We start from the raw sequence: 170,508 nt of genomic DNA, 5'->3' as shown, positions 1-170,508 counted from the left end.
GACCTACGCAGTGCAAGTGCGTCGCTCTCCCAAACTGAGCTATATCCCCAAGCACAAGAGTAATAATATCATAAAATAATAAAACTGTCAATAAAAAAATATTTAATTACTGAAAAATTTTTTTAAATATAAAAAAGATTTTTATTTTCAATATTTTTTATAGTTATAAATCTTTTTTCATTATATAATTTTTAAGAAAAATTTTTTCTCTTTCTACAAATTGTTCACAAATAACTTTATATCCTCTTTTTTCAAAAAATGGTTTTGCAGTTATTGAGGCATGAACTGTAACTTTTAAAACGGGAAAAATATTTTCAAGTTTATCACAAAGCTGTGAGGCAATATTTTTTCTTTGAAAATCTTTGTGGACATAGAGCATATCAAGATATCCCTCTTTATTTATATTTCCGAAGCCAATAATTGTATTTTTTTCTTCAGCAACAAGAGTATAATTTTCTGAAAGGTATTTTTCCCAAAGAGAAAGGTCTCTACTTTCTTTTGCCCAAACTTTAAGCTGTTTTTCTGTGTAATCTTCAGAATTTATAAAATAGATTGTATCGTAAAATAATTTAAAAAGTTTTTCACTATCTGATTTTTTATATTTTCTTATAATCATAAAATCTCCATAAATAAAAAAACCACTCATATGAGTGGTATTGTTTTTAAATGGTGCCTAGAAATAGATTCGAACTATCGACCGTACGGGTATGAACCGTATGCTCTAGCCAACTGAGCTATCTAGGCATGGTGGAGATAAGCGGGATCGAACCGCTGACCTACGCAGTGCAAGTGCGTCGCTCTCCCAAACTGAGCTATATCCCCTTGGACAAGAATAATAATATCATAAACTACCTTACTTTGTCAAATAAATTTTTTTAAAATTATCATTATTTGGGCTTTTTAGATGTTAGTAAATTTAAAAAGTCTTTATTTCCAAGATAAAACAAAAATATATTATTAAAATTTTTCTTTTAAAATATATTCAGAAATTTCTTTTATAGCATCAGCAGCATATAAAATTTCTTCTTCTGTGTTAAAATATCCAAAAGAAAATCTAACACAACCATAGTCATAAGTTCCAAGATATTTGTGAGCAAGTGGAGCACAATGAAAACCACTTCTTGTACATATATTAAATTCTTCATTTAATATTGCTGCAAAATCTGAGCTTGTTATTCCTTCTATATTAATACTTACAACAGGCCCTCTAAATTTATCTTTATCACCATATATTATAATATTTTCTAAGTTTGAAATTTTATCTATAAAAAGTTTTGCAAGATTATATTCATGTTCTCTTATCTTATTAAGTCCAACAGAATTTATAAAATCTATTCCAGCATTTAAAGATAATATTCCAGGAGTATTTAAAGTTCCACATTCTAAAAGCTCAGGCATAGTCTTAGGTTGTCTTGGAAGTTTTGAAAAACTTCCTGTTCCTCCCTCTAAAAGAGGATTTAGAACTAACCCCTCTTCTACATAAATTCCTCCTGTTCCCTGAATACCAAATAAAGATTTATGACCAGTAAAACATAAAATATTTATATTCTGTTTTTCTACATTTATATCTGCAAAGCCTGCACTTTGAGAAGTATCAACTATAAAAAGCAGATTATTTTCTTTGCAAAAATTTCCTATTGCCTCAATATCATATATATATCCTGTAACATTAGAAATATGGTTTATTACAATAGCTTTTGTATCTTTTCTAAGAAGAGAAGATAAATTTTTTATTAATTCTTCTGTAGTATCTACAGGTTCAAGAAAAGAAAGAGTTACATTTTTTTCATCTTCAAGATAATGAAGAGGTCTTAGAACAGAATTATGCTCAAGAACAGAAGTAATTATATGGCAGTCATGGAATCCTGCTCCTTTTATAGCAAAATTTAAGCTTTCACTTGCATTTGATGTAAAAGCAATCTGAAGTGGATTTTTTATATTGAAAAATTCTGCTATTTTTACTCTTGTATTATAAATTTCCCTGTCTATTTTTATAGCTTTTTTATATCCACTTCTTCCAGGATTCCCATTAAGTTCAATGATTGCCTTTTGTACTTTTTCAATAATACATTGAGGCTTAGGATTTGAAGTTGCAGAGTTGTCAAAATAATATTCTCTCATAATTAAAACTACCTCTTTATAAAAAATATTCTTATAATATTGTACCATATTTAAAAAAAATAAATATAGTTATAAATAAATTTCTTTTTCTTCTAAAAAAATAAATCATCCATATAAACAGCGGAGTATACACAAAAAAATCTGAAAGTATGAATTTTGGATATTAAAAAATACATATATGCAAAACTAGTAAAAAAATAACATGTGTATTTCACAGAAAGATTGATAATAAAGTAAAATATGATTGAAATAATTTAATAAATATGATATAACTTAGAGGTTGCATTGACAATTTAATATGATTTTGGAGGAATTTAGAAATGACAAAAAAAGAACTAGCAAGCCAATTACAAGCTAAAGGAATATTTGATACTAAAGCAGATGCAGAAAGAAAAATTGATGCTATATTAGACGCTATGGAAGAAGCATTAATTTCTGGAGACAGCATTAACTTCATAGGATGGGGAAAATTAGAAGTTGTTAACAGAGCACCAAGAATCGGAAGAAACCCTAAAACTGGAGAAGAAGTAGAAATAGAAGCTAGAAAAAGCGTTAAATTCAAAGCTGGTAAAGGTTTATTAGAAAAATTAAACTAATATAAATCAGGAGAGATTCATGTCTCTCTTTTTTTATGCAAAAAATTATATTTTTTTATCTTTAAAATTTATAAAATTATTAAATGATAAAAATTTTTAAAAAAATTTGCTTTTCCCTATTGATTATTTTTACTTTATGGGCTATATACAATATTAGATAGATGAATTTCTACTCAAAATATTAATACGGAGGGAAGCACTATGAAAAACTATACTACGGATAAAATCAGAAATGTCAGCTTTTTAGGTCACAGAGGTTCAGGTAAAACATCTTTAGTTGAGGCATTGCTTTTTGCAGCAAATGTAACAAGTAAGATGGGAAGTATAGAGAAAGGAAACACAATATCAGATTATGATGATGAAGAAATAAATAGAGGCTTTTCAATCAACACTTCTGTTGTCTCATTAGACTATCAGGAAAAAATATTTAATATTCTTGACACTCCAGGATATTTTGACTTTTCAGGAGAAGTTATTTCAGCTCTTGCTGTTACAGGAGGAGCAGTAATTGTTCTAGATGCAAGTTCAGGAATAGAAGTAGGAACAGAAAAAGCATGGAGAATGCTTGAAGAAAGAAAATTACCAAGAATTATATTTATAAATAAAATGGATAAAGGAGCTATAAATTATAAAAAAATTCTTCTTGATTTAAAAGATAAATTTGGTAAGAAAGTAGCACCTTTCTGTATTCCTTTAGGTGAAGGAGAAAATTTTGAAGGTTTCATAAATGTTATTGAGAAAAAATGCAGAGTATTCAATGGAGAATGTTGTGTTGATAAAGAACTTGTTCCTCATGAAGATTTTGAAGATGTAAGAAACCTTCTTCTTGAAGCTGTTGCTGAAACAAGTGAAGAAGCTATGGAAAAATTCTTCAATGGTGAAGACTTTACTGAAGAAGAAATTAAAGCAGGACTTCGTAAAGGTGTTTTAAATGGAGATGTTGTTCCTGTACTTGTAGGATCAGCTGCAAACCTTATAGGTGTTCACACTCTTTTTGATATGATGTTTAACTATATGCCTACTCCTGAAGAGTCAAGAGGAGGAATAGTTTATGGTAAAAATCCTGATACTCAGGAAAAAGTTGAGAGAAGAGTAAGCACTGATGAACCTTTCTCTGCTTTTGTCTTTAAAACAATAGTTGACCCATTTATTGGAAAAATATCTTTATTCAGAGTTGTTTCAGGAAGCTTAACTAAAGATATGGAAGTTTTAAATGCTACTCAAGGAAGAAAAGAAAGAATAGCAAATTTATACTTTGTAAGAGGTATTAAACAAAGAGATACTGACAGAGTAGTTGCTGGAGATATTGCTGCAACAACTAAACTTCAGGATTTAAAAACTGGTGACACAATCTGTGATAAAAATAATCCAATAGTATTTAAAAAAGTGCCATTCCCAAAACCTTGTTTATATATGAATATTATACCTGTTAAAAAATCTGATGATGATAAGATAAGTACAGCTATACAAAAACTTATTGAAGAAGATCCAAGTCTTACTGTAATAAGAAACGCTGAAACAAAAGAGCTTCTTATTGGAGGACAAGGAAAGACACATCTTGAAATAGTTGTTTCAAAATTATATAATAAATTCCAAGTACAAGCTACATTAAGCACACCAAAAATAGCTTATAGAGAAACAATAAGAAAAGAAGTTTCAGTTCAAGGAAAACATAAAAAACAATCTGGAGGAGCAGGACAGTATGGAGATGTATTTATTAAATTTGAACCTCTATACGATGCTGAATATGAATTTGTAGATAATATTAAAGGAGGAGTTGTTCCAAAACAATATCTTCCAGCAGTAGAAAAAGGACTTCATGAAGCAGCTAAAAAAGGTTTCCTTGCAGGATATCCTGTTATAAACTTTAAGGCAACTTTATATGATGGTTCTTATCACCCTGTTGACTCTAATGAGTTATCATTCAAACAAGCTGCTATTTTAGCTTTCAGAAAAGCTGTGGAACAAGCTTCTTCTGTTATACTTGAACCTATTGTAAAAATGGAAATAGTTGTTCCTGAAGAATATACTGGAGATATTATGGGAGATATGAATAAGAGAAGAGGAAAAATCTTAGGAATGGATCCTATGGATTACAGTGAACAAAAAATTACTGTTGAAGTTCCTCATAAAGAAGTTCTAGGATATGCTACAGATCTTAAATCTATGACTCAAGGAAGAGGAAGATTTGAATTTGAATTTATAAGATATGACTATGCTCCTGATGAAGTGGCAGCTAAAATAATTGCTGAAGCAAAAGCAGCAGAATAGTAATTAATACATTATTAAAAGCCCTGTTTTTATACAGGGCTTTTATATTTGACAAAGAAAGTTATATAATTTAAAATGTAGTTGCTAATTATCTAAATTAAAAAGGAGAAGAGAGAAATATGAATTTTTTAAATATGGATATAAATATTGCTTACAGTATGATTAATATGAAGCTTAGAGATTTTTATTCATCTCTTGATGATTTGTGTGATGATATGGATATAAGTAAAGGAGAACTTATTGAACATTTTGAAGAAAATGGTTATATCTATAATGAAAGTACAAATCAATTTACTCAAAAATAAAAAAATAAAATCGGTAAATTTAGTTTTCTAACTGAGTTTACCGATTTTTTATAGACTTATAACATTTTATTTTTAGATAATAAATAAGTTATGATTATACTTAAAAGTATAGATATAAGTATTACAGCAGCAAATCCAAATGGATTTTCAGCAAAAGGAACAGCAACATTCATTCCCCATATTCCTGAAATGATAGTAGGAATAGCTAGGACAACTGTAATAGAAGTAAGTCTTTTCATAACATTATTTAGGTTATTTGACATTACAGTAGAGAAAGCATCTCTTGTTCCACTTAAAATACTTGAGTATATACTTGCCATTTCAATAGCCTGCTTTGTATCTATGATCACATCATCAAGAAGATCTAAGTCATCAGGATATTTTTTTACAAGTTGCATTCTCATTATTTTATCAAGAACGGCTTCATTTGATTTAAGAGAAGTTGTAAAATAAACCAAACTTTTCTCAAGTTCAAGAAGCAACATAAGCTCTTCATTTTCCATGTATTTTTTTAAACGATTTTCTACAACATCACTTACACGCCCTATTTGTCTAAGGTAATATAGATAGTATGATGTATTTCTAAAAAGAAGCTGAAGAATAAATCTTGTCTTTTTATATGTGAAGAATCCTTTTATTCTTCCTTTTACAAATTCATCAATAAGAGGAAACTTTTCTGTTGTAACAGTAATTATATTATCTTTTAAAACTATAATACCAAGGGGTATTGTAGTGAATGAACATTTATCTTTCTCACTATGGATAGGAACATCTATAATTATAAGGAGGATATCTCCATCTATTTCCAAACGAGATTTTTCTTCTTCGTCCAAAGCAGCTTTTAAGTGTTCCACAGGAATATCAAATGCTTCCTGTATAGCTGCAATATCTTCATCAGCAGGGTCAGTAAGATTAATCCATGTATTTTTCTCTCTGAATATTGATACATCTTTTACTATTTCTTCATTATCTTTGAAATAGATACTTTCCAATTTATCCATAGGATTAGTTTTAAAAACTTGAATCATTTAGCCACCTTCCATTTTAGAACTCTCTATCATGGAAAGTTGATAAAGAGTCTATATATTAAATTTTTTAGTTTCTTTCAGTAATATATTCCACGGGGAATATGTGTCCATCTAAAAACCACCTCATTTTAAAATTTCATACTGCCTTATTATTTTACATGAAATTCTAAGAAAAGTAAATAAAAAAAGCAGAGAGATTTCTCTCGCTGCTTTATTTTTTAATGTGAGCTAATCTCTTAAGGCTAACCCTATAAGTAGTATGCTCACTGTGAGCTAAGACCTTAAGGCTAGAGCCATTAATACTATGCTCACAATACAAAAATCAAACATTTAAAAATATTTCAAAAGTTTCATCAGGATAGTATATAACTTTATCTACAATTAGTTGCAATATCTTCTTTTGTTGCAATCTGTTTTTCTCATCAAAATTTTCCATATACTCTATAAATTTTTTCTTTAAATTAACTGTAGCTTCACTTATTTCTTCTTTATTTAAATTATACAATTCTCTTAATTCTGAATCAATATCATAAATTTTTCTTCTGTATTCATCTCTATTAATGAATCCATCTGTATAAGTTTCAGCAATTCTTTTTTTCTTTTCTTCTAATCTTTTTATTTCTTTAGAATAGTCTTTTTTCTTTTTTTGAGAATTAATATTTAAGAACTCAAAATTATTTTTTGCATATTCTTTTATCTGTTCTAAGATTGCATTATCTAAATCTTCACTTTTGCATTGCCTAAAATGTGTTTTTAAACTTGCACATTTATAAGCTCTATATTTCCTACTTCCTGATTTACTTTTCCATTCTTGTTCCACACCAACAAGTTTACGATTACAAACTGCACACACAAGGAGGGATGAAAACAAAAATCTGGTATCTTCACTTCCTTTTATATGTCTCATTTTTTTATCTCTTAAAATCTTTTGAACGAGATTAAATTCTTCTAAAGAGATAATAGGTTCATGCAGTCCTTTATAAATTTCATATTCTTCATTTGTATACATTTTCATTGTGGATTTATCTTGAGTATATCTACCATATTTTATATATCCTGCATAAGTGATATTTTCTAAAATTTGTGAAATTGTAGTAATAGTTTTATTATATTTTCTAGCTAATCTATTTTTTGTAACTCCATTTATATATGAATGAAAAATATCTTCAACAATATAACTTTTATCATTTTTATAAAGAACTTTATCTTTTAAATCATATCCAAAAGGAGGAGAAGTTAAACAATATCCTTGACTAGCATAATATTTAAATCTTGCTTTTAACCTCATACTTAATTGTTTGCTTTCTTGTGCAGCCATTCCACCATATAGTCCAAGTAGAAAATCAGATAAATCTGATGATGAATCAAGTTGTGGCTGCATAATAAAATGCCATTCAATTTTATTTTCTTTTAGTTTTTTTATAGTAGTATGAATTTCTAATTGTGTTCTTGAAATACGGCTTAGTTCATAGGCTATTAATACATCAAAGGATTTAAGTTTTATTTCTTCTAAAAGTTCATTATATCCTGCTCTATTATTATAAAGTCCACTTTCAACTTCTTTTATTATTTTATATATTACATACCCTTTTTCTTTGGCAAAATTTTTAGCTTGGTCTTCTTGAGCCTCAAGAGAATTTCTTTCTTCTTGCATTTCAGAACTTACTCTCAAGATAATTAATGCTTTCTTAATCATTTTTTATCTATATCCTGAATAGTTTTCTTTAAAATTTCTTGGGTATGTTTTTTTATACTTTCATTTTCACAGCTGTGTATACCTTTACATTTCATATTTTACCCTCCTAAATATTATTTTTAATAATCTGTAATTTTCTATTAAATCTAATCATTACAAAAGTAACAACTATTTATATAAGTTTAATCTCTCCATGTTTTTCTCCATTTTTTCATTTATAGCCTTATCTAACTCACTATCAGAAATATTATAAATTTCTTTTAACATATGTAACTCTATAACCACATCAGCAAATTCTTCTAAGATATTTTTGGTATCAATTACTCTTGTCTCAGGTGTTAAGTGATTTCTTAAATCCTTAGCAATTTCTTTTTGTAGTTCTGCAAGTTCCTCTATAATTCTAACTTTATTTTCTGTATCTGATTTTGAATTTAAAAGAAGCTTTACTTTATCATCAAAAGTTATTTCAGATTTTCTATTTTGCATTTCTTCAAGTGCTTTTCCAAAATTCATTATTTATCTTCCTCCCATTCTGCTATATTTTCCAAAACATCAAAATATTTTTCATTGTTTTTACAATCAGGATTGTTGCATATATAACCTACTTCCCAACTATCAGAACTTCTATTTTTAATTTTTCTTCTTTTCTGATTCTTGGTAAGTTCATAGTTAGTAGTTGTATTAATAGTTTCTATTGCTACAACTTCCTCTCCACATCTTTTACATTTCCACATATTTATTTCTCCTTTTATCGTTTTCTTTACCAATTACTAAGCAGCATATAAGTGTAACACCAGTACCGAGTCCAGCAAGAAATCCACCAGTAAACCAAAGTAAGTTTATTTACCTCACATCTTTAAATTTCTATATAACTATTAATTTCAATATTATTTAAATCTAAAATGTAACTATCTCCATAATCATGTCTTTTTCTATATTTTTCTTGTAAATTTGCAAGTGTTTCTTTATTGCTTGATAAAAAACAATATTCTTCTTCATAATCACATGAAGTTGAAGTTACTCCATTAGAGTTGCATTTTCCTTTTTCAAAACAGCTTAATTGTTTTGATAATATTTTTCTTTTATTAAGAGAAATTTTTAATAAATACATTTATTCCACCTCTACAAAAATACTTTTATAATTCTTTTTATTTTTGATTCCATAAACACAATAAAATTTTCAACTTTATTTGATACAATCTCAAAAACACCCTCTAAAAAACTAAAAAGTATATATAGCATAAAAAATTCTGAAAGCAATAAAACTGTTATTATCACAGAATATAATTCTATTTTACACCTTAAGTTGCGTTTATACTCGTGATAAAATGCTATTATTAAACCACATCTAGTAGCTATACAAAAGAATATTATTAACCAAAATATTATTTCGTTAATATTCACTTAAACCACCTCTTTATCCTTTCCCACAAACTCAATCTTCCGACTAAGAAAGAGCCTTGTCTTTTAATTTTTATTTTCATACAACCACCTAAAATATATTTTCTGTAAAACCATTATCTTTTAACCATTGTCTTGAAATTTCTTTTTCTTCTGCTGTAATTTCATTTGCGTATAATCTAGCTTTATGAAGTCCTGCTAATAAAGATATCTCTGTACTTGGTAATGGTATTCCATATTTAAAACAATATTTCTTAGCTTCTTCTAAATCTAAACTTTTCAATACTTTCTTTCTATCTTTTAAAAATTTTTTCATATATGACATCTTTTACACTCTCCATTTTAAAATCAGAAAAGTTTTGTTTTGGTTTCCTCTTTTTTGACTAAGGACAAATTTTTGTGCATCTTCAAAATTATCTTTTATAGTTACAACCTTCTTTGCCAATCTTTTTACGATTATATATTTAAAGGTCATCTTCATCTCCTTCAAAAACAATTTTTATTCTTTCTTTAAATTCTTTCCAATCCCAAAATTTAAAGTTTCCAACAACATCTCCCATAAGAGTATCTTCTAATTTAAAACAATAACATCCATCTTCCTTTTTCAAATTTACATATTCAATTCCTGAAATGAAGGCAGAGAGGATAAATCCATCATCAATAGCAGGTTTATAAATTTCTATTTTTTTATAATCAAAATCTACTAATTTAATATTTATGGTCTTAAGAAATTTTTCTCTTTCTTCTTTAAAATTCATGTTTTTAAAACTCCTTTATGTCTGATATAATAAAGGTGCTTACAGGCTATCAATCTATAAGCACCTTGAGATAGTAGCTATTGCCAGTAGTTGCTATCTCTTATTTAATTTTTCTGACAATTCTTTTCCAGTTTTAAATTTTATGTATTTCTTAGGAGCGCATTTTATTTTTTCTCCAGTTTTTGGATTGAAATAATTTTTTCTTTTAGTTTCTTTAATTTCAAAAATTCCAAGTCCTCTAAAAACTAAAGTTTTTTCTTGTACAAGAGCTTCTTTCATAGTTTCAACAAAAACATTAGTTTGTCTTCTAGCCTCTTGTGCATTTTTAAAGTTACCATTTTTCATTAAAAGTTCAGCAAATTCATACTTTGTCATTTTCTTCTTTCTCCTTTTATTTTAGATTTTTTATTGTTGGTCGTTAAATAAACCTACTATTTCATCAACTGTACTTGTATTTTCTTGATTGACTTCTGCTGTATTTTCTTCTTTTAAGATTTCTCCTGTACTTTCATCAATCACTTCTGCATCTTCAAAGACATTCATTTCAGTAGTTTCAGCTTGTACAACTTCTTTAGTTTCTTTATTAATTTCAAAAGTTCCATTGTCTTTTCTTAAGTTCTCTATCATTTCAACTGAGATTGGCAACCATTTTAACATTTTCTTAGTAACTGTTTTCATTGCCATTTCTTCATAATTTTTTACCCAAATATCATTTTTAAATTTACCTTTTCTGTATTTTTCTTCATGTGCTTTTACTTCCTCAGATGTCATATATTCAAAGGCTCTTGTTCCATCTTTAAGGATTGCTACAGAATAGAATCCAACAATAAGACCTCTGCCTTGAGGATTATTAAAAGCAGGTTTATGTGTCAACTTTCTTTCCAATCCATACTCAATAGTAAATTCATCATTTGAATATACAGGGTAAGCATATATATCACTTAATTGTCCTGTTCTTCTAAGTAGTTCAATCATACCTTTGTATCCAAGCTGTAACTGACATTCTGTAGTTCCAAGTTTTGTGTTTTTAAAAGGTATTAAATAGCATTGTCCTAAGACACCTGGCTCAAGTCCAAGTTGTGCAACTGTCATTAAACTTCCTAATAAACTTGGCACTGAACATTCAGCAAGTTTTGGATTTTGTCTTACACAAGTAATTGCTATTCTTGTAAATCTTTCGCTACTTAAATGTTTTGGAAGAGCTGCTGCAAATTGTTCTTTCCCTGCTTCTATTACATCAAAGATTGTTCTTTTTTTCTCTGCTACTTGTCCGCCTACTTTTGCAGATAGGCTGTTTTTTGCTGTTTTAGTTTCTGACATTTTCATATCCTCCTTTTACTATTTCTTTTTTCTTCATTACTCCAATTTTTAAACAATTCATAACTTCTTCAGAAAGTTCTTCACTTGTCCCAAGTTGATTTAAAAAACTTTTAATTAATATTTTTTCTATTTCATGAGCTTCTTCTTCTGTAAGGTTTATATCTGTATCTATTCCTGTAAGAACACCAGTTTTATCAAATTTAAGTTCAACATTGCATTTTAATGTAAGTTCATTTATCATCATTTCTTTTTAATCCTCCTTGAAATATTCTTTTCTCCATTTTTTTATCTGTCTATCAATTTTTCTTATAATATGTTCTTTATCATCTCCGAGGAAAGTTACCTCGCATTTTTCATATTTAAAAGGATTTTGAACTGTGCAGCACATTAAACCTTTTTTAAGGTTTACATCATGAAATGTAAGTTCAAGTTCAAATTTTCCGAATATATGTTTTATTGTTTCCAATTATTCCTCCTTTTCTCTTTCTTTTCTTGCTTTTTCAAGCCACATTTTTAAAAGTTCTGTATTTCTTTTTTCTATTTCTAATTCCTCTTTCAATTCTTTAAGAATTAACCATACAAGAGCTATTATTGTAACCACAACAACTACAGCACCTAATATTACTAAAAATTCCATTAGCTCACCTTTAAAAATTTAGTCTCTTTTACAGTTGTGTAATGGCTTTCAATTTCTTTATACTGTTCCATAAATTCTGTATTTTCTTTTTCCATTAATTTTTTGTCAACAGATTTTCTATTCTGAGATACTATTGTGAACTTGAAATCTCCTGCTGTAGCTTTTTTACAGTCATTCTCATTCATTTCTTTTAGAATTTCTTGTTCTATTAATTTCTTTTTCTTTTCAAGGCTTTCAATTTCATTTTTAAGGCTCTTGTACTCATCAGCCTTGTCCTTTATAGTCTCAATCTCTACAACATCATCAGAGGCTGAATCAGACTGTTCCAGAAGATATTTTGAATATGATTCTGTTCCATCAGGCATAGGAGGGATTTCTTTTAATATATTTTCCTCCCAAAATTCTTTGCATTTCTCTTGTATAAGTTTTATATCTTCCTCACTTCTCTCTATGTAAAATTCTTTATAATTGTTCCCACCTATTAAGCAAGCTATATAAGCATAATTTAAACCAGTTACACCTAAATAATGTTGTACTTGTGCAAAGTAAGAATCAGGAATTGTCTCTCCTTTCCACTCTTTTCCAGCAAAGGCATTGGCTGTCTTAATCTCTACAACTCCCCAGCCTTTCTCCAAGTCATAACACATTCCATCAACATTAGCTACTAAGCAGCCTTTTTTCATAGTAAAAGGTACTTCATAACAGAAAAAATCGTCATGTAATCTTTGAAACTCTTTAAATACTACAGGCTCTAAATTATGTCCCCAGTGAGTGTATTTGTTTCCTTTAAAGTCTGAACCTTGTGTTTTATCTGTGTAAACATCAATAGCTGATTTATAAGGATTTACTCCAATAACTGCTCCTGCATCACTTCCACCTATTCCGTTTCCTCTTATGTCTTCCCATTCTTCTGTATCCTCATAATGTATAATTTCTACATCATCAGGAATGATTTTTTTTAATTGTTCCTCATCCATCTCTCTGATTTTAGCTTCTGCAGTTTTTATGAACTGCTCAAGCTCTTCCTTTCTCATTCTCCAAAATCCTGTAAGTCCAAGTTCTTTAGCTTTTTCTCTTAACTCTTTTAAAGTCATATTTTTCATCTCCTATTTTAGTTTTGATAAATCCCATAAGATGAGTTATGGAATCTAAAAAACTAAAATTATTTTTTTCTCTTATGTCTTATAAATGTAATATCTTTATAATCATCAAATCTTATTACTCTATCTCTCATAAACTTTTCAATGTCCCAAGTTGAAAAGCCATGAGCTCTTAATTCTATTTCTGCAAGAGATAATGAACAATGACGGCAAATAAACTTTTTTAGAAGTTTGTTTTTAAGTTCTGCTCTTTCTATTTTCTCTTCATTACTCATTCCCATTTTCTTCCTCCTCATCTGGTTCTTTACATTCTTGGAATAGCCCATACATCAAATATCCGAATAAAACAATCTGCGACATACATAAAATCCATTCAACCATTTTAAAGCCTCCTAAAATTCCGTTTTAATCGGAAATATTTTTTAAAATTTTTTTATTTCTCTAACTTGCCTTCATTCTATCCGATTAAATCGGAAATGTCAAGAAAAAATTTTATTTTTTTTATAAAATAAAGTATAATTCAATTATAGATATACGAAAAAAACGGATATAATATAAGAGAAAGGAGCGACAAATGGAGAAATTATCAATCGTTCTTAAACAATTAAGAGAAAGCAGAAATATGACCTTAGAAGAACTGGCTAAAAAATCAGGTGTTGGAAGAGGGACTATCGGAGATATAGAAACAGGGAAAAATAAAAGTACTGTGAAAACATTAGGGAAATTAGCGACGGCTTTAAAATTAACTAATGAAGAAAAAAATAAACTTGATTCTGCTTTTTTAGGAAGAAATATAACAGAAATAGATTCAAGAATACTAGAACTTAACAAAAGAGAATTGTCACAATATGAGAAAACTATGGAAGAGGCAAGCTTATTTTTTAATGATGAAACTGTATCGGAAGAAGATAAACAAAAAATGGTATTAGCTATCAGCAAGTTATTTTTTGAATCTAAAGAAATGAATAAAGATAAATACAGAAAGAATAAAGATAAATAGAGGTGTCTATGCTGAATATTCCATTAAGAGTCAAAAATCTTATAAGAAAATATGGGACGAAAAATCCGTATAAACTTTGTAAACTCTTAAATATTCATGTTAGATATATGGATTTAGGTAATGTTAAGGGAGTTTATAAAAAGATAGTTACAAATAAATTTATAATTATTGATGGGAAACTTTCAGAAATTATGCAACTTGTTGTATTGTGTCACGAGCTGGCACATGCAGTTTTACACAACACGAAAGAAATACAATCTTTTAAAGATTATGACTTATTCCCAAAAGTAAGTAACAATATAGAACTTGAGGCAAATAAGTTCGCTGCAGAACTTTTATTTGATGAAAACAATGAAATTCATGGGTATTTTTTAGATGATGAAGATATGAAAATATTAGAGAATTTAAGAAATTTAAAAAAATAGGTGATGTATAGATGGATATTTTTTCTAATGAAATGTATTTTTTATTTAGTGTTCCTTTTATTACTACTTTTTTGATAAAAACTATAGAAATCATAAAAAAGTCTTACATAGAGGATATGCCTAAACAAATTTTTACAGTAGGAGCATATGCCGTTTTAATTTATTTTTTTTCTTATGTACCTACAGGTATTTTACTCATGATGGTAGAATTTTTAGGCGATTTCGTGCCGTTTGAGGTGTATTACTTTTTTATATCTAATGAGGATTTTGCAACCCTTATTTGGACTATGAGTTTTAGTGTTTTGTTCTCTATTTTATATTTTCAAAAAATAAATTTAGTTTCTTGCTATAGAGTGAGATATGATGGGTTAACAGACTATGAAAGAAATTTTTATAATAGAATCCTAAAAAAAAGAACTGTTTTTTATAATAATCTATACTCTAGTAAAAGCGAAAAAGAAAGAAAGTATTATGTTAAGCAATGGATTATGGACCGCAGAGAAAAAAACGATATTTATATGTATGAAGATGGCGATGTATCTCTTAAATATGGATATTTTCATGAAAAAATGAGTATTAATTATAAAATAAATCCTTATAACAAAACTGGTTATTAACGACCAGTTTTTTTTATTTGACATTTCCGACTAAAACGGATAGAATATAATAAATCAAAGGAGAACAAGATGGATAAAAAATATATAGAAAAAGAAATTTCAAAAAAATTATACGCTAAAATAACTAAAGAAATTTCTAAGAAAAATTTAAGATACAGAGAAATAGCAGAAAAGATAGGAACTTCAAATCAAAATTTTTCTGACCAAATGAAAAATCTAAGAAACGGTAAATATATAACAATTAGATTTTTAATAAAGATACAAGAATTTTTAGATATAGACTTAATATTTTTTTGCGTATAATTTCCGCTCAAAACGGAAAATGAAATATAAGGAGTTGAAAATATATGTCTGAATATCAGAAATGGATACAACAAGGAAAAAATTTTAGATTTAAAGGCTTTGGATATGGAAAATTTGCAACAGGCATTCCTTGCTCTTATCAGTTCAGAGGGCAAATTAAAAGAAAATAGGAGCAAATGATGGAGAAATATAGTACAAAAGAATTACACGATGAATTAATAAAAAGGGGTGGAGTTGATACTTACTTCATAGAGCCTTATAAAAAAATAGAGCTAGTCCTAGAAGATGAAACAATTCAAATAAAAGGACCAGCTACAATTTTTGTTGTTATAGATTAATCTAAACAATCATAAGGATATAATTCTTCATGACATTTAATTAATCTATGAAAACATTTCCCGTGAGAATTTTCAAACATTGGATTTGTTTTGGCTTCAATGATTGTTTGATAAACTTCCTCTGGAACATGGTAGTATATATATCTTTTCCCTGTTCTTACAATTCCACTTTTAAGAGTGTGGTCTTGGAATTTAACAATCATTGTTTGTTTTTCAGTGTCATACTCAATATTTTGTAATTGAGATGAATCAAGATTAAGTTTTCTTAATACCATAGTTTTAAACCTCCTTTCTTTATGTAGTTATTTCGCAAATATATTATATAACAAAGGAGTTTAAAAATAAATATTATGGTAATGGCGACCAGAAACAGCCAAAAGTGAACCTATATAATTTTTCCACCTGTGGTGTTTAAAAGCACCACACATATGGGAGTTCCGTAAAGGCGGCAAGTAGGTTCTAAGCCTACAACTCCCAAACATGATATAGACTATATTACACCTCTTAACAATGTGGAACATGATGTAGTCGCAAATAATTTTTAGTTACCGTCTCTAAGAAAAAGACGGAAAGTAATCCATAATTGAGATAAGGTGGCATTCCTTCCTATGCCACTCTTATGGGAATGCTGTAAGGGACAGTATCAGGTTCAAGCCCTGACATTCTCTATTTCTTTTTTTTGGGATACCTCCTTATATTGCACTTGTTTAAAGGCTTCAAGTTAAAAAAAAGCCTTACATATGGAGATGCAGAGAGGCTGGAAATTGGGTTCAAGTCCCAACATCTCCACCGAAGATTCCATTTTATTTAATTTTACTTTTATCGCCTGTAGTAATTACCTGCAAAACAGTTTTCGGGATTTCTGTAAAAAATCCCACCTAACACTTTTAAAAGTATAGGCATTTACACAAGAAAGAGGAATTGTAAACTAATAGTTGACAGTTGACCTAACCGTTACCTAACACCACCTAACACTTTTTGTTTTATATGTGCCTCTGTGGGATAGAGCCAAACTTCTCTACTCTCACGGGGGTATATATAAAATAAAAATAAAGATAACAGAGAGAAGTTTGGCGACACTCTCTGTAAAAAGGAGAGGATATATATGGCTAAAAAATATGTATGGCTAAAACTTAAAAAAGATTTTTTCCAACAAAGAGCTATTAAAAAATTAAGAAAAATAGCAGGTGGAGATACATACACAATAATATATTTAAAATTACAATTACTTTCACTTGATGATGAAGGAAAACTTTTCTATGAAGGTGTAGAAGAGAATTTCGCAGAAGAAATGGCCCTAGCACTTGATGAAGATCCTGAAAATGTGAAAGTTGTTTTGATGTTCTTAGAAAAAAATGGACTTCTTGAAACTGTAACAGAAAACGAATTTGTCCTACCTGAAACAGTTGACTGTATAGGCTCTGAAACTGCTGCAGCTGAAAGAATGAGAAAAATGAGAAATACTAAAGCAGTGGAAAAAATAGAAGTTAAAGAAAAAAAGCGTAACATTGTTACACCTATGTTACAAGATGTTACAGAGGAGTTACAGGAAGTTACAAACTGTTACACAGAGAAAGAGAAAGAGAAAGAGAAAGATACTACTACTAAGATAGATATACTAGATAAGAAAGAGTCAGAGCAACAAGAAGAAAATAGTAGTAGTTCTTTTAGTTTGATTAAAAACATGTTAGAACAACATGGTATTTCTAACAATACAAAATTAAATATTATGGTATTAGTTAGAGATGAGAATATCACACCTGAGAGAGTATCGGAAGTTCTTAAAGCTGCACAAGTAAAACACTGGCAAGAGGGAGCAATATATACAGCTTTACGGGATAAGTGGGCTATAAATCTTGATACAGAACAGCAAGAAAAGCAAAAGCAGAGAGAAAGGTCTGCTAAAATAGATGAGCAGAATAAAGAGTTTTCTCAGGCATTCCAAGCTGTTAAAGACAAGGTTAATGCAGAGAGACAGGAAAAAGAAGAACTTCTGAATTACTTTAATTCTCTAAGCAAAGAAACACAGACAGAAATTAATAACATCGCATTACAGAGAGCAAAGGAAAAATATCCGCCTGTTGTGTATGTTTCTATGTTTAAAACTCTTGTTATTTATGAAGTTATAAGAGAATATAAAGCAGAAAAGGAGAGTTAAAAAACATGAATATTTACATAAAGGGGAATGTTCCAAGCTCTAAAAACAGCAAGCAATGGACAGGAAAAATGCTTATAAATTCCAAAACTGTAAGGAATTATATAAATAACTTTGGTTTTCAATGGTATTCTTTGGAAAACATAAAAGCATTTAAAAGCATGATAAAAGGCAAAGACAAGCCTTATAAAATCGGCTTTTACTTCATCAGGGATACTGCAAGAAAATTTGATTACATAAATGCAGCACAACTGCCATGTGATTTAATGGTTAAGGCTGGAATGATTGATGATGATAACTGTAATGAGATTATACCTGTCTTTCTGGGGTATGAAGTAGACAAGGAGAAAGCAGGGGTTAAGATCTCTGTTTTAGATTAAATTTTGGAGGAATTAAAAATGGTATGGGGAGGAGTTTTAGCAGGTCTTATTATTGGTCTATCTCTTGGGGTAGTAATAACTTGTATTATTGTGTTCGATAGGGTAATAGAAGACATGGAGAGCGGAGACAGAGGATATGATAATATTTAAATGTGAAAAATGCGGAACTTTTCTTGGAGAAATTAAAGATAAAAATCATATGAGGTTTAAAGCAAAAAAAGGAATTTACTTAGAAGAAGATAAAATAATTTTAAAATGTAAATGTGGAGAAAAAACAGAATTTGATATAAAAGAGTATTTAAAAGACAGTTGAAAATATTTGTATTTATGCTATAATTTGATTATAGAAAATTTAATATTTAACGGTCTAGTAATATCAGCGGACTATAAGTAATTATCTGAATTATTTCAGGTTTTTATTTATGGTCCGCTTTTTTTATAAGTTTTTCAGGAGGTGTGACAGATGACGTGAGTTCAAAAGATAAAATAATTGCTTATTTAAAACTTGGGAAAAGTAATAAAGAAATTGCTGAACTTTGTAGTGTATCTGTCAGAACTGTAGAACGACATAAAAAGTCATTAGCGACAAACGACAGCGACACAAAAAACGACAAACGACAAAACGACAGAGTGAAAAGAGAACAGGCTAAAATTCTAGTCGAAGAGGGGCATACATTAAAAGAGGCAGCAGCACTAAGTGGCACTAGTATTGACACCTTAAAAAAGATTAGTTCTAAAGAAAATCTTCAACAATCACAGCTTGAATATTTAAAGAAATTCAGAGAGGAACAAAGAGAGAGAATAAAAGCTAATAAATTGAAAAGGCTTTCTCTTAATGAAGAGGCTCTGTACTCTATTGAGGAAGAAATAAATTCTGGTGATGTAGGAAAAGCCACATTTGAGAAAATAAAACTTTCTGAAGAAATAGAACAGTTAATATTTGAGAAAAACAGAATAGAAAGATTAGAGAGATTAGAAATTGATAGGAAAAAATTAAAAGAAAATGATGATGAGAATGATGATAAAGTCATAGGAATATTAGAAAAGATAGGTGAGGCATTGAATGATTGAAGATGTTTTTACTGATAAACAAATAAAAGCATTAAAAAATAATGCTCGTATACTTGTCTTGCACGGAGCTAAAAGAACAGGAAAAACTTATGTCTTAATTGTCAAATTCTTAATGTTAGTCGCTAAATTCAGAAATAAAGGATACAAGTTTATAATCGGTGGCGCTACTTCATCAACAATAAGAGCAAATATCTTAGATGATATGGAAAAAATTATAGAAAAGGAGATAAAACTTGATGTTTACAAATCCTTTGAACTTTTTGGAAATAAGATATTAGTAAGAGCAGGAGCAAATTCTGATAGTTGGAAAACTGTAAGAGGTTTTACTGCATATGGCTGCTTATTGAATGAGGGAACAGCATTAAATAAAATATTTGTCCAAGAATGTATTTCAAGATGTTCTGGAGAAGGAGCAAGAATTTTTATAGACACCAATCCAGATAATCCATTTCACTACATAAAAACAGATTATATTGATAAATCTGGAGAATTATTAGAAAGTGGGCAGCCTAATATTCAAGAAATTCAATTTCAATTAGATGATAACAGTTTTCTAGATCCTATATATGTGGAAAGTATAAAGAAGGCTACTCCAAGCGGATTATTCTACGACAGAGATATTCTTGGACAATGGGTAAACTCTGAGGGTGTTGTGTATAAGGATTTCGACCAGAAAGCGATGGTCAAATCAGAAATACCTAAATGTTCTTTTTATATGGCTGGTGTTGACTGGGGATATGAACACTATGGAACTATATATGTTATAGGAATAACAGCCAATGGTGAATATTGGTTAGTAGAAGAAATAGTTGCACAACATCAAGAGATAGATTTCTGGGTAAATAAAGCAAAAGAAATTATAAATAAATATGGAAATATTCCTTTTTACTGTGATTCTGCAAGACCAGAACATGTTGCAAGATTTTTACGTGAAGGATTTAGAACACATAATGCTGATAAATCTATTTTATCTGGAATTGAAGTTGTAGCTAAGCTGATGAAACAGAAAAAGTTTTATGTTTCTGATAAATGTAAGCATTATTTAAAAGAAGTTTATAACTATGTCTGGGATGAAAAAACAGGAATGCCTGTAAAAGCTAATGATGATGGGCAAGATGCTGTAAGATATGCAATTTATACTTATTCATTATCTAAGCAGACAACAGATTACTATAAGAAATTAAAAGGAGTGAACTATCTTGATAAAAGAGCTTGGTAAAGAAGAAATTGAGATTGTAGAAAACTATATTTGTCTTACAAGAGATGAATATCCTTTTTATTTTTTAGGAGATAAACAGTTTTATTCTGACAGAGGATTTCTTATAAATAATAGCTATTATGTAAATTTACAGTATGTAGAGGAGTTTAACTTCTTAGGGGTATGCAAACTTAGAGATAGAGAAAGTCTTGTTGATATAATAAAACTTTTTAAACAGTTAATCTCAGAATATAAAACAATTGATACATGGGTATTTAAAAGTAATAAGCCTATAATCAAATTACTAACTGTAACTCGTAATTATTTTAGAAAATATGGAATATTAAGTGAAATTATAGAAGACGAAGAAGTTTTAATATATAGATTCAAGGAGGTGTAACAATGGGAGGATTTGTAAATAAAATAACAGGAAAAGATCAGAAAAAAGAAGCTGAGAGAGCCAGAAGAGAGGCAGAGGAAAGACTTAGACAACAAGAAGAAACAAGAAAAAGAGAAGAAGAATTTGCAAAGCAAGTTAAACAGGATACAGAGGGACTAAATCAAGCCAGTCAAATCCAAGAAGAAAAAAATAAGCCTGTAACAAATGTTGATTTTTCACAATCTACTAAAGTTATTGATGATGACGAAGAAGACAAATTAAAAAAAGCTTTTAGAACGGGGCTGAGAAAATAATGAATACAGAAAAATTAAGACAATTATTTACACTTGCCAAAGATTATAAAGATGATATTAAGACTTTATATAATAAAACCTATGAATTAACAGATCCGCTTTTTAAAATTTCAGACAGTGGAAAAAGAGAAAAACATGAAAAAAGAAAGATAGATTCAACAATATTAACTTCTATGAGATTTCTAAATAATTTTATAATGTCTTCTCTTTTCTCAAGAAACGGGACATGGGGAGTATTAGAAATAAATCCTCTGGCATATGCTAGTAAATATGATGTAGATAAGGAATCATCAGAACAAGCTATCAGTGAATCAAATAAATCAATGCAGAGAAATAGTGAAACTGTTTGTAAATATATAAATAATTCAAATATGTATGTAGAAACTGCAAAAGCTATGAGAGATTGTGAAAATGTAGGTACAGGAATAAGAAAAACTGTTTTATTAAAATCAGCGACAAAGCCATTCACATATGAATATATTTCTCCGGATAACTTTTATACATTGGAAGATAGTTTTGGAAAGCCTACATTAACATTTAAAGTATATCCAGAAAAAACACTTGAACAGTTAAAGGATATGTTTGGATATATGAATGGATTTAATATACCAGAACTTACAGATGAAGAAGATATTTCTGAAAAGAGAAATATTCTTGAAACTGTAATACCAGAGTTTGATGAGGAAAAATCAGAAACAGTGTATCACCACATTATATCTGATGAAAAATATGATGAAATTTATGCAGAAGAATTTTTAAATTTCCATCCATTCCGTGTTTTTAGATGGAGTATTATAAACTCTAATCCATGGGGACTTGGAATAGGAGCAGAAAATGTAGAACTGTTTGAAGATTTGGAAGAATACAAAAACCTAAGAAAAGACCATTCTAAAGTTATTGTCACTCCACCTGTAGGATTTAGAGGAAATCTTGACTTAATGTATAAAGTAGATTTAAGCCCCGGAGCAGTAAATCCTTTAGGGTATGGGAACAGCCCAGATGACAATATGGGAATAGAACCTATAGGTTTGGGAACTAATCTTATACCTGTTGACCAAGATATTCAAGACTGCAGGCAAAGGATAAGAGAAGTTTTCATGGCACAGCCTCTTGGAGATGTTGGAGATACTAAAAATAGAAGTGCTACTGAAATGAGTTTACGGCATGAAATGTTCCGGAAAGAATTTTCGGGAACTTATGAGCTATTAAATACAGAATTATTATCAGTAACTTTTATGGATGCCTATTTAATATTAGTTGAAAGAGGAATCATATCCATAAAAGATGAAGATTTAGATGTAAGCCAGATAACATATGTAAATGAACTTACTAAGTCAGCCGGATATGAAGAAGTAATGAATACTGTAAATTGGTATTCTTTAAATGCTAGACTTGTAGGAGAAGAATTAAAGAAAAATCTTTTAAATATTCCAGAGTTCACAAGATGGAGTGCTGAAAAAATGCTTGTTAATCTTAGTGTGGTACCTGAAAAAGAAACTATTAATCAAGGCATAACACAAGCAGAGCAAATTCAGAAAATGCAAGCATTAGGAAATATAAATAATGAGGCTCTAAATCCTCAAATTGAGCAATTAATAGGAGGATAGAATGTTAGAACGACAGACACCAGAATATGAAAAATTATTAATCAAGTTCGCTGCAGATAAAGACATATTTGAGTTAATAGAGAGATGTATTTTAGCAGATTATGCTGATAGAGAAAAAGAGTTCATATTAAAAAAGAAATATCCTGAAAGAAGGGATCTCATAATGAAACTTAAAACAGATTTAGCATTTACCAGAAATAAAATGATTAAAAAGGGAGGTGAATAATTATGGCAGAAGAGATAACAGAAATTATTGAAGAAACTACAGAAACGAATGAACAGATTGATGATACTGTTGTAGATAATGAACTTGAAGAAGTACCGGAAGAAAATTCTGAGGAACATCAAGAGGAAGAACAACAGGAAGAAAATCAAGAATTCAATCCTGATGAATTAGATTTAGAAACTGATGACCTTTATAAAATAGGTGGCTTTGATTTAACAAAATATAAAGATAGAATTGATTTAACAAACGAGACTATCAGAAATAATTTTGAAAATTTAGCTGAAAAACTTTCTGGAAAAGGCTTTAACCAAGAGCAGATTGAATTTTTATTAGATGAGGAATTTGGAAATCTAACTAAGGAAGAAGAGAGAACTAAGAAAGATATTGAAAAAGAGTTATCAGAAATCTTAACCGTACAGGAAAAGAAAAATTATAAGGCTATCGGTGGTTATGTTAAAGATTTAATTAAAGATGACCCTAAAATGCAGTCAGCTTATAAAGAAATAATGGGAAATCCTTATATAGTTAAATTACTAAATAAGGCTTATACACACTCTTTATCTGGAAAAAATGTTAATAGTTTTAAGGAACAAAGAGAAACCTTACCAATAGCAAGTTTAACACTAGAACAAGCACAAGACAAATTGCTTGAGGCATTAACTTATGGAAAAGCTGATAAGGAATTCATCAAAAATTTAAGAGCAGAAACACAAGATAAAGCGGGATTGGATATTATTTTAAAAGCTATCAATAAATAGGAGGAATAAAAATGGCAACTATAAACAAAGGACAATTATTTAGAACAGCAGTTTTAGCTTATATGTCAGAAATAACAGAATCACCTTTAAAAAAATTCTGTGAAAAGCAAGTAGCAGAAGGTGGAGAAAGTGTTACATTTAACAGAATTAAACCATCAAAAGCACAAGATGGAGTGGCATCAATGTATAATGCAGACCCAACAGATGCTGGAGACATGGTGGCTATTAAAGTTAGTATAGGAGAAATATCCGCACAAAATAAAGTATCTTATGCAGATATGAAAAAAACTAAGATAGATGTAAAAAATACATATGTAAGAAGTTTAGGAAATGCTACACAATTAAAAGAAGTTGGAAAAATTATAGCTAAAATGGCAGCACTATCTCCAAAGGCAACACCTACACCATATGGAACTCAATGTAAAGGAGTTCAAGTTGCTGGATATTCTGAAAAAGCTGATGTTAAAAAAGTAATAACTGAAATCAGAAAGGCATTAGCACTAGCTAAAAAAACACCAGATGGACATTCTGGATTAGCTTTAGTTATTTCTTCTGATGACTGGGCAACATTATCTACATCAGATTATGTATTAAGTGCTGATTACGGAGCCGTATTCGGTGGAGGAACTAACGGAGAACCAACTACATTCTATAGAGCAGAGGTTTGTATAGTTGATGGAGATACTAATATTGGTGGAGAAAATCATACAATGTATTTAATGCCATCAAACTCTGTATGTTTTGCTGAATGGGAAGGTTCTATGAGAGTAGATGCAGAATTCCATCCAACAGATGCTATGAGATGGCACTTACAAACATATAAATCTGTAGGAGCAGAAGTAGCAGAGGCTCATGTTATTACAAAGATTTCAACAGCTGTTGTATCTTAAATAGAGATAAATTAAAGAGGATTGAGGTTTTACCTCTTTCCTCTATTTTTTATAGGAGGAATAAATGGCAAACGAAGATTATAAAAATGGGAAACTTGTAGAAATAGTAAGAGAGTTCAATCACAAACAAGGAACAACCAAATATGAAATAAATGGGATTACACAATCTATTGCTGTTCCTTTTTGGAGAGAGGAAGAGGGGAAATTCAAGGTTATTCCTAAAGGAAGTTATAAATTCATAAATGAATCTGGAAATAATTATCTTGAAATTACTGATGAGACAATTCTGCAGCAAGTATCACAATTTCAGATAGTCTATATCTATTCGCAAATTTCTTCAACATATTTTGAAGATTTCCCAGAAATAAGTGTTCTAACTACAAAGTACAATGAACTTGTAGAAGATACTACAAAACTATTTAATTATTTAAAGTCTACAGGAATGATAGCTGATACATTACAAATGACTAAAGTTTTATCTCAATTAGAACCTTTAACTACTTGGTATATGGATGAGCAAGGAGAAATAAGAGCATTACCAATTAGTGATTTATATGTGAAATTCCAACAGATGATTGATACTTTATATAAAGAAATAAAAGCTCTACTTATGATAGACTACAATGATATGTCTAATAAGCTAAGTCAACAAACAACAGCATCTTTAAAACAACTTGCTGACAAAACGGTTGAATTAAAGAATGACCTACAAGCTTTTGCTGATGGATTAGAAAGAGAGAAGAAGGCATTGATTGATGATTATGTAGAAAAGACTTCTAAGAAAACTATTGATACATATGTTGAAAATACTACTAAACCATCTATTAATAATTATATTGAGGTTACAACTAAACCAAGTATAAAAAGTTATGTTGATACAGTGAGCAAACCTGAAATTGATAAATATATTGCAGGGACAAGCAAACCAAGTATAGATGATTATGTGAAAACTGTCAGTAAGCCTGATATTGATAGTCATGTAAGTAGTAAAAAAACAGAGATAACAACTCATACAGGTAATGAGATAAAAAGAGTTACAGCAGAAGGAGAAAAACAACTTGAAATCATAGTTGGAGCTGGTGGTGGACTTGCTACAAGAGTTGATGATTTAGAAAGTGATAATGCTACTAATAAACAAAATATAACTGTTTTAGAAAGCAACAAATTAAATAAAGGCACAGTATCTCCTGAATATGATACAGCAAAGAAAATAGAAGATAAGATAGTAAACTTAAAAAGTGACAAATTAAGCAAGGGTAATGTTACAACAAGCAATGACACTGCTGAAAAGATTGAAAAAAACTTAAATGATTTAACTAAAAAAAATGAAGAGTTTTTTATATTTTCATCAAATTACAAAGGAGAATACAACGAAAGCACTTCTTACAATATAGGAGATGTAGTAATGGTTAAAGGGCATGAACCTTGCTATGTATTTGAAACAATAAATCCTGAAATGTCTGACCCTCGTTCTATAATGATGTTTAAGAAAGTATACAGAATAGAAGACAAAATGTACTACACAAAACAAAAGGACGGCTGGGAGATTATATTCCCTAAAGAAGAAGGAGTATCTTTTTACACTATTCCACAAAAAGGAACTGAACAACAGTATTTCAGTACAGTAGATAATTATTTCCCTTACTCTAAGATTGGAAGAGTTCTTCTTAAAAACGGAGTAGAACAGTATGAATGTGATTTTAATGACAGTACTAAGAAAAAAGGTGGTGGAACTGCTAACCTTACAGGAACAGATGGAGATGTAATGGTAAGAATACCTAAGTTTTATTCTGAGGTTAAATATGTGCCACAAGGAATAAGATACAGGATATTCTCTTATGAAAATCCTACTAAGAAAATAGCTTTAGGAATTAAGCCACATCCTTATTTCTTAAAACCTGATGGGAAAACTTATTATGATGTAAGATACCAAGGGGCATATAAAGCAAGTTTAAAAGATGGTGTACTTCGTTCTATAAGTGGAGTATCTCCTCTTGTAAGTAAAACTATGGCTAACTTTATAGACTATGCACAACAAGGAAGAACTAATGATTATTCAATAGGTAACTTCGTTTGGAAGTCAGTTCAATTCATGTTATACATAGTTGAGTTTGGAAATCTTAACTCACAAGAGTTATTCGGACAAGGTAGAAGCAATACTTCATCACTTAGTGCTACTGGAACTACTAATACTTTAGGTAATAGAAGTGGAAGAATATCTGCAGATGATGCAAATGGTAATGCATCTTACAGAGGGCTTGAAGATTTTATAGGAAATATATGGGAATTTGATGCAGGATTCTTTGCAACAAATGATGGATATTATATAACTAACAATCCAGCATACTATCTTAATAAAGCAAATATGACACACTATAATGTAAATTTAACAGTAGATAAAGGAGATAACTTTATAAGTGAAATAGAAAGAATTGAAGGAGCAGAATATCTTGTACTTCCAAAAACTCTTAAAGGAAGTGCAACAACATATTATTGCGACCAGTTGTGGAGTCATAATCCAGGGCAAGAAAATATATCGCTTTCCGGTGGGAGTTGGGACGATGGCTCTCGCTGCGGTGTGCTGTGCTTGGGTTGGCATCTTGTTGCGTCCTATGCGAATGCGCATTTTGGCGCTCGCTTGTCTTATGCTCGCAAATAGCGAAAGCTCAGGCGAGCGAGCATAAAAAAATATAGGTCATGTGGTTGAGCAACATACAAATACACACACTTTCCAGTGGGAATTGGGACAATGGCTCTCGCTGCGGTGTGCTGTGCTTGGCTTGGAGTCATGTTGCGTCCAATGCGAATGCGAATATTGGCACTCACTTTAAAGTCTTATAAATAAAAAATAAAAATAAAATAATTGACACTGACCTTGCCTCTTGGCAAAACATAACGAAATAAAAATGTATTAGTAATTAGAAATGAAAATTCATAAAGCATAAGACATTTAAGAAAGGAAAAAATGAAAAGATTAGGAAATGTGTATGATAGAATTATATCTTATGAAAATCTATTAGAAGCGCACAGAAAGGCGAAAAGAGAAAAAGCAAGTTATACAGAAGTTAAAATGATTAATGAAAATCCTGAATATTATCTTAAAAATCTGCGCTTCATACTAGCTAATGAATTTTATTATGTAAATTCAAGTGATTACAAAGTAAAGTTAAAAGAAGATAAAGGAAAACTAAGAGAGATATTTATTCTTCCGTACTATCCACACAGAATTGTGCAGTGGGCTATAATGCTTCAGATACAAGACAGATTTTTAAAATCATTTATATATGATACCTATGCAAGTATAGAAAAAAGAGGACTTCATTTTGGGGTAAAAAGAATCAAAAAAGCTTTATGGAAAGATAAAGCAGGAACTGAATATTGTTTAAAAATGGATATGAAAAAATACTATCCAAGTATAGACAATGAAATTCTTTTTAAAATTGTGAAAACCAAAATAAAAGACAAGAAGTTATTAAGACTTCTTAATATAATAATCTTTAGCCTAGGAACAAAAGGGCAACCAATAGGGAGCTTATGGTCGCAGTGGGCAGGAAATTTATACCTTTCTGTTTTAGACCATTATGTCAAAGAAGAATTAAAAATAAGATATTATTACAGATTTTGTGATGATGTTGTTATACTTCATGGCTCAAAAGAATATCTATCTAAAGCAAGAGATTCTATTGAGAAGTTTATTTCTAAAGAACTCAATCTAACATTAAAGGAAAATTATCAAATCTTTCCCGCAAGAGTAAGAGGAGTAGATTTTTTAGGATATAGATTCTTTGGAGAATTTACTTTACTAAGAAAAAGAATTTTGAAAGAAATGAAAAGAAAACTTATTCCTTTGCAAAAGAAAGATGTTCTTACATATTCAGAGAACGGAAGTATTAATTCATACAAAGGTTGGCTTAAATACTGTGATAGTTACAGATTAAGGCAAAAATATTTAGCGCCCCTTAAAGATAAATACTACATTGATTTAGAAGGGAACAAAAGGAGAGTGAACATAGATGTATGTAATAGACGAAAAAGAAAGAAAAATAATAATAACCAATGAGAGAACAAGAAATATTATAGAGATTAAAGAAAACGAAGAACTAAAAAGAATCTTCCTTGAAGGAACAGTAGATAAATACAGATGTTTTCTTAAATTAATGGAAGTAGATGTAATTGATGAGAATACACACGAACCTACAGGAGAGAAAATAACTAAAGCATTTGCTGTAAGGGAAAATGAACCTAGCTGGTTAATGGAATTTTCAGAAGAGGAGTATATCCTTGAATAGCATAGAAGAGATTTTCAAAAATATAAAAAGCAACTTAAAATATATAACAAATCCTGATAATACTTTTGAATTAATTATAAGCAAAATTATAGATAAATTAAAAGACACAGGAGTGGTTATAACTAATGCAGGTTATGAAATATCTGACTTCAAAGAAAATTTTTCTAAGGTTATGTTTAAAATAAATGTAACCTATGGCACAGAAAGTAAAATTGAAAATATATTTCTTATAATTTCAAACAATGAATTTAATAATGAACTTCTTAAGAATTACAGGAAGGTCATAGAAATATATTTAGTAAATTCTTTAGAGTTGGATACATATAAATATTCAGTAAGCGCAGAAGAGAAAATAACTAGAAAACAATTAGAGTATCTTAACGACCAAATGAAAAGCAGAGATGTAGAAAATATAGTGAAGAAAGCTTTAGCTGACTTTGGAATTGACGGTATAGAAAAACTTACAAAGAAAAATGCTTCTGCTATACTTGATAAAATTCAATCATTAAGAAAAAGAAGATATTAATATATAAAGGAGTTATAAAATATGAAAGCTATATTAGGAAGAACAAGCAAATTAAATCTTTGTAATAATGTTGATTATAGATTGGTCCACATAGTTTGTGAGGTCGCAAGATTAGATTTGCCTTGCGACTTCGGAGTATTTGAAAGTAAAAGAACTATTGAAAAACAAAAAGAATATGTACAAAGAGGAGTATCTAAAACGATGAACTCAAAGCACATACCAGATAAAAATGGAATTGTAAGGGCTGTAGATATTGTTCCTTATGTAAATGGGGACTATACATGGGCAAATAAATATCTTGATAAACTTATTCCCATTTTTGAAGAAGTGGCAAATAAATTGTATCCTCGTCAAATAGAGTTTGGGAAAAATTGGAAAACATTTATAGATAGACCTCACATTGAAATTAAAACAGAATATGAACTTTAGGAGGGAATAACATGGGGAGTAAATATATTTTAAATATTATTAAAAATTTTTTACCTGAACTATTAAAAAAGCATTTATCTGATGATGGGAAAGTAAATGAAATTATGGCTGACCTTGAAAAACAAAGATTAAATGCTTTTTCAGGACTTATTGAAAGAGGTGGAATATTACATTTATTTTATGTTTATTCAATCCTTATAATTAATCAGCATATAATTGTTCCTTACTTTTCAGCATTTACAGGTAAAGCTATCTATGTACAACCTATTCCTGAGGAGTTAACATATTTAGTAATGGCTCTTGGAGCAACTATTTTAGGTAAAAAATATATGGATAAAAAGATAGATAAGTAGGAGGAGTTATGCCAGATAATACAGAAATTTATATAAAAATAGCAACGGCTGTTGTTAGTGCTTTCCTTGGTTATCATAGATATATGATTTCTCTATTAAATAAAAAAGTTGATAAAGACGATTGTGGAAGGCAACAGGAAATACTCGCAGAGAAAAGATTAAATATAGAAATTATTCTTGAAGAAAGAACTAAAACTATATTTAAAAAACAAGAAGAAATTCAGGAAGATTTAAAGATTATTAAAGAACATATTACTAAAAACGGGAGGTAATTATGATAGATAAAGGCAAAATCATAAAATCTACTTTCAGAAAATTAGGGAAAATAGATTTATATAACGATAATAAAAGCGATGAATACTTAGTAGCCTCATCTTCTTTCAATGATATTGTAGAAAATATAGCCAAAGAAACTGCCTTTCTATTTAACTCTACTACTGTAAAATTAACTACTGTTGGAAAAAATGATTTAGGAGAAAATAAATTTAATCTTCCAATAGATTGTTTAAATATAATAAGAGCCAATGAAAAATATAGATTAGAGGGAGAGTTCTTATACTCTCCTTCTGACAAAATATTTATACAGTATTGCAGAGAAATAGAACCGGTAGAAATTCCAGATAATCTTTACGATTATTTAGTAGCTTGTTTATGTGTTGAAATGTGCTTAGCTTTTAATGGCTATCAAGAAAAACTTGGTTATTTTGAGAATATGAAAAATAAGGAAAAATTTAAAATTATAGTTCAGCAAGGTTATGATAAAGATCCGTGGGGGTAGAGATGTATGGCAGATACAATAGTAAGAAATAACTTTTTTCTATATGGCGAAACAGGAGAAAGACTTTCCGGAATTAGAGAAAGTGAAATTTATAAGAACTCTGCAAGGGTAATAAGAAATCTTGTTCTTACAGAACTAGGAAACCTTAAGATTGCTAAGCAGTATGCAGAGAAATCTTTAAATATAACAGGAATAATAGAAGTTCTGGATACAAGATATTTCTTTTTTATAATAGTAACTAAAACTCATATTTATACAGTAAGGAAATCAGATTATAACATCTTATATAGTTTGCAGCATAATTTGAGCAAAGAATTAACCAGAGATATAAATGTAAAAATGTTTGAAGACAGCTTAATGATATGCACAGCTACACCACAAGTTTATGAATTTAATAAAGAAAACGGGCAGATAGGAACAAGTAATTTTTTATCTCTTATGAAGTATCCCATTATAGATAAAGAAGATGTCAAAATGGATGTCTATAAAGTTTATAAAGTTGGAAGTGAATTAAGAGTATCTTTATTATCAACTTATACAAATCCAAAATTAGAAAGTAAATCTGATGGAATATATCTTTATGAAACAGGTTTAAAACTAGAAAGAGTATATAAGCAGTATAAAGGCTCTATAGATAAAGATAATATTTCTTCTCCGGCAGAAAATTTAATGTTTGGAGTTTTTTATAGATTTAGTAAGGATGATAATAAAAAAAGTTATATTTTAGGGAATAATGTTATTAAATTTGAGGGAGAAACATCTGATTCCGTATACGGAAGTCCATTTTTTACAAGTATTAATATTAAAGATATAAGTGGAGACCTTGTATATGGAGAATTAAAAACTTTAAAAAATAATTTTACTGACATTGGAGTGATGTCAGATAGATTATGCATAATTTCTGACAATGCTTTCTATTTTTCTAAGAAAGATAACTTTTTTGATTTTAGGAATGGGACTCAGCAAGATGACCCGTTCTATTTTACACCTACACCAATTTCAAATCAAAAACCAACTATCTTAAAATTAAAAGTTGGTAATGCTATGTATGTAGCAACAGATAAAGGTGTATATGTTGTAAGTTACAGTAAAGTTTTAACTTCTACAAGTTATTCAGTATTTATAGCAGGAGAAGTTCCAGCAACAACTGAATGTGAATTAGTAGGAGATAACTTTTATTACATTACACCAACCAATGAACTTAAATGTGTTCAGCCAATTCCAAATGCTTACGGATATGAAAGCTATGGAACTTATGATGCAGAAAAATATGATATAAGACCAAATATAATTTTACTTACAAAAGTAATAATAGATGGAAGAACTGTTTTAGTTGCTACTAATTCATTAAAAAAAGTAGTTTATCTGTATGATGCTATTGATTATAACTCTTTTAGAAGAACATCTCTTGATTTAGATGCTACTAATGAATTATTTGGATATAGGGATAATTTTATAGCTGATGGAACTTTACTTGAAAAAACAAATAATAACTATAGAGAATGCTTACTGACATTAAATGCACCATATTTACAGACAAGCAAAGGTGGAAGTTATTCCAATGATTATTCTTCCAGAATACAGAGAGTTTTTGTGAAAATGCTTAATGAAGATAAAATGGCAATAAAAGGTTTTTATATCATAGACTTAAATAAAGCACTTGATGATAAATCAAAAGATGACTTGTTCTCAACATATAAAGTTGAAAGGCAAGAAGTTATAAGAAATGGATATTCTATTAAAATTTTGACTAATGAAAATGATAAGGTTTTAGAGATTTTAGGAATAGATACTAAAATTTCTGTGGCTAGTGATTAGGAGGTAGGCATATGCTTTTAGAAATTGCAATGGGAATTAGTGCTGGTTCATCTATCCTGCAAGGTATAAGTGGCTCAAAAGGAGCAAAGCATATAGCAAGAGCTGAAAGAGATATTGCTAATATGCAGTATGAATATAATAAAAAAGAAGTTAATAGAGCATTTAAGCAAAATTTGGAAAGCCTAATGAAAGATTATGCAAATCAAAGATTAAATGCAGTTACAGAGGCAGAAACCATGCTTGCCAATATTAACATTAATACAGGAAATAAATCTAATGTTGAAAAAGATAGTTTTGAACATGATATAAAAGATAAAGCCTCAAAAGAAATAGCAGATAATATGACAAGTATGGTTATCAACCAAGTTAATGATATAAGTGATTTAGGACTTATGAAATCAAGTCAGCAATATCAAGTTGACCTTAATTATGGAAGTGCCATATCTCGTATAAATCAAGCTAAGATAGAGGCTACCAGAAAAGCTGGATTTAATATATTAAATGGAATTACAACTTTAGGTGGCTTAGGAATAGAAAGCTATTTGAAATATAAACCAACAGGAACTACTTCAACCAATAATGAAACTGCATTTAAACAGGAAGAGGACAAGTATTTTACCAATGGAATAATAGATTTTGAATATTAAGGAGGATGCTATGCAAGACTACTTAAAAAAGAGTGTGTCAAATCAAAGAACAGGTGCAAATATTGTAGGAATAACATTAGATAATCTTAATTTAATGAATTTCAGTGATGATTTTAAGACTACTTTTAATATAATTGAAGAATTTGCTAAGAGAACAGATGAGTTAAATCTTAGAAATGAGCAAGAAATGTTTAAAGTAAATTTAAGGAGAAAGCAGTTAGATTTTGAACAAAAGTATGCGGGGATAGATGTTTATAATGATGATGATAAATATAAAAGTTTTATAGAAGATTATAAAAATCTTAAAATACAAGCTGAGGAAGAAATTCAAAAGTTTAAGTTTTTAAGTCCACAAGATAAAAAAATATTCTTAGAAGATTATAAAAATGAATACCAAGAGGGATATACTAAAATGCTTGTTAAAAGGAATGAGGCTGTAACTAAGAAAACAGTTGATAAAACTCAATTCCTTATAGAAAGTAAAATAGAAAATATTAAACTTGAAAATATATCTAATCAAAAAGCTATTGTTAATGGGATAAAAAGTATTGCAAGTGATTATGATGAATTAGTTAAAGTTGGCTATCTTGATGAATATGGTAAAGCTGTGAATCTTGTAAAAGATATATCTGATATTGAAATGGATATAGTAGAGAGACAGATAAATGAGGAAATTATATATGGGAATAAATATCCTACTATGGAAGAAAAGAAAAATGCCATAAAAGAACTTCAAAAAAACTTAAATAACCCTGAAAGAATAAATTCAATGATAGATAACACTATAAAAAACTATGAATTAGATGACCAAGCGAATGTCAGAATATATATGAAAGCCAAGCTTGAAAATGGTTACAATAAAATAAATGTAGCTTTAGAAAAGAATCTATATAATCTTTCAGTTCAAAATAAAACTCAAAAAGCCCTTGAGGCTTTGCAAAATAAGCAAAACAACAAAGATAATGAAATAATGAAGGCTATTGAGGATAACGACCCTTTTAAGATGATAAAAGCAACCACTGGTAAAGATTTAACTACACCAGAAATGATGGCTCTTGAGAACTCATCAAACATGAAAAATACTTATGGATTAACAATGGCGAGTTTTTCTGATGTTAATAATTCTGTATGTGGGCAAGTAATAAGTGCTGTAGGAACAAAAAAAATAAAAGATGGAATATATGCTTTAAAAGGTGACGGAACTGTAAAAATAAGTACACAAGCATTGGTTGAGAATGTACTTAATCCATATATCACTGAGAATTTCAGAAAATATGGTGATGATATAGCAATGTTAAAAGATATAGGCACAAGAGAAGATTTTAAAGGTCTTTTTAATGCTACAGTTCTTATAAAAGGAAAAGAAAATCCTTTGTACTACAGCACATGGGATACTTTAAAAGAAGCTGATACAAGCAAAGTTCAATTTATAGGAGGAAAATTTTTAGGGAAAGGGAGACAAAGGTTTGAAAGACTTCTAAATTCAAAAAAATATGTAAATACTCCTCAATCAGCAGAAGTACTTGCATCATATTTAAGTGGGCTCGTAGAACAAAGTATGGATAAAAAAATACAATCCACAGCAAAAGCAGATTATAATACTGCTATTTATAAAATTTTAAATGATGATGAAAAAATGAACTATATAGAAAATAATATTTTACCAATTTTATATAATGTCAAAGTATCGCCTATAAATTACCAACAGGCAAAGTTGTTACCATATGAAAGACAAGTTAATAAACAAAGTGAGGTAGAAGAAAATGTTGGAGAAGAATCAATCTATGGAGTATAATCCTTTAGAAAAATTAGAGCAAAGTTTATACAATAAGCCATTAAAAAAAGAAAATAGTGCTTTTGGATACTATGCAGATAACATCCCTGAAGGTTCATGGGATGTTATGAATGCACATTCAAATCAAATTATGAATAAAACAGCAACAACTTTATACAGAATGGCTGATTCTTTATTTGGTTGGGCGATGAATGAAAATGCTAGAGAAGAAATGCTGCTTGACATGGAACAGCTGAGGGAAGATTATATTGATACAGAAAATAAGATAAATCAATATCTTTATAATTATGCTGGAAACATAGAGGCTGTAGCACTTAATGTTGGTGGAATGCTGTACAGAGGATTTGCTGACCCTGTAAACCAAGCCATAAACTATGCAACTTTTGGAGCATCAGGAATGAGTGGTTTTTTTGTAAACTTTGTAGGAGATGCTATGCAATATACAGCAGATACTTCTTTCTATGAAAATAGAAATCCACTTGCAGACCTAAAACTTCAAGACTTAGCAAATGTCGGAATGAATGCTGCAATGTCATATGGGACAATGAAAATGCAACAAAGATACGCTGGAATGGGAAATGATTTTCTTTATAATGAATCAGGAAACTTTAAAGATGTTGAGTTTTATGATGGAAAACCAAGACTTGAAGATAAATATTTAATAGATGTAAACAATCCTGATGAATTTATGCCTAAAAAAAATAAAGCACCAGAAATAGCACCTCTTGAAAAAGCCTTAAAGGTAAACGAAGAAAATCCTGAACTTTCAAAAATTATGAAAGATAGAGGATACTGGGGACTTGTTGACATGAAAGCCATGTCTCAAGTAGCTATAAGACAAGAATATGGGCAACCTCAGGCAAGCTATAAAGATTACGGAATAAAACAAGATGTACACAATTTTGTAAAGTCAGTAACAGGAATGAATAAAAAATATCAGCAAGAGGTATACCAAGATGGAAAAGTAAGAAATAGTTCTATTTCTACTGAAATGGAAATAACTCATGCTTTAAAACCTTTAGAAACAGGCTTTGAAAATGCCTTAGATTTTTACTATGGTGAATATGCGAGACAGCTTTCCGATATTACAGGTTTTAATAGTTCTACAGGAGACATGATTTATGAAATTTCTCAAGGACTACCAAAAAATGTATTAGCAGATGGACTTTATGGAAAGAATACTTTCAGTCCAGATGGTAAAGATTTTAAATTAATGTCTTTTTTAAAACAAGAATTTGATGACTATAGAAAAGGTTTAAATCTTGAAGATGATTATGATAAAGCTGTCCTTTACGAAAAGATTTATGCTAAGAATGAACATCAGGCAAAAGTAAGAAAAGCCTATGAAAATATGAATTTTGAAGAAATTAAAAAAATGGCTAATTATATAGGAAATGAAGTAGAACTTACAGAAGCTGAGGCACAAGCTGCAGGATTAAGGTTTGTAAAAGATGAATTTCATAGAACTATTGAAAAAGGTCAAGGAAGTTATAGAGATTTTGAACCAGAGGTTAAAAAACTTAAAAGCAAAGTTAAAAACTATGTTAAAAAAGAAAAAGAAACTAATGCAGCAAGTATTAAAAAAGAGACTGATGAATTAAAAGAAATTTATAAACAAAAAGCTGAAAATATTAAAAAAGGTAAAGAGTCTATACAGACAGAAAAAAGAGTTCTAAAAGATGAGATAAAAGGTATCAGACAAAATAGAGATTTAACTCTTGAAGAACAACATAAAAATATTATTTCTGAAAAAGAAAAAATTAATACTTCTTACAGAGAACAGATAACAGGAATTAAAACTGAAAGAGATTCCAAAATAAAAGAAGTTAAAAATAAAATTTCTGAGATAAGAAAAGCAGAGACAGCAGAACTTAATAAAATTCAGAAAAATGTAAAATTATATGACCTGGATAAATTACCACTAGCAAGAAAAATCCAAAGAAAAAATGCAAAAGCTATCAGAAAATTAAAAGATGAAATTTCTGGAATTGAGAAAGAATATAATGGAAAAATTTCTGAACTTGAGAAAAAACAAAAAACAGAATTTGATTCTCTTACAAAACAAGAATTAGATTTAAAAAATTCTTTGAAAAAAGGTATAGATAAATACGGAAAAGCAAGTGAAAAACATAAAAATAAATTTATTAGAAGAACTAAAGCTGACATTGAAAGAGAATTAAAAAAACTTCAAAGCGAATATGATGGAAAAGAGGCTGCCATAATAAAAAAATATAAAGGTAAAGAATATAATAAATATGCAGGAATGCAAAAAAGATTGGGTAAAATAAATGAAAAAAACTATAAAAAATTTTATAAAAACTTTAAAACTTATGAAAAAGATTTTAAAGAAATTAAAAATTTAAAGGATTTAGTAGATAACAGAGGAAGATATGTTTATACAAATACTTATTCTATTCATGATAATCCTATTGAAGTTGCTCATGCTTTTTATAACGATTTAGTTAGAACTAATGTAGAGGCAAGGAAGCAAATAAATATAGGAGCAGGAGATGTTAATCTTGAAAATCCAAATATAAAAAAAGCTGCTGATTATAGAAATATTTATTACATGGCTGAAAAATGGGGTAATAAAACTGTAGTTGAAACTATGAAAGATGGTAAAATTGAGGCACATAGAGTTGACCCTGTAGATAATTTCATAAAATCAGCTTATGGAAATGAAAGAGAAACTTATGAAATTATTACTAATATTCTTTCAGAAAATGCAGAACAAAAAGCAGGAGCAAATGAAATATATCAATTACTAGCAAATCTTACTGTAAATAACGGAAAATACAGCAGAGAATTTAGTGTGGGAGAACAATTTGGAATGACAGGATTGACACATGAAAACAGAAAATATGCAATAGATGCTATTAATAATATGCTTGAAAAAAATATAGCTAGTAGAAGAATAGCACCTAATATGTGGTATGATAATAAAGCAAATTCTATAAATTCTAATATGTCAAGAAGAGCTTTCAAAGGCTTAATGTCTATCAAATTTCTTGGGAATCTTAACTACTTAAGAGAAATTCCACAAAACAATTTAAGAGTTGTAGCAGGTGCAAGAAGACTAGGCTGGAATAAAAAATATAATATAATGAAAGATTTTACTGATGGAATAAAAGTTACTTACCAACTTGCTAAAAACTATGATAATTTAAAAAATAATACTCTTGACGGAATAACAGACCCAATAATAAGAAGACGGGCTGAATTATTTATTGACAAAAAACTAGCAAATTCTATTGTCTATAATGAAGTGGAGGGAATAAATAATAATCTTCTTAGATGGGGACAAAAAGCTATTGATAGTTCATCAAGCAAAATAGCAGTAGGACAACCTATATCAGATATTCAAAGAATAAGTTCGGCAGAATTTGCAGCTATAAACTATATGTTAGATATTTTACCTACAGCAAAAAGTCCTTTATTAAGCAAAATACTTACTAATAATGGTATTGATGATGTAAATTTTGGAATACTTAACAATAGGATAAAAGAACTAGGCTCAGAGGGATTGATGGAACTTGTATGGAGCGGTAAAAGGCCAACAAATTCAGTTGACTACAGAATAAAATCTCTATTTGAACAGTTCTCTGATGTTATGGGAAAAGAATTTAATGCTTATCAAAAACACAATACTTTCAAAGAGACAGGTTCTTTCTTGTCAGATACTCTTTATATGTTTAAAAGATATAGCTTAGGAGCGATAGATGGATTTACTAATAATCTTATGACATATATAGACGATGACGGAATGATAAGAAAAAGTTTTTATAATACTGGAGATTTTAAAATAAATTATAAAAATATGTTAAGAGGGGTAAATATGAACTGTAAGCTCCCTTTCTTATATAGTTCTATTACAAGTGCTTTAATTTACAGTGTAGGTATTAAATATGCTCAAGGTAAAGTTTTTGGTGGTATTGATGATGAAAGAGCAGAGGCGAAATTTGAATCTTTAGCATCTATTGATGGATTGTTAAGCTTTGCTACAACAGCTGTTATTGATAATATGCTAAATGTTACAGGAGCTGGAATTGTTTTTGGTGGTTCAAGTGTATTAGGTAGTGCATATGAAATGGCACTTGCTAGAGCAAAAAGGGCATATACCGCTGATGATTTAGAATCTGGCGAGGCTTTAGGAGATTGGGCTTTATGCCTTTTCTTACCTGAACCAGCTGCAAGAGGAATAGATTACATAAAATTCCAAAAAAATATACCTAACAGAATTACCACATTCTCAGAAACAGAGCAAGATATATGGAAATATGATAAAAAAATAGATGCAGAGCTTGAGCAATTAGAGGGAAAATTACCTTATGACATAGACTGGCTTTCATTTTGGAAAAAAAGACCAGAAGAGGCAAGAATGATAACAGGCTCTCCAGACAGTATGCCAGATGAAATAGTAGTAGTTGGAGCAACAGGACTTTCAAAATTAATGGAAGAGACTGCAGAGACAGCAGCTATTGCAGAACAGATGACAGAGCCTAAAGAAGTAAGAGAAAAAAATCTTAAAGCAATGGGCTTAGATATAGACTCTTTATTAACCAGAATGGAACTTGCAGATGTTAGAAACTTTAATGCAGCAGTATCTTTTATGAAAATAAGAGATGAAGAAGAACTTTTAATGTGTGCTTACAATTACTTTAAATCTAAGGATAAACAAGGATTTATTAATAGTATGATGACTGATGATGAAAAAATGTTCTTTAATGCCTATAAGGATAATATTTCTAAAAACAGAAAGAAAATTAATAAATCTGTAAAAAGAGAAAAAGGAATTGATAATTATATAGAATCATTAAATATCATAGACAGCTATGCAACAGGTCAGATGAATTAAAAAAAGCAGAGAGATTTTTCCCTCTGCTTTATTTTTATAGTGAGCTAAGACCTTAAGGCTAATGGCATAAGAATGTAACGATAATTATCGTTTCCATATTCAGAAATTTCAAACATAGAAGAAGCATTTGTTCCTCTCATAATTATATTATTTGAAATATTATTTAAGAATTCAAGAAGGAACTTTGTGTTAAGAGAGCCTTTAAAATCTTCCCCATCTTTAAGCATATTAACCTTTTGAGTAATTTTTCCTTTTCCTGAATAAGATTTTATTACAAGAGTTTTATTTTTAAAATCAAATACAGCACCATATTTTGTTTCAAAACTTGTTTTAGCAACGGTAATAACTTTTTTCAAAGCACTTTTAAATTCATTTGTATTAAATTCCATTGTTTTATCAAAGCCATTATAGCTTAAAATTCCTTTGAAATCAGGATAAGGAAGTTCAGTAGTTCTTGTAGCAAAATATGAACCTTTCCATAAAAGAATCAACATATTATCACTGAATCCTATTGTAATTTCTGAATCAGCATCTTTAAGAAGTTTTATAACAGCATTTACACTTTCTAAAGGAACAGAAAACTCTTTTTCAAGAGAGCAACTTATATCTTCCTTAAGATAAGTAAGTCTGTATGAATCTGTTGATACAAATTCTGTATACCCACTTCTGAAAAGAATTCTTATGCAATTAAGAGCTAAATTTTCTGGAAGTGGATGAGCAGAAAATTTACATTTTTCAAGGCTTCCCACAAGAAGGTCTTTATTTGTTTTGGTAATTTCTAATGGAAGCATTTCTTTAACTGTTGGATATCCCTCTTCATTAAGAACAATAAATTCTGCCTGATGAACTTTTAGGCTGTTTTCAGAAAGTGATACTTCTATATCTTCAATTTCAAGAAGTTTAACATATTCCAGTATAAGTTGAGGTTTTACTATTACAGTTCCTTCTTGTTTTATTTCTCCTTCAACTGTTTTTATAAGGCTTGATTCAAGATTTGTTCCTATAAATACAATCTTTCTGTCTTTTACTTCTATTTTTAATCCTGCAAGAACAGGTTTTATAGGATTATCTTTAAGTATAAGAGTAAAATCAGAAAGAGTTTCTGCTAAAGTATCTCTTTTTATATAAAATTTCATATTTCCTCCGATATATCACATATGATTAACTATAAAATTATACATTATTCTCTTATTTAACACAAGAAAAATCAGTTATGCATTTTAATTTCTTCCCAGTATTTGTTCTGAAGTTCAAGTGTCGGAGTTGTATCTTTTAAAAGTTCAGCTTTATCTAAATCTTCAAGAGTGAACAAAGGTTCTTCTTCCATATACTCTACAGCAGGAACATTTATAGAAGGAAGCATTAGATAATCTGCAACAAGAGCATAAATTTCAGGTTTGTGGATAAATTCTATAAATTTATGTGCATTCTCTTTATTTTTAGAAGATTCAAGAATAACAAAGGAATCTATTGAAGCTGATCCTCCTTTTTGAGGAACAACGAAATCAGTATGTTCTATCTGTTCATCAGAAAGTTCCATATATATATTTTCAGCATATCCTTGAACTACCCAGAAATCTTCACTGGCAAAATTTTTTCCAAAAGATTCAGAATCAAATTTTGCAATATTATTTTTCCAGCCTATAATTCTTTCAGCTGCTTTTTTCATTGCCTCTTCACTGTCAGTATCCTGTGGATAACCTTCCATTCCAAGTCCTGCTATTAGAACTTCCTTCATATCATCAAGAAGTGTCATTCTTCCTTTAAGATCCTCTCTGTCATAGATACTGTAATCTCTTGGATAGTCAGGTACTTTTTCTGTATTTACAGCTATTATTGTAGCACTCATAGTGTATGGAACAGCATAGTTATTTCCTTTATCAAATCCTTCAAGCTTTTTAAGAACTCTTTTATCTATATTTTCATATGTTGAAATTTTATTTTTATCTATTTTTGCAAGCATATTTTCATTCATCATTATTTCTGCATAATCTGGAGAAGGAACTACTATATCATATCCTACTGCCCCAGCTTTTAATTTTGTAAACATTTCCTCATTTGTGGAATAAATATCTTCTATAACTTTTATTCCTGTTTCTTTTTCAAATTTTTCAAAAACTTCAGGGGGAATATATTCTGCCCATGAGTAAATATACACTGCATTACTATAATCTAATTTAGGTGCAGTTTCTCCTTCTTTTTCACTTCCACATCCAATAAATGCAAAAGCAAGAACAGAAGTTATAAAACATTTTTTTAACATATTTTTCATCTTAAATTTTTTCATCTTATTTTATAAATCCTCCAAAAATTAATCACTCAATAAAATGATATTCTATTTGGCAATTTAAGTCAAGATAAATAATCATATGGATAAAATATAGTAATTATAGTATAATAACTAAAGACACTTAATATACTGGAGGATAAAAAAGTATGATTTATATAGATAGTAAAGAAAATAATACTTTTAAAAAGATAAAAAAATATAGAACTAAAAAATATAGAGATAAAGAAAAAAGATTTATAGCAGAGGGAATAAAATTTTTAGATTTTGACACTGTTCCTGAATATATTTTAATAGATGAAGGATTTTTATGTGATAAGACAACATCTGAAAAAATTAAAAAATTTTCTGAAAGTATAATTATTACTCTTTCACAAACTCTTTTTTCCCAGCTTAGCTCTCAGGAAAATTCTCAAGGTATAATTTTAGTATATAGATATGAAGAAAATTATATAAATATGATAGAAGATAATATAATTGTTCTTGACAGAGTTGGAGATCCTGGAAATTTAGGTACAATAATAAGAACAGCAGATGCAGCAGGATACAGAGATATAGTTCTTACTAAAGGAAGTGTTGACTGCTACAATGAAAAAACAGTAAGAAGTACAATGGGATCAATATTTAATGTAAGATTATACTATATAGAAGAAGAAGTACTTCTAAATTTTCTTAAAGAAAAAGAATACAAAATAATTTCAACAATTTTAAGTGATGATTGTATTCCATATACAGAAATGAAACTAGGAGAGAAAAATGCAGTTGTTTTTGGAAATGAAGGAAGTGGAATAGGTGAAAATATAGTAAATAACTCTGATGAAAAAGTAATAATTCCTATTTATGGAACAGCAGAATCTTTAAATGTTGCAATGGCCTGTGGAATTATAATGTATAAATGCAGAGAACTTGAAAATTTAAAATAGAAAATAAAAAAAAGGTATCAATTAAATGATACCTTTTTCTTTTATTTATAAGATTATTCTTCAGTAAATTCTTCTTTACCTACACCACATAATGGGCATACCCAATCAGCTGGTAAATCTTCAAAAGCTGTTCCTGGAGCGATTCCGTTATCAGGATCTCCTACAGCTGGATCATATTCATAACCACAAGGTCCACATATCCATTTTTTCATATTAAAAGCACCTCCGTCTAAAATTTAAAATTTTTTTCTTTGCTTCTATAGTATATAAGACGATAAATTTAACACAAAAGTTTAAATTTGATTGTCTACTATATTTGTCTTTTTTAGTATAACATATTTTACAATTATTTGCAAATATCTATCCATTCTCCTTGTGTAATTTTTTCAAGAAGTTCCACTGAAATTTTTACAGCAGAATGTGGAGTTCCTCCAGCAGGATAAACAATCTCAAATTCTTTAAGAGTTTTATCAAGATAAACCTTAAGAGGCTTTTTAAGCCCAAAAGGACATAATCCTCCTGGTTCATGGCTTGTTACTTCAGTAATATCTTTTATCATGACAGCTTTTTCATGGAAAAAACCTTTAAATTTTTGATTATCAATTCTTGCAGTTCCTTTTGTAAGAATTAATATACAATCACCATTTTTAAGCTGAAATCCCATAGTTTTTGCAATTTCATCTTCCTCTATTCCAAATGCTTTAGCTGCATTTGCAACAGTATCTGTAATTTCTTTTGTTTCTGTCACTTCTAATGGCAGATTATTTTCTTTAAAATAATTTTTAACACTTTCAAGGCTCATCTTTCTACCATCTCCCCAGTATTTTTTAAAATAAAATATTAAAAAAATTATAGCAGAAAATTGTTGAAAAATAAAGCTTTTATAATTATTTTATACATTGCCTATTGCATTTCATAAAATCTGGGGTATAATTAAAGTAACAATATAGTACTAGGAGATAGATAAAATGACACTGGAAGAACTAATGGGATTTAACGGTCAGCCTGTTACAGAAGAACAGCTGGAAGAAATAAGAGAATGTGATCTTGTAGATGATATTGATGATATTGGATTAAGTCCAATGTATCCTGAACTGCACTGGTACATAATTACCCTTACAAACAGACAGGAAATAAATGTTTTTGCATAATTCAAAAATTAATTTTAAAGCAAATCTTTTTTAAATACATAAAACATAATAACACAAAGTAATGAGGAGGTAACACAAATGGCCAATCAATACAATGCAAATGGAAAAAAAGAAGGTTTATGGGTTAAGTATTATGAAAGCGGGGCTGTAAAAGAAGAAAAAAATTATGTCAATGGGGTGAGAGAAGGAGAGTACAAATGTTACTATCCTAACGGAAATATAGAAACAAAAAAACATTATAAAAATGGAAATCTTCATGGATTATATGAAACTTTCCTTTCTAATGGAGCAAGAGACACTGTTTATCATCTGATTAATGGTGAAATCATAGGAAGATATGAAGCTTTCTATCCTAATGGACAAACTAAAAAATTAGTAGAACATGTTAATAACTGGACTACTACTACAAATATAAAATTTTATCCTGATGGAAAAGTTCAATGTGACTTAAACTATAAAGATGGAAAACTATTTGGTCCATATAAAGAATATTATCCTAATGGGCAGATATATATAAGTGCAAATTACACTGATGGGGGAATACTTGAAGGTCCATATAAAGAATATGATGAAAGTGGAAATGTTGTAAAAGATTGTGTCTATAAAAATGGAAAAGTTGAAGAGTAGAGCCTTATTACTTTGTAAGTTATAAAGAAAAGCACCTTGGTTTTAAACCAAAGTGCTTTTTTCTTTTATCTGCTTCTGAAAGTTATTTCTTTTATAATGTCAGCAACTATTGTTTTTCCTGCTTCATGGTCAAGAACTCTGTTTACTATATCTTGATAAGATATTTTAACAACTCTATCTGTTCCACAGTCGTCAGTAATAGTAATACCGTTTTCTTCAGTAGTAAGAGTCACAATGTGTGGACATTCTGTATATTTTTCTTCACCTAATAGTAAATAATTTAATTTTTGATTTAATTCCTGATTCATAGTTCCTCCTCAAATGCAATAATATTCTATTAAAAAAACTACCTTTTTTATATTTATAGTATACCATAATCTGCACAATTTTCAAACAATTTTTTTAATTTATTAAAAAATATGAAGATAATTTATCTAATATTGCTTTTTAATAAATAACTTTATTTTTTGTAAGAAATACATAAACATAAAATAAAATTTTAGTAAATACACATATGTTTTGAAATTATTTATAAAAAATTAAAAAGATATGATATTATATTACTGCAGATTAAACTTTCAGGAGGTAAAATGACAACAGTTTTTATTTACAGTATAGGTCTTTTAAGTGTGTTCTTGCTTATAGGAGTAGCTTTAAGAGCAAAAATAAAAATATTACAGAATTTATTTCTTCCAGCTTCTGTAATAGGTGGATTTCTTCTTCTTATGCTCCCTCTTCCCAAAGAATATATAAATATTTATTCAAAAATTCCAGGAACTCTTATTGTTCCTATTGTAGCTTCAATTCCTTTAGGGCTTTCTGTCTCAAATAATAAGGATAGACTAAAAACAGTTCTTCCTCATGGACTTATTATGATGGGAGTAACTATGGGACAAATAGGTGTAGGAATAATTTCTTATTTGATTTTTAAAAATATAATTCCAAATCTTTATCCAATCTTTGGAGCAGAACTTGAATTTGCTTTTGCTGGAGGACATGGAACAATAGGAATGCTTTCAAATATGTTAAAAGACAGAAATCTTCCTTATTGGGATATATCACAAGGAGTAGGTTCAGCAGTTGCAACTTTTGGACTTGTGGGAGGAATACTTTTTGGAATGCTTATTATAAATATAGGTGCAAGAAAAAAGGTGTGCAGATATATTGAAAAACCAGAAAATATTCCTGAAGCTTTAAAAACAGGTTATGAAAAAGATATATCAAGACAGAATTCTATAGGAAGAGAGACAACACTATCCACATCAGTTGATACATTAGGATTTCATTCAGCTCTTATATTAAGTGTAACAGCTCTTTCATACATTGTTTTTAATTTTGTAAAAGCACATAAAATTATATATTTAAGAAGTATAGCTGTATGGACATATGCTGTATTTATTATGTTTATTGTCTGGTATGTAATGTGTAAATTAAATTTAAAACATTTAGTTGACAGTAAAGTAAAATCAAAGCTTTCTGGAATGCTTACTGAATATGCAATTATTGCAGCTATAGCAAGTATGCCTGTAAAAGTTATAGCACAATATATTATTCCTATAATTTTTGTTTCTTTGATGGGCTTTCTTGTTACATTTATATATATTTTTGTTTTTAGTAAATTATTTATAAGAGAAGATTGGTTTGAACATGGAATTATAAGTTTTGGAATGAATACAGGAATTTTTATAACAGGACTTCTTCTTTTAAGAGTTACAGATCCTGAACTTAAAAGCTCAGCTTTTGCAGATCATACTTTATGTTATGCAATGACTTCTTGGAGCTTTGTGCTTATAGGAATTCTTCTTGATATATGGATTTCAAAAGGAGCAGTAACAGCTCTTATAACATCTTTAGTACTTCTTATTCTGTTTACAATTTTTCTTCCTTTTGCAGCAGGGAAAAAGCTGAAAGCTTGATATTTCAGATAAAAAGATTTATAATATGGTTGGCTGGGGATTTCAGGAGATGATTTATATGAAAGAACATAAATATGTAAACTTTAATCAGGAAGCTGATGTACACTATATCATCAACAAATACCATAAGAAAGAACATGAAGCTGTAAAAGAGTTTCTTGAAACTTTAAAAGGTCAAAAAACTCTTACTCATGATGATGTATTTGCCTTGATAGAAAAAAATTTAAAATTTAAAAAAATAAGCAAGTAGTATTTTATTTTGATAAATTTAATGAAATTTTTTAAATTATATCTCCAGTATAAAAAAGACGATTAGTATAAAAATCTAATCGCCTTTTTAATTTACTTTTATTATATATTTTTATCTTGGTATAAGTGATTAAAAAAAGAAAAAATTATAAATCCCATAGCTGCAGAACATGTTCCTACAAGAGCAGAATATTGAATTTCCATTCCATGTGCTATAGGAATACCTCCAAGATATGCTCCAAGAGCATTTCCCATATTAAATGCAATTTGAATTCCAGCAGCTCCAAGCATTTCTCCTCCTTGAGAAAATTTAATGATTAAAAATTGCTGAGGACTGCTTACAGCAAATAAGCAAAAAGTAACAGCACACATTAAAAATACTGCAGGTATCTTATATTGTGCAAGAAAAAATATTAAGAATAATGAAAGAGCCATAACTCCTTGAAATCCTGCTCCTACTTTTCCAGGATAAAAACGGGTGCTTAATTTTCCACCAACAAGATTTCCTGTTACCATTCCTGCTCCTGCTAAAACCATTATTCCTGTTATAATTTCAGCCTTAAATCCTGATACTTGTATAAGCATAGGAGTAACATAACTGTACCATGCAAAAGCTCCTCCATTTCCAAACATTGTAGCTCCAAGTAAAAGCCATGGTGCTGGATATTTTAAAAATTTAAATTGCCCCATGAATCCTGTGTCTGGAAGAGGTGGTATGTAAGGAACATATTTTTTTATTGAATATAAAGTAAGGATACACCATATAACAACCAAACAAAAAATAATTCTCCAAGAAAGAAAAGTACTTAAAAGAGTTCCTAAAGGGACTCCAAAAAGATTTGCTATTGTCATTCCTGCTATCATAATTGACACTGCTTCAGACTCTCTTCCTTTTTGGGCAAGCTTTGATGCAACAATAGATGCCACTCCAAAATATGCTCCATGAGGTAAACCAGATATAAAACGAGCTACAAGCATAAAATGATAACTTTGAGCTAAAGCTGCTCCTATATTACCAACCATCATAAGCGAAACTAGAAAAAGTAAAGAATTTTTCATAGGATACTTACGAAGTATAAGTAACATACATGCTCCAAAACATACTCCAAGAGCATATGCTGAAATAAAATGTCCTGCTGTAGGAATAGAAACTCCCAATGAAACTGCTGTATCTGGAAGTATTCCCATCATTACAAATTCTGCAATCCCAAGTCCCAAAGTTCCAAAAGCAAGAGCAATAAGACTTCTCCTTAAACTGCTGCTGTTCATAAAAAACTCCCTCCCTAAAATTTATAAATTTAAATTTATTACTACTCAATATACAACTTTTTTTTATAAAATTCAATTTATTTTACAAATTTTTTAAGTGTATTAAAAATACTTTTTCTATATTTAATTTAACTGTGATATAATTATATTATAAATTGAGAAAAGGAGTGATTAATATAGAAAATAAAATAAATAAATTTATTGGAGCTCATGTAAGTACTCAAGGAGGAGTTTCAAAGGCTTTTGAAAATGCAGAAAATATAGGAGCAAGAGCTTTTGCTCTTTTTACCAAAAATCAAAGAAGATGGGATTCAAAACCTTTAGAAGAGGGAGAAATAAAAAAATTTAAAGAATTTATGGAAAAGTCAGGAATATCTCCTGAATATATTCTTCCTCATAATAGTTATCTTCATAATCTTGGAAATGGAGACAATGAAAAAAGAGAAAAATCTTTAAATGCTTTTATAGATGAAATGGAAAGATGCAGACAGCTTGGTCTTAAATATCTTAATATGCATCCAGGAAGTCATCTTAATGAAATTTCACAGGAAGAATGTATAAGACTTATTGCTAATTCAATAAATGAGGCTCATAAAAAAGTTTCCGATATTGTTGTTGTCTTAGAAACAACAGCTGGGCAAGGAAGTAATATAGGAAGTAAATTTGAAGAAATTGCTGAAATTATAAATCTTATTGAAGATAAAGATAGAATAGGAGTATGTATAGATACTTGCCATACTCTTGCTGCAGGATATGAACTTAAAGATGAAGAGGGATATGAAAAAACTATGAACGATTTTGAAAAAATTATAGGTTTTAAATATCTTAAAGGAGTTCATTTAAATGACAGTAAATTTGATACAGGTTCTAAAAAAGATAGGCATGATAGTATAGGAAAAGGTGTTTTAGGAGAAGAATTTTTTATAAGATTTATGAATGATAAAAGATTTGATAATATTCCTATTATTCTTGAAACTATTGATGAAACTATTTGGAAACAGGAGATAGAATATTTATATAATCTTATTAAATAATTTTTTTATTAAAGGAGAAGTGATATTATGGATTTTATGACTAGAAGAAGTATAAGAAAATACAAAGACATACCTGTTGAAAAAGAAAAAATTGATGAAATTTTAAAGGCAGCCCTTCTTGCTCCTACAGGAAGAAACAGCCGTCCATGTGAATTTGTAGTTATTGATGATAAAGATCTTATAAAAGAAGTTGCTGAGCTTAGAGAGCATGGATCTTCATTTGTAAAAGATGCTCCTCTTGTAATAGGTGTTATGGGAGAAATTGGAAAATCATCTACACTTCTTGCAGATTGCTGCATTGCTGGGTTTGCAATGCAAGTAAAAGCTCATGAACTTGGACTTGGAAGTTGTTGGGTTCATGTAAATGAAAGAAAAACAGCTGATGGAAAATCATCAGAAGAATTTTTCAGAGAAAAAACAAATACTCCAGATAATTTTATGGTTATGTGCCTTATTGTTATTGGTTATTCTGCTGAAGAAAAACCTCATTATACAGAAAAAGATGTAAATTGGAATAAGGTTTCATATAATAAATATGGAAAGAGATAAAATTACAGAGTACAAAAAATAATATATATTGCATTTAAAATAAAAATATCAGCAGTTAAAAATCTTTATTAGAAAATAAACTACTGATATTTTTTATTTGTTTTTTAATTTTTATCTTATAAAATATAGAACCATTATAAATGCAAGAATATATAACCCAATGCTGACATCTTTTGCTTTTCCTGTTCCTGCTTTTATAAGTGTATATACAATTATTCCTGCACCTACACCATTAGCAATGCTGTTTGTAAAGGCAGTGGCAATAATCATAAAAAATACAGGAAAAGATTCTGTGAAATCATCATACTCTATATTTTTCATACCACTTAACATAATTATTCCCATTATTATAAGGGCAGGTGCTGTTGCAGCTCCAGGAACCATAAGTGCAAGAGGGCTGAAAAATAAACTTAAAAAGAATAAAATTCCTGTTGATATAGAAGTAAGTCCTGTTCTTCCTCCAGCTCCAACTCCTGCTGCTGATTCAACAAATGTAGTTATTGTAGTTGTTCCAAGTGCAGATCCCACAACTGTTCCAAGTGCATCTACAGTAAAAGGTTTTTGAATATCTGGAAGGTCTCCATTTTCATCAAGAAGTCCTGCTTTTTCTGATACTCCAAGAAGTGTACCAAGAGTTGAGAAGAAATCTCCCACAAAGAAAACAAAAAGTATTGGCAGAATTTCTATTGAAAATATATTTGAAAAATCAAGTTTAAATGCTATATCATTAATGCTTGCAGGAAGAGCAATAATACTTGAAGGAAGTTTAGTTACTCCAAGAGGAATTCCTATAACTGTAGCAGCAATAATTCCAAGAAGCATATCACATCTTACTTTTTTCGCCACAAGTACAGCTGTAACTCCTATTCCAAAAAGAGCTGTTAAAGTTGCAGGGCTTTTAATATCTCCCATAGATATTGAATTGTTTGCAATTTTCATAAGACTTCCATTTTTAAAACCAAGTTCTATAAGGAATATTCCTACAGTTGCTCCTATTCCAAGTTTTAAACTTTTAGGAAGAAATTTTACAATGACTTCTCTGAATCCAAACAATGACATTAAAAGGAATATTATTCCAGATATTATATTCATTGCCAAACCTTGCTGCCATGTTATATTTCCACTTCCCACAAGAGTAAATGCAAGAAAAGCATTGCTTCCCATAGCAGGTGCAAGAGCAAAAGGAAGTTTTGCATATATTCCCATAAGCAGAGTAAATATACACGAAGTTAAAGCTGTAACAGTAAATACTTGATCCTGTGGCATTCCTGCAGCTTTCATAATTGTAGGGTGAACTATAAGTATATATGACATTGTCATAAAAGTAGCAAGTCCAGCCCCAAGTTCAGTTTTGACATTACTTTTTCTTTCACTTATTTTAAAGTAACTGTCTAAGAAATTTTCTTTCTTCATTTGAAAAATCCTCCTTAATATATTAAAAATTAAAATTGTTTGATTACTTCTTGTTTAACAACATCAACAAGTCCTAAATCACTCATCTTTACATCTGGAATAACAATAAGTGCCAATGTACTTGGTCTTGTAACAGGACTGTCAGTTCTTATGCCATATTCTTTAAGAAGATTATTCATTCTTTCAATATCAACACTTAACTCTTTTGCTGGCTTTTTAGAAAGCATACCTCCTATAGGGAATAAAACTTCATCAATAATTTTTCCCTCTTCAGCAACAAAAACTCCTCCTCCTGATTCAGAAGCTCTTTTACATATAATTTCAGCATCTTCTGCTTTATTATAAATAATAGTTAAATTATGTGAATCATGTGAATAAGTAGTTCCCACTGCTCCTTTTTCAAGATAAAAATTTTCCACAACAGCTAAAGCAATATTATCATTTTCAGGATATCTATTTACAACAGCTACAAAATTAAGTTCTGTCCCTTGAAGGTCAATATATCCATTTTTTACATTTACAGTAAATACTTTTCTTCTTGTTACAGAACGCTCTCTGCTTATATATTCCATTCCTATAATTTCCATAGTTCCATTTTCAATAGGAGCTTTTATTCTAAAATCATCAGCTTTAAAATCTTTTACAGTTACAGTGTTTTTATTTTCTGTTTCAAGAGATGGTTTGATAATTTCTGCAACCATTTTATTATTTTCTGCCACAATTTTTCCTTTAAAGAAAACTGTTTCAACATTAAAATCTTTAAGATTATCAAAAACAACCATATCTGCCTTATATCCCGGAGCTATAGCACCAAGTTTTTCAAGGTTATATACTTGAGCAGTATTTAAAGTTACAGCTCTCACAGCTTCAATAGGATCAAGCCCTGCTTTTACAGCTGTTCTTATACAATCATTTATATGTCCTTTCTCAAGAATATCTTTAGGTTCTCTGTCATCTGTACATAAAGTAAAATTTCTTGGAGATTTAAAATCTTTTATATTTTCAACTATTGATGTAATATTTTTGCTGATAGAACTTTCTCTCGCATCAACTGTCATTCCTTTTCTTATTTTTTCTTTAGCATGAAAACCATTTCTCACCTCATGGCATGATACAGGTCCTCCACAAAGATAAGCAGATAAATCATTTCCTGTTACCTCAGGTGCATGTCCTTGAAGAAATTTATTTTTTTGATAAGCTACATCTATAATGTCTTCCATTCTTTTATCAGAGTTAATAACACCTATATAGTCCATTATCTCCCCAAGTCCAAGAACTCTTTCTTTATCAAGCATTTTATCAATTATTTCAGAATTAAATTCTGCTCCTGTTGTTTCAAGTCCTACAACAGAAGGCACACAAGAAGGAATTAAAAAATATTGGTTCATTGGAAGATTTTCAGAGGCATTAAGCATATAGTCAATTCCTTCTTCTCCAAGTGCATTTCCTATTTCATGAGGATCAGCTACTATTGTTGTAGTTCCTTTTGGAATGACTGCCTCAGCAAAATGGTACGGAGTTAAATGACTACTTTCAATATGAAGATGTGAATCAATAAATCCTGGTGCTAAATATTTTCCTTTTAAATCTATAATTTTTTTTGCTGGTTTATTTGTGTCATTTTTACTTTCCACTGTATCTGCTATATATTCTCCACAAAGATATATACTTGCAGAATAAATTTCCCCTGAAAAAACATTTACAAGATTAGCATTTTCAATTTTAAGGTCAGCTTCCCTTTTTCCAAGAGCAGTTTCTATTAATTTTCTTCTTTCTAACTTGTTCATTGCTGTTCCTCCTTTTATAATTCTAAAAATACATTATATATTAAAAATTCATGAAAGACAATAATACTTTTATAAAAAAAGAACTCTAATTTAATAAAGTTCTTTTAGTCAAGTATTATTGCCTATTTAATTTTTTTACTGCACGAAGAAGTTCTCTATTACTTTCAAGTTTTTTAAATTTAGTTAAAAACCAATTTAGTTTCTCATCATCTATATGAAGTTCATTCATTATATATTGTTCAAGCCTAGCTACTTCACCAGGAAGAAGTTTACTTTTTGTGGAATTATTAATTTCTTCTATTGTTTTATCTCCTTGAAGATAAGCTATTATTTTTTTCCAGTTATCTAAAAGATCTATTTTTCTCACAAGCATAACAAGAGTATAATTAAGTTCAGGTACTTTATCAAATCCTTTCCTTTTAAGGAAAGTTCTTATTTCATCTCCAGATTTTTCAGTATCGTATAAAATTTCTCCAGTTTTTTTTGTATTCATAATCTTAGGAATTTTTGAAGTTCTTCCTTTATTTCTAAGATATTTTGAAAGAGGAATAACTTTACTTTCATTATAGAATTCTACAGCAAATTCATTAAAAGTCATACCATCAGGAATTCTTCCCTCTTCTATATAATCTATATATTCATCAACTTTTTTAAAATCAACCATTTATATCTCTCCTTTTAAACATTACTATGTTAATTATAGCATGATTAAAAGTAAATTCACAACTGATTTATTACTTTAGGGATATGTGGTATAATCATAATAGACGATGAAAGGAGATAAAATATTTATATGAGATTAGATAAATACTTAACAGAATGTGGAATAGGAAGCAGAAAAGAAGTAAAAAAAATTATAGACAGTGGTGCTGTTTCAGTTAATGAAAAAACAGTTTCATCACCTAAAGAAAATGTTAATGAAGAAAAAGATATAGTAAAATATAATGAAAAAATTATAAAATATAAAAAATTCCGATATTATATTTTAAATAAAATTTCGGGATATATTACAGCAGTTGATGATCCTAGAGAAAAAACTGTAATGGATATTCTTCCTGATTGGGTAATAAAAAAGGATCTTGCTCCTGTTGGAAGACTTGATAAAGATACAGAAGGACTTCTACTTCTTACTAACGATGGGCAGCTTAATCATAGACTTCTTTCTCCTAAAAGTCATGTTGATAAAACTTATTATGCAGAACTTGAAAAGGATATTTCTGAAGACGATTTAGAAAAATTAAGAAAAGGTGTTGATATTGGTGGGTATATTACAATGCCTGCAGAAGCAAAAAAAATAGAAGAGAAAAAAATTCATCTTACTATAAAAGAAGGAAAATTCCATCAAGTTAAAAAAATGTTAGAAGCTGTAAATAACAAAGTAGTATATCTTAAAAGAATTTCTTTTGGAAAATTAGAACTTAAAGAAATGGAACTTGGAGAAGTGAAAGAAGTAGAGATAGGAGATATAGAATAAAAATTATTTAAATTATTTAATAGGACTTTTATGAAATGAAAATTTAAAAAGGAGGGATAATCTTGGATTTTGATATCATAAACAGAAGCAACAGTGAAGTTACAGTCAGAAGAAGAAAAAAAAGAGAAAAAGAAAATAGAAAATCCATATTTGAAATTTACAGAAGTGAAAAAACTATGAAAGATTATCTTTTCTATCTTAATGATTTCTTACTTTTTGTATATGATAATGGGGAGCCTATACAGAGAGATGAAATTGTAGAACTTATGTCTGATATATCTGAAGAGGATGTAGAAGATTATCTTTCACATCTTTTGTATGAAAGAAATTTAAAAAAAACATCTGTGAATAAAATTATTTCGGCATTAAAATCTTTATATAATGAACTTGAAAAACATGGAGTAAAAAATCCTTTTAAGTTTGTGAAACTTTTTAAAACTGGAAGAAATATTGATAATATTTTAAAAGTTTCTTTTGAAGATATAAAAAAAATATTAGATACATATAAAGTATATGGAGAAAAAGAGTATAGAAATACAATTATTCTTTATACGCTTTTTTATACTGGAATGAGAAGTCAGGAATTAATAAATGTCCGATACAATAATATTCTTAAAAGAGATAATGATTACTTTATAAAATTGGAAAAAACTAAAAGTGGAAGAGAACAGTATAAACCAGTTCATGAAATTCTTGTAAAAAAGCTGAATGAGTATAAAAATTTTGTAATGAATATGTATAATTTTTCAGAAGAAGATATGGAAGAAAAATTTGTCTTTCCTAGTTCTTTTCAAAAAAATACTCAGCTTTCATATAAAGCACTATATAATATAATTCAAGAAATGGGAAAATCTATTGGAATAGATATAAGCCCACATAATATAAGACATGCTATTGCAACTGAACTTTCTGCAAATGGTGCTGACATTTTAGAAATAAGAGACTTTTTAGGTCATGCTGACACTAGAGTAACTGAGATTTATATAAATGCAAAAAGTATCCTTGATAAAAGGGTAATTTCAAAATTACCTGAGTATTTACAAGAAAATGAAAAATAAATTTTATTTTAATAATAATTACAAAATACAAAAAATAATAAAACATAAAAATAATAATTATTTAAAAAATATAATTAGATATAATTAATATTATATTGAGTTTTATTATTTTTATATAAAAAATAATTATTATTTTAAAATAATTATATGATGTTTTATATTTCTATTTAAATATTTTTTATAATAGGACTATTTTTGCTAAAAATTTACAGGGCTGTATGAGATTATAAAATAAAATTTTCAGAGAAAATATGAAAAATTTATAAATAATTCCAAATATACAGCCCTGTATTTTTCTTCTTTTAATAAAAGTCCTATTAAAAATTATTTTGAAATTTTAATTTATTTGTTAAATTCGTATTTAAAAAATGGTTTTAATATTTCTTTGTTATATTTAAAAGCAGGATTTCCTGAAGAACGAGGCCCTATTGTATATTGTTGGAATTGGAAATATACATAGTCACCATCAAAAAACATAATTGAGTTATCAAGATTTACTCCTAAAGTATTTTCAAAATATTTTCCTGACTTATTATTTTTTATAGCTTGTAATATTCCTTTTTCTATAGATTCTTTTGCACTTCTTATAAACACATCATCAAAAGTCAAAATTTTACCTGTTAAATTATCAATGTTATAACTACTTAAAACAGTTTCTCCGTTAGCTCCACCACCGTAAGAATAATTGTTTGTAACAACAGAAGTAACTCCAAAGCTATTTTTATACTCTTTAAAACTAATAACTGCTTCTGCTTTAGCAACAGAACCTGTTTTTTTAAGTTCAGCCCCTTCAAACTCTGCTTTTCTTACAGCTGTAAGTATTTCATTTGTAAATGCTCCGTTTAAATCAGTCATAGGTTGACCATCAAATTTAAATTGTGGAACTGTAAGGTTATAAGAAAAATCCTTACTTGTTTTTTCTTTCTTTATAGATTCCACCTGAACATCTGCAAAAGCTATAGATGAAATCAATAAAAAAGGAACAATAATTTTTTTAGCGTTCATAATTTATTACCTCCTTAATAATTTGCTATATCTTAATGATAGCATTTTAAAAATCATTTTACAATGAAAAAGTTGTTTCTTTCAGCTTTTATGAAATAATTTTTTTCATAGATATGCATAATTTAAAAAATATATCGGAAAATAAGAATCTTTATTTTAATATTTTTATCTTTGAAAAATCAGAAAATAGAAAAAATTAGAATGTCATATATTGACCTAAAGCTATAGTTTATAAAGTAAAACTATTGATTATGAATTTGGATTGTGCTATTATTAGTGTAATATTTTTATGTGAAATAGGGGTGAGGGTTTATGAATTTTGTATTTATATCACCAAATTTTCCAAAAAATTATTGGAATTTTTGTAGGGGACTTAAAAATAATGGTGTAAATACTCTAGCAATAGGAGATGAAGAATATGATAATTTAAGCACTGAACTTAAAAATGTCTTAAATGAATATTATAAAGTATCATCTCTTGAAAATTATGATGAGGTTTACCGTGCTTGTGCATACTTTACTTTTAAATATGGTCGTATTGATTGGCTGGAATCAAATAATGAATACTGGCTTTTAAGAGATGCAAAACTTCGTACTGATTTTAATATTAATACAGGACTAAAAGAAGATAGAATCGGAGGAATAAAATATAAAAGTCAGATGAAAGAATTTTATAAAAAAGCTGGAGTTCTGATAGCTCGTTATCATATAGTGACTCCATATTATGAAGATGGTAAAAAATTTATAGACGAGGTAGGATATCCTGTTGTAGTAAAACCAAATAATGGGGTTGGAGCTGCTGCAACATATAAACTTTCTAATGATGAAGAAATGAAGTATTTCTATGCTACACATGATAAAAATGTAGAATATATAATGGAAGAATTTATAAACGGAGAACTTTTATCTTACGATGGAATAGCTGACAGCAAAAAAGATATAATATTTGAAACTGCCCATGCTTATCCTGTTCCTGTAATGGATCTTGTAAATGATCAGATAGATCTTATTTACTATTCATATAGAGAAATACCACAAGATTTAAAAGAAGCAGGAAGAAAAACTGTAAAATCATTTGATACTAACAGCCGTTTTTTCCACTGTGAATTTTTTAGACTTCTTGAAGATAAAAAAGGACTTGGAAACAAGGGAGATATTGTAGGTCTTGAAGTAAATATGCGTCCTCCAGGAGGATTTACTCCTGATATGATGAATTTTGCTAATGATATTGATGTTTATCAAATCTGGGCTGATATGGTTACAACTGACAAAGGAAATTTTGATAAAAATTCAAGACCTTACCATTGTGTTTGTCTTGCAAGAAGAGATATGCATAATTATGTTTTCTCACAAGAAGAAGTTATTGAAAAATACAAAGACAGCATAGTTATGAAAGAAAGAATGCCAGATATTATGTCTGCTGCTATGGGAAATGATATGATTATTGCAAGATTTAAAACACTAGATGAATGTTTTGAACTTGGTAATATGTATTTGAAAAAATATTAATAATAACTGCTTATATAATCTTACAGGGGGGATTTTAAAATGCATACTGCATATTATAAGGAATACAGCCACTCTCTAGGGAGAGATATGGAATTTATGGTTTACGGACATAGTGGAAAACCTTGTGTTGTTTTTCCTGCACAAGATGGACGCTTCTTTGATTTTTATAATTTTGGAATGATAGATGCTGTTGCTGAATTTATAGAGCAAGGAAAACTTCAGCTTTTCTGTGTTGATAGCATAGACCTTGAGAGTTGGTCAAAAAAAGATGGAGATTATCACGAAAGAATAGTACAACACGAAAGATGGTTTAATTATATAGTAAATGAAGCAATTCCAAAATTTAGATATATTCATAATCAAACTGCTCACGAAGATTATCACGGAAAATTTATGACAACAGGATGCAGTATGGGAGCTTATCATTCTGCTAATTTCTTTTTCCGCCGTCCTGATATTTTTGATAATCTTATAGCTCTTAGTGGACTATATGACGCAAGATTCTTTTTTCCAAATTATAATGACAGCCTGATATACGATAACTCACCTGTTGATTATTTAAAAAATATTCCTTGGGAACATTATTATCTTAATATGTATAGACACTCTGAAATAGTAATTTGTGTAGGGCAAGGAAAATGGGAAAATGAATGTATTGAAGATACAAATAAGATAAAAGGAATATTAGAAAAACTTCAAGTTCCTGCATGGATTGACTATTGGGGGCATGATGTTGATCATGACTGGCCTTGGTGGAAAGTTCAGCTTCCATATTTCCTTAAACATATGTTATAATTTTATTGTACTGATATTTTATCTAAGGAGTTTAAAATGATAATAAAAGAAGAAATTTTTATAGAACCTTTTAATCTTTCAAGAATGCTTCATATCTATATTCCTGATGAAATTAAAAAAGGAGAAAGATTTCCTGTTTTATATATGTTTGATGGACATAATCTCTTTTTTGATGAAGATGCTACTTATGGAAAATCATGGGGAATAAAAAATTTTCTTGATAAAGCAGAGGGAAAGATAATCATTGTAGGTCTTGAATGCAATCATGAAGGAAATATGAGGCTTTGTGAATTTTCTCCTTACTCATTTACTGATAAAAGATTTGGATTTATAGAAGGACTTGGTAAAATTACTGTTGATTGGATTGTAGATATATTAAAACCCTATATAGATGAAAAATATCCAACTCTTTCTGAAAGAAAATATACAGGAATAGGTGGTAGTTCTATGGGAGGACTTATGTCTGTTTATGCAGTTGGAGTAAGATCTGATATATTTTCAAAAGCAGCCTGTGTATCTCCTTTTTATGACCATGTTTTTGGAAGACTTGCAAATGAAATATCAAAATCACAATTTAATCCTGATACTAAAATATATATAAGTTGGGGAAGAAAGGAGTTCAGAGGTTCAAAAGAACTTGCTATAGGAACAGAGAAAAATCTTGCTATGGCAAGAATTTTTTCTTCAAAAGGTGCCCAAGTTTTCCCACATCTTATAATTGAAGGAGAACATACTGAAGCTTCATGGGAAAAAGAGCTTCCAATGATTTTTTATGAACTTGATTTAATAAAATAACAAATAAGGGAGACTTCATTTTTGAAATCTCCCTCTTTTTTATATTTTATTTTTTATATTCAGCATATAAATCTGCTATCATTTTATCTGTATCAAGATTATTTTGTTCAATGTCTTTAAAGTATCTGTAAGTACCAACTTTTAATTCTAAAGTTGCATCTTCATCAGAAACAATAATTCCATTTCTATGCATTTGAAGAGCTGATATTGTCCACATGTGATTTACTCCCTCTTCTACTGCATGTTGAAGAGCTCTTGCTTTTCCTGCTCCATTTACAAGAATTAAAACTTCATCTGCATCCATTACAGTTCCTACTCCAACAGTAAGAGCAAGCTTTGGAACTTTAGTTATATCTCCTCCAAAAAATCTTGAGTTTGCTATAATAGTATCGTGAGTAAGTTCTTTATCTCTTGTTCTTGAACTTAAAGATGAACCTGGTTCATTGAAGGCAATGTGTCCATCTGGTCCAATTCCTCCAACAAATAAGTTTATTCCTCCATAAGATTTTATTTTATCTTCATATCTTTGACATTCAGCTTTATAATCTGTTGCCATTCCGTTAAGCATATTGATATTTTCAGGTTTAATATCCACATGATCAAAAAGGTTTGTATGCATATAATTGTAATAACTTTGCTCATTGCTTGGCTCAAGTCCTACATATTCGTCCATGTTGAAAGTTACAACATTTTCAAAAGATAAGATGCCATCTTTATAGAATTGAACTAATCTTTTGTACATATTAACAGGAGTTCCTCCAGTAGGAAGTCCTAAAACAAAAGGTTTTTCTTTTGTAGGTTTAGCTTCCAATATTCTTCTTGCTACATGTACAGCAGCCCAGTCACAAAAATTTTTATCTGTTATTACTAATCTCATTTTATCCTCCTAAAAACATTTATACATTCCTTACATAAATAGGATAACACTTTATTCATAAAAAATCAACCAAAAAAGAAATAAAAATACAAATTTTAAAATAAATTTTGAATTATTTTTTCAAAATTAATTCATTAATCTGAATATTTCAAGATATAATGGTTTTATATTTATATTCTACATTTTAAAGTCACTTACAAGTTTTATAGCATCTCCTATATATTTTTCAGCAAGCTGCTTGTTTTCAGTTATAAGAGCAACATAGATTATATCTATAATTGTTAGTTGTGCAATTCTTGAAGAAAGGGCAGTTGAACGAAAATTATTTTTTTCAACTATTGTACTTATTTTAATATCAGCGAGATCTCTTATAGGATTTGATGACATCTGTGTAACAGAAATTATTTTTACTTTTCTTTTTTTAGCTTCTTTTACAAGATTATAAATATCAAGAGTTTTTCCTCCTTGTGAAATTACAAATACAGCATCGTTTTCATTAAGAGTGGAAATACTAGCAAGAAGAATATGATAATCAGACTCACATGTGGAATTCATACCTAATTCCCCAAGTTTATAATGAAAGTCTTTAGCAACTATTCCTGAATAACCTGCTCCAAGTATAAAAATTTTTCTTGCATTTTTTAATACATCAATTGCCTGTCTGATACTATTCACATCAAGAATAGAATATGTATCTTGAATTATATTGCTATTTGCATAAGCAATTTTTTTTACAAGATCTTCCAATCCATCTGTTTCATGGATATCTTCATAAATGAAATTTACTTTGTCTTCTACATCTCTTCTTCCCATGTCTCTTCCAAAAGAGATTTTAAATTCAGGAAAACCAGAATATCCTAATTTTTTTGCAAACCTTACAACAGATGCTTGGCTGACTTTACATTTATCAGCAATCTGATAAGTATTCATATATACTATTTTATCAAGATGCTGAAGAATATATTTACTTATTTTCTTTTCTTTAGCTGTCATTTCATTGTGCATTTCTTTAATTTTTGATATTACACTCATTTATTTATACTCCTTTCCTTGATATATGTTTCTTGATTTTAATTTTTTTTGAATATCATTTAAAACCCCTCTTTTATCTGTACTCCATAAAGGCAGAAAAAGATCTTCTTTTTTAGCATCTCCTGTAAGTCTGTGAACAACTATATTAGGATTTAATATTGATATAATTTCTATAACAATATCTGTGTATTCATCTTTTTCAAAAACTTTAAACTTATATTCATTATAATATTTTTCAAGAGGACTATTTTTTAATATATAAAGAAGATGAATTTTAATTCCCCATGAATTTACATTATTTATAAGCTGGGCTGTATTAATAATATCTTCTTTTGTTTCAAAAGGAAGTCCCACTATCATATGTGTTACAAATTTTATATTTCTGCTGTTTAATTTTTCACAAGCTTCAATATAGCATGAAGTCTTATATCCCCTGTTTATAATCTCTGCTGTATTATTTTTTGCAGTTTGTAATCCAAGTTCTATCCAAAGAAAAAATTTATTATTGATTTCTGATAAGAGGTTTAAAACTTCATCATTTAAACAATCGGGCCTTGTAGCAATAGCAATTCCCATAACTTTTTCATGAGATAATGCTTCGTAATATATTTTTTTTAAATATTCTATAGGGGCATAAGTATTTGTAAAATTTTGAAAATAAGCTATTACATTATTATTTTCATTTTTACCAGAAATAAATTCAAGTTGTTCTTCTATCTGTTTTGTTATAGAATTTCCTCTCTCTCCAGTAAATTCTCCACTTCCTCTGTCACTGCAAAAAAGACAACCTTTTGAAGATATAGTTCCATCTCTGTTTGGACATGTAAATCCTCCATCAAGAGAAACTTTATATATCTTATGACCAAAAGTTTCTTTTAAATAATTATTTAAAGAATAAAACCTGTCATTATTATTTTTATTATTCATATTCCCCCTTTATACTTTAAAAAATTATTTTACAATCATTACAAATCAATGTTGATTTCTTATATTAAAAATTATATAATATAGAAAAATACTAAAACACTAAATTATCAGGAGGCATTAAAATGGAATTAAAAGATAAAATAGTTGACTTATTAAAAAAATCAGAACCTATGAAGGGTGGGGAAATAGCTGAAGCTCTTGGAGAAGATAAGAAAGCTGTTGATAAAGCTCTTAAAGATTTAAAAAAAGACGAAGCTATAATCTCTCCAAAAAGATGCTACTATTCTATTGAGAAATAATTGTTCATTTCCTTGGAGCTGTTGCAGATTTATAAAAATAAAATTTTATTTTTATAATTTAGAAAATACAACAGCTCCATTTTTTATAATTATTAGATTATAAAGGAGAATTAGCTTTTCTCTCCAGCTTTGAAAATATACATCCACAATAATCTTGTCTATAAAGATTATATTCTTTTGAAATTTTTATACTTTCTACATATCTTCCTTTTTTCTTAAAGTCTCCATAAAGATATTTAATTTTATATTCTTTTTCAAGTTTTTCTCCTATTTCATTTATCCATGCAGAATTTTTCATAGGGCTTATTGAAAGAGCAGTAGTAAAATAATCATATCCCTCTTCTGCTGCTTTTTGTGCTGTTTCTTGCATACGAAGGTTATAACATTTATAACATCTTTCTCCTCCCTCTTTTCTATCTTCTAATCCTTTAATCTTTTCAAAAAAATCTTCTTTTGGATTATATCTCCCCTCTTTTACAGGAATATCATAATGTCTCTTTTTTATATATTCAATCATTTCTTCATATCTTTTATGATATTCATCATTTTCTGTGATATTTGGATTATAGTAAAAAATAGTTATTTCAAAGTACTCTTTTAAAAGTTCAATTACTGTTGAACAACATGGAGCACAACATGAGTGAAGAAGAAGTTTAGGTTTACTTCCTCCTTCTTTTTTTATGTTTTCTAAAATTTTTTGCATTTCTAAGTCATAATTAATTTTCATCATTTCATCAACACCTCTATCTATTTATTTTATTACAATACATTTGTTTTAGCAAGTTTTATTTCCTTTATATTAAAATTTATGAATTAAAAAATCATAATTTTAAAGTTACTATAATAAAATAAAAGTTAGTGATATAATAGTAAAAGATAAATAAATTGTCTAATAAAAGGAGATAAGATGGATATAGATTTTAAAAAAGCTGAATTAGGAGATTTAAATTATTATCTTTTAAAAAATATGAGAGATGTATTTTTAGAAGAAGAAAGTGAAATAAGAGATAATACTCTTTTTATTCCTGAGTATTCTCTTTCTATTCGTCCTGATGTTATAAAATCAGATGAAAGTATGGCAGTTATAAATTATCATCTTTATTCTGAAAAATGGGATAGAGAGATTTTTGAGTGTTCTGCAAGTATGGGGACTGACAGAAAACATGCTCTTTCAATGGCAGAGGGAAGTTTTTGCTTTGGAATAATGTCAGGAATTAAGTTTATGATGAATGGAGAATCTTTTAAAGAGATAGAAACAGAATACAATGGAATTCACAAATGGAAAATGTACAGCAGTAATATTGTTGGAATGGGTGATATACCTGAAACAAAGAATCCAAATGAATTTTGGAAAATTTTAGAAAATGAGATTCCTAAGTATTTAGGAAATCAAAAAATATCATATATTAAAGTCTTTGCTGCTAAAAATAATAATCAAATTACAGGTGAATGCCGAATAAATGATGAGCCTATAAAAGAATTGGGAGAACTTATTGCTGACTATGCCTCTCAGTGGAATACTGAAAATTTTGGTTCAAAGAAACAATTCTTTTTTGCTGTTCAAGAAAATTCAACTTATATTCCATATCCTTATAATGAAGAAGAGATAGAAAAATTTGTTCTTGAGGCAGCTTATATGTTTGACAAATGTGAAACAGAAAAAGATTTAGATGATATGATTGTACAACTTGGAGAAAAGACAAAAGATTATGATTTAGCAGAAGAACTTATAAATTTTATTCCTGAAATATGTGCAGAGAGAGGTTTTCCAGATATTACATATCCAGAAAAAATAAATATATGTATTGGGGAAGATAAAATTCTTGAAGTAAATAAAAGTCAGATTTTTTCATATAGCATGATTAAAAAAGCCGTTAATCATATGATTGATCATGGACATATTTTAAAAGACTTGTATTTTAAATATATAGGAATAAGTTCTACATATAATGTAATATGCAGAGCAAAAGAAAAAGATGGAATTGATATTACTAAGGAAAAAGGTGCAGTAATTTCAACTGCCTATGGTTTTTCATCAGAATATAAATTGAGATAGAGGGATATAGTTAAATTTTATTTTTAGTGATATAATAACCTAGAGAATAAATTACATTAAGGAGAGAACTATGGAAAAGAAATATGTTGTGAAAAGCAAAATAAGAAAATATCCTTTTATCTGTGATATGCTTCTTGGATTTTGTGCAGTATACCTTGCTATGTCACTGTTTTTTATAGGGGCAGATAAATGGAATGAAAATACTGCAAAATTTATTTTCTTTATTTTTGCAATAGCCTATGGATTTTATGGAAGTATTAAAAGACTTATAACTTATCGTATTATATCTGTTACAGAAAAAGAGTTTACGATAATTCGTCCATTTATTTTAAAATCTAAAACTTATGCTAAAAAGTATATAAAAGAAATAATAATTGATGATAGCAGTATTGGAAAGAAAATGTTTGTAGATGTTAAAATATATATGAATAATGGTGAAACTATTATTTTTTCAAATCGTGAATTCAGTAATTTTGGAGAACTTGTAAAAACATTTGAATCAAAAATATCAACAGTGAAAATTGAAAAATTAAAACAATATTTTTAAAAATACATCACTAAGTAAACTTAAGTTTAGGAGGTACAGATGATAAGCAGACTTATTACTGAAGAAAGAAAAAAGCAACTTGAGACTTTTAAATATCCTGATGATATTCTTACATATCTTGATAAAATGCAGGAAGAACATCACTATACTGATGAAGAAATGGAAAAAGATTTAGGTGTTGCTTTGTGGAAAGCTTATGCTCTTAATAACAGCGGAAGTTATTCTGCTTTTGCACTTTCTGAAAAAATATTAAAAAAAGTTGAAAATGAAGGTTTTGATACAGGAGTGTGGTGTTCAAGATATTCATATGCCCTTATGTGTCTTAGAAAATTTGATGAATCTCTTACATATATTATTCATGGAACAACTGTTGCACCAGATTATCCTTGGGGCTGGCTTCAGCTTGCAAGACTTTATTACAAGCTTAATATGATAGACCATACACTTGAAGCTATATCAAAAGGGCTTACTCTTGTTCCAGGAGATCCTGATTTCTTAGCTTTTAAAGATGATGTAAAAAATAGAAGAGATTTTGAAACTGTAATGTCTCGTTATATTGATGGATAGTTATAATATAAATGCCACAGAATAATAATATCTGTGGCATTTTCTATATTTATTTTTCATTAACTTTTTTTACAGCTTCCAAAAATTCTTCCATGCTTATATCATAACGATTTAATTTAGAAAGAAGTTGTTTTCCATTAGAATATCCTATTCCAAGAACTTTTCCAAGTTTTTCTCTTAAAGTTTTTGAATCTGGATATCCAGTTAATCTATGTTCTATAAGAATTTCAGGTTTGAAAACTTCTCTTTTTTCAGAAGATTCACATCTTGCTTTTTCAAGAGCTTTTATTATAGCTTCTGGACTGGCATTTTCAACACCAATATCCCCATTTTTAGTTCCTTCGGCTCTGTTTATATAAGCATGCTTAGCTTCTGGAAATCTTTTTTGAATATAGTCTCTTATTTTAAGACCAGCAAAATCAGGATCTGTAAGAACAACTATTCCTTTTCTTTCATATGCAGCTTTTACTTTTTCAATATTTTTTCCCACAGAAAATCCATTTACTGCAACTACTTCAGCATCTACGGCAGCTTTAACAGCAGTAATATCATCTCTTCCTTCAACAACAATTATTTCTTTTATATGTGGTTTCATATGTCTTATACCTTTCTGAATATATTTTATTTCTTTAATTATTATAACAGAAAATCTTAAAAAAATAATATAATTATTTAAAAAAGTTTCTATATATTATTTTTTATTTATAATAAAGTATGGTTTTAAAAGATTATCAAGGATAGGTTCTATTCCAAGGAATTTTTTAAAAGTTTCATACTCTGCATATTTTTTTTCTAAAGATTCAGGTTTTGCTTTTTCTTTTATTCCTCTTATAAGAATATTTTTAGGAGTGTGCTCCATATCTATAAATTCCATCACTTGAGTTTTAAATCCACATAACTCAAGAGCCTGAGCTCTGAAAGCATCTGTTGCCACTGAAGTAAATTTTTCAAGAAGTATACCATGCTTTCCTATAGCATTTTCTTTATTAAAGAATTCACTCTCTTTATTTGAACTCATTTTTTGATTAAATTCATGCTGACAACATGGAACAGCAAGAATAGCCTTTGCATTAAGTTCAAGTCCTTTTAAAAGAGCATAATCTGTTGCATTATTACAAGCATGAAGAGAGAAAATTATATCTACATCTTTTAATTTATCAAAATCTTTTATATCTCCTGTAAGGAATTCAAGATTTTCGCAATTTAGTTCACGGGCAACTTTATTACAGTAATCCATTACATCTTTTTTTAAATCAAGCCCTATAATTGTAAATTTCATATCTTTTATATTTTTAAGATAGTGATGAAGAGCAAAAGTAAGATATGATTTTCCACATCCAAAATCTACAACTTTTATTGTATCAGTTATAAGTTTTTTACTTTTTAATTCTTTTATTGTATCATCAATAAATTAAAGATATTTATTAATTTGTCTGAATTTATTATAACTATCTTTGAAAACTTCTCCTTTTTCTCCCATAACTCCAAGTTTAATTAAAAAAGGTATAGGTGTTCCCTCTTCTAAAAGATAATTTTTTGTTTTATTATGTTCAAGTGATGTTATCTCTCTTGAATTTTTTGTTATTTTTACTGTAAAATCATTTTTTCCTTTTAAAATCTGATAATCTCCCTCTGTTGTAAAAATCATAAATTGTTTGAAATTATCAAGAAGTTCTTTCATTTTTTCTATACTCTCTTCTGTTGTCAGATTTGAATGATAAGCTTTATTATTCTGAAATTGTTCAAACTGAAAAAAGAAATTGTTTTTTAGCATAAGAGGCTTAATCACTGCTTTTGAATAAGGATAGTTCCCTTTCATATTTGAAATTATTCCTTTTACAAGAATTCTTTTTTCAAGAAAGCCTTTCAGCAGTTCTTCTATGTATTCTCTGTTATATTTCATTATTATACTCCTAAAAAAATATTTTTGTTCACCAAATAAATACTATCATAGTATATAAAATATGTCTAGAATATGTTAATTTTTATTAAAAAATTCATTATTCCTAACTGCTCTATAACAGATTTTCTCAAATCAGAAAAAATAATCTTTACAAGATACATTAATATTATATACTTAATAATGAAGAGAAGTATTAAATAATAAATATTTGAGAATTTTTTGGAGTTGATTAAAATGAAAAATAGTTTTTTTAAAAAATATGAATGTAAACTTTATGCTTTTGGAACGGTATTTCTTTGGGCATCAGCTTTTGTTTTTACAAAAGTAGGGCTTCAATATTTCACAGCCTCGGCATTGGGACTTTTTAGATATATTTCAGCTTCTTTGGCTCTTCTTGTTATTGGGTATATTAAAAAAATAGGATTTCCTGAAACGAGAGATATTCCGAAATTTCTTTTTTCAGGTGCTGTAGGTTTTACTCTTTATATGATTACTTTTAATAAAGGTTCTCAGTCACTTACATCTGCCACAGGAAGTGTTATAATAGCAATAGCTCCAATTCTTACGGCTGCTTTTTCATCTTTTATATTTAAAGAAAAAATAAATTTTAAAGGCTGGTTGTCAATTATGGTTTCTTTTGTAGGAATACTCGTCCTTGCCTTATGGAATGGAGTTTTTTCTATAGATATTGGAATTATTTTTATGCTCAGTGCAGCAATCCTTCTTGCAGTATATAATATAACTCAAAGAGAATATGTAAAAAAATACACAGCTTTTCAATCTACATCTTATAGTATTTTTGCAGGTACAGTTCTTCTTATGATATTTCTTCCTGAAAGTATTCCACAGCTTATAGGTGCAGAACCTAAAGCATGGCTTATCCTTATATATCTTGGAGTTTTTCCAAGTGCCATAGCATATATCTGGTGGAGCAAGGCTCTTTCAGTTGCTGAAGTTACTAGTGAAGTAACAAATTTTATGTTTGTCACTCCTCTTATCTCTGCTGTTATGGGTTCTCTTATAATAAATGAGATGCCTTCACTGGAAACATATATAGGAGGGGGAATTATTCTTTCAGGGCTTATTTTGTTTAATAAATATAGATAACCTTCTATATATTATATAATGAAGAAACTAATAATAAAAAATACTCTCTCATATTTGAAAGAGGATTTTTATTTATAATTTTATATTTATTTTTAGTTAGCTGGAGTAGCAACTGTTCTTTGAGATCCTCTCATTTTTACGAAGAAAAGGAATCCAAAAAGAAGTGCCATTCCAAATGGTAAAGCTATAAATAAGCTTCTTGTATAACCAACGATTATATATGATACAAATGATATTCCTGCAACTGTTAAAGCATATGGAAGCTGAGTATAAACATGGTTTACATGGTTACTTTGTGCACCAGCTGATGCCATTATTGTTGTATCAGATATTGGTGAACAGTGGTCTCCACATACAGCTCCTGCCATACAAGCTGAAATTGCTATAATCATCATTTGAGGATCATTTTCAAATACTGCAACAACTATTGGAATTAAGATTCCGAATGTTCCCCAAGAAGTTCCAGTTGCAAATGCAAGTCCAACACCTACTAAGAATATAATTGCTGGAAGCATGTTCATAAGTCCTGCTGCTGAAGTTTCCATTAAACCTGCAACATATGGAGCAGCTCCAAGGCTATCAGTCATAGCTTTTAAAGTCCAAGCAAATGTAAGAATTATTATTGCAGGAACCATTGCTTTAAATCCTTCTGGAATACAGTTCATACATTCATGGAAAGAAAGAACTTTTCTTATTGAATAGAATCCAATAGTAATTATTATAGCAAAAATACTTCCAAGAGCAAGTCCAACTGATGCATCACTGTTTGAGAAAGCTTCAACAAATCCTGCTCCACTGAAGAATCCACCACTATAAATCATACCAGTTACACAACAGATTATTAAAAGAATAATTGGAATTACTAAATCTAACACAGAACCTTTAGAACTTACATTTGCTTCTTCTGTCACAAATGAACGGTCAGCTGTTGTAAATAAATCTCCATTGAAAGCATTGTCTTCATGTGTTTTCATTGGTCCATAATCTACACCAAGAATAACAAGTAAAAGCATCATTGTTATTGTAAGAAGTGCATAGAAGTTAAATGGAATTGCATTAATAAATACTGAGAATCCATCTTCACCAGGAACAAATCCAGTAACTGCTGCTGCCCAAGAAGATATTGGAGCAATTATACATACAGGTGCTGCTGTTGAATCAATTATATAAGCAAGTTTTGCACGAGATACATTATGTTTGTCTGTTACAGGACGCATTACACTTCCAACTGTTAAACAGTTAAAATAGTCATCAACGAATATAAGACAACCAAGAAGAATTGTTGCAAGTTGTGCTCCTACACGAGTTTTAATTCTTTTACTTGCCCATTGTCCGAATGCTCTTGAACCTCCTGCAGCATTCATAAGACAAACCATTCCACCAAGAATAACTAAGAATATTAAGATACCAACATTATAAGAATCTGCAAGAACTGTTACAAATCCATTTTGAAGAATATGTACCATAGTTCCTTCAAAAGTAAATCCTGAATAGAAAAGTCCTCCAACTAATATCCCTATGAAAAGAGAACTAAAAACTTCTTTTGTTATAAGAGCAAGAACTATTGCAACAATTGGAGGGACAAGTGCCCAGAATGTTGAATATAAAGCTGGCTGATAAGCTGCTTCTTCAGCAAATGCTGCTGTAGAAAGCATTAAGAATGTTAAACCTAAAAATGAAACTAGTCTGAAAAATCTGTTACCCATAAGAAATACCCCCGTTTATTAAAAATTTAAATTATTGATACAAATAAAAAAACCATAAACTGATTTTTGAAGATTCACAAAAATGAGTTTATGGTTTAATATTTAAATTAACTAGTATAAATATAAAAATATTAAAAAACCAATGATAGCTCTCCACATTATTGTGACAGTCCATAGTATCTTATACTAAGTCCCAAGATATACATATTTGTGTCTATATATATCTTTCGGCGGTTTCCCCTTTCAATGAAAACGATACACAAATCTTAATGTTTTCAGTTACTTTTGAATCCCGCAACCTCTATCTTCTTGTTTTGTATTTTGTTGAACTAAGTTTACTACCAAATGAAAATATTGTCAACCCTATTTTTTAAAAATTTTTTTAAATTTCTTTTTACTCATATAAAAAATACAAGTTATCTTATAAAAAATTTTTATGATTTATTTTTATATGATCAAAAATATATATTTTTATTATTAAAATTCTAAATATTTTAAATTATAAATTATTTTTAGGGTTTTTTATAAAAATAAAGCCCATTATGGGGGAGGTGTGAGAGGTTATTTGCTGTTTCTCCAGTTATGGAAATAATCACAAATAATATTTGCAATTATTCCAGACAAGATACTTAACAAGAAATCCATCTGAAACACCTCCATATATGTTTGAGTCAACTGCTTACAAAAGGCGCTACCCTCTTATAAACATGAAATAAGCTTTCACCGAAGTGAAAGCCTATATCATAGCGTTTTTAATGCTCAAACATATATGGATTTTATCCCAGCCATAACGGGTTGTTTCTTGAATATATTATAAGATTATTTTCTTATTTTGTCAATGTGATTACAAAATAAAAAATATTAAAAAAATATTATAAAAAATAAGAATTATTTAAGTATAAATAATTTTAATTAACTATATGCTCTGAAATTCTTAAAAATATTTATATCAAGAAAAAGTTAATATAAATTGAAATATACCCTATTCCAAATAAAAATCCCATTAATGCTCTCTTTATATTATTACTCATTTTTATTTTAAAGAATTGTAGAAAACCATCAACAATCACAGGAAATATAAAAATGCACATTAAGATTTTATTTTTTATATATATTTTTTCAAAAATATATAAAAGATAAGTTAGCAATGAAGAAAAACTAATCATACTACAACGCCAACATAAAAAAATGTCTTATTAAAAATATGTGGTGCTCGTTCAGGGTGTTTATTACAAATTGGAAATATCATTTTCTTTTTTTTCTTCAAATTGCATTATTTTTTCTAAACTATTTTTGATACCATTAGCTAAGACATGTCCATTTGGCATATTTGAAAGATTAAAAAATAGTTCTATATTTTCCATATTGATATCTTTAAACTCTATTCTTAAACATTCTAAAGATGATACTTCTTTTATATCACATGCAACAAGAAAATCTACTATATCTCCACCTACATTAACATCATCTGTTCTAACAGAAAGTAACTCAATTTTAAAAATATCATTAAAATTAAATTCTTTATAATTTACAAAATCTTTTGTAAATAGACATTTTTTTGCATGTGTGTCAATATAAATAATAGGGGAATAATTTTTATGATATATATAGTTAATTTTTTTATCAATTTTAAAGTTTTTAGGTAAAATATTTTCTTCAAAATTTTTAGCTTTTGTTTCAATTTCTGTTTTTAATTGTTCCCTTATATTTTTTTCTTTTTCTCGTTCTGCTTCTGCATTTTTTCTTATTATTTCTATTCTTTTTTCTTCTTCTGCTGCCTTACTTGCCCCGTCCAATGATGCTATAACCCAGCATAGAAACCAAGCTAATCCAAGCATAAGAATAAATCCCATAATGTTTCCTCCTTCAGTTTATAAAAAATTTAATGTGTTATAATTAATTATAAGCTTTTATACAAAAAAAATTAGTTGATTTCATACTAAAAAATTAATATCTTTATTTTAAATAATAACAAAAAAAACAGCTAATTTTACTTTGAAATTAGCTGTTTAAATAGTTATAATTAATTATCTACTTATAGCTTAATGAGCTATTTTATTATCATCATTATAACATTCAGATATAATTTTTTCAAATTAAAATACTTTTAACTTTTTAAAAATAAAATCTGAAAACAAACAAAAAATAAAAAAAAGAGAGACAAAAATTTTTGTCTGCCTCTCTTTTCAAAGAATATTATTTTTTAGTTATTCTTTTACTGTAAATTTAATTTTTCCATCAACTAGTTCTGCTGTAACGCTGTCTTTTTCTTTAATCTCATTAGATAACACTTTTTTAGCAAGTTCTGTTTCAATTTCTTTTTGAATAAATCTCTTAAGAGGTCTTGCTCCATAGTGAGGATCATAAGAGTTTACTGCAAGATAATCAATAACATCATTTGTAAATTCAAGTTTAATATATTTATCTTTTAATTTTTCTTGAGTTTCTTTTAATAATTGTTTTACAATATCTTTTACAGATTCAAGAGAAAGACTCTTGAAGATAATAATATCATCAATTCTGTTTAAGAATTCAGGTTTGAAACCTTGTTTAAGCATATTGTTAACAGATTTTTTAGTTTCCTCACTTAAATCAGGATCTTCAAGAATTAAAGAACTTCCTATGTTAGATGTCATAATAATAAGAGTATTTTTAAAGTCTACAACTCTTCCTTGACCATCAGTAAGTCTTCCATCATCAAGAATTTGAAGGAATGTATTAAATACATCAGGGTGAGCCTTTTCAATTTCATCAAACAGAATAACTGAATAAGGTTTTCTTCTTACGGCTTCAGTAAGTTGTCCTCCTTCTTCATATCCTACATATCCTGGAGGTGCACCTATAAGTCTTGTAACAGAGAATTTATCCATATATTCACTCATGTCAATTCTTATCATGTTATCTTCATTGTCAAACAAATTATAAGCAAGAGATTTTGCAAGATAAGTTTTACCAACACCAGTAGGTCCTAAGAAGATAAATGAACCAATAGGTCTTCTCTTATCTTTAAGTCCTGCTCTTGCTCTTAAGATTGTATCTGCAACAAGTTTTACAGCTTCTTCTTGTCCCATAACTCTTTCGTTAAGAGATTTTTCAAGGTTAAGAATTTTTTCTTTTTCACTTTCAACAAGTTTTGATACAGGTATTCCTGTCCATTTAGAAACAATATCTGCAATCTCATTTTCTCCTACTTCAAGTTTTAAAAGAGCATGATCAAATTTTTTGTCAGATGCTTCTTGTTGTTCTTTAAGTTCTTTTTCAAGAGTTGCAAGTGTACCATATTTTAATTCAGCAAGTTTATTTAAATCATAATTTCTTTCAGCTTTTTCAATTTCAAGTTTTGTCTTATCAATTTCAGCTTTTAATTGTTTTACTTTTTCAATTTCTTGTTTTTCAACTTCCCATTGAGATTTTAAAACAGCTTTATTTGCATTTATTTCAGCAAGTTCTTTTTCAAGAGCTTTTAGTCTTTCTTTAGATGCTTCATCATCTTCTTTTTTAAGTGCTTCTCTTTCAATTTCAAGCTGCATAGATTTTCTTGTAAGTTCGTCAAGTTCACTTGGCATAGAATCTATTTCAGTTCTTATCATAGCAGCAGCTTCATCAATAAGGTCAATAGCCTTATCTGGAAGGAATCTGTCTGAAATATATCTGTCACTTAAAACTGCAGCAGAGACAATAGCTCCATCACTTATTCTTATTCCATGATATACTTCATATTTTTCTTTAAGTCCTCTAAGAACTGAAATTGTATCTTCAACAGTAGGTTCATCTACAAGAACTGTCTGGAATCTTCTTTCAAGAGCTGGATCTTTTTCAATATATTTTCTGTATTCGTCAATAGTAGTTGCACCAATAACTCTTACTTCACCTCTTGCAAGCATAGGTTTTAATAAGTTTCCAGCATCCATAGCACCGTCAGTTTTTCCTGCACCAACAATTGTATGAATTTCATCAATGAACAGAATAATTTTTCCTTCAGAAGCCTGAACTTCTTTTAATACAGCTTTTAATCTTTCTTCAAATTCTCCTCTGTATTTAGCACCTGCAATAAGTGCTCCCATATCAAGTGAGAATATTTTTCTGTCTTTTAAGTTTTCAGGAACATCTCCATTAAGAATTCTTTGAGCAAGTCCCTCTGCTATTGCAGTTTTACCAACACCTGGTTCACCTATTAGTATAGGATTATTTTTTGTTCTTCTTGAAATAATTTGAATAGTTCTTCTTATTTCTGCATCTCTTCCTATAATAGGATCTATCTTACCTTCTCTGGCAAGTTCTACCAGATCTTTTGCATATTTATCCAAAACTTCATATTTAGATTCTGGATTTTGAGAATCTACTTTTTGATTTCCTCTAATTGTTTTAATCACCTCTTTGAATTTATTCAATTCAATTCCTAATCTTTGTAATGTTTTGCATTCTTTTAATAATGCAATGAAAATATGTTCAACACTTACATAAGAGTCTCCCATTTTTTTCATTTCTTCTTCGGCATCTATAAGCACTCTGTTTGCAGCAGAGTCAAGAGATACATCTCCTAATCCGTTTCCTTCTATTTTAGGAAACTTTTCAATTTCTCTTTCCAATCCACTTATGATAGAAGAGAGATTTAAATTCATTTTTTCAATGACTCTTGGTATTAATCCTTCTTTATTTTTTAATAAAGCTAGGGCTAATATTTCATTTTTGATACTTGACTGTTTATATTTAACAGCAAGGTCTCTTGAATCATTTAATGCCAAAATTGAATTTTCAGTAAAGATATTTGGATTCATAATATTACCTCCTAGATAATCATACCAATAAAATAGTTTAAAAAACAGATTAATAATAAATTTTTCTTTCTTTCATATCATAAGACGGCATTAACTAAAAAAAAGTTTTAAAAAATTTATTTGATTTATTTTTGTAAATATGGAATAATAAAGTATCAAAATAAATATCAAAGAAAGTTTTAAAAGGAGAGACAAATGGGATTTTTTGATTTCTTAAAAGGTAAAAAAACTGAGGAATGGTTTGAAATTTATTCTCCACTTAATGGAAAAGTAATTCCTTTAAGTGAAGTTCCAGATGAAGCTTTTGCTCAAAAAATGATAGGAGACGGTTGTGCAATAGATCCAGTTCCAGGTGCTATATATGCTCCTATTGACGGTGAAATAGATATATTTGAAACTAACCATGCTGTAAGTCTTGAAGCAGCTAACGGGCTTGAAATGATAGTTCACTTCGGTATAGATACTGTTAAATTAAACAGTGAAGGTCTTACAAGAGTTGCAGATGCAGGAAGTGCTAAAAAAGGAGATAAATTAATAGAATATGATTTAGAATTTATAAAAAATAATGCTAAATCTACTAAGACTCCTATAATTATTACAAGCATGGATATGGTTGACACTCTTGAAGTTGTAGCTTCTGGAGATGTTAAAGCTGGAGATCTTTTAATGAGAGTTAAATTAAAAAAATAGTTATTACATAAAAGGGGCTTTATAAAGCCCCTTTTAAAATACTAAAATTTCAAGAATTTGTTTCATTGCTTAATATAAAATAATTTTTAATTTTACAAAGTTTATTTTATATTAATTTATTTCTATATTTTTGACTTTTAAAAGAACCTTTGTTATAATCAAATTAAAATAAATCAAAGAAAATGGGGAAAGAAAATGAATTTTTATATTAAAAATACAGAAGCAACAGAAGTTGTTGATGAAAAAATATATATGAATCTTCCTGAATATGATGAGTTTAAAAAGTTTATTCAGGAAAGGAAGCATGCTATGGGATATATAAATGAAAAATATGATGATTTTGTTCTTCTTGTTTTTCCTTCAAGACATGATATAATTCATTTTGAAATACATCATAAACTTAAGGCTGCTGTTATGGGAATCGTTGTAAAAACAGAAGAGGCTTATGAATTTATTTCAGAAAATATAGATGATAAGGATACTCATCTTGATTTTTTAAAAACTCCAAATCCTCCTGCTGTTACAGTTGAAATTCAAGAGGATTTCAAGGAATACTATAATAATTTTAAAAATGAAACAGATGAAATGATAAAAAAAATAGGAGCTGTGCTCCTTGAAATAAAAATGTAATAATTAAATTAAGGAGAAAATATGAACTCAATAGAACTTATTAAAAAATTAAGTAATGCAAATGGAGTTTCAGGATTTGAAGATGAAGTTACAGAACTTGCAAAAGAAATTATAGGAAAAGATTATCCTGTATATGAAGATAAAATAAGAAATCTTTATATAAATAATATAGAAAAAAACGAGAGAACAAAACCTGTTGTTATGCTTGATGCTCATTCAGATGAAGTTGGATTTATGGTTCAGTCAATAGAGCCTAATGGACTTTTAAAATTTATATCTCTTGGAGGTTGGAGCAATCAGCAAATCCCTGCTCACAAAGTAAGAATTCTTAATAAAGAAGGAAATTATGTAGAAGGGATAATTTCTTCAATTCCTCCTCATTTTACTTCAAAAGCTGATGCAGGAAAAGTTACAGATATGAAAGATATGTTTATTGATGTTGGGACAACTTCATATGATGAAACTGTAAATAATTTTAAAATAGGTGTAGGAGCACCTGTTATACCTGATGTTGAATGTACATACAATGAAAATTCAAGAATGTTTCTTGGAAAAGCTTTTGATGATAGAGTTGGCTGTGCAGTAATTCTTGATGTTATGAAGGAACTTAAAGGAAAAGAACTATCTGTTTCTCTTACAGGAGTTTTATCTTCTCAAGAAGAAGAGGGGTGTCGTGGTGCTCTTGTAGCTGCTCAAAAAGTTATGCCTGATTTAGCTATTGTACTTGAAGGGCCTCCTGCTGATGATAACTTCAGAAATGAATACAGAAGTCAGGGAGCTTTAAGAAAGGGAGCACAAGTTCGTCATATTGATCCTACAATGATTGCAAATCCTAGACTTATAAGATTTATTCAAAAAATTGCTGAGGAAAATAATATTAAAATTCAAGAAACAGTAAGAGAAAGTGGAGGAACAAATGCCTCTAAAATTCATCTTGAAAATGGAGGAATACCTACTGTTGTAATAGGAATTCCTGTAAGATATACTCATTCACATTATGGATTTATCTCTTATGATGACTATATTGAAACAGTAAAACTTGTAAAAGCTATTGCTGAAAATATTACAAAAGATATTATAGAAAGTTTATAAAAATAAATGGGCTGTAATGATTCTATAAAAATAAAATTTTAGAATATTGAACAGCCCATTTTTTATTTATTTTTCAGCAACAGGTATTTGAATTTCTGTAATAAATTCATCTTCATTTTCAGTTATATGTATTTCAATATGATAAATTTCATGAATATCTCCAATAACTTCAAGATTATGAGAAGCTATATATTTTTTTAAAATATCATAATACTTATAACTTTCTTTATAGTTTCCTCTAAAAACAATAGTAAGGAAATATCCCTCTTCCATTATCTCTCCCTTTACATCATTTATTATAAAGGTTTCAGAAAAAGTAAGATATTCTCCTTTTAAAAAGTTTTCTTTTGAAAGAGTTGCTCCTATTTCATTATTTGTCAGAATAAAATCACTATCATATTCTGTTTTCTCATTTAATATCTTAAGTTCAAAATCTATTTCCCAATCTTGTTTAAAGTTTCCTTTTGAACGAAGAAATTTTCTTTTAGGAATAAATTTTAAAATCGGTCTATTAAAATCTTTAAAAGTTTTAAAAAATTCTATATTTTCAAGTTTGCTTGTAAGTTCCTCTTTAAGTTCTGTAAGTTTTTTTATTTTATCTTCAACTTTTTCAAGCTGAAATTCTATTATATCATTTGCAGAATTTATATTTCTTTCATCAAGGAAATCTTTTATATCTTCAAGACCTACACCAATATTTCTCAGGTTTCTTATATTATTAAGTCTCCAAATCTGCTTTTTAGAATAATATCTATAGCCATTTTCTCCTACAAAATCGGGAGATACAAGCCCTATTTTATCATAATATCTAAGTATATCACTGCTAATTTTATAAATCTTACTTATTTCGCCAATTTTATAATATTTTTCTCTGAGAAGTTTTCCCATATGCTCTCTCTCCTTTATATCTATTCAGTTTAATTTTATCATAAATTATAGAAAACAGACAGCTAATAATATTTTTTAATAATATGATATAATAATAAAAAACTTAAAAATATTAAAAGGAGAAAATCATGGAAGAAAAAAGTTTTTTCCCATTATTTATAAATATTAAAAATAAAAAAGTTCTTATTATAGGAGCTGGAAAAATTGCATATAGAAAAGCTGAAACACTTTTAAAATATGGGGCTTGTGTCTTAGTAGTTACAAAAGAAATTAAAGAAGAAAAATTTAAAAGTCTTAAAAATATAGATATAATTTTAGGAGAGTTTTCTGAAAATTTGCTTGAAAATACTTTTATGGTAATATGTGCTACAGATAATAAAGAGCTTAATGAAAAGATTTATAAAATATGTGACGAAAGAAATATTCTTGTAAACAATATTACATCTAAAACAGAAATGAATTGCCGTTTTGGAAGTATTATAGATAATGAAGAATATATTCTTGGAATTTCTGCAAAAGGGAATCCTAAAAGAGCAAAAGAAATGCGTGAAAAATTAGAAACTTTTTTCCATGAGAGATAATAGAAGTCTTATTTATTAAATTTATATTGACATTGGAATTATTCTAGAGTTTATAATATTAACATAAGGAGGTTGATATTATGAACTGGAGAAATTCAGCAGAAGTATCACTATGGAAGCTCCTTTTCAGAGACAGGGACACTTAAAGTATATCATTCTTAGAAAAAAATAAAATATAAAAGGAGAATGATATATATGGCAAAATTGGACTTAGGCAGGGACAGCCTTACAAAAATTATTTTAAAATACGGTATTCCATCTATATTCACAATGTGGATATATTCACTCTACACTATAGTTGATGGTATTTTTATAGGAAAATATCTTGGAGCTAAAGAAATTGCAGCAGTAAACATAGTAATGCCTTATGTTAATATTTCTTTCGCTCTTGGAATAATGATAGCTGTAGGTGGCGGAACTATTATTGCTATTCGTCTTGGAGAAGGAGACTTAAAAGAAGCAAATAGAATATATAGTCTTTCTACACAATTTTTTATGGTACTTGGAGGACTTTTAGGAACTCTTGGAGTATTTTTCCCAAGACAAATAGTAAAAATACTTGGAGCAAATGATGTTATTATAGATTCAGCTGAAAAATATCTCTTCATCATTTCATTTTTTACTATTTTTTATTTACTCTCTTATGGATTTGAAATTTTTATAAGAATAGAAGGAAATCCTGCATACTCAATGCTTTGTAATTTAGCAGGTGCAATTATAAATATTGTACTTGACTACATTTTTATAGTTCATCTTCACTGGGGAATAGGAGGAGCTGCCCTTGCTACAGGTATGGCACAACTAGGGACTGCCCTTTCACTTGGAGGATACCTTGTTTTTAAAGCTAAAAAACTTAAATTCAGATTTACAAAATTTGATTTCAGAGCGATAGGAGCTTTATGCTTTAATGGTTCTTCAGAATTTCTTACAGAAATAGCTACAGGAATTGTTATTATGGCGTTTAATATAAATATCATGAGAATGATAGGAGAAAAAGGTGTATCAGCTTTTGGTATTATAGGATATATTTCAACACTTGTTACAATGACAATGATTGGATTTTCTCAAGGACTTCAACCTGTTATAAGTTATAACTATGGTGCTGAAAAATATAAAAGAATAAAAAAAGTTTTAAAAATAGGTATTGGAACAGTTACTATTTTAGGAGTTATGTTTTATCTTACAATAAATTTCTTTGCTCACGACATTATTTCAATGTTTGTAAAAAATGATGAAAATCTTTTTGTAATTACAAAAGAAGCTGTAAGAATTTATAGTTTTACTTATATCCTTATGGGAATAAATATAATTATAAGTGCGTATTTCACAGCTATTGAAGATGCTTTAATCTCTGCAGTTTTAAGTATACTAAGAGGAATTATTTTTATAAATACACTTCTTTATATATTCCCTCTTATTTTTGACAGCAGAGGAATATGGATGTCTGCTCCAGCAAATGAAGTTATAACTCTTGTTTTTTCTTTTATAATCTTTTCTACCATTGGAATTAAAAGAATAAATGAAAGTGCTGCACAAACTGTAAAATAAAATTGTTGACAAATTATCAGAATAAGGTATAATTGTTTTAGAACATGTAATAAATGTAAATCTTCAGGGCAGGGTGAGCAAATTGCAAATCCCGACCGGTGGTGACAGTCCACGAGAGTTTTTTAACTTTGAATCGGTGTAATTCCGATACCGACAGTATAGTCTGGATGGAAGAAGTATTGCATAATCACATAGATATTAAAAATATATCTCATAGTTAAAGATAATTTAAAAATTATTTATTGCAAATTGTAATATATGTGATAAAAATTTTTAGAATTCTATATGATTAAAAATACCTTACAATAACAAGCCCGAAGAATTAAATCTTCGGGTTTTTTTATGTCCTGTGGTCAAAAAATAGGAGGAAAAAATGAGAGTATTAGAAGGAAATTTCAGTGGTAAAGGATTAAGAGTAGGAATTGTTGCAGGAAGATTCAATGAATTCATCACATCTAAACTTATAGGAGGAGCAGTTGATGCTTTAAAAAGACATGAAGTTAATGATGATGATATTGATTTAGCATGGGTTCCAGGAGCTTTTGAAATTCCTATCGTTGTTAAAAAAATGGCTGAATCTGGAAAATATGATGCTGTTATAGCTTTAGGAGCTGTTATAAAAGGAGCAACTCCACACTTTGACTATGTGTGTGCAGAAGTTTCAAAAGGAGTGGCACAAATAGGACTTAGTACAGGAATTCCTGTAATGTTTGGTGTCCTTACTACAAATAATATTGAAGAAGCTATTGAAAGAGCAGGAACAAAAGCAGGAAATAAAGGTTTTGATGTTGCAAATGGTGCTATTGAAATGTGCAACTTATTAAAAGGAATGTAGTGTCATGGACGAAAAATATATGGATTTAGCCCTTGAACTTGCTGAAAAGGGAAGAGGGTATGTAAATCCAAATCCAATGGTTGGAGCTGTTGTTGTAAAAGACGGTGAAATTATAGGAAAAGGATGGCATAAATTTTATGGAGGCCCTCATGCAGAAGTATATGCTCTTGATGAGGCAGGAGAAAAAGCTGAAGGAGCAACTATATATGTCACACTTGAACCATGCTCACACTTTGGAAAAACACCTCCATGTGCTGAAAAAATAAAAAAAATGAAAATAAAAAAATGTGTTATAGCCTGTCTTGATCCAAATCCTCTTGTAGCAGGAAGAGGGAAAAAAATACTTGAAGATGCAGGTATTGAAGTTATAGTAGGAGTTAGAGAGAAAGAAGCAAAAGAGCTTAATAAGGTTTTTATGAAATATATTACAGAAAAAAATCCTTATCTTTTCTTAAAATGTGCAATAACACTTGATGGTAAAATAGCCACAAATTACAAAGATTCAAAATGGATAACAAATGAAAAATCAAGAGAAAAAGTACAGCACCTTCGTCATGAACTTATGGGAATAATGGTTGGAATAAACACTCTTATAAATGACAATCCAAGACTTACAGCAAGAATTGAAAATGGTGTAAATCCTTTTAGAATTGTAGTAGATCCACATCTTCGTACACCTCTTGAAAGCAATTTTGTTAAAATGGCTGATGATAACAAAAGCATAATTATTACATCATCAGAAAATATAAACAGTGAAAAAGCTAAAATATTAGAAAATAAAAATATAAAATTTATCTATATGGAAGGATATAATTTCTCTGTTGATGAAATGCTAAGAAAAATAGGAGAACTTAAAATAGATTCTGTTCTTCTTGAGGGAGGTTCATACCTTATATCAAAAGCATTTAAAGAAAATAGAATTGACGGAGGAGAAATCTTTATAGCTCCTAAAATTTTAGGAGGAGGACTTCCTTTTATAGATGGTTTTGATTTCAAAGAGATAAAAGATTGTTTTCATTTAGAAAATGTAAAATTTAATATCTATGATGATAATATCTCTGTGAAATTTCACAAATAAAGTGAGGTGATTAATATTTTCACAGGACTCGTAGAGGAAATGGGACAGGTACTTTCTATAAAAAATGGAGAAAAATCTGTTCAATTAAAAATAAAATGTCAAAAAGTCTTAAAAGATGCTAAAATAGGAGATAGTATTGCAACTAATGGTACTTGCCTTACAGCTGTTGAAATAGGAGCAGATTATTTTGTTGCAGACTGTATGCATGAGACAGTAAAAAGAACAAATCTAGCAAGATTAAAAAGTGGAAGCCTTGTAAATCTTGAAAAATCAATAACTCTCTCTACTCCTCTTGGAGGACATCTTGTCACAGGAGATGTTGACTGTGAAGGAGTTATAAAATCAATTACACAAGATGGAATTGCTAAAATTTATGAAATAGAAATAGAGCATAGATTTATGAAATATGTTGTTGAAAAGGGAAGAATTACCCTTGATGGAGCAAGTCTTTCTGTTGTAGGTTTTTCAGGAAACACTCTTCAAGTTTCTCTTATTCCCCATACTCAAAAGATGATTACTCTTGGAAGAAAAAAAGCAGGGGATTATATAAATGTTGAAACAGATTTAATAGGGAAATATATTGAAAGAATGATGAGTTTTAGAGATGAAGAAAAAGATTCAAAGAAAAGCTCCCTTGATAAAAACTTTTTAGCTTCTCATGGATTTTTTTAAGATATTAGGAGGAAAAAATAATGTTACACACAGTTGAAGAAGCAATTGAAGATATAAGAAATGGAAAATGTATTGTTGTTGTAGATAATGAAGACAGAGAAAATGAAGGAGATGTAATCTGTGCAGCTGAGTTTGCAACTACTGAAAATGTAAACTTTATGGCAACTTATGCAAAAGGACTTATTTGCATGCCAATGAGCAAAGAAATAGTTAAAAAACTTGATCTTCCTCAAATGGTTACTGAAAATACAGATAATCACTGTACAGCTTTCACTGTATCAATAGATCATATAAGCACTACTACAGGAATTTCAGCTTATGAGCGTGGAATCACTGCTGTAAAATGTACTGAAGAAGATGCAAAACCTTCTGACTTCAGAAGACCTGGACATATGTTCCCTCTTCTAGCAAAAGATAATGGGGTTCTTGAAAGAGACGGACATACAGAAGCTACTGTTGATATAGTAAAACTTGCAGGATTAAAACCTGTAGGACTTTGTTGTGAAATTATGAATGCTGACGGAACAATGTCAAGATTTGAAGATTTACAAAAATTTGCTAAAGAACATAATCTAAAAATGATTTCTATTGAACAACTTATTAAATATAGAAAAATTCATGACCAATTAATGAATATAGAATGCAGAGCAAAAATGCCTACTGCATATGGAACATTTGAAATAGTAGGATTTGATAATCACCTTGATGGAAAAGAACACATTGCTCTTGTAAAAGGAGATGTTAATGGTAAAGATGAAGTTCTTGTTAGAATTCACTCTGAATGCTTTACTGGAGATATTCTTGGTTCATACAGATGTGACTGTGGTCTTCAACTGAAAACTGCAATGGAAAGAATTGAGAAATTTGGTGAAGGAATCGTTCTTTATCTTAGACAAGAAGGAAGAGGAATTGGTCTTATCAATAAAATAAAAGCATACAAACTTCAAGACGAGGGATATGATACTGTTGATGCAAACCTTAAACTTGGTTTTGAATCTGATTCAAGAGATTATGCTGTTGCAGCTCAAATGCTTAAAGCACTTGGTGTAAAATCTGTAAGACTTATGACAAATAATCCTGAAAAAATAAAAGGGCTTGAATCTTATGGAATAAAAGTTGCAGAAAGAAGAGAGATAGAAATTCCTGCAAATAAAATAAATGAAGGATACCTTAGAACTAAACAAGAAAGAATGGGGCATGAACTTCATATAGAAAAATGCAGCTGTGGTTGCAAAAAATAATAAAACACTTGCATATATTAAATTCCATTCTATAAATCTATGAAAGGCAGTCAATTTTATGGCTGTCTTTTTAATTTTCCTATTGTATTCTATTTACTATAAATTTGTGATAGAATTAAATGAGGAACATATTTATTTTTGGGAGGAAAAATGGAAGGAAAAGAAAAAGTTATATCTTTATATAACTATATCTCCGAAGTAACCAAAAATTCAAAGTCTATTAATAAAAATATTTCTGAAGAAAAATGGAATTATTTTTTGAATAATTTACCAGTTCATCAAAATATTATATATAATAACTTTTATGATGAAAATAATGCTGAAATTATTCTTTCTATAAAGAAACCTAACTTTTTAAAACCTTTAGTTATAGAAAAAGACTTTTTACCTTGGATAAACGGTGATTGGAAAAATTTTAAAGATAAAATTACTATAAAAGAAGAAAGGGTAATAGAAAAAATCTCTTTTGAAGAGGGAAGACTTCCTTTTGTAAGTGAAGTTGAAAAAATAACTGATGATGTAAAAAATCAAATTCTTAAAAAAATTGAAAAAAGAAATATATGGGTTGAAGAGCAAAAAAATATTGAAAGGGTAAGAAAAATATTTGATGACTTATATATTCAATATTTAGATTTGAATAAAGAAAGTGATACTTTAGAAATTCTTCTTGCTAATGGTCTAGTTAAAATTAAAAATAATAATGTTTATTATCCTATTTTATTAAAAAAAGTTAAAATAGATTTTAATGCCGAAGATAATATATTAAATATAAGAAATTTATTTCTAGATGAAGAAGAAAATAATACACAATTATACACAGAATTTTTGAATGAAATAGAAAATATTAATTTGATAAATATCTTAAAATTAACTGAAAAAATAAAAGAAAAAAATATATATCCTCTTAATGAGGATGAAATAGATAATTTTTTCAGAGAATTTATACATGAATTAAGTATGAATGGATATTATAAGAAAGATATTGAAAATTTCCAACTATTTGATTATGAAAATAATATTCTTATAGAGGATAATCCAATATTCTTTATAAGAAAAAAAGAAAGTGGAGTTATAAAAGCAATAGATGAAGTTATAAAAAATATTGAAGAATCTGGAGAAATTCCAGAGCAACTTAGAGAGTTAGTAGGAATAAATCAAGTAGAAAAAGTTTACGATAAGACACTAAAAGAAAAAAATTTATCTTCAAAAGAAATTTTGTTTGTAAAAGATACAAATAATGAGCAACTTGAAATAGCTGAAAGGATAGAAAAATATAATACTGTCGTTGTGCAAGGTCCTCCAGGAACAGGAAAGACACATACTATCGCAAACCTTTTAGGGCATTTTTTGGCTCAAGGAAAAAATATTTTAGTTACAAGCCAAACTAAAAAAGCCTTAAAAGTTTTGAAAGATAAAATTCCTAAAAATATTCAAGGATTATGTATATCTATTTTAGATGATAATAACAGTGATATGGCTCGTTCTGTTGAAAATATTACTGAAGCTATAGGAAGAATGACTTCTGAAAAATTAAAAAAAGATGTTGATTTTATTCAGAATGAAAGAACTGAAGAATATTTGAAATTAAAAAAGCTTAAAAATAAAATATTTGCTATAAAATATAAGGAAAATCAATCTATATTTTATAATGGAGAAAGTTTTTCTATTAAAGAAGTTGGAATTTATTTGTGTGAAAAAGAAAACACTTTAAATAAAATTAAAGGAAATGTTGTTGACGACTCTCCTTGTCCTATTGATAATGAAGAATTAAAATTTTTAAATAATTATAGAAATTCGGTTTCTTTTGAAGAAGAAAAAGAGATAGAACTAAATTTGTTAGATTATAAACTTCTCAAAACTAAAAATGAATTTCAAAAGATATTAGAAAATATTGAAAAAAATAAAAATGATTTAGAGTCTGTTTCTGAAAGCAAAAACTTTTATTTTAATGATAAAAAATTCTTTTTAAATAATGAAAATATAGTTGATTTAGAAAAATTTAAAAATTTTAATCTTTATGATATTTTGCCAAGCAATTTAAAATCGTTAAAAGACTGGAAGTTGAATTTAATTTCAATAGGAGCTACAAATGAAACACAAAGAAAAATATGGGAACATTTTCTTACAGAACTGGAAGAAGAAACTAATATAATAAATGAAAAAGCTATAAAATTTTTTGATAAAAGTATTTCTTATGAACCTTTAAAAATATCAGAAGCAGAAATTTTAATAACTAAATTGAAAGAAGCCAAAAAAAATCCTGGCATTATTTTTAAAGCTCATCTAATAAAAGCTAAAAAGGAATTAGGAAATAAAATATTATTAAATAATAAAATTATTGAAGAAATTGAAGAATGTGATTTTGTTTTAGAATATTTGAAAATTGAAAATAAAAAATTAGACTTAAAAAGAAAATGGGATAGTTTTAATATAGAAGAGTTCCATTTTGAAGATATTCTTAACAGTCCTAATGAAATCATCAATATAATAAATTATTATTTGTATTGGTACAGAAATCAAAAAGAAAATTTTATAAGTTCAATTGAAAAAGCTGGAATAAATCCTAATATTATTTTTAATAAAGATGATAATGAATTATTAAGCAATAGAATAAAAACTCTTCCAGATAAAATTAAGAAATTAGAAAAAATATTGCTAATAGCTCACAAAGCTTTTGAATTACTAAAAGCAAATCAAGAATACGAAGAATATCAAAACTTTATTATCAATTCTGTAAAAATAAATTCTATTGTTGAAAATGGTATAAAAACAGCTGTAGAAAGTAAAAATATAGAATCTTATGGTAAATATGTCTCACTTTTAGAAAATTTATCTGAAAAAACTGATTCGTATAATAAATATAAAGTAATTTTAAATAAAATATCAAATGTAGCTGAAGAATGGGCCGAAGAAATAAAAAACGGAAATTTAATTGATATAACAGATATTTATGAAGCTTGGAAATGGAAACAGTTATCTCAAAAATTAGAAAATTTGGAAAAAGAGCCCTATGAACTTTTACAAGAGCAAGTTAGAAAATCAAAAGAAGAGTTGAAGAATTTAACTTTAAAATTAGTTGAAAAGAAATCATGGTATCATATACTTTCTTTTATTGAGAAGAAAGAAAACTTACAAATCAATCAAGCCTTAAGAGGCTGGAAGCAAAGTATGGAAAAAATAGGAAAAGGAACTGGAAAAAATGCTGAGTTTTACAGAAAACAAGCTAAAGAAAAAATAACTCTTTGCCAAAAAGCTGTTCCTGCTTGGATAATGCCTATGAATAAAGTTATTGATACTTTAAATCCAGGAAAAAATAAATTTGATATTGTCATAGTTGATGAAGCCAGTCAGGCTGATATTTCTGCTCTTGTTTTACTTTATATGGCAAAAAAAGTTATTATAGTTGGAGATGATAAGCAAGTCAGCCCATCAGCAGTTGGTGAAAAAATAGAAAAACAAAACATTTTAAGAGACAAATATTTAAAAGGAATTATTTCCAATGATGATTTATATGGAACAAGATCTTCTTTATATTCTATTGCTAGCACGACATACCAACCTTTAATGTTAAGAGAGCATTTTAGATGTGTTCCTGAAATTATAGGATACAGTAATAAGACATCTTATGATTATAAAATAAAACCATTAAGAGAAACTTATAGTTCAAAGTTAAAACCTGCTGTTATTAACTATAGAGTTGATGGAGAAAGAGAAGAAAAAAGTAAAATTAATAAAGTTGAAGCTGAAACTATTATAAGTCTTATAAGCTCATGTTTAGAGGAAAGATTATATGAAAATTCAACTTTTGGGATTATTTCTTTATTAGGGCAGGAACAAGTTGAATATATACAAAAATTATTAGTTGAAAAAATAGGAACTGCAGAAATAGAAAAACACAATATCTTATGTGGAGATTCCAGCCATTTTCAAGGAGATGAAAGAGATGTTATTTTTCTAAGCATGGTAGACAGCAATAAAAATTCTTCAACTCCTTTAATCAAAAAAACAGAAGGAACTGATAATTTAAATAAGAAAAAATATAATGTTGCTGCAAGCCGTGCCAAAGATCAAATGTGGATTGTACATTCCCTTGATTTTAGAAATGATTTGAAAGATGGAGATATAAGAAAAGAATTACTTGAATTTGGAGAAAATCAAAGAGCCTTTATGCAAGATGATGAGATAAACTCAAAATCAGATTCTATTTTTGAAGAAGAAGTGGCAAAATATTTGTCAGCAAGAAATTACAATATTAAACAACAATGGGAAGTGGGAGCATACAGAATAGACATGGTTGTCAGCTATAAAAATGAAAAAGTAGCAATAGAATGTGATGGAGAAAGATGGCATAGCAGTGAAGAGCAAATAAAAAATGACATTGAGCGACAAGAAGTTTTAGAGCGTTGTGGATGGAATTTTATAAGAATAAGAGGAAGCAAATATTTTAGAAATCCAGTTCTTACAATGGAAGAAGTTGAAGCAGAATTAAATAAAAGAGGAATTTATCCTGAAGAAATAAATTGTGATTCATACGAAGATGACTCTGATAATGATTTAATAAATAAAATTAAAACCCGTGCTAATGATATTTTGTTACAGTGGAAAAATGAAAAAGAAGATTTTTTAATTCAAAATAATGCTGAAATTATTAAAGAAATAAACGATAACAATTTTTCAGAACAATATACTAAAGAAGAGAAGAAACAAAAAAATAAAACTGAAAATTTAAAATCTTCAAAAAAATCAGCAGAAAACTCAAAACAAGACATATTCTCTTTTTTAAATAATGAAAATATAGAGTATATAGATAACAGAAAATTATCAGGACTTTTATGGATAATATATAACTCTGAAAAAAAAGAAAAAATAGAAAATTTTTTAGAAGTTAATAAATGTAATTATTCATTTGACAGAAGAGGGACAAAAGCAACAAGCAATAGAAAAGCATGGAGAGTAAAAATGGAGGAATAATTTATGGAAAAGAAAGAATTAAAATTTGAAATTTTAAATGAATTAGGAATTATATCAGAATCTAGTAAAGGTTGGAAAAAAGAACTAACTCGTATAAGCTGGAATGGAGAAGAACCAAAATATGATATTAGAACTTGGGATTCTGAGCATAAAAAAATGGGAAAAGGAATAACTCTTACTGAAAAAGAATTAAGAACTCTGAAATTATTAATAGATGAAGAAATTAGAATTTTAGACGAAGAAATTTAAAAAAACAAGGACTGCCATAGAATTTATAGCAGTCCTTAATTTTTCATGTATTCAATTATTCATATAAAGGAAATTTTAAGCAAAGTTCTTTTACTTTACCTTTAATTTCGCTAAGCTTTTCATCATTATTAATATTTTCTATTGTTTCAAGAATGAAGTTACCAATTTCTTCCATCTCTTTTTCTTTCATTCCTCTTGTAGTAACAGCAGGAGTTCCTATTCTTATTCCACTTGTCACCATAGGTTTTTCTGTATCATAAGGAATTCCATTTTTATTTACTGTAATTCCTGCTTTATCAAGTGCCTTTTCAACTTCTGCTCCTGTAAGTCCTTTTGAACTTTTTAAATCAATAAGAATCATATGATTATCAGTTCCTCCACTTACTAATCTAAGACCTCCTTTTTCAAGAGTCTCTGCAAGAGCTTTTGCATTTTTTACAATTTGATGTTGATATTCTTTAAATTCAGGAGAAAGTGCCTGCTTAAATGCTACAGCTTTTGCTGCTATTATATGCATTAAAGGTCCTCCTTGTATTCCTGGGAAAATAGCTTTATCAATTTTTTTGGCAATTTCTTCATCATTTGTCATAATAACTCCACCACGAGGCCCTCTCAATGTTTTATGAGTTGTAGTTGTTACAACATGAGCATAAGGAATTGGACTTGGATGTTCTCCAGCAGCGATAAGACCTACAATATGAGCCATATCAACCATTAAATATGCTCCTACTTTATCTGCTATTTCTCTGAATTTTTTAAAATCTATTATTCTTGGATAAGCACTTGCCCCTGCTATTATAAGTTTTGGTTTTACTTCCATAGCTATTTTTTCAACTTCATCATAATCAATTAATTCATTATCTTTTCTTACACTGTAAGAATATACTGTATAATCTTTTCCTGAGAAGTTTACATTTTTACCATGAGTAAGGTGTCCTCCATGATCAAGTCTCATTCCTAGCACAACATCTCCAATATTTAAAAGAGCCTTATATACTCCCATATTTGCTTGTGAACCTGAATGAGGCTGAACATTTACATATTTTACATTAAAGATTTCTTTTGCTCTTTCAATGGCAAGTTTTTCAACTATATCAACACATTCACAGCCTCCGTAATATCTTTTGTCAGGATATCCTTCAGCATACTTATTTGTCATAACGCTTCCAGCTGCCTCAAGTACTGATTTGGATACAAAATTTTCTGAAGCGATAAGTTCTATTCCCTCATTTTGTCTGGCTCTTTCTGCCTCTATTGCATTAAATACTTCTCTGTCATCTTGAAAAAGATTTTTTAAGTTTTCCATGTTATCCCCTCCTGAAAATTTTGTTAGTTTAATTTGGAATATACCTATTTTACATACCAAAATATATTATGTCAAATACAAAAAATATAGTATAATTTAATTGGAATAAAATTCAATTTATAAATTATACAGATGTATTTTCTTTAACAATAAAGGAGGCTTTATCATGGAAAATAATATAAAAAAACTGGCAGATATAATCAAAGAAAGTAATTATGTTGTTTTTTTTACAGGAGCTGGAGCTTCAACAGACTCTGGGCTTAAAGATTTCAGAGGAAGAAATGGTTTATATAATGAAAGAAATTATATGGGATATGAACCAGAAGAAATCTTAAGTCATGATTTCTTTTTTCAGCATAGAGATATATTTGACAAATACCTTGTAGAAAAACTATCTATAAATGATGTAAAACCAAATGCAGGACATAAAGCTCTGGCTGAACTTGAAAAAATGGGAAAAGTAAAAGCTGTTATCACACAAAATATAGATAATCTTCACCAAGATGGAGGAAGCAGAAAAGTTTTAGAACTTCATGGAACTCTTAAAAGATGGTATTGTCTAAATTGTGGAAAAACTTCTGACAAATCTTTTAAATGTGAATGCGGAGGAATTGTAAGACCAGATGTTACTCTTTACGGAGAAATGTTAAATGAAGAAGTTACAGAACAAGCTATAAAAGAAATTAAAAAAGCTGACACTTTAATAATTGTAGGAACAAGTCTTACTGTTTATCCTGCTGCATATTATTTAAATTATTTTACAGGAAAACACCTTATAATAATAAATGAAACTCCAACTTCTCAAGATGGAAGTGCAGAACTTGTAATAAGAACAGGATTCGCTGATACTATGACAGAAGTTATGAAACTTTTAAAATAATAATTTTTAATAATGGAGAAAAGGATCGGAAATTTCCGATCCTTTTCTTTTATGAATTATATGCTTTGGGCTTACTTAATATTAAGGTAGTTTGCAATAACTACTTTTTGAACTTCTGATGTACCTTCATAAATTTCTGTTACTTTTGCATCTCTCATCATTCTTTCAACAGGGAACTTCTTAGAATATCCATTTCCACCAAAAAGCTGAACAGCTTTTATAGTTACTTCCATAGCTATTTCAGAAGCAAAAAGTTTTGCCATTGATGCCATGTATCCATAATTTTCTCCAAGATCTTTCATGTTAGCAGCTCTGTATGTCATAAGTCTTGCTGCATCTATTTTAGTTTGAAGCTCTGCAATAAGAAATTGTGTATTTTGAAACTGTGCTATAGTTTTTCCAAGTTGTACTCTTCCTTTTACATATTTTATTGCTTCATCTAATGCACCTTGAGCAATTCCTACAGCTTGAGCAGCTACACCTATTCTTCCTCCGTTAAGAGCAGCCATAGCAATTTCAAAACCTTGTCCTTCTTCTCCAAGAAGATTTTCTTTTGGTACAACACAGTTCTCAAAAATAAGTTCAGATGTAGATGAACCTCTTACACCCATTTTTTCTTCCTTCTCTCCAAGAGAGAATCCTTTTGTTCCTTTTTCTATAATAAAAGCTGAAAGCTTATTGTTTTCAAAATCTGTTTTAGCAAAAACTACAAATATAGATGCTTCATGTGAATTTGTTATAAGAACTTTTTTACCGTTTATAATATAACTGTCAACTTCTTTTACTGCAGTTGTTTTTGTTCCTGCTTCTGATTCTGTCCAACCAAATGCCCCTATTTTTTCACCTTTTGCAAGAGGCATTAAATATTTCATTTTTTGCTCTTCATTTCCATATTCTGCAATAGGCCATGAACATAAAGAAGTATGAGCAGACATAATTACTCCTGTAGAAGCACATCCTTTTGAAAGCTCTTCAACTGCTGTTATATAACTTATATTGTCAAGTCCAAGTCCTCCATATTTTTTATCAAATGGAATACCCATAAGCCCTTTTTCAGTAAGAGCTTTTATTGATAATTTTGGAAATGATTCATTTCTATCATTTTCAGCTGCAAATGGAATTACATATTTTTCTGTAATTTCTCTTACCTCATTTTTAAAATTTTCTTGTTCTTTTGAAAGCATAAAATTCATAATAACCTCCTAAAAAATCTATTTTTTAAAATTTATTTATATTTCCCTTTTCTCTACAAACTAATTTTAGCATTATTTTTTAATAAAATAAAATTATATTATTTTATAATATAATAATTTTTTCTTATAAATAAAATTGCAGAATATATATATTTTTCTTACTGAGAAAAAAGTGTTATAATAAAATTACGAAATACACAAGGAGTTTCACATGGAAAATTATCTGAATTATCTTACTAAATATAATCCAAACATTGAAAAGATTTTTTCTAAAAGTCTTAAACATACTTTAAATGTTTTATATAAAGTTTCTCTTGAAAGAGATACAAAAGTTTATCTTGTAGGAGGTATTGTCCGTGATATCTTTCTCGGAAGAAACAGTGCTGATATTGATATAGTAATTGAAGGAAATTCTCAGGAATTTGCAAAATATATTCTTCCTGAAGTAGCTGTATCAAAGCATAGATATACAGAAAGATTTTTAACATATAATATTTTTACAAAGACAGGAACAAATATAGATATTGCTTCTTTTAGAAGTGAAGTATATGAATATCCAGGAGCTCTTCCAGTAGTAACTCCTGCTTCTATTGAAAAAGATTTTATACGAAGAGATTTTTCTATAAATGCAATGTATATTTCTTTTGATAAAAGAGCAGAGCTTTATGATCCTTTAAATGCTCTAAGTGATATAAAAAATAAAGTCATAAGAATTATTCACGATAAAAGCTTTGAAGATGATCCTACTAGAATTTTTCGTGCTGTTAAATTTGCAGCAAGATATAATTTTTCTTTTGAAGAAAATACAAAAAATCTTCTTCTTGAAGCAATGGAAAAAAATTATCTTTCTTCTATATCAAATTTAAGAATAAAAAATGAAATTTATATGCTTCTTTCAGAAAAAAATCTTATAGGTATTCTTACCCTTTTAAGAGATTATAAAATATTTTCATTTTTAGGAATACCAAACCCTTCTGATAAAGATATTGAAGATATAAATGATATTGTAAAAAAATATACTTTTAAAAAGATGAAAGAAGAACATAAGATTTCAAAAGGCAATTTTATACTTATGTATCTTATTAGAAATCTTTTACCTTCTGAGAAAAAAGAAGCTTTAAAAGTTTTTGAAATGAGCGAGAAAAATCTTTCTTCAATTATATTTGAAGAGGGAGAGGAAGAAAAAATTACTGAAAATTTAAAAGAGGCATATAAACCGTCACATATATATAGTGCTTTAAATAAAGTTTCTCCTTTCAAAATTTTATATCTACTTTATATTGTAAGAAAAAATAGGAAAAAAATAAAAAGCTATATCTTTGATTTAAATAATAAAAATGCTATAATATCAGGCAGTGATTTAATTGATGCAGGTTTTAAAAAAGATGTTTCTTTAAAAAAATATATAGAGAAATGTTTTTTTATTCAGCTTGATATGAAAAATCCTGTAAAAGAAAAAATATTATCAGAACTAGCAAAAGAACTTAATAAAAATGGGGAAATATTCTAAGAAAAAATAAATCCCCTATGTAAAACTTAAAAAATGAACAGAATTATATAATTTTATTCAGGAGGTGGAGATGAATAAAAAATCAGCTTGCTTTCTTGCTGCTGTACTTATATCTGTTCCGGTTTTTTCAAAATCTCCTATGCCTGTGTACAAAGAAGATGTTGAAATCTTAAAACTGGAAGAACAAATAAAAGCTCTTGAAGAGAGAGTAAGTGTTTTAAAAAACGAAAAGCAGAAAAGAATAAAAGAAAACCGTACAGAAAAAAAAGTTGCTCTTGTTTTAAGTGGTGGGGGAGCTAAAGGTTTTGCACATATAGGTGTTCTTCGTGAACTTGAAAAAAATAATATTAAAATAGATTGTATTGTTGGAAATAGTATAGGTGCTGTTATAGGTGCTCTCTATTCTGTAGGATATACTCCTGACGAAATAGAAGAAATCATGGAAGATTTAAGTCTCAGAGATTCTCTTAAGGATAACCCAAACAGAACAGATATTCCTTTGGAAAAAAGGCTTTCAAATGATCAATATGCTTTTTCTATAAAATATGATTCTAATTTTAATTTCTATCTTCCTAAAGGACTTAAGAACAGTCAAAAAGGATATTTATATCTTAAAAATCTGCTTTCAAAAGCAGAAGATATATCTGATTTTGATAAACTTCCTATTCCTTTAAGAGTAATTGCTACAAATCTTGATACAGGAAAGGCTGCTGTTTTTAAGAGTGGAGATCTTGCAAAAGTTGTTACAGCCAGTGCTGCAATCCCATCTATTTTTGATCCTGTAAAAATAGATGGAACATATTATATTGATGGAATGATTTCCAGAAACTTCCCTGTTGAAGATGCTATAGATATGGGAGCAAATATTATAATAGGTGTAAATGTAGGAGCTGACCTTAATAATCATACATCTTCAAACTATAATATTTTTACAACTGCTGAACAGCTTCTTGCTATTCAAAGTTCTTCAACTACAGATTTTCAGAAAAAACTTACAAGCATACTTATAGAACCTGATCTTTCTAACTATAAAAGTGTTGACTATGATGAAATATCAGAAATTGTAAAAATTGGAGAAAAAGCTGTTGTTGAAAAACTTCCTGAAATTACAAAGCTTCCTAAAAATAAAAAGCTTCATAAAGTACTTCCTGAAAGAGAAATTGTTTTTACCAATACTGTTATAAGTGGTATACAAGATTCAGATAGGACTGCTGTTGTAAAAAATATAGCTGCACAGTATGAAAATAAAAATATTACTTCTGAAGATTTAAATACTCTTTCACTAAAACTTTATGGACTTGATTTTATAAATAAAGTCTATTATAAAAATGAAGGAGATACTCTTTATCTTACATTGGAAGAAACTCCTTCAAATACTGTGGGAGTTGGATTCAATTATCAGAGTGATTACTACACTTCTATAAAACTTGCAACAGACCTTAATACAATAGGTAAGTTTGGAAACTATACAAATATCTATGTAAAAGGTGGAGATTATTTAGGGGCTGGAGTAAATAGTCTTTTCTACTATGGAGTTGAAAATAAATTCGGGCTTAACACAAGTCTTAATTATGACGAATCACCTCTTTTCCTTTATGATAAAAATAGAAAAGCTGCAAAACTAAAAAGTAAATCAATTAATTTTGAAGTAAGTGCTTTCACCCAATATTTAAATGAAATTCTTGTTTCATATGGTGCTTCTCTTAAATATGGAACTATAAAAAATGATATTGGAAATATAAATGAACAATTTCTAGATAGTCTTGAAACTGATAACTATGGACAAGGATTTTTAAAATTTATATGGGATAAAGCTGATTCTCCTTATTATGCAAAAAAAGGATTTAAAAACAGTCTTGATTACTTCTGGGGAGGAAGCATAGATAAGCAGTCATCAGACTTCTATGGAGTTACCTTCTCTTTTGAACATTTCTATCCTCTTACAAAAAAACTTACTATAGATTCTAGAATCTATGGTGGAAGTATGAATGGAACAAGCATTCCTTATGATGGATATATTAAACTTGGAGGATCTGTAAATAATTCTAAAAGAAGAGAATTTTCTTTCTATGGATATAATCCTCAGCAAAGATTCTTAAAAAATCTTTTTGCTGCAAAACTTGGACTTCAATATGAATTTATTCCTAATTTTTTCTTGAGTGGAGGAGTAAATATTGCAACTTATAATAATTTAAATCTTGAAGAGGGAGATGAATTTAATTCTCATTCTATGTGGGAAGATTATTACAGAGGAGCAGGACTTTCTGTAGGTTATCTTTCTCCTGTTGGGCCTGTGGAATTTTCTGTTTCACATAATGATGATTTTGATGACATTCTTTATCAATTTAGTATAGGATATACACTTGATTAATTACAAGAACTGCTGTGGCAGTTCTTTTTTTTATAAAATTTTTATTTTTTATTGACTTTATAAATTGAAAAGGTTAGTTTTTTAAATTTAAAAATAATTTAATATATTAATTATTTTATAGGACTTTTAAATAAAATGATAAAAAAACAGCTGTTTATATTTACAGCTGCTCTTCTCACAAAATCTATAAAAATTTTGTAATATTCGGATTGTGAGTTACCCAATAAAAGCATAATCCTAAAACTAATATTATTGCTGTTGTTATTTTAACCGTCAATATTTTATCTGCTCTTTTTGTATTTCTCATCTGCACCCCTTTATATGTAAAAAAATTTAATAACTATTTAAGATGCCTTCCCTGAAATTTATGTTTTCACATTATAGCACGGTTTTATCTGAATATCAACTTTTTTTATCTACTTTTTTGGTATTATACTTTCTTTGTTAAATTTTATTATATCTGAAGAAAAGCAAATATTTCTTCTCTTGTGTATTCTCTTTTTAATATTTTTCCTTTTTTCATATCTTCAAAATATGTCTTTAAAATCTTATTTCTATAAAGTCTCATTCTTTTATTATTTATTTTATCTTCAATACTTCTGTTTGTTATAAAATTAATTTCAACAGGTTTTTTCCTGTAAAGCTTTTTTGTTTTATCCACATAGAAAAATCTGTCCCAAGGAGGATCAAAATAGATAATAACATCATACTCTATATCTTGAAGCTCTTCATATCCTATATTATTTATAAAAAGGAAAAAATATTCTTTTTCATACTCTTCCTTATAAAATTTTGAATACATCTCTTCTTTAATTTTCTCAGAAACAGGAAGTGACATAAAGCTGCAGTTTTTATAAAATCTCTTATAATGTTTACACAATTTTCCTGCTGTATTTTTAAATGCACTGTATATAACAACTTTTCTTTTCTCTGCTGCACATGTTTTTAAAATATTGCTAAGAGCATTTATCTTTCCTTGATTATCTCCATATTTTTTATTTATAAGTGCAGGACTGCTGCATACCTGTCTTAATCTTTCAATAACAGTAAATATCTTTTTTCTATGTTGTTCAGGTCTTTCAAGAATTACAAGTCTTTTATTAAGTCTGTTAAGATATTTCATATAAATATTTTTTTGTTTGCTTCCATCTTTCATCTCAAAATAAAAATCTCTAATTTCCTTATTAGGAAGTTCATCTATAACTTCTTCCTTCGTTTTTCTTAAAATAAAAGGATTAACAAGCTTTGAAAGAAGAAAATCTCTATTTTCTCTTTTATTGCTGTCAGAAATATATTTCTCATAAAACTCTTCTTTTGTTCCAAGATATTTAGGATTTATAAGGCTAAATATATAAAACCATTCTGAATAAGCTTTTTCTTCAAATCTTCCTACAAAACATAAACTGCTTTCATATTTTAAAGTTCCAATAGCTTCACTGAATTCATCTCTTATTATTTTTGGAACATAAAGAGGATTATCAAATATAATCATTTCAAAATCAATATATTCAAAACGAGCACATTCAGTAAATAAATCTTCATAAGAAATAACTATAATATCATCTGTCTTTACTTTTTCAAAAGCCTTTATTTTTTCCTCTGTATCTCCAGATATTATTTTCACTTTTTTTCCTAAAGATTCTTCTGTCAGTCTATTTTTCCAATACAGTAATTTGTAAGGAGGCACTGCAATAATAACTCTTTTTAAAGGAGCTAATCTTGCTCTTAAGATAGCTGCTGTTTGTCTTACTTCTCCCAATCCAATATCATATGGTACAACTTTTTTATATTCTCTTTCCTTTAGTTCTTCACAAATTATTACTTTATATTTTTCTTTTAAATTTTTAAAACCATCTTCCATAAAATTATAAATAAGGTCGTCTTTATCTGGAAGAATAAATTTTCCATTTACTTTTTTGAAACCACATTTTTTTATAAAACTTTCAAATTTTGAAAATATTTCTTTTTCTTTTTTTGTATTTTTTAGCATAAGATGGTCTTTAATTTCTTCAGCTGTTTTTCCATCATAAATATATTGTGGAATAATGGTTATATCTTTATTTGAAGTTTCATTTATAAAAAGCCGTAAAGATACAAGAGACGGAGAAAAAATTTCCGTTTTTATACTTTTATCAAATTTTATTTCACCGATACTTCTTATATTATTTAAAATCTCCCTTATGAGAGGAGATCCCTTTCTTATTTTATAAGTTCCTTCTCTTTTTTCAGCCTCTTTCACAGCTTTTATTTTTTTTATTTCTTCTTTTTTTATATTTTTAATACTAACTTTTCCCTTTTCCCTTAAAAGTAAGTATTCTTCATTTAATATATCTGCTTGTGAAAAATTATTAAATTCTAAAATATAATAGTCTAGATTCTCCTTGACTTTTATTTCAAAATTTATTTCAATATTAGAATTATAGTTCTTTCCAAGAGCCTCTGCATACTTTACTCCCTTTTCAATAAAAAATTCAGGAATAATAAATTCATTGTTATAAAAGTCAATACTCATTGCTTTAGCTGAGTTTTCAATGAACTTTATAAATTTTAAAAAATCGGAAGATGTATCATCAAAATCTAAGTCATCTTCAATATAATTTTTTCTTATTTCATCTATTTCTGATGAAACTACAGTATCAAAATTAATTTTCCTTCTTTCCATTGATACTTTATTGTAAATTTCAAAATCTGAAAAAGCCAATTTTTCTTTTTCTCCATCATATTCAGATGCTGTTTTTACATTAAATTTCAAAGAAAGACTTTTCTTTTTATCTTGAAATATATTATCATCTATAAAAGCAACTGAAAAATTTTCATCTCTTATAGCATTTCTTTCTCTTTCAGCTTTGCTTATACTTTGAACAAGTGCAGCTAAATGCTCACATGGAGCTGATACCTCTTCTAAATGCTGACAGGTGCATTTCCATGAAATTAATTCAGCCTTTTTATTTTCTTCTAATATCCATGAAACTGATGTTGAATATATTCTCTCTTCATTTAAAATACTTCCCTTTAGAATATAATACATTTCATCTTCTTCATTTTTTAAATCTTCTTCATTTTCTATAAGATTTCCATTTTCAGAAATATATTTTCCTTTCTCCCAAATTTCTTTGTCAGTAATATTTTTAAGTAGTGCTTCCAATTTGTATACAGGCATATTTCCTCCAAATATTTATTTTTCTGTTACAGATTTTTCTATATATACTTTTTTCTCTCCTTTTAGAGTATATCTCTTTAAAAATTCCTCTTTTATTTCCAGAAACTCTTCCACATCATTTAAAAACTGATAAAGTACAGCTCTGTTTTCAAATTCTCCTCTAGTTTGAGGAAGGGGCATATTTCTAAATGTTTCTTTTACAGTCTCTAAATCTTTAAGAGCCTTTTTATAAATTAAATCCACCCCTATTGAATCTGAAACTTCACTTGTAAAATCAGCTATTATGTAAGTGTGCTCACTGCTAAGATAAAATCTGTAAAAATGTCTTCTCATTCTCACAAGAACTTTATATTGTTCTCTCTTCATATTGAAAAGTTCTATCTGATATCTTGAAGCATAGAAAAAAGCATTATTATAATCATTAAATGCCAAATCTCTTCCTATATTAAGCTGTCTTTTAAGTTCTTTAAAAGTTTCATCTTCATCAATGAAAATAGCTCCTGTAATAAGTTCATCTCCCATGTAATTTAAAAGTTTTTTCATAAGTCTGTTTACTTCCTGATGAGTATTCTCTAACTTCTGAGTTACATCAGGCATATAAAGATTAAGAACCACAGCAGTAGCTGCCCCAAGAACAAGAATTTCAACCTCATTTAAAAGAATTGAAAAAGACAGCTGCTTTTCTGCTAGAATATGAGTTGCAAGAACTACTGTTGCCAAAAATCCTTGAAACAGATTAAATTTTAAGCACACAGGCATAAAGACAAGAACAAAAGCTCCAAATACTAAAGGGCTGTAACCAAAAAAGTAAAAAAATACTGCTGCTATAAAAAGCCCTACAAGAGAAGCAAAAAATCTTTCTACGGCTATTTTTACAGATTCTTTTTTGGTTGCTTGTATACTTATTATCGCAACAATTCCTGCTGTAACCCCGTATTTTATACCTAAAACCTGTGCAGCATAGATTGCAAAAAAAGTTCCGAAAGCCGTCTTTATAACTCTATGGTCAAAATAACTAAGCATTTCAAAAAACACCTCCTAAAATTTATTTGATATTGTCTCTTACTTAATATTATAAGGTATTTTCAGTATTTTTCAATATAATTATAATAAAGTTGAAATAATCAGATTTTTTGTGGTAAAATAATTTATATTACAAAGGAGGGGATTCTATGAATAAAATAGTAAATATCCTGTTACATATTGATGAAGAAGAAAAATGGGCAATGACTTGCAAGAATGCAGAGAATCTTTTAAAAATGGGAGAAATTGGTAACTATACTGTAAACATAGAAATAGTTGCAAATGGTACTGCTGTTAAAAGTCTTGCTGCAGGAAGCATAAATATTTTAAGAGTCAAAGAAGCTCTTGAAGCTCTGAGCAACAAAGGTGTGTATATTTACTGCTGTTCAAATTCATTAACTGCACTTAGTATAGATCCTTCACTTGTGTTCTCATTTGTGAAAACTGTTCCTTCAGGAATTTTCCACATTGCTTTAAGACACAATGACGGTTTTGCATATATCAAGCCGTAAAAAAATATTGACTTTTTTATAAATTCACTGTATACTTATCCAGTATGTGAATAAAAAATCCTGATTTTATCAGGTAGATGTTCTACACAGATTAACCATCTATAAAAAACTAGGCTAAAATTTAAAATAATTTAAATTGTTTTATTTGAGGCAGAGTTTTTCTGCCTCTTTTTATTTTGCACAAAAAGGAGATATGTAAACTTTATGGGAATAAGATACAATAAAATCACTGAAAAACATCAGCGTGAAATAGTTCTTTTAAAAAGTTTTCCATGCAAATATGGAAAATGCAGTTTCTGTAATTATATAGAAGATAACTCTTTAAATGAAAAAGAAATAGATTCTGTAAATTTTGAAGTTTTAAAAGAAATTACTGGAGAATATGGAGTTCTTGAAGTTATAAATTCAGGTTCTGTGTTTGAGCTTACTTCAGGTACTCTGGCTGAAATAAAAAAAATTGTAAAAGAAAAAAATATAAAAACTCTTTATTTTGAAATTTATTATGGATATATAAAGAGACTTGATGAAATAAGAAAATATTTTGAAGGGACTGAAATAAGATTCAGAATGGGAATGGAAACATTTGATGATGATTTCAGAATAAATGTATATAATAAAAACTTTCGTACTGATGAAGAAACTCTTAAGCTTATGAGTAAAGAACTTTATTCTGTATGTCTTCTTGTATGTACACAAGGACAGACAAAAGAAATGATTGAAAAAGATATTGAAAAAGGGCTTAAATACTTTAAAAATATAACTATAAATATTTTTATAGACAATGGTACAAAAGTAAAAAGGGATGGAGACCTTGTAAAATGGTTTGTAAATAAATATTCATATCTTATGAATGATGATAGGGTTGAACTTTTAATAGATAATAAAGATTTAGGAGTGTTTGAACAATGATGATGAAAAATGAGATTTTATGGTTTTGTATGCTTATAGCAAACTTTTTATTTATACTTTTTGCATATAAAAAGTTTGGAAAAATAGGACTTTATACATGGATTCCTATTTCCACTATTCTTGCAAATATTCAGGTAGTTCTTCTTGTAGACCTTTTTGGATTTGGAACTACCCTTGGAAATATTCTTTATGCTGGAGGATTTCTTGTTACTGATATTCTTGCTGAAAACTATGGTAAAAAGCATGCTCAGAAAGCTGTCTACCTTGGGTTTTTCTCTCTTATAGTCATGACTGCAATAATGCAGATTGCTGTATCTTTTATTCCATCAAACATAGAAGAAGGAATTGTTATGTTTGAAGGTGTTAAAAGAATATTTGACTTTATGCCAAGACTTGTAGTTGCTTCTCTTATTTCATATCTTGTGTCACAGTCACATGACATATGGGCTTATGAATTTTGGAGAAAAAAATATTCAGCTCCTAAACATATATGGATTAGAAATAATGCAAGTACAATGATAAGTCAGCTTATAGATAATTCTCTTTTCACACTTATAGCTTTCTGGGGAGTTTATCCTAAAGAAGTTCTTGTTGAAATATTCCTTACTACATATATTATGAAGTTTATAGTAGCTGTATGTGATACACCTTTTGTATATGCAGCTCACTTCCTTAAAAAGAAAAATCTTATTGAAGAAACTGATTAATAGAAATGTCCATTTTCCTTGTATCCCAAAGAAAATGGACATTTTTTTATTTTATAAAATTAGTTCTTACTGTTGTTATATTTTCTGGTGCATTTATTCCGTTTTTCTTTCCAAACTCAATACATTTTAAAAGCCATGCCATATTTTTTCCAAGATTTTTCATTGTCTGCATTCCTTCTTCATCTTTTAATACTTCTTCAGGAGTATTTCCATGAACCATATTCCAATATGATGAAGATACTACAGGCATTTGACAAATTCCAAGATATTTATTTAAAACATCATAAGAAGCTGTAGTTCCTCCTCTTCTCGCTGAAGTTATACAAGCAGCAGGCTTATGAGTAAATATTTTTTTACCTGCTACAAAGGCTCTATCAAGGAAAGATATAATTCTACCACTTGGATGAGCAAAATAAACAGGGCTTCCAAAAATATATCCATCTGCTTCACGAGCCTTTTTCAAGAATTCATTTACTGCATCATCATTAAATACACAAGCACCATCTAAATTTTTACAACCTCCACAACCTATGCAATCTCTTAAAGGTTCTCCTCCAATATTAAATATTTCCCACTCTATTCCTTCCTTTTCCAAAACTTTTCCTATTTCAGAAAGAGCTGTAAAAGTGCAACATTGACGAGAACTTCCATTTACCATTAAAACCTTCATTTCTATTCCTCCTAAACTTTTATTAATTATAAATTATTTATCTTCAATTAAATAGTATTTTAAAAATATTTCTTGCTATTTTTATACATAAATTTTGTTTCTATATTAATATATTAAAATTATATCATATTTTTTTATCTTTTTTCATTTTACTTTTTTCTCTATTTTTTAATATATAGTTATATTTTTAAAAATATTGACAATTCTTTTTTTTAGTGTAATATTATAGTGTGACTTTCTTTTAAAGGAGGAATAAATGGAAGACGAATTATTTATGAGGGAAAAAATAGATACCCTTTTTGATAATAAAGAATTTGAAGAAGGTGTAAAAATTCTTAAAGAACTTGAAAGTATGGGAGATGACAGCTCATGGATTCTATGTAATATAGGATGGGGGCTTGGAAGACTTGCTAAGCACGAAGAGGCTCTTGAATATTTAAGAAGGGTTGAAGCAAGAGAAGAAGATGATGAAGAGGGATGGCTTTATTCTGAAATCGGATGGAACCTTGGACTTCTTGGAAAACCAAAAGAAGCTATTTTCTATCTTAAAACTGCAAAAGCTGGAGGAAGAAACGATATTTGGATTAATTCTGAAATCGGATGGAACCTTGGAAAACTTGAAAAATATGAAGAGGCTATTTTCTTCTTAAAGCAAGCTGAAGCCATGGGAAGAGATGATTATTGGATTAGCTGTGAACTTGGATGGGACTTAGAAAATACTGAAAAGTATCATGAAGCCCTTAAATATTTCAATGTTGCAAAAGCCCTTAAAGGTGGAGACATCTGGCTTGATTCTCAAATAGCATGGGTATATGGAAAAATTGAAAAACATACTGAAGCTCTTGAACTTCTTAGAGATTTAAAATCAAGAGGAAGAGATGATGCTTGGCTTAATTCTCAGATAGCATGGAACTATGGAAAACTTGGAAATCATGAAAAGGCTTTAAAAATTCTTTTAAGTGTCTATGAAAGTGGAAGAAATGATATTTGGATTAACAATGAAATAGCATGGAACTATGGAAGAAATGGAGAACATGAAAAAGCCATAAACTATCTTAAGCAATCTGAAAGCATGGGAGCAGACGACAGCTGGGTAAAAACAGAAATGGGATGGAACTTAGGAAGAGCTGAAAAATATGAAGAAGCTATTAAATATCTTGAAGAAGCTTTTAAATTAAAAGAAAATGACAGCTGGATTCTTACTGAAATTGGATGGAATCTTGGAAAACTTAAAAAGCATGAAGAAGCTATTGAAATTCTTATTAAATCTGCAACTATGGAAAATGGTTCTGATGACGAATGGGTTAACAATGAAATTGGTTGGAACTATGAACAATTAGATAAATATGATGAGGCTCTTAAATATTTTGAAAAATCTATGACTCTTGCAGAACCTACTTCATGGGTTTATTCTCAGATAGGTTATTGTTATGGACATCATAGCAAGCCTGATTTTGAAAAAGCCATTGAAATACTTCTTAAAGCTAAAAAAATGGGAAGAAATGATTCATGGATTAATGGAGAAATTGGATGGAACTATGGAAGATTAAAAAAATATAAAGAAGCTGTAAAATATCTTCTGATTGCTGCTAAAATAGATGGAGACAATGTTTCTGTATGGCTTAACAGAGAAATCGGATGGAACTATGGAAGAATGAATAAGCCAAAAAATGCCCTTAAATATCTTTTAGCTGCTGAAAAGCTTGAACCATCTGATGACTGGCTGGTTACTGAAATTGGTTGGAACTATAATAAACTTGATAAATATAAAAAAGCTCTTGAATATCTTTTTAAAGCAATAAAACTTGGAAGAAATGATGACTGGATTTACTCTGAGATAGGGTGGACATATGGTTCTTTAAATGACTTTGACAAAGCCCTTGAATATCTTTTCATTGCTGAAAGACTTGGAAGAAAAGACGAGTGGATTTATTCTGAAATAGCATGGAGTTACAAAGGAAAAGAAGACTATAAAAAGGCTCTTAAATATTTTCTAAAATCTGAAGAACTTGGAAAAGATTCAAGTTGGTTTTATGAAAATACTGCCGAATGCTATGAAGCTTTAAAAAATTATGAAAAAGCTTTAGAGTATTATGAAAAAGCTCTTAATGTTGAAGAGGAAAGTACTGAACTTGAAGAAAAAATAAAATCAGTTAAAAAGCTAATAAAAGGAAAAAAGAAATAGAAAAAACGGAGAATTAAATCTCCGTTTCTTTTTTACTCTCTGTCTTTTTTATTAAATAATCGGCAGCCCTTAGTACTAGCCCTCCTGCATATACAGGGAAAAGAAAAAGTATAACAGCCCATTTAACAAAAGAATTTGAAAAATTCCCTTTATACATAACTATCCCTTTCCTTTAACTAAAAAACCTTTTATTATTTAACTTCTACTCCAGGATTTTCTTCTTTAACTTTTCTTATCATATCAAGAACTTCCATGTCTGCTCCTGGCATTACAACTCTTACTGTTGAATTAGGATTTGCAGCAAGTACTTCCTCTTCATGACCATTTCTTCCAAGAAGAATCATTTTAGGAAGAACTATTTTTCTAGGATCATATTTAGGAGTTACTACTTCAAGTTCTTCTCCAGCTTCAACTCTGTTTCTTATAGCAAGAATATATTCATCATCAGAAATTTTTTCTATAACTTTTGCAACAAGCTGATGTGTTTGGCTGTAAGAATTTCTGTCATTATAATTTTGAGCTTCTGCTCCAGGTCTTCCATGATAGAATCCTTCTGTATAAAGTCTGTGTGAAGTTGACTCAAGTTCTCTAAGCCATTTTTCTTCAAATTTAAAGTTTCCTTCATAGTATTTATCAATAGCTTCTCTATATGCTTTTACACTGTTAGCAACATAATAGATACCTTTCATTCTTCCTTCTATTTTAAGTGAATCTACACCTAAATCAAGAATTTGGTCTATCATTTTTATTGTACATAAATCTTTTGAACTGAAAATAAATGTTCCATGCTCATCTTCAAATACAGGCATATATTCTCCTGGTCTTTTTTCTTCCATAAGAGAATATCTCCATCTGCATGACTGTGCACAGTCTCCTCTGTTAGCATCTCTTCCTGTCATATAGTTACTTAAAAGACATCTTCCAGAAATTGACATACACATAGCTCCATGTATAAATACTTCAAGTTCTATATCAGGTACTTTTTCTCTTATTGTTTTTATATCTTCAAGAGAAATTTCTCTTGCAAGAACAACTCTTCTTGCTCCCATATCTTTCCACATTTTTACTGAACGCCAGTTTGTATTACTTGCCTGTGTACTTACACTGATAGAAAGATTTGAGTTTTCTTTTACTATTTGGAAAACTCCAAGGTCTGCAACAATAACTCCGTCAACTTTTATACTTTCAAGAAACTTAACATATTCTGGAAGGTCATCTAGTTCCTCATTGTGAGGTATTACATTAAGTGTAACATATACTTTTTTTCCAAGTGAGTGAGCATACTCCACTGTTTTTGTTAATTCTTCGTCAGAAAAGTTGTTACTTCCTGCTCTAAGGTTGAACATCTTTCCTCCTAAGAAAACTGCATCAGCTCCATAGTGAAAAGCCATTTCCATTTTTTCTATATTACCTGCTGGTGCTAATAATTCTACTTTTTTCATCTAATATCCTTTCTTCCTTTAAAAAAATTTTCATCTAACTTTCTATATACACATATTAAAAATTTATTATATTTATTTTTCTTTGATTGACCAAAGAAAAGTAACACATTTTATTCCACTTTTGTTGTGTAATCTGCAAATTTTGTAATTTCATGGAAGAATCTAAGCTTTACAGTACCTACAGGTCCATTTCTCTGCTTACCAATAATTACTTCTGTGATTCCTCTTTCATCACTTTCTTCATTATAATAGTCATCTCTATAAAGGAATACAACCATGTCTGCGTCCTGCTCAATCGCTCCTGATTCTCTTAAGTCTGAAAGCATTGGTCTTCTGTCTGCTCTCTGTTCAGGTGCTCTGGAAAGCTGTGAAAGAGCAATTATAGGAATATTAAGTTCTCTTGCTATCCCTTTAAGTGATCTTGAAATATCAGATATTTCCTGCTGTCTGTTGTCTCCTCTTCCTGTTCCTTTTATAAGCTGAAGATAGTCTATTACAATCATATCAAGTTTATTCATAGCTTTAAGTCTTCTTGCCATTGCTCTTATTTCAAGAACATTAACATTAGGGACATCTGCTATATTTATATGAGATTCTGCAAGCTGTCCACTTGCTATACCAAGTCTTCCCCATTCTTCTTCTTCAAGGAAACCATTTCTTATTTTCTGAAGTCCTATCCCTGACTGAACAGCTAAAAGTCTTTGTAAAAGCTGTGAGCTTGACATCTCAAGACTGAATATAAGAACTGATTTTCCCCCTTTCATTGCTGCATTAAGAGCAAGGTTAAGAGCAAAAGCAGTTTTTCCCATTGAAGGTCTTGCTGCAAGAATTACAAGATCTGAAGGATTAAATCCACTTGTTTTTTCATCAAAATTTGCAAATCCTGATGAAATTCCAGTAGCTGCTCCTTTATTGTTAAAGACTTCTTCCAGTCTCATAAACTCTTCAGTCATAGCATCTTTTATACTTATTACATCTTTAGATTCTTTATTTTCAGAAATTTTAAAAATAAGTCCCTCTGCCTTATCTAAGATTGTATCTACATCTTCATATCCATCATAAGACATTTCAACTATTTTTGTTCCCACATCTCCAAGCCTTCTTAAAATAGACTTTTCCTTAATGATTTTAGCATGAACATCAATATGAGCAGCTGTAACAACTCCTCCTATAACATCATAAAGCATAGACTCTCCGCCTATTTCATCAAACTTATTCATCTTTTTAAGTTTGTTCATAACAACAATGGGATCTATTGTTTCACCAGTGTTATAGCATTCTGTCATAGCTTCAAAAATATATTTATGTCCTACCTTATAAAAATCATTTGGAGATATTATCTCAATAATATCTCCAAAACAGTCAGGCTTAAGAAAAATACCTCCGAGAACAGATTTCTCTGCCTCCATGCTGCTTGGAACTCTCTTAAGATTTTCCACACCTTCCATTATTATCTCCTACTCTTTTGTTATAACAGTAATTTCGGCTTTTACATCTTGATGAAGTTTAACTGTTACTTTATGTTCACCAAGTGATTTTATACTGCATTCTATTTTTTTCTTATCTATTTTAAGTCCAAAAGATTTTTCCATTTCAGCAGCAATTTCTTTATTAGTTATTGCTCCAAATAATTTTCCGTTATCTCCTACTTTAACAGTTAAAACTAATTTTTCTTTTTCTAACTGATTTTTAAGGATTATAGCTTTATTTTTTTCATCTTCATTTCTTTTAGCTTCTTTTTTCTTATCATTTTCTATTTTTTGTAAAGCTTCAGCTGTAGCAATTATCCCTTTATTTTTATTAAGAATAAAGTTTTTTGCATAACCGTCTGATACAGTTATTAAATCTCCTTTTCTTCCTTGTCCTGCTACATCTTGTGTTAAAATTACTTGTATTTTTGCCATATTACTTTCCTCCGTTGTCTTTTATTATTGTAATTTTTACGGCTTCAAAACTTAAAAGCCCGGCTATTATAAAGATTATATTTTGAAAATTAAGCCCTATTATAACTGCCAATAACTGACATATTAAATCTGATTTAATTTTCAGTCTTATAAGATTATATACTATTTTTATCCCATATACAACAAAAGATATTTTAACCATAAGCATGATATTTGTCAAATATACATTTTGAATATGTCCAAATCTTATTATAAAGAATGGGACTATATAGAACAGAAGCCACCAGTATGATATTCTCCATACAGGATAACTTTTTCTTCCAAAAGAATAATATGTAAGATAAGTTATAAGACCTACATAAGTATATATCATATAATATACATTATTTTTTATAAACTTAAAAATAATATCAATATTTGCCTGATCAATATTATTAAGCTCCTTTACAACCTCTTTTAAAAGTTCTCCATTTATATTAAGCAGCTTTATATAAAAGAATGCTGTTACTGTTGTAACTATGCTTGTTATTATAATTCTGTCAAATACAGGAATCATAAATTTTTTCCCATTAAACTGATAGTATAAAATTTCTATAGGAAAAAATATAAGAACATACCCTGCTAAATTTTTAAGACTTTCTGCAGTCATGAATTCAAATGCAAATTTATATGTAACTGGAGAAACATAAAAATTTATTCCCCCTATAAAAATCATTGAAAGAATTGTTGCTCCAAGCCATTTTTTTATTTTAAACATTGGCACATTTTTTATCTTATAAATAAGAAGTGCAAATCCTGTAACAGGCATAAGCATAGAAAGATTGTAAAGAATTGTGCACATTACAGCATCAAGGAGAATTCCTGAAACATCACTGTAATTATTTTTTGAAATCTTTTTATCCATTAAACTAATTCTCCTCTGAAAAATATGTCATTAACTGTGATGTAAAATCACTTTCATTTTTTCCTTTTTCATTTTTATTTTCTTTAAATATATATTTTATTCTTAATTTTACTCCTGTTATTCTTTCAACAACATCTTGGAATATAGTATTATAATATTCTGTTTCCATCTGCTCTTTTGCAAAAAGATTTGAATTAAATCTTATATAAAGAATATTTTCTTCCACTTTATAGGGAAGAGCATCCATAAGAAATGCTGAAAAAGTCATTTTTTCATTTTTAGCTGCTCTTACTATCTCTGTCCATCTATTTTTTATATCCTCAAGTGATATGTTTACAGTAGGTACCTCTTCTAAAACTTCTCTTGACACAGTTTCTGAAGTTTCTATTTTTTTAGGAGCTTCTTTATAAACAACCTGTTTTTCAACTACAACTTCTTTTACTTCCTGCTTTGTTTTCTTTATAAGACTGTTTAAAACTACATATCCAAGAAGTCTTTTATCTTCTTCACTTTTGAATTTATTAAGGGAATCAAAAATATTTCCTATTATTCCAAGTCCCTCTTCTGCTTCAAGTTTGCCTTCAAGGACAAGATTTTTTACATATTTTCCAAAGTCTTTAAAAAATTTTTCTATATCAAGAGATTCAAGCCACAGTTTATCTAAAAATACTGCTCCTTCTGAAACTCTTCCTCCTTTTATAATATCTAAAAATTCTTTTAAAAGTGATTTAGATGTAACTCCTATAACTTTACTGCATTTATCTTCATCTATTTTTTCTCCGAGATATGTTATTATAACTCTTTCAAGAATTGATATAGCATCTCTCATACTTCCCCCTGAACTTTCATATATAAGTCCAAGGCTTCCTTCATCAATTTCTACATTTTCTCCTCTGCATATTTCAGAAAGCTTTTCTTTAACTTCTCCATATGTAAGAGGCTGAAAATCATATCTCTGACATCTTGAAATAATAGTAGGAAGAATTTTATCTGGTTCTGTTGTTGCAAGAATAAAAATTACATGTTCAGGAGGTTCTTCCAATGTTTTTAAAAGAGCATTAAAAGCCTCTTTTGTAAGCATGTGAACCTCATCTATTATGTATATTTTTTTTCTTCCTTTTGAAGGCTGATAATTTATTTTATCTTTCAGTTCTCTTATTTCATCAATACCTCTGTTTGATGCAGCATCAATTTCAATAAGATCTATAAAATTTCCGTTATCAATCTCACGGCAGTTCTCACATTCATTGCATGGTGTACTGCTTATTCCATTTTTAAGGCAGTTTACTCCTTTAGCTATAAGTCTGGCACTTGTTGTTTTTCCTACCCCTCTTGGCCCACTGAAAAGATAGGCATGAGAAATTCTGTCGTTATCAAGGGAATTTTTAAGAGTTCTTACAATATCCCCTTCTCCTGCGATTTCACTGAAATCTTTTGGTCTGTACTTTCTATATAATGTTATATGCATATGAATTTCTCCTACTCAAGCCCATAATTTATCATCTTAGTTCTAAGTGTATTTCTTGTTATTCCAAGAACTTCAGCTGTTTCAATTCTCTTTCCATTTGTCTGCTCAAGAACTTGTTTTATAAGCTCTTTTTCAACCTGTCCCATTATATATGTATAATAAGAACCTTTATGAGTTGATTTTTTATAATTTTTAATTTCATCTTCTATCCATTCATTAAGCATCCATGTCTGATAGTTTGTATTTCTTCTTGAAGCTCTTACTCCTGCAACATCTGCTGGAAGATCTTCTATAACTATTGTATTTCCTCTGCACATTGCAACTGCAGATTTAATTGCATTTTTAAGTTCATTTACATTTCCAGGCCAGTCAAATCTAAGAATTTTTTTCATAGCAGGTTTGCTTACACCTTTTACAGATTTATTAAGTTCTCTGTTACATTCTCTTAAATAGTTATCTATTATAAAAGGAATGTCATCTTTTCTGTTTCTAAGAGGAGGAATAACTATTTCAAGAACTTTTAAAGTATCAAGAAGTTCTTCTATGAAACGGCCAGCCTGTACCTCTTTTCCAAGATCTACAGAAGATGTTGCTATTATTCTCATATCAGTTTTAATAGGATCTGCTCCTCCTAGTCTGAAAAATTCTCCTTCCTGAAGGAAATAAAGAAGTTTTGACTGAACATCAAGACTTAATGCTTCCACATTTCCAAGATGAAGTGTTCCTCCATTTGCCTTTTCCAGCTCTCCTGCTTGTGAGAAAATTGCTCCTTCAAAAGCACCTTTTTCATAACCAAAAAGTCTTCTTTCAAGAAGAGAGTGAGGGAATGAAAGGCAGTTTATACTTATAAAAGGTTTTTTAGAAGTATCGCCAAACTGATGTATTGCAAGAGCAACACTTTTCTTTCCTGTTCCTTTTTCTCCAGATACAAGAACAGGCATTCTTCCTGCTGAAACCTTTCCTATTTTTTTATAGACTTGAACTATTTCTTTAGTCTGACCTATAAGTTTATCTCCTATATTTTTATTTCTTTCAACTCTTTCAGCCATAAGTTTATGGTCTCTTACAGCCTTTGCACACACTCTCAGTATTTCAGAAGTCGGCATAGGTTTTAAAAGATAATCATATGCCCCAGCTTTAATACTTCCTGCTACAACTTTTAAGTTTGAACTTACTCCTATAACAATAACTACTGTTTTTTGCTGAAATTCATTTACTTTTTTTATAAGGTTTACAAGAGTTTCCACAGGTAGATTTTTTTCTTCTATTAAAACACAGTCATGATTTTTTTCCTTAAGCTGATCTATAAAATCACCAACTGCTTCTACATATATAAGTCCGTGCTCTGTATTCCCTTCCAGTTCTTCTCTCAAATCCTTTTCCACTCTAAATCCTAAAAAAGTCATTTGATTCCCCCTTTAACATTCTTTTTCTAATTACCTTTAAGTTTAAATGTATAATCTAGAATAACTCTTCCTTTTATACTTAAACCGTGCCTGCTAAGGTATATTTTCCATGTTCTTCCTATGGATTCAATGGCACTGTTGATTTCAGGAACTCCACTTCCTTTATCAATTATAAGATTTACAACTTCCCCTTTTTCATTTACATCTATTTTTACTCTTACACTTCCTTGAAGCCCTTTTAACTGAGCTGATTCAGGATATTCAGGCTCTTGATTTTCTGAGTCCCATCTTGCAACTATATCTCCTTCTTCTACACCAAGTTTATATCCACTAGGAAGTCCTTCAACTTTTCCCTCTTCAACTTTTATGCTTTCAATTGATATACTTTCATCTTTATCAATAAGGATATTGCTTGTATCTCTTTCTTTAATTGTTTCATCAAGAACAAGAGTATCATTAAATTTTATATCTTCTGTTTTCATTCCAAGCTTTTCTTCTCTTTCAAATTTAAGCTCTTTTTTAGTGCTCTTTAGTGCCTCATCAAGAGTATCGCTTTTTTTTCTTGCACTTAGATTTACACTGCTTATTACATTTATTGAAGGAGCTTTTATTGTTTTTGAAACAGAATCAAGACTTAAACTTTTTTCTTTTTTAGCTTCCTGTTTTTTTGGAGCAGGAATTTCTATATTTTTCTTAACAGGCTCTTTCTTTTCCACAGTTTTTTTAGCAGTTACAGTTTTTTTCTGTTCCTTTGAGTAAACCCTTTCTTTTTCAAGAGCAACTAATCCGACTTTTAATTTTCCTTCCTTTACATCTTCTATTTTATATCCAGGAATAAGAAGAACTATTATCAGATTTATTATAAGTGCCAGAGAAAAAGAGAGTTTGTCTCTTTTATTAATATCCATTTTTACCACTCCTATTTCTCAAGCATTGTATCAATATCAAGTTCTGATGCTCCTGCTTCTTTTGATATAGTCATGATATCAACTATAAAACCATAGTCAAGAGCCTTGTCTCCACTTATAATAACAGTTTTGTCCTGAGATTTCTCAAGTTTATCTGCAAGAACTCTTTTCAAGCTGTCCTTTGTTACTTTTATACTTTTTCTTTCATTTCCTTCCTGATATTTTACATAGATAGTTTTACCTTTTGTAATATCAACCTGAAGTTCTTTCACTGCTTTTATCTCTCTTATTGTAGATTGTGGAAGATCTATTTTTATTCCACTGTTTATATCTTCAAAAGATGTTGCCACAAGAAAGAATATCAGAAGAAGAAATACTACATCTATAAGAGGAGTCATTTCAAGAATAATACTGCCACTATTTCTTCTTTTTAATCTCTGCAGTTTCATAAAACTTACCTCCTGAAGTAATTGATAACCTCTGTGCTTCCTTTTTCCATATCATTTATAATTTCATCTATTTTTCTGTTATAGTAGTTATAAATAATAAGGGCTGGAATAGCAACAAAAAGTCCTCCTGCTGTTGTAAATAATGCTTCTGAAATTCCTCCTGCAAGGATTTTAGCATCTCCTGTACCATGAAGTGCAACTGCCTGAAAGGCTTTTATCATTCCTGTTACAGTTCCTAAAAGTCCAATAAGAGGAGTAGTGTGAGCAACAATACTTAAAAGCCACATATTTCTCTCAAGAAGAGGAATTTGTGAAAGAGCAGCTTCTCTTGCTTTTTCTTCAAGTGTCACAATATTAGTTGTATTTGTTTTATTCCAAAAGCTTAAAACTTCTTTTAAAACCATTCCTGTTGAAGATTTTGAATTTGAAAGATAACCTATTGCACCTTTTACATTATCTTCTTCTATATATTTTCTAAGAACTGGCTTTATATCTGAAAATCTGTTTTTCTCTCTTGTTCTAAAATAAATAAATCTTTCAATTATAACTCCTGTACCAAGAACTGACATAAGCAGTATGAAGTACATTAAAAATCCACCATTTTTTATCCAATACATTTTCGTAAAACCTCCTGTTGTAAACCTATAAAGCAACAGCTATAGCTATTACCCCAAGTACTCCCAAAACATATTTCCAAATTGAGCTTTCTTTTGAAACATCAGAAGCAAGTTCTTTTTTTATTTCATCATCACTATTTTTTACTTCAAGGCTTTCTTGTCCTTCTTTTATTTTTTTACTTGATGTTTTTATTTCACTTGCATCTACTTCTTTTTGATCAAGATTTATTTTTTTGTCTGCCACTTCTCTAGTTTCAATAGTTTCTTTGTTTACACCAGTAACTTCTTTGTCAATTACAACACTTTCTGCTGAAAATGCTGAAAGAGAACCTAAAATCATAAGACATAAAACTAATTTTTTCATTTTTGTTCCTCCTTATTTGTGTCAGATACGGTAGTTTCTGTTTCCTCTTTCATAAACTCATCATATTTTGCTGCTGTTTCTTTATTAAGTTTTTTAAGTTCTTTATAATATTTTTGGGACTCTTCTTTATTATTTTCCTTAAGAGATATAAAAAGCATTTTTTCTGTTAGATACTCTTTATATTCTGAGGCATTTTTATTTTGAAGAAGTTCCTTATAACCTTCTTTTGCTTTTGCCGTATCTCCTTTAGCATCATATACATCTGCCAGTTTTAATTTTGCTGGTATTACATATATACTTTGTGGATAAAGAACAAAAACTTTTGAAAGCTCTATTTCAGCTTTATCATTTTCTCCCTTAAGAGCATATATATTTCCTGTTTGGAATACTGCTAAATCTTTATATGGAGTGCTTTCCATTTCTCTTATCTCTTTATAATTTTTCTCAGCTTCTGCATATTTCTTTTCATTGAAATAGTCATTTGCACTATTTATAAGAGCATAATCCCTATATTTTTTACTTTCAAAAAGAATTTTTTCCTCTGCCTGTGCCTCTTTTGTCATTCCTTTTTCTCTGTAAGCAAGAGATTTATAATAACTTTTTTTATATTTATCAGAAAACTTTTCAATCCACTGACTTTTGGCTTCTATATTTTCTGTTTTATCATAAAGTTCTATTATCTTTTCTACTGTCTGATCTTTTTCTGTGTTCTGCACTGATGCTATATAGAGATTTTCATATTCTTTTACAGCTTCCTCTGATTTTCCCCTGTCAGAAAGAATTTTTCCTCTTATTGAAAGAATATTTACTAAATATGAAGAATGAGGATACTCCTTAAGAAATTTTTCACTTTCAGCAAGATAAGAATCTTCTTTTCCAAGATTAAGTTCACAGTTAAGCTCCCAGTATTTTGCATCTTCTTCATATTTCTTTCCACTTTTTTCACTGTATACCATTTTATATTCAGCTTTTGCTTTCTCATAATTCTTTTCAGCAAAATAACTGTCAGCTGTCTGGAATCTTGCATAACCACTGTACTCTGGAATAACAGTAAGTTTTGCAAAATATTCTCTCGCCTTTTCATAATTTCCTAGTCTGTAATAACTAAGTCCTATTCTGTCAACAATATCATCAAGTCCATAAATATATGCTCCGTTAAGATATTCTTCTCCTTCTTTTATAACTTTTTCATATTTTTCCCATAGGAAATTATTTTTTATTATATTATAAGCTGTTTTTTCTTTAAGCTCTTTTCCTATATTTTCTTTACTTTTAAGAGGAGAAAGCAGGCTATCTGCTTTTTCATATTCTCCCACACCCATATAAGCTATTCCTTTTAAATAGGTGCTGTCATCTGTCTCTTCCATTTTATTCAAATATTCTATAACTTCTGAATATTTTTTCTCATTTACAAGAAGATTTACAAGGTTATTTCCTATTTCAACATCACTTCCTGATTTCATATATTCTTTGTAAATCTTTTCAGCTTCTTCTGATTTTCCTTTTTTATAAAAATAATTTCCTGCTGCAAGATAAATATCTTTTTTATAATCTCTATCTTCTTGAAATTCAGTTTTATATTTTTCAAAAGACTCTGAAAGTCCTGTTTCATCATCAGTTTTTGTCTGAAGAACTATCACCCTGTAAAGATTTTCTGCTGTAGGATAATCTTTATATATGCCTTTATAATACTTATAAGATTTTAAAGCATCTCCCATTTCATAATAAGAGTTTCCAAATACTGTACATAAATCTATATATTTTTTTCCTTCTGTTTCATATTCAGGAAGATATTTTTCAAAAGACACAGCTTTTTTATAATCTTTCATATTATAAAAGCTAAGTGCTGAATAATATCTGCTGTTAAGAAGGTATTTTTTATCTTTTATTTTTTCAAATTCTTGTGCTGCCTTCTTATAGTTTTCAAGTTTATAATGAGAATAAGCATAAGTATATCTTACACTGTCAGGTTTTTCCTCTCCCATTATGTCATAAAAGTTAACTGCTCTTTTATATTCATTCTCTGCAAGAAAATAATCTGCTAAAACCCTTGCTCCTGCTTTTTTATCTCTTTCTCTGTCAATTTCAGAATAAATCATAAGAGCCTTATCTATTTCTTCTCTGTTTGCATATATTTCTATAAGAGTTATTCTTCCTTTTTTACTATAGCTGTCATTAGGATATCTTCTCAACCCCTCTTCAAAACAACTTATAGCTTTATCAGAATCATTAAGTTTATAATAAGAAGATCCATAAAGGTAAGTTAAAAGAGGAATATCCTTACTTGTGCTTTGAAGATTATTATAAAAATCAAGATACTTTACTGCATCTCCATACTGCCCATTATTATAAAGCCCCATTGCAAGATACAGAACTGCAGATTCATAATAATCTCCCTGAATTCTTACAACATTCATAAACTCTTTTACAGCTTCTGTGTTATCTCCCTGATTAAGAAGAATTATACCACTGTCATAAAGAGTTTTTTCATATATTTTTTTATTTTCTTTTAGATTTACAGCATATTTTTCTGCTTCTGCTCTGTTTCCTTCAGCTTTTTTTATTTTATAAAGGTAAGAATAAGCTTCTGTCTTTTCATCTTTTTTTAATTTATACTCTGTTAAAAATTTTTGAAAATATATCTCAGATTTTTTATAATCTTTTTGTATAAAATATACTTTCGCCATTCTTTCACATATATTTTTATTATATTTAGAATCAGGATAATTTAAAATAAATTTTTCAGATTCTGATACAGCCATATCATATCTTTCTTGTTTGTACAACTCATTTAAAAATGCTATATCTTCTTTCATATTTCCATAAGCCAGATTAGCACTTAAAGTGATTAATGCAATGTATAAAAATTTTCTTTTGAACAATATTATCACTCCTTGATTTACTGGTTAATTTTTAATATAACCTAAAAACAGCTTACATCATGAAGTTTAAGAAATGTTTTCATTCTTTTTAAGAGAAATAAGAAAACTTTCTATTTCATCAATATCTAAATCTGTGTTGATACACGGAGATTTTTTTATTTTATTATAAACTCCATAAACACTCATAGGAAATGTATCATAAATTCCTGACACCAAATCTCGCTTACATGCTACTGCTATAATAAGTTCAGGTCTTTTTTCTTTTATAAACAGTCTTGCAAGAGTTCCCCCAGTTGCAACCTTAACTTCCAGTCCATATTTTTCTTTAAGATTAAGGATTGCACCTATTTTACATTTTCCGCATTTTTTACAGTTTTCTATATCTGAAGTAATTCTAAAAGGGCAGTCGTAGTTCTGAATACAGTGTGGAAGAAGGAGTGCTATATTTTTAGGCACAAAACTTCTAAATTTTTTCATTACCCGTTTGTTGTTGTATTCCAAAAATTTATCAGCCATGTAATTCCTTTTAATTTGGTCATTAAGAAATCTTTCATTGAGAATATATGCCAGATAAAAAAAGCTGTAAATAAGTTTTCCTGATAAAAAATTGGTCATTATTTTTACCTCTTTAGATATATTATTACGCATTTTCATTATAACATATTTATATATCCATTTCAATTTCTGAATTGTCCAATTAACGAAAAAATAAGGTATGAAAATAAATCAACAAATATTTTTTTCAAAAAAAATATCTGCTGTTTACACTTCAGAAAGATAAAAATTAAAGCATTTTAATTTTTTCTCTGTTATATAAACTGTGCAGATATTTTTATACATAAATATTTATTTTAGTAATCAGTCAGAAAATGATTAAAAATCTTTAAGTGCAAGTGGCATTACAACATATATGTAATTTTCATCATTTACACTTGCAATTCTTACAGAGCTATTTGACTCTTTAAGCTCTATTACAACATCACTTTCTTTATCAAAATTTTGTAAAAACTCAAGAAGGAATTTTACATTAAGAGATATTTTAAGATTATCTCCTGAGTAGTTTATACCTAATTCCTCTTTTATTTTAGCAACACTGCTCACTCCTCTTACAAGCATAGTGTCATTTCCAAATTCAAATACAGCTCCATATTTTGAATCCATATTAGATCTTACGAAAATCTGTATTCTTCTTAACACTTTCATAAGGTCATCTGTTTTTACTGTCATTTTTTTATTATATTGTGCAGTTCCTAAAATTCCTCCATAATTAGGGAAAGGAAGTTCTATTGTTCTGCTCACTATTTCAGTATTGTCTGAAATAAAGTAAATCTGATTTTCTCTTACAGAAATATTTATATCTTTTAAATCTTCACTCTTAAGAAGTTTTGTTATAGCTTCAACTGTGTTTAAAGGTATACTTACCTGTGTTTCACTTTCTGTTTCTATCTCTTTTACAAGATAAGTCAGACGGTATGTATCAGTTGAAACAAATCTTGCAATTTTTCCTTGCATATCAAGTCTTATACAGTTAAGAGAAAGATTATCAGCTGTTGCTGCTGCTGAAAATTTAACTTTTTCAAATGTTTCTAAAAGTTCTTTGCTTGAAATTGTAAAACAGTGTTTTGCAGCTTCACTATTTCTGTTTGCAAGCATTGGAAATTCATCTGCATTCATAAGAGAAAACTCAGAAGAAGAATCTCCTGTTTCTATAATAAGTGTAGAATCTTCTGCTTTTAAAAGGATTACATCATCAGAAAGTTCCTTTACATATTCATCTATAAGCTGAGGCTGAAAAACAACCTTTCCTTTTGCTGCAGCTTCGCATTCCATAGTTGAAGTAATAGTCAGCTCAAGATTAGTTCCACAGAAAAATAAAGTATTGTCTTCTTTAACTTCAAGATATACACATGAAATTATCGGCTTTATTTTATTTTCTGTAACTGCTTTTTCAACAGTTCTTAATTTTTTTAAGAATTCTCCCCTATTTACTTTTACAATCATGTAAAATCCTCCTGATTATTTAACATATAAACTATTGCTAAGTTCTTTGTCATATTTTTTTCTAAGTTTTGCCAGAGTTTTTTTCTCAATCTGTCTTACTCTTTCTCTGGTAATATTAAATGCTTCTCCTACCTGTTCAAGTGTATGTATATCATATCCACTCAAACCATATCTTCTCATAAGAATTTCTTTTTCTCTGTCTCCAAGGTCATCAAGCATTTCATATATTTTTTCTCTGTGAATCTCATTTATAATATCATTTTCAAGATTTTCAGAGTTTTCATTTAAAATTACATCTTCAAGATATATATTGTCTCCTACAGACTCGTTTAAAGACATCACTTCCTGAAATTCAATCATAATATTTGATATCTTTTCAGGAGAGATATTAAGCTTTTCACCTATAAACTCATTTGAAGGATAATCACCTGTATTCATAAGTTCTTCCACTACAATCTTATTTATCTTATTTAACAAGTCATATTTATAAGAAGGTATTCTTATTTCTCTTCCTTTACACATAAGGGCTTTTGTAATTGACTGTTTTATCCACCATACAGCATATGTTGAAAATCTAAATCCCTTATCCATATCAAATTTATCAATAGCACGGATCAGTCCAAAATTTCCTTCGCTTATAAGGTCAATAAGAGTCATTCCCTTATTCATATAGTTTTTGGCAACACTTATAACAAGTCTTAAGTTGCAGACAATCAGCTTATTTTTAGCCTCAAGGTCTCCCTCTTTTACTTTCAGCAGAAGTTTTTCTTCCTCTTCTCTATCTAAAATCTCATATTTTCTTATATCATTCAAGTAAAGTGAAACTAGATCTTTTTCTTCCATACTGTACAACCTCACCCTGTTTTAATAATTAATAAAGAATTAGAACTCCTCTTTTAAATCACGGGACATCAGTTCTTTAACCATAACAGCTGCTTTTTCATCTTCATACAGTACTTTGTATACAGCCTCAACTATTGGCATGCTTACATTTAATTCCTGTGCTTTTGTATAAACTGCTTTTACAGTAGGCACTCCCTCTGCCACCATTGTCATTCCGTCAAGTATTTCTTTAAGAGTATATCCTTTTCCAAGTTTCTCTCCCACATATCTGTTTCTGCTGTGTTGGCTGGCACAAGTAACTATAAGGTCTCCTATACCACTTAATCCATAAAATGTTTTTGGATTTGCTCCACATTTTTCTCCAAATCTTATCATTTCAGCTACACCTCTTGTTATAAGAGCAGCTTTTGTGTTATCTCCAAATCCAAGTCCGTCAGATATACCTGCACCAAGAGCAAGACAGTTTTTAACTGCTGCACCAAGTTCAACTCCTACCATATCTTCATTTACATAAACTCTGAAGACTTCAGAATTAAATATTTCCTGAACAGCTTTTGCCTTATCAAGTTTACCTGCTGCAACTATTGTTGTAGGTATTCCCTTACATACTTCTTCAGCATGTGTAGGCCCTGAAAGAACAACTATATTATTGTGATATTTTCCTAAAATTTCATCTTTTATTACTTCTGAAAGTCTAAGTCCTGAACTTATTTCAATTCCTTTTCCTGTGTTTACAATAAGAAGATCACTTCTCATCTGATCTGAAAATCTTGCAACCACACCTCTTAAAACTTGTGAAGGTATTGAAAATACAACTGCCTTTGCATTTTTAAGAAGGTCTTTATCTTCATTTGTAACATGAAGATTATCAGGAAACTTTACTCCTGGAAGAAGTTTTGCATTTTCTCTTTCTCTTTCCATTTTTTCTGCAAGCTCTTTATCATATTCCCACATATGTACATCAAAGCAACCTTTATTTGCAAGTACCAGTGCAAGTGCTGTACCCCAGCTTCCTGCTCCTACAACTACTATTTTATCTCTCATCACTACCTATCCTTTCTTTCCAAATGTTATTTTTGATTCTGTACCGTTTAAAAGTCTTCCTATATTGCTTTTATGTTTGTAAATTACAAAAGCTCCTATTATAAAAGACAGTACCACAAGAGTTGTCTTGTCAACTCCCTCCTTTGCAGGAAGTATTAAAACCATCACAGGAAGAATAATTGCTCCTGTAATTGATGAAAGTGAAACATATCTTGTAAAATATACAACTATTAAAAATCCAAAGAATGTCACAAGAACAGCTTTTGGTGCAAGGAATAAGAATACTCCAAGACTTGTAGCCACTCCCTTTCCTCCTTTAAAGTTAAGAAAACATGACATTGAATGGGCAAATATAGCAATAAGCCCTAATACTACTATATATTTATCTGATATATTAAAATGGCTTGCTATATATAAAGGCAGATAACCTTTCAATGCATCCATAATAAGAGTTGCTATTCCACATTTTGCTCCTAATATTCTGTAAGCATTAGTTGCTCCCGAGTTTCTGCTTCCTACTGTTCTTATATCAATTCCCTTAAATATTTTTCCTATCCACACTCCGCTGGGAATAGCCCCACAGAAATATGCAAGAAGTGATAAAAGTATATACTTACTCATATTTCCCCCTTAATATTTTATGAGCATTTTTATTTTAGCTCTTTTATATATATTCTGATGCTTTTATTTATTTCCTTTTCAGTTATAAAAAATTCTATTTTTTATTAAAGTATCAAAGGCTGTAACAAAGGCACTTCAGCAAATATATTATATCATTTAAAATAAAAAAAATAAACTTTTATAAAGAAAAAATAAAAGGAACTATTGCAAATTCTGATTTATAAAAATAAAATTTTAGAACATTAAAAATATTTTTGTTATTTATGAAATGAGTTGAACGCCAAAAATGACACTGTCTGAACGAAGTGAGTTTGTCATTTTTAGTGAAACGAATAATATAAATAAAAAATATTTTTACAGTATAAAATTTTATTTTATAAATTTGCAACAGCTCCTCTTATGATAAATTTATTATTTTTTTAAAAGACCAATCCCATCTCCGAAAGGAAGAAGGACGAACTTTTCTCCAAATTCTTCATAAAGCCAAGTTATAAATTCATCAAGTTTTCTTACTATTGTCTTAAATCTTTTTGGGTATTCTTTATATAGATATCCTCTGAACATAATATTATCAATAAATATTATTCCATCTTTTTTCAAAAGCTTATAGGAATCATCAAAAAATTCTTTGTAGTGACCTTTTGAAGCATCAATAAACACAAAATCAAATTCCTCATTAAGTTTTTTTATCTCTTCAGAAGCATCTCCTAAAATTGCATTTACATTAGTAAGACCTGCTTTTTTAAAATTCTCAAGTGCCTCTTTATATCTTATTTCATCTATCTCTATTGTAGTAAGTTTTCCTCCGTATTTTTCACTGGCTTTTGCCATTAAAATACCTGAATAACCTATAGCTGTTCCAACTTCAAGGATATTTGTGCTTCTATTTATATTAACCATAAATTTAAGATATTCAGCTACTTCTTTTGTAACAATAGGAACATTGTTTTCAGCTGCATATTTTTCCATTTCAAGTATAAGTTCATCTTTTTCTTTAATTTTTCCTGTCACATAACCATTTGCTTCTTTTAATTCTTCCAGCATTTATATTTTATTCCCCTTTTTTTCTGAATTTAATCATATAGAAATTATCTAAAATTTCTTCTTTATAATTTATTGTAAATCCACCAAACTGGTCAAAATCTCCTCCTACATTTTGAGGAATTTCAAATTTAACAACTTCAAACTGTGGATTATTTTCTAAAAATCTCTTAACATTTCCTGTATTTTCTTCATAAGTTATAGTACAAGTGCTGTATACAAGCTCTCCTTCATCTTTTAAAATACATGCTGCTGATTCAAGGATTTCATACTGAAGTTTTGATAATTCTTCAACATTTTCCAGCCCTTTGCTATATAAAATTTCTGGTTTTTTTCTTATTACACCATATCCACTGCATGGAGCATCAACTAAAATTTTATCAAACTTTTTACCTTGTTCTTTAAGTTTTCTTGCATCCATTTTCACTGCTTTTACTATATCTATTCCCATTTTTTCACAGTTTTCTTCTATCAGTTTAATTTTATGAGGATAGATATCAAGAGCCATTATCTCTCCTTTATTTTCCATAAATTCAGCCATAAGAACTGTTTTACTTCCAGGAGCTGCACATGTGTCAAGCACATGTTCTTCTGGTTTTGGATTTAAAACTCTTACAGAAAGATAAGATGCTCCGTCCTGAGCAATTATTTTTCCCTCTTTAAACTCATCAAGATAAAGAACTGCACCTGAATCAAGATAATAAACAGTATCAACTTTTTTCACTATTTTTATATCAAGTTTCTTTAAAAGTTTTTCAAATTTTTCCTCTGAATATGTAAGTCTATTTACTCTTACTGCCATATAAGGAATTTTTTTAAGAGATTTTAATACTTCTTCTGCCTTATCTCCATAGTCTTTTTTTACTTTATCAAAGAACCACTGTGGATAAGAATAAAGTATATCGTATCTTCCCTCTTCTTTAAGCTTTGCAATTTCTTCATCTTTTTCCCTTGCATATCCTCTTAGTACACCGTTTACAAATCTGCTTACAGGAACACTAAATTTTTTCTTTGTAAGTTCTGCTGCTTCCCAGACAACTCCTCTTTCATCACTTTTCATAAAAGTCATCTGATATATTGAAATTCTAAGAAGATTTCTCAGCCAATCTTTTTTTATTTCCTTGGCTCTTTTATTAATCATCTCATCTATAAATATTTTATTTCTTATTACTCCATAAAAAACTTCTGTTATAAACCCTCTTTCTTTCTTATCAAGTCTATTTTCTTTAAAATATTCATTAAGGGCTATATTAGAATATTTTCCATTATCAACTTCTGTTATTAATGAAATCACTCTCTGCTTTATATTCAAAGTTATCTCCTTTTATCTCTGCCTTTTTTCAGTTTCTATTATTTCTTATTCATTATACTATATATTTTTATTAATTTAAAGTTATAAATTTTATTGACAGTTTCAAGAATTTATGATATTTTTATATTAGCAGCTAAGTAATATGAGTGCTAAAAAAATAGGAGGTTATTTTTAAAATGAGAAAACAGACTGAAAACTTTCAAGCTGAAACAAAAGAACTTTTAAACTTAATGGTAAATTCAATTTATACAAATAAAGAAATATTCCTAAGAGAACTTGTATCAAATGCAAGTGATGCCATTGACAAACTTAGATTCAGAGCTCTTACAGATACTGAACTTTTAAAAGATGGAAGCGATTTTAAAATCACAATAGCTACAGACAAAGAAAATAAAACTCTTACTATCTGTGATAACGGTATAGGTATGACTTTTGACGAAGTAAATGAAAACATTGGTACTATTGCTAAATCTGGTTCAAAAGCTTTTATAGAAAAATTTAAAGAAGCTAAAGAAAATTCAGAAATTGATATTATAGGACAGTTCGGAGTAGGTTTCTATTCAGCATTTATGGTTGCTGACAAAATCACTCTTTTAACAAAATCACCTTTAAGTGAGCTTACTGTTTTATGGTCATCAAATGGAGACGGTTCATATAACATTGAAGAAACTGAAAACAGTGACGATTTAAAAAGAGGAACAAAAATCATTCTTCATATGAAAGAAGATGCTCTTGATTTCCTTGAAGATTATAAAATTTCTTCACTTATCAAAAAACATTCAAACTCAATTAAATATCCTATTTTCATGGGAGAAAAAAAATTAAACGATGAAAAACCTCTATGGAAAATGGATAAAAAAGATATAACTGAAGAACAATATAATGAATTTTATAAACATACTTTCTATGACTTTGAAGATCCTCTTCTTCACTTTCATTTTAAAGTACAAGGTTCTCTTGAATATACAGCTCTTATCTATGTTCCAAAAAGAACACCTATGGACTTCTATTCAAGAGACTATAAAAGAGGACTTCAACTTTACAGCAAAAATGTATTCATAATGGATAAAGCTGAAAAACTTATACCTGAATATTTTAGCTTTATGAAAGGTATAGTTGATACAGATAACCTTTCTCTTAATATTTCAAGAGAAATTTTACAACAAAATGACGAACTTGAAAAAATCTCTAAAAATATTGAAAAGAAAATAACAACTGAGCTTCAAAAATTAATAAAAGAAGACAGAGAAAAATATATAACTCTTTGGGAAGCATTTGGAAGATCTATAAAATTTGGTGTACAAGATATGTATGGAATTTATAAAGGAAAATTAAAAGATCTTCTTATCTTCAAATCTTCTTTTGAAGATAAATATGTAACTCTTAAAGAATATGTTGAGAGAATGAAAGAAGATCAAAAAGAAATCCTTTATGTTTCAGGAGAAAATATTGAAGTTTTAAAATCTCTTCCAAAAATGAAGGTGCTTAAAGATAAAGGACTTGAAGTTCTATATCTTACAGACAGAATTGATGAATTTACAATAAAAGCACTTATGGAATATGATGAAAAACAATTTAAGTCTATCAACGCTTCTGATTTTGAACTTGATGATGAAAAAACTAAAGAAGAAAAAGAAAATCTTGCTAAAGAAAACAAACCTCTTCTTGAAAGAATAAAAAATCTTCTTGGAGAAAAAATTGCAGAAGTAAAATTAAACAATGGGCTTGGAAGTGGTGCTGCTGGACTTTCAGCTAAAGGAGAAATCTCTCTTGAAATGGAAAGAACTCTTTCTGAAATCCCAGGAAATGAAAATATAAAAGCTGAAAAAATACTTGAACTTAATCCAAATCATCCTATGTTTGAAAAGATAAAAAACAGTGATGATGAAACTCTTAAAGATTTAATATACATTCTTTATAATCAATCTTTAATGATTGAAGGATTCCCTATGGAAAACCCTGTTGAATTTGCTGATAAAGTAAATAAAATACTTTCAAAATAGGCTTCTAATAAATCCTTAATTAAAAAAATGGGGATGTTGCATTTTCTAATTTATAAAAATAAAATTTTATTTTTATAGATTTGCAACATTCCCACTTTTTATTTATATGTAAGAAGTTTTTTCTCCATAGCTTCTGAAGTTCTGTTTATAGCCTCTTCAGCTGCCTCTCTGTCAAGTCTGTAAAATTCATTGAATAAAAGATCTATTACAAAAAGTTGTGCCATTCTGGCAGCTATGCTTCCTGTTTGTTTAGGACTTTCCCTTGATCCACATAAAAGAATTATATCTGCAAATTCTCCTGCAAAACTATTTCTGTGATGTGTTATAAGAATTGTTTTTGCCCCTCTCTTCTTAGCCTGCTCTAAAAGTTTAGGCCCATCTTCTGTAGCCCCTGAATATGAAAACAGGACAACTACATCTTCCTTGCTGCAGTTTGAAACTATTATAGTCTGAAAATGAGAATCAGGTATATATGAAAAATTGCTTGAAACAGTTACAAATCTTCCCCATAACTCCTGTGCCATTATTCCACTGCTTCCCTGACCAAAACAATATATATGTTTTGCATCTTTTAAATACTTAGCTGCTTTACAATAAGCCTCTTTATCTATAAGCTGAAGTGTTTGATTTACAGAAGTCATATTATAAGCGAAAAGCTTTTTTGCCATATCCATAAAAGAATCTTCAGGAAGAATTTCTTCATAAGCATCTATCTCTCCGTCAATAAGCTTTGCACTGTTTGCCTCTGCAAGAGCATATTTAAATTCTTTATACCCTTTAAATCCAAGAATCTGACAAAAACGGAAAACAGTAGATTCACTTACTTCACAGGCAGCAGCAAGCTGATATATAGACAGATACTGAGGCTCTGATATATTTGAAAGAATATAGTCTGCTATCCTCTTTAAAGGCTTGCTTAAACTAAGATATTCATTTGTAATCTGTGTTAAAACATTATCTTTGTTTGCTGGAATCATTTTTTATCCTTTCTGCTTAAGGCTTAAGTGCCTTCAGCACCATACTATTATAATAAATATAGCAAATAGTTCGTCTCTTTGCAATATTTTATTCAATTATAACACTTTTTTGTAAAAATAAAAATTTATTTTAAAATTTTAAAAATAAAAAATAAAATTTTATTTTTTTTAGAAAGATTATTGACATTTTATTTTTTTTTTAGTATCATATCATTGTAAGTAACAAACAAGTGTTTTAAATACAGACTGAATGAAAAAAAATAAAAATAAAGGAGTGATTTTAAGATGAGAGATTTAGAAAAATTTCATGGAGTAATTCCTGCTTTCTATGCTTGCTATGATGACGAAGGAAATGTAAGCCCTGAGCGTGTTCGTGCTTTCACTCGTTACCTAATTGAAAGCGGTGTTAAAGGAGCATATGTTGGTGGATCTTCTGGAGAATGTATCTATCAAACTGTTGCAGACAGAAAATTAGTTTTAGAAAATGTTGTTGACGAAGCTAAAGGTCGTTTAACAATAATAGCCCATGTTGCATGTAACAGTACTAAAGAAAGTATGGAACTAGCTAGACATGCTGAATCTCTTGGAGTAGATGCTATAGCTGCTATTCCTCCTATCTATTTCCGTTTACCAGAACATGCTATCGCTAAATACTGGAACGATATATCAAGTGCTGCACCTAATACAGACTTTATAATTTACAACATTCCTCAATTAGCTGGTGTTGCTTTAACACCTTCTCTATTAAAAGAAATGTTAAAAAATCCTAGAGTTATTGGTGTTAAAAACTCATCTATGCCAATACAAGATATCCAAACATTTAAATCAATAGCTGGAAAAGACAGTGTTGTATTTAATGGTCCTGATGAACAATTCATCGGTGGATTATTAATGGGAGCAGACGGTGGAATTGGAGGAACTTACAGTGCAATGCCTGGATTATTCCTTAAAATGCATGAATTATATAAAACAGGAACTCCTGCAAACCTTGAATTAGCAAGAGAAATTCAATATGCAGTAAACGATATCATAGCAGGATTATGTTCTTGCAAAGGACAAATGTATGCTGTAATAAAAGAAACTCTTCGTATTAACCACAACTTAAACATCGGTGGAGTTGCAGCACCTTTTGCAAACCTTTTCCCTGAAGATATGGAAAAAGTTCAAGCTGTTGCTAAATTAATAAGAGATACTGAAGCTAAATATCTATAATTGATAAATAACCAGCATGAAAAATTAAAAAACCTCTTTCTTAATGAAAGAGGTTTTTTATTATAAAAATATTTATTATTTATTAGGGCTTGTAACCATTTTCTTTCTTCCTCTTCTTTTAGGAACATTTATTCTGGCTTCAAGTTCTTTACCAACTCTGAATTTTATATATTTTTTAGGAGTGCATGCTACTTCTTCCCCTGTTCTTGGATTGAAAGCCATTTTTCTCTTTGTCTCTTTTATTTCAAAAGTTCCAAAGTCTCTTAATATAAGAGTTTCGTCTCTTTCAAGAGCTAACTTCATAACTTCTATGAAATCTTCAACCTCTTTTTTTGCTTCAGTGTAAATGTGCATTTTTTTGTACTTCATATATAATTCCACTAACTCTTTTTTAACCATATCTTCCTCTCCTTCTTTAATTTATTTAATAATATATATAATACTTAAATTATTGAAATTTTTCAAGTAAAATTAAAAAAACCCTTAAAAAATTTTTTAAGGGTTTTTCTTTATTTACCATTTTTTCACAGTTTCCTGTACTTTATTATTTTACAGGATTAACAGCTTTTTTGTAAGCTCCTTCAGAACCAAATACATCAACTATTTTAGTTTTGTAGTAAGCTTTCATTTCTTCTTTAGCTGGTCCTAAGTATTTTCTTAAGTCAAATTCTCCTGGTTTTTCAGCTAAAACTTTTCTTAAAGCAGCAGTGAAAGCAAGTCTTCCGTCTGTATCAACATTGATTTTAGCAACTGCTGATTTAGTAGCTTTTCTTAATTCAGAATCAGGAATTCCGATAGCGTCTTTTATTGTTCCACCATATTGTTTTATCATTTCAACATATTGTCCTGGAACAGCTGATGAACCGTGTAATACGATTGGGAATCCTGGTATTCTTCTTTCTATTTCTTCTAATATGTCAAGTCTTAATTTAGGATCATCACCTGGTTTGAATTTATGAGCTCCGTGAGAAGTTCCGATAGCTATTGCTAAAGAGTCAACTCCTGTTTTGCTTACGAAGTCTTCAACTTCATCTGGGTTTGTGTAGATGTGGTCAGCAGCTTTAACATCATCTTCAATTCCTGCTAAAACTCCTAATTCAGCTTCTACTGTTACATCTTTAGAGTGAGCATACTCAACAACTTTTTTAGATTCAGCAATATTTTCATCATAAGGGTGATGAGAACCGTCTATCATTACAGATGAGAATCCGCAGTCTATACATTTTTTAGCAACTTCAAAACTTGGTCCATGGTCAAGGTGTAAAGCTACAGGGATATCAGATCCTGATAATTTTACATAGTCAGCAGCTGCTTTAGCAATCATTGGTACCATGTAAGATCCCATGTATTCCATAGCTCCTTTTGAACATTGAAGGATTACTGGAGAACCCATTTCAGCACAAGCTTCAACGATAGCCATAGCTTGCTCCATGTTGTTGAAGTTGAATGCTGGTACAGCATAACCATTTTCGTTTGCTTTTTTAAACATTTCTTTTGTGTTTACAAGACCTAGGTCTTTATAATTGTAAGCCATATTTTCTTCCTCCTGTGAATAATTTTTACCCACTTCAATTTTACCAAAAATTACAAATAAAATCAATCTATTAAAAATTATATTTTAATTTTTTTAAAAATATGTCTGAAAAAACTTTTCAATCTCATTCTTTTACGAAACATTACGAAGACCTCAGGTACAAGTTCAATGACATTCTCAATGACTCTTTTGTACTCTCCAAAATGGTCAAAAATTGAGCATTTTTTGTTCAAAAGCCACGACAGCATAATAAGATTTATTATTCTCATAAAATTTACAGCAAAATTAAGAACAGCTGTTTTAGTTATATATATATTAAATACTTTAAATAAAACTTCTCCTTCCTGCACAGAAAGAATCTGAATTATAAAAGTTCCTAAATAAATATATATAAGTATTCTCAGTTTTTTTATATTGTTCTTTAGATTTTTGTTGAGAATAATATTAAGGAACAGTTCCAAAATGAAAACTGTTCCTATAACTCTTATATCATCTAATATTATACTTGTTAAAAATAATACAGTCAGTATACTATTTAGTAACAACTTTTACTCCGTTCATATAAGGCACTAATGCATCAGGAATTAAGAATGATCCATCTTCTTGTTGGTAGTTTTCCATTATTGCAACTAATGTTCTTCCTACTGCAAGTCCTGATCCGTTTAATGTATGAACGAATTCACTTTTATTGCTTCCGTTTGGTCTGTATTTAAGTCCCATTCTTCTAGCTTGGAAATCTTCACAGTTTGAACAAGAAGAAATTTCTCTGTATTTATTTTGAGAAGGTAACCATACTTCAACATCATAAGTTTTAGCAGATCCAAATCCAATATCTCCACTGCAAAGAGCAATTACTCTGTATGGAAGTCCTAAAATTCTTAAAACATCTTCAGCATTATCTACCATTTTTTCTAATTCATCATATGAAGTTTCAGGAGTAGCAAGTTTAACCATTTCTACTTTGTTGAATTGGTGAACTCTTATTATACCTTTAACATCTTTACCATAAGATCCAGCTTCTCTTCTGAAACAAGGAGAGTATGCTGTATAGTATTTAGGTAAATCTTTTTCATCTAAAATTTCTTTTCTGTGGATGTTTGTCATTGTAATTTCTGAAGTAGAAATTAAAAACATATCATCATCTGTTCTATACATATCTTCTTCAAATTTAGGTAATTGTCCTGTTCCTTCACAAATTTCTCTGTTTACTAAGAATGGAGTAATGTGTTCTGTATATCCGTGTTTTTCAGTATGAAGATCTAGCATGAAGTTTATTAATGCTCTTTCAACTCTTGCAGCTCCTCCTCTGTATAATACGAATCTTGATCCAGATAATTTAGCTCCTCTTTCAAAATCTAATATTCCTAATTTTTCTCCAATTTCCCAGTGAGATTTTGGTTCAAAATCAAATTTTCTAGGTTCTCCCCATCTTCTGATTTCAACATTTTCATCTTCATCTTTACCGATTGGTGTAGTTTCACTTAATTTGTTAGGGATTGTCATTTGGATATATTTTATTTTTTCATCAACTTCAGCTAATTTTTCATCTAATTCTTTTATTTTAGCAGAAACTTCTCCCATAGCTTTTATAAGTTCAGAAGCATCTTCTTTAGCTTTTTTAAGTCTTGCTATTTCAGCTGATTCATTATTTCTTTTATTTTTTAAAGCTTCAACTTCTCCAAGGATAACTCTTCTTTCTTCGTCTAATTTTGCAAATTCATCAAGAGTAAGGTCACTTCCTCTTTGTTTAAGCCATTTCTCCACTTGTTCTCTATTTTCACGCATAAATTTTAAGTCTAACATATTTATTCCCCCTTAATTATATTTCAATCATTCCATATTTTTTTATTGATACTTCCTCAGCCTTAACACCACATATATTTAAAAGTGAGTTAGGTGACATATTTTCAAGTATCATTGTAATTTTTTGATTTTCTCTATCTATCTCATATTTTTTAATTCTTGGTTTTAAATCTTTACTTTCTATTTTTCCTTTTTTCTCTTTTGTAAGGATTATTTCATCCTGTGATAAAAGATTTTCTATTTTCTCTATGGAGGAGCCTGGTCCCTGAATTTCAAATTTCATCTCTTTATATTCCTCAGCTATTGATGTTTTTCCATCAATATCCATCACTTTGGTAAACTCAAATCCTATGACACATTTATTATTCAGTCTTCTGAATAACTCTTCATTTGTCATATCTTCTCTCAATTCAATATCCATTGCCTCATTAAAAGCATCTGTTCCCAAAGAGATAGGATTTCCCAAAGAGATTTTTGGTCTTGGGTGAAATCCCTGACTGTATTTCACAGGTATCCCACTCTTTCTCAAAATTCTGTCCATAAATCTCAAAAGGTCTAAGTGAGAAATATATTTCATTTCTTCGTACTTGTTAAAAAACAATCTCTTCTTCATCTTAATCCTCTTTCGTCTTTTGATACTATCTATTGTATCACGGAATAAGAATTTATTAAATAGAAATAATAAAAAAAACTTATTTTTCCTTAACTTTTTTAATAAAAAAAGGGTTGTTGCATTTTTTAGATTATAAAAATAAAATTTTATTTTTATAAATTTGCAACAGCCCTCTTTTATTTTAATTAATTTTATTATTTTTCTTTGTCATTTATTTCTTGTTCAAGTTTTTTAACTCTTTTTAAAAGTTCAGGAAGTTTTTTAAGTCCTGCCTGAATTTTTAAGCTTTCCTGAAGAGGTACTATAGGATGTCCTCCAAGGACTTGGTTATCTTTAACATTTCCTGTTATTCCTGATTTAGCAGCAACCATAATATTATTTCCTATTTTGATATGCCCACCTATTCCAACCTGTCCTCCGATTGTTACATTATTTCCTACTTCTGTACTTCCTGCTATTCCTGACTGAGAAGCCATAAGGAAGTTTTCACCTATTATTACATTGTGTCCTATCTGAATTAAATTGTCAAATTTTGCAAATTTCTTAACCACAGTGTCACCTATTGCTCCTCTGTCAATAGTTGTATTTGCTCCTACTTCAACATCATCTTCTAAAATAACTCTTCCTATCTGATCTATTTTTTGGTTATTTCCATTTACTTTAACAAATCCAAATCCATCAGCTCCAATTACAGCTCCTGGCTGAATAACAACTCTGTTTCCAATTTCACAAAATTCTCTTATTGTTACATTTGGATAAATTACACAGTTATCACCTATTGTAACTCCTTCACAGATTGTTACATTTGGATAAATTATTGTATTTTCCCCTATTTTTACATCATGTCCTATATAAACATGAGGAGCTATTTCAGCAGAAGCAGCTATTACAGCTGAATCTTCAATAGGCTTTTCCATTTTTTTCAAAGGCTTTTTAAAATATGCTAAAAGTTTAGGCATAAGTTTTCTAGGATCAATTTTTGCTACTATATATGTCTTTCCTATATTTTCAGGAAGAGGTATATCAGGAACAATAATTACCTTTGCCTTTGTTTCATTTAATTTATGCAGAAATTTTTCATCTGATGCAAATGTAAGCTCATCTTCTTTAGCTTGAAAAAAAGGAGACAGACCTCTTACAACAAGATTTTTGTCTCCTTTAATTTCACTTTCAAGAAGACTAGCTATTTCACTTATTTTATAGCTCACAGCTAATCCCTCCTGTATTTTCTCTAGTGATTATTATTTAGATTTTTCCATTTCTTGTAAAACTTTTGCAGTAATATCAGTTCCACCAAATTTTACTGCTCCTGCTTCTAAAACATAATCATATTTATCTGCTTTTGCAACTTTGTTGATAGCATTTTTCATTGTGTTTTCAACTTCTTGAAGTCTTGTGTTTCTTTCTTTTTCAAGCTTCATTTGTGCATCTCTTACAAATTTATCAAGAGCTTTTACTTTATCTTCAAAAGCTTTTTTCTCAGCATCAGTTACTTTACTTCCTTTTGCTTGAAGTTCAAGCTGAAGTTTTTTAAGCTCAACTTGCTTTTGATTTAAAGTATTATCAAGAGAAGCTCCTTGTTTCTTTAAGTTTTGTTCTATAACTTTTGTTTTAGAATATTTGTAGAATAATTCCTGAGTATTTACTACTCCTACTTTTGCTGCAAAAGCTGATGCTGACATAACAGCTGCTAATGCTAAAACTGATAATTTTTTCATATTATTCCTCCGGTAATTTTATATTGTATTAGAATGATTGTCCCATATTGAAGTAGAACTGCATTCCGCTTTCTTCGTCATCTCTTATTGGCCAACCAAAGTCAAATCTAAGTGGTCCCATTGGAGTGTTGATTCTAAGTCCAACACCTGCTGCCATAGCTATACCATCAGGCATTTTTTCATCAGCATTTTCTCTTGAATTGTAATAACCTTGGTCAATACCTTTATAATCCCATGCTCTACCAAAATCAAAGAATAATACTCCTCCAAGTACATCATTAAACTCTGTTCTGTTTTCTATTGTACCAGTGAATTTTCTAGTACCTCTGAATGTTCCACCATCATATCCTCTTAAAGTACTGCTTCCTCCAACCCAATATCTTTGTGATTCTTTTGTAGAGTCAGATTGGATACCAAATACTGCTCTGTATGCAAATGTATTCTTTTTAAAGAATCCTTGATGATATTTTCTAAGTTCAATAGTTGTATTAGTGAAGTAATCTGCATTTTCTCCTGAAGCATATCCTCCTTCAACTTGCCATCTTGCATATTCTCCTCTTGTAGGATTGAAGAAGCTATTTCTTGTATCATAAGTTATTGAAGGGAATAAACTCCATAAATAATATTTATCTTCATAATATCCATATTGTTTTATTCTTTCTTCTGGTAAACTGTCATCAGGTTCAGTTGTTACATGTTCAATTTTTGTTCCAAGTCCTAATCTTACATTTCTTGTAATACCTTTTCCAACATTGATTCTGAATCCATAAGTGTCAATCTTGCTGAATGCCTCACTGTCGTCATTTTCATAGTCATTTTTATATAAGCTCCATCCCCATGAAATTCTATCAGTATCTTTTATCCATGGATCTGAGAAGCTGATTGACATGCTGCTGTAATCTTCGTCTGATTTTTCATAAGTAAATGATGTAGTCTGTCCTTTACCCTTCCAGTTTGTTTCTTCAAGTGAAAGCATTCCCATAAGTCCAAGTTCAGAACCATAAGAAATAGCTCCTTGAAGTCTTGCTGTTCTGTCTTCATCTATTAAAAGAACAATTTCTTTACCGTCAGAGTCTCCTAAAATATCTCTTGCTTCATACTTAACATTTTTAATATAACCAAGTCTTTTTAAGTTATTTTCTGTATCAGTATATCTGTTGATATTAAAGATATCTCCTTCTTTGAATTCAATTTCTCTTTCTATTACATAATCTTTTGTTTTTAAAAGAGTATCAGAAGCTTGTCTTCTGTTTCCTTTTTGTTTTGTAACCATCTTTTGAAGTTTTATATCTCTTACTATACCTTCTGTAATATAAATATCAAGACCATAACTATTGTTAAGTCCAATATCTATTACTCTGGCAAGAACATAACCATCTTTACTATATTTTTGTATTATTGCTTCTCTGTCTTTTCTTAATGAATTAAAGTTTAATGTTTCGTTAGGTTTTGTTTCCAATAATCCTAACAGCTCATCTGTTGAATAAACTGTGTTTCCTATAATGTTTACTCCAGTGATTGTAGGGTTTTCTGTTACATAGTAAACAACTGTAACTCCGTTTCCATCTTTTATTACATCAGGCACAACTTGTGAGAAGTATCCTGACTCTCCAAGACTTCTGTATCCGTCCAGAACTTTTTTCTTAGAAAAATATCCTCCTGTTTTAACAGGAATATATTTTAATATATCTTTCTTTTTCATACTGATGTTTCCATAGACTTCAACACCTTTTACAATAACCGTTTTGTCTATTTTGTCTCTTTCAGACATTGGAATGATTCCATTTTTTGTCAGTAAATCTTTTGTATCTCTCTTTTCTCTTATATCCACAACAAGTTTTACACCTTCGTTATAATACTGTGGATATATTGAAACACTTCCAACATAATCAAGTTCTTTGATTTTTTGGTAGTCTGCTATCATATCTTTAGCAGAATATTTGTCTCCGACTTTTTCTTTCATTATGCTAAGTATTGAAGCTTCAGGTATTTCCTGAATGTTTTCAACTACAATTTTTTCAATTTTGTAGCTGTTAGCATCAGCACCATAAGCAAATACCAGCAGAAGAAAACTTAATAAAATCGTTAGCTGTTTTCTCATTCTAATCCTCCATCTTAAAAATCAAATTTCTTTTCAAACTTTAATTCTATATAGTAATTCATGTCACGCTTCTTTGTTTCTAAGTTTTCTCTCAGTTTCTGCACACCAACTCCCCACGAAATGTTATTATTCAATCTGTGATACAGATTTATATCGTAATCAGCTACTCCATAGTTATAATTATTTCCCTCTGCTCCCTCTCTGTTAGCAGGATCATTCATGAAGTTAGCTTTTACTTTCCAGAAAAGTTTATCCTTATAAATAGGACTTTCAGCTTCTATATATGCTCCAAATGCCATTGTTGATTCATCCTGCATATCTCTTTTTCTTTCTTCAGCAAGTATGCTTGATCTTACTCTTAAATTTGAAAATCCAACAGCTCTTAAAACATTTACAAGAGGATTAAGAACAATATCTGTTATCTGTCCTCCTATTATGTTTGTCAGAAGAATTGAAAGGTCATTGCTTCCCTCTCCGTTTCCTCCATTTCCACTTAAGACACTGTCAAGAGTATTTACTGACACTTCATTTCCACTTCTTACTGTGAAAGTCATATTTCTTACTGGTCCGTCAAGAGATATTTCAAGATTCTTATTGTTTATTATAGAGCTTGTTGAAAATGTTATATTTGGATTAACATCTGGGATATATTCTTCTCTGTTATTGAAAAGAACTATTGCTCTGTCCACAGTAAATTTATTTCCATTTAAAATAAATTCACCATCTTTGATGCTATTTTCTCCCAAAAAGTTTAACCTTCCTAAACTTCCTGTAAGTCTTCCCTGTCCAAGTATTGTTCCTTTTACATTTGTAAGGAAACTTGTCACTCTGTCAACATCTATTTTTATACCCTTATCAATGTTAAATCCTATATTTATTCTAAGGTCTGAAACATTTCTCTCTGCTCCTGAAAAAGTTCTTGTATTTTCCATAAATATTTTTTCAGATTTATTTCTGTTAAAGAAATCTTTAAGGAAATTTTTAACAACAGTAACTATTCCAAAATCATGATTAAGAATTTTTTGTATATCCCCTTCATTTACTGTTATATTTCCAAAAACAGCATTATTTCTGAAAGATAACCTTGTATTAAAGTTCAGGCTGAAATAATCTTCAAAAGAATAATTTACATTTCTTCCATCTAATACTAAATTATAATCTATTTTGTCAAAATTTTCACCCAATAAATGATTGATTGCTTTCTCAGCTTCAAGATAACCCTTGATATTTATAGAACCACCATTTAAAATTCCTGCAAATTTTTTTATGCTTAAAATTCCTTTGTCAAATATCATGTCACCATTTAGGTTATTCATGTCAATTCCATATTTTTTTGAGCTTATATTAAAGTTGTTAAGAACTATTTCTCCCTGAGGAACTATATCTGTAAATACAAGATTTAATTTTCCTTTTCCTGAAACTTTATCTATTCCATAAGGCTCAAGGAAAAGAGTCAGAAGTTTCATATCTATATCTGAAGAATTAACATTAAATCTATATTTATTTTCAGTGATATTATATTCTCCTTGTGCTTTTAAGCTGTTATTTAAATATCCTGCTGAAAAATTATTAAGAACTGCTTTTTCTTTATTTCCTGAAATATCAATTCCTATTTTATCAACAGTTATATCATTATATGATATATTTCCCTCTGAGGCCTTTACATAATATTCTATATCTTCAAAAAGCCCCTCTGCCTTACCTTCAAGATTTATGCTTCCTTTAATTCCCTCTTTTTTTATTATTTCTCCAAGAGGTACATTTTGTTTTGGTATTTTAAAACTTAGGAACTTATCTTTTATATTTACAAGCCCTTCTGTTTTTACTACACTTTTTTTATCATCATTAGATAAAATATCCAGAGTTTTAAAGTTAATTATACTGTTATCATAGTTTCCTGCAAAAAGCACATTTGGTATTCTGCTTCCTTTGTAGTAAACTTCATTTACAGAGCCTTTAAAATCTCCATTTATTTTATTTTCTTTAATTGTTCCTGAAGTTACACCTATTATTCTGAATTTTGCTCCTGGAACAAATTCTCCAAGCATACTTTCAAATATATCTGCTTTATAACTTCCCTCTTTTTTTTCAGGATAGTATTCAAAATTTACTTTATTTTCATTTACTTTAAAATTCTCTGCATAGATTTTATCCTTTAGGTAATTTATATCTCCCCCAAAGTTTATATATCTTTCTTCACCTAAATCTATACTTCCATTTTTTATTGTAAATTTACCATTTAAGTCATTTATTTTTCCTGATAAAGAACCATCTATTTCACTGATTTCATAATTAAGTCCGCTGATATCTATTACATCTTTATTTATATCTCGTCCCTTTGCAGAAAGTTCTATTTTTGAATTAATTATACTGTAATTCCCGCTTAATGTCAAAAATTTATTGGAAACATTCATAATTTCCAAAAGGCTGTCAGAGTATTTTACACTTATTTTCAGTCCGTTTATTTCAATTGTATCAATCTTTGTTTTCCCTGCTTCTCCTTGAAATATAACAGAGAGACTTCCATTTTTCTTAAGATTTACCACTCCAAGAATATCAGAAACTTCTATTTTCTGAGCTGTTATTCCTGCACCAAAGCCATCTAAAAGAAATTCTCCTTCAAGGTTTTCCTTTTCACCTTTTATATATCCGTCAACGCTTCCTGAAATATATCCAGATTCATCTGAAAGATTTATATCTTTAGCTTTTATTTTTAAATCATAAGCTGCTTCTTTTATATTTGCATACCCTTCAAGACTTCCTCTTATTTCATCATTTTCATCTTTCATTTTAGAATTTACTGTTACATGATATCCATCTGTGCATTTTAAATCTGTTTTCACTGAATATTTATCAAGCTTTGATATAAGATATCCTTTAAGTAAATCTATCTTTTTATCTTTTATATTATATTTAAATTCAAAATTTTTATCTTGATTTATAAAAAGCATATCCTTTTTATATTCATATCTTCCTTCAAAGTTCATTATATCAGAATCAACTTTAAACTTAAATTTTTCTTTTCCTGCACTGAAAAGAAAATCAAGGTTTACATCTGAAAGAAAACCTTCTTCCTTTGCTTTAGCATTAAGATTTACCCTTCCTGTATCCCCTTTATAACGAAGATTTCCTGTTATTTCTCTTTCAATTGTTTTTCCTTCTCTGTCAAGCATAACATCTGTATGAATGTTATTTACCTTCAGTTCCCCATTTTCATATACAAGCTGACCTGATATATCTTTAAGGGCAATAACCTCTTTTTTAAATCCCTTGGAGCTTTTAAAATCAACCTGTGCTTTGAAAGTATTTTTTACTGAAAGGTTTATATCAACTTCATCAATATTAAAATCCTCTATCTGCACTCCTGAATCTTTAAGAATTTTATAATTTGCAGCTTCACTATATAAAATATTTTTAAGTTTAAAACCTACATCTACACCTTTACCATCATTGTATTCAACATAAAATTTTCCCTTTTTCTTAAAAAACAGATAGTCTCCATCAATAACTATTTTTTTTCCAAGAAACTGAAGGTCAAGAGTAACATCTTCCACAGGAACTCCCAAATCTTTATAAATAAGTCTTCCTTGTGAAAGTTTTCCTTCCCCGAAAAATCCATCATCATTTATTCTTAAATCAAGATTTATAACTCCTGTTACATCTGAAATATCCCCTTCACTGTCATATCCATACTGAACAAGAGTATCTTCAGCATTTATATTAGAAAGCTGTATTCTCATATCATATGATTTTTCAACATTGCTGAAAGTATAGCTGTATTTTTCATCTCCATTCTCTCCTGTAAACTTTAAATCTGTTTTATAGCCATTTTCAAAAGCTACATAACCATTAACATTTTCAAGATTTTTAGAGATTTTCTCACTATATGACATATCCACATAATTAAGGTCTGCATCATATACATTTATTCTTTTTAAAATAGGAACACTTTTGTTTTCCTTCTTCTTTTCTTTGCCTTTTTCTTCAGTTTCACTATCTTCATTCTTTCCTGTAAAAACAGTAACGAAATTAATATCGCTTCCCTTTCTTACAAAAACTGCCTTTGGACTATATAGGTTTATTCTGTCTATCTTCCAATCTTTATAATCTATTATTATTTTTGGAGTGTCAGCTATAAGAAGTTTTTTATCATATAATTTAGAATTTAAAATTTCTATTCTTCCTTCTTTTAAACTGCTTCCTTTTTTAAATTCAACTTTTTCTATTTTCATTGTCCCGTGAGTAAAAATTCTTACTCCAAGAAATACTAAAACATTCAGTTGAAATACTGCAAGATATACCAAATAAACAATTAAAAAAAGAGGAAGGAAAACAAGTAATATTTTTTTATTTTTCATAAAAATATTATTTTTCATATTCCCTCCTCTCAGCTTATTTTATAACGGTTTTTTTAATGGAATACCCACTCTTCTTGGATATTTTTTATCTGTCTTTCCTTTTTTAAGAACTTCAACTATAATTCTTTTATCTTTACAGTATGGAAGTTCCTCTTCATATATATCGGTAATTTCTGATTTCAGTATTTTAAGAGCTGACTGACTTTCTTTTTCTTCGTTTGTACCTTCCATTTTCTGAGGAAGAAATCTTCCTTCCACTTTTAAAAATGGAATAACATATTCAAGAATTGTATTAAGCTTAGATACCCCTCTGCAGAAACCTAAATCATAAGATTCACGGTTATCATCATTTATATACTCCTCTGCTCTTACATTAACGGGATCTGCATTAGTTAGATTCAATTTCTCCTTAACTTGTTTTAAAAAATTTATTTTTTTTCCAACAGAGTCAATAAGAGTAAACTGTATATTTGGGTTACATATAGCAAGAACCATTCCAGGAAATCCTGCTCCTGTTCCTATATCAAGTGCTTTTCCTTCACTGCATTTCATATATTTCATAAGAAGAATTGAATCTAGAAAATGTTTTTCTATTATTCCTTCTTCATCTCTTATTGCAGTAAGGTTTGTATGTGAATTATATTCCATAAGAAGTTTAAGATATTCCATAAGCTTATCTATCTTCTCATCATCTATTTCCACACCTATTCTTTTTATACCTTCTTTTAAATATTCTCTCATTAATTATGTCCTCTCATTTTTAAATAGATAAGAAGTACTTGGATATCTGCTGGAGACACTCCTGAAATTCTTGAAGCCTGTCCTATGTTCATAGGTCTTATAAGTTTTAACTTATCTTTCGCTTCTTTTGGAATATTTTCAAGGCTGTCATAGTCAATATCTGCTGGGATTTTTTTCTCTTCAAGCCCTTTATGTCTCTCTATCATTCTAAGTGATCTTTCAATATATCCTGAATATTTCACCTGTACTTCTACCTGATATTCTATATCTGAAATATAGTTTCCAAGCTCAAAGCCATCTATAAGCTCAGCCACATATTTAACATCATCATATGTTACATTTGGTCTTCTTAAAAATTCAAATAAAGTAATTCCGTTTTTAACTGGTTCTTCACCACATTTTTCAAGTACTTCGTTTACTCTTGGATTACTGCTTCCTATATGTTGCTTTTCTAATTTTTCAATTATTTCTTTTACAACTTTTTCTTTATAAAGAACTTTATCATATTCCTCTTTTGGAAGAAGCCCTATATCATAACCTATTTTTGAAAGTCTTAAATCTGCATTGTCCTCTCTTAAAATAAGTCTGTATTCACTTCTTGCAGTAAACATTCTATAAGGTTCATTTGTTCCTTTTGATACAATGTCATCTATAAGAGTTCCTATATATGAATCTGCCCTATCAAGAACTACTGGTTCTTTACCTTGAACCTTTCTTGCAGCATTTATTCCTGCCATTATTCCCTGTGCAGCAGCTTCCTCATATCCAGAAGTTCCATTTATCTGTCCTGCTGTGAAAAGATTTTCTATTTTTTTACTTTCAAGAGAATATCCTATTTCTTCAGTAAGAACATAATCATATTCTATTGCATAGGCATATCTCATTATTTTTGCATGTTCAAGTCCTTCTATTGCATTAAGCATTTTATATTGAACATCACTTGGAAGTGATGAAGAAAATCCACTTACATAGACTTCATTAGTGTCATATCCTTCTTTTTCAAGGAAAAGATGGTGTCTTTCCTTATCAGGATATCTAAATATTTTATCTTCTATTGAAGGGCAGTAACGAGGTCCTACACCTTGAATTGTTCCATTGAAAAGAGGAGATCTTTCTCTGTTGCTTCTTATAATTTCATGAACATTTTTATTTGTAAATAAAATATGACATGGTATTTGTTTTCTAGTTCTCACTTCTTCATCTGAAGTTCTGTTTGAGAATTTTAAAATCTGTGTATCTCCTGGCTGTTCTTCTGTTTTTGAATAATCTATTGTTCTTGCATCTATTCTTGGAGGTGTTCCTGTTTTAAATCTTCCAAGTTTTATACCAAGCTTTTCAAGAGAAGCAGGAAGTTCTTCAGATGAAAGTTCTCCCATTCTTCCTCCACTGAAATGTGTTTCTCCCACATGGATAAGCCCTCTCATAAATGTTCCTGTAGCTATTACAACAGTTTTAGCTCTGTATTCAACACCTTCTTTTGTTCTTATTCCTACAGCCTTATTTCCTTCTGTTATAATTTCTGTAACCATTCCTTGAATAACTTCAAGATTTTCTGTATTTTCAAGAGTTTTTTTCATTTCAATATGATATTTAGGCTTATCTGCCTGTGCTCTTAAAGATCTTACAGCTGGTCCTTTTTTAGTATTTAAAACTCTTATCTGAATAAAAGTCTTATCTATATTTCTTCCTATTTCTCCTCCAAGAGCATCAATTTCTCTTGCAAGATGTGATTTAGCTGGCCCTCCTATAGATGGATTACATGAAAGGTATCCTATTTTATCAAGACTTATTGTAAATATTGCTGTCTTAAGTCCCATTCTTGCTGGAGCAAGAGCTGCTTCACAACCTGCATGACCTGCTCCTACTACTATTACATCAAATTCCTGCATTTTATTTTATTCCCCCTAGTCTTCATTAAACTCTTTTTTCACAAGCCCATTAAGAGTATTTGCAGTTTTAGAGTCTGTTATCACTATAAGTATATCATTTTCTTCTATTTTTTCATTTGGATTTGGATTTGGTATAAATCTACCATTATATTTTTTTATTCCCACAACATTGGTATTATATTTTTTTCTTATTTCTGATTCCATAAGTGTTTTATCCCAGAAAATTGTAGGAGCTTTCACCTCTACAATAAGAAAATCTTGTGAGAATCTAAGGTGCTCTATCATATTAGGTTCCATTGCTATAAGAGCAGTTCTTTTACCTACATATTCTTCAGGATAAATTACCTGACTTGCACCTATTTTTTCAAGAAGTTTTCTGTGCTTTTTAGATGAAGCTTTAACTATTATATTCTGCACTCCAAGTTCTTTAAGATTAAGGCATATCATCATACTTGGCTCAACTGCTCCAACACATACAAAAACCGTATCAAAATTTCTTACTCCGATTTTTCTAAGCTGAGTATCATCTGCAGCATCAAGTATAAGCCCGTTTTCAAGGGTATTTGCATTTATAAGTTCCTGTACAACACAATCCTGTACATCTATACCTACAACCTCTTCTCCTGCCTCATAAAGAGTTTTTGCAACAGTAGAACCGAAGCTTCCAAGTCCTATTACAAGATATTGTTTCATTACATCTCCTTAAAATATATTCATTTATTTCTTTTCATCTTATCCTACAAGTATGTTTTCCTTAGGAAACTGAATCTTTTCAACTTTATTTGATCCTCCAAGAGCAAGGGCAAAAGTCATAGGTCCAAGTCTTCCAAGGAACATAGTACATATTATAAGAATTCTTGATATTGTTCCTAAATCTGCTGTAATTCCTAGAGAAAGCCCTGTTGTAGCAAAAGCTGAAATAACTTCAAATATTGCCTGTTCCAGTGTAAAATCTTCAATGCTCACTATTATAAGAGTTATTATTCCCACATAAAAAATAGAAAGCACCAAAACTGCTATGGCTCTGTTAAGAACTTCCCAGCCTATTCTTCTGTTAAAAATTACAACACTTTCTCTTTTTTTAACAACACTTATAACATAAAATATAAGCACACCAAAAGTTGTTGTTTTTATTCCTCCTCCTGTTGAACCTGGAGAAGCTCCTATAAACATAAGGATACAGAATAAAAATACAGATCCTTCAGTTAGATTTGCAAATGGAACACTGTTATAACCTGCCGTTCTTGTAGTTACACTTTGGAAAAAAGAAGCTAAAAGTTTTTCAGAAAAACTCATATCCCCTATAGTTCCTTTGTTTTTATATTCAAGAATGAAAAATAAAACAGTTCCCACAACAACAAGAATCATTGACACAAGAATTGCCACTTTTGAAGTAAGATCAAATCTTGTAACCCTTTTTCTTGTTGCAAGAAGTATAGAATCAATAACAGTGAACCCTATTCCTCCTATTATTATAAGATAAGCAGTCGTCATTATAATTGTAAAACTTCCTGCATATCCTTCAAGATTATTGCTGAAAAGACTGAAACCTGCATTACAGAAAGCTGAAATACTGTGAAATATTCCATAATATACAGCTTTTTTTACAGGCATATCCTGTGCAAATCTTAAGCCTAAGAATAAAGCTCCTATTCCTTCTATTATAACTACCGTTAAAAAAATCTTTCTCAAGAACCACAAAATACCTCCGTTGTTCTCAAGATTTCTTTCCTCTTTAAGAAGCTCTCTCTCTTCATATGTTATCTTTTTCCCTACAAGCAAAAGAATAAATGAGGAAAAAGTCATTATACCAAGACCTCCCAGCTGAATAAATATTAAAAGAATAATCTGCCCAGCTGTTGAAAGCTCTTTTCCTACATCAATTACACTAAGACCTGTTACACATACAGCAGAAGTTATTGTAAAAAGTGCTGTAAGAAAACTTAGGTTCTCTTCTCCTGAAGATGAAAATGGCATCATCAGAAGCAGTGTTCCCATAAGAATTGCTCCCATAAATCCAAGTATAAGTTTTCTTGAAAGAGAAAGTTTTCTAAAAAAAACAAATTTCATTGTTCTCCTCCGATGTTATTTTCCCTAGTTTATATTGTACTTTATTTCACTCTCGCTTTCAAGTTTATTTATTTCATTAAAAGTAAAAATCCCATAACCTCTTGGGAAGTTACGGGATTTAATTTTAACTATTTTCTGATTCCTAATTTAGCGATTAAAGATCTGTATTCTTCAATGTCTCTTCCTGCTAAGTAGTTAAGTAATCTTTTTCTTTTTCCTACTTTTTTAAGAAGTCCTAATCTTGAGTGGAAGTCTTTTTTGTGAACTTTTAAGTGTTCTGTTAAGTGGTTGATTTCCTCAGTTAAGATTGCGATTTGTACTTCTGTTGATCCAGTATCTTTTTCGTTTTTACCGAATTCAGCAATGATTTGTTGTTTAGTTTTCATTTAGCCTTTCCTCCTAGTTAATATTATTTAGTCCAAGAAACAGGCGGCTACTCCTGTAACCTAGATTAAATTTCCAAATTAGTATATCATTTATTTTATCTTTTGTAAAGCTTTTTATACTTTTATTTTTCTTCTTTTTCAGAAACTTCAGTGCTTTCTTTTTCCTCTGCTTTCACTTCTTCTTTTTCTTCTGAAACTACTTCTTCCTGAGAAGGAGTCTTATCTTTTGCAAGAGTTAAAGGAGGAAGTTCTTTTCCTTCCATAAGCATTTCAAATTCTTCCTGCATTATTGTCTCTCTTTCACAAAGAGCATGAGCAAGTCTGTCAAGTTTGTCTCTGTTAGCTTTTAAAGCCTCTATTGTTTCAGCATAAGTAGTTTTTACAAGTTTTATAATCTCTTCATCTACTTCTTTACCTGTTACATCACTGTAATATTTGCTCTGGAACATATCCCCTTCATTTGTACCATCAAGAAGGATTGGTCCAAATTTTTCGTTCATTCCATATCTTGTTACAATACTGTGAGCAATAGATGTTGCATGTTGAATATCACTGCTTGCTCCTGTATTAAGTTCTCCTGATACAAGTTCGTCAGCAGCTCTTCCTCCGTAAGCCATTTTCATTCTATTTATAAACCATTCTTTTGAATAGAAATATCTGTCTTCATTAGGAAGAGACATTGTGTATCCTCCTGCCATTCCTCTAGGAATGATTGTTACCTTATGCACAGGATCTGTGTCATTTAGATATAAGTAATTTATTACAGCATGTCCTGCCTCATGGTAAGCTGTTTTTAATTTTTCAGCTTCAGTTACAACTTTTGATTTCTTTTCAGGTCCCATTTCAACCTTTTCAGAAGCTTCTTCAAGATCTGCCATTGTTATTTCTGTTCTTCCTGCTCTTGCAGCAAGGATTGCAGCTTCGTTTAAGATATTTGCAAGGTCTGCCCCTACAAGTCCAACTGTTTTTCTTGCAACAGTTTCAAAGTTTACATCTTCTGCAAATTTCTTTCCTCTTGCATGAACTTCAAGGATTTCTTTTCTTCCTTTTATATCAGGTCTGTCTACAAATACTTGTCTGTCAAATCTTCCAGGTCTTCTAAGAGCTCTGTCAAGAACATCAGGTCTGTTTGTAGCAGCAATAACAATTATAGTTTCTTCATTTCCAAATCCGTCCATTTCAACAAGAAGTTGGTTAAGAGTTTGCTCTCTTTCATCGTTTCCTCCCCCTTGTCCAGAACCTCTTTTTCTACCTACAGCATCTATTTCGTCAATAAACACAATACATGGTGCATTTCTTCTTGCTCTTGCAAAAAGGTCTCTAACTCTTGAAGCTCCTACCCCTACGAACATTTCAACGAACTCAGAACCTGACATGCTGAAGAAAGGAACTTTTGCTTCCCCTGCAACTGCTTTTGCAAGAAGAGTTTTACCTGTTCCAGGACTTCCTAAAAGAAGAACCCCTTTAGGAATTTTTGCTCCAAGTTTTTTAAACTTTTCAGGCTCTTTTAAAAATTCAACAACTTCCTGAAGTTCGTGTTTAGCTTCATCTATACCTGCAACATCTTTAAATGTTGTATTTGAAATTTCTTCTCCATTTTCTTTGGCTTTAGATTTCCCCATATTGAAAATTTGAGGTCCTCCCCCTCCGCCTTTATTCATTCTGTTAAGCATGAAGAACCATACTCCTATAAGAAGAAGCATTGGGAACCATGATACAAGAAGGCTCACTAAGAAAGGAAGCTCCTGAGGTGGAACTGACTTAATAGTGATATCTGAATTTTCAAGAACTTTTACAAGATTAGGATCATTTCCAAGTCTGTCTGTAATCATTCTTGTTTTAAAGCTCTTTAAGTTTTCCCCTTCTCCTATAAATCCATATACATATCCCTCTTTTTCTTCAACTTTTGCTATCTGCTTGTTTTCAGACATTTTAATAAACTCTGTATAAGATACTTCCTTTGAAGGAATTTTCTCTACATCTGCAAGCATTGTAGGAAGTGATAGAAGAACTGTAAGAACAAATATCAGCATTACAAAACCTTTAAAGCTGAATTTTCCTTTTCCTTCTTTAAACTGCATTCTCATTCCAGAAGAAAGTCTTGATTTAAGCTCCTCTCTTTTTTCTTCAGGAGTTTTTTCTTTCTTGCTCTCTTCTTCTATTTCATTATCAGAAAAAGGTTTTTCTTCATTTTCTTTTTCATGATTTTCTTTATTTTCCTGTTTTTCTTCTTTCTTTTCTTCAGGTTTATTTTCTGTTTTGTTTTCTTCGTTTATTGTTTCTTTTTCACCTTTGATTTCTTCATTTTTCTTTTCTTCAGAAACACTTAAATTTGTGTCCTTTTCATTTAGTTGGTCCTTATCTTTATCTACGCTATTAGACACTATATTTCCTCCTTATTCTTAGTACTACATTTTCGCTCTCGTTGTCAGAAATGAATTTTCTGCTTTTTCTGATTCCTCCTGCCCATACTATTTCTTCGTTGTGGAGTATAACAGGAACTCTGTCTCTTTCTTCTTTAGGAACTTTTGAATTTATCATTATATCTTTTAACTTTTTATAGTTTTCCATTCCTGAAGGAAGAATTCTGTCCCCTTCTTTTCTGCTTCTTATAAAAAGTTCGTCCCCTTCGTTAAGATTAGTAACAAATTCGTATTTTGTGCCGTTCCCTGATTTTTTTTCTTTAAAAGCACTTATGATATATTCCCCGAATTCACATTCCCCCGGTATAATCATCTTTACTTCTTTGACTTCTTTTTGAGGCTTTTTGCTATTCACAACAAATATTTTATCATACTCTTTTATCAGAGTACAGTCTTTGTCTAATTTTATTTTTTTGCTTCCTCCTGAGAAAAGTATTTTTATTACTCCCTCAATTTTTCTTCTTGTTGTTTCTATATTATTTTTATTAAGATAATAATTTATAATTTTCCCTTTTATATAATCGCTTTTTTCTTTATTAAGCTCATAAGCCTTTAAAATATTATCTTCAGTTATATATTTTGAATAGTCAGGTTCTAGAATCTCATTTACTTCCCTTATCTCTTTTAAAAGATTTCCTATTTTTTCTTTAAATTTAGGATTATATCTTTTTTCTATAAAAGGTATAAGGTCAAGTCTTATACTATTTCTTGTATACTCATTTTCAAGATTTGTAGAATCTGTCATATAAGGAATATTATTTTCATCAAGATAATCCATAATATCTTTTTTGTATATTTCATTTATAGGTCTTATATACTTTTTATTATCTCTTGTATCATTTATTCCTTCAAGTCCCTCAAGAGAAGTTCCTCTAATAAGCCTGAAAAGAAAAGTTTCTATCTGATCATCAAGATTGTGTGCTAAGGCTATTTTATTTCCCTTTACCTTTTCCATAACCTCATCAAAAAAAGAATATCTTATCTCTCTTCCAGCTTCTTCAAGAGTTATTTTTTCCTCTTTTGCCATTTCTTCCATGCTTTTTCTTTTTACAAAAACTGAAAGATTATATTTTTTTCCAAGCTCTTTTACAAAGTTTTCATCTCTTAAGGCTTCTTCCCCCCTGTAAAGATGATTTATATGCACTGGAAAAATCTCTAAATTATATTCATCTTTTATTTTAAGCAGCACATCTAAAAGAAAGACTGAATCAGGACCTCCTGAACAGCCTATAACAATTCTGTCATTTTTTTCTATTAAATTTTTATCTTTTATTTTTTTTATAACTCTTTCCAATATATCCATAATCACTCCTATGAGAAGTATTATATCACAAATGTAGTTTATAAGGAAAAATATTTAGTTTCTCCTTTTTCATAGATAAAAATAATATCTGTTTCCTCTTCTTTATTTTCCAAGAAATTATAATTAAATCTTTCTATCTCTGTATTTTTATATGCTTCTCTTAAAGTTCTAAAATTCATCTTTTCAAGAGCATTTTTATATTTTTCTTTATCTTTAAAACTGTCAATCCACTCAGGATAGAATCCTGGCTTTCCAAGAAGAAGGTAATCCATTTTTAAACATTCAAGAAACATTTTTTCCTTGTCAAATCCCTTTTCTCTGTAGAAATCAACAAGATAATTAAACACTGCTGTCTCTCTGTTTCCTATGTCAAAATATCCTTTTTCTTTGTAATAATCTCCCACTGCTTCAAAAAACTTAAATGGACTTTCATAAAAATTATCAACTATAAATTTCACAGAATGTTTAAATTTATTTGAATTATAGTATAAATCAACAGCTTCTTCAATATCTTTTAATCTACATATCTCTTTATATGATATAAATTCATTTGAAAGAACTTCATAAGGAGGAAAATCTAAAAATTTATAATTAAATTTTTCTACATTATTCACCATCTCTGTTCCTTTTAAAATTTTAAGGAAACCAAGCTGTATCATTTCACACCCAGTGTCATATACATAGTCAAAGGATTTTCCAAAAGATTCATAATCCTCATAAGGAAGTCCTGCAATTAAATCTAAATGAAGATGAATATTTTTGTTTATAAATTTTACATTGTGAGAAAGCTTATCTAAAATATTATTTCTCTTTATATTTTCCATACTTTTGGGATTAATTGTCTGAACACCTATTTCAAACTGAAAGAACTTTCTAGGAACTTTCTTTAAAAATTCAAGGACTTCATCATCAAAAATATTAGCATTTATCTCAAAATGGAAAGTTATATTTTCTCTGTAGTTTTCCAGAAGAAACTTCCATATTTCAAGATATCTTTCTTTTCTAAGATTAAAAGTTCTATCAACAAATTTAACAAGCTTTGTCCCTGCATCTATAAATCTTTTTAAATCTTTTTTTGTTCTTTCAACTGAAAAATATCTAACTGTCTTATCTATAGAAGACATACAGTAAGAACAGCTGAAAGGACACCCTCTTGATGATTCATAATACATTATTTTATGAATGTCACTTACTTCTTCATCTGTATAAGGGAAGGGAATTATATCAAGATTTTCTATAAGTTCTTCATAGCCGTTAAACTTAATCTTGCCGTCCTCTCTGTAATATATCCCCTTAACATCTTTTATATCTTTTGTAAGATAGTTAAGAAGAATTTTTTCTCCCTCTCCTATTATCACTCCATCTATTTCAGGATTTTCTTCCATAATCTCACAAGGATTATAACTTACTTCAGGACCTCCTAAAATAATAAGAGTATCTTTAAGAACCTTTCTTAATTCCTTTGTTATTTTAAAAATAATCTCTTTATTCCAGATATATGTTGAAAAGAATATTTTTTCAGGTTCTTTTTCTCCTATATCTCTTACCATTTTCATAAGATTATTATTTATATTGCTTTCATAAATTTCAATTTTTTCATCACTGTATGCTTCTGTAAATCTTTTTAAATATCTTACAGCAAGATTAGTATGAACATACTTACTGTTTATACCTACAAGCATATTTTTACACATATATATCACCTATTTTTTCCTGTTGTTTCTCTGAAATTCCAGATGTTCCTTGTATGTTCTGCTGAAATAATGATATCCATCTCCTTTTGCCACAAAGAAAAGATAATCTGTGTCAGCAGGATTATAAGCTGCTTCAACTGATTTTATATCAGGATTTGCTATAGGAGCAGGAGGAAGTCCCTTATTTTTGTATGTATTGTAAGGAGAATCTATTTCCAAATCTTTATAATAAATTCTTCTTTTTGAGTAGTTAAAAAGATAATTTACTGTTGCATCTGATGAAAGAGTCATTCCTTTTTTCATTCTGTTATAAAAAGCTGAAGCAATCACAGGTTTTTCATCTGCTTTCACTGCCTCTTTTTCTATTATTGACGCCATAATAAGTTTTTTATAAAATTCCTCTTTATCAGGATATTTTTCAGGAGGGAATTTCTTTAAAAATTCTCCAAGTATCGTTTTTATAATATCTTTTTCTTCAAAATATTCTGAAAAATTATATGTTTCAGGATAGAAATATCCTTCAAAATTTCCTTTTGGAACAGGATAAGGAAAATCTTTTATATTATTAAGTTCCTCATAAAATTTTTCTTTATTTATTTTTCCCTCTGCTGTAAGTTTATTAACAATCTGTTCAAGGGAATATCCTTCAGGAATTGTAAATCTATATACTTTGTCTTTTCCAGATTCTAATACCTCAACAAGAGAGATTATAGAATATTCTCCCTTAAGTTCATAGTATCCAGCCTTAATATTTTTCCCCTGATTTTTAAACTTAAGGTAAAGCTTAAACATAAATTCCTCTGATACAGGAAGATCTTTCAAAGATTTTGAAATACTCTGTCCTTTTCTTATTTCAACAGTCTGATTATATTCTGTTTTTCTTGTAAGAGAAAATACAGTAAGAGATGTAACACCTACTATTATAAGGATAAGTATTCTTAAAACATTTTTCATTGTTTTTATTTTCCTCCAAAATAGATTATATATTAAAAAAGCTGTTGCATCTCTCAATTTATAAAAAAAATAAAATTTTAGAATATTGAAAATATTTTTGTAATTTATGAAGTGAGTTGAACGCTAAAAAATGATATGTTTGAGGGCAAAGCCCGAGTTTATCATTTTTAGTGAAACGAACAATATAAATAAAAAATATTTTCACAAGATAAAATTTTATTTTTTTATAAATATTTGCAACAACTTTTATAACAGTTGTTTTTAATTGTTATTTATTTTCTTTTTTAGTTCTTGTTCTTTTTGGTTTATCAGAAGATTTTTCTACTGATTTTTCATTTTTTCTTGCTGATCTTTTTCTGCCTGAATTTTTTTCTTTATTTTCGCTTTCGCTGTTTTCTCCCTTGCTTTTTTCTTTTGCTTTTTCAACAAGAGGTTTTCTTCCTTTTCTTACTTTCATAAAGATTTCAAGGATTACTTCAGCTTCAGCAAAAGGCACTGACATAAATGAGAAGTTTTCATAAACTTCAACACCTTTTATTTTATTGCTGTCTATATTTGATTCTTTTACAATAAATTCAACAAGTTTCTTAGGTGTTATCTTGTCAACTCTTCCAAGAGCAATGAAAAGTCTTGTTTTTCCTGTATGATCAACTGTTGCTTCTTCAATCTCATTATAGTTTGAAGTATCAAGCACATCTTCGTAAGCACTTTTTAATAAAGATGCCACTATTTCTTCTGGATTTCCTTCTTTTAATAGATCTTTTGCCATATCTAAGAATCCATTTAAGTTTCCTTCCTGAAGAATATTTGTAATATTTTCTATTATTCTGTGTTTTCTTGAAAGAATAACATCTTTTATTTCAGGAAGTTTTTCTTTTCTTATATCAGTTTTTGTTATTCTTTTTATTTGAAGAAGTTTTTTGTATTCTGAAGGAGTCATAAATGTTATTGCTGTTCCTTCTTTTCCAGCTCTTCCTGTTCTTCCTATTCTGTGTACATAGCTTTCTGCTTCTTGAGGAATTGCATAGTTAACAACATGAGTAAGATCATTTACATCTATTCCTCTTGCTGCCACATCTGTTGCTACAAGGATACTTAATTTTCTTGCTTTAAATCTGTTAAGAGTAACTTCTCTGTGCTTTTGAGTAATGTCTCCATGAAGTTCTCCTGCATCATAACCTCTGTCGTTAAGTTTTCCTGTAAGTTCATTTACATCATTTTTAGTTCTGCAGAAAACTATTCCATAAAAATCAGGTTCTAAATCTATTATTCTACAAAGAGCTTCAAATTTATCTTTCTGTTTTACTTCAAAGTAAATCTGATCTGTAAGATTTGTTGTAAGTTCTTTAGCTTCAACTTTTAAGATTTCATAATCTTTTCTCATATGGTTTTCAGCTATTTTTAAAATTTCTTTTGGCATTGTTGCAGAGAAGAAAAGCATTCTCTTATCTTTATTTGTGCTTTCAAGAATTTTTTCAATATCTTCAACAAATCCCATGTTAAGCATTTCATCTGCTTCGTCAAGTATGAAATATTCAAGTTTGTCCAGTTTTAAAACTTTTCTGTCTATTAAGTCCTGAACTCTTCCAGGAGTTCCAACTACAATATCAACACCTTTTTTAAGCTGTCTTATTTGAAGTTCAATAGACTGTCCTCCATAAACAGGAACTATTTTTAATTTTCTTCCGTTTGCAAAAGAGTTAATCTCTTCAGCAACCTGAATAGCAAGTTCTCTTGTTGGTGCAAGAACAATAGCTCTTACATTTCCGTTGCTTTTATCTATCATTTCCAGTATCGGTAAACCAAACGCAGCTGTTTTTCCTGTTCCTGTCTGAGCCTGACCGACTACATCTTTTTCACCTTTTAACAATACAGGTATAGTTAAAGCCTGTATCGGACTTGGTTCTTCAAACCCTTTCTTTGCAAGAGCTTTTATTGTTTTTTCACTTAAACCAAGTGCGGCAAATCCTTCTAATTTATTAACCATTCGTCACTTCCTTATTTTAAAAATTTATTTTTTATTATATTTTAATAATAGTACAATTATTTTTTATTCTTTTTACTATTCTGCTATAACCTAATAATTATATCACATCTTTTATAAAATGTATATTCTTTTTCTGAACATTTAATTATTTACCATGTTTCTTTACCGTTTTCTTATTTTATTATAAAATAAAGAACATATTTTTTAAAATTCATCAAAGATATATTTTTCTAATTTCATATATGAAATTTTTCAACCTCTTTTATCCTTGATATTTACAATTATTTATTTTACAATATACAGGATAATTTAAATTTTGGAGGAAAAATGGTTAAGAAAAATGGTTTGTTTTATGCCGTTCTGGCATCAGTATTGTGGGCTATTGTTAATCCTGTAATAAAAACAGGGCTTAGTTATGATATGTCTCCTATGAATTTCGCAGGTCTTAGATTTACTTCTGTGGGAATTATTCTTTTAGCTTATACTTGGCATAAAGGTATGTTTGCAGAAATAAAAAAATACAAAGATTTATTTCTTCTTCTTACTTTTGTAAATATATTTCTTGGATATGCAGCATTTTATATTGGGGTTAATCTTGCAGACGGAGCTGTTTCATCTATAATTATGGGAACAACACCTTTTGTAAATATTATACTTAGTCATATAATGACAACACATGATAAGCTTGACAGACATAAGGTTATAAGTATTTTAATCAGTCTTGTAGGACTTATTATGATTATAGGTGTGAAAAAAGGAGGATATTCTATAGGAGCTGTTGGTCTTACAGGAATAGCACTTTTATTTTTAAATATTATCCTTCAAGGATTTTCTGCTATAAAATTATCTGAATATAAAGCTAATATAGATCCAGTATTTTTAAATGCTGTTCAAATGTTTTTCGGAGGATTTCTTCTTTATATAGCAGGAGTATGTATTGAAGGATACCATAGCTTTATTGGAAAACCTCTGCCTTTTTATTTAAGTCTGGGAACTCTTGTTTTTGTTTCTGTATTTGCTTTTAGTTTTTGGTTTATGGCTCTTCAGGATAAAAATACAAAGGTTTCAGAAGTAAATATGTGCAGACTTATAAATCCAATTCTTGGAGCAGTTTTAAGTTGGATTATGCTTCCTGATGAAAAACCTTCTTTTAATACTGTAACTGGTATGATTATAATTGTATTTTCTCTTATTTTTTATTTCAAGGGAAAAGAATATTTTGATAAAAATAAAAATGAAGAAAAACCAGCATAAATTGCTGGCTCTTCTTCTGTGAACGATGTTTTTTGTTTTGACAGTTTTATTGGAGGTCTGTCTACATAATTTAATATATCTTAAAACTTTATTTTCCTAACATATCTTTTATTGCTTCAAGAGTTCTTTCTATATACTCTGTCTTTGCACTTTCTCCCATATGACCTATTCTTAAAACTTTATCTGCATAAGGGCCATAAGATCCACCTATAAATATTTTATACTCATCTTTAAGTCTTTTTATAAATTCATTTACTGTAAATCCTTCTGGAACATAAAAAGCTGTTACTGTTGAAGAGAAATCATCTTCAAGATAAAGTTTAAGTCCCAATTCTTTAAGTCCGTCTCTGCACATTTTTGCTGTCTTATGATGTCTTTCAACAATATTTTCTATTCCCTCTTCAAGCATATTGTCAACTGCCATATCAAATCCCATTAAATCACTTGAAGGCATTGTGTATGGGAAAAGTCTTTTTTCAACACAATCTTCCCAATAAGAAAGATTGCAGTAGAAAGAAGCTATAGGAGTTTTTCTGCCCTTTATTGCCTTCCATGCATCACTGCTTACTGAAAGCATTGTAATTCCAGGAGGTGCTGAAAAACATTTCTGTGATCCCCCAAGAGCAATATCTGCCCCATACTCAAGAGCATTGAACTCTTCTCCTCCTATTGCAGCAACTGTATCCACTACTGTAAGAATTCCTTTTGATTTTAAAAGTCTGCATATCTCTTTTACATCATTTAAAACCCCTGTAGGAGTATCACAATGTACAACTGTTGCAAATTTAAAATTGCTGTCTTTTTCTAAAAACTCTTTCACTTTTTCTATATCAATTTTTCTTTTTGTATCAAAGCTAAGTGTTACAGGAACTCCTCCGTATGGTCTGACCATATCAGCAAATCCTGCTCCAAAAAGTCCGTTCTCTATTACAAGAACTCTGTCTCCTGGTTCTGTAAGAGAAGCACAGGCACTGTCAAGTCCTACCATTCCTTCCCCACTCATAAGTATCATACTTTCTTTTTTACACCCAAATATCTTTGCTGTCTTTTCTGCAAGTTTATCATAAAATATAAAGAAGTCCTCGTCCAAATCAGGATTCCCAAAAAATTCTGAACGCTTTTTCATAACATTTTCTCTTACAATGCTTGGTCCTGGTGTCATCATTAAATAATCTGGTTTATACATAAGTCCCTCCCAATAAATTTCATGTTCCTGTTACATTATAAGTATACCATTTTATGAATATTTTAAAAGCTTTTTAAAGAAAATTGTACTAGTACGATTTAACAAAATAAAATTTTTATTTATTGAACTATGTATCTTTTGCACTTAATTAATAAAAGTTTACTATAGATTGTCCCTTTTAAATTTTTAGATTTTTATAAGTTATAACTGATAAATTTTTTATAAATTTTCTTTTCAGAGTACAAAAAAAGAGCTGTTAGACAGCTCTTTCAAATTTTAATTATTATTTTTTGATTCTTTCTACATATTCGTTAGTTCTTGTATCTATTTTGATCCATTCACCTTGTTCAACGAATATAGGTACTTGAATTTCAAATCCAGTGTTTAATCTAGCTGGTTTTAATACTTTTCCAGAAGTATCTCCTCTTAATCCTGGTTCAGTATATTCAATTTGTCTTTCAACGAAAGTAGGAATTTCTACTGCAACTGGAGTAGTTTCATAGTAAACAACTTCAACTTCCATTTCTTCTTCTAAGTAGTTTAAAGCGTCTCCTAAGTCTTCTCCTGATAATTCTACTTGATCCCAAGTTTCTGGGTTAGAGAATACATAAGATGTTCCATCGTGGTAAGAATAAACTGCTTTAACTTTTTCAAGTCTGATGTCGTCCATTTTTTCGTCAGCTTTAACAACTGTATCCACAATGTTTCCAGCTATTAAGTTTTTCATTTTTAATTTTACAACAGCAGCGTTTCTTCCAGATTTATTATACTCTGCTCTTAGTACAACAAATGGATCGTTTCCTATTTTAATTGTACTTCCTTGTCTTAATTCTTGAGCTATTTTCATTTTGTCCCCCTTTAATATTCTTGTATATATTTATATAATTTTTTTACCAGATTACATTTCTCTAATAAAAATTTACTGTACTTTTCACAGATAATACTGATTTCATGAAAATTTTCAAAGAATACTTTAAAATCTTCTTTTCCTTTTTCCAATGAATTTTTCTCCCTGTCATTATAGTCCTCTAAAAGAGTGCAGTAATTATCCAGTATCTCTGTTTCTTTTTCTGTAAGCCCTTCCACACTTTCTCTGAATCTTTCTGTAAAGGCTTTTATCTTATCCATATGAGCTTTTTCTTCCTGAAGATATATATGCCACATAAAAGGCTTTTCAAGAAGTATTCCTCTTACAAAAGAATCTTCTCCCCTTATAAAATTAAAGTCTGCTGCTGAAATCACTTCTTCATATTCTTCCTGAGACAGAAAATCTGCATACATCATAGTTATTTTACCATATTTTATTATTTTTCCAAAATTTTCTCTTAATTTTTTTTGTAAAATTTCAGAAAAACTTTTTTGAGTCTTTTCTCCCATTAAAATAAGGAATGTTTCTCTCTTATAATCCTTAAGAACTTCTAATAAGTTATCAAAGTTTTTTTCATAAGAAAAGACTGTTCCAATAAGCTTATCTTTAATATCCACATTAGGAAAATATTTTTTTAAGACTTCTTCTCTGTTATTTTTTCCATATTCCTTTCTTTCAAGAAAGCCTGAGTCAATTATAACTCCTCCACTTTTTTCACTGAATCCGGGCATATAGAATATTTTTTTTAAGGTTTTTGAGTCTATAAGAGATTCACAAAGATGAAAATCTTCTATCCATTTTTCTCCTGAAAGATATTCAAGATTTATCCAAAGTTTTGAATTTTCTTTAGCCCTTTTTATATATTCTTCAGGAACATTACAGCCAAAAGCTTCTATAAACACATCAGCTGTTCCAAAAGTTTCTGCATTTTCCTTTACATATTTTTCAGTAACACAGATTAAACCATCTATTTCCTGAAAATCTGCATCTTTAACTTTCTTGTTAATTGCTTTAAATTCTTCAAGCCTGTTCAAAACCATTCTTATTCTAACATTTTGAAAGATTTTTTTCAACTCTTTTGATATTCTGTAAACTACCCCTATATCTCCGAAATTATCTATTATCTCACAAAATATGTCTATACTATTTACTTTCATTGTTTTTTCCTACTCTTTTTAAATAACTTTCTCTTGCTTTTACCATCCAGTGAGGCTGAAATATCATAGCTCTCCCCACTGCCACACAGTCAAGAAGATTGTTTTCTACAAGATAACTTGCTTCTTGCTCTGTCTTTATTTTTCTAACACCTATAACAGGTATGTTTACATGTTTTTTTATAACTGTACCCATGTATATTACCCAGTCAAGAGGAAAATCTTCTGGGAAATTATCTATTTTTATTTCCTGCTTATATTTTGGATCAGGTGCTCCTGTTGAAACATGAAGAATATCAACACCAAGTTTTTCAAGATACTGGGCTGTCTTTATTCCATCTTCAAGAGAAGGCTCATTTCCTCCCATTCTGTACCCAAGAATAAAATTATCATCAAAAAGATGTTTTGTTCTTTCTATAAGGGCTTTATTGAAATACATTCTTCTTTCAAAATCTCCCCCATATTTGTCATCTCTTGTATTCCACATTCTTGAGTTCAGCTGAGATAAAAGATATGTATGTGCCCCATGAATTTCTATTCCATCAAAGCCAGCTTTTTTAGCTCTTTCAAAGGCTTTTACAAATTTTTCAAGAATATCATCTAAAACTTCTTCTGACACTTCTTTTATCTTTTCTTTAAAACCTGCATGATGTATCTGTATAAGCATAGGAACATCATATTTTTTTCCTATTTCAGATACTTTTTTAAGCCCCTCTATAAATTTATCGTCCCAAAGACCAAGCTGATTTTCTCTTAATTTTCCATCTTCTGCAACACAAGTTGCTTCAACTATTATAAGCCCTACACGGTCTTCAGCTATCCTTTCATACCACTCTATAAGCCTTTCTGTAACAAAACCATCTTTGTCTATAAGAGAAAACCTTACAAGAGGGGGAAGAACTATTCTGTTTTTAAGTTCTATATTTCTAATTTTAAGAGGTGTTAATATATTTGCCATGATTATTCCTTTTTAATTTTCTGTTTTTAAAACCTGCATTAAAAAATAATTTGTAATTTATGCAGTGAGTTGAACGCTGAAAAATGGCACTGTCTGAACGAAGTGAGTTTGCCATTTTTAGTGAAACGAACAAAATAAATAAAATTATTTTTTTAGCAGGGCAGCTTTCTTTTGGTTCGTTTTCTTTGTCTGCACAAAGAAAATGAACATCTATTTATATTTATTGTATCTTCTCTCATCTAAATATCTTTTTATTTCATTGATACAAATTCTTATTCCTTCAAATCCCTTTCTTATAATAACCATTACCGCCCACACTGCAAGAGCAATTACTATAATTCCTGTAAGCACAGGAAAACTAGCAAACATTGCTGAGAAAAGAAACAGAGGAAGAACTATTCCAATAAAACAAAATAAAAGTATCACAAGCCAACCGGCAGTAATTGCAAAAGCCCCTATAAGAGCTGCTAAAAGCTGAAGTGCACCAAACATAAAACATGCTACAAACATTATTCCAAGTATAAGTTCCATTTTTTAATCACCGCCTCTATAATATTTATTATTTATTAAGTCTAAACTTACCTACAACTTCTATGTGGCTTGTTCTTGGGAACATATCTACAGGCTGAATTTTTTCAAGTCTGTATCCTTGTTCTGTAAGAATTTTACTGTCTCTTGCAAAAGTTGAAGGGTTACATGAGATATACACAATTTCTTCTATTCCGTGTCCTGCAAGTTTTACAAGACTATCTCCCTCAATTCCTTTTCTTGGAGGATCAAATATAACTGCATCCACTCTTTTTCCTTTTTCAATAAGGTTAAGAAGTTCTTTATTTACATCTCCTGTTATAAATTCAATATTTTCAATATTGTTTTCTTTAGCTGTTCTCATTCCATCTTTTACAGCTTCTTTAACTATTTCAATAGAATAAACTTTCTCTGCATTTTTAGAAAGAATCATTCCTATTGTTCCAGTACCTGAAAAGGCATCAACAATATATTTATCCTGAATATTATCAAAGAAACTGATTCCTATATCATAAAGTTTTTTAGTTTGATTTACATTTATCTGGAAGAAAGAATTAGGAGAAATATTAAAATTAATTCCGTTTATGCTCTCCTTAATATATTTGTCTCCAAAAAGATGAATATTTTCTTTTCCAAGGGCAACATTTGTTATGTCGCTGTTTAAAGAAACATAAACTGATTTTATTTCTTCTGTATTTTCATAAATTCCTTTTAAAAATTCCTCAACATCTTTAGGAACTTTTTTTGAATTTATTACAAGTGCAAGCATAGCTTCATTCTTAGAATTTGTTCTCACCATTATATGACGAAGAAGTCCCTTATGTTCTTTTTCTCTGTAAACTGATATTTTGCTTTTATTAAGCATTTTCTTTACAATATTTATTATTTTATTTGCAAGTTCTGAGCTTAAGATATTTTCTTTTACTTCAAAAACTTCATGGGATTTTCTTTTAAACATTCCTGTTATTATCTTTTTATTTTTATCAAGGGCAAAAGGCTCAATTACTTTATTTCTGTAATTTCTTGTATCCTTTTCTTCAGCTCCTATTATATCTGAAACAGGAACATCTTTTATTCCCCCAATTTTTTCCATAACATCTTTTACAAGCTCTGTTTTATATTTAAGCTGAGATTCATAGTTAAGCATACCAAAGTCACACCCATGAAAATCTTCAAAGCTTATTTTTGAAGTATCCTCTATTCTTTCAGGTCCTGCTTTTATAAGTTTTGTTATAAGCCCTCTTGCATAAGTTTTCTTTTTTGAAATAATCTCTATTTCAACACGGTCTCCAGGAACTGTCATAGGAACAAAAACAGCAAAGTCATCTATAAATCCAAGCCCCTCTCCTCCGTACACTATTTTTTCAATATCTATTATAACCTTATCTCCAGTTGATACTGACATTAATCCTCCTAATTAAACGAGTACTTTTTAAATTCACAGTTATAAAAAGAGATTTTATTTCTGAATGTTTTCTTTTTTTATTTTGAAATAATTTACTTCTTTTGAAACTTCCATATTTCTTTTTTCTTTCATTTCAAGCTCCAGCCTTTTAAGGTCAACAGCTTTATCATATTCTGTCTGCTTCTCGTTTAAATCTTTTTTTAAATTTTCAAGATTTTTCTTTTCTGCAATAACAGCTTTTTCAAGTTTTGAAACCTTTACAAGATAATTATTGTGAGTAAGCCATATACCTATCGTTATTAAACATACATATAATGCCAGTTTCATAATTCCCCCTTTATTATCCCAAAGATTTCAGACTAAATTTTTTCAACCACTCTTAATTTTGCAGAATGGGCTCTGTTATTGTATTTAAGTTCATCATCTCCTGCACACACAGGTTTTCTTGTAACCACTTTTACCTGAGGTTTTTTCCCACACATACATACAGGAAGTTCAGGTGGACATGTGCAGCCTTTTTCAAGCTCTTTAAATTTATTTTTTACTATTCTGTCTTCTAGGGAATGGAAAGTTATTATTGCAAGCCTTCCCCCTTTTTTAAGTGATTTAACAGCTTTTTCTATTGCTCTTTCAAGAACTTCAAGTTCTCTGTTCACTTCTATTCTTATTGCCTGAAATGTTTTCTTTGCAGGGTGTTTCTGGCTTCTTGCAGGATAAGCTCTTCTTATTATTGATACCAGTTCCCCTGTTGTTTCAATATTTTTTTCTTTTCTCGCTTCACATATAAATCTTGCAATTTTTCTTGCAAATCTCTCTTCCCCATATTCAAATATTATTTTTGAAAGTTGTTCTTCACTGTAATTATTTACAACTTCATAAGCTGAAACAGGGTTGTTTTTATCCATTCTCATATCAAGCTTTGTATCAAAACGATATGAAAATCCTCTTTCCTCATCGTCAAGCTGAGTTGATGAAACTCCTATATCCATAAGAATTCCATCTATTTTATCATAACCTGCACAGTAAAGAACTGTATCAAGGTTTTCAAAGTTATCTTTGTAAACTTTCCATCTAGTTTTAAAAGGTTCAAGTCTTTTTGAAGCAAAATCAATAGCCTGCTGATCCTGATCTATTGAAATAACTTTTGCCTTTTCAGAAGTTGATTTTAAAATCCCCTCTGTATGACCTCCCCCTCCAAGAGTACAGTCAAGATATACCCCGTCTTTATCTGTTATAAGGTGTTCCATTGTTTCATAAAAAAGAACGGGAATATGATATTCACTGAATGTATTTTTAATATCTTCCATTAAATCCTCCGATTTAAAATACCCTGCATGAAAAATATCAGTAAAATACTTTTTTCAGCAGGGCAGTTTTTATTATCCTAGAAAATTATATAAAACAATAATCTTCTTATTAAATTTATTGCAAAGTATGCAAGTATAGGCGATATGTCTATTCTGCTGTAACCAACTGGAAATATCATTCTAAATGGTTTAAGTATTGGTTCAGAAACAGCATAAACCACATCTGTAAAATCATTGTGTGTATACGGAGCCAGCCATGACAGAAGAACTCTTATAAATATGATTATGTTAATTATGTTTACAGTATAATTTATTGCAGCTGCAATTAAGTGCATAGTTCTTTCATTACTCCTTTTCTTATTAAATTAATCCATATCCAGAAAATAATGTTTAGTATTTTCTACATACTCCCAACCTGACCAGATTGTAAGTATTACTGGTATAAGCATAAGATAGAAATTATAATGTCTTGGAAGGAAAGTATAAACTTCATTTGCCTTGTCTCCAAGAACTATCATAAGCATAATAGCTATCATTTGTGATGTTGTTTTATATTTTCCAAGTTTGCTTGCAGGAATAACTTCTCCCTTTGCAGCAACAACCATTCTTATACCACTTATTAAAAATTCTCTGAATATTATAACAATAGACATCCACGAAGGAATATATCTTAAATATACCATTACAACAAGAGCAGATATTACAAGTATCTTATCTGCCAAAGGGTCCATTATTTTCCCGAAATCTGTAATAAGATTATGTTTTCTTGCAAGATACCCATCAAAGAAGTCTGTTATAGAGGCTACTGCAAATATAGCAAGTGCAATAAGTCTGTACAGCATTCCTCCTTCTGGAGAATTCTCTAAAACATAAATAAAAGGTACTGCTAGTATCAGTCTTGTTAGAGTCAGCTTATTTGGTAAATTCATAATCTCATCTCTCTCCCATGTTTTATTCTTCCTCTATTATAGGCCCTATAAAGTCATATTGGAAGTTTTGCTCAATTTTAACTTTTACAATATCTCCAGCTTTTGCTGTTCCATCATTTGTAAGAACTTTTCCGTCTATTTCAAGAGCCTGACCTCTTGTTCTTCCTTCAAGCATATATTCACTTTCAGAAGAAACTCCATCAATCATAACTTCAACTTCCTGACCGATAAACTGCTCATTTTTTCTTTCAGCTATATCAGCTTGAAGATTTGTAAGTTCAGCCCATCTTTTTTCTTTTATTTCTTCAGGAACTTGATTTGGAAGACTATAAGCAACAGTATCTTCTTCTCTTGAATACTTAAATACTCCCACATAGTCAAACTTAAATTCTTCTATAAAATCTTTAAGTTCTTCAAACTGCTCTTCTGTTTCTCCAGGGAAACCTACAATAACAGTTGTTCTTATAACTGCGTCAGGAATTGCACCTCTTATTCTTCCAAGAATGCTTCTTATATAATCTCCTGATTTTGCTCTTGCCATTTTCTGAAGTATTTCATCTGATATATGCTGAATAGGCACATCAAAATACTTACAGATTTTAGGCTCATTTTTCATTACTTCTATAAGTTCATCAGTTATAGAGTTTGGATACATATAGTATGTTCTTATCCATTCTATTCCTTCAACTTTTACAAGTTCTTTTAAAAGTTTTGCCAGAGCTTTTTCCTTATAATTATCCAGTCCATATTCTGTTGATTCCTGTGCAAGAAGATTTAATTCTTTTACACCTGATTTTGCAAGATTTCTTGCTTCTTCAACAATATCTTCTATGCTTCTGCTTCTTAAATCCCCTCTAAGAGATGGAATTATGCAGTAAGTGCATCTTTTATCGCACCCTTCAGATATTTTAAGGTAAGCTGTATGAGGATAAGTTGTTAAAACTCTTTCTGTATGAGAGTTTGGAAGGAAGTCTTGACTTCCTACCACAACAGGCTTCTTGTCATCAAGAATGCTGTCAACAATCTCTCCTATTTTATCAATATCCCCTGTTCCCATAACTGCATCTATTTCAGGAATTTCTTTTATAAGTTCATCTCTGTATCTTTCAGAAAGACAACCAGCCACGATTATCTTTTTTAAGCTGCCATTTTGTTTATACTGAGCAGCTTCTAAAATTGCTTCTATAGATTCTTCTTTGGCATCTCCTATAAAAGCACAAGTGTTTACTACTATAATATCAGCTATGCTTAAATCTTCAACTAGCTCAAACCCTCTTTTATTTATTAAAAATCCAAGAATGTTTTCACTGTCAACAAGATTTTTGCTGCATCCAAGGCTTATTAAACCTATTTTCATTTATTAACCTCTCTTAATTTACAATTAACCTTCTATAATTCTTTTCTTGCTTAGGCTTATTTTTCCACCTTCAGTAGAAATTACCTTAACATCAAAGACATCTCCTTCTTTAAGAACATCTTCAACATTTGCAACTCTTTCTTTAGAAATTTCAGAAACATGAAGAAGTCCTTCTTTTCCAGGAAGTATTTCCATAAATGCTCCGAATTTAGCAATTTTTACAACTCTTCCACTGTAAATTTCTCCAACTTCAACATCTTTAGTGTGAGCTTCTATCATTTTTACAGTTTTTTGAAGCTGCTCAAGATCATTACAGAATACAGAAACTTTTCCATCATCTGTAATATCAACAGTTGCTCCTGTTTCCTCTATGATTTTCTTAATATTTTTACCAGCTGGCCCTATAAGAGCTGCTATTTTATCTGTATTTATTTGCATTTGAACTATTCTTGGAGCATTTGGAGCAAGTTCTTTTCTTGGCTCAGGAATTGCTGCATTCATAACTTCAAGAATTTCAAGTCTTGCTTTATGTGCTTGGTTAAGAGCTATTCTCATTATTTCTTCAGTGATACCTGTAATTTTAATATCCATTTGAAGAGCTGTGATTCCTGATTTTGTTCCTGCAACTTTAAAGTCCATATCTCCTAAGTGGTCTTCAAGTCCCATGATATCTGTAAGAACTGTAAATTCTTCTCCCTCTTTAACAAGTCCCATTGCTATTCCTGCAACATGTTCTTTAATAGGAACACCTGCGTCCATAAGAGCAAGAGATCCTCCACAAATTGAAGCCTGAGAAGATGATCCATTTGATTCTGTAATATCAGAAACAACTCTTATTGTATATGGGAATACTTCTTCAGATGGAATTACATATGATAATGCTCTTTCAGCAAGAGATCCGTGTCCAAGTTCTCTTCTTCCAGGAGCTCCGTTTCTTCCAATTTCTCCTACAGAATATGCAGGGAAGTTGTAGTGAAGATAGAATTTTTTGTAATATTCTTCATCTAATGTATCTATTAACTGTTCATTTGCTTTTGATCCAAGTGTTGTTGTAACAAGAGCCTGAGTTTCCCCTCTTGTAAACATTGCAGAACCATGAGGCATAGGAAGAGTTCCTACTTCTGCATATAAAGGTCTTATTTCGTCAACTTTTCTTCCGTCAACTCTGTGTTTATGATAGATGATAACTTCTCTTACAAGTCTTTTCATCATTTCTTCATAATAAGCATCAAATTCTGTCATAACATCTTCTGGAAGTTCTTCTTCAGAAAGTTCAGCAAAGTTTTCTGCAACAAATTTTTCTCTTAATTCGTCGTGAAGTGCATCAACTGCATCTTGTCTTGCTTGTTTTCCAGTTGTTAAAACTGCTTGTTTAAGTCTTTCCTCTCCGTTAGTTTCTAAGAAATCTTTTACTAATGGATTTGGTTCTTCTTTAACAAACTCTATTTTTTCTTTTCCTATTAATTTTGTAAATTCTTCTTGGAATTCACATAATTTTTTAATGTTTTCATGTGCAAACATAATAGCTTGAAGCATTGTTTCTTCGTCCATTTCAGCTGCTCCAGCCTCAACCATGTTTACAGCTTCCTTAGTTCCTGCAACTTTTAAGTTAAGTTCACTAGTTTCTAACTCTTCAGGTGTAGGGTTTAAAATAAACTGACCATCTTTTCTTCCTACTACAACACCTGCAACTGGTCCAAGAAATGGAATATCAGAAATCATAATAGCTGCTGATGCTCCTATAATTCCTAAATAATCTGGTGTATTTTTCCCGTCATATGAAAAAATAGTGTTAACTATTTGAACTTCATAGTTAAATCCATCTGGGAACATTGGTCTTATTGGTCTGTCTGTAAGTCTTGAAATAAGTGTTGCATCTATTCCAGGTCTTGCTTCTCTTTTATTAAATCCTCCAGGGAATTTTCCTGCTGCATAGAATTTTTCAATGTAGTCAACTGTTAAAGGGAAAAAGTCTATTCCAGGCTTTCCTTCTTTACTACGGTTTACTGTACAAAGCATTACAGTATCTCCATACTGAATCATTACAGCTCCGTTTGACTGTCTTGCAAATTTACCAGTAGAAAGTGACAGTGTTCTTCCGCCAATTTCTAATTCTAATCTTGTTTCGTTAAACATTAACTTCCTCCTAATCTCATAAAAATATTTGTTCTAAAATATTACGGAGTTCGGTAAATAATAAGGGAAAAACCATAAAAACACTGCTTTATGACTTTTCGCTTACTACTTACTCAAAAAAACACAACCCCATAATATTCCTATATCTTATTAAGTATAACATAATGATAAATACTAGTCAATTTTTCTTTAATGTTTTCATTACCAAAAAAATACAAAAAATAAAAGAGATAATCTGATTGTAACAGCCTATCTCTTTATGCAATACATACTATGATTTTAATATTTGATTATAACCTATTTTTTAGTATTTCTTCCCAATTTTTAGGAAAACCTATACATCCAATATCTACATTTTCTTTAAATTCTTCAAAAACCTTTTTAATATCTGGTATCACTTTATCATTCCATTCTTCTTTATCTAACATTAAAAATTTCATAACTAACACATAATCAAATATTTTATTAGTAGTTATATTACATTCCTTTTTCTTAATAGGAGTAAATATTACTTTAGAATTATATAATCTTGTATCATGTGCTAACATATTTCTAAATCTTCTCATAGCTTCTATCCAGTTTTCCATCTGCATTTTACTGCAGTCATATTCTTTGGCTATCTTTTTTTGCACAGGAGTATTTAATAAAGAATAAAAATTTTCTAAATTTCCTAAAGTGAACACTTCTACTGCTACCCAAATTGGATAATATCCTTGATAGTGCTGTTTATGATGTTGAATAAAAGGCAAATCTTCATTATTTTCTATATTCTTATTAATATATTCTATAAATTTTGCATGTTTTAATTTATCTGGAAAATCTCTGTTAAATAAATAGGAAATATTCCCTTCTGGATAATTATGTGAAAAATGGTATGCTACAGAAGTTTTTAAACTTCTTTCTATCATCTCCATAGCATATATAAAAATGCTTCTCAATCTCATATCAAATTTAATTATTTTATAAATCTGATTAAAAGTTAAACCTTCATTATAGCAATCTGTCTCTGAATTTTTAAAATCATGAAGATAACCTGTAACATAGTAATAATTCATCTTTTTTAAAACTTCTTCTGCAAAATCTTCATCTTCTATGATTAAATTTCTCTTCTTAAGTTTATCTATCTGCTCTTTAAATGTAGTTGGCTGTTTTAACTGAGAACTAATAAATTTTATAAAAGTATCATCTACAACATGCATAAATTTTCTCCTTATAAAAAAAGCGACTCCCTCATGGGCCACATGACAAAGTCAGAGGTGTGAGAAAGTCTATATCATATTTATATGATAACTCATTATTTAACTTTTGTCAATAATATCACTGCCTTTATATCTTAGTTTTAAAGACTTAACAACTTTTTTCCATTTTTTGTCCACTGTGTTTTATAAATTTTTGAGCAAAGTACGATTTTTCTCTCTATATTATATAATTTACTTATCCTAAGAGGATAAAATCTTTTAAAAACACAGGAGGTAAAAAAATGGCTTTAACAGTAACAGAAACAAAAGAGGTTATCACAGGAGTTCTTG

At 29.3% G+C, this 170,508-nt stretch carries 165 protein-coding genes, 2 tRNA genes, 1 pseudogene and 2 riboswitches; of the genes and pseudogenes, 71 read left to right on the top strand and 97 right to left on the bottom strand.

The features are described from left to right. Positions 1-163: 163 nt before the first annotated feature. From I6E17_RS03780 to I6E17_RS03765, 4 genes are all read right to left on the bottom strand, one after another. Positions 164-616: a GNAT family N-acetyltransferase gene (locus tag I6E17_RS03780; RefSeq protein WP_235235696.1), complete on the bottom strand. Its 453-nt coding sequence runs from the start codon at positions 614-616 to the stop codon at positions 164-166. A 51-nt stretch (positions 617-667) separates the two neighbouring features. Further along, positions 668-744, bottom strand: a tRNA-Met gene (locus I6E17_RS03775). Position 745: 1 nt separating this feature from the next. Then, positions 746-822 (bottom strand) — tRNA-Ala (locus tag I6E17_RS03770). Between the two features lie 135 nt (positions 823-957). Next, positions 958-2,121, bottom strand: coding sequence for an aminotransferase class V-fold PLP-dependent enzyme (locus I6E17_RS03765; RefSeq protein ID WP_235235694.1), 1,164 nt, complete (start codon positions 2,119-2,121; stop codon positions 958-960). Positions 2,122-2,441: 320 nt separating this feature from the next. On the opposite strand from I6E17_RS03765, the gene I6E17_RS03760 reads away from it, so the two are divergent. The 3 genes from I6E17_RS03760 (at position 2,442) to I6E17_RS03750 (ending at position 5,293) form a co-directional block, all read left to right on the top strand. Continuing rightward, positions 2,442-2,717, top strand: coding sequence for an HU family DNA-binding protein (locus I6E17_RS03760; RefSeq protein ID WP_235235692.1), 276 nt, complete (start codon positions 2,442-2,444; stop codon positions 2,715-2,717). A gap of 201 nt (positions 2,718-2,918) precedes the next feature. Next, entirely contained in the window at positions 2,919-4,988 is a 2,070-nt protein-coding gene (fusA, locus tag I6E17_RS03755; RefSeq protein ID WP_235235689.1) for an elongation factor G, read from the top strand. A 119-nt stretch (positions 4,989-5,107) separates the two neighbouring features. After that, positions 5,108-5,293, top strand: a complete 186-nt coding sequence (locus I6E17_RS03750; RefSeq protein WP_235235687.1) for a DUF4250 domain-containing protein — start codon at positions 5,108-5,110, stop codon at positions 5,291-5,293. A 56-nt stretch (positions 5,294-5,349) separates the two neighbouring features. On the opposite strand, the gene I6E17_RS03745 is transcribed toward I6E17_RS03750, so the two are convergent. From I6E17_RS03745 to I6E17_RS03675, 16 genes are all read right to left on the bottom strand, one after another. After that, on the bottom strand, positions 5,350-6,321 hold the full coding sequence (locus I6E17_RS03745) for a magnesium transporter CorA family protein (protein ID WP_235235685.1): 972 nt from the start codon (positions 6,319-6,321) through the stop codon (positions 5,350-5,352). Between the two features lie 322 nt (positions 6,322-6,643). Beyond that, positions 6,644-8,017, bottom strand: coding sequence for a recombinase family protein (locus I6E17_RS03740; RefSeq protein ID WP_235235683.1), 1,374 nt, complete (start codon positions 8,015-8,017; stop codon positions 6,644-6,646). 168 nt (positions 8,018-8,185) lie between these two features. Continuing rightward, complete coding sequence (locus I6E17_RS03735; protein ID WP_235235681.1) at positions 8,186-8,530, bottom strand: hypothetical protein; 345 nt, start codon at positions 8,528-8,530, stop codon at positions 8,186-8,188. Beyond that, positions 8,530-8,751: a hypothetical protein gene (locus tag I6E17_RS03730; RefSeq protein WP_235235679.1), complete on the bottom strand. Its 222-nt coding sequence runs from the start codon at positions 8,749-8,751 to the stop codon at positions 8,530-8,532. Before I6E17_RS03730 ends, I6E17_RS03735 begins: the two co-directional genes overlap by 1 nt. Beyond that, entirely contained in the window at positions 8,738-8,860 is a 123-nt protein-coding gene (locus I6E17_RS10040) for a DUF3789 domain-containing protein (protein WP_419180974.1), read from the bottom strand. The genes I6E17_RS03730 and I6E17_RS10040 overlap by 14 nt, the downstream gene beginning before the upstream one ends. A gap of 13 nt (positions 8,861-8,873) precedes the next feature. Continuing rightward, positions 8,874-9,128: a hypothetical protein gene (locus tag I6E17_RS03725; protein WP_235235677.1), complete on the bottom strand. Its 255-nt coding sequence runs from the start codon at positions 9,126-9,128 to the stop codon at positions 8,874-8,876. 381 nt (positions 9,129-9,509) lie between these two features. Continuing rightward, entirely contained in the window at positions 9,510-9,743 is a 234-nt protein-coding gene (locus I6E17_RS03720; RefSeq protein WP_235235675.1) for a hypothetical protein, read from the bottom strand. A gap of 3 nt (positions 9,744-9,746) precedes the next feature. Continuing rightward, complete coding sequence (locus I6E17_RS03715; protein WP_235235673.1) at positions 9,747-9,893, bottom strand: hypothetical protein; 147 nt, start codon at positions 9,891-9,893, stop codon at positions 9,747-9,749. Beyond that, on the bottom strand, positions 9,883-10,176 hold the full coding sequence (locus I6E17_RS03710) for a hypothetical protein (protein ID WP_235235671.1): 294 nt from the start codon (positions 10,174-10,176) through the stop codon (positions 9,883-9,885). The genes I6E17_RS03715 and I6E17_RS03710 overlap by 11 nt, the downstream gene beginning before the upstream one ends. Before the next feature lie 93 nt (positions 10,177-10,269). Beyond that, on the bottom strand, positions 10,270-10,551 hold the full coding sequence (locus I6E17_RS03705) for an HU family DNA-binding protein (protein ID WP_235235668.1): 282 nt from the start codon (positions 10,549-10,551) through the stop codon (positions 10,270-10,272). A 30-nt stretch (positions 10,552-10,581) separates the two neighbouring features. Beyond that, entirely contained in the window at positions 10,582-11,496 is a 915-nt protein-coding gene (locus I6E17_RS03700) for a recombinase RecT (protein WP_235235666.1), read from the bottom strand. After that, entirely contained in the window at positions 11,483-11,740 is a 258-nt protein-coding gene (locus I6E17_RS03695; RefSeq protein ID WP_235235664.1) for a hypothetical protein, read from the bottom strand. The genes I6E17_RS03700 and I6E17_RS03695 overlap by 14 nt, the downstream gene beginning before the upstream one ends. A gap of 6 nt (positions 11,741-11,746) precedes the next feature. Then, positions 11,747-11,962 carry a hypothetical protein gene (locus tag I6E17_RS03690; protein ID WP_235235663.1) on the bottom strand — a complete coding sequence of 72 codons (216 nt, stop codon included), beginning with the start codon at positions 11,960-11,962 and terminating at the stop codon, positions 11,747-11,749. Beyond that, complete coding sequence (locus I6E17_RS03685) at positions 11,963-12,133, bottom strand: hypothetical protein (RefSeq protein WP_235235662.1); 171 nt, start codon at positions 12,131-12,133, stop codon at positions 11,963-11,965. It lies immediately after the preceding gene. Beyond that, positions 12,133-13,227 (bottom strand): lambda-exonuclease family protein, encoded by a 1,095-nt coding sequence (locus tag I6E17_RS03680; RefSeq protein WP_235235661.1) that lies wholly within the window; start codon positions 13,225-13,227, stop codon positions 12,133-12,135. The genes I6E17_RS03685 and I6E17_RS03680 overlap by 1 nt, the downstream gene beginning before the upstream one ends. 68 nt (positions 13,228-13,295) lie before the next feature. Beyond that, positions 13,296-13,514, bottom strand: a complete 219-nt coding sequence (locus tag I6E17_RS03675; RefSeq protein WP_235235660.1) for a hypothetical protein — start codon at positions 13,512-13,514, stop codon at positions 13,296-13,298. A gap of 293 nt (positions 13,515-13,807) precedes the next feature. On the opposite strand from I6E17_RS03675, the gene I6E17_RS03670 reads away from it, so the two are divergent. The 6 genes from I6E17_RS03670 (at position 13,808) to I6E17_RS03650 (ending at position 15,916) form a co-directional block, all read left to right on the top strand. Then, positions 13,808-14,233, top strand: coding sequence for a helix-turn-helix domain-containing protein (locus I6E17_RS03670; RefSeq protein WP_235235659.1), 426 nt, complete (start codon positions 13,808-13,810; stop codon positions 14,231-14,233). 8 nt (positions 14,234-14,241) lie between these two features. Continuing rightward, on the top strand, positions 14,242-14,658 hold the full coding sequence (locus tag I6E17_RS03665; RefSeq protein WP_235235658.1) for an ImmA/IrrE family metallo-endopeptidase: 417 nt from the start codon (positions 14,242-14,244) through the stop codon (positions 14,656-14,658). Positions 14,659-14,669: 11 nt separating this feature from the next. Then, positions 14,670-15,275, top strand: coding sequence for a hypothetical protein (locus tag I6E17_RS03660; protein ID WP_235235656.1), 606 nt, complete (start codon positions 14,670-14,672; stop codon positions 15,273-15,275). 69 nt (positions 15,276-15,344) lie between these two features. Further along, on the top strand, positions 15,345-15,578 hold the full coding sequence (locus I6E17_RS03655) for a helix-turn-helix domain-containing protein (protein ID WP_235235654.1): 234 nt from the start codon (positions 15,345-15,347) through the stop codon (positions 15,576-15,578). A 44-nt stretch (positions 15,579-15,622) separates the two neighbouring features. Then, on the top strand, positions 15,623-15,748 hold the full coding sequence (locus tag I6E17_RS09870) for a hypothetical protein (protein ID WP_268825930.1): 126 nt from the start codon (positions 15,623-15,625) through the stop codon (positions 15,746-15,748). Positions 15,749-15,757: 9 nt separating this feature from the next. Further along, positions 15,758-15,916, top strand: a complete 159-nt coding sequence (locus I6E17_RS03650) for a BC1881 family protein (RefSeq protein ID WP_235235652.1) — start codon at positions 15,758-15,760, stop codon at positions 15,914-15,916. Here the strand turns inward: I6E17_RS03650 and I6E17_RS03645 are convergent. Next, positions 15,913-16,191 carry a KTSC domain-containing protein gene (locus I6E17_RS03645; protein ID WP_235235651.1) on the bottom strand — a complete coding sequence of 93 codons (279 nt, stop codon included), beginning with the start codon at positions 16,189-16,191 and terminating at the stop codon, positions 15,913-15,915. The two genes, I6E17_RS03650 and I6E17_RS03645, sit on opposite strands and share 4 nt — an antisense overlap. An 830-nt stretch (positions 16,192-17,021) precedes the next feature. On the opposite strand from I6E17_RS03645, the gene I6E17_RS03640 reads away from it, so the two are divergent. The 24 genes from I6E17_RS03640 to I6E17_RS03530 all read left to right on the top strand — a co-directional run bounded on the left by I6E17_RS03640 (position 17,022) and on the right by I6E17_RS03530 (position 40,384). Next, positions 17,022-18,074, top strand: coding sequence for a phage replisome organizer N-terminal domain-containing protein (locus I6E17_RS03640; RefSeq protein ID WP_235235649.1), 1,053 nt, complete (start codon positions 17,022-17,024; stop codon positions 18,072-18,074). Positions 18,075-18,079: 5 nt separating this feature from the next. Beyond that, on the top strand, positions 18,080-18,451 hold the full coding sequence (locus I6E17_RS03635) for a hypothetical protein (protein WP_235235647.1): 372 nt from the start codon (positions 18,080-18,082) through the stop codon (positions 18,449-18,451). An 18-nt stretch (positions 18,452-18,469) separates the two neighbouring features. Further along, positions 18,470-18,601, top strand: a complete 132-nt coding sequence (locus tag I6E17_RS09865) for a hypothetical protein (RefSeq protein ID WP_268825929.1) — start codon at positions 18,470-18,472, stop codon at positions 18,599-18,601. Further along, positions 18,588-18,764: a hypothetical protein gene (locus I6E17_RS03630; protein ID WP_235235645.1), complete on the top strand. Its 177-nt coding sequence runs from the start codon at positions 18,588-18,590 to the stop codon at positions 18,762-18,764. The genes I6E17_RS09865 and I6E17_RS03630 overlap by 14 nt, the downstream gene beginning before the upstream one ends. A 143-nt stretch (positions 18,765-18,907) precedes the next feature. Continuing rightward, positions 18,908-19,522, top strand: a complete 615-nt coding sequence (locus I6E17_RS03625; RefSeq protein WP_235235643.1) for a LuxR C-terminal-related transcriptional regulator — start codon at positions 18,908-18,910, stop codon at positions 19,520-19,522. Next, positions 19,515-20,741 carry a PBSX family phage terminase large subunit gene (locus I6E17_RS03620; protein WP_235235641.1) on the top strand — a complete coding sequence of 409 codons (1,227 nt, stop codon included), beginning with the start codon at positions 19,515-19,517 and terminating at the stop codon, positions 20,739-20,741. Before I6E17_RS03625 ends, I6E17_RS03620 begins: the two co-directional genes overlap by 8 nt. Then, positions 20,722-21,120, top strand: a complete 399-nt coding sequence (locus I6E17_RS03615) for a hypothetical protein (protein WP_235235639.1) — start codon at positions 20,722-20,724, stop codon at positions 21,118-21,120. Before I6E17_RS03620 ends, I6E17_RS03615 begins: the two co-directional genes overlap by 20 nt. 2 nt (positions 21,121-21,122) lie before the next feature. Beyond that, positions 21,123-21,413 (top strand): hypothetical protein, encoded by a 291-nt coding sequence (locus tag I6E17_RS03610; RefSeq protein WP_235235638.1) that lies wholly within the window; start codon positions 21,123-21,125, stop codon positions 21,411-21,413. Next, a complete protein-coding gene (locus I6E17_RS03605; protein ID WP_235235636.1) occupies positions 21,413-23,020 on the top strand; it encodes a portal protein in 1,608 nt (535 codons plus the stop codon). Before I6E17_RS03610 ends, I6E17_RS03605 begins: the two co-directional genes overlap by 1 nt. A 1-nt stretch (position 23,021) precedes the next feature. Next, a complete protein-coding gene (locus I6E17_RS03600) occupies positions 23,022-23,246 on the top strand; it encodes a hypothetical protein (protein ID WP_235235635.1) in 225 nt (74 codons plus the stop codon). A gap of 2 nt (positions 23,247-23,248) precedes the next feature. Further along, complete coding sequence (locus I6E17_RS03595) at positions 23,249-24,004, top strand: hypothetical protein (protein WP_235235632.1); 756 nt, start codon at positions 23,249-23,251, stop codon at positions 24,002-24,004. 11 nt (positions 24,005-24,015) lie between these two features. Continuing rightward, entirely contained in the window at positions 24,016-24,894 is an 879-nt protein-coding gene (locus I6E17_RS03590; RefSeq protein ID WP_235235630.1) for a hypothetical protein, read from the top strand. 64 nt (positions 24,895-24,958) lie between these two features. After that, positions 24,959-27,553: a hypothetical protein gene (locus I6E17_RS03585; protein ID WP_235235628.1), complete on the top strand. Its 2,595-nt coding sequence runs from the start codon at positions 24,959-24,961 to the stop codon at positions 27,551-27,553. 306 nt (positions 27,554-27,859) lie between these two features. Further along, entirely contained in the window at positions 27,860-28,954 is a 1,095-nt protein-coding gene (locus I6E17_RS03580) for an RNA-directed DNA polymerase (RefSeq protein ID WP_235235626.1), read from the top strand. After that, a complete protein-coding gene (locus I6E17_RS03575) occupies positions 28,908-29,183 on the top strand; it encodes a hypothetical protein (RefSeq protein WP_235235624.1) in 276 nt (91 codons plus the stop codon). Before I6E17_RS03580 ends, I6E17_RS03575 begins: the two co-directional genes overlap by 47 nt. After that, positions 29,176-29,709: a hypothetical protein gene (locus tag I6E17_RS03570; RefSeq protein WP_235235622.1), complete on the top strand. Its 534-nt coding sequence runs from the start codon at positions 29,176-29,178 to the stop codon at positions 29,707-29,709. The genes I6E17_RS03575 and I6E17_RS03570 overlap by 8 nt, the downstream gene beginning before the upstream one ends. A 21-nt stretch (positions 29,710-29,730) precedes the next feature. After that, the gene (locus I6E17_RS03565) at positions 29,731-30,138 is read left to right on the top strand and encodes a M15 family metallopeptidase (protein ID WP_235235620.1); all 408 of its coding nucleotides are present in this window, start codon (positions 29,731-29,733) and stop codon (positions 30,136-30,138) included. Between the two features lie 11 nt (positions 30,139-30,149). Beyond that, on the top strand, positions 30,150-30,491 hold the full coding sequence (locus I6E17_RS03560; protein ID WP_235235618.1) for a hypothetical protein: 342 nt from the start codon (positions 30,150-30,152) through the stop codon (positions 30,489-30,491). Positions 30,492-30,499: 8 nt separating this feature from the next. After that, on the top strand, positions 30,500-30,763 hold the full coding sequence (locus tag I6E17_RS03555; RefSeq protein ID WP_235235616.1) for a hypothetical protein: 264 nt from the start codon (positions 30,500-30,502) through the stop codon (positions 30,761-30,763). A gap of 2 nt (positions 30,764-30,765) precedes the next feature. Next, complete coding sequence (locus I6E17_RS03550; RefSeq protein ID WP_235235614.1) at positions 30,766-31,269, top strand: hypothetical protein; 504 nt, start codon at positions 30,766-30,768, stop codon at positions 31,267-31,269. Between the two features lie 6 nt (positions 31,270-31,275). Next, a complete protein-coding gene (locus I6E17_RS03545; RefSeq protein ID WP_235235612.1) occupies positions 31,276-33,087 on the top strand; it encodes a hypothetical protein in 1,812 nt (603 codons plus the stop codon). Between the two features lie 11 nt (positions 33,088-33,098). Further along, positions 33,099-33,734, top strand: a complete 636-nt coding sequence (locus I6E17_RS03540) for a hypothetical protein (RefSeq protein WP_235235610.1) — start codon at positions 33,099-33,101, stop codon at positions 33,732-33,734. Positions 33,735-33,744: 10 nt separating this feature from the next. Then, the gene (locus I6E17_RS03535; protein ID WP_235235608.1) at positions 33,745-35,529 is read left to right on the top strand and encodes a hypothetical protein; all 1,785 of its coding nucleotides are present in this window, start codon (positions 33,745-33,747) and stop codon (positions 35,527-35,529) included. Further along, on the top strand, positions 35,498-40,384 hold the full coding sequence (locus I6E17_RS03530) for a hypothetical protein (protein WP_235235606.1): 4,887 nt from the start codon (positions 35,498-35,500) through the stop codon (positions 40,382-40,384). The genes I6E17_RS03535 and I6E17_RS03530 overlap by 32 nt, the downstream gene beginning before the upstream one ends. A gap of 44 nt (positions 40,385-40,428) precedes the next feature. Here the strand turns inward: I6E17_RS03530 and dnaN (I6E17_RS03525) are convergent, their stop codons facing one another. Both dnaN (I6E17_RS03525) and I6E17_RS03520 read right to left on the bottom strand, forming a co-directional pair. Then, positions 40,429-41,520, bottom strand: coding sequence for a DNA polymerase III subunit beta (gene dnaN, locus I6E17_RS03525; protein WP_235235604.1), 1,092 nt, complete (start codon positions 41,518-41,520; stop codon positions 40,429-40,431). A gap of 71 nt (positions 41,521-41,591) precedes the next feature. Next, positions 41,592-42,671 carry an extracellular solute-binding protein gene (locus I6E17_RS03520; protein WP_235235602.1) on the bottom strand — a complete coding sequence of 360 codons (1,080 nt, stop codon included), beginning with the start codon at positions 42,669-42,671 and terminating at the stop codon, positions 41,592-41,594. Positions 42,672-42,820: 149 nt separating this feature from the next. Here I6E17_RS03520 and I6E17_RS03515 point away from each other — a divergent pair, with 149 nt between their 5' ends. Beyond that, positions 42,821-43,594: a TrmH family RNA methyltransferase gene (locus tag I6E17_RS03515; protein WP_235235600.1), complete on the top strand. Its 774-nt coding sequence runs from the start codon at positions 42,821-42,823 to the stop codon at positions 43,592-43,594. A 53-nt stretch (positions 43,595-43,647) separates the two neighbouring features. Here the strand turns inward: I6E17_RS03515 and rd are convergent, their stop codons facing one another. Beyond that, positions 43,648-43,806 carry a rubredoxin gene (rd, locus tag I6E17_RS03510; RefSeq protein ID WP_235235598.1) on the bottom strand — a complete coding sequence of 53 codons (159 nt, stop codon included), beginning with the start codon at positions 43,804-43,806 and terminating at the stop codon, positions 43,648-43,650. A gap of 134 nt (positions 43,807-43,940) precedes the next feature. Continuing rightward, positions 43,941-44,396 carry a YbaK/EbsC family protein gene (locus I6E17_RS03505; protein ID WP_235235596.1) on the bottom strand — a complete coding sequence of 152 codons (456 nt, stop codon included), beginning with the start codon at positions 44,394-44,396 and terminating at the stop codon, positions 43,941-43,943. A gap of 166 nt (positions 44,397-44,562) precedes the next feature. On the opposite strand from I6E17_RS03505, the gene I6E17_RS03500 reads away from it, so the two are divergent. Then, positions 44,563-44,745 (top strand): hypothetical protein, encoded by a 183-nt coding sequence (locus I6E17_RS03500; protein ID WP_235235593.1) that lies wholly within the window; start codon positions 44,563-44,565, stop codon positions 44,743-44,745. 78 nt (positions 44,746-44,823) lie between these two features. Next, entirely contained in the window at positions 44,824-45,372 is a 549-nt protein-coding gene (locus I6E17_RS03495) for a toxin-antitoxin system YwqK family antitoxin (RefSeq protein ID WP_235235592.1), read from the top strand. A 65-nt stretch (positions 45,373-45,437) separates the two neighbouring features. Here I6E17_RS03495 and I6E17_RS03490 read toward each other — a convergent pair whose 3' ends face one another. Then, positions 45,438-45,680, bottom strand: coding sequence for a hypothetical protein (locus I6E17_RS03490; RefSeq protein WP_235235590.1), 243 nt, complete (start codon positions 45,678-45,680; stop codon positions 45,438-45,440). A gap of 282 nt (positions 45,681-45,962) precedes the next feature. On the opposite strand from I6E17_RS03490, the gene I6E17_RS03485 reads away from it, so the two are divergent. Next, complete coding sequence (locus I6E17_RS03485; RefSeq protein ID WP_235235588.1) at positions 45,963-47,288, top strand: sodium/glutamate symporter; 1,326 nt, start codon at positions 45,963-45,965, stop codon at positions 47,286-47,288. A gap of 58 nt (positions 47,289-47,346) precedes the next feature. After that, positions 47,347-47,538 (top strand): hypothetical protein, encoded by a 192-nt coding sequence (locus I6E17_RS03480; RefSeq protein WP_235235586.1) that lies wholly within the window; start codon positions 47,347-47,349, stop codon positions 47,536-47,538. A 101-nt stretch (positions 47,539-47,639) separates the two neighbouring features. Here the strand turns inward: I6E17_RS03480 and I6E17_RS03475 are convergent, their stop codons facing one another. Further along, complete coding sequence (locus I6E17_RS03475) at positions 47,640-48,806, bottom strand: MFS transporter (RefSeq protein ID WP_235235584.1); 1,167 nt, start codon at positions 48,804-48,806, stop codon at positions 47,640-47,642. A 167-nt stretch (positions 48,807-48,973) separates the two neighbouring features. Here I6E17_RS03475 and nfo point away from each other — a divergent pair, with 167 nt between their 5' ends. Together nfo and I6E17_RS03465 are read left to right on the top strand one after the other, a co-directional pair. Continuing rightward, complete coding sequence (gene nfo / locus I6E17_RS03470; RefSeq protein WP_235235582.1) at positions 48,974-49,840, top strand: deoxyribonuclease IV; 867 nt, start codon at positions 48,974-48,976, stop codon at positions 49,838-49,840. 27 nt (positions 49,841-49,867) lie between these two features. After that, positions 49,868-50,389, top strand: coding sequence for a nitroreductase family protein (locus I6E17_RS03465; protein ID WP_235235581.1), 522 nt, complete (start codon positions 49,868-49,870; stop codon positions 50,387-50,389). A 111-nt stretch (positions 50,390-50,500) separates the two neighbouring features. On the opposite strand, the gene I6E17_RS03460 is transcribed toward I6E17_RS03465, so the two are convergent. The 3 genes from I6E17_RS03460 to I6E17_RS03450 form a co-directional block, all read right to left on the bottom strand. Beyond that, a complete protein-coding gene (locus I6E17_RS03460) occupies positions 50,501-51,802 on the bottom strand; it encodes an NCS2 family permease (protein ID WP_235235578.1) in 1,302 nt (433 codons plus the stop codon). Positions 51,803-51,831: 29 nt separating this feature from the next. Continuing rightward, the gene (ade, locus tag I6E17_RS03455) at positions 51,832-53,589 is read right to left on the bottom strand and encodes an adenine deaminase (protein ID WP_235235576.1); all 1,758 of its coding nucleotides are present in this window, start codon (positions 53,587-53,589) and stop codon (positions 51,832-51,834) included. A gap of 115 nt (positions 53,590-53,704) precedes the next feature. Further along, positions 53,705-54,253, bottom strand: a complete 549-nt coding sequence (locus I6E17_RS03450; RefSeq protein ID WP_176829587.1) for a hypothetical protein — start codon at positions 54,251-54,253, stop codon at positions 53,705-53,707. Between the two features lie 129 nt (positions 54,254-54,382). Between I6E17_RS03450 and I6E17_RS03445 the strand changes: the two genes are divergently transcribed. Continuing rightward, positions 54,383-55,063, top strand: coding sequence for a pseudouridine synthase (locus I6E17_RS03445; protein WP_235235574.1), 681 nt, complete (start codon positions 54,383-54,385; stop codon positions 55,061-55,063). Positions 55,064-55,125: 62 nt separating this feature from the next. Then, positions 55,126-56,121, top strand: a complete 996-nt coding sequence (locus tag I6E17_RS03440) for a tyrosine-type recombinase/integrase (RefSeq protein ID WP_235235572.1) — start codon at positions 55,126-55,128, stop codon at positions 56,119-56,121. 342 nt (positions 56,122-56,463) lie between these two features. Here the strand turns inward: I6E17_RS03440 and I6E17_RS03435 are convergent, their stop codons facing one another. Next, positions 56,464-57,126 carry a PdaC/SigV domain-containing protein gene (locus tag I6E17_RS03435; RefSeq protein ID WP_235235570.1) on the bottom strand — a complete coding sequence of 221 codons (663 nt, stop codon included), beginning with the start codon at positions 57,124-57,126 and terminating at the stop codon, positions 56,464-56,466. A 312-nt stretch (positions 57,127-57,438) separates the two neighbouring features. Between I6E17_RS03435 and I6E17_RS03430 the strand changes: the two genes are divergently transcribed. From I6E17_RS03430 to I6E17_RS03420, 3 genes are read left to right on the top strand one after another with little or no spacing between them, the layout of a single operon-like run. After that, positions 57,439-58,635 (top strand): ATP-grasp domain-containing protein, encoded by a 1,197-nt coding sequence (locus tag I6E17_RS03430; RefSeq protein ID WP_235235568.1) that lies wholly within the window; start codon positions 57,439-57,441, stop codon positions 58,633-58,635. 39 nt (positions 58,636-58,674) lie between these two features. After that, positions 58,675-59,430: an esterase family protein gene (locus I6E17_RS03425; RefSeq protein ID WP_235235566.1), complete on the top strand. Its 756-nt coding sequence runs from the start codon at positions 58,675-58,677 to the stop codon at positions 59,428-59,430. 36 nt (positions 59,431-59,466) lie between these two features. Then, on the top strand, positions 59,467-60,225 hold the full coding sequence (locus tag I6E17_RS03420; protein WP_235235564.1) for an alpha/beta hydrolase: 759 nt from the start codon (positions 59,467-59,469) through the stop codon (positions 60,223-60,225). Between the two features lie 46 nt (positions 60,226-60,271). Here the strand turns inward: I6E17_RS03420 and nagB are convergent, their stop codons facing one another. From nagB to I6E17_RS03405, 3 genes are all read right to left on the bottom strand, one after another. Then, the gene (gene nagB / locus I6E17_RS03415) at positions 60,272-61,102 is read right to left on the bottom strand and encodes a glucosamine-6-phosphate deaminase (RefSeq protein ID WP_235235562.1); all 831 of its coding nucleotides are present in this window, start codon (positions 61,100-61,102) and stop codon (positions 60,272-60,274) included. Between the two features lie 177 nt (positions 61,103-61,279). Beyond that, positions 61,280-62,134 (bottom strand): MurR/RpiR family transcriptional regulator, encoded by an 855-nt coding sequence (locus tag I6E17_RS03410; RefSeq protein WP_235235560.1) that lies wholly within the window; start codon positions 62,132-62,134, stop codon positions 61,280-61,282. Beyond that, positions 62,135-63,061 carry a TIGR01212 family radical SAM protein gene (locus tag I6E17_RS03405; RefSeq protein WP_235235559.1) on the bottom strand — a complete coding sequence of 309 codons (927 nt, stop codon included), beginning with the start codon at positions 63,059-63,061 and terminating at the stop codon, positions 62,135-62,137. It abuts the gene before it with no gap. A 122-nt stretch (positions 63,062-63,183) separates the two neighbouring features. On the opposite strand from I6E17_RS03405, the gene I6E17_RS03400 reads away from it, so the two are divergent. Then, positions 63,184-63,360, top strand: coding sequence for an HTH domain-containing protein (locus tag I6E17_RS03400; protein WP_235235557.1), 177 nt, complete (start codon positions 63,184-63,186; stop codon positions 63,358-63,360). A 97-nt stretch (positions 63,361-63,457) separates the two neighbouring features. Here I6E17_RS03400 and I6E17_RS03395 read toward each other — a convergent pair whose 3' ends face one another. After that, on the bottom strand, positions 63,458-64,087 hold the full coding sequence (locus I6E17_RS03395; RefSeq protein WP_235235704.1) for an epoxyqueuosine reductase QueH: 630 nt from the start codon (positions 64,085-64,087) through the stop codon (positions 63,458-63,460). A gap of 180 nt (positions 64,088-64,267) precedes the next feature. Here I6E17_RS03395 and I6E17_RS03390 point away from each other — a divergent pair, with 180 nt between their 5' ends. The 3 genes from I6E17_RS03390 to I6E17_RS03380 all read left to right on the top strand — a co-directional run bounded on the left by I6E17_RS03390 (position 64,268) and on the right by I6E17_RS03380 (position 66,530). Then, positions 64,268-65,416, top strand: coding sequence for a DUF6348 family protein (locus I6E17_RS03390; RefSeq protein ID WP_235235555.1), 1,149 nt, complete (start codon positions 64,268-64,270; stop codon positions 65,414-65,416). A 70-nt stretch (positions 65,417-65,486) separates the two neighbouring features. Beyond that, positions 65,487-65,963, top strand: coding sequence for a hypothetical protein (locus I6E17_RS03385; RefSeq protein ID WP_235235553.1), 477 nt, complete (start codon positions 65,487-65,489; stop codon positions 65,961-65,963). Between the two features lie 39 nt (positions 65,964-66,002). Then, positions 66,003-66,530: a hypothetical protein gene (locus I6E17_RS03380; protein ID WP_235235550.1), complete on the top strand. Its 528-nt coding sequence runs from the start codon at positions 66,003-66,005 to the stop codon at positions 66,528-66,530. Between the two features lie 49 nt (positions 66,531-66,579). Here I6E17_RS03380 and rnmV read toward each other — a convergent pair whose 3' ends face one another. Together rnmV and I6E17_RS10035 are read right to left on the bottom strand one after the other, a co-directional pair. Continuing rightward, positions 66,580-67,125, bottom strand: coding sequence for a ribonuclease M5 (rnmV, locus tag I6E17_RS03375; protein ID WP_235235548.1), 546 nt, complete (start codon positions 67,123-67,125; stop codon positions 66,580-66,582). 96 nt (positions 67,126-67,221) lie between these two features. After that, a pseudogene (locus I6E17_RS10035) lies at positions 67,222-68,433 on the bottom strand (class I SAM-dependent methyltransferase). A gap of 234 nt (positions 68,434-68,667) precedes the next feature. Between I6E17_RS10035 and I6E17_RS03365 the strand changes: the two are divergent. Next, entirely contained in the window at positions 68,668-69,540 is an 873-nt protein-coding gene (locus tag I6E17_RS03365; protein WP_235235546.1) for a DMT family transporter, read from the top strand. A gap of 92 nt (positions 69,541-69,632) precedes the next feature. On the opposite strand, the gene I6E17_RS03360 is transcribed toward I6E17_RS03365, so the two are convergent. The 4 genes from I6E17_RS03360 to clpB form a co-directional block, all read right to left on the bottom strand. Then, positions 69,633-71,246 carry a Na+/H+ antiporter NhaC family protein gene (locus tag I6E17_RS03360; protein WP_235235545.1) on the bottom strand — a complete coding sequence of 538 codons (1,614 nt, stop codon included), beginning with the start codon at positions 71,244-71,246 and terminating at the stop codon, positions 69,633-69,635. A 138-nt stretch (positions 71,247-71,384) separates the two neighbouring features. Continuing rightward, positions 71,385-71,558, bottom strand: a riboswitch (Lysine riboswitch). A gap of 632 nt (positions 71,559-72,190) precedes the next feature. Beyond that, positions 72,191-72,436 carry a DUF2085 domain-containing protein gene (locus tag I6E17_RS10030; RefSeq protein WP_419180973.1) on the bottom strand — a complete coding sequence of 82 codons (246 nt, stop codon included), beginning with the start codon at positions 72,434-72,436 and terminating at the stop codon, positions 72,191-72,193. Between the two features lie 39 nt (positions 72,437-72,475). Continuing rightward, positions 72,476-73,099, bottom strand: coding sequence for a hypothetical protein (locus tag I6E17_RS03355; RefSeq protein WP_176828697.1), 624 nt, complete (start codon positions 73,097-73,099; stop codon positions 72,476-72,478). A 354-nt stretch (positions 73,100-73,453) separates the two neighbouring features. Continuing rightward, the gene (gene clpB, locus I6E17_RS03350; protein WP_176828698.1) at positions 73,454-76,024 is read right to left on the bottom strand and encodes an ATP-dependent chaperone ClpB; all 2,571 of its coding nucleotides are present in this window, start codon (positions 76,022-76,024) and stop codon (positions 73,454-73,456) included. 195 nt (positions 76,025-76,219) lie between these two features. Here clpB and I6E17_RS03345 point away from each other — a divergent pair, with 195 nt between their 5' ends. From I6E17_RS03345 to I6E17_RS03335, 3 genes are all read left to right on the top strand, one after another. Continuing rightward, positions 76,220-76,714, top strand: a complete 495-nt coding sequence (locus tag I6E17_RS03345; RefSeq protein ID WP_235235544.1) for a PTS sugar transporter subunit IIA — start codon at positions 76,220-76,222, stop codon at positions 76,712-76,714. A gap of 195 nt (positions 76,715-76,909) precedes the next feature. Further along, positions 76,910-77,344: a hypothetical protein gene (locus tag I6E17_RS03340; RefSeq protein ID WP_235235543.1), complete on the top strand. Its 435-nt coding sequence runs from the start codon at positions 76,910-76,912 to the stop codon at positions 77,342-77,344. A 21-nt stretch (positions 77,345-77,365) separates the two neighbouring features. Continuing rightward, a complete protein-coding gene (locus I6E17_RS03335; RefSeq protein ID WP_235235542.1) occupies positions 77,366-78,436 on the top strand; it encodes a M42 family metallopeptidase in 1,071 nt (356 codons plus the stop codon). 66 nt (positions 78,437-78,502) lie between these two features. Here the strand turns inward: I6E17_RS03335 and I6E17_RS03330 are convergent, their stop codons facing one another. Further along, the gene (locus I6E17_RS03330) at positions 78,503-79,324 is read right to left on the bottom strand and encodes a MerR family transcriptional regulator (protein WP_176828702.1); all 822 of its coding nucleotides are present in this window, start codon (positions 79,322-79,324) and stop codon (positions 78,503-78,505) included. Between the two features lie 128 nt (positions 79,325-79,452). Here I6E17_RS03330 and I6E17_RS03325 point away from each other — a divergent pair, with 128 nt between their 5' ends. The 8 genes from I6E17_RS03325 (at position 79,453) to I6E17_RS03290 (ending at position 90,499) form a co-directional block, all read left to right on the top strand. Further along, complete coding sequence (locus tag I6E17_RS03325) at positions 79,453-79,905, top strand: precorrin-2 dehydrogenase/sirohydrochlorin ferrochelatase family protein (RefSeq protein ID WP_176828703.1); 453 nt, start codon at positions 79,453-79,455, stop codon at positions 79,903-79,905. 195 nt (positions 79,906-80,100) lie between these two features. After that, positions 80,101-81,453 (top strand): MATE family efflux transporter, encoded by a 1,353-nt coding sequence (locus I6E17_RS03320; RefSeq protein WP_235235541.1) that lies wholly within the window; start codon positions 80,101-80,103, stop codon positions 81,451-81,453. Between the two features lie 55 nt (positions 81,454-81,508). After that, a riboswitch (FMN riboswitch) is annotated at positions 81,509-81,636 on the top strand. A 190-nt stretch (positions 81,637-81,826) separates the two neighbouring features. After that, entirely contained in the window at positions 81,827-82,288 is a 462-nt protein-coding gene (gene ribE, locus I6E17_RS03315; RefSeq protein ID WP_176828705.1) for a 6,7-dimethyl-8-ribityllumazine synthase, read from the top strand. Between the two features lie 4 nt (positions 82,289-82,292). Further along, the gene (gene ribD / locus I6E17_RS03310) at positions 82,293-83,366 is read left to right on the top strand and encodes a bifunctional diaminohydroxyphosphoribosylaminopyrimidine deaminase/5-amino-6-(5-phosphoribosylamino)uracil reductase RibD (protein WP_235235540.1); all 1,074 of its coding nucleotides are present in this window, start codon (positions 82,293-82,295) and stop codon (positions 83,364-83,366) included. Between the two features lie 15 nt (positions 83,367-83,381). Continuing rightward, positions 83,382-84,038, top strand: a complete 657-nt coding sequence (locus tag I6E17_RS03305) for a riboflavin synthase (protein ID WP_235235702.1) — start codon at positions 83,382-83,384, stop codon at positions 84,036-84,038. Between the two features lie 20 nt (positions 84,039-84,058). Continuing rightward, a complete protein-coding gene (locus tag I6E17_RS03300; RefSeq protein WP_235235538.1) occupies positions 84,059-85,279 on the top strand; it encodes a bifunctional 3,4-dihydroxy-2-butanone-4-phosphate synthase/GTP cyclohydrolase II in 1,221 nt (406 codons plus the stop codon). 150 nt (positions 85,280-85,429) lie between these two features. Continuing rightward, on the top strand, positions 85,430-90,250 hold the full coding sequence (locus I6E17_RS03295) for an AAA domain-containing protein (protein WP_235235536.1): 4,821 nt from the start codon (positions 85,430-85,432) through the stop codon (positions 90,248-90,250). A gap of 3 nt (positions 90,251-90,253) precedes the next feature. Next, on the top strand, positions 90,254-90,499 hold the full coding sequence (locus tag I6E17_RS03290; protein WP_176828708.1) for a YdbC family protein: 246 nt from the start codon (positions 90,254-90,256) through the stop codon (positions 90,497-90,499). 55 nt (positions 90,500-90,554) lie between these two features. Here I6E17_RS03290 and glyA read toward each other — a convergent pair whose 3' ends face one another. Further along, positions 90,555-91,805, bottom strand: a complete 1,251-nt coding sequence (glyA, locus tag I6E17_RS03285; RefSeq protein ID WP_235235534.1) for a serine hydroxymethyltransferase — start codon at positions 91,803-91,805, stop codon at positions 90,555-90,557. 166 nt (positions 91,806-91,971) lie between these two features. Between glyA and I6E17_RS03280 the strand changes: the two genes are divergently transcribed. Further along, positions 91,972-92,685, top strand: a complete 714-nt coding sequence (locus I6E17_RS03280) for an NAD-dependent protein deacylase (protein WP_235235532.1) — start codon at positions 91,972-91,974, stop codon at positions 92,683-92,685. A gap of 71 nt (positions 92,686-92,756) precedes the next feature. Here I6E17_RS03280 and I6E17_RS03275 read toward each other — a convergent pair whose 3' ends face one another. Beyond that, positions 92,757-93,878: an acyl-CoA dehydrogenase family protein gene (locus I6E17_RS03275; protein ID WP_235235529.1), complete on the bottom strand. Its 1,122-nt coding sequence runs from the start codon at positions 93,876-93,878 to the stop codon at positions 92,757-92,759. 211 nt (positions 93,879-94,089) lie between these two features. On the opposite strand from I6E17_RS03275, the gene I6E17_RS03270 reads away from it, so the two are divergent. Together I6E17_RS03270 and I6E17_RS03265 are read left to right on the top strand one after the other, a co-directional pair. Further along, a complete protein-coding gene (locus tag I6E17_RS03270; protein WP_235235527.1) occupies positions 94,090-95,388 on the top strand; it encodes a hypothetical protein in 1,299 nt (432 codons plus the stop codon). Between the two features lie 70 nt (positions 95,389-95,458). Continuing rightward, a complete protein-coding gene (locus I6E17_RS03265; protein WP_235235525.1) occupies positions 95,459-97,759 on the top strand; it encodes a patatin-like phospholipase family protein in 2,301 nt (766 codons plus the stop codon). Between the two features lie 454 nt (positions 97,760-98,213). On the opposite strand, the gene I6E17_RS03260 is transcribed toward I6E17_RS03265, so the two are convergent. Beyond that, the gene (locus I6E17_RS03260; protein WP_235235523.1) at positions 98,214-100,919 is read right to left on the bottom strand and encodes a DEAD/DEAH box helicase; all 2,706 of its coding nucleotides are present in this window, start codon (positions 100,917-100,919) and stop codon (positions 98,214-98,216) included. Positions 100,920-100,934: 15 nt separating this feature from the next. Next, positions 100,935-101,942 (bottom strand): aromatic acid exporter family protein, encoded by a 1,008-nt coding sequence (locus I6E17_RS03255; RefSeq protein WP_176828772.1) that lies wholly within the window; start codon positions 101,940-101,942, stop codon positions 100,935-100,937. 149 nt (positions 101,943-102,091) lie between these two features. Here I6E17_RS03255 and I6E17_RS03250 point away from each other — a divergent pair, with 149 nt between their 5' ends. The 3 genes from I6E17_RS03250 to I6E17_RS03240 all read left to right on the top strand — a co-directional run bounded on the left by I6E17_RS03250 (position 102,092) and on the right by I6E17_RS03240 (position 104,070). Next, complete coding sequence (locus I6E17_RS03250; protein WP_176828715.1) at positions 102,092-102,454, top strand: DsrE family protein; 363 nt, start codon at positions 102,092-102,094, stop codon at positions 102,452-102,454. Between the two features lie 204 nt (positions 102,455-102,658). Next, positions 102,659-103,363 carry a radical SAM protein gene (locus I6E17_RS03245; RefSeq protein ID WP_235235521.1) on the top strand — a complete coding sequence of 235 codons (705 nt, stop codon included), beginning with the start codon at positions 102,659-102,661 and terminating at the stop codon, positions 103,361-103,363. Then, on the top strand, positions 103,363-104,070 hold the full coding sequence (locus tag I6E17_RS03240) for a queuosine precursor transporter (RefSeq protein WP_419180972.1): 708 nt from the start codon (positions 103,363-103,365) through the stop codon (positions 104,068-104,070). Before I6E17_RS03245 ends, I6E17_RS03240 begins: the two co-directional genes overlap by 1 nt. A gap of 46 nt (positions 104,071-104,116) precedes the next feature. Here I6E17_RS03240 and I6E17_RS03235 read toward each other — a convergent pair whose 3' ends face one another. Next, positions 104,117-104,740 (bottom strand): flavodoxin family protein, encoded by a 624-nt coding sequence (locus I6E17_RS03235; protein WP_235235519.1) that lies wholly within the window; start codon positions 104,738-104,740, stop codon positions 104,117-104,119. A gap of 256 nt (positions 104,741-104,996) precedes the next feature. Between I6E17_RS03235 and I6E17_RS03230 the strand changes: the two genes are divergently transcribed. After that, positions 104,997-106,925: a tetratricopeptide repeat protein gene (locus I6E17_RS03230; RefSeq protein WP_235235517.1), complete on the top strand. Its 1,929-nt coding sequence runs from the start codon at positions 104,997-104,999 to the stop codon at positions 106,923-106,925. Between the two features lie 191 nt (positions 106,926-107,116). Here the strand turns inward: I6E17_RS03230 and I6E17_RS03225 are convergent, their stop codons facing one another. From I6E17_RS03225 to rsmB, 18 genes are all read right to left on the bottom strand, one after another. Further along, positions 107,117-108,367 (bottom strand): peptidase U32 family protein, encoded by a 1,251-nt coding sequence (locus I6E17_RS03225; RefSeq protein ID WP_235235515.1) that lies wholly within the window; start codon positions 108,365-108,367, stop codon positions 107,117-107,119. Positions 108,368-108,477: 110 nt separating this feature from the next. Then, a complete protein-coding gene (gene dnaB / locus I6E17_RS03220) occupies positions 108,478-109,815 on the bottom strand; it encodes a replicative DNA helicase (protein ID WP_176828720.1) in 1,338 nt (445 codons plus the stop codon). A gap of 9 nt (positions 109,816-109,824) precedes the next feature. After that, positions 109,825-110,271, bottom strand: coding sequence for a 50S ribosomal protein L9 (rplI, locus tag I6E17_RS03215; protein ID WP_176828721.1), 447 nt, complete (start codon positions 110,269-110,271; stop codon positions 109,825-109,827). Position 110,272: 1 nt separating this feature from the next. Then, positions 110,273-111,175, bottom strand: coding sequence for a hypothetical protein (locus tag I6E17_RS03210; protein WP_176828722.1), 903 nt, complete (start codon positions 111,173-111,175; stop codon positions 110,273-110,275). A gap of 4 nt (positions 111,176-111,179) precedes the next feature. Beyond that, complete coding sequence (dnaX, locus tag I6E17_RS03205; protein WP_235235512.1) at positions 111,180-112,643, bottom strand: DNA polymerase III subunit gamma/tau; 1,464 nt, start codon at positions 112,641-112,643, stop codon at positions 111,180-111,182. Between the two features lie 11 nt (positions 112,644-112,654). After that, positions 112,655-114,049 carry a sigma-54-dependent transcriptional regulator gene (locus tag I6E17_RS03200; RefSeq protein WP_176828724.1) on the bottom strand — a complete coding sequence of 465 codons (1,395 nt, stop codon included), beginning with the start codon at positions 114,047-114,049 and terminating at the stop codon, positions 112,655-112,657. 26 nt (positions 114,050-114,075) lie between these two features. Then, a complete protein-coding gene (locus I6E17_RS03195; protein WP_235235510.1) occupies positions 114,076-114,957 on the bottom strand; it encodes an energy transducer TonB in 882 nt (293 codons plus the stop codon). An 11-nt stretch (positions 114,958-114,968) separates the two neighbouring features. Continuing rightward, on the bottom strand, positions 114,969-115,406 hold the full coding sequence (locus I6E17_RS03190; RefSeq protein WP_235235508.1) for an ExbD/TolR family protein: 438 nt from the start codon (positions 115,404-115,406) through the stop codon (positions 114,969-114,971). A 5-nt stretch (positions 115,407-115,411) separates the two neighbouring features. Next, on the bottom strand, positions 115,412-116,023 hold the full coding sequence (locus tag I6E17_RS03185; protein WP_176828726.1) for a MotA/TolQ/ExbB proton channel family protein: 612 nt from the start codon (positions 116,021-116,023) through the stop codon (positions 115,412-115,414). A gap of 25 nt (positions 116,024-116,048) precedes the next feature. Continuing rightward, the gene (locus I6E17_RS03180) at positions 116,049-116,387 is read right to left on the bottom strand and encodes a hypothetical protein (RefSeq protein WP_176828727.1); all 339 of its coding nucleotides are present in this window, start codon (positions 116,385-116,387) and stop codon (positions 116,049-116,051) included. Beyond that, complete coding sequence (locus I6E17_RS03175) at positions 116,384-119,269, bottom strand: tetratricopeptide repeat protein (protein ID WP_235235506.1); 2,886 nt, start codon at positions 119,267-119,269, stop codon at positions 116,384-116,386. The genes I6E17_RS03180 and I6E17_RS03175 overlap by 4 nt, the downstream gene beginning before the upstream one ends. Before the next feature lie 66 nt (positions 119,270-119,335). Beyond that, positions 119,336-119,884, bottom strand: coding sequence for a DUF116 domain-containing protein (locus I6E17_RS03170; protein WP_235235504.1), 549 nt, complete (start codon positions 119,882-119,884; stop codon positions 119,336-119,338). Between the two features lie 258 nt (positions 119,885-120,142). Continuing rightward, the gene (gene dnaN, locus I6E17_RS03165; protein ID WP_235235502.1) at positions 120,143-121,270 is read right to left on the bottom strand and encodes a DNA polymerase III subunit beta; all 1,128 of its coding nucleotides are present in this window, start codon (positions 121,268-121,270) and stop codon (positions 120,143-120,145) included. A 15-nt stretch (positions 121,271-121,285) separates the two neighbouring features. Further along, positions 121,286-122,113, bottom strand: coding sequence for a sigma-70 family RNA polymerase sigma factor (locus I6E17_RS03160; protein WP_235235500.1), 828 nt, complete (start codon positions 122,111-122,113; stop codon positions 121,286-121,288). Positions 122,114-122,152: 39 nt separating this feature from the next. After that, positions 122,153-123,157 carry an NAD(P)H-dependent glycerol-3-phosphate dehydrogenase gene (locus I6E17_RS03155; RefSeq protein ID WP_176828732.1) on the bottom strand — a complete coding sequence of 335 codons (1,005 nt, stop codon included), beginning with the start codon at positions 123,155-123,157 and terminating at the stop codon, positions 122,153-122,155. Between the two features lie 6 nt (positions 123,158-123,163). Further along, positions 123,164-123,778: a glycerol-3-phosphate 1-O-acyltransferase PlsY gene (gene plsY / locus I6E17_RS03150; RefSeq protein WP_176828733.1), complete on the bottom strand. Its 615-nt coding sequence runs from the start codon at positions 123,776-123,778 to the stop codon at positions 123,164-123,166. A gap of 411 nt (positions 123,779-124,189) precedes the next feature. Beyond that, positions 124,190-124,822: an O-methyltransferase gene (locus tag I6E17_RS03145; RefSeq protein WP_235235498.1), complete on the bottom strand. Its 633-nt coding sequence runs from the start codon at positions 124,820-124,822 to the stop codon at positions 124,190-124,192. Positions 124,823-124,829: 7 nt separating this feature from the next. Next, entirely contained in the window at positions 124,830-126,131 is a 1,302-nt protein-coding gene (gene rsmB / locus I6E17_RS03140) for a 16S rRNA (cytosine(967)-C(5))-methyltransferase RsmB (protein ID WP_235235497.1), read from the bottom strand. Between the two features lie 176 nt (positions 126,132-126,307). Here rsmB and htpG point away from each other — a divergent pair, with 176 nt between their 5' ends. Then, complete coding sequence (htpG, locus tag I6E17_RS03135; RefSeq protein ID WP_235235496.1) at positions 126,308-128,134, top strand: molecular chaperone HtpG; 1,827 nt, start codon at positions 126,308-126,310, stop codon at positions 128,132-128,134. Between the two features lie 98 nt (positions 128,135-128,232). Here the strand turns inward: htpG and I6E17_RS03130 are convergent, their stop codons facing one another. Further along, positions 128,233-129,111 (bottom strand): MurR/RpiR family transcriptional regulator, encoded by an 879-nt coding sequence (locus tag I6E17_RS03130; RefSeq protein WP_235235495.1) that lies wholly within the window; start codon positions 129,109-129,111, stop codon positions 128,233-128,235. Positions 129,112-129,396: 285 nt separating this feature from the next. Here I6E17_RS03130 and I6E17_RS03125 point away from each other — a divergent pair, with 285 nt between their 5' ends. Then, a complete protein-coding gene (locus tag I6E17_RS03125) occupies positions 129,397-130,323 on the top strand; it encodes a dihydrodipicolinate synthase family protein (protein ID WP_235235494.1) in 927 nt (308 codons plus the stop codon). 75 nt (positions 130,324-130,398) lie between these two features. Here the strand turns inward: I6E17_RS03125 and I6E17_RS03120 are convergent, their stop codons facing one another. The 18 genes from I6E17_RS03120 to I6E17_RS03035 all read right to left on the bottom strand — a co-directional run bounded on the left by I6E17_RS03120 (position 130,399) and on the right by I6E17_RS03035 (position 155,897). Beyond that, positions 130,399-130,722: an HU family DNA-binding protein gene (locus tag I6E17_RS03120; RefSeq protein ID WP_235235493.1), complete on the bottom strand. Its 324-nt coding sequence runs from the start codon at positions 130,720-130,722 to the stop codon at positions 130,399-130,401. A gap of 145 nt (positions 130,723-130,867) precedes the next feature. Next, complete coding sequence (locus I6E17_RS03115) at positions 130,868-131,857, bottom strand: class II fructose-bisphosphate aldolase (RefSeq protein WP_176828740.1); 990 nt, start codon at positions 131,855-131,857, stop codon at positions 130,868-130,870. A 531-nt stretch (positions 131,858-132,388) separates the two neighbouring features. Then, positions 132,389-133,660: a serine--tRNA ligase gene (gene serS, locus I6E17_RS03110; RefSeq protein WP_176828741.1), complete on the bottom strand. Its 1,272-nt coding sequence runs from the start codon at positions 133,658-133,660 to the stop codon at positions 132,389-132,391. 16 nt (positions 133,661-133,676) lie between these two features. Further along, complete coding sequence (locus I6E17_RS03105) at positions 133,677-134,273, bottom strand: TIGR03936 family radical SAM-associated protein (protein WP_235235492.1); 597 nt, start codon at positions 134,271-134,273, stop codon at positions 133,677-133,679. A gap of 194 nt (positions 134,274-134,467) precedes the next feature. Next, a complete protein-coding gene (gene lpxD / locus I6E17_RS03100) occupies positions 134,468-135,481 on the bottom strand; it encodes a UDP-3-O-(3-hydroxymyristoyl)glucosamine N-acyltransferase (protein WP_176828743.1) in 1,014 nt (337 codons plus the stop codon). A gap of 33 nt (positions 135,482-135,514) precedes the next feature. After that, positions 135,515-135,991 (bottom strand): OmpH family outer membrane protein, encoded by a 477-nt coding sequence (locus tag I6E17_RS03095; RefSeq protein WP_176828744.1) that lies wholly within the window; start codon positions 135,989-135,991, stop codon positions 135,515-135,517. A gap of 28 nt (positions 135,992-136,019) precedes the next feature. Continuing rightward, on the bottom strand, positions 136,020-138,092 hold the full coding sequence (locus tag I6E17_RS03090) for a BamA/OMP85 family outer membrane protein (protein ID WP_235235491.1): 2,073 nt from the start codon (positions 138,090-138,092) through the stop codon (positions 136,020-136,022). Positions 138,093-138,106: 14 nt separating this feature from the next. Then, complete coding sequence (locus I6E17_RS03085) at positions 138,107-142,468, bottom strand: translocation/assembly module TamB domain-containing protein (protein ID WP_235235488.1); 4,362 nt, start codon at positions 142,466-142,468, stop codon at positions 138,107-138,109. 21 nt (positions 142,469-142,489) lie between these two features. Continuing rightward, positions 142,490-143,191, bottom strand: coding sequence for a 16S rRNA (guanine(527)-N(7))-methyltransferase RsmG (gene rsmG, locus I6E17_RS03080; RefSeq protein ID WP_176828747.1), 702 nt, complete (start codon positions 143,189-143,191; stop codon positions 142,490-142,492). Beyond that, entirely contained in the window at positions 143,191-145,080 is a 1,890-nt protein-coding gene (gene mnmG, locus I6E17_RS03075; protein ID WP_176828748.1) for a tRNA uridine-5-carboxymethylaminomethyl(34) synthesis enzyme MnmG, read from the bottom strand. The genes rsmG and mnmG overlap by 1 nt, the downstream gene beginning before the upstream one ends. 15 nt (positions 145,081-145,095) lie before the next feature. Further along, on the bottom strand, positions 145,096-145,773 hold the full coding sequence (locus tag I6E17_RS03070; protein ID WP_176828749.1) for a potassium channel family protein: 678 nt from the start codon (positions 145,771-145,773) through the stop codon (positions 145,096-145,098). A 39-nt stretch (positions 145,774-145,812) separates the two neighbouring features. Continuing rightward, entirely contained in the window at positions 145,813-147,150 is a 1,338-nt protein-coding gene (locus I6E17_RS03065) for a TrkH family potassium uptake protein (protein WP_176828750.1), read from the bottom strand. Positions 147,151-147,278: 128 nt separating this feature from the next. Next, positions 147,279-147,536 carry a 30S ribosomal protein S15 gene (gene rpsO, locus I6E17_RS03060; RefSeq protein WP_176828751.1) on the bottom strand — a complete coding sequence of 86 codons (258 nt, stop codon included), beginning with the start codon at positions 147,534-147,536 and terminating at the stop codon, positions 147,279-147,281. 122 nt (positions 147,537-147,658) lie between these two features. Continuing rightward, on the bottom strand, positions 147,659-149,833 hold the full coding sequence (gene ftsH / locus I6E17_RS03055) for an ATP-dependent zinc metalloprotease FtsH (RefSeq protein WP_235235700.1): 2,175 nt from the start codon (positions 149,831-149,833) through the stop codon (positions 147,659-147,661). A gap of 79 nt (positions 149,834-149,912) precedes the next feature. After that, positions 149,913-151,262 carry a tRNA lysidine(34) synthetase TilS gene (gene tilS, locus I6E17_RS03050; protein ID WP_235235486.1) on the bottom strand — a complete coding sequence of 450 codons (1,350 nt, stop codon included), beginning with the start codon at positions 151,260-151,262 and terminating at the stop codon, positions 149,913-149,915. A 38-nt stretch (positions 151,263-151,300) separates the two neighbouring features. Continuing rightward, positions 151,301-152,944, bottom strand: a complete 1,644-nt coding sequence (locus tag I6E17_RS03045) for a B12-binding domain-containing radical SAM protein (protein ID WP_235235484.1) — start codon at positions 152,942-152,944, stop codon at positions 151,301-151,303. A gap of 21 nt (positions 152,945-152,965) precedes the next feature. Then, entirely contained in the window at positions 152,966-153,910 is a 945-nt protein-coding gene (mltG, locus tag I6E17_RS03040) for an endolytic transglycosylase MltG (protein ID WP_176828755.1), read from the bottom strand. A 268-nt stretch (positions 153,911-154,178) separates the two neighbouring features. Further along, positions 154,179-155,897, bottom strand: a complete 1,719-nt coding sequence (locus I6E17_RS03035) for a DEAD/DEAH box helicase (RefSeq protein WP_176828756.1) — start codon at positions 155,895-155,897, stop codon at positions 154,179-154,181. A 327-nt stretch (positions 155,898-156,224) separates the two neighbouring features. Between I6E17_RS03035 and I6E17_RS03030 the strand changes: the two genes are divergently transcribed. Continuing rightward, positions 156,225-157,151: a DMT family transporter gene (locus I6E17_RS03030; RefSeq protein ID WP_176828757.1), complete on the top strand. Its 927-nt coding sequence runs from the start codon at positions 156,225-156,227 to the stop codon at positions 157,149-157,151. A gap of 88 nt (positions 157,152-157,239) precedes the next feature. On the opposite strand, the gene I6E17_RS03025 is transcribed toward I6E17_RS03030, so the two are convergent. From I6E17_RS03025 to I6E17_RS02965, 13 genes are all read right to left on the bottom strand, one after another. After that, positions 157,240-158,337 carry a pyridoxal-phosphate-dependent aminotransferase family protein gene (locus tag I6E17_RS03025; RefSeq protein WP_235235483.1) on the bottom strand — a complete coding sequence of 366 codons (1,098 nt, stop codon included), beginning with the start codon at positions 158,335-158,337 and terminating at the stop codon, positions 157,240-157,242. A gap of 283 nt (positions 158,338-158,620) precedes the next feature. Further along, positions 158,621-159,184 (bottom strand): elongation factor P, encoded by a 564-nt coding sequence (gene efp, locus I6E17_RS03020; RefSeq protein WP_235235481.1) that lies wholly within the window; start codon positions 159,182-159,184, stop codon positions 158,621-158,623. 11 nt (positions 159,185-159,195) lie between these two features. Next, on the bottom strand, positions 159,196-160,362 hold the full coding sequence (gene earP / locus I6E17_RS03015) for an elongation factor P maturation arginine rhamnosyltransferase EarP (protein WP_235235479.1): 1,167 nt from the start codon (positions 160,360-160,362) through the stop codon (positions 159,196-159,198). Next, a complete protein-coding gene (locus I6E17_RS03010; RefSeq protein WP_268825921.1) occupies positions 160,349-161,317 on the bottom strand; it encodes an NADH:flavin oxidoreductase in 969 nt (322 codons plus the stop codon). Before I6E17_RS03010 ends, earP begins: the two co-directional genes overlap by 14 nt. A gap of 210 nt (positions 161,318-161,527) precedes the next feature. Then, positions 161,528-161,848, bottom strand: a complete 321-nt coding sequence (locus I6E17_RS03005; RefSeq protein ID WP_176828761.1) for a hypothetical protein — start codon at positions 161,846-161,848, stop codon at positions 161,528-161,530. Between the two features lie 28 nt (positions 161,849-161,876). After that, entirely contained in the window at positions 161,877-163,250 is a 1,374-nt protein-coding gene (gene rlmD, locus I6E17_RS03000) for a 23S rRNA (uracil(1939)-C(5))-methyltransferase RlmD (protein WP_235235477.1), read from the bottom strand. 54 nt (positions 163,251-163,304) lie between these two features. Beyond that, positions 163,305-163,577 carry a hypothetical protein gene (locus I6E17_RS02995; RefSeq protein ID WP_176828763.1) on the bottom strand — a complete coding sequence of 91 codons (273 nt, stop codon included), beginning with the start codon at positions 163,575-163,577 and terminating at the stop codon, positions 163,305-163,307. Between the two features lie 32 nt (positions 163,578-163,609). Next, entirely contained in the window at positions 163,610-164,557 is a 948-nt protein-coding gene (rsmH, locus tag I6E17_RS02990; RefSeq protein WP_176828764.1) for a 16S rRNA (cytosine(1402)-N(4))-methyltransferase RsmH, read from the bottom strand. Positions 164,558-164,634: 77 nt separating this feature from the next. Further along, complete coding sequence (locus I6E17_RS02985) at positions 164,635-164,892, bottom strand: YggT family protein (RefSeq protein WP_176828765.1); 258 nt, start codon at positions 164,890-164,892, stop codon at positions 164,635-164,637. Positions 164,893-164,922: 30 nt separating this feature from the next. Next, positions 164,923-165,486: a CDP-diacylglycerol--glycerol-3-phosphate 3-phosphatidyltransferase gene (gene pgsA, locus I6E17_RS02980; RefSeq protein WP_235235475.1), complete on the bottom strand. Its 564-nt coding sequence runs from the start codon at positions 165,484-165,486 to the stop codon at positions 164,923-164,925. 22 nt (positions 165,487-165,508) lie between these two features. Further along, positions 165,509-166,843, bottom strand: a complete 1,335-nt coding sequence (gene rimO, locus I6E17_RS02975; RefSeq protein ID WP_176828767.1) for a 30S ribosomal protein S12 methylthiotransferase RimO — start codon at positions 166,841-166,843, stop codon at positions 165,509-165,511. Between the two features lie 24 nt (positions 166,844-166,867). Further along, positions 166,868-168,979 carry a polyribonucleotide nucleotidyltransferase gene (gene pnp, locus I6E17_RS02970; RefSeq protein WP_176828768.1) on the bottom strand — a complete coding sequence of 704 codons (2,112 nt, stop codon included), beginning with the start codon at positions 168,977-168,979 and terminating at the stop codon, positions 166,868-166,870. Between the two features lie 290 nt (positions 168,980-169,269). After that, positions 169,270-170,178, bottom strand: coding sequence for an Abi family protein (locus I6E17_RS02965; RefSeq protein WP_235235473.1), 909 nt, complete (start codon positions 170,176-170,178; stop codon positions 169,270-169,272). Positions 170,179-170,508 lie beyond the last annotated feature (330 nt).

Origin of the sequence: Fusobacterium perfoetens, assembly GCF_021531595.1 — a bacterium.
In the GTDB taxonomy this organism is placed as follows: domain Bacteria; phylum Fusobacteriota; class Fusobacteriia; order Fusobacteriales; family Fusobacteriaceae; genus Fusobacterium_B.
The sequence above is the reverse complement of the archived record's forward strand: the minus strand, read 5'-3'. Positions and strand labels throughout refer to the sequence as shown.

What these genes read in the sequence shown, in the direction of transcription:
- I6E17_RS03780 (WP_235235696.1), bottom strand. Translation starts at nt 616, where the DNA reads ATGATTATAAGAAAATATAAAAAATCAGATAGTGAAAAACTTTTTAAA.
- I6E17_RS03765 (WP_235235694.1), bottom strand. Translation starts at nt 2,121, where the DNA reads ATGAGAGAATATTATTTTGACAACTCTGCAACTTCAAATCCTAAGCCT.
- I6E17_RS03760 (WP_235235692.1), top strand. Translation starts at nt 2,442, where the DNA reads ATGACAAAAAAAGAACTAGCAAGCCAATTACAAGCTAAAGGAATATTT.
- fusA (WP_235235689.1), top strand. Translation starts at nt 2,919, where the DNA reads ATGAAAAACTATACTACGGATAAAATCAGAAATGTCAGCTTTTTAGGT.
- I6E17_RS03750 (WP_235235687.1), top strand. Translation starts at nt 5,108, where the DNA reads ATGAATTTTTTAAATATGGATATAAATATTGCTTACAGTATGATTAAT.
- I6E17_RS03745 (WP_235235685.1), bottom strand. Translation starts at nt 6,321, where the DNA reads ATGATTCAAGTTTTTAAAACTAATCCTATGGATAAATTGGAAAGTATC.
- I6E17_RS03740 (WP_235235683.1), bottom strand. Translation starts at nt 8,017, where the DNA reads ATGATTAAGAAAGCATTAATTATCTTGAGAGTAAGTTCTGAAATGCAA.
- I6E17_RS03735 (WP_235235681.1), bottom strand. Translation starts at nt 8,530, where the DNA reads ATGAATTTTGGAAAAGCACTTGAAGAAATGCAAAATAGAAAATCTGAA.
- I6E17_RS03730 (WP_235235679.1), bottom strand. Translation starts at nt 8,751, where the DNA reads ATGTGGAAATGTAAAAGATGTGGAGAGGAAGTTGTAGCAATAGAAACT.
- I6E17_RS03725 (WP_235235677.1), bottom strand. Translation starts at nt 9,128, where the DNA reads ATGTATTTATTAAAAATTTCTCTTAATAAAAGAAAAATATTATCAAAA.
- I6E17_RS03720 (WP_235235675.1), bottom strand. Translation starts at nt 9,743, where the DNA reads ATGTCATATATGAAAAAATTTTTAAAAGATAGAAAGAAAGTATTGAAA.
- I6E17_RS03715 (WP_235235673.1), bottom strand. Translation starts at nt 9,893, where the DNA reads ATGACCTTTAAATATATAATCGTAAAAAGATTGGCAAAGAAGGTTGTA.
- I6E17_RS03710 (WP_235235671.1), bottom strand. Translation starts at nt 10,176, where the DNA reads ATGAATTTTAAAGAAGAAAGAGAAAAATTTCTTAAGACCATAAATATT.
- I6E17_RS03705 (WP_235235668.1), bottom strand. Translation starts at nt 10,551, where the DNA reads ATGACAAAGTATGAATTTGCTGAACTTTTAATGAAAAATGGTAACTTT.
- I6E17_RS03700 (WP_235235666.1), bottom strand. Translation starts at nt 11,496, where the DNA reads ATGTCAGAAACTAAAACAGCAAAAAACAGCCTATCTGCAAAAGTAGGC.
- I6E17_RS03695 (WP_235235664.1), bottom strand. Translation starts at nt 11,740, where the DNA reads ATGATGATAAATGAACTTACATTAAAATGCAATGTTGAACTTAAATTT.
- I6E17_RS03685 (WP_235235662.1), bottom strand. Translation starts at nt 12,133, where the DNA reads ATGGAATTTTTAGTAATATTAGGTGCTGTAGTTGTTGTGGTTACAATA.
- I6E17_RS03680 (WP_235235661.1), bottom strand. Translation starts at nt 13,227, where the DNA reads ATGACTTTAAAAGAGTTAAGAGAAAAAGCTAAAGAACTTGGACTTACA.
- I6E17_RS03675 (WP_235235660.1), bottom strand. Translation starts at nt 13,514, where the DNA reads ATGGGAATGAGTAATGAAGAGAAAATAGAAAGAGCAGAACTTAAAAAC.
- I6E17_RS03670 (WP_235235659.1), top strand. Translation starts at nt 13,808, where the DNA reads ATGGAGAAATTATCAATCGTTCTTAAACAATTAAGAGAAAGCAGAAAT.
- I6E17_RS03665 (WP_235235658.1), top strand. Translation starts at nt 14,242, where the DNA reads ATGCTGAATATTCCATTAAGAGTCAAAAATCTTATAAGAAAATATGGG.
- I6E17_RS03660 (WP_235235656.1), top strand. Translation starts at nt 14,670, where the DNA reads ATGGATATTTTTTCTAATGAAATGTATTTTTTATTTAGTGTTCCTTTT.
- I6E17_RS03655 (WP_235235654.1), top strand. Translation starts at nt 15,345, where the DNA reads ATGGATAAAAAATATATAGAAAAAGAAATTTCAAAAAAATTATACGCT.
- I6E17_RS09870 (WP_268825930.1), top strand. Translation starts at nt 15,623, where the DNA reads ATGTCTGAATATCAGAAATGGATACAACAAGGAAAAAATTTTAGATTT.
- I6E17_RS03650 (WP_235235652.1), top strand. Translation starts at nt 15,758, where the DNA reads ATGGAGAAATATAGTACAAAAGAATTACACGATGAATTAATAAAAAGG.
- I6E17_RS03645 (WP_235235651.1), bottom strand. Translation starts at nt 16,191, where the DNA reads ATGGTATTAAGAAAACTTAATCTTGATTCATCTCAATTACAAAATATT.
- I6E17_RS03640 (WP_235235649.1), top strand. Translation starts at nt 17,022, where the DNA reads ATGGCTAAAAAATATGTATGGCTAAAACTTAAAAAAGATTTTTTCCAA.
- I6E17_RS03635 (WP_235235647.1), top strand. Translation starts at nt 18,080, where the DNA reads ATGAATATTTACATAAAGGGGAATGTTCCAAGCTCTAAAAACAGCAAG.
- I6E17_RS09865 (WP_268825929.1), top strand. Translation starts at nt 18,470, where the DNA reads ATGGTATGGGGAGGAGTTTTAGCAGGTCTTATTATTGGTCTATCTCTT.
- I6E17_RS03630 (WP_235235645.1), top strand. Translation starts at nt 18,588, where the DNA reads ATGATAATATTTAAATGTGAAAAATGCGGAACTTTTCTTGGAGAAATT.
- I6E17_RS03620 (WP_235235641.1), top strand. Translation starts at nt 19,515, where the DNA reads ATGATTGAAGATGTTTTTACTGATAAACAAATAAAAGCATTAAAAAAT.
- I6E17_RS03610 (WP_235235638.1), top strand. Translation starts at nt 21,123, where the DNA reads ATGGGAGGATTTGTAAATAAAATAACAGGAAAAGATCAGAAAAAAGAA.
- I6E17_RS03605 (WP_235235636.1), top strand. Translation starts at nt 21,413, where the DNA reads ATGAATACAGAAAAATTAAGACAATTATTTACACTTGCCAAAGATTAT.
- I6E17_RS03600 (WP_235235635.1), top strand. Translation starts at nt 23,022, where the DNA reads ATGTTAGAACGACAGACACCAGAATATGAAAAATTATTAATCAAGTTC.
- I6E17_RS03595 (WP_235235632.1), top strand. Translation starts at nt 23,249, where the DNA reads ATGGCAGAAGAGATAACAGAAATTATTGAAGAAACTACAGAAACGAAT.
- I6E17_RS03590 (WP_235235630.1), top strand. Translation starts at nt 24,016, where the DNA reads ATGGCAACTATAAACAAAGGACAATTATTTAGAACAGCAGTTTTAGCT.
- I6E17_RS03585 (WP_235235628.1), top strand. Translation starts at nt 24,959, where the DNA reads ATGGCAAACGAAGATTATAAAAATGGGAAACTTGTAGAAATAGTAAGA.
- I6E17_RS03580 (WP_235235626.1), top strand. Translation starts at nt 27,860, where the DNA reads ATGAAAAGATTAGGAAATGTGTATGATAGAATTATATCTTATGAAAAT.
- I6E17_RS03575 (WP_235235624.1), top strand. Translation starts at nt 28,908, where the DNA reads ATGTATGTAATAGACGAAAAAGAAAGAAAAATAATAATAACCAATGAG.
- I6E17_RS03565 (WP_235235620.1), top strand. Translation starts at nt 29,731, where the DNA reads ATGAAAGCTATATTAGGAAGAACAAGCAAATTAAATCTTTGTAATAAT.
- I6E17_RS03560 (WP_235235618.1), top strand. Translation starts at nt 30,150, where the DNA reads ATGGGGAGTAAATATATTTTAAATATTATTAAAAATTTTTTACCTGAA.
- I6E17_RS03555 (WP_235235616.1), top strand. Translation starts at nt 30,500, where the DNA reads ATGCCAGATAATACAGAAATTTATATAAAAATAGCAACGGCTGTTGTT.
- I6E17_RS03550 (WP_235235614.1), top strand. Translation starts at nt 30,766, where the DNA reads ATGATAGATAAAGGCAAAATCATAAAATCTACTTTCAGAAAATTAGGG.
- I6E17_RS03545 (WP_235235612.1), top strand. Translation starts at nt 31,276, where the DNA reads ATGGCAGATACAATAGTAAGAAATAACTTTTTTCTATATGGCGAAACA.
- I6E17_RS03540 (WP_235235610.1), top strand. Translation starts at nt 33,099, where the DNA reads ATGCTTTTAGAAATTGCAATGGGAATTAGTGCTGGTTCATCTATCCTG.
- I6E17_RS03535 (WP_235235608.1), top strand. Translation starts at nt 33,745, where the DNA reads ATGCAAGACTACTTAAAAAAGAGTGTGTCAAATCAAAGAACAGGTGCA.
- I6E17_RS03530 (WP_235235606.1), top strand. Translation starts at nt 35,498, where the DNA reads ATGTTGGAGAAGAATCAATCTATGGAGTATAATCCTTTAGAAAAATTA.
- dnaN (WP_235235604.1), bottom strand. Translation starts at nt 41,520, where the DNA reads ATGAAATTTTATATAAAAAGAGATACTTTAGCAGAAACTCTTTCTGAT.
- I6E17_RS03520 (WP_235235602.1), bottom strand. Translation starts at nt 42,671, where the DNA reads ATGAAAAAATTTAAGATGAAAAATATGTTAAAAAAATGTTTTATAACT.
- I6E17_RS03515 (WP_235235600.1), top strand. Translation starts at nt 42,821, where the DNA reads ATGATTTATATAGATAGTAAAGAAAATAATACTTTTAAAAAGATAAAA.
- rd (WP_235235598.1), bottom strand. Translation starts at nt 43,806, where the DNA reads ATGAAAAAATGGATATGTGGACCTTGTGGTTATGAATATGATCCAGCT.
- I6E17_RS03505 (WP_235235596.1), bottom strand. Translation starts at nt 44,396, where the DNA reads ATGAGCCTTGAAAGTGTTAAAAATTATTTTAAAGAAAATAATCTGCCA.
- I6E17_RS03500 (WP_235235593.1), top strand. Translation starts at nt 44,563, where the DNA reads ATGACACTGGAAGAACTAATGGGATTTAACGGTCAGCCTGTTACAGAA.
- I6E17_RS03495 (WP_235235592.1), top strand. Translation starts at nt 44,824, where the DNA reads ATGGCCAATCAATACAATGCAAATGGAAAAAAAGAAGGTTTATGGGTT.
- I6E17_RS03490 (WP_235235590.1), bottom strand. Translation starts at nt 45,680, where the DNA reads ATGAATCAGGAATTAAATCAAAAATTAAATTATTTACTATTAGGTGAA.
- I6E17_RS03485 (WP_235235588.1), top strand. Translation starts at nt 45,963, where the DNA reads ATGACAACAGTTTTTATTTACAGTATAGGTCTTTTAAGTGTGTTCTTG.
- I6E17_RS03480 (WP_235235586.1), top strand. Translation starts at nt 47,347, where the DNA reads ATGAAAGAACATAAATATGTAAACTTTAATCAGGAAGCTGATGTACAC.
- I6E17_RS03475 (WP_235235584.1), bottom strand. Translation starts at nt 48,806, where the DNA reads ATGAACAGCAGCAGTTTAAGGAGAAGTCTTATTGCTCTTGCTTTTGGA.
- I6E17_RS03465 (WP_235235581.1), top strand. Translation starts at nt 49,868, where the DNA reads ATGGATTTTATGACTAGAAGAAGTATAAGAAAATACAAAGACATACCT.
- I6E17_RS03460 (WP_235235578.1), bottom strand. Translation starts at nt 51,802, where the DNA reads ATGAAGAAAGAAAATTTCTTAGACAGTTACTTTAAAATAAGTGAAAGA.
- ade (WP_235235576.1), bottom strand. Translation starts at nt 53,589, where the DNA reads ATGAACAAGTTAGAAAGAAGAAAATTAATAGAAACTGCTCTTGGAAAA.
- I6E17_RS03450 (WP_176829587.1), bottom strand. Translation starts at nt 54,253, where the DNA reads ATGGTTGATTTTAAAAAAGTTGATGAATATATAGATTATATAGAAGAG.
- I6E17_RS03445 (WP_235235574.1), top strand. Translation starts at nt 54,383, where the DNA reads ATGAGATTAGATAAATACTTAACAGAATGTGGAATAGGAAGCAGAAAA.
- I6E17_RS03435 (WP_235235570.1), bottom strand. Translation starts at nt 57,126, where the DNA reads ATGAACGCTAAAAAAATTATTGTTCCTTTTTTATTGATTTCATCTATA.
- I6E17_RS03430 (WP_235235568.1), top strand. Translation starts at nt 57,439, where the DNA reads ATGAATTTTGTATTTATATCACCAAATTTTCCAAAAAATTATTGGAAT.
- I6E17_RS03425 (WP_235235566.1), top strand. Translation starts at nt 58,675, where the DNA reads ATGCATACTGCATATTATAAGGAATACAGCCACTCTCTAGGGAGAGAT.
- I6E17_RS03420 (WP_235235564.1), top strand. Translation starts at nt 59,467, where the DNA reads ATGATAATAAAAGAAGAAATTTTTATAGAACCTTTTAATCTTTCAAGA.
- nagB (WP_235235562.1), bottom strand. Translation starts at nt 61,102, where the DNA reads ATGAGATTAGTAATAACAGATAAAAATTTTTGTGACTGGGCTGCTGTA.
- I6E17_RS03410 (WP_235235560.1), bottom strand. Translation starts at nt 62,134, where the DNA reads ATGAGTGTAATATCAAAAATTAAAGAAATGCACAATGAAATGACAGCT.
- I6E17_RS03405 (WP_235235559.1), bottom strand. Translation starts at nt 63,061, where the DNA reads ATGAATAATAAAAATAATAATGACAGGTTTTATTCTTTAAATAATTAT.
- I6E17_RS03400 (WP_235235557.1), top strand. Translation starts at nt 63,184, where the DNA reads ATGGAATTAAAAGATAAAATAGTTGACTTATTAAAAAAATCAGAACCT.
- I6E17_RS03395 (WP_235235704.1), bottom strand. Translation starts at nt 64,087, where the DNA reads ATGAAAATTAATTATGACTTAGAAATGCAAAAAATTTTAGAAAACATA.
- I6E17_RS03390 (WP_235235555.1), top strand. Translation starts at nt 64,268, where the DNA reads ATGGATATAGATTTTAAAAAAGCTGAATTAGGAGATTTAAATTATTAT.
- I6E17_RS03385 (WP_235235553.1), top strand. Translation starts at nt 65,487, where the DNA reads ATGGAAAAGAAATATGTTGTGAAAAGCAAAATAAGAAAATATCCTTTT.
- I6E17_RS03380 (WP_235235550.1), top strand. Translation starts at nt 66,003, where the DNA reads ATGATAAGCAGACTTATTACTGAAGAAAGAAAAAAGCAACTTGAGACT.
- rnmV (WP_235235548.1), bottom strand. Translation starts at nt 67,125, where the DNA reads ATGAAACCACATATAAAAGAAATAATTGTTGTTGAAGGAAGAGATGAT.
- I6E17_RS03365 (WP_235235546.1), top strand. Translation starts at nt 68,668, where the DNA reads ATGAAAAATAGTTTTTTTAAAAAATATGAATGTAAACTTTATGCTTTT.
- I6E17_RS03360 (WP_235235545.1), bottom strand. Translation starts at nt 71,246, where the DNA reads ATGGGTAACAGATTTTTCAGACTAGTTTCATTTTTAGGTTTAACATTC.
- I6E17_RS03355 (WP_176828697.1), bottom strand. Translation starts at nt 73,099, where the DNA reads ATGGGATTTATTCTTATGCTTGGATTAGCTTGGTTTCTATGCTGGGTT.
- clpB (WP_176828698.1), bottom strand. Translation starts at nt 76,024, where the DNA reads ATGAATCCAAATATCTTTACTGAAAATTCAATTTTGGCATTAAATGAT.
- I6E17_RS03345 (WP_235235544.1), top strand. Translation starts at nt 76,220, where the DNA reads ATGGGATTTTTTGATTTCTTAAAAGGTAAAAAAACTGAGGAATGGTTT.
- I6E17_RS03340 (WP_235235543.1), top strand. Translation starts at nt 76,910, where the DNA reads ATGAATTTTTATATTAAAAATACAGAAGCAACAGAAGTTGTTGATGAA.
- I6E17_RS03335 (WP_235235542.1), top strand. Translation starts at nt 77,366, where the DNA reads ATGAACTCAATAGAACTTATTAAAAAATTAAGTAATGCAAATGGAGTT.
- I6E17_RS03330 (WP_176828702.1), bottom strand. Translation starts at nt 79,324, where the DNA reads ATGGGAAAACTTCTCAGAGAAAAATATTATAAAATTGGCGAAATAAGT.
- I6E17_RS03325 (WP_176828703.1), top strand. Translation starts at nt 79,453, where the DNA reads ATGGAAGAAAAAAGTTTTTTCCCATTATTTATAAATATTAAAAATAAA.
- I6E17_RS03320 (WP_235235541.1), top strand. Translation starts at nt 80,101, where the DNA reads ATGGCAAAATTGGACTTAGGCAGGGACAGCCTTACAAAAATTATTTTA.
- ribE (WP_176828705.1), top strand. Translation starts at nt 81,827, where the DNA reads ATGAGAGTATTAGAAGGAAATTTCAGTGGTAAAGGATTAAGAGTAGGA.
- ribD (WP_235235540.1), top strand. Translation starts at nt 82,293, where the DNA reads ATGGACGAAAAATATATGGATTTAGCCCTTGAACTTGCTGAAAAGGGA.
- I6E17_RS03300 (WP_235235538.1), top strand. Translation starts at nt 84,059, where the DNA reads ATGTTACACACAGTTGAAGAAGCAATTGAAGATATAAGAAATGGAAAA.
- I6E17_RS03295 (WP_235235536.1), top strand. Translation starts at nt 85,430, where the DNA reads ATGGAAGGAAAAGAAAAAGTTATATCTTTATATAACTATATCTCCGAA.
- I6E17_RS03290 (WP_176828708.1), top strand. Translation starts at nt 90,254, where the DNA reads ATGGAAAAGAAAGAATTAAAATTTGAAATTTTAAATGAATTAGGAATT.
- glyA (WP_235235534.1), bottom strand. Translation starts at nt 91,805, where the DNA reads ATGGAAAACTTAAAAAATCTTTTTCAAGATGACAGAGAAGTATTTAAT.
- I6E17_RS03280 (WP_235235532.1), top strand. Translation starts at nt 91,972, where the DNA reads ATGGAAAATAATATAAAAAAACTGGCAGATATAATCAAAGAAAGTAAT.
- I6E17_RS03275 (WP_235235529.1), bottom strand. Translation starts at nt 93,878, where the DNA reads ATGAATTTTATGCTTTCAAAAGAACAAGAAAATTTTAAAAATGAGGTA.
- I6E17_RS03270 (WP_235235527.1), top strand. Translation starts at nt 94,090, where the DNA reads ATGGAAAATTATCTGAATTATCTTACTAAATATAATCCAAACATTGAA.
- I6E17_RS03265 (WP_235235525.1), top strand. Translation starts at nt 95,459, where the DNA reads ATGAATAAAAAATCAGCTTGCTTTCTTGCTGCTGTACTTATATCTGTT.
- I6E17_RS03260 (WP_235235523.1), bottom strand. Translation starts at nt 100,919, where the DNA reads ATGCCTGTATACAAATTGGAAGCACTACTTAAAAATATTACTGACAAA.
- I6E17_RS03255 (WP_176828772.1), bottom strand. Translation starts at nt 101,942, where the DNA reads ATGCTTAGTTATTTTGACCATAGAGTTATAAAGACGGCTTTCGGAACT.
- I6E17_RS03250 (WP_176828715.1), top strand. Translation starts at nt 102,092, where the DNA reads ATGAATAAAATAGTAAATATCCTGTTACATATTGATGAAGAAGAAAAA.
- I6E17_RS03245 (WP_235235521.1), top strand. Translation starts at nt 102,659, where the DNA reads ATGGGAATAAGATACAATAAAATCACTGAAAAACATCAGCGTGAAATA.
- I6E17_RS03240 (WP_419180972.1), top strand. Translation starts at nt 103,363, where the DNA reads ATGATGAAAAATGAGATTTTATGGTTTTGTATGCTTATAGCAAACTTT.
- I6E17_RS03235 (WP_235235519.1), bottom strand. Translation starts at nt 104,740, where the DNA reads ATGAAGGTTTTAATGGTAAATGGAAGTTCTCGTCAATGTTGCACTTTT.
- I6E17_RS03230 (WP_235235517.1), top strand. Translation starts at nt 104,997, where the DNA reads ATGGAAGACGAATTATTTATGAGGGAAAAAATAGATACCCTTTTTGAT.
- I6E17_RS03225 (WP_235235515.1), bottom strand. Translation starts at nt 108,367, where the DNA reads ATGAAAAAAGTAGAATTATTAGCACCAGCAGGTAATATAGAAAAAATG.
- dnaB (WP_176828720.1), bottom strand. Translation starts at nt 109,815, where the DNA reads ATGGAAGGTGTGGAAAATCTTAAGAGAGTTCCAAGCAGCATGGAGGCA.
- rplI (WP_176828721.1), bottom strand. Translation starts at nt 110,271, where the DNA reads ATGGCAAAAATACAAGTAATTTTAACACAAGATGTAGCAGGACAAGGA.
- I6E17_RS03210 (WP_176828722.1), bottom strand. Translation starts at nt 111,175, where the DNA reads ATGGATAAAAAGATTTCAAAAAATAATTACAGTGATGTTTCAGGAATT.
- dnaX (WP_235235512.1), bottom strand. Translation starts at nt 112,643, where the DNA reads ATGCATATAACATTATATAGAAAGTACAGACCAAAAGATTTCAGTGAA.
- I6E17_RS03200 (WP_176828724.1), bottom strand. Translation starts at nt 114,049, where the DNA reads ATGACTTTTTTAGGATTTAGAGTGGAAAAGGATTTGAGAGAAGAACTG.
- I6E17_RS03195 (WP_235235510.1), bottom strand. Translation starts at nt 114,957, where the DNA reads ATGGATATTAATAAAAGAGACAAACTCTCTTTTTCTCTGGCACTTATA.
- I6E17_RS03190 (WP_235235508.1), bottom strand. Translation starts at nt 115,406, where the DNA reads ATGAAACTGCAGAGATTAAAAAGAAGAAATAGTGGCAGTATTATTCTT.
- I6E17_RS03185 (WP_176828726.1), bottom strand. Translation starts at nt 116,023, where the DNA reads ATGTATTGGATAAAAAATGGTGGATTTTTAATGTACTTCATACTGCTT.
- I6E17_RS03180 (WP_176828727.1), bottom strand. Translation starts at nt 116,387, where the DNA reads ATGAAAAAATTAGTTTTATGTCTTATGATTTTAGGTTCTCTTTCAGCA.
- I6E17_RS03170 (WP_235235504.1), bottom strand. Translation starts at nt 119,884, where the DNA reads ATGACCAATTTTTTATCAGGAAAACTTATTTACAGCTTTTTTTATCTG.
- dnaN (WP_235235502.1), bottom strand. Translation starts at nt 121,270, where the DNA reads ATGATTGTAAAAGTAAATAGGGGAGAATTCTTAAAAAAATTAAGAACT.
- I6E17_RS03160 (WP_235235500.1), bottom strand. Translation starts at nt 122,113, where the DNA reads ATGGAAGAAAAAGATCTAGTTTCACTTTACTTGAATGATATAAGAAAA.
- I6E17_RS03155 (WP_176828732.1), bottom strand. Translation starts at nt 123,157, where the DNA reads ATGAGAGATAAAATAGTAGTTGTAGGAGCAGGAAGCTGGGGTACAGCA.
- plsY (WP_176828733.1), bottom strand. Translation starts at nt 123,778, where the DNA reads ATGAGTAAGTATATACTTTTATCACTTCTTGCATATTTCTGTGGGGCT.
- I6E17_RS03145 (WP_235235498.1), bottom strand. Translation starts at nt 124,822, where the DNA reads ATGCTGGAAGAATTAAAAGAAGCAAATGGTTATGTGACAGGAAAAATT.
- htpG (WP_235235496.1), top strand. Translation starts at nt 126,308, where the DNA reads ATGAGAAAACAGACTGAAAACTTTCAAGCTGAAACAAAAGAACTTTTA.
- I6E17_RS03130 (WP_235235495.1), bottom strand. Translation starts at nt 129,111, where the DNA reads ATGATTCCAGCAAACAAAGATAATGTTTTAACACAGATTACAAATGAA.
- I6E17_RS03125 (WP_235235494.1), top strand. Translation starts at nt 129,397, where the DNA reads ATGAGAGATTTAGAAAAATTTCATGGAGTAATTCCTGCTTTCTATGCT.
- I6E17_RS03120 (WP_235235493.1), bottom strand. Translation starts at nt 130,722, where the DNA reads ATGGTTAAAAAAGAGTTAGTGGAATTATATATGAAGTACAAAAAAATG.
- I6E17_RS03115 (WP_176828740.1), bottom strand. Translation starts at nt 131,857, where the DNA reads ATGGCTTACAATTATAAAGACCTAGGTCTTGTAAACACAAAAGAAATG.
- serS (WP_176828741.1), bottom strand. Translation starts at nt 133,660, where the DNA reads ATGTTAGACTTAAAATTTATGCGTGAAAATAGAGAACAAGTGGAGAAA.
- I6E17_RS03105 (WP_235235492.1), bottom strand. Translation starts at nt 134,273, where the DNA reads ATGAAGAAGAGATTGTTTTTTAACAAGTACGAAGAAATGAAATATATT.
- I6E17_RS03095 (WP_176828744.1), bottom strand. Translation starts at nt 135,991, where the DNA reads ATGAAAAAATTATCAGTTTTAGCATTAGCAGCTGTTATGTCAGCATCA.
- I6E17_RS03090 (WP_235235491.1), bottom strand. Translation starts at nt 138,092, where the DNA reads ATGAGAAAACAGCTAACGATTTTATTAAGTTTTCTTCTGCTGGTATTT.
- I6E17_RS03085 (WP_235235488.1), bottom strand. Translation starts at nt 142,468, where the DNA reads ATGAAAAATAATATTTTTATGAAAAATAAAAAAATATTACTTGTTTTC.
- rsmG (WP_176828747.1), bottom strand. Translation starts at nt 143,191, where the DNA reads ATGAGAGAATATTTAAAAGAAGGTATAAAAAGAATAGGTGTGGAAATA.
- mnmG (WP_176828748.1), bottom strand. Translation starts at nt 145,080, where the DNA reads ATGCAGGAATTTGATGTAATAGTAGTAGGAGCAGGTCATGCAGGTTGT.
- I6E17_RS03070 (WP_176828749.1), bottom strand. Translation starts at nt 145,773, where the DNA reads ATGAAACAATATCTTGTAATAGGACTTGGAAGCTTCGGTTCTACTGTT.
- I6E17_RS03065 (WP_176828750.1), bottom strand. Translation starts at nt 147,150, where the DNA reads ATGAAATTTGTTTTTTTTAGAAAACTTTCTCTTTCAAGAAAACTTATA.
- rpsO (WP_176828751.1), bottom strand. Translation starts at nt 147,536, where the DNA reads ATGAAAACTAAACAACAAATCATTGCTGAATTCGGTAAAAACGAAAAA.
- tilS (WP_235235486.1), bottom strand. Translation starts at nt 151,262, where the DNA reads ATGGATATATTGGAAAGAGTTATAAAAAAAATAAAAGATAAAAATTTA.
- I6E17_RS03045 (WP_235235484.1), bottom strand. Translation starts at nt 152,944, where the DNA reads ATGCTTGTAGGTATAAACAGTAAGTATGTTCATACTAATCTTGCTGTA.
- mltG (WP_176828755.1), bottom strand. Translation starts at nt 153,910, where the DNA reads ATGAAAAATGTTTTAAGAATACTTATCCTTATAATAGTAGGTGTTACA.
- I6E17_RS03035 (WP_176828756.1), bottom strand. Translation starts at nt 155,897, where the DNA reads ATGGTTAATAAATTAGAAGGATTTGCCGCACTTGGTTTAAGTGAAAAA.
- I6E17_RS03030 (WP_176828757.1), top strand. Translation starts at nt 156,225, where the DNA reads ATGGTTAAGAAAAATGGTTTGTTTTATGCCGTTCTGGCATCAGTATTG.
- I6E17_RS03025 (WP_235235483.1), bottom strand. Translation starts at nt 158,337, where the DNA reads ATGTATAAACCAGATTATTTAATGATGACACCAGGACCAAGCATTGTA.
- efp (WP_235235481.1), bottom strand. Translation starts at nt 159,184, where the DNA reads ATGAAAATAGCTCAAGAATTAAGACAAGGAAGTACAATTAAAATAGGA.
- earP (WP_235235479.1), bottom strand. Translation starts at nt 160,362, where the DNA reads ATGAAAGTAAATAGTATAGACATATTTTGTGAGATAATAGATAATTTC.
- I6E17_RS03010 (WP_268825921.1), bottom strand. Translation starts at nt 161,317, where the DNA reads ATGGCAAATATATTAACACCTCTTAAAATTAGAAATATAGAACTTAAA.
- I6E17_RS03005 (WP_176828761.1), bottom strand. Translation starts at nt 161,848, where the DNA reads ATGGAACTTATACTTGGAATAATGTTTGTAGCATGTTTTATGTTTGGT.
- rlmD (WP_235235477.1), bottom strand. Translation starts at nt 163,250, where the DNA reads ATGTCAGTATCAACTGGAGATAAGGTTATAATAGATATTGAAAAAATA.
- I6E17_RS02995 (WP_176828763.1), bottom strand. Translation starts at nt 163,577, where the DNA reads ATGAAACTGGCATTATATGTATGTTTAATAACGATAGGTATATGGCTT.
- rsmH (WP_176828764.1), bottom strand. Translation starts at nt 164,557, where the DNA reads ATGGAAGATATTAAAAATACATTCAGTGAATATCATATTCCCGTTCTT.
- I6E17_RS02985 (WP_176828765.1), bottom strand. Translation starts at nt 164,892, where the DNA reads ATGCACTTAATTGCAGCTGCAATAAATTATACTGTAAACATAATTAAC.
- pgsA (WP_235235475.1), bottom strand. Translation starts at nt 165,486, where the DNA reads ATGAATTTACCAAATAAGCTGACTCTAACAAGACTGATACTAGCAGTA.
- rimO (WP_176828767.1), bottom strand. Translation starts at nt 166,843, where the DNA reads ATGAAAATAGGTTTAATAAGCCTTGGATGCAGCAAAAATCTTGTTGAC.
- pnp (WP_176828768.1), bottom strand. Translation starts at nt 168,979, where the DNA reads ATGTTTAACGAAACAAGATTAGAATTAGAAATTGGCGGAAGAACACTG.
- I6E17_RS02965 (WP_235235473.1), bottom strand. Translation starts at nt 170,178, where the DNA reads ATGCATGTTGTAGATGATACTTTTATAAAATTTATTAGTTCTCAGTTA.